Source organism: Solimicrobium silvestre (assembly GCF_002976435.1).
Lineage (GTDB): Bacteria > Pseudomonadota > Gammaproteobacteria > Burkholderiales > Burkholderiaceae_D > Solimicrobium > Solimicrobium silvestre.
Genome location: NZ_PUGF01000001.1, coordinates 1 through 230,686, shown reverse-complemented (window position 1 = coordinate 230,686; position 230,686 = coordinate 1). Strand labels below are relative to the sequence as shown.

Here is a 230,686-nt window from a genome sequence, read left to right as displayed (position 1 = left end):
CGCGGAGCAGGTGGAACCAGTGGCGGTATTGGCCAATTTTTTATTGGGCTATTTATGATGTGTGGCGGGTTTTATATGCTGCTCAATGATGTGATAGTGCAATCGAGTTTTGGCATGGGTATGGGGCTTTATGGGTTTGCCGCAATGGGTGGCTATTACAGTATTACCAGCGGCATGATCATGATTCCTTTCATCCTTGGCGTTGGCATGATTTTTTACAATATCAAAAATCTGCTCGGTTGGCTGCTGGCCATCGGTTCGCTTGCGGCGCTCTTGTTTGGTGTGATTAGCTCGATACATTTCAGCCTGCGTTCTATGAGCCTGTTTGATCTGATCGTTATTCTGGTGTTAGCGGTAGGTGGTTTAGGTTTGTTTTTGCGTTCGTTGCAAGAGGCTAAACAAGCGGAGTCTTAATTTTTTCATTGTTGACTTGATATCCCTGAAGTTCTGATCAGGGATATCTTTGTATTGCGGGTTGTTCTGAACTAATCTGGAATAATGTCTTATCTGGAGATAGCTGATGAACAATACCGCATTCAAAGAGTCATGCCTTCAGTTTTTATTGCTGACTACTGTCCTTGGTGCATGCAGCGGTCAAGTGAAAGCACAAAGCAACGTTACCCTGTACGGTCGCGTCGATGCTGAAGTTAACTACCAAAGTAATCAAAATACCGGCCGCATTGACAGCAATGGTGTTGCCATCACAGGCAGCCAGTGGAGTGCTCCCGGAAACGAATGGGGTACCAGCTTTTTTGGCTTTAAGGGAGCCGAAGATCTTGGCGGCGGCATGAAGGCGCTATTTACCTTGGAAAGCGGTTTTGCCACTGGTAATGGCGTCGTCAATGGCGGCAGTGCATTGTGGAGTCGCCGCGCTTTTGTTGGTCTGAGCGGCGATTATGGCACCTTAAAACTTGGGCGGGATTTAACTTTACCGAGTGATATCGTCTGGAGTCTGGATCCCACCGGACAACAGGCAATGGGTACTGCAACTCTGGCAAAGGGCCGTAACTGGCCGCAAACCAGCAATCAAGTCCAATACATTACGCCGGATATGAATGGATTTTCTGCCGTGGGAATGTATGGTTTTGGTGAAGTAGCGGGTTCGACCCAAGACAGTAGTAGCAATGGTATTGAGCTTGGCTACAACAAAGATGGGCTTGAATTGAAGGTGATGTACGACGTTGCGTATGATCCGAGCGGTCAGCTTTCCACCTTGTTTCAATATTCTAAGGAATTAACCGCTGGCGGCACGCTTACGCTGGATAAGTGGAAGCTGTTTGCTGGTTGCCAAACGCAATCGGCACCCGATATGCTTGCTAGCTATGGCAACCCTGATAAGGCAACCCAGTTCTGGCTCGGTGCCAATTATAAAATTACCCCGGCTCTGACATTGATTCCTGCCGCGTTCCACGTCAATTTGAATCAAAGTACCGGGAGCGCTAATTTGATCATGCTGGGCGCCAATTACAGCTTATCGAAACGCACACTGCTGTTTGCCAGCATCGGCAGCTTGCATAATAGTGCACTCACCAGTTTTGCTATTGAGGTTGGCAATAGTGCCGTAGGTGTTAATCAGAGTGCGTTTTATACAGGTATCAGTCAATCGTTTTAACTGTGATTAGCCGTATAAGCCGCCAGTGAGAAATAAGTCGGAAGTGCGTGCGATAACGGCGATTAATGAGCCTGCGCCAATACCTAAAGTGAGTACCAAAATCATAGCAATTGGCCAGCCTGACTCTGATTTTTGAGATGAATTGGCATTAAATTGCGTATCCCACTTTTCATCTGAGGTAGTGCCTATCACCAAGCTGGCCAGGAAGCCGATCAGGACTGACAAAATCAGTGGAGCAGCAGTAAAAAATGACAGTACGTTATAACTAAAAAAATAAATTAATAGTGATATTGGCAAGCTGGCAAAGTGCAGCCAAGCCCATTTGTCGCGCCAACCGGCCAAATAAAAACGATGCATACCAATTCCACCTCCGATCGAAGCAAGCAGCGCCGCGATGGTTTTATTTTTGTGTGAAGTTTGTTGAGTTGTCATAATGACCTACCTGCAAAGAAGCGCTCATTGTACATAAATATTGCCGTGGCTTATGATTCCGTCTGGAGGCATGGTGCGGAATTTAGCTTGAATTCGACGTGCATATGATGGGATAAGTAGTTTTAAGCCGCAAAAACGTACGTTATTAATATGTTTATGATATTTTCACGAGCAAAATTAGCTAATAAAAATTTAGCGTTGAGTGCGAAATTGGCGTCAAAATTCGATTCCCATATTGCCTAAGGTATATACTGTTCGCGTTTGTCTGATATTTCTTGTTATTGAAGGTTGCTTGCTGTCGCAGATATTGTGCGTTATAATCTTCGGTTTTTCCGCCTTCGTACTCTTTAGTACTCTTTTTTTGGAATTATTATGGTCGTTATTCGTTTAGCTCGTGGTGGTGCAAAAAAGCGCCCTTTCTTCAATATCGTAGCAACTGATTCACGCAATCGTCGTGACGGTCGCTTTATTGAGCGTATCGGTTTTTACAATCCAGTAGCTTCTGGTGCTGCTGAGACAGTACGTATTGCTCAAGATCGTTTGACTCATTGGACAGACCACGGCGCGCAATTGTCGCCAGCGGTAGCGCGTTTAGTTGCTTTGGCAGCGAAACAAACTCCAGCAGCTGTTTAATTTGTCTGAAAGTAAGACTTTGACATCGAGTTTGGCTACACCTACACCATTACCTGCTGATTTAATTTCGGTTGGACACATCACCGGTGCTTATGGCGTGCAGGGATGGGTAAGAATTCATCCTTATTCTGCCGAAGCGGATGCTTTATTGCATGCAAAAACGTGGTGGTTAGGCAAGCCCGAGGTGCGTTCAGAAGCACCAGCTAATGTGCATGATGTTGAAAAGTTGGAAGCAAAGCGGCATGGCGACGATGTAGTAGCCCGACTTATGGGCGTTGTTGGTCGTGACGCGGCGGAAGGCTTAAAAGGCACTGTGGTGCAGATTTCTCGCAGTCACTTTCCAGTACTCTCAAACAATGAATTTTACTGGCTCGACCTAATCGGTTTGGCTGTTGAAAATCTGCAAGGCGAGAGTTTGGGCGTGGTTGCTGATCTCATCGACAATGGCGCACATCCGATTCTTCGTGTAGTTCAATCTAATCCAGTTAAGGTTGAGATTAACTCTGCACAGGAAGCTGAAGTTGTTCCTGCGGCGGCACGCGAGTATTTGATACCGTTTGTAGAGCGGTTTGTGCCTAACGTAGATCAACAAAGTAAAAAAATTACGGTCGATTGGGGACTGGATTATTAGTAGCGTTGAGTTACTGGTAAATGTGACAGTTAAAGGCGATCAATATGCAGTTTGATGTTATTACGCTTTTTCCCGAAATGTTTGCAGCGCTTACCCAATCTGGCGTGACCAGACGTGCATTTGAGCAAAAAAAATGTGCGTTAACGCTCTGGAATCCACGTGATTTTACGACCGATAAACATCGCACCGTCGATGACAGGCCGTATGGTGGCGGACCTGGCATGGTGATGATGGTAAAGCCGTTGCAGGCAGCCATTAGCGCTGCTAAATTGCGTCAGACAGAACAAGGTTTTTCTGCACCAAGAGTTATTTATTTGTCGCCGCAAGGACGTCCGCTTACGCATCAGCGGGTAATGCAGTTGGGAGAATATTCTGGCTTAGTATTACTGTGTGGTCGTTATGAAGCGGTAGATCAGCGCTTGCTTGATTCATGCGTTGATGAAGAAATCAGTTTGGGTGACTTCGTGTTATCCGGCGGAGAATTACCCGCCATGGCCTTAATGGATTCTATGATCCGTCAATTGCCCGGCGTGTTGCACGATGAAGATTCGGCTGTACAAGATAGTTTCGTGAATGGTTTGTTAGATTGCCCGCACTACACGCGCCCAGAAATGCACGATGATGTTCCCGTTCCAGAAGTATTAATGAGCGGAAATCATGCAGTTATTGAGCAATGGCGACGCGAGCAGGCTTTAAAAGCAACCTTAATGAAGCGCCCGGATTTAATTAAACAAGCGCGCGCGGCGGGTTTGTTGAGTAAATCGGATGAAAAGTATTTAAGCAGTAAAGCTTAATAAGTAGCAAATAAGTAAGCAGTTAAGTAAAAAGTAGCACCAAGCGTAAGCCCAGGCTTACATGATTAATCCCATCCTCTACCGGGCCAGTAGTATTCAGGCACCAGCAAGATGGTTACAGGAGTTAAAAATGGATCTGATCCAACAACTTGAGCAAGAAGAAATTGCCCGTTTGGGTAAAAACATTCCTGATTTCGCCCCAGGCGATACAGTTATTGTTTATGTAAACGTAGTCGAAGGCACACGTAAACGTGCTCAGGCTTACGAAGGCGTTGTTATTTCACGTCGTCGTCGTGGTTTGAATTCAAATTTTATCGTGCGTAAAATTTCGTCCGGTGAAGGTGTTGAGCGTACATTTCAATTGTACTCACCACTGATCGCTTCGATCGAAGTTAAACGTCGCGGTGATGTACGTCGCGCTAAGTTGTACTACTTGCGTGAACGTTCAGGTAAATCTGCACGTATTAAAGAAAAATTGCCTGCACGTAAAGTTAAGTCTGCTCCAGCAGCAGCTTAATAATTTATGTGTAAGTAGCAAAAAAAGGGCGCCTTCCGGTGCCCTTTTTTCTTGGTTTAATGCAACAATACAGTGAGTAATAGAGTGAACGGTTTAAGGAGTTGGTTTTGAGTATCCCTGTTTTCGATCCGCAATCTGTCCCTGTTGACAGCATTGCCGGAGAATCGGTTCTGGAACAAACGCGTTTAAATTTAGATTGGATAAGAACGCGGTTTGCCGATCCTCCAGAATGGCATCCTGAAATAACCGACGAATTGCGTTTATTTTCAGTAGATAAAACCTACACCAATGCCTCGGTTTTAATTACGCTAGTGCAGCGCGCCGAAGGATTAAATCTGCTATTCACCCGACGCACCGCGCATCTGACGCATCATGCGGGGCAAATTAGTTTTCCTGGTGGCCGAGTCGAGCTCGAAGATAGCAGTCTGATAGAAACAGCGTTGCGCGAAGCCCATGAAGAAATTGGCTTGAGTAGAGACTATGTTGAAATATTAGGGCTATTGCCAGATTACTATACGGGAACTGGTTATCGTGTTACTCCAGTCGTTGCCGCGGTTCAGTTGCCGTTAGAGTTGCAATCGGATGCCAACGAAGTCGCTGAAATTTTTGAAGTGCCGCTGGCTTATTTGATGGATGGAAGTCGGCACCAACTTCGTAGTAGCGTGTTTCCAAAACAAGAAGTACGCCGCAGTTTTTACACCATGCCGTATCAAGATTATTTCATTTGGGGCGCAACGGCGGGCATGTTGCGTAATCTGTTTCACTTCTTGCGGGCGTAGTTGCTTGCGACTATTAGTTGCAACAATTGCCTGTCTAAGTTATCTTGGCGTCTTATTTCCTTCTGCTTCGTCCTAGTTTGACCGAGGCTTTAATTGCTCTGACTTATTCTTTGAACCAATGACTTTCTTATCTATACTTTGCGCCTTGTTGATTGAGCAATTAAAGCCCTTGCGTGCTGATAATCCTATTTACACAGCGATTAAAGCCCTCGCGATGCGCATAGAAGCATGGTGCAATGCCGGAGAGCCGCAAAATGGGCGTCTTGGATGGTGGATTACTGTTGCGATTTTAACGGTGCCAACTGCGCTTATTTACTGGATTTGCCTACACAAATTAAATATTTTCGCGGCACTGCTGTGGAATATCATCATCGTTTATTTAACTTTGGGTTTCCGTCACTACAGCCATTATTTCACTTCGATTCAATTGGCTCTACATTCCGGCGACGAAGAAACTGCTCGTACTTTATTGGCCGAATGGACACATACCGATACCACAGGTTTGGATGTATCTGAAATTGCTCGTTTAGCAGTAGAAAAATCATTAATTACTACTCACCGCAGTGTGTTTGGCGTGTTTTTCTGGTTTTTAATGCCAGTTGGCCCTGCTTGCGCAGTGATGTACCGGGTTGCCGAACACCTTTCGCGCGCCTGGAATGAACCGCAACACATGAAAAATGAAGCATTTGGGCAATACGCGGCACGTATTTTTTACATCATTGATTGGATTCCAGCCCGTTTAACCGCCATCGCCTTTGCCGTAGTCGGCAATTTTGAGGATGCGATTTACGCCTGGCGCAATTTTGCACATCGTTGGAAAAATGAATCGGAAGGTATTATTTTGGCATCAGGCAGTGGCGCGTTAGGCGTGCGGCTTGGTAGTCCGGAAGAAAATGCAGTAGAACTTCCGATCGATGCAGCCATTGTTGATTCGGTCGGAATCGAACCGGAGGTGATGCCTGGCGAGCCGGCTGGCATACGCTCCTTGCAAAGTGCCGTCGGCTTGGTCTGGCGTGCTTTGTTACTATGGATGTTGCTGCTGTTATTGCTCTCAATGGCGGTGTGGCTGGCCTGATAGGTTTGGGTGAGAACACGCGCAGCCGTGTTCTTTGCATAGTCAATTTTGATGCCTATACTGAGAGTTCCTTCAGGAAGCTCGAATGTTCGGTCTTCTATAAGATATAATACTGACTTTCATGCTACCTAGTAGTAAAGGCGATCCTTACAATGGTCGACAGCACATCAAACAACAAACCTCCAAAAAGTGAATTCTTTATCCTTGGTCTCACTAGCGACGGAAAACAATTTCGTCCTAGCGATTGGTCTGAGCGATTAAGCGGCGCTATGTCGTGTTTTCGGCCGGATAGCGGCCGTCAGAGCCATTTGCATTATTCACTCTTTGTACAGCCCATCCTGATCAATGGAATACGTTCTGTGGTCGTCGATCATGCTTTGCGTGAAATCGAACCGTTGGCCTACCATTTCGTGCTGGATTTCGCTAAAGATAATGATTTGCAAATTATTGATGCGTGTCTGATACCAGAAACACCCGCCCAGCCAGCCAAGCCCGTTTAGATTCATCGCCTTAGCTTGCAAGTCAATCGACTTTAGCAGCTAAAAACGGTAGACTGCTCACCTTTTGTTACGATCGTTTATTGTGTCCGACCAAATCCCACCGACTTCACCGATTTCACCAAATACTGCCGGCTCAACGTCCGCCACTGCTTTAGTTAATAAAGAAGTAGCGCGCCGCCGTACTTTTGGCATTATTTCTCACCCAGATGCGGGTAAGACGACGCTCACCGAAAAATTACTGATGTTTTCCGGCGCGATTCAATTGGCGGGTACGGTAAAGGGACGCAAAAGCGGCCGTCATGCGACATCAGACTGGATGGACATCGAAAAGCAACGCGGTATTTCTGTTGCCAGCTCGGTCATGCAGTTTGACTATAAAGGTCACGTCGTCAATTTGCTTGATACGCCGGGTCACCAGGATTTTTCTGAAGATACCTATCGCGTATTGACCGCAGTTGATTCGGCCTTGATGGTGATTGATGCCGCCAAGGGTGTGGAAGAACAAACACTTAAATTGCTCAACGTTTGCCGCATGCGCAACACGCCGATTATTACCTTCGTCAATAAAATGGATCGGGAAACCCGTGATCCGTTGGAATTGTTAGATGAACTGGAGTCGGTCCTCAAAATCCAATGTGCGCCGGTTACCTGGCCGATCGGTATGGGTAAGAATTTCCGTGGCGTGTACCATATTTTACGCGATGAAATCATGCTGTTTACCGCAGGGAATGACCGCGCTGATCAAGAATTTGAAGTATTAAAAGGAATCGATAATCCGCGTTTAGCCGCGATGTTCCCGCTTGAAATTGAACAGCTGAAAATGGAAGTGGAATTGGTGCACGGCGCTTCACATCCTTTTGATTTGAACGCATTTTTAGCGGGCACTCAAACACCGGTATTTTTTGGCTCAGCCATTAATAACTTCGGTGTACGCGAAATTTTAAACGCCTTAATTGAATGGGCGCCAGCGCCACGGTCGCGTGATGCAACCGTGCGTTCGGTAGAGCCAACCGAAGCACCGTTTTCAGGCTTTGTATTTAAGATTCAAGCCAATATGGACCCGGCGCATCGCGACCGCATCGCTTTTCTGCGCGTTTGCTCAGGACATTTTGAACGCGGCATGAAGCTCAAACATTTACGCTTGAACCGGGAAGTCAAAGTATCGTCAGTGGTCACCTTTATGGCGTCCAGTCGCGAGCAGGTTGAAGAAGCGTTTGCCGGTGATATTATCGGCTTGCCTAACCACGGCAACATGCAGATCGGTGATAGTTTCTCAGAAGGCGAATTGTTGCAATTCACTGGCATTCCATATTTCGCGCCTGACTTTTTCCGCTCGGTCCGGATTCGTAACCCACTCAAAATCAAGCAATTGCACAAAGGTTTGCAACAGCTCGGTGAAGAAGGTGCTGTGCAAGTGTTTAAGCCGATTAATAATTCAGATCTGGTGTTGGGCGCAGTTGGGGTATTGCAGTTTGAAGTGGTTGCCAGCAGGTTGTTGAATGAATACGGTGTAGATGCCGTGTTTGAAGGAACCAGCATCAGCAGTGCGCGTTGGGTTAGTTGCGACGATAAAAAGATCATGAATGACTTTCAAAATTCCAGCGCCGGACATAATTTAGCGCATGATGCTGCTGGAAATTTGGCGTATTTGGCGACTTCAGGTGTTAATTTAAAACTGACTCAAGAGCGTTGGCCGCAAGTTGTGTTCCATGCGACTAGGGAACATGCCGCGAAGCTAAACTGAGCCAGCCGAATCAGCTGAGTTTTGTAAATTGATTATATAAAATCCGCTTCGGCGGATTTTTTTATGGTTAAATCGCAATTCGCGCGACCAGCTATCAACTGCTTTAATTAGGAGAATGTGACCATGCAAGCCAAAGACAACGATCAAATTAATCAGCCAGATGATCCGCCAACCAACCCAGCCCGCCGTCGCTTACTGCAAGCCGGTGCTGCCGCTGGAGTGCTGGGCAGCGTACCGTTGGCAGTGAATTCTAAGCCAGTACCAAGTGGCAGTTCATTAAATGCCAAACTCAAGGACAACATTAAAAATGTCGTGGTGATTTTTTTAGAAAATCGCAGTTTCACCAATCTGTTCGCAAACTTTCCGGGCGTCAGCAAGCCCTTGTCGGAAGTGCCCGCGGCTGCATATGCTCAGCTCGACCGCAATGGTCAGGTGCTAACGCAACTGCCTAAAATATGGGGCGGAATTGTGCCGCAGGAGCAAACTTTAGGCGGTAAACAATATCAGATTACTGAAAGCAAAATCACCGGGTTACCTAATGCACCGTTCGCATTAACCGATGGCGATGGCAAGCCCTTACCCGAAGGTCTTATTACCCGTGATTTAGCCCATTTGTTTTATCAAAATCAAATGCAAATTAACGGCGGTAAGAATGATCAGTTTGTCGCATGGGGTAATTCTGGCGCGATGGTGATGGGGCATTATGGCGAGACCCAAAAAAATCTCGGTTTATGGCAAGTCGCTAAAGAATATACCCTGTGCGACAATTTTTTTATGGCTGCATTTGGCGGCTCTTTCCTGAACCATCAATTTTTAATTTCAGGTCGCGCACCGGAGTATTTTAATGCTGCTTCCAGTCCGGCCAAAGATAAAATTGTGGTCACTGAAGATGGGCCAACCGGAACTCGCTTAGCTATAGCTAAAGATAATCCCGCATCGGCCGTGGATGGCCCACCTAAATTTGTTCGGGATGGTTCTATTTCACCCGATGGTTATGCTGTCAACACTATGGCGCCACCGTTTCAACCAAGTTACATTAAACCGGCCGAGAGTGGCGATCAAACGTTGGCTGATGCGCAAAACCCCAGCACTTTGCCACCGCAAACTTTCCGCACAATTGGTGATGTACTATCGCAAAAAGGCGTGAGCTGGGCCTGGTATGGCGGTGCCTGGCAAGCGGCTTTAGATGCTAAGGGTGGCGGACCGCGCCCTAATTTTCAATACCATCATCAACCGTTTAACTATTTTCAGAAATTTGCTCCGGGCAGTAAAGAGCGTGCTGAACATTTGCGTGATGGCGGTGTTGGTGATAGTCCAATTTCAAATAAATTTTTGACCGATGTAGTGGCAGGTAAATTGCCTGCGGTGACTTTTTATAAGCCTCAAGGTAATTTGAATTTACATGCAGGTTATTCGGATGTGGAATCGGGTGATCAACATGTTGTGAACGTGTTGGAGCATTTAAAACACAGTCCGCAATGGAAAAATATGCTAGTGGTGATTACTTTTGATGAAAACGGCGGCTGGTGGGATCATGTTGCTCCGCCTAAGGGTGACCGCTGGGGGCCGGGTTCACGGGTTCCGGCAATTATTGTGTCGCCGTTTGCCAAGAAGGGTAATGTCGACCATAGTTTTTATGATACGACATCCATCATGCGTTTCATCAGTCGCTTGTATGATTTGCCGTTGCTGGAAGGGCTGGCAGTTCGTAATGCCGCGTTTGCGGAACGTGGCGCTTTGCCGCCGGGGGATTTAACTGGTGCGTTGAGTTTTGCTTGATTGTAAGGAGCCCTTGCCGGGAATATCGTTCAATTGTAAAGCGGGTATTTAGGAAATTTCAACACGCGTTGAGGGCACTTTGTGTCACTAAATATCCGCGTAGTGCTGATCTCCCCCCACACTTTTTTCAAGTAATCAAATTTACTTGTAATCCATACCCTCATTATTTTCATTCCTATGCCTGCGCAGGAATGACGCGGTAGGCATACGCATTAGTTTTTTGTAACGGAAAGTTTCAATCCGCCTTATCCATTTGACGACCAATTCAATAATGATATCTAATTCAGAGCTTCAGAAATTAGGCGTCTTACAATTAAGTTTATTGAATGAATGAGTTTAATTGGCCAAAAATTGTCTGTTGCTTTTACGGCTAAATTTTTCTATTTTTTTATCAAAATGCCCTAAATAGGGCATAGATAAATTTTAAATGATCATTTAATCCGATGTAAATTTAAATTTACAGACTACATTATTTAAAAAAATGAAAAATTTCATTAGAGCCAAACTTAAAAATAAGCTTAACAACTCAACACGTCCGTTCACATCGTCAGCTAATGATATTCGTTGAAATATTAAAATACTATGTCAATAATTCTTATATTCAAACTGCTGCTAGTAGTAATGTTGATCGGATTGGTTGTTTTCTCAGGTCGACGATGGGTAATGAAAATAGCAGGGCGATTCGCACCTGATCATTCCGCTGCATTAGCTCTCAAGGATCAGGGTAATGCACACTTATGCAATGGTCAGTTGGAAATCGCTGCTGAAAGTTATCGACAGGCTATTGTGCAAAATCCCAGCTATGCTGAAGCTTATTCCAACCTCGGTTTTGTATTCGGGTTGCAGAGTAGTTTAGATGAGGCGATAGTACATTACCGCAAAGCTATTGAGTTAAAACCTGATTTGTATCCGGCGCATCAAAATCTTGGCGTTGCGCTCTTGAAACTTGGTCAAACTGATGCCGCAGAAAAGAGTTTTCGCAGAGTGATTGCTCTCGCCCCTGAGCATTCAATTGCGTTTAATAACTTAGGCGAGATCGCCGTACAGAGGGGGGATTTCTCTAATGCGGAAACCTTGCTACTCCGCGCACTTGAACTGCAACCTGAATACGCTGAAGCATATAGCACTCTCGGCATCGCTCTCCATATGTTGGGACGACAAAGCGAGGCGGAAGCGCACTACCGAAGGGCACTTGAGCTTAAGCCGGATTTCGATACGGCGTACTGCAATCTTGGTATCGTTCTCATGGAGCTGGGGAAAATGGGTGAGGCTGAAAAATCCTTAAGTACTGCATTAGAACTGACTCCCAGCAGTATCCCTTCACTATTAGCGCTTCTTACATTGGTACCTTACCAGCCGGACGACCCCCGTTTCAATCAGCTGGAAACAATTTATTCCAACCGCGAATTATTGTCGCTGGATGATCAAATTAAACTGAATTTTGCGATGGGCAAGGCCATGGAAAGCATCGCTCAATTCGACAGATCGTTTAGTGCATATGAAGAGGGAAACCAGCTCAGTTATCAGAGGGATTACTTCGATGATAGTGCAGAGGATCGTGCTCTGGAAAAATTAAGCGGCATTTTTACTTCAGACCTATTCAGTAAATGCGCAGCTCTTGAAGAGACTTTACCTATCCCTGAAAAGGATCGTGTGCCGATTTTTATTGTAGGTATGCCGCGATCGGGCTCAACACTTATTGAACAAATTCTTTCCAGCCATCGGGAGGTCTATGGGGCAGGAGAGATTGTTACTTTTGCTGAATTTGCAAAAAAAGCATATTCCTTGCTTGACTCTTTGGACAGTGAAGCAGCGCTTTTGGCTTTGCGTAAATTAGGGCAGGAATACCTTGACCGTGTCTGGAAGCTCGCACCTAATGCATGCTTTATTACTGACAAGATGCTTGAAAATTATCAGCATTTAGGGCTGATTTACTTGATGATCCCAAGTGCAAAAATTATCCATTCTATGCGTAATCCGATGGATACGTGTTTCTCTTGTTATGCCCAACCTTTTTCTATAGGGAATACGTATAGTTTTGATTTGCAAACATTGGGAAGACAGTATTTTCGCTATAGTAAATTGATGAGTCATTGGCACAATGTTTTGCCATCCGGCTGGATACTTGATGTGAGCTATGAAGCTAATGTTGCCAATCTTGAGGGCCAGACGAGACGCATGTTGGATTATCTGGGATTGACCTGGGAAGCCACGTGTCTTAGATTTTATGAAAATAAGCGTATCGTTCGTACCGCTAGTACTCCCCAGGTACGTAAACCCATCTACTCAAATTCAATAGGGCGCTGGAAGCATTTTGCGAAGCACCTTACCCCTTTGTTTGAAATTATCCATCCGACCATGCCGGTAACGATAGAGGATGAAATTCAGGATCAAATTAACGCTTAGGATCCCCTAAGTTTTTTTAACTACTGAGTGAAATCTGTGAACTTTTTTAAGTGCATTGGGTATGTTAGTACTCGTTAATTTTTGTTGAAAAACTATTTGCAGCCAAATTTTTGCGATGGTAAATTCATCGGCACGAAAAAGAGTTTTTCAACCCAATTGTTACGAACCAGACTGTCACTTTTAGAGCTGAATCACTACAATTACAACGCCACTTCTGTAATAATTTTTTCACGCTGCAAGTTCGGTGAAAATTGTTGGATAAAATCGATCGCATAACTACGCAAATAAGTTCCACGTCTGACCGCTAAACGGGTGACGTTGGGGCTGAATAAATGGCTGGCCGGGATGGTTTTTAATCCGTGTGCGTGCAGCGAATCGACGGCCATCGATGCGACAATCCCCACTCCCATCCCCAAGGCGACGTATTGCGCAATAACGTCGGCGTCCATCGCAGTTAGCACGATGTCGGCATGTGCGCCGCTGATGTGGAAAGCTTCGTCAATATGGCCGCGACCGGTAAAGCCGATATCGTAGGTAATTAACGGCCAGGTGGCTAAATCGTGCAGACTCAGGTAGTCGCCGTTGGCAACGCAGGCTAATAAAGGATGGCCTTCAGGAACAACCAGTACATGGCTCCATTCGTAACAGGCAAACGAGGCTAAATCTTTGTATTGGCTTAAGCCTTCGGTCGCAATACCGATATCGGCTTTGCCGGATAACACCAGGTCGGCAATATGTTCCGGCGAGCTTTGCTGTAAGGCGATGCGCACATCAGGAAAAGCCTGCCGAAAAGCTTGTACTACGCGCGGTAAAACATAACGCGCCTGAGTGTGTGTGGTGGCAATGGTTAGCGTGCCTTTGGCGTGATCGGTGTAATCATCAGAAGCACGCCGCAGGTTTTCTGCTTCGACTAACAAACGTTCAATAATGACCAAAATCCCTTTGCCTGGTTCGGTTAAACCCATTAGGCGTTTGCCGTTGCGCTCGAAAATCTCCACGCCCAACTCTTCTTCTACTTCACGAATCTGACGGCTTACTCCGGGTTGAGACGTGAATAAGGCGTTGGCGACTTCGGTTAAGTTAAAGCCGCAACGCGACGCTTCACGGATAGAGCGTAATTGTTGAAAGTTCATACTGTATTTTTAGGTTTTAAGTAAAAATAGCGACGAAGGAAGTGAAGTGCGCCAGCTCGCTTTATTACTTATTTGTTTGTAAGAAGCGGATGATTGCACTTAAAACGCATAAGTAAAACGAATAATTAGCTATTTCTTTACTACTTTTTTGCATAAGGGAAAGTAATAGCGATGTTCACAGTGAGCCGATTGAGTTATGCGGCTTGGCATTTTTTACATTCAATTTTGTCGCGTTGTTTCACCGGCGCGCTGAATAAGGAAGAGCTTGGCTGGTCGAATAAAAATCCCTGCACATAAATTTCCTGTTTTGTTTCATGCGCGAGTTGCTCTATTGCGCGGTATTGTTGATCGTTATCGAGCCGTTTAATGATCACATTGGTGCTGTGTTTTTGTGCTGTTTTGAGTAGTTTTGCTAAGGCTGCTAAGTTGGATCGCTCATGGCAAGCGCTGCTGTCCAGTTTTAATGCCGCAAAATGGCGCTGCTTAATTAATTCTTCCAACTCTAAACCTTGCTCAATGCTGTTGATGTTGACTGCAATGCGGAAACCATTGCTGCGGTAATTATCGGAAACATGATTCAAAATCCAGCGCTGATTTTGCGCGCTGAGAGGTAGTTCCAGCACAATATGCTGATGCGGTAATTCCAGGGTATCGAGTATGCGTCGGAATGCTGCGCCATGATTGTTTTGGATCGCTGCCAGCAAGCGTGAATGTACATTTAAATAGATGTCTTGCCCGAACGCTTGCGGTTGACGATAAAAATTAATGGCATGTAACAAGCGGCATAAGCGATCTAGTTCGATCGATTCATCGTCGCTTGCCGCATGATCAAGTAAGCGCCACAAACTTAAACCTAGTTCGGTTTGCTGGCCCGGCGTATAACTACGCGCTAAACCCTGATACCCAACAATCTGTAAGTCCAACGTGGAACGTAAAGCCTGGAAAGCGCTAGTCAACGAGGAGTTGAAATAACGGCCTTGTGCTTGTCCGGTGTCGTTAATCCAAATATTGGTATTGTTACTTTTGGTCGTATATAAATGTGTGATGTATTTTTGCAAAGCCTGATAAGCCATGAGCCTCTCCTTTTGAGGGTGTACAGGTAGTGCAGGATAAATTGCTGGCGAGCGAGTGGGAACGAATCGTTTTGTATTTGCTTATGCTTTAACTGATTTCAGCCATACTTCTTCGCTTCCCAAGAAGAGTGCTGAAAACGGAGACGAGCGCAGACTCATCGAAATATTTTTGTGATATTGAATGCAAGTTGTTTGACAGCAGCAAGCAAGACGCAGATAATTTGGCGCTTAAATGTCCAGTCCGTTTGATTGTTATTCGACCCTAGAGACTTTATCGTGTCCGGCAACGGACTCAACCCTAAGGAAAACCAGATGATTCGTCTACGCATGATGGTGCTTGCCACCACAATGGCTTTTGCAGCTAGTTCGCCTGTATTGGCCGCCGAAACACTAGCCAGCAACCCGTTCTATAACTCCAGCGCATTGCCGTTCAACGCGCCGCAGTTTGATAAAATTCAAGACACTGATTACCAGCCTGCGATAGAAGAAGGAATGCGGCTGCAACTGCTTGAAATCCAACAAATCGCCAATAACCCGGAAGCCCCGACTTTTGAAAATACCTACGTGGCGATGGAAAAATCCGGCGCGATGTTGACTCGCGTGCTGCAAGTATTTGGTGCTATTACTGGCGCAAATACAGACGATGCTTTGCAAAAAGTGCAAGAAGATGAAGCGCCTAAACTGGCTGCGCATCAAGATGCGATCTATCTTAACGACAAGCTGTTTAAGCGTGTCGAAGCCGTCTACAAACAAGTCGGTAAGCTGAAATTAGATGCTGAATCGAAGCGTCTGGTTGACGTGGTCTACAGAAATTTCGTGCATGCGGGCGCAAAACTCTCCGCAGCCGACAAGACCAAACTTAAAGCGTTGAACGAAGAAGAATCCACACTCAGTACCCAGTTTGGTAACAAGCTGCGCGAAGCGACTAAAAATGCCGCGCTGGTATTGGATGACAAGGCTCAGTTAGCCGGACTGTCTGACGCGGCGATTGCTGCGGCAGCGGCAACAGCTAAAGAGCGTGGTTTGGACGGCAAATATGTACTGTCGTTGCAAAACACCACTCAGCAGCCTGAGTTGCAAGAATTGACTAACCGCGCTACTCGCAAAGCCTTATTTGAGGCTTCCTGGAATCGTGCTGAAAAGGGCGATGCCAATGACACGCGTAAGCTGTTGGTTCGGATAGCGCAGATTCGTGCTGCACAAGCCAAGTTGATCGGCTTTAAAAATTATGCGGCATGGAAGCTGGATGACCAGATGGCTAAAACGCCAGCAACGGCAATCAAGTTCATGGAACAATTAGTGCCAGCCGCGACTGCGCGTGCCAAGCATGAAGCGCAAGACATTCAAGCGCAAATTGATAAAGATCAAGCTGAGTTGAAGCAACCAACCTTCAAGCTGGAACCGTGGGACTGGAATTTCTACGCTGAACAAGTGCGTAAAGCTCGCTTTGATTTAGATGAAAACCAGATCAAGCCGTATTTTGAATTGAACAGTGTTTTGCAAAACGGCGTGTTTTACGCGGCTAACCAGTTGTACGGTTTGACCTTCACAGAACGTCACGACATTCCTGTGTACCAAGCCGATGTGCGCGTGTTTGAAGTGTTTGATAAAGACGGTAAATCGCTGGCCTTGTTCTACTGCGATTACTTCAAGCGCGACAACAAAAACGGCGGCGCCTGGATGGATAATTTTGTCGGTCAATCTAAGTTGTTCGGTACAAAGCCAGTGATTTATAACGTAACTAACTTCACCAAGCCGGTAGCTGGACAACCTGCATTGTTGTCGTTTGATGATGTGATCACCATGTTCCACGAATTTGGTCACGGTCTGCATGGTATTTTCGCTGATGAACAATATCCAACGTTGTCCGGTACTAGTACTGCACGTGATTTTGTTGAATTCCCATCGCAGTTCAATGAACACTGGGCGACTGATCCTAAAGTGTTTGCTAACTACGCAAAAAATTACCAGACTGGCGAATTGATGCCGCAAGCCATGGTTGATAAGTTGAAAAAGGCAGCCAGCTTTAACAAGGGTTACAACATGACCGAGTTGAGTGCTGCCGCGTTGTTGGATTTGAACTGGCACACATTGAATGCGAATGCTCCATTGCAAGATGCCAATAAATTCGAGGCTGCTGCATTGAAGAAAGAAAAGATTGACCTTAGCGAAGTGCCGTCACGTTATCGCACCAGCTATTTCTTGCACATCTGGGGTAACGGCTATGCGGCAGGGTACTACGCCTATCCGTGGACTCAAATGCTGGCAGATGATGGCTTTGAATGGTTCAAAGAAAATGGCGGTTTGACGCGCGCTAATGGTGATCGTTTCCGCGCTATGGTATTGTCTCGCGGCAATACTGAAGAGCTGTCCAAGATGTATCAGGACTGGCGCGGACGTGCTCCGAGCATTGAGCCTATGTTGGAAAACCGTGGTTTGAAATAAGACCCGGAACTAGTCTCAAAAATAGTATTAGAAGCAATAACGAAGAGCCTGCCATCAGTTGCTGATGGCAGGCTTTTTTTTGTCTCAGTCAGTCACATTCTAATAACCCTTTTCATTCTTGTGTATGTAGAAATTTAGGGCGTAACACACTGCGCATAGTGTATTTAACACTAGACGTACTCACTCCTGGATTCCCACCTACGCGAGAATGACGACTCAAAACAAGCGAGATTTAATGGAAATAACAGTAAAAAATGCCTACTATGAAGAATAGGCATTAAGAATAGTTTGGCAGAAAGTTCGGCAACAGTGCCTGTTGCCCGCAGGCTATTTTTGATGAGGGGAGATTCACCATGTTCTCTGAATTAAATTTGATTTTATTGTTCACTGCCTTTGCGGTAACCATTTTTTTGGTCTCGGCAATTTGGATTTTTCGCGAGTATGAACGAGGCGTGGTTTTTACCTTAGGACGCTTCTGGAAAGTGAAAGGGCCGGGGCTAGTTATCATCATTCCCTGGGTTCAGCAGGTGGTGCGGGTTGATTTACGCACAGTGGTACTGGAAGTGCCGACTCAGGATGTGATCTCGCGCGACAACGTTTCGGTTAAAGTCAGCACCGTGGTGTATTTCCGTATTGTCGATCCGCAGAAGGCGATTATTCAGGTGGTGAATTATCTCAATGCGACCAGTCAGCTGGCGCAAACCATGTTGCGTTCAGTGTTGGGCAAGCACAGTCTGGACGATATGTTGGCCGAGCGTGAGAAGTTGAATCATGACATTCGTGAGTCGCTTGATGCGCAGACCGATTCATGGGGAATCAAGGTTGAGAACGTTGAAATTAAACAGGTTGACCTGACCGAGTCGATGATCCGTGCGATTGCCCGACAAGCCGAAGCAGAGCGTGAACGTCGCGCCAAAGTGATTCATGCCGAAGGTGAATTGCAGGCTTCAGAAAAATTATACGCAGCAGCTAAAATCCTTGCGCAAGAGCCTCAGGCGATCCAGCTTCGGTATTTGGAGACCTTGACCGTGATCGGGGCAGACAAGAATACGACTATCGTTTTTCCTTTGCCGATGGAGCTAGCAACTTTCTTGGGTCAACTTAAGCCTAAGGCTTAATCGAAGGCAAAAACAGATATTCATTTCCTTGCATCTGGCAATGAATGTTCATCTTTATCGGAGGATGCGATGAGTTCAAGTATAAATGAGTTGGAAACACGCTTGTCTGGTTTGAAAAAATTAACTGGTCAACTCCAAGCAGATACAAGATTGCTCAGCACTTCACTTGACGAACATTCGGCAAATGACCCTTTAATTGAATCGGCAAAACAATTGAAGGTACCAATGCTAATGCCGTTGACGATTGGCACTCTGTTGGCATCGGCGCTTGGGGAAGTTGAGAGTGTTGAAAATGCGCTGAAATCGATAAGACACAAATAAAACTGTAATAACGGAAGGGATAAGCTGTGTGAATAGTAATGGACAATTTATTTAGACAAGTTAAGTTAAGTCCGAGTAAATAAGCGTAAAAAAACCGCATTAAAGAATGCGGTTTTTTACGTTTTACGGCGCAATTATTACCAGTCGCCACCGCCGCCACTATCGCCACCACCACTATCCCAGGATGAATTATCGGCAATGCCGAAGTCGTTGCCGCCCATATCATTCTGCGGCACATAATCATTACGGTCTGTCGGTTGAGGCTGCGAATTATTGCGATTATCGCCATCGGTAAAATGATGCATCAGTTCTTCACCAGCAACCATACCTGCGCCTAGTGCTGCACCAGTGACTAACCCGCCTACTATTCCCGAACCTATTCCACCGCCGCCCATCATTTGACCGGGCGCACCATAAGGCTGCATCGGCACGCCTGATCCATATCCAGTTGCGCCATTTTGAGAATAGACAACAGGTGGGTTACGGTTACTCATGAATCTCACTGCAAAAATAATGAAGCCGATTAAGCCTAAACCCACCAATATTAGTCCCCACGGCATTCCCGTATTGGCTGGTGCTGCATAGTCATTTACTGCTTGCCTGGGCATGGATGAACGTTGGGGATTGGCGATTAATCTGCGCAGGTTTTCAACGGCTTCAGGTTTGGCAAAGGGTAATCCTGGTGCCAAACGGTCTGCGTTACTGAGTTCGGCCTGTGCGCTGGCAATACGGCCTTGTTTGGCTAATAATTCAGCTTCGACAAAATGTGCTTTGGCGCTGCTTGGATGATCTTGTAATACTTTTTGCATCATCGTTTGCGCTTCGTCCACTCTTCCGGCTTTGGCGGTATCGTAGACTTGTTGCATGGAAGGTTCTTCTGCGGCGAAGCTGGGTGCAGAACATAAAATCGCTAACGATAAAAACGTAGCTTGAAACACGGATTTGGTATTCATTCCGTTACTCCTTTGGGGTTGGTCTTGCAAAAACACCATCATTTTTCGCTGTTGCGCAAATAAAACAATTCTATGCGGTAAATGGGGGTAGTCGGTTTCTATTCAAGTCGTCTGTGCTTAAATAAATGCAGAAAAACGGGTTTGATATCAAATGAATTAGATCGTGAAGAGTGCTGTTTCTTGAGTGATAGTTTTCAAAAAATAAATTAAATCTAAAACGGATAATTTTTTACTAAACGAGGTGGGAATGGAAAAATGGATGAAATAAAGTCAGAGACGCAAAGAATTGCTTTGGGACTTATCGAGCAAACATTACCAAAGGCTGAGTGGACTCATGAGGCGCATTTACGTGCCGGCTTATGGCATGCATTTCATTACGATGATGAAACTGCACTCAATCTTATGCGGAAACGTATCTGTGCTTACAACGTTGCGACGGGCGGTGTTAACACTGAAACAAGTGGCTATCACGAAACAATTACCCGGTTTTATTTGTGCATGATCAGAGCTTGTCTGAATAATATCGAGAATGAAAATTCGATGGACGAGCTCGCTCAAAAAGTGATTTTGAAGCTAGGCGATAAAGAGCTGCCTTTTCGCTATTACACGCGCGAACGTCTTTTTTCTACCGAAGCCAGATTGGCTTGGGTAGCGCCTGATATCGCCGCATTACCTTAAATAAATTTATTCACTGCTCTGAAAAAACTACTAAGCGACCATCGGTTTTAAACTTGTCACCGCCGCCGTTGCGGCCTTCCAGCTCTTTTTGAAATGGTTCAATCCAGCGTAAAACAATTTCACCACTGTGCTGTAAATCAGTGATTAATTTATCGCGCTCACGATCGACTTCGGCCGCAATATGGTGGGTAATTTGTCCGGTCGTGTGCGATAAACCAACGCCGGAGTCAAAGGTGGCAGCACCTATCCACATTGGTCGATCGAGAGCATCAATATCCGGTGTTCGCCAAAAACGCACGTGATGACGTTTGGACGGATTGCCGCCTTCGGCCTGTTCAAAAGCGTAGCTTTGTTTTTGTCCATTCACAAACAAATCGCTGACCGGTGCATCAGGGTAAGGCTTATGCAGCAAACTATCTCTGGCGATGCGTAATGAGCTACGTAAGGTAATCGGATCGGCGGGATACCAACCTGCCCCCAACATTTTTTTGTGTAGTGCATCTTCCGAACCGACAAACGCAACGTTTAATGGGTCGCCCGGAATGCCAGCAGAAGTAAAGGCGCGGGTTCCTATTGAGTCCAATGCCGGATGTCGGCGTTCTACAAAACGCCAGGCCATGGGAACAAATTCATAAGCAACGCTGAAGTAGCTGATGGCTGGCGCCAGCACCAAAACACCTGTGATGACGGCGATGCGGATCAAGCTACGTTTGTGGACGGGTGTTAGCTCATTTGCCATGATGACGTTCGCTTAGCACCTAAATCAGGTCGCGCAAGCAGAGTAGGAAAGTGCCGATTTTAATCCCAAAACAGGCACTTGACTATCCAATACGCTTATTGATCGGTTTGAGCTAGCAGTGCAGAAACCCCGATAAAAGCGGGATAGGGTTCGGTGATGACATAAGTCGGTATTTGGCCCAGGTAATTGGCGAAGCGACCCTTTTGTTCAAAGCGCTGACGGAAATTGGACGTGCTAAAAAACTCCCCTAATCGTGGGACGATGCCGCCGCCGATATAAATGCCGCCTTTTGCTCCTAAGGTAATAGCGAGGTTGCTGGCCATTGTGCCCAGTAATTCGCAAAAAGTGCTGAGCACTTCGCGGCACACGGGGCATTCATTGTTTAAGCCGCGCCGTGTGATTTCTGGCGTGTCGATATCATCCACTGTCAGATTCTGGTTGCTGGCTAAGGCTTGGTAAATTAACTGTATGCCAGCGCCAGACATCAATCGTTCTGAAGAAACGTGTTTATATTTTTGCAGTGCAAATTGCAGAATAGACATTTCGCGTTGATTGGTTGGCGAAAAAGAAGTGTGGCCGCCTTCGCTGTCTAGCGCTACCCAACCGTGTTTGGTCGGTATTAAGCCGGAAACACCTAAGCCGGTACCGGCGCCGAGTAACCCTATGGCTGAATTGTTTTGCGGTTGACCAGTGCCGACTTGGTATTTTTGTGTGTGATCTAAAAAAGGCAATGCCATCGCTAACGCTTTAAAGTCATTCACCACCAGCAGTGTTTGAAAATCAAATTCCTTTTGCACCGCTTGAATTGAAAATGACCAATGATGATTCGTCATTTGCACGACATCGCTATGCACTGGGTTTGCAATGGCAACACCTGCCTTTTTAATCTTTACGCCAGCAGCTACCGGACTCGTTAAATAAGCTCGTATGGCATCCGATAAAGTTGGGTAGTGAGCACATGGCAGCACTAAAATAGCCTCGTGTTTGCCGGGAGCTGTTTCTAGCGCAAAGCGCGCATTGGTGCCGCCGATATCGGCTAGTAAGTTTGGGTAAGATCGCAGGTAAGTCATCGTGACATCGTACTCATTTACAAGCGTTGTTCAGTAGTTGGGTCAAATAACACGGCTTTAGAAAGATCAAAAGCCAGTTTCATTTGTTCCCCGGGCGTCGCAGCGGCGCGTGGATGCGTGCGGCAAGTTGCTCTGGCCTGATTGAACCAGCTAAATACCAAGGTGTCAGGTCCAGTTGGTTCAGTCAGCTCAACGGTGCATTCTACCTCTGTTGGTTGATAACTGTCTGTCGTTTCAGCCCGACGTGCGCTGATTGCGTCGGTGATATGTTCAGGGCGAATTCCTAAAATAATATCGCGTTCAATCTGCCCCATTGGTATCAGTGTTGTTGAAAAACTGGCCGGCAGTGGCAGTAGGGTGGTTTTGCCTTTGTGTTCTAAGGTAAATGAAAGTCCACCATCTTGCTTGAGTAATTTTCCGCGTAGGAAATTCATTGAAGGTGAACCGATAAAGCCTGCTACAAACATATTGGCTGGTTCATCATAAATATCTTGCGGGCTGCCAAATTGTTGTACTACGCCGTCTTTCATTACGGCGATTTTGTCGCCTAAGGTCATTGCTTCAATTTGATCATGCGTTACGTAGACGATAGTGGTGCCGAGCCGTTGATGCATGAGTTTGATTTCAGCTCGCATTTCTACGCGTAATTTTGCATCCAGGTTGGATAGTGGTTCGTCGAATAAAAACAGTGCGGGGTTGCGTGCAATTGCACGCCCCATTGCTACCCGTTGACGTTGGCCGCCTGAGAGTAAGGCTGGTTTTCTGTCTAGTAAATGGGTCATTTGCAGGGTTTCTGCTACGCGGTCAACGATCTTTTTTTGTTCGTCTTTGGGGACTTTGCGGATGCCTAGGCCGAAGGAAATATTTTCACGTACGGTCATGGTTGGATAGAGTGCGTAGGATTGAAATACCATTGCAATATCGCGTGACTTGGGAGGGATATCATTGACGCAGCGGTCGCCGATGTGGATGCTGCCGTCGCTGACTGTCTCTAAACCTGCAATCATGTTTAGTAGGGTGGATTTGCCGCAGCCTGAGCCGCCTACCAGGATTAGGAATTGACCGTCTTCAATTTCTAGATCGATACCTTTTAGGATTTCTGCGCCGTTTGGGTAGACTTTGCGGACGTTTCTTATTGATAAACTTGCCATGATTATTTGCTCCTGAATATTGTATGTGTTTCGTTTTATGAGTTCGGGTGACTCATTGATTACTGGTGTTTTTTTTAGGTCTGTAGGCCGGGGGTAGCCCGGCGGCTAGTTACCTTTTTTGCGTCGCCAAAAAAGGTAACCCAAAAAAGGCGACCACGCTATTTCGGAAACCCCGATTTTTTAAGAAAAAAAGGGAAAAGTTCGAAACTCGCTACGCTCAAACAGCGAACCTTTCTGATCCTTTTTTCCTTAAAAAAACCGGCCGAACTAGAAGTGGGGGTAAGTCAAAAACAACGTCAACTTCAAAAGCAACCCCAACTTCATTAGTATGCGTAGGGTGGGCACGGGTTTGTGCCCACGCGTTTGCATTGGCTAACCCTTTACCGCTCCCGCCGTTAACCCACGCACAAAATACTTACCTGCTAATAAATACAAGCCTAATGTCGGTAATGCGGCGATGATCGCGGCGGCCATGTTGACGTTGTATTCGGTGATGCCGGTTGAGGTGTTGACCAAATTATTTAATGCTACGGTGACCGGTTGTGCGTCGGCGCCGCCGAAAACTACGCCGAATAAAAAGTCATTCCATATCTGGGTGAATTGCCAGATGAAGCAGACCATAAAAATCGGTAATGACAGCGGTAAGATGATGCGGCTGTAGATGGTGAAGAAACCTGCACCGTCTATTCTTGCTGCCTTCACTAATTCCTCTGGCACGGTTACATAATAATTACGGAAAAAAAGAGTAGTAAACGCGATGCCGTAAATGATGTGAACCACGATTAAACCGCCGGTTGTATTGGCGATACCAAGTAAGCCTAATAAGCGTGCCATCGGTAAGATAACTACTTGAAAAGGGATGAAGCAGCCGACCATTAAACCGGTGAAAAAAATCTCGGAATAACGGAAGCGCCAGTGTGCTAATACATAGCCGTTCAGTGAACCAATCAGGGTGGAGATTAATACCGCAGGAACCGCCATTTTCACCGAATTCCAAAAGTAGGGCGCTAAGCCATTGCATTGCACGCCGGTACAAGCAGACCCCCACGCTTTGGCCCATGCCGCGCTGTTTGGGTTTAATGGAAAATCAAGTAAATTGCCGCTGCGGATTTCATCTAATGATTTAACCGAGGTGGTCAACATTACATATAAGGGCACTAAATAATAGAGCGCGCAAAGTATCAGCAACAAATAAATGATGCCGCGCCCCAGGCTGAATTTTGTTGAGTTAGCTTGCACGGCGCGCCTCTTTCGTTTCAAGATAAATAAGTGGAACCAATACCGCCAGCACGGTTGCTAACATCATCATGGCGGACGCTGCGCCTAAACCTAATTGGCCGCGTGTGAACGAAAACTGGTACATGAAAATCGCCGGCACATCGGTAGAGGTGCCAGGGCCACCAGCAGTGAGTGCCATGACCAGATCAAAACTCTTGATGGCAATGTGCGACAGCACCAATAACACGCTGAAAAATACCGGACGTAAGGCAGGGATTACGATGCGCCGGTAAATGGTTGGCAAGCTTGCGCCATCGACCATGGCGGCCTTAATAATGCTGTCGTCCACGCCGCGCAAACCGGCTAAAAATAGCGCCATGACGAAGCCGGATGACTGCCAGACACCGGCGATGACGACCGTATAAATCGCCATGTCGGAATTGACTAGCCAGTCCATCGAAAAATTAGGGAAACCCCAGGCATGTACCATTTTCTCCAGGCCTAAACCGGGATTAAGGATCCACTTCCAGGCGGCTCCGGTGACAATAAAAGATAGGGCCATTGGGTATAAATAAATAGCGCGTAACGCACCTTCAGCGCGAATTTTTTGATCTAAAAAAATCGCTAACAGCAGGCCAACTCCTAAGCAGATGAGAATGAACAAGCCGCCAAAAATTCCCAGATTGGTGGCAGAAACCCACCAGCGGTCTATATCAAATAACGCGGCGTATTGTCCAAAACCCGTGTACGTGTAGTTGGGCATGAGGCGCGATGGCGTTAGCGACAAATACGCCGTAAATCCAATAAAGCCGTAGACGAAGATTAAGGACAATAAGATGGTGGGCGATAAAACTAGGCGCGGCAACCAGATGTCGGCAAATGTTTGAAAGCGGCGTTGGAGTGGAATGGGATGTTTAATATTGCTGGCTTGCTGCGCGGAGCTGGCAATGCCGGGGTAAATCTCTGACATAGTGAATCCTTGGTAAAGCACAGTAGTTGCTTACTGTTTTTGTCTGACGTGGTTCAGTGAATGAACCACGCCACTTTCTATTTACGTTGCAGCTTATTGAGCTTATTGCGTTTTCGCGGCTTTTGCCAAGGCTTGTACAGCAGCTTGCGAGGTCATGGTTGAGTTCATGAATTTGGCAATCACATCTTGAATTGCGCCCGCTTTGGCAGAATCAATTGCCATACCGTGCGCAAAGCTCGGTACTAGCTCGTTGCTTTTGCTAGATGCTTCCATGTCGTTCATGGATTTGATCGCGCAGCTATCAAACTTGGCGCGTGAAACGCCAGCACGTGCCGGGATGGAGCCTTTATTCAGGTTAAATACTTCCTGAAATTCTGGGCTCATGACGGCAGTTGCTAATACGAGCTGTGCTTTTTGTTTGGCCGGATCAGTCATCTTAAACATCGCTAATGAATCGATATTAAAGCTGAAATCTTTTTCCGTTCCCGGTGCTGCTACGCATAAAAAATCTTTGCCCGGTTGTTTACCAGCTGCAGTAAATTCACCTTTGGCCCAGTCGCCCATAAACTGCATACCGGCTTTTCCGTTAATGACCATCGCAGTTGCCAGGTTCCAGTCACGGCCTGCGGAATCTTTATCGATATAAGTTTTGATTTTGGCCAAGGTATCAAACGTCTTGATCATGGTTGGGCCAGTCAGCGTAGCTGGGTCCAATTGAACTAATGCTTTTTTATAGAACTCAGCACCGCCGACGCCAAGAGCGACTGATTCAAACACCGTGGCGTCTTGCCAAGGTTGTCCGCCGTGCGCCACGGCGATAAAACCGGCTTTTTTCATCTTGTCGGCAGCGGCAAAAAATTCATCAAAATTGGTTGGTACTTTTGCGCCGGATTTGCTCAATACGTCAGGGTTAATCCACAACCAGTTAACGCGGTGGACATTGACTGGTGCCGCGACATAATGGCCTTGGTATTTCATGATGTTGGAAACGACTTTAGGCAGGTTGGCATCCCATTTTCCATCAATAGCTGCCGCATCAATATTGGCTAACACGCCTTCATTGCCCCACTCCTGAATGGATGGGCCTTTGATTTGTGCGGCTGTTGGTGCGCTACCTGCAATAACCCGTGCTTTGAGTGCAGTCATGGCGTTTTCACCGCCACCGCCTGCTACCGCAAAATCTTTCCAAGTAATGCCTTTGGCTTCCATCATTTTTTTTAATTCAGCGGCAGATTTTGCCTCACCGCCGGATGTCCAGTAATGCAGCACTTCCACTTCAGTCGCTTGCACTGCTGCGGTGGCTGCAAAGAGCGTTGTCGTCACTAAGACGGCTTGGGCTAATTTAGTCAATTTCATTTTGTCTTCTCCAGTTTTTGTTTTTAAAAATCAAATTTATCCAACGAGTCTATCTAGCTTGTATGACCACTAAGTTACATACGTGGTCATTCAGCTAATAAGGACTTACCACCAAGCTTCTAACTGAACGCCGGCAGAGGTACCGCTGGTGCCGTTGTTATAAACCGGGCCGGAATTGTTGTTGGCATTGACTGCCGCGGTGGCAGCGTTATTCCATTTGCCGTAGGTGACAAAGAAGCGCAATTCAGGACGTGACCAGTAAGCCTCGCCCATAGCAATAGTCGGCGCAAAAGTGACTTTGGTGAGGTCTTCAGAAGGTGTGCCATTGGAGAAGGTGACGTGTTCAACGCCAGCTTCCATTTGCAATTTGAAATGTCGGTTCACTGCGTAGACCGGGCGGGCGCCGATAGTGGTCCAGACTGAAGAACCTAATGCATCTGATGTGTCTTTTTGATACAACGCAATAAATTCAGTACTAAATTGCTTGGTTGGTTGAATCACCAACTCATCAAATACCCGTAACCGGGTTACATCTGATCCTAGTAATGTGCTGCCGGCATTACCCATACGTCCATTACCCTGGCTGCCTGCGCCTGATTCACTTGGTACTACTAATCCTGCGCTGTTAACAGTAGCGCCAGTGCCGGTACCTGCGCCAACACCGTATTGCACCGCAAAGGTATTTCCGCCACCCCAAATTTCTTGTTTATGGAGCGCAGTCAAATTCCAGCCGCTATGATTATTTTCACCGGTTGCGCTAATGATTGTGGCGACAGCGTCGATAGTCCCGCCCGGATTAACTGGCAGACCTTCATATAGGAAGTTTTGTCGTAAGCCGGCTCTGCTTGTGGTTACTGCACCGGTGGCTGCGTCCAGTCCGTTAGTATCATTATCTTTAAACATGGCATAGCTAAATTTTCCTGGCCCTGCCTTGATGCCATCGATACCGCCGCCAGTTCCATTCAAATTGATGAATTGCAAATCAAGGAAATGAATGTCGGGACGATAGTAATAACGCTCACCAACCCACGCCACGCCGCCATTTAAAAAATCAAGGTTTTTGGCTTCAACATAGGCTTTTGCCAAAGAGAGCGTCGCACCGCTAAAGTTTGAATTTGGACTCCAGGCATTGGCCCACAGCGTTCCAGTAAAAATAACGCCATCATCGACCGTGGCTAAATCTTTGGTGTAACCGCCTTCAAAATAAGAATCGCACTCATTACCTAAGCGATATTTCATGGTGTTGCCACCAAGGCCGAAACAGCTTTGTGGACCGCCGGTGGAACTTGCCCCAGCTCCGGCACGTAAATAACCATGAAAGCCATCTTCATCGTGACCGGCATCGGCACTGGCAACGCCGCAGGCGAAAATGAATGGGAGTGCTAAAGCGAGTGCAAAAGGAAGTGCTTTTAATCGTTGATTAATCATTATGTCTCCGTGACTAGTTTATTGGGATGAAGTCTGTTGCTTCTTTTTGGTGCGTCGGTAGGGTCTGCTAACTCGGCGAACAGACATTAACATCGCAAAAATGTGCATCCAACTAGGCAGGGGAGGCGTAACTTTTGTTGCTTAAGTAATTGATTTTAAATGGAATGGCATTTTATTTTATGCCGCGGAAAATTACATAACTTTACATAAGTCGCCATGAAAATTATTATCGGCGTGGTATTTCATAGCTATGCGGATTACAAAATGTCCATTTCAGTGCATGCAATAAAAAGAAAGAAAATATTACGCTTCTTTACAATTCTAGAGGCTTCCTTACGGAGGTATGTCCACACAGCTACACAGTTGGGCTATAGTGTCATCCGAGACAAGGAAGGACTCCCCGGTGCAAACAGATAAAAAAATAATGTTGCCCACGGAATTGAATAAAAAAGCTAGTACGCACTGGATTTGTGCGTTGCTGCTAGTTTCCACATTCATTCTGCTAAGCACGACAAACTCAATAGCGCAAACGCAAACAGTGCAGGTGTTAAGTTGGTGGAAATCCACCAGCGAACACAAGGCAGTGGACGTGTTGGCGACCCGACTCGCCCAAGAAAATATCATTTGGCACGATGCGTTGATACCTAGCGGCGGCATAGGCGCAGGCATCGTCTTGAAAAGCCGTATCTTGGCGGGAACAGCCCCCGACATTGCACAACTCAAAGGCCCGTTGATTGCCGAATGGTTTGATCTGGGTTTGCTGATGGAATTTAAAGCGCTCAATGTCAACGCTAAAGAAAGCATTAGCGGCAGCGGAAAATGGGATAAATCATTTTTCCCGACAGTGACAGAACTAGTGCGTCCAAACGGACATCTGGTGGCGGTGCCGCTCGGTATTCATCGAATTAATACCTTAATTTTCAATCGAAAAGTATTCGATAAATACGGTCTGCGCGTACCGGAAAATTGGGATGATTTCAATATTGTTGCAAATAAATTGCGCAGGGAAGGCATTATCCCTTTAGCGCAAAGTAGCGAGCCGTGGCAGGTGGTGACGTTATTTGAAACGCTGCTGTTGTCTGAATCTTCCCCTGATTTTTATCGGCGCGCCTTGGTTAAAAAAGATCCTTCGGCGTTTACCGATGTCCGTTTTGCGCGTGCATTACTGCGTTTAAGAATGCTGAAGAAAGACATGCCGTCGCCACTTAAAGAAATAACCTGGGTGGATGCCACCAGGTTAGTCGCTAAAGGTGACGCTGCCATGTTAGTGATGGGTGATTTTGCCAAGGCTGAGTTAAACGCATGGGGTCTTGCCACCGATGTGGACATTGGCTGCAATGCCGTGCCAAATACTGCCAACTATCATATCTATAATGTGGATACGCTGGTCATGCTCAGCCACGAATCCATATCAGCGGAAACCGCCGATAAAATTGCTCAAATTGCCGTTTCTCCTACCATGCAAGCTGACTACAATCAGGTGAAAGGGTCAGTTTCCGTTTTGCGCAATGCCGACATAACAAAAATGGATAGTTGCGCACGTAGTTCATGGACTGTGTTTGCACGCGGCAGTGCCGTGCAAGTGCCTAGTCTGGCGCATGATATGGCAACCGATAAAATTTCCAAAGACGCCATCATCGCCGAGATCGTTCATTTTTTTATGGATGACTCTATTCAAGTCGCTGAAACACAACGTCGACTAGGGGCAATCACCCGGTCATTACCAAAAGCTAAAGCAGGAAAAGATGCGCAAAATATTAATCGTTGACGACGACCAAAAAACTCGTACTTTATTAAAAACTTATCTCGAAAAAAATCAATACGAGGTCAGGCTGGCGCATAACGGTGAGTCGTTTCTATCTGAATTTCAACGCTATACGGATGAATTGTCTTTAGTCATTTTAGACGTGATGTTGCCGGACACCGACGGCTTTGCCTTGTGCAAAATCGTCAGGCAACGTTCTAACGTTCCCATCATTATGCTCACCGCTAGCTCAGATGAAACTGACCGCGTAGTGGGTCTGGAATTAGGGGCGGATGATTACATTGGCAAACCATATAGCCCACGTGAACTGTTAGCCAGAATTAAAGCTATTCATCGCCGTACCGGTCTTGAAAACACAGCGCCACCACGCTTTTATCGTTTTCTTGGATTTACGCTGGACTGTGTGGAGCGCACGGTGGTAGACGCGCATGGCGAGCTGGTGGCATTGACGGGTTTGGATTTTCAATTGCTGAAATATTTTGTTGAGCATCCCGGCGATATTTTGGATCGCGGCATCTTGTCTGAAGAAACCCGTGGCCGTGATTCCGGCCCGCTGGATCGCTCTTTAGATGTTCAAATTAGCCGACTCAGGTTGCGTTTGAATGATGATGGAAAACAGCCATTTTTAATCAAAACTGTACGTGGTGCCGGTTATGTCTTTTCTGCGGATGTCATTGCTTCGCAAATATAAGATATGCCTAAAAACGCGATAGTAACTAAGCCGGAAATGAAGTTGCCACGTCGATGGTTGTTGCGCCTATTGCCGACATCCTTGCTAGGCAGGTTAACGATCGTATTGATGATGGGCGTATTGCTGACGCAGTTTGTGGGGAATGCATTTTGGGCGGCGCAAGTGCGGAAAGAATCTGAGATTGAAGTTGCCGCTTCTTCGCAACATCTGGCGCAAAGTGCGGCTAGTAGCATTCGTTATTTTTTGAGTTTGCCGACTAATTATCGGCCGCTGATTATCCAGCAGTTTCGTGAAATGGGCGGTACGCGGTTTTTTGTGAATATTAATAGTGCGCCGATTGATATTCATGATATTGGCCAATATGCATTGGCGGAGTTGGCCAAGAAAAAAATTAAGGCCGAATTGCTAGAAAAAATTCCACAGTTAGCTGGCGCCAATAATCTCAAGCTGGGATTTTCATGGCCTGCAGAATTGGTTGTTTCTGAAGACGGTGCAGGGATAAATGATTTACCCGACAACTGGATTCAGCACATCTTAATCACCAAACCAAATCCAGCACCGATTTTGGTAATTCAGGCAGAACTGGAGCCTGGAAATTGGTTGTACCTGGCAACACTGATGCCTAATCCGTATTTTTTAAACAGTAATAATCCCTTTTCAACTGACCGGGTCGTTCTGTTGGGATTGTCCCTCGCCGCCGTGTTTTTGCTATCTATGTTGGTTGTGCGCTGGATTACTCGACCGCTGGAAGCCTTGTCCGTTGCCGCTACTGCTTTTGGAAACGGTAACGGTGAAGCAATGCCGCATTTGCCGGAAACCGGTAGCCGTGAATTTGTGAATACCGCACGGGCCTTTAGTGTAATGCGTGAACGAATTCAACGCTATATTGAAGATAGAGAGCGCTTGTTTGTATCTATTTCACACGACTTGCGTACGCCCATTATGCGTTTGAAATTACGCGCTGAATTATTGGACGACGATTTGCTGCGTAGTGAATTCAATGAAGATTTGGATGAGCTGGATATGATGGTGAAGGGCGCACTGCAATGCGTGAAAGATAACGATATTTATGAAAATCCGACCGAAGTAAAACTGGATGCGTTATTGAATCGTATGGTGCGTGGTGCGCAATTGGCGGGGCATAAAGTTGAGTTTTCTGAATCTGGAATTTGTGTGGTTGCTAAGCCGTTAGCGTTGAAGCGAGCCATTGGGAATTTGTTGGATAACGCGCTGCATTATGGGAATCATGTTGAGATTTCGGTATTGCAAAATGATGTTCAGGTTGAGATTACTTTGCGGGATCATGGGCCTGGGGTACCGGAGGAAGCTTTGATTTATCTCTTTGATCCTTATGTTCGGCTGGAGCATGGGCAGTTGAAGAATAATAGTGGGATGGGATTGGGGTTGGGGATTGCTCAGGCTATTGTGTTGGCGCATAACGGGACGTTGATTTTGCGGAATCATCCGGAGGGTGGGTTATGTGCGACGATTGTTTTGCCGGTGCAGAGGTGATTTTTAGGGTTGTATGGTTAGGATAAAGTTATCTCATCAAACTTCGTCATCCCCGAATGCTTTAGTCGGGGATCCAGTTCCACTTACTCGTGCAAAGCACGATTGATTAGACATCATTATTTGCCACGTCTTTGGCACAGAACGCCTTCAATGCCAGATTAACGAGCTCCTGGATTCCCGCCTGCGCGGGAATGACGTTAATGGCAATGCGGCTTAGTAACTATTTCAGCGTAATTAAGCCAAGCCCAACTTGGCAGCCAAGCCTATACGCTGCAGTTTCCCTGTTGCGCCTTTTGGGATTTCTTCTAAAAACAAAATCTTGCGCGGCACTTTATAGTCGCTCAGTCTAATTGCTACAAATTCGCGCAATTCTTTTTCGCTTACCTGCTGTCCTTCGCGCAGTACGACTGCAGCTGCTACTTCTTCGCCGAGTTTTTCATGCGGCATGCCGAAGGTGACGACTTGGGCAACGGCTGGGTGATCCATCAGGATTTCGTCTACTTCGCGCGGGGAGATTTTTTCGCCGCCGCGGTTGATGATTTCTTTTAAACGGCCGGTAATGCTTAAGTAATTATCCTGATCTAATACGCCTTGATCGCCAGTGCGGAACCAGCCATTTGTGTAGGCTTCGGCGTTGGCTTTAGGGTTATTTTCATAGCCGGCTGTGACGTTGACGCCGCGGATAACGATTTCGCCAGTCGCGCCGTTTTCTAGCAAATTACCGTCAGTATCCATAATCGCAATTTCAGGGCCGGCGGCAATGCCGACTGAACCCGGTATGCGTTTGGCCGGTGGCAGTGGGTTACTGGCCATTTGGTGCGCGGCTTCGGTCATGCCGTAGGATTCAATTAAAGGCGCATTGAAAACCTGTTCCAGCGCATGGATGACTTGCGGTGGCATGGAGGACGATGAAGATCTAATAAAACGCAGTGGATTGGCTTGAATTATTTCACGGTTACTCTCAGCTCTGGCCACAATAGTCTGATGCATGGTTGGTACAGCGGTGTACCAGCTTGGTTTGGCTTCGTTCATCCAGTTGAAAAAACGCAGTGCATTAAAGCCCGGTGTGCAGAAAATTTGTCCGCCGGCGGCTAGCGGTGCTAGCAAGCCGGCGATTAGGCCGTGAATATGGAACAGGGGCATAATCGCCAGTCCGCAGTCGCTGGCGCTGAGATGTAAATTGTCGCGCACGTTGCAGGCCGATGCACACACATTGGCTTGTGTCAGGGGCACAATTTTAGGGCGTGATGTGGTGCCTGAGGTATGTAAAATTAAGGCGAGATCATTTGAAGTTGGCATGTCAGCGCTGGCCGTATTCATTACCGGTTGCTGCGCCGTTAAGGTAAATGAACCTGCGCCGTGTCCGGATGGATGCAATTCCAAAATCTGGAGATTGAGTTTTTGGGCGATGGCAATAGCTGGCGACTGGCTGCCGTGTTCGACTAAAATCGCTTTGGCATTCAGGTCGGATAAATAAAACTCAAACTCATCAGCGCGATAAGCCGGATTCAATGGTGCTGCGGCAGCATGCGCTGCGATGCAGGTAAATGCTACCGCCATTTCTGGGCCGTTTGGTAATACCAGCGCAACGCGGTCTTGTGCGCCAATACCAATGCTGCGTAAGCTTTGTTCGGTCTGTGCTGAAGTTAGTCGCAATTGTCCATAAGTAAGCGGAGTTACGCCAGGCGCGCTGATGGCGATGGCATCTGACGCACCGATGGCGAGTAATTCTAAAATAGTGGTAGGACGTTGCATGATGGCCTTTAATCTTTAGGTAAATTTTTGAAGCGAATTGGTTTTTTAAAGCGTAGACGTAATCCGCAATTGCCCTTGTTGCTGTTTAAGTGAGGTGGCTAATAAAGAAGCCAGTGCATACACGGTATCAATAGTTGGGGTTGGTGTTGAAGTGATTTTTCCCATTTCAATCACGCTACCAACTAAGGCTTCAAGTTCAATCGGGCGGCCAGCTTCTATGTCTTGCAACATCGAGGTTTTGTGCTTGCCAACAGAGGCCGCTCCTGCGATGCGCTGATCTATTGACACTTTAAAATTCACGCCCAATTTTTCACCGATCATTTGCGCTTCGCTCATCATGCGCGCAGCTAATGCTCTGGTTGGTGCCGATTCGCAGATATCAACCAGCGTAGCGTGGCTTAAGGCGCTGATGGGATTAAAGCAAACATTGCCCCATAATTTAATCCAGATTTCCGAGCGTATATCAGTACTAACCGGTGTTTTAAAACCGGCTTTGCGGAACAGATCCGCCAGCATGCGTATTCGTGGCGTATCGCTTCCGTCAATTTCACCCAAGGTAAATTTATTGCCCTCAATATGGCGAATGACGCCGGGAGCTGGCATATCACAAGCAGGGTACACAATGCAGCCGATGATGCGGTTGATATCTAGATGCTTAGATACGGTACCGTCCGGGTCAACCGCTTCTACTCGGGTGCCGTCAAAAGTTCCGCCGTGTTTTTGGAAATACCACCAAGGCACGCCATTTTGTGCGGTCACAATCACTGTGTCAGGGCCTAATAAAGAAGAGATATCGGCAGCAACGGCGGCGACCTGATGCGCTTTCATCGCCAATATCACAATATCTTGCTGGCCGAAATCAGCGATTTTGTCACTCGCATGGACCTGAACTTTGTTCTCAGTGCCATCCGTATTTTGTAGGGTTAAGCCATTTTCGCGTACGGCCAATAGATTTTTACCGCGTATGAGCACGCTGACTTCGTGGCCTTGTTGAGCAAATTTGACTGCCAAAAAACCGCCAATAGCGCCTGCTCCAATGATACTGATTTTCATTTAATGTCTTTCTTTGTTGCAATGAATCTGAAAGCAGGATCATAGCGCGGGAACTTATCTTTTGTCATGTGTGTTTTTGACGATGGATTGTTCGCATTTACAATTTTCCATGAGCCAATTGTTGCCATAATGCATCGTTTAAGTTATTGTGGCATCCAGTTAAATTCGGCCAACTATCATCCTTGGTTCTCGCTTTATTGAGTAGATTCACGATATAAAAGAAAGTTTTATCATGACAGTACATTCGCTTCACCCCCCCGCCGTAACAAAATTCAACAGCTCTAATCGTTGGTTACAATTAATACTTGGTATCGTTTGTATGGCAATGATTGCTAATTTACAATACGGCTGGACCTTATTCGTAAATCCGCTGGATCAAAAATACCACTGGGGCAAAGCCGCGATTCAAACGGCTTTTTTCATCTTCGTATTAACCGAAACATGGTTGGTGCCGGTAGAAGGTTATTTGGTGGATCGTTTTGGACCGAAGCTGGTCGTTATGGCTGGTGGGTTGCTGGTAGGTTTGGCTTGGGTGATGAATGCATTCGCGGCTTCACTGACTGTGTTGTATATCGCTGCGGCCATTGGTGGTGTTGGTGCAGGAGCTGTGTACGGCACGTGTATTGGTAATGCGCTCAAATGGTTTCCAGATCGTCGTGGTTTGGCTGCCGGATTAACCGCAGCTGGCTTTGGGATGGGATCGGCATTGACGATTATTCCAATTTCCATGCTGATTAAATCCAGCGGATATGAAACGGCATTCTTGTATTTTGGCATTGGGCAGGGATTGATCGTATTCCTGTTTTCGTTCTTTTTGCTGACACCACAAAAAGGCGCTGTGCCGCACGTGGCGAAGGTAGTGCAAAGTAGCGTCAATTTTACTTGGCAAGACATGTTGAAATCACCGGTTTTTTGGTTGATGTATTTGATGTTCGTACTCATGGCGGCGGGCGGTTTGGTCGCTACGGCGCAATTGGGTCCGATTGCTAAAGACTTTAATATTGCCGATATCCCCGTGTCTATTTTGGGCTTGACTTTGCCGGCGCTCACGTTTGCTTTGTCGATAGATCGCGTATTCAATGGCTTTACCCGCCCTTTCTTTGGTTGGGTGTCAGATCATATTGGTCGTGAAAACACTATGTTTATCGCTTTTAGTTTAGAAGCCTTGGGTATTGTGATGTTGTTCCAAATTGGGCATGACCCGTTCTGGTTTGTGGTGTTGAGTGGTTTGGTGTTCTTTGGTTGGGGTGAAATTTATAGCCTGTTTCCATCTACGTGCGTGGATACGTTCGGTTCAAAATTTGCCACCACTAATTCGGGCTTGCTGTATACAGCCAAAGGTACGGCGGCGTTGCTGGTGCCATTTTCCAGCATGTTGGTGGCAGCTACCGGGAGTTGGCATGCCGTGTTTTATGTGGCGGCTGCGATGAATATGACGGCTGCACTGCTGGCTATTCTGGTGTTAAAGCCGATGCGCGCGCGGATGGCTAATTTGCGGCCAGTTGCGACGGAATTCTCATTGAATGAAGCGGTTGTAGTTAATCAGTAAATGCGCAGTAAATGCGCAGTAAATACGTAGTAAACGTGCAGTAAATACGATTAGTCGATGCGATTAACAGATGCACAGAGTGCCGGCGATAATCGACGGCATTTTTTTCTTTTTTTGAATTAATTAGCGAGTGAATCGGCATGTTTTATAAACGAATTTGTTGTGTTGTGTTTCTGATTTTTTTGTCACACACGGTTTCTGCGCAAGAATTATTGTTTGCAGTGAATGAGGGCGTGACTTATCAAGATGATGGCTTGCCAAGCGAACGTTTTAAGCTCCTGATTAAGATGTTATCCAAGGAACTCAAGCGTCCGATCAAGTTGCACACCATTAGTCATTATTCTGATTTTGAACATGAGTTGGCCATTGAACATATTGATTTGGCGTTTATTCACCCGGGCAATGTAGGTTTGATTGCGGCTAAAAGTGGGAATTATTTTGGTCTGGCTACCGCCAAAGATTTTACCGATTACCGGGCGCGTGTTATGGTTAAAGCCGATTCTCCGCTCAAATCAATGGCTGATTTGCGTGGTAAAAAAATCGGTGTGCCATCGCTGGAATCCATTACGACCGTGATGTTTACCGCCAGTTTGCGCGAACTTGGAATAGCTGATCCGGCCAAACAATTTACCCCTACCCGCTATCAAGATGCAGTGCCGTTTATGCTCGATTATGGTTTTGTTGATGCTGGTGTAACCGGCTCAGGTGCGGTAGCAAAAAACTGGATAGCCAAAGGTGGGCGTGTGATAGCTGAAACTAAACCGGTACCGATTAAACAGTTTCTGATGTCACGCAGATTTAGTGCTGAAGAGCGCGAAAAAGTACAAAATTTGCTGCTGAAATTGAATGAAACTGATGACGGTAAGGCGGCGTTAACTGGTTTGCACATTACGGGTTTTGTACCATGGAATACAACAGTAATGGATGAGGCGAGTAAGCGGCTCGGTTTGTAAAAAACGACCTGAATTAGAATGACACGAAATGAACAAAACACCGTTCCTTTCGTGTTTTTTGTTTTTGGAGCCCTTGAAATTTTGAAAGCTCTAAGCTACCCGTTACTTTACTTTGGAATGCAATATGAATCTCTGGTTTCGATTAATCTGGATGCTGCTGACAGTGCGATGGCGTAAACCAGCAACAATTTTTGATACAACAAGCTTGTCAATGCGAGTATTGCCGAATGATCTTGATTTTAATGGGCATGTCAATAACGGGCGTTATTTTACGATCGCGGATATCGGTCGCATGGATTTCGTTTTGCGCACTGGCGCAATGCGGATCGCTATCGAGCAGCGTGCCTTGCCGATAGTCGGCGATGCCATGGCAAAGTTTCGGAAAGATCTGAAGCCGTTTGAACGTTATGAATTACAGACCCGACTACTCGGCTGGGATGAAAAATGGATATTCATGGAACATTGTTTCGTCTGCCGTGGACGGGTAGCAGCGGTCATCGCCATGCGCGGTTTGTTCCGTGCCAAACAGGGATCACTGCCACCGAGTGCATTTTTGGCTGAACTTGGTATCACAACAGCGTCGCCGCCGTTACCGGATTGGGTACGTGCATGGAGCCAGAGTTGCGATAGTTTAGGCGGTGTTCTTCGTGAAGCAGAAGCGACTGCTGATAAAGTGAATTGACCGTTTTTAAACGTCAAATAGAATGATGGGCCTCTAATTTTCTACGCTTGGCTAATCCAGTCTTCGACAGTGAGGACTGCATCGGAAACTAGGGCGAAAGCCTTATCATGTGTTACCAGAGTAGCTTTAGTTGCTACTGCATGAGCAGCAATCATCATGTCGAGTGCCCCAAGAGTTACGCCAGAAGCAGCACAAGAAGCTCGCAAATCACCGTAGATAATTGCACACTCTTCATCCCAGGGTAAGATTTCAACACGAAGTAAAAACTCGCGGATGAGGTTTCCAAACGCTGTAGTATGTCCCTTTCGGGCTAAGCCATACAACAATTCGCCTTGTGTTACGACTGAAACTACGATCTGTTTCATTGGTAACGCAGCCAATCGTTGACGAGCTTCTGGCGGATTACCTTTAATTATATAACTCGCCATATTCGTATCCAGCATATAGCGGCTCAAAATAGATCTCTTTCAACAGCAGGTGGGTCATCACGATCGCTCATGAAATCAGCCGGAATGTCGGTTCGCTTGGCAAGCTCGAAAAAATCCTCCCAAGATGCTGGCTTCGGCGATAGAACAACCTCGCCTGTTTCAGGATTGCGACGAATGAAAACCTCATTTCCTTGGAAACGGAACTCCATTGGCAGTCGAACTGCCTGACTACGCCCTGTGGTAAATAGTTTGGCTGTGGTTGGCATATTAATCCCTTTTGTTGATAGCTATCGAAAGTATATATCATTCAATGGTATGTATCAATGATAGCTATTATATGAGGGTATCTCTGTGGACGTACTGTCGTAGCGGGAAGTGCCGACTTCGTTGAAAGAGCTACGTGCCAATGTACATAGAACAAAAGCGGAACAAAAATAGTGTGTATTGAGGTTGAAAACGGTGAGCACCAGAAAGCGCCCACCGTATTTACATTACTTGCTTGCTACGGCTTTACTCTGCAAGAAAGCATCGGTTGCCTGATTCAACAACGTTTTTTGAGCCAGTTTGGTGTGTGCTGCTTCCATGCCGCGAGCTATCAATGGAGCTACTTCTTCCGGCGCATTGGCTTTAATCCATGTTTCGACCTGGTCGAGTGGAATCGAATTCCAGAATACATCGGGCGTCATACTCGCCATCATGGTTGTGCCTTCTGGTAGATAAGGCGCAATTAATCGCTCATAGTTTTTAGTGAAAATTGACCATGAAAGATCGGGATTATGCTCGCTCAACGTTAATGCCAATTGGAGCCGCATGCCGTCAGCTTGTTTAGGAATTTCATCCGATAGAACAATTTCAGATGCTTTGCTGGCAACGGCTGGATCACGTGCCAACATCATTACCGGGTAATAACGACGCATTTCAGTTTCGTTTTTAGCCGACTTGGCAAGAGCATGTAATTGTTCAAACTCTGCACCGCTGGCATTGAGTGCAACGATAGCCAAAATGAAACCTTGATTATCGACAGGAATTGCAGTTCTGTCTTTGACGAACAAAGCAAAGCGAGCGCGTGCTTCTGCTATCACATCGGCATCTCCCCAAGCACCTAAATCACTCAGAACGGTGCGACGCAGACGCTGAATACCCGGCGTTTCGCCGGCTTTGTTTTCCCATCCTAATTGATTAGCTAACGGTTTGATAATCGAGCGCGCATAGGTTACAAAAGCGTCGTAGCCAGGCGTGCCGCGTTCGGCATGTTCAATATCGCCGAGCGCCTCGGTAATAATCTGCCAGGAGCGCAAGTTTTGATCTGTTCCCATCGCGGAAGCCAGCGCAAAGAAGCCGGACAAGTTTTGTTTTCCAGCTTTAACCAAAGCCCATTGATCATCCAATAAAGCAATCCGGTCGCCATTACTCATGGTGGAAAAATGACGGTTATTGGCCTGCAAAGTGGCAGCATCATAGTTCGTGCGATAGTAGCCGACGGTGTCCGCATTTACCGATAGCGCTTCCTCACATTTGCCAGCAGCTTCGGTTTGACCATCTTTAGTCAATAACACTGATTTTGCTGTGGTGCTGGTACCAGTACGAATTTGCAGTGGGATATTCCAATGTGCAGTTCCAGCGCTATTGCCAGATGCTAAAAACTGTTGCTGGTTTAATGTGATGGAACGGTTACCGTTAGCATCGCAGTTTGATTGAACAGATACTAAAGGGAAGCCTGCTTGTGTAGTCCAGCCGCCGACTATTTCAGCCACGTTTTTACCACTGGCTTTACTTAATGCCTGCCATAAGTCTGCGCTGGTTGTATTGGAAAACGCGTGTGCCTTCATGTATTGACGGATGCCATCGCGGAACACATCAGGGCCAAGATAGGCTTCAATCATGCGCAGTACTGCCTGCCCTTTGTTGTAGGTAATGCTCGGATCAAAGGCGCTGGTCGCTTCCAATTCATTGGTGACGTGTTGCAAAATCGGATGCGAGTGTACGTTGGCGTCCGCGCTCATGGCGTCTTCTTTAGATGCATCTTGCGACTCCCACCAATGCCAGTCTGGATGACGTAAATCTGTTTCTTTAGCGGCGCGCCACGAAGCAAAACTTTCATTCAGCCACAGCTCGTCCCACCAGCCCATCGTGACCAAATCACCAAACCACTGGTGGGCCATTTCATGCGCTTGAATCGAGTAGACCGATTGATGTTGTCCCTTGGAGCTAGATGGCGTTAAAAGTAATGCCTGATCGTTATACGTGATAGCGCCCCAATTTTCCATTCCACCCTGGAAGCCGCCCGGCACAGCAATTGAATCTAGCTTAGGTAACGGAAATTTATAGCCGAAATAGGCATTGTAATCAGCCAAAATCTGCTTCGCGTTGGCGAGTGCTTCTGCACCGTTTTGTTCTTGTCCTTTAGCCGCAACGATATTTAATTTAGTGCCTTCACTTTCACCGCTAAGCATTCCCAAGTTACCGGCTGAAACGTGCACTAGGTAAGTTGGCATTTTTGGCGAGCGTTCAAAACTGGTGGTTGCTAATGTGCCGTTCACTTTACGGCTAGCGACCGGCATATTCGCAATCGCAGTCCAGGCGGCTGGCGCGGTCAGGTTTAACTGATAAGTAGCGCGGAATGCTGGTTCATCCCAGCATGGAAACATGCGGCGTGCATCAGTCGCTTCAAATTTACTTGATAGCATCATGTCCTTGGTGCCATCTGGTGCTGTGTACTCTTGGACGAACAGGCCATGTGGATCGGTTTCAATTTTTCCGGTGAAGGCGAAGGTTAGTTGGTGTTTTCCGACCTTGGCGTTGGTAGGTAATATAACGGTGGTTAATTGTGCCTTGTCATCAGATTCCACACTTTTAACTGGTTTTCCATCAAACAGCACTTTGCTTAATGTTTGATTTAGTGAATTGAACTGAATTTTATTAACAGCTTCGGTGAATTCTAGTGAGACTGTTTCAGTGCCGGTCAATTGATGCTGGGCTGCGTCAGGGGTGATGGAAATGACGTAGTCAGTTGGAATAACATTTTTAGGTAATCTGCCCGGTGTGGTGGTAAATGAATACGGAACCAGTGAGGTCGATGTTTCGGCAAAGGCAGCTTGGTAGGGCAGGGTGGCTGCAACGGCAGAGCAAAGTAGTAGTTTAGTGAAAATAAGCCCTGTTTCTGATGGTTTTTTGATTATTAACATGAAGTTATTCCTAAGGTTGTGCAAGTCGAATTATTAATTTAATTAAGTACTGCCCCCAATGTGGAGCCGAGGTAAAGTTTAGTGAATTTTTAATAAATTTAAGGTGAAATGCGATAAACGGATAATTTGTTGGGATGAAATGCAAAATTGGGATAGTAATTGGGGATTTGGTGGGATTAGATTAAAACGATTGTTATGTACAGCGGTGGTTGGAATTTGTATGTATTGCAGTTGGGGTTGTTGTTGACGTTGCAGTTGAAGTTGTTGTTGGTGTTGCTTTTGACCTACCTCCACTTCTAGTTCGGCCGGTTTTTCAGGGGAAAAAAGGATCAGAAAGGTTCGCTGTTTGAGCCGCAGGCGAGTTTCGAACTTTTCCCTTTTTTCTTCTGAAAAATCGGGGTTTCCGAAATAGCGTGGTCGCCTTTTTTGGGTTACCTTTTTTGGCGAAGCAAAAAAGGTGACTAGTTGCCGGTGTAGCAGGGGTTTTGAGTGGCATGCCACTCACCTGCGGAACGGTCTCCGCATGCAGGCGGAGATTCCCTCCCTATAGGGATACAGGGTCTACCACCGGCCCTAAGCCTTAAATATGTCATTTTGGCTGATGAATATTAGTCTAAGCAATATCATCTTTGAACTTGGAAATACGTCAAAACCGTATGAAGTGCGACTTGATTTTGAATTGCTTTCGGAGTTGATTTTAGGTTTGTAGGTCGGGGGTAGCCCGACAGCTACCTGCCTTTTTTGCGTCGCCAAAAAAGGTAGGCCAAAAAAGGCGACCACGCTATTTCGGAAACCCCGATTTTTCACAGGGAAAATGGGAAAAGTTCGAAACTCGCTACGCTCAAACAGCGAACCTTTCTTATCCATTTCCCCTGTGAAAAACCGGCCGAACTAGAAGTGGGGGTAGGTCAAAGGCAACTTCAAAAGCAACGTCAAAATCACCCGCAACCGCAACCGCAACCGCAACCGCAACCGCAACCGCAACCGCAACCGCAACCGCAACCGCAACCGCAACCGCAACCGCAACCGCACTACTACCTTGCGCCACGAATCAGATCAATTAAAACGTCAAAATAAACCGTGCCCCTTGATTAGCCGCTTTAACATAACGAACAGTACCGCCATTCCCGTGCACCAACTGCCTGACCATCGCTAAACCAATCCCGCTTCCTTTGGTTTTTGTCGTAAAAAACGGCGTAAAAATATGCGGGATCAGGCTTTCAGGAACCCCCGGCCCATTGTCACTAATTTCAATCCGAAGTCGGCTGCCGCGAGTGAGTCTGGCGTTGACGGTTACTGCACGGTTTTTGACGTCTGCCGTTGCTTCGGCGGCGTTGCGCAGCAAGTTAATTAAGGCTTGTTCTAATTGCCCGCTGTCTATCATCAATTCTAATGAAGTTGGTTCAACGGTAAATGTGGCTTTGCCGCCGCCGGCTTGCCATGCAGGGTCAACAAGTGCTGCAAGACGTGAAAATAGCTGCTGTATGCGCACTCGCTCTGGCGCTGCTGTGGGTACATTGGTTAATGAGCGGTAGTTCGACACAAAACCGACCAGGCTATCCGAGCGGCGACTGATGGCATCTAATGCTGTCGATAAATCGTTGCCTATCTCTTGCGCGTCAATCAATTCGGCATGTGTTTTTTCAGCGATTGTCGCGCCAATTTTCTCCCGCATTTCGGCAAGCAAATCATGCGCAGTGCGTGAGAGCGAGGCTACCGGTGTGAGCGAATTCATTATTTCGTGGGTGAGCACATGAACTAGTTGTTGCCATGCGTTGAAGGCGACGGTTTCTAATTCACTTTCTATCGGTAATATTGCAATCAGCCGTTGCGCTGCACCGTGAATGTGGATGTTATTTATGGACACCAGCGCCCGTTCTTGCCCACGCTCTGTGTCAAAGTTAATGATGTTGCGTTGACCGTTGTCGGACGCAGCTAGCTTGGCGTAAAAGCTGGGTAGGTTACTTACTCGTCCGGGTGCAATCAAGCGGCGTGCATAGGTGTTCAGCGGCGTGACAAGCTCATTGCCTGCAGATTGAGAACCACAAAACAAGGCGATCGGTGCGTGCTCCAGATGCGCTTCTAAGGTTAATAAATTTGCCGCAAGAGTTTGTTGATGAAGTGGGATCGCTACGGCTATTTCCTGAGCGGGGCGTTGGCTTTGACGTTCAAGAGTATGTAAAGCACGTCGTAACATTTCAGTGATGAGCAGGGCTAATAATCCGCAGGTAACAATCAGACGTGGCGCATGACTATTTTGTGCAGCGAATGCAGCCAATCCCATCAGGGTGATTACATAGACAGTAATGCGAAATCTGGTTGGGATGCCAAATTTAAATGCCATGTTTTTCTATTTTCCGGTAAAGCGCTGGTCGGCTAATACCGAGTGCTTTAGATGCCTGACTAATATTGCCTTGCGCGCTGGCTAAAGCGGTGTTGATTGCTTCGCGCTCAAGGGATTCAAGTCGTACGCTGTCGACGCTCATTGTTTCGGTGTCGGCTGGTGTGCTTGTGACGGTTGTTGCATTGGTTGACGCAGTTGGTAAGCCGAAATCATGGAAGTCGTATTCTGTATTGTTACCAAGAATAATGGCGCGTTCACAGGCTTGCCGTAATTCACGGACATTTCCCGGCCAGGGATAATTGACTAATCGTGACAAGGTCGTAACGCTGACGGGGCGCGCTGCGCGTTGGTATTGCTGTTGATAATGGTGCAGGTAATGTTCTAACAGCATCGGCACATCTTCGTTCCGCTCTCTTAGCGGTGGTACGCGGATGACGATCGTGTTGAGTCGAAATAATAAGTCAGACCTAAAAACCTGCGGCTGATATAGGCTGACTTCATCTAAATTGGTGGCACTGACTATGCGTACATCAATCGCAATTGGCTGGTCTGCACCCAATGGCGTCACTTCACGCCGTTCAAGCACGGTGAGTAGTTTGGCTTGTGCGCCGAGTGGCATATTTCCTAGTTCATCCAGAAATAAGGTGCCTCCGCGTGCCGCTTGAAAACGACCGGCCCGTTCACCTTGTGCGCCTGTAAAGGAGCCTTTGCGATGTCCAAACAATTCGCTTTCCAAGGTTGACTCAGGTAATGCGCCCATGTCGACCGATAAAAATGTATTGCCGGCACGGGTTGATGCGTCATGAATAGCGCGTGCTACCAGTTCTTTGCCGACACCATTTTCACCAAGGATCATCACGTTGGCGCTAGTGGGGGCGACGCTGGCTAACATGGCGCGCAAGTCATTCATGGCGCGTGAATTTCCTATTAATCCACTTTTAGCAACTTGTGGATGATTGGACGCAAACGTTGTTTGTTTAGATTTTTCATGCGCAAATCGCCGGGTAAGCGCCGCCTGAATAGTGGCAATAAGATGTTCGTTATCCCAGGGCTTGGTGATGAAGTCGGTTGCACCGCGTTTTAATGCTGCCACCGCTAATGGCACGTCGGCATAGGCTGTCATGGTAATCACTGCCGGCGGGTTGGCTTGGTTCTGCAACATATCGAGTAGTGCTAAGCCTTCACTGCCGTCGATACGACCGGGGGTGAAATTTAAATCCAGCAGCACTACATCGGGCTGCACCGATTTTAATAAATGAGTTAGACCAGTCGGGTCAGTGAGCGTATGTATCGAGCCAAAACGTCGACGTAGCAATAACTGCGCCGCGCAAGCAATGTCGGCGTCGTCGTCAATGATTAATATGGTGGCGGTGGGGTTGGTGTAGGGCATCTTGCGTTGCATTCTAGCATCGGCTTTGCGCTTGCGGCAATTGTTCAAAACGATGTTCGGAAACGAACGTTGCAAAGTGTTCGGAATCGGACAGTTTTTGCTGAAAGGCGATCAATTCTTGCAAATATAGGCTGGTTTTGAGCTGGTACGGATATTGCTTTATTAGATCGCATGAACCTGTTCCATCACCATTTCCGCCGCCATTTATGAATCATCCAAAAACCCCGTATGCCGTATCCGGCTCAGCCATGGACACGGTGGTACGTAAAAGCTATCGCAAGCAAATCATTGCATTGAGCGTGGGGGCCGTGTGCGTTGTAGCGTTAGCGATAAGCCTTTGGCGATGGATGCCGCATGGCTTGCAAGTAGAAGCCAGCGAGCTGCGCATGGCGGTTGTAGAGCGTGGTATTTTTTTAGATGAAATGGTCGTTAGGGCGAACGCTACACCACTCAACTCGGTCATTTTGGACGCTGTTGAATCTGGCCGGGTGGAAGAAGTTTTTGTGCGCGACGGCACCGTTGTTACGCAAGGGACACCGCTGTTTCGTTTATCCAATCCGCAACGTCAGATTGAGCTGTTAGCACGGCAATCAGATCAAGCAACTCAAATTTCCAATATTTCAAATTTACGTGCAGCATTAGCGGTCAGTATTACCGACCATGAGCGTCGTTTATCTGATTTGCAATTCAATTTCCAACAAGCAGAAAAGAAAAACATCCGTAATAAGCAACTAGCCGATAAGGGTTTTATTTCTGGCGTGGCCTTGGAAGAATCGGAAGATCAGTTAGAACAACAGCGCCATGTGCTTAGTCAGGAGCAATCACGCAGCAACGAAGAAATGGAAATTAAGCGCGGCGGTATCGCCCAAATGGAGCAAGCCAATGCGCGCTTAGCATCCGGTTTAACTTTGTTAAACGCCACGATAGACGCGCTCACCGTGCGTGCCCCGACGAGTGGCAGGTTGACCGACTTCCATTTACAGGTCGGTGAAGCGGTGGCGCCGAACCAGCATATAGGTCGGATTGATGACCCTGTGCGTTATAAGCTCTCAGCCGCCGTGGATGAATATTATTTAAATCGGGTCACCGCAAATCGACAGGGAAAAGCGCAATTGAATGATCAGGTTTTTCCCGTCGAAGTAAGCCGCGTTTATCCGCAAATTGACAAGGGGCAGTTCAAAATTGATATGGTATTTAAAGCTGAACAACCAGCGCAACTTAATCCGGGGCAAAGTCTGGATACGCAGATTGTCTTGGGTGACCCAAAGCCAGCGCTGTTGTTACCGACAGGTGCGTTTATTAATGATAGCGGCGGGGCTTGGGTGTTTGTTGTGAGTCCGAATGGCACTACAGCAGAACGGCGCATGGTTAAAATTGGCCGCCGTAGTAATAGCCAGATTGAAGTGGTTGCTGGACTGGCTGCAGGTGAAAAAGTGATCGTATCGAGTTACACCGGGTTTGGTCAGGCTACGCGTTTGCAATTGAATAATTGAGAAGTATTTTGTATCGCCGTGGTTGAGTTTGGCGGGTTTTGTAGGGGTGCCCCTTGTGGGTACCCATCGTTGATCAACCACGGGTACCCACAAGGGGCACCCCTACAATAATTACCTAAGTTTTAATACATAGCCATATATTTACTAACAGTGTGCAGTTAAACCATCGAAACAAAACACATTAAAAAGGGAAATCAACATGATCAAGCTTAATAATCTCAGCAAAGTCTATTCCACCGGAGAAGTCCGTACCACTGCGTTAAACGGCATTAATCTTGAAATTGATGCCGGTGAATATGTAGCGATAACTGGCCCGTCTGGCTGCGGTAAATCAACCTTGCTGGGTTTGTTGGGCTTACTCGATATTCCAGATTCTGGTGACTATTGGTTCGATGGTAAAAACGTGGCTAATTGGAGCGAAGCAAAATTAAACCAATTACGGCGCGGACGTATCGGTTTTATCTTTCAGAGTTTTAATCTGATCGAAGAATTAAGCGTATTTGAAAACGTGGAACTCGCCTTGGAATATGGCGACGTTCCAGCTCGCGAACGCCGCGACAGGGTCGCAGCAATTTTAGAAAAATTAGGTATCTCGCACCGTGCCAAACATCGCCCATCACAACTCTCCGGCGGTCAGCAGCAACGGGTAGCCATTGCCCGCGCATTGGTATCCGGCCCCGCCATGCTATTAGCCGATGAGCCGACCGGTAATCTGGATTCCGCGCATGGCGACGAAGTAATGCGCTTACTGCGCAAAATAAATTCAGAAGGCACAACGATTGTGATGGTGACCCACTCGCCCATGCATGCAGCGCAAGCCTCGCGCACTTTGCATATGTTGGATGGAAATATTTTGATTGATGCGCAGATGGCTGCGGCTTAGTTTGTTGAACTGCTTGCTAACATTTTTTTAGGAAAATCTAATGAATTTGCGCGATTTCCGTATCGGCTGGCGTTTGTTGGTTAATGAACCTGATTACTCGTTAGCCGCTGCTATTGAGCGGTATCTGGCAGGCAATGTTGAACATGTTGCTATCGGTTACAGGGCTTTGTTGTTTGCGTTGTTTATGGCGTTCACAATTGCGTTGATCGCGGTCGCTCGCCATGCATGGATTGCTATGCATATCCATCCTATTCATGTGTTGATTAGCTAATGAATTATATAAAGAGATAGCTATGAATCTACGTGACTTTCGCATCGGTTGGCGGTTGCTGATTCAAGAACCGGCTTATTCAGCTGTAGTATTGCTGGGATTAAGTATCGGCTTTGCCACCTGCTTTTTACTTTTTAGCTTTGTACGTTATTCGTGGCAATACAATTCAAAAATTCCCGATGTCGGCAATGTATATGTAGTGAAGGAACGCTACAACATTGATCCAGTAGCGCCTTGGTCCGATCTGGCTCCATTCTTGTTGCGTGAGGCCGCAATGAAGATGCCAGGTATAGTTGATGCAAGCGGCTTTCAAATTGGGCGTGATCTCACCATTCGCACCGGTGATCAATTACACAAACTGTACGGTATCCCGGTATTACCAGGATTTGCGCAATTGCTCGGCTTGCAGGTTATTGAAGGTGATATTAAATCAGCACTTGAACAGCCAGACAGTTTTGTCATCACGCAAGCAGCGGCTGAGCAAACTTTTGGTACTTCGCACGCATTGGGGCGCACTATTCAAACTTCCGGCAAGGTGCTGCGTGTTTCTGCCATCGTGCGCGATCAACCCGCCAATACAACCATTCCGTTCGACGCGTTGATCGGCACAAGTTCGGTATTATTTTCTGATGAACTTCGTAATAACATGCTTAGGGGAGGGAGCATGGGCAAACTGTTGATTCGTGTGCAGCCCGGTGCTTCCTTGTCGGCTATAACCGAAAATTTACAAAAAATTGTGGACGATGCGCCCCAAGTCTGGCACGGCTCACCCGAGATGAAAGCACGTCTGGGAAAGCGCAAAGTAATGGATATTAAGCTATCGCCATTGCGTGATGCGTATTTTGATCGTGAAGTCGCCAATAATCCGATCACGGTGCCAGGTGACCGTGGTGATCCGGCTATCGTCACCGGGCTAGCCGCCATCGCCGTACTGATACTCGCGCTCGCAGCGATCAATTATGTGAATTTGGCTACCGTGCGCGTTTTGCAGCGGCAGCGAGAGATCGGTATGCGTAAAGCGATAGGAGCGACAGCGCAACAAATCATTCTGCAATTTCTGTGCGAATCACTTGTTGTAGCATTGCTGGCGACAGGCCTTGGCTTACTACTGGCATGGTTGTTGTTGCCGGTATTTTCTGATCTGATGCACCGTAAGCTCGAGGACGTATTTTCTGCAGCCAATGTCGTAGCTGCTCTGATGATAGGCGCGCTGGTCGGCACACTTACAGCAGTTTACCCGACATGGATTGCAATTCGAGTTCATCCGTTGCAAGTTCTGGTGGGGCGTTCGGATACTGAATCGATGCGAGGCAGACAATTGCGCCGGATCTTGACTGTGTTGCAAATCACTGTTGCCCTGAGTTTGGCAAGCGTAACTCTTGCCATAGAATGGCAAACCAATTTCGCCATCCACGCGTCACCTGGTTTTGTTCCTGATCAGCTGTTGATTGTGGATCTTCCGGAGCGGATGAAGGACAGTGAGAAACCGCACGCTTTCACCGCTGCGCTGTCCCAGCAGAAAGGTATCGCTGGTATCGCCATCTCAACGGATGCAGTCGGTCGATCCAATGAGCGTTGGGGTATGGATGTCAGGCGAGAAGGCAAAGCCAGTGTTTTTCTGGAGATGAAATCGGTCAGTGCGAATTACTTTGAGCAGTATGGGATTAAACCGGTCGCCGGAAGATTATTTGATGCACGCATCGATAAGGAAGACGATCCAGAACCCATCATTCTGAATACGGTCGCAACGCACGCTCTTGGTTTTACGTCACCTGAAGCTGCACTCGGTCAGATTCTGTTTTATACCGATTTCCACGAAAAAAAATTAACCAAGCGCATCGTTGGAATTGCGCCAGAGCTGCGTTATCTCTCGTTGCATGAACCACCTCGTGCCACCGCTTGGGAACTTTATTTAAACGGCTCAACGCTAAGCGTGCGTTTTACAGGTTCTCTTAATGAAGCTGAACAAACTGTTCAAACACTATGGCCGACATATTTTCCAGACGCGATAATGGAAATGCAACCGGCCAAAGCTATTTTAGCCGCCAATTATGCAGATGAAACCCGGATCGCGAAGTTGTTGGCTATTTCGACTGGTATTGCAATGGCAATCGCCGCATTCGGTATCTATGCGTTATCAGCATACACAGTGCAACGTCGTACCAAAGAAATCGTATTGCGCAAGCTGTATGGTGCGCGCCAGAGAGATATTGCGCAGTTGGTCGTGAAGGAAATTGGACTCTTAACATTCCTGGCTGCGCTGATTGGATTGCCGTTCGCAGCCGTTGCGATTGAACGGTATCTGGCAGGTTATGTTGAACATGCTGCTATCGGCTACTGGACTTTGTTGTTCGCACTAATTACGGCGGTCGCAATTGCATTGATCGCGACCGCTCGCCATGCATGGGTCGCCATACGGATGACACCTGCGTTGATACTCCGCACTTAATCATTGATGGAGAAAATAAAATGAATCTACGTGATTTTCGTATCGGCTGGCGCTTGTTAATTAATGAACCTGCTTACTCGATGGTGGTGATATTCGGTTTAACGTTGGGCTTTGCAGTCTGTTTTTTATTGCTAGGTTTTGTGCGATATTCATTTAGCTACGATAGCCAAGTACCTGACAATGAAAACGTATATGTCCTTCAGCATAAAGTCAATATTATGCCGGTGCCGCAATGGATGGAATTTATGCCAATGCCGGTGCGGAGTGTTGCACTAAATAGTGGCATGGTCAGTTCTGTATCGGCCGCAATTCCAATTTCAGTGACAATTAAAGTCGGCAACCACATGGTTAAGGATGAATTAATGGCGGTAGACCCGTCCTTTCAAACAATGTGGGGTGTTATGCCATTGGAAGGGGATTTACATGCAGCGTTGACACGACCTGATGCTATTGCGTTGACAGTTAGCTTGGCTCAAAAGATATTTGGTGAAATGCATGTTCTAGGGAAAACGTTAGATATAAAGGGAAAGCAATTTCAAGTTGTCGCGTTGTTACCTGAGGCTCAATTAAACACGACATTACCTTATACCGCATTGGTTGGCCTTAATACTCAAGCCATGACGGACGAAGGGCGTTCTGGCATGCTAAGTCAATGGCAGCGTGTGACAGGGAAAGTTTATTTAAAGTTAGCCGCGGGAATAACTCCTGCACAAATGACTGAAATTCTGCAAAATGCTTTCGATCATTCGCCTTGGACTGAATTTCCACCTGAAATGTTAAAGCGATTGGGTCACAATAAGATATTCGATGTTCGATTAGTCAGTCTGCAAAATGCTTATTTTGATATGGATGTTGCTAATAATTTACGTAGTGGGCCGCGTGCCAGTAAACTTGGGGTGTTGGCGTTAGCGGGAGTTGCATTATTGATTTTAATACTGGCGTCAACCAACTTCGTTAATCTGGCAACAGTAAGAACATTACGTCGAAAAAGAGAAATAGCAGTGCGTAAAATATTAGGCGCAAAAGCAGGGCGCGTAGTCAGTCAATTTTTTGCGGAAGCTATTCTGGTTTCATTAACAGCGACTTGTCTCGGCTTGTTGTTGGCGTGGCTCTTGCTGCCACTATTTTCTGATTTGGTAAATCGACATTTAGGTAATTTATTTACGCCAGCTTATTGTTTGATTTCGTTAAGCATTGGTGTATTGATTGGCTTGGTCTCTGGCTTATATCCAACGTGGGTAGCTCTTAAGGTTCATCCGGCACTGGTTTTATCTGGTCGTAGCAATTCAAATTCAATTGGTTCGCTTTTAATACAACGCGGCTTAACTGCCTTGCAATTTTCCATCGCCATGATGTTAAGTGCAATAGCTGTGGCGATCGCATGGCAAACGTCTTTTGCTACTCATCGCGATCCAGGTTTTGATACATCAAATCTGATCACTATCACTATGCCGGATGATGCAGGTCATGAAAATATAGTCTCTTTCCGCGAGCAATTGTTGCATTTACCTGACGTGCAAGGAGTTACCGCAACGGAGAAAGCCGTAGGCGAGCAGGGAATTGGTAGCTCCACTGATTATAAAAGTGCAGATGGCAAGTCAGTTTCGGCGGTAGTTGCCTATGTGGGCGCTAATTTTTTTGACGTGTATGGCTTAAAGCCAGTATTTGGTCGTTTATTTAATTCGGCTATCGAATTCGATGAAAATGCTGGCGTGGTTGTTATTAACAGCGTGGCTGCGCGTGCTTTTGGGTTTGCCACACCGGAGGCTGCAATTGGTCAAATTATTCAAGGCACGTTTGCTGGCATGAAGCCGTTGAAAATAATTGGTATAGCGCCTGATATACGCCATCAAAATTTACGTGAAGTGATTCAACCGCTCGTTTATTTACCTAATAACGAAGACCTTTTAACGTTGACTGTGCGAACTAGCGGCGATGTGTCGCGACTTGAAAGCGCTATAGAAAACATATGGCAGAAAAAATTTCCGCCATATGCTTTGCAAATGCGTCGTGTGAAAAATGTGTTCATTGAAATTTATGCAGAAGATTTAGGTCTCGCCAAAATGATTGGTATTGCTAGTCTGGTCGCCATTGGGCTTGCTTTATTTGGCGTCTATGCATTGTCAGCCAATAACTTACAACGTCGCCACCGTGAAATCATTTTACGAAAATTGTACGGAGCCACTAGTCAAAAAATTGCAAAACTCGTTGCACGTGATTTTATTGGTTTAGTCGCCCTTGGAGCTATCGTGGGGCTACCAATAGCAGGTGTTGTCATTGCACGTTATATGTCCAGTTTTGTAGAACGCGCCCCGTTAGGGATTTGGCCTTTAGTGGCAGCTTTTGGATTGGCGTTGATCATCGCGCTGATCGCCACCTTGCGCCATACCTTAATTGCGATTCGGATGAAGCCTGCACAAGCTTTGAGTAACTAGAGTTAATAAGAAAGAAAAAATGAACCTGCGTGATTTTTGTATCGGCTGGCGCTTGCTCGCTAACGAGCCAGTCTATTCTTTGGTGGTGGTATTTGGATTGGCGTTAGGTTTTGCAGCGTGTTTTTTGCTGCTGGGTTTTGTGCGTTATTCATTTAATTACGATGCGCAAGTACCGGATAAGGAGCGGGTTTATTTTGTCAAGGAAAGTATGACTCTGTTCTCTCCCCCATTTTGGTCAAATTCAGCCAAACTGCCATTAAGTGACGTCATCAAAAAAAGTGGACAAGCGGTGGCGACAAGTTTTGTTTATCCGATTTATTCTGTCGTTCAAGTTGGTAACGTATCGCGAAAAATAAAATTGAGTTCTGTGGAAACAGATTTTCCGCAGATATTTGGCATACAAGCGTTGGAAGGTGACTTGCCATCAGCATTAACTCAGCCGGACGCAATTGCGCTGACCATGAGCACCGCGCAAAAAATATTTGGTGATAATCAGGCGTTGCATAAAACAGTAAAAATTGCAGAAAATCTTTATCGAGTAACGGCGCTCTTACCAGATCCACCTTCCAATACTGCTCAGCCTTATGAAGCATTGGTAGGTAAGAATACATCGGCTTGGCCTGAAGTTGAACGGGCTAAAGCATTGCATGATTGGGATAATACGTCGAGTCAGATTTATATGAAGCTCAGCCCGCACACTTCACCTGAAGTTCTGGAAAAAATGTTGCAGAAGGAGATCGATAAGTTTGGATTTGGGCGTAGCTTTAAGCCAGAAGAGTTGCTTAAGTTACGTGGTGGAAAAGCAATCGAAGTGCGGTTGGTTGCCTTGCCTGATGGTTATTTTGATCAAGATTTAATGTCGGATGACGGAGAGCATGCGAATAAAAAAATTGTGATTGGATTGGCAGCAGTGGCGATTTTAATTTTACTTTTGGCCGCGATTAATTATGTCAATCTTGCCATCGTCCGTACCTTGCGGCGTCAACGCGAAATTGGCTTGCGCAAATTACTGGGAGCAAGCGTTAATCGACTAGTTGGACACTTTCTTGCCGAAGCGATGTTAGTGTCGATGATAGCAACTGCTCTTGGGATGTTGTTGGCGTGGCTATTATTGCCGCTGTTTTCAGAATTGATGGTACGCAAACTAGACACGCTATTTACACTACAAAATTTGGTATTTTCTGCGTTGTTTGGAATCATTGTTGGTTTGTTGACGGGCGCTTATCCTGCATGGATTGCCTTGCGGGTTAGCGTCTCGGAAAGTGTGGCTGGCCGTGGAAATAGTGAAACCAGCAGCGGTTTATGGCTGAGGCGAATACTGACGATCATGCAGTTTTCTGTTGCCATGGGGTTTACGGGTTTAACACTGGCCATTGTTTGGCAAGCGCATTACGCCAGCAAGATTAATTTGGGATTTGATCCTGAAAAATTAGTGGTAATTGATTTGCCGGACAGTTTAATTAATCCGATTGACGTGATGTTTCGGGACAAACTGGCGCATCTTCCTGGTGTTTCTGAGGTCGCTGCATCGGCAGATTATCCCGGCAGTCCTAGAACTAAATGCATGAACAGGTCGCATAATAATGCGGGCGAGCCAGTTGAAATGTCCTGTCAGCCTGTCAGTGTTAATTTCTTTGATGTGTATGGTGTGAAACCACTTGCTGGACGCCTATTTAATTCCCATATCGATCAAGTTGAACATAGCAACGTGGTTGTGGTTAATTGGCTGGCTGCAAAAGCGCTGGGATTTCATTCTCCAGAAGAGGCAATCGGTCAAATTTTCCCTGTTGATGATAACAAAATCATTGGTGTTGTTCCCTATATCCGCCATCAAAACTTGCGCGAAACCGTTCAGCCAAATTACTACCGGCTTTCTAATGCCTTGCGTGTTTTAACCGTTCGTACTAACGGTGATTTTGACGCGTTGGAAAAAGCAGTAACAGCGCTTTGGGTACAGACATTTCCGACTGATACATTGCGCATGCGTAGATTATCGGACGCAATCGCCATCAATTACGCCGATGATTTACGCATGGCCAAATTACTGGCCGCTTCCAGCTTGTTAGCAATTGCGATTGCCGCTTTCGGGATTTACGTTCTATCCGCTTACAGCGTGCAACGCCGTACTCGTGAAATCGTTTTGCGTAAATTATATGGAGCCAACGGCGGAGCGATTGCGCGCTTGTTAGCACGCGAATATGGTGTGTTAGTCGCGATTAGTGCTTTGATAGGCTTACCGATTGCTTTCGTTGCAAGTGCCAAATATCTTGCTGAATTTGTCGAGCACGCGCCGATGGGAGTGTGGCCTTTAGTTGGCGCCTTGTTCGTTGCATGCATGGTCGCCTTCGTGAGTGTTTTGCGCCATGCGCTGTTAGCGATTCGGATGCCGCCTGCAGATGCATTGCATAATTAAACGAGTGCATATTATTAATGATAGAAGGAATATCAAATGAATCTACGTGATTTTCGTATCGGTTGGCGTTTGCTGATTAACGAGCCTGTCTATTCTGTCATGGTTGTCTTTGGACTGACGCTTGGTTTTGCGGCGTGTTTTTTGTTGCTGGGTTTTGTGCGTTATTCGTTTAATTACGATGCACAGGTGCCTGATAGGGAGCATGTCTACTCGGTAAAACAACGGATTAATCTAATTTCTGCGCCGCCAATTTGGACCGATGGAATTCAATTTCCATTCAGTGCCATTGCAAAAAAGAGCGGACTTGTGATAATGACCAGCTTTGTACATCAAATCGATGCGCTGATTGTGGCGGAAAACCACACGGAAATTCGATCGCAAAAAATTGAACTGAGTGCAGTTGAACCGGATTTTCCCCAGCTATTCGGCATTCAGGCATTGGAAGGTGACTTGCAAGCAGCCTTGACTAAGCCTGATGCCATTGCATTGACGCTGAGTACTGCGCAGAAGATATTTGGCGAAACTCAGATATTGCACAAAATAGTAAAAATAGATGAAAAATCGTATCAGGTGGCGGCACTTTTGCCAGACCCGCCGTCCAATACGATGGAACCTTATTTGGCATTAGTGGGCACCAACACGGCGGCATGGCCGGAGGCGGATCGGGCTAGCTATGTGAATAACTGGGACGATGGAGTTGGGAAACTGTATTTGAAACTGCGTGTTGGTGCTACGCCAGCAGCGCTGGAAAACGTTTTACAAGATGCGGTAGATCGTTTTGGACAGCTTTCAAAAATGGGGCCTGATGCATTACGGAAACGAGGCGGCATAAAATTGCAAGACATGCGCATAGTCTCTTTAGCAGACAGTTATTTTGATCAGGATCTGAATAGGCACGGCGCATGGGGGAATAAAAACGTGGTGATTGGCTTAGCTGTCGTCGCGATCTTGATTTTACTGCTGGCGGCGATTAACTACGTCAATCTTGCTATCGTTCGCACCTTGCGGCGGCAGCGTGAGATAGGTTTGCGTAAGGTGCTAGGGGCAAGTGTGCATCACATCATCGGCAATTTTATGGCGGAAGCGTTGCTGGTTTCAGTTGTTGCCACAACGCTTGGGATATTGCTGGCCTGGTTATTGTTGCCGCTTTTTTCGGAATTGATGGCCCGTAAATTGGATGCATTATTCACATCGCAAAATCTCATGCTTTGCGCATTGTTTGGGTTAATCGTCGGCTTGGTGACAGGCATATATCCTGCATGGATCGCGTTGCGCGTGAGAGCTGCTGAAAGCGTTGCCGGACGCGGAAATCTGGAAACCGCCAGTGGCTTGTGGATACGGCGAGTGTTGACGGTAATGCAGTTCTCAGTGGCGATGGGGTTTGCCGGATTAACGCTAGCTATTCTGTGGCAAACCAATTATTCCCGCAAAAGTAATCCCGGGTTTGATCCGACTCAATTAGTGGTGATCCGTATGTCGATCGATTTAAATGATCCAATAGGCGTGGCGTTTCGAGATCAACTGGAACACTTACCCGGCGTTACTGGCGTTGCTGCGTCACTCAACCCGCCTGCCAACAGTTCACATAAAAGCGCGAATAGCGTGAAGAGCAAAACGGGTCAAGAAGTAGTCCTCTCCAGTCAAGATATAAGCCCTAATTTTTTTGATGTAGTTGGCGTCAAGCCGCGCGCTGGGCGTCTGTTCGATCCGCGCTTGGATCAAGCCGCAAATAACCATGTAATTCTTAATTGGCAGGCTGCGCAAGCGTTGGGTTTTGCTTCCCCCGAAGCCGCAATCGGGCAGATGGTTTCCTGGGGCGGAGATATGACCAAGCAAATCATCGGCATCGCGCCTGATATCCGACATCAAAGCAATCGCGAAACCGCGCAAGCTGTGGTGTATTTGCTGTCCTCCCGTATGACGGTACTGACCGTGCGCAGTACTGGCGATTTTGCCAGCTTGGAAAAAGCAGTGGCTACTATTTGGACACATTCATTCCCTACTGATGACATGGTGATGCGCAGGGCACAAGATGTCGTCGCTGAAAATTACGCCGATGATTTACGCCTGGCCAAATTACTAGCCGCTGCCAGCGTGTTAGCAATTGCGATTGCCGCTTTTGGTATTTATGTTTTATCCGCTTACAGCGTGCAACGCCGCACCCGTGAAATCGTTTTACGTAAATTGTACGGGGCAAATGGTGGAGCAATTGCAGGCTTGCTAGCACGTGAATTTGGAATACTAGTCGCGATTAGCGCGCTGATAGGCTTACCGATTGCGGCTGTTGCAAGCGAAAAATATTTGGCGGAATTTGTTGAGCGCGCACCGATGGGAGTTTGGCCTTTGGTTGGCGCATTGGCGCTCGCCTGTGTGGTTGCCTTCTTTGGTATTTTGCGCCATGCATTGCTGGCGATTCGGATGTCGCCAGTAGTGGCTTTGCGAATTTAAGGCATTCAATCTTAATTTATGCCATTATTTTTCAGGCGCGGCTAGCCAGTTTTCTAATTGCAAGGCTGGCACTTTCACGAATTCTTTGATGTTATTTGTAACTAAAATTAACCCTTCGCTACGTGCATGCGCTGCGATATGAAAATCATTGACACCAATTGGCTGACCAATTTTTTCAAGCGCGGCACGAATCGCTCCATAATGTTGTGCAGCTTTTGCTGCATAGGGCAATACCGTCACCCGGCTACAAAAGTCTTCAACAACGTTTAAATTGGCTACTGGCTGGCTACTTTTTTCTACACCATGCAATAGTTCGCCTAAAGTAATTGCCGAAATCGCCATATGATTTGTGTGATTATTAAATACCTGTAAAAGCTCAAGTGGCCGGCGTTTAAGCACATAAATCACTATGTTGGTATCAAGCAGATATTTCAGCATTAGAATGCCTCCCGATCTGCTTGATGCTGCGTGGCACGCTCTTCTAAAAAATCATCGCTGACTGGTGGGGTGTTCAGGAAAAAGCTATTCCAGGACTCGCCGACCGGTGCAATAATGCGCTCATTACCAACGGCTCGGACTTCTACTTTGGTGACTTCTTTCGGTAATCTTAATTCCAAAGGTATGCGAACTGCTTGGGTGCGATTTGAAATAAACACAGTGCTGATTGTCATTTTTCAACTCCAAAAATATGGTATATCGCAGAAGTATATCGCATTGTTTTCACATCAGCACATTTTTCATTTGCCGTAAAAAGCATCCGCTTTCATTAGGCAAACATCCTTTATGCAAATTTAATAACTCCCGCCAGAGTTTTGTCTGTTGCAACAGGTATTTCGTTATCGGAATTGATCGGCTCGCTGAGTTATGTGCTGGATATCATCGGAGGCCAGCCCGAAGATCAATGATGAGATTTTGAAAGATAAGAAAAAAGCACCTTACCAACAAGTGGCAAGGTGCTTTTTCTTACACAACTAAATCTGAATAGTCGATGTTAAGAAGCCATTGATTTACGTCCGCCCAACAGTCCCGACAACTTAATTACCTGTCTAAATATCCAGCGTACAAAGATCAAGGTCAGGAACGCTTCAAACATAGTTAGGAAGAACGCCACCACCACATTCATCCGTTCTGTACGTGCCGCCATTTTTGCAAACATCCGGTCACGAGCGATTTCGATGCTGTCGTAAAAGGTCGGAACTACCAGCAAGGTCAGCATCGTAGAAGTAATGGTGCCGCCGATGATGGCAACAGCCAATGGCCGGTAAAACTCGCCACCTTCACCCATACCGATAGCGACCGGCATCATCCCCGCGATCAGCGCGAAAGTGGTCATTAAAATTGGGCGCAAGCGCATGCGTCCTGCGTACATTAACGACTCTTCACGGTCATGCCCTAATGCCTCATGTTTGCGAGCGCAATCTAATAACAAAATAGCGTTTTTAGCGACCAGACCCATCAGCATAATGACGCCGATAAAACTCATTAAATTAATCGTGCCCTTAGTCAGTAACAGCGCAATGACTACGCCGATTAAACTTAATGGCAACGACAACATGACCGCTAATGGTGCCGTGAATGAACCGAATTGAATCACCAAAATCAAATACATCAAACCGATACCCATGATTAAGGCAATAAACATTTCGCTGAATAATTCTTGCTGACTACGTGCAGCACCGCCCAGTTCAATACCAAAACCAGGTGGGAAATCAATTGCCTTAGCTATGGTTAATGCATCGGATGTGACTTCACCGGCAGAGCGGCCTTCTGCGTTGGCAGATACATTAATCATCCGTTTGCCATCGCTATGTTCAATTTTGGATGGGCCTTTACCCATTTTAATGGTGGCAATCTGATCTAACGGAACCATCGAGTTGCCACCATTGACAGCAATTGGCAAGTGCTCAATATTTTCTGCGTTCAGTCGGTCATCCGCCTGTAAGCGTACCGCCACATCGCGTGACTCACCGGTAGGATCAACCCAGTCACCGACTTCAACACCCGCAAACGCCACGCGTAAAGATTGCGCTGCATCGGCCACAGAAATGCCTAGTGAATTTGCCAGACCGCGATTCAGTTCAATCTGCAATTCGTCTTTAGGTGCTTGCTCAGACAAACCCACATCAACCGCACCGGGAACATGGCGTAACTTCTCCATGAAATCGTTGGTGATTGTTGTTAAGCGTCGTGAATCGGTACCGAAAAATTTAATTTGCACTGGCTTGTTACCGCCATTATTTAAATCATCTTGCACCACATATTCAGCGCCGACTAAGCGCTTCATTAAGCCGCGCAGTTCCACCGCGATCTGGCTGGCTGAGCGTTTGCGTTTGGTGCTTTTGCCGATGTCGACATATATCCGACCACCGGCCGCATTTACATTGCTATTTGTTGCCACGGTTTCTGATATTGTGCGTGCCAGTTCAGCCGCTTTTTCAATTTTTAAACGATTATATTCAATGCTGGAGCTGGATGGGGTACGTACATCAATTGCGATTTGTCCGGCGTCCGTTGCTGGTAAAAAATCGGTGCCGCCCAATGTGGCTTGTAACGCTATCGCCCCGACTAAACTAGCTCCGGCAATCACTGCCATGGAACGGCGGTGATGCAAGGCCCAGGCGATAACACTGCCATAACGATTTGCCTGATGATCAAACCAATGATTAAATTTTGATAGCCATAAACTGATGCCGCGTTTTGGCTTCAAATGCTGACCAACCGGGTCGCCCCAATAAGCAGATAACATCGGATCTAACGTGAATGAAATAAACAGGCTGACTAATACTGAAATAGCCACCGTGAGCGCAAATGGTCTGAACCATTCGCCAGCCTCACCCTGCATGAACGCGACCGGGATAAATACCGAAATGATCGAAAACGTGGTGGAGGCAACCGCCATACCGATTTCGCGCGTACCTTCCGACGCTGCCGTGCGTCGGTCTTTACCCATTTCCATGTGCCGTACAATGTTTTCGCGCACCACAATCGCATCATCAATTAACACTCCAATCGCTAATGACAAGCCGAGCAAGGTCATAAAGTTTAAGGTAAAGCCACAGGCCCAGACGGCAATGAAAGCGGCAATAACGGAGGTAGGTAAACTTAATGCCGTAATCAAGGTAGAGCGCCACGAATTTAAAAATATGTACACCACAAAAATGGTGAGAACAGCGCCGAACATCAGTGAATCAATCACATTATCTAAGCTGCTTTGAGCGTTTTCTCCGCCATCATTGGTCACGACCAGGTCGGTTCCATTCGGCAGGGTTTTATTAATTTCAGCAACCAGGTCCCGAACTTTATTCGCCACAGTAATAGTGCTGGAGCTATTGGCGCGAACCACGGAAATGTTCACATTAGGACGCGCATTACGTACGCTGTAGCTATTCACTTCGGCAAAGCCATCTTCTATGCTCGCTACTTGTGCAAGGCGTACTACCTGGTCGCCATTATGTTTGACCACAATTTGTTCAAATTCAGCCGGGGTTTCAATGCGACCAACCAGACGTATGCTTTGTTCACTTAACGTGCCGCGTACCTTGCCGACCGGCGCATTGGTATTTTGGTTGCGCAAAGCATTGACTACTTCATTCACCGAAACATTGTATTCACGCAGTTTTTCGGCTTTTAATAACACGCTCAGTTCGCGTCGCAAAGCACCGTTGACGGTGACAACCGCAACGCCATCAATCGCCCTGAATTTTTCGGCTAACTGGTCTTCAGCTAGGCGAGAAATTTCAGCATGCGACTGTACGGTGGAGGAAAGCGCAATCTCCATAATCGGGTCTGCTGCGGGGTCTATTCTTTCCAGCACGGGTTCGCGAATTTCTGCCGGAAGTTTGTAGCGTATGCTGCCAATTGCATTGCGGATTTCATCGCCTGCTTCGACCATATTTTTACCGAACTTGAAAAAAATCAGAAAGGTAGCGCTGCCTTCATTGGCAGTGGAGCGCATCTGATCAACACCGGTAATGCTTTGTAGCGATTTTTCAATACGGTTAATCACTTCATGCTCAACCGTATCCGGCGACGCACCTGGGTAGGGGACGCTGACTACGATCAAGGGGAATTGCACGTCGGGATTTTGATTTACCCGTAATTTTTTAAGAGCCAATAATCCCATGCACATTAGCATGATGATGATGACGATCGTCGCAATCGGACGCTTAATACTAAAGTCAGATAAGAACATGGCTTATTTTCCTGTTGAGTCGGAAGTGGCTACGGCTGTGGCTGACGTAGTAGCCGCGGCAGGTTTAGCTGCTGGCTTGTTAGATGCATCTACTTTCTGGCCGTCTTTGAGCGTGGTACTTGGATTGCGCAATAAAATATCGCCATCACTTAAACCGCTTTTCACGACATAGTCACCACGTCGCAGGTCTCGTGCACCCAGAGCGATAATTGTTTTGTGGATGGCGTTATCTTTGACTGTCCAAGCGGTGGTTTTGTCGCCATTGCGTACTATCGACATTTCAGGAATCATCAACGTCGCAATGCTGCCAGCCTCAATTTGTCCTTCGGCATACAGGCCGGACACTTGTGGCTGTGCGCTATCGCTAAAACTGACCAGTACTTCAACCTGACGTGTGACCGGATTGGCTTCAGGATTAACGCGCTTGACGGTGCCGTTAAAATTTTGCCCGTTATAGCCATTGATTCTAAAATTAACCGCTTGGCCTATCTTTACCTGACTAACCGTGTCGGCAGAAACCAGGCCTTCAAAGCGCATGCTGGTTGGGTCGATGACCTTGACTAACTCTTTACCGATTTGCGCAGTATCGCCGTTGGAGACTTTGCGTTCGCTAATAATGCCGTCAAACGGGGCACGAATTTCGGTCCGCTGCAATTGTTGGCGGGCTTGTACCGTGCGCGTGTTGGCGGCGGATAAATCGCTTTGACCGGTGTTGCGGCGAATTTCTGCATCTTCTACCTGTTGGGCAGATGCCATGCCTGAACCACGTAGCGTTTTAAGGCGCTCATATTGGCGCTGCGCCTGTTCCAGTGACTGGGTCGCTGCGCGCTCTGATTCTTGTGCAGAATTTAAACTGTCGCGTATTGATGTGTCATCTAAGCGCACTAACAAATCACCTTTTTTAACCTTCTCGCCGTTTTCTTTTAATACTTGCAACACGACCGAAGAAATTTCGGCACGTAAATCGGCCTTTCTCTCAGGCTGTACTGAGCCGGTAATGGAGGGGCCGGAAGCGAAGGCATTGGTGTGGATAGTCGTCAAATCTTCTGGGGCGATTAATAGAATGTCAGCGACAGTCGCTTTATCCGACTTGGAGGAAGCATTGTTGCATCCACTCAGGCAGGCGAATGCGGCGATAGCTAAAGTGGTCGATACAAACAACGTAGATCTAGAGTAAGGCAACATGGTTTTCTCCAAGCTTTGTGAGGGACTTCCGCAAAACTGCCCCAGCGGCGTTGCACCTCCTTGCCGTACTATTCGTACTGTCGGCGTCGGCGCATCTTGCTGGAACAATTTTGCGGAAGTCCTATTAGTTAATTTAGTTGCCGAGAGTATATATAAATAATATCTCACGGCAATTAAATAATGTAAAAAGTATAAAAATTAAGTGTTGACGCGTTGTCGAATTTTGGGACTATTCGCAGTATAGTTAATTCAAATTTTTCATTGAACGGTATGCGACAAACTGAGGAATTTGTAGGATGAGTTGTTTAATTGAGCGATGAATGGGGAAATTGACCTGCAGCGTAAATGTGCATAAATAGAAACTTGTCGAAACAACTCGTTGCATAAAATCTGCTAATATTTTCAGGTTGACTATCAACACTTCAGAGAGGTATTTAAAATGAATAAATTATTATTGGTTGTAGCCGCTATTTTTATCAGTTGCACAGCATTTGCTGGCGAAGTAACGGTTAAATGGCAAGAGCCTGAAAAATACACGGATATTCAATCAGGCGATCAAGATAAAGGTAAATTTGAAGCTGACCTGTTTAAGAATTTTGATAGCATATTTGCCGAATTAGCTCGAAAATTACCCGACAATACAGTCTGGCAAATCACCGTTACTGACTTGGATTTAGCTGGCGAAGTGAGGCCGAGTATGCGTGGCTCCGGCGTTGAAATGCGAGTGGTTAAGCCAATTTATCGGCCAGCAATTATGTTTGAGTACAAATTATTGGATGCACAAAATAAGGTGCTTAAAGAAGCCAAGGTTGACCTGAAAGATCTCGGTTTTATGTCAAGACCAGCCTCTATCATTGGGCGGGATCGTAAGCTTTATCCGTATGAAGAATATATGATTCGACAATGGTTTGAACAGCAACAAATGCAAAAAATATTACCTGGTAAGTAAGCTGTTAATTTAGCTAGTCGGTGGGTGCTCAACACAGTGCCCACCATTTTTATGTGATGGTCTTGTCATAATTTCCGCCTTAATTTCCCCCAAAAGTTCCTAAACGCGTAACGTTTACCTATAATGCAGGCCTTATTTAGCTTATTAAGCTTAAGTTTCTTCTTTAAAGGCTGGTCGGTATTGTTATGCATCACACGATTTTTGATACTCCCGTTGTAAATACTGTAATGCGTTGGATTTCTGTACTGATGCTGCGTTTGCTTGGATGGCGGGTCGATGGGAAGGCACCGGATGAAGCCAAATATGTACTGATCGCTGCGCCACATACCAGCAATTGGGATTTCCCTTTTACCTTAATGGTGTGCTTTGCGCTGCGTTTGCGGGTCTATTGGATGGGCAAGTCCAGCTTATTTCCACCAGTAATGGGTTCCGTGATGCGCTGGTTGGGTGGGATTCCGGTTGACCGGGAAAAATCCGGTAATTTAGTGCAAGGCACAATTGATGCCTTTAATCGCACCGAACGACTCACCGTGATTGTGCCGCCAGAAGGTACGCGCGATAAAGTCAGCCATTGGAAGACCGGTTTTTATTACATTGCACTCGGTGCCAAGGTGCCGATTTTGCTGGGCTTTATGGATTTTAAAGATAAAGTTGGCGGCGTTGCACACCTGTTTCATCCGAGCGGCGATATCGAACACGATATGCAAGAAATCAAACAATTTTATCGCGGCTTTACCGGTAAAAATCCTCAGCAATTTGACGATGAAACGATACAAATTAAAGCCGGTAGCAAGGACCGTGAATCGTAATACTTTCATCGCAGCTCTATTGCTCAAGCGCATCAAGTGTAAAATGCGGAACTATTTTCCCGATATGTTGAGTGTATTCAAATGAATCAATTTTATGAGGCACCGTTTGGTGCTGGCCATGACCATGTTTTTCTAGGTGAAGGCCATGATAGCAACGGGCGCAAAACCTGGGCGGTGATTGCACTTTGCAGTGTGATGATGATTGCTGAAATTGTTGGCGGTAGCCTGTTCGGTTCGCTGGCATTGGTGGCAGACGGCCTGCACATGTCTACTCATGCTGGGGCAATGCTGATTGCGGCACTAGCGTATTCCTATGCACGCAAGCATGTAAATAACCCGCGCTTTGTATTCGGTACCGGCAAAATGGGCGACCTGGCGGGCTTCACCAGCGCGATTATTCTGGCGATGATTGCGCTGCTGATCGGCTATGAAGCGATTTCCCGTTTTATGTCGCCTGTGGCGATCAGTTTTACCGAAGCGATCCCGATTGCCGTACTCGGTTTGGCTGTCAACATTGTCAGCGCCTGGTTGTTAAGTGGCGGTGATCATGGTCATCATCACGGGCACAGCCATCATGGTCACGATCATCACGATCATCACGATCACCATGAACACGACCACCACGATCATCAACATAATGAAGTCGATGCGCGTGACCATAATATGCGTGCCGCGTATGTGCATGTGATTGCCGATGCGGCAGTGTCGGTGCTGGCGATTATCGGCTTGCTGTTAGCACGTTCATTTGGCTGGCTGTGGATGGATCCATTGGCCGGTATTATCGGCGCGCTGGTAATTTTTAGCTGGTCATATACCTTAATCAAAGACACCGGCGCGATTTTGTTGGACGTGAATACTAATGACGCCATGGGTAATAAAGTAAAAGCGGTGGTGAAAGAAGCGGGCGATCAATTGGTTGATCTGCATATCTGGCGTTTAGGCCCGGGACATTTCGGTGCCGTGGTGTCGGTGCTGACTAATCAGGCAAAACGTGAGCCGGCTTATTACCATGCGCTGTTAAAGCAGCACAAAGGTTTGTCGCATATCACCGTTGAAGTGCAACGTACTATCACTGCTAGCTGATTGTTGCTAATAACAATAACGTCATCCTCGCGCAGGTGGAGATCCAGTGGTGGAGCTGGGAATACAGACAATTCATCGTCTGCCAGTGGAATGGTTCGTGCCTGCACTATTTGTTGGTGCCCCAAGATTCCCGCCTACGCGGGAATGACGTTAATGGCGAGCCTGAATTTATGTGCAAAGGCGTTTTAGTTTTTGTCAAAAATTCATCCAAACTTGAATTTCCACAATGAACTCTTTATACTCGCGCGGCGCTCGACACAATTGAGCGCGCCGGTATTTTTAGCAACAACCCGCTAAAAACAACCTACTTTCTTACTTTATTTTTTAGTTTTCAAGCAACTTTTAACCCCCACAACACAGCGATTTGCCACGCCACTTCTTATCTGAACTGGTTAAATCACCTCGCACGGAGCCAATAACATGACTGCATTTGTATTTAACGAACCCAATTTTGACGATCACGAACAAGTCGTGTTCGTATCTGAGCCTAAATCAGGCTTAAAAGCAATTATCGCCGTACATAACACCAATTTAGGCCCTGCCATGGGTGGCTGCCGGATGTGGAGTTACATGAACGAAGCTGCGGCGATCAACGATGTGCTGCGCCTGTCGCGCGGTATGACATACAAAAATGCAGTCGCAGGCTTGCCAATTGGCGGCGGTAAAAGCGTCATTATCGGTAATCCAAAAACAGACAAAACCCCAGCTTTATTTGAAGCCTTAGGCGAAGCCTTAGAGCGTTTGGGCGGCCGTTATGTTACTGCGGAAGATATTGGAACCAGCCCGGCCGACATGGCTAACGTGTCGAATAAAACTAAATTTGTAGCTGGCTTGGGCGACAGTGGCGATCCTTCTCCATTTACCGCTTTAGGTTGTTTTGTTGGTGCGCAAGCCGCCGTTAAATTCCATTTAAAACGTGACAACATGGAAGGTTTAGTCGTTGCCGTGCAAGGCTTGGGCCATGTTGGTTATGACTATGCACGCCGTTTGCACGCAGCCGGTGCCAAGTTGATTGTTGCTGATATTGATACTGCCGCAGTAGAACGCGCTCGTGCTGAATTTGGCGCGGAAGTGGTATCTGTTGATGCAATCTACGACGTAGCCGCCGACATTTACGCGCCATGCGCTTTGGGTGCAACATTAAACCCATTGACCTTGTCACGCATTAAAGCCAGCATCGTGGCCGGTGCTGCTAACAACCAGTTGGCGACTGCCGATGTGGGCGACATGATGCGTCAAAAAGGTATGTTGTATGTGCCTGATTTCGTGATTAATGCGGGCGGTATCATCAAAGTTTGCTACGAATATTTGAATAAGCCGGAAGCGGATGTGGAAGCGCATGTACGTGAAATCGGCGCAACCTTAACTGAAGTGTTTGAACGCGCAGCGCACGAAGGTTTGTCTACTAGTGTAGTCGCTGACCGTGTGGCTGAAGCACGGTTTAAACGTTAATCTAAGAGTTAATGTAATACTGAAAAACGCCTGAATTCACATCGAATTCGGGCGTTTTTTTTGTTTGGGATTTATAGGCAATAAAGTTTCTATTCTTTGATTTTTAATTTAATGTTATTTAGGAATGGCGGCAGTGTGTAGATAAGGAGCTGTTCAAGATGTTTGAATGACTGGCGCTTCCTGTCTAAAAAAGTCTTTCATAACTATTTCTAATTTTTTATGTTTCAGTTCACTTTATTTTGGAGTATTAAAATATGAAAACAATGAACCCCAAAGTTGATGGTTATTTTAGTAAAGCAAAAACGTGGCAGGAAGAGTTAGAGAAGTTGAGAATGATCGTTCTTGACTGTCCGCTGAACGAGGAATTGAAATGGGGCGTTCCTTGTTACTCTTTTCAGGAAAGTAACGTCGTCTTAATTCATGTATTTAAAGAATACTGCGCAGTGTTATTTTTTAAAGGCGCCTTGTTAAAAGATCCCAATGGCATTCTGATCCAACAAACAGAAAATACGCAGGCGGGACGCCAGATTCGCTTCACCAATGTGCAAGAAATAGTTAAGATGAAAACCATCTTGAAAGCCTATATTCATGAAGCCATTGAAGTGGAAAAAGCCGGTTTGAAAGTGAGTTTTAAAAAGACCGATGAATTCATTCTGACTGAAGAATTTCAACATAAATTAGATCAAATCCCTGCCTTGAAAACTGCTTTTGAAGCATTGACGCCAGGGCGGCAAAGAGCCTACCTTCTTCATTTTTCCGCACCCAAACAATCTAAAACACGGGAGTCAAGGATTGAAAAATCCATGCCGCAAATTCTGAATGGAAAAGGCTTGAATGATCAGTAATTGAACTGATCAGTGCGCGCACAATGAGGTTCGCGAATCCATAATGCGCGGCTTTTGCCAATATCAACGTCCGTTAGGTTGATTCATCAGTGCTGCTAATTATGCGCGGCTGCCCCACCAAGATAGGCCGCCACCACTTTAGGATCTGTCTTCAGACTGGCCGCCGGGCCATGTACTGAGATGCTGCCGTTTTCCAGTACATAGCCATAATCGGCCACGTTCAGTGCCGCTGCTGCGAACTGCTCCACCAGCAACATCGTCACGCCTTCCGATTTAAGTCTGGTGATGATACGAAATACTTCTTCGACCAAGATGGGCGCCAGTCCCATGGAAGGCTCATCGAGCAAGATAACATCGGGGTTGAGCATGACAGCGCGAGCCATGGCGAGCATTTGCTGTTCGCCGCCGGACAGGGTGCCGGCCAGCTGGCTGCGGCGCTCTTTCAGGCGCGGAAACAGTTCAAGCGCCTTCTCCAGATCAAGTTTGATATCGCCTTTCGGGCGTGCTCCCACGTAACGGGGAAAAGCACCCAGTAGTAAATTGTCCGTCACCGTCATTGATGCAAATACGCGCCGTCCTTCAGGCGAATGGGCCAGGCCCGCGCGCGCAATTCGGTGCGCGTCAAAGCCTGTAATGTCCTGATCATTCAGACGCACGCTGCCGCTGCTGGGCTTGAGCATGCCGGAGATGGCGCGCATGGTGGTGGTTTTGCCAGCGCCGTTCGAGCCGATTAGCGTGACCAGCCGGCCCTTGGGAATATCGAGCGAGATACCGTGCAAAACTTCGACCTTGCCGTAGCCGGCATACAAATTGGAAATGGTGAGCATATTTCTTCTTGAGTTTGTCCTGATTAATGTGCGGTCGAAGGGGTCACTGCATCGCTGAGTCCGCCCAGATAAGCTTCAATCACCTTCGGATCACCCTGCACAACGGCAGGCGCTCCTTCTGCAATCTTCTGACCAAAGTCGAGCACGGTGACGACATCGGATAACGTCATGACCACGTCCATATGATGTTCAATCAATATGATGGTAATGCCATACTCGCGGATTTTGCGGATGATCGCGATCAGGTCGCGGATGTCGGGAGCTGTCAGGCCTGCCGCTGGTTCATCGAGCAGTAGCAAGCGCGGGCTCAGCCCCAGCGCGCGTCCGATTTCCAGCAGCCGCTGCTTGCCGTAAGGGAGGTTGCGCGCCTCCTCACTAGCCAGATCAGCCAGACCGACGAACTCGAGAATACTGGCCGCACGCGCACGCGCAGCGCGCTCTTCGCGCCGGTAGCGCGGCGTTTGCAGCATGATGTCGAGGATGTTCGACTTGAAGGTATGGTGTAAACCAACTAGCACGTTTTCAGTCGCCGTCATTTCGCCAAACAGCTCAACGTTTTGAAAGGTGCGCGCTACGCCGCCCAACGCAATCTCGGACGTTGTGCGCCCTGAAATCATCGCACCGGCAAATTCGACCTTGCCTGACGTTGGTCGGTAAATGCCAGTCAAGATATTCATCATGGTGCTCTTGCCTGAGCCATTGGGGCCGATCAGACCATGTACTGAGCCTTGCAATACGTTCAGGCTGACTTGGTTTAACGCCTTGAGCCCGCCAAACGCCATAAGTACTTGGTCAACGCGCAGTAGCGTGTCGCCATTGGTGCCGCCTTGAGCGCGTGCGAATGATGCCGCCGTGGCACTCGCTGTCGCCAACGGTTCTTGCGTGGCTCTTTTGCCGATCAGGCCATGCAGGAATCCCACGATTCCATCTTGCAGGTAATAGACAACAAACAAGGTCATCAACCCGAAAATGGTCAAACGCCAATCGATGATGTTTTCCAGATGGTATGAAAAACCAGCCATGCCGATGGTCGCGACCAGCGGTACGATCACACCGCGCACAGTGCTGCGCTTCTTGATTAGCATGTAAGCACCCCCCGCCACACCGAGCACCGCTGCTGTGACGGCAATCTGACGGAACAGGTCGATGTCAGCCAGCAGACTTGGCAGCATGACGACGATCAGCGCTCCCAGCAGGGCGCCCGAGCGCGTCTTGCGCCCGCCCATGATCACGGCCAGCAAGAACAAGATGGTCAGTTCAAAGTTGTAAGTATTGGGTGAAATATATTCTTCCGAATACGCATACAGGCTGCCGGCCAAGCCAGCGAAACCGGCACTAATCACAAAGGCATAGACCTTATAGCGGTACACCGACACGCCCATGCAATCGGAGGCAATTGGGCTGTCGCGCAATGCTTCAAAAGCGCGCCCAAGATTAGACTTGAGTATGCGGTGAACCACCACTAGCGAAAGCAGCATCAATGCGGCAACCAGATAGTAATAACCAACTTCGCCCAGCTTGACGCCGAAAATGACCGGCTTGGCGATCTTGATACCCATCGGCCCGTTGGTTAAGAAGTCCATTTCATTGATTAAAATTTCGATGATGGTACCAAAGGCCAGCGTCACCATCGCCAGATAAGGGCCCGTTACGCGCAGCGCCGGTAACGCAAGAATGGCACCGAACAGCGCAGCAGCGGCGATACTGGCCGGTATTCCGATCCAAAATGGAGCGGCCAGTTTGAATACCAGTACACCAGTGGCATAAGAACCTATGCCAAACAGACCGGCATGACCGAGCGAAACCTGACCGGTATAACCGACCACGATATCGAGTCCGAACAGCAAAATGGCATAAATGAGAATGGTTTCAGCCAGATGGATGTAATAGGGATTGGGTATCAGTGTCGGGAACAGCGCTAAGGCTGCCACGCCCAGCACACTGAGGGCCAGCATTTTTTTGTTCATTGATTAGACTTTCTTGATGGCAGCTTTGCCGAACAGGCCGGATGGCTTGATCGCCAGTACCAGCAATAGCAACAGCAGACCCGGTACTTCTTTGTAACCGGTAGAAATGTAATAGCCGGTCGTGGTTTCAGCTATACCTAATATCAGGCCGCCCACGATGGCACCGACGCCGGAAGTCAGGCCGCCGATAATAGCCACGGCAAACGCCTTCAGTCCCAGCGACGCGCCCATGGTGGCGCCGGTCAGCGTCAGCGGTGCTACCAGTACACCAGCAAAAGCGGCCGTGGCCGACGACAGTGCATAGGAGAAGGTGATAACCATGCGGGTGTTAATACCCATCAGTGCGGCGGCATCGCGGTCATTGGCAGTTGCCACCACGGCCTTACCGTAGATCGATTTGCGGTTGAAAACCTCCACTGCCGCCATGATCGCCAGCGCGCCGATGACTACAGCGATTTGCATAGGCTGCACATTGGCCCCCAGTACGGTAATAGGTGCCGAGCTCAACGGCGACGGGAAAGTCAGGTCGTCCTTGCCCCAGATATTCTCCGCCACGTTCTTGAAGATGATCGCTAACGCGATAGTCGACATGATCCAGCCAAATTCAGATTTGATTTTAATCGCGGGACGCACCCCGATCCACTCGACCAACATGCCTTGCAGGGCGCCGAATACCATCACCACCGGTATCATCAGCACATAGCTCAGATAAGGGCCGCCATGAATGGTGCCAACCAGACTAAGCCCGACTAGCGCACCGAGCATCAGCGCTTCGCCCTGTCCAAAATTAAGCGTGCCTGACGTGGCAAAGGTCAGCTGGTAACCAAACGCAATGACGGCATAGATCATACCGAGTGCAACGCCGCTCAGTACAAGCTGCAAGAAAATATCCATGATTTAAACCCCAGTGCAATGCAAGCTGACTTAGCAGCTCATCGCCTTACTGTAAAGAAAAGGCCAGACTTAATTCATTCAGTCTGGCCGGTAGCAAGCTCAGCTTAGCTTATTTTGCCAGCACGACTCTGCCATCCCTGACTTCGCCAAACACCGTCAAGTCTGCATTGATCGCTTCGTGATTATCCTTGCTGAAGGGTTTGGAATAAGTGGTGACGACACCGTCGATTTTATCGTTCAGGTTTTCCAGCGCAGCGCGTACTTTAGGCCCGTCGGTCGTGCCCGCCTGTTTCATCGCGGCCACTAGCAGGTAGATCGAATCGTAACCTTGAGCTGCTGACACCGGTGATGGCATACGCCCGTTGGGTGGGTGATACGTTTTGACGTAGGCATCAATGAATGCCTTGCGCTTAGGCGTCGTACCATCTTCGATGAAAGTCTGCGGCATGCGGGTGCCATCGCCGTTTTTGCCGGCATTGTCGATGAAGTTGGCCATTGACAGTGTCCAGCTACCGATCAGCGGCACTTTCCAGCCCAGCTTTTCCATACCGTTGGCAATTTGCGCCAATTCGGGACCAATACCGTAAGTCAGTACCACTTCGGCGCCAGCCTGTTTGGCTTTGAGTAACTGGGCCGTCATGTCGACGTCTTTCAAATTGTATTTTTCAACAGCAACCGCTTTCAAGCCTTTTTTGTCGAGGGCTTTTTCCAGATCTTCACGGCCCAGTTGACCGTAGTTGGTCGAGTCGGCAAGTATCGCGACTTTCTTGAACTTGCGACGATCAACGGCTTCTTGCACGATCATGGCCGACTGTATTGTGTCGCTGGCGGCATTGCGGAAAATATAGTTCTCCGGCTGATCAGGAAACTGTTTGGTGACGATAGAACCGGTCGCCACATTGTCCATGACCGGGATCTTTGCTTCTTGATAGAAGCGCTGCGCAGCCAGCGCCACACCAGTGTTGATAAAGCCGACGGTGGCGACGACTTTTTCCTTGTTAATCATTTCTTGCGCGATTTGCACGCCGCGCTCATTCTTCGCTTCGTCATCACGCTCGACCAATTGCAACTGGCGTCCCAACACTCCGCCTTTGGCATTAATCTCTGCCACAGCAAGCTTGACACCGTCACGCATCGACATGCCCATCGGTGCCGAACCGCCGGTAAACGGACCAGCAACACCAATTTTGATCGGATCGGCAGCCATGCTCGCTGCGGAAAAACCGAGTGCCATGCTGACCACGAGTAGCTTTAACGTCGTATTCATTTTTCTACCTCATCATTACTGTAATTGTTATGGTTTTACATTTAGAGTTTTGCAAGACGCCCGTTCTTACGGGGGCAGTTAGCTGATCCTAAATTATGCTTTTTATCTGATATTAACTATATGTGATTTTTATTGAAGGACACAAAAAATTAACTCTGTCGTTACTCTTATTACAATGGATTTAATTGAAAATTTTGAGTACAAGACATGGTCAGATCTATTTAATAATATTCCGGCTAAAACGAGTGGATTGTATTATTTTTTGAAACATAAAACACTCCTTCGATAAGCAATTATTTCGTTTGCTCCCTTTACCTACTGCTGTTTCGGGCGACTTTTACAAGACTGACCGTCGCATGATTTATATTGATGACCAACAAGAGGCGGCAATATAGATTGAGCAAATTGAGATATCCGGTAGCACCCGATTTTTCCGTATCCAGCAAAGGCCTAAACTTCGCTCAGTGCAATAATTGCTAAATTGCAACAATTTTAGCATGGCCGCGCGAAATATGTGATCTATTTTTGATAATTATTTTCTTGTTAAAAATGGTTTAGATAGCTGACCTTAACGCATCCAGCATTGCCAGCCACATAGTTCTGGTGCGCAGGTGAACGCGAACCAGATGTTTTGACTTTTAAATCTAGATAGCCTTCCTTTATCTGGGAATCAGATGTCGGAATGTCGGCTCGATATTTTTTGAATGCAGGAAGTTGACGATGTCCTCGAGCGTTGCATCCCTCAGAAGCAAATTATCTGAAGTCGCAACATGCGCCGACGGCGGAATTTTCTCTATATTGTCCATTTTGTCCATAGCCGCTGCACCATGCAATTGTTGAAGCGCTTTCAGAGCAGACAGGAATTGGACCTCGCTGATGCTGTGCAATCCCGTCAGAAATGCGAGCTGCCCGGCAATCGGTGGCGCCATCTCCAGCCCCGACTCATCGGCGAAGGAAGCGCCCATGCCAGGATGGATAAACGCGGCCCACTTGCCGGTGCTCTGATGCAAACAAGGTGGCAACTCGACTGGAGCACTAACTGCACCAAGCTCCATGTCCGGGAAGTACGCCTTACTGAGTAGCTCCAGAAATTTTTGCGCCTGCGCCACTGGAACAGGTACCTCGAATGACAGCCAAAGTCCGTAGCCGTTTGCGCCGGAAATACTCACCGCTGGCGCCGGGAAGCCGAACTCAGACTGCAAGGCGTTTGCTACCGTACACAACCGGCTCCAATGCTGCGCGTCATCACTATCACCAACTTTGTCGAAGGTGATGACTACTGCACCGGTCAATCCATCTTCTGTCGCCAGGTTGATGGCAAGTGTTTTGTGACCCAACAAATGTTGCGCCAGCGCTTCCGCCGACAAGCTGCTAGTCGGAAGGTACAGTCTCGTCAATTCTGAAACTAATTCTGAAACCAATCCTGAAACTAAGTTTTGCATCTGCTGCCTCGAATGCAGGCCGGGTCGGCCTGCTGTTTGTAGAATAAACCGACCTGTCCCGACATTTTTAGAGAAGAAAAATAGGCGCTGGATCGAGAAAAATTGTTAAAGTTTATGCGAATTAAGAAGCATTAGTAAGTCATCTGTTTTGCCCGTTTCACCCAGTTTCGGGAAGACCTTTTCGATGCTATGGCGATGCATGTCAGGATCTAGATCCGTCATCGCATCGGCCACAAATACCACGTTGTAACCCAGATCGTATGCACTGCGCGCCGTCGCTTCCACGCCGCTACTGGTCGATATGCCCGTCAGGATGATTTGGGTTACGCCGCGCTGCCGTAAATAAGCATCTAAATCCGTGCCAAGAAACGCACCTATGCGATTCTTGGTAACGAGATGATCGTTGGGTTGCTGCTCCAGTTCGGGAACAAGCACTGTCCAATTGTCTGGAAACACAAATTTTGGAGGCCCGGAATCGGTGCGTCCTGGCGCTCTGCCTGCTACGTTGACTAAAACTACCGGAAGCGCTCGCGCACGAAAAGCACGCGCCAGTTGGGATGAACGTTGAACTATTTCACTGCTGGGATGCGCGGTCGGTAAACCGACTATGCCTTTTTGCAAGTCGATTACGATCAAGGCGCAGGTGTCATCGAGTTTTGTGATGGTCATGGCTATTTCTTTTAGTTGGGAGTGTGCATCGAAATGGGAAGGCGACTTGCCGACACCAGCGCAAGCAAATGCAGGGCGATCACCAGTACAAAGGCAGTCATGAACGAGTGTGGTCCTGAGGCCGGATAGATGGAAGCCGCTAACGACATGACAATGGCTAAGACCGTCGTTGCGACCGGTCCGCCCAATCGCTGGGCGATATTGAGTGCCGTGTTCGCAACAGCCAACTTGTCACGCGAAACGGACGCATACGCCGCCGACACGGACGGAATATTGATCATGCCATGGCCGGCGCCGGCAACGAACAGGCTTACGACCGTCAGCGTGGATGAAAATTCGTACTGAATCATCCACACAAAAGGAAGCATACCCAGCAGAGCCAACAGAGCGCCGCCTGTCGACACTGCACGACAGCCAAATCTTCCTGTCAACCAGCCCATCAACGGAAATGAGCACATCATCCCGAGCCCCATCGCCGCAATCATTGAACCTGCTTTGCTTGGGGACAGAGCGCAGCCCGTGATCAGATAAAGAGGGATAAGAAACTGCCGGGCGTAAAACATGCCGTTGGATAAAAATTGGGTCATGGCTGCCGTCGAAAAAATACGGTTATGAAAGAGTTCAAGATCAATCAGTGCAGCACTTCCTTTGCGCTTCGCATGCCAGATAAACGCCATCGTCAACACGGAACCTAGCAGCAAAATTAACTTGCCATCCGAATCCGATGCATGCTGGAGCCCATACAGCAGGCAAGCAAGTCCCGGAGAAATCAGCAGAAAACCCAGGAGATCGAAAGGACGCTTCTGGATTGAGGTTTCGTCGGACGGAAGCAAAAGACTCGCCAATAGCAGCCCCAATACCCCAATCGGCAAATTGATGTAAAAAAGCCAGGGCCAGGACGTATATTTCAAAATCGCCCCTGCCAAGACCGGGCCAATAATAGGTGCAATCATAATCGGCACAACCAGATAGCCCAGCACACGTGCCATATGCTTGCCGGCCACTCGTGCAATCATCATTTGCGTCATCGGTGCGAGTAAGCCGCCAGCGATACCTTGAATCAATCGGGCACCAATCAGCTCCTCCATGGTTCGCGCTGATCCGCACAACAGCGAAGCTAATGTGAATACCGAAAAGCATCCCAAATAAAGCCGCTTCGCCCCTATGCGATCCACCAGCCAACCACTGAGCGGCAGCATCAACGCCAACGCCAGCAAGTAACCGCCGATGATCCATTGTGCCGTCGCGATCGATGAATGCAGTTCCATGCGGATGGCCGACAACGACACATTGACGACCGTCGAATCCATCTGCGTCATGAAGGGCCCTACGATAACAACTGCGGCCACTTTCCACACTTGCGGGTTGATACCTTCGGACGCATTAAGGCTTGTCGTATTGCTCATCATTTTTCCACCAAGCGTCTGATGATATCGCTTGCCTGATACAGCGTTTCCCGTTCTGTTTCATCAAGTTGGGCGATGGCTTGCGTTAGCCATGTACGCTTCGCATCGCCGGTGCTTTTCCGCAAGGCCAGGCCATTATCAGACAACTCTATAAGCATTTGGCGGCCGTCGGTTGGATGCGCCTTGCGCACGATCAAGTCCATTTCTTCAAGTGCTGCGACGGTGGTTCCCATCGATTGCGGCTTCATTCCTTCCGCGCGCGCCAAATCGGCAATGGTTGCAGGCCCTTCTTTTTCCAGCCGAGCCATAACAACGGACTCGGTCATTGATAGTCCCTGCGTAGCGGCTACTGCGCGCAGACGGCGCACCAACAGCCCAACAGCTTGGGTAAAGTCGATTGCAGCGGTTTCAATGTTTTTTTGCGACATGATTCATGGAGTTTCCGTAAATTGCGAGTTCATATAATATATAAAGGCAGTTTAACTTGCAAGTTAACCTTTCAACTTTGATGCTTGTTTCAGGAAATAGTTGAGATGGAAAGCCTCTTGAAAGCCTATATTCATAAAGCTATTGAAGTGGAAAGAGCAGGTTTGAAAGGGAGTTTTAAAAACCGGCTGGCGGTTTAATGCTGTTCAGATAAGCGAATAAACTGTGTAACGCCATCCTCGCGCAGGCGGGGATGACGTTAGTGAAGGAATAGCTTTTTAACGTGTAGAGCTTAACCGCGAGCCTAATGTGTGTTTTCTTAATAATGCAAATTTCTAAGAAATAAGGCTGTCAATTTCATTAAGCAATTCTGCGCAAATCAGAGCGGCATCTGCAAACTTTAATAGCTCAATACATTCGCCAATTTTTTTATATTCAACAGGAAATATCGCCCCGCATGACCTGTGCAATTGGTCGTATTTTTGTTCAGCGTCGAAATCCGATGATTGCAACTGCACCTGAAGACGCCCAAGCTCTTCGCGCAACGTCAATAAATCGACTTGATCATAAACGCTCGTAGTAACCTCTACATCCACAGCGGCGATCAAATGGCGTTTTGCGTTTTCGAGGGCACTGTCAGCAACAAGCCAAAATGAGTCAAGCTCTTTCAGTGGTCCGGTATTTGACGGATCATTAAGATAATTTTCCTCAGACTCTGCGATGGCAGAAAGTCTATTTGCACCAACTGTCGCGGCAAGCCCCTTAATCGTGTGGAACATCCTTCTAATATCGTCTCGACGTTGATTCTTTTTCAGCGCTTCATAGTGTAATTTTGAATCTGAAACTTCGCGAATAAAGCCCTTGAGTGCGGCTTGGTAAGTCTTACTATTGCCTCCAAGCCGGATCAATGCCGAGTCCGCATTAAAATCTTGCAAGTACAAAGACTCATGCTCTTCAAGTTCTTCATTCGGCAAAATAAGCATCGTGGCGTCATGCTTGATATGTTTGAGAATCACCGATATCAATTGCGACAAGTCGAATGGCTTGCCGACATGGTCAGTCATACCCGCCGCAAAAGCGGCATCGCGATCAGAGGACATGGCGTTGGCGGTAATGGCGATAATTGGTAATGTGGTCTCGCCTAACTCGGTTCGAATGATTTTGGTTGCAGTGTAGCCATCCATATTGGGCATCTGCACGTCCATCAACACCACGTCAAACCGCGGTTCGGCAAACCGTAACGCATCTATCCCAGCCTGGCCGTCATCGACAACGACCACCAGTGCACCATCGTTAGAGAGAAGCTCCCGCGCCACCTGCTGATTGGTCGCATTATCTTCAACAACCAAGATGCGCACGCCAGCCAGGCGTTGTTGCTGAATAGGTTGGCGCAACTCTACCGGGACGACTTGCCCGTTGTTTGCCCGACTATCTGCAACGGCGTCATACAGCATTGACGCGGTTACCGGTTTTACAAGGAAGCCATCGAGAAGTGATGGCATCTGTGTTTTACGTTGTGCAATCAACTCGCGGCTATGCGCCGTGACCATGACAATAATCGTAGCGCTGAGGCCGGAGAGTTTTTCTCTGATGTGCTTACTAGTCTCCCAGCCATCCATACCCGGCATGCGCCAATCGACAAAAATGACATCGTAAGGATTTTTCTTATTTCGCTTCTCAACCATGTCAATTGCGGTTAGCCCACTATCTGCCGTGTCAACTTCCCAACGGAATGAGCGCAACATTTCTGCGAGAATTTGTCGCGCAGACGAATTGTCTTCAACAACCAGACAATGGAGAGTTTTAGTATCAACGACCAATCGTTTTTCGCTTGGTACATCCACTTGTTCAGAACGCTTGCAACACATTGTGAAATGAAAAGTGCTGCCGACATTTACCGTGCTGTTTACTTCTAATGTGCCACCCATTAATCGTACCAGCCGTTGACAGATTGCCAGCCCCAGGCCGGACCCGCCAAAGCGTCTGGCGGTTGATGCTTCAGCTTGCGAAAAACCCTCAAATATTCGCTCGCACTGTTCCGGTGAAATTCCGATCCCGGTATCACGCACGGAAAAATCGATAGTGAGACCTGACTCATCGCTTGTCACTAACTTGACCGACAACACAATTTCGCCATGCTCGGTAAATTTAATCGCGTTTCCGGCCAGGTTAATCAGTATTTGCTGCAAGCGTAGATCGTCACTAATTATCCATTTTGGAATGGTTGGGTCGACTTCGAATAATACCTCTACGTCTTTATTGCCCACATTCGCGGAAAGTATCACGGCGACATCGCGCAGCAATTTATCAATACTGAAGGGATGTGGATCCAATTCCATCTTGCCAGCTTCTACTTTGGAAAAATCCAGAATATCGTTCAAGATACCCAGCAACGCCTTGGCAGCAGATTCAGTTTTGGACACATAGTCGACTTGGCGGCGATCTAATTCGGTCTGCTGCAAAAGTTGTAGCATGCCGAGAATGGCATTCATCGGTGTTCGAATTTCATGACTCATATTGGCAAGGAATTCTGATTTTGCGCGATTTGCAATATCAGCCGAATCCTTTGCCTGCCGCAGGCTCGATTCGAGCAGCAGTTGGTCGGTGATGTCCATATTGATCCCGGTCACCCGCAACGCTTTTCCTGAATCGTCGCGCTCAATATAGGCGGCGGCTTTGAGATAGCGCACTTCGCCGTCCAGATGAACGACGCGAAAAATCGGATCATAGATACCGTGGCCTTCAACAGCGTCGTTTAAACATTTTACGGTTGCTTCAACATCCTCCTGGTGAACACGCGAGCGCCAATGTTCATAGTTCAAACCATTTCTGTTGAGAGATTTTGGTTGATCATAGAGCTCAAACATCAGGTCATTCCATAGCAGGGAATCGTCAGAGAGTTGCCAGCCCCAAATACCCAGTCCGGCAACCTTGGCGGCCATTAACAACTGATCGCGGACTGCTGTTAGTGCTTCCGAGGCTGTGCGTCTTTCCGTAATATCTTGAATAGCGCCAAACAACTTAATTGGATCTCCGTTTTTATTCAATTCAACTTCACCAACGGAACGGGTCCATCGATGTTTTCCCTTTGCCGTGATAATGGGAAGTTCAATATCCCAAGGCTGATGTGTTTTGAGCGCTTTATCCAATATGGACTGAATGACATGCTGTGATTCTTTTGTGTAAAACTGAATTGATTTCTCCACCGTTGGTTCATAACCGTCCGGAACTTCGTGGATAAGCGCAGTTTGTCTGGACCAGTTTATTTTTTTTCCAATCAGATCAACCGACCAGGCGCCAGCGCCTGCAATCTGTCCGGTTCTCTCTAAATCATTAGTGCGAATTTTCAACCTGCTATTCAGTTCTTCTAAATTTAATTGTGCTACTTTTAGCTCGGTAACATCGCTTACCAGAACGATCAGGCCGCGTACTGCGCCGTTGTCGATGTCAGGGATATAGTGTGCCCAGGTGTACAGCAGACTTCCGTCTGGTTTAGTCATCGTCCGCTCAAATAGTTGTACTTGCCCCGCGAAAGCCGCATTAATGTGGTGTTCATTTTTAGCATAGAGCGTTTCGCCTAGCAGCGTACGCAAATGAATTCCTCGCATCTCTTCGCTGGTTTTGCCAAACCATTCGTAATACACTCGATTGGAGAAACGACAGCACAGATCGCGATCCCAATAGGCCACCAAGCCAGGGATATTGTCGGCCAAGGTATTGAGAAAGCGGTATTGCGCCTGCAGGGCATTTTCCGCGATTTGTCGTTCTGTCAGATCAGATACGATACCTAGATAGCCAATAATATTTCCGTTGTCGTCCCTTAGTGCTGTCGCTGAAAGTTGCACCGACAACCGGCTGCCATCTTTGCGCACATAGGTCCACTCATGTTCATTCGGTAAACCGCGAATTGATTTGGCGACGAATACGTTAAAACCTGGTTTAATCTCTTCACCAAGTTCTTCCGAAAAAGCGTTGGCTCGTTCGATAACTTCGGCCATGTCATGAAAAATCTCTGGATTTTTTTTGCCGACTATTTCATCTGCCGTGTACCCCAACATCCGCTCTGCGGATGGGTTAAATACGGTGATCAGGCCGTTAGTATCCGTGGCAATCATGGCGTAGCTAGCGTTATTTAGAATAGCGTGCTGCAAGGCAGAATAGCTGCGGATTTTGGCGGTACGCTCAACTACCTGAATTTCAAGCGTTCGATTGAGTTCCCGGATACTTTCTTCGTCCTTCTTTTTTTGACTTATATCCCGTACCGTTTTGGCTGCGCCGATCACTTTTCCTGACAAAGAGCGTATGGGCGATACCGTGACGGAAACATCTAATAGTGTGCCGTCCTTACGGTGCCGAATGCTGTCAAAATCGGTAATTCGTTCTCCGTTACTCAATTTTCTCAGAATTAATACCTCCTCGCCGCGACGGTCATCAGGCACAATCAAATCGACCAGACGTTTATGGACAGCCTCTTTTGACGAATAACCAAACATTTCTTCGGCACCAGTATTCCAGCTGGTCACAACACCTTCCAGGGTTTTACCGATAATTGCATCATGCGAACTTTCCACAATGGCCGCCATTTCTGATTGCTTCTTGTCAAGATGCCGTTTTTGCCACCAGTAAAAATACATTGCGCCTGACGCGAGCAGACTGGCTCCTAAAATGACAAACAAGGAATTCAATTGCGCATTCATCACCGCTTGCGCTATCGTTTTATCCGGCAAGGTAACTGCCAGTGTGAGAAAACGATTCGGGTCATTTTCATCCAATGGAATTTGGGTTTGTACTACATGTGTGGTACTGCCGTCGGACGTGAGAAACGATTGCGGGCCAGATGGGTGTTGTTGATCACTCGAATCAAAATGAAAATCATTTTGCCAGCGCCACTGATTTCCGTAGTCAAATCCGAACGTGTGTTGTTGATCTGGGTTGACCAGGTAGTCTCCACTGCTATTGGTCAGGTAAATTTTGAAATTAGCAGTAGAGCTGCTTTCCAGTTCAGCAAAATCAGACTGCACATTACGATTCAGAATGACGATACCGAAAATTTCACCATTCTCTGCAAAGACCGGTGTTGCAGCGCGAAGTGTTCGCACGACGGGTTCGTCAATTTTCCCTCGCTCACGATTGAGATCAATGTCGGAAAGGTAACTTTGATTCAGCTTCAACTTCGACGCGGATATAAAGAAATAGCGGTCCCCCTTGGCTTGCAATTGATCCTGAGTCACTACAAAAATTTTGCCTTGTTTGCGTTCGATCCGCACCAGCTCCATACCGTCGTTGGCGACGCCGATGAAGCGAAGCTTCGTTAATTCAGGATTCGCTTTGATAAACTCTAAAAATATGGTTTGCAAACGCTTTTGCCAAAGGCTCAGGGGCGTATTTTCTTGAATATCCACTCCGCCATGACCGATCGAACGGATCATGCCCTGCACGGGAGGAACCTTTGATAGAAATTGTACGTCATGCCGTAATTGGTTGATATGCTCGGTGAGCCTTGCTTTTCTGATCTCAGATGAGGCGAGCATTCGTGACTTCATGGCGTTTATTGTCCGCTCTCGCTCAACTTGCCCGACAATGAAAAGTGTTGTGCTGATCAATGCGATGAAGATCAGCAATGTGCAGATTACAATCGGGCGTCCCAGTTCGCGTAAAGAATTTTTCATATGTTGGAACAAGCTCTATGCTTCGTTAAAAGAAAATGCTACTGATTTTTACGGATAACGGATAAAGTGATTTGAGCGCCAGAAGGTGTATGTAGTCGCAATGAGGTCAACTTCCAACTTCCAACTTTCAACTGTCAGGTCGAGTTATTATTCAACTCTGAATGCGCCCAGGTAGTACAGCGGTTTCGCCCGGTAGACTTCGAGGCATATAAGGCTTTATCTGTCTCTTTAATGAGCTGGTGAACCGAAATTGTTGAAGTTGGTATTGCTGCTGTAACGCCGACACTGATCGTGACAATGCCAAACTCGGAATCTTGATGGATGATGCCGCAATCGCTTATCGCCTTGCATAGCTTTTCTCCATAAATTGCCACCTGATCAATTGAGATGTGCGGTAATACAGCCACAAATTCTTCACCGCCATAGCGTGCAACAAGTTCACCGGAACGCAAGGTCGCATTATTCAAGCTAGAGGCGACTTTTTGAAGGCATCTGTCGCCTTCTTGGTGACCGTAGCGATCATTGAATTTTTTGAAATGATCGATATCAATGAATGCCAATCCCAATGAAAGTTCTTGTCTCCGCAGCCGCTGAAATTCCGATTCAATAACTTCGTTGAAGTACCGGCGATTGTAAAGCCCGGTTAATTCATCACGATTTACCAAACGACTTAGTGCTGCGGCCTGTTGGCTAAGTTTTAATTGTGTGCGGACGCGAGCTCGGACAACTGGCTGATTTAATGGTTTGGTGATGAAATCTACCGCACCCATTTCGAGTGCTTTAATTTCACTTTCCATTGTTGAATCTGACGTGACAAAAATTACTGCAGATTCGCTCGTCGTTGGATTCGCTTTGAGTCGTTGGCAGACTTCATAGCCATTCATGGATGGCATCTCGACATCCAGCAGAATGAGTTGCGGTTGAATTTCTTGCGCGAACTTAAGCCCTGCCTCTCCATTTGTTGCGAATGTGATGTGCCCCAAATCTTTTAACATGTCCGCCAGCATCCGAACTGCCGTAGGGCTATCGTCGATGATCAGTATGGAACATGGTTCTTCAATCGGAGAGTCGGTTGTCATTTAGCTGTTGAAAAATTTATGTATTGCATGAAATGCAATCTGATTAATTAGCAGAAATTAATTTCATCCGGGCATGGCACCACGATTTGGCTTTTAGGCTTTACTTCTTCCGATTTCAATATAGAACATCGGTAGATATTAATTAAAGCTTATTTAAGAAGTTTTTCAGAAGATGGGGAGGATGTGTTTTTGATCATCTACGGCTACGAAGGCCAAACAGCACTGCCGCAGAACGCGGCTGTCTGAATAGTGCCGGTTAAAACTGTCACCAATACGGTAAGAACAACTCTTAACCTGCTGATAACGGACAGTCCGTAGAGATAAATAATATTTCTTAATCGCAAGTTAATTAAAGATTATTCAACCTGACAGTTTTTGTAGTACGAAGCCACCATTAGTGCAGATGATGGCTATTTTATTTTTTGTTATTCCTTAACCGATGTAGTTGAAGGTGTTTCTAAAGACGCCTCAACAATTTTCCCACGCACTTTTTGAACCACCCATTGAATCGCAGAAACCACCGCTTTTGGTTCGTCATGGTGGATATAGTGGCCAGCATCTGCAAAAAGTCTATGTTCACTAACAGACGACCACGCCGCCTCATCATCATGCAGACTTTTCCAAAGTGCCTTCTTTTGCAGCCCTTGTTGTTGCGTGATTCCCAATTCGTCTAATGCCGCAGCGGGATATGCCTTCATTGATGTCAGCACAATTAGCGGCCTAGTTCCTAAATTGCGGAGCGTTCCTGATTCAGCCGTAGTTTGTGTGAACGCTAGCTCCTCTTTGTATATAGCATCAAACGACACTGGCAAATAAGCAGTTTCCATCTGAGTTACAACTGGATCTTTTACATCAACCGGATCTGAAAATCGAAATGCGCCGGTCCAAGTAAGATAATTTAGCCATTTATCTTGTTCAAGTCCGAGCTTAAATGTATTTACTTTCGTAATGAGTTTGCAGCGTTCTTCGTAATCTGGCGGTGTCGGGTCAATCAGCACCAAGCCGGCAACTTGATTACCGTAATATTTGGTGTAAGTAATTGCGTAAGGGCCGCCGAGTGAATGTGCTACCAAAACAAACGGCGCTTTTTCGCCGGCCTTTGTTAAAACTGCATTCAAATCCGCAGCAATTTTTTTACTATTTTGAGCGCCATCGCTTGGATCACTCCACATAATTCCTGCACGGCTATAGCTACATGCACGGGTAGTTTTACTAACTTCTTCCTGTACCGTAGACCAGCTCAATGAGCCTAAATTATCCATCCCAGATTCAAAAACTACTGTCGGCGACCCGGTTCCACGGCAATCTATTTGAATTTTACGGCCACCAATATCAATCAATTTTCCAAGAGGTGGAAATTCATTTTTGTACTTATGTCGATAAAATTGTTCAACCGCTGCGCCGCTAACGACAAGCAACATTAATAAAGCCAATAGGGATAACGATATTCGTTTTAACCATTTTTTCATTTTATTTATCTCCATCTGATTTTATTTAGTTTTAAGAACCAATTTCAATTCTGTTTTGCTACTTTGTAGATAGGGGACGTTGCCCAAAATCCAGATAATTTTCAGTTCGTTTTAAAACCACAACTTAGGTTAATTTCATTGTATTGAGTACGAAATCGCTCGCTTTACCTACGCACCGTCGTCATCGCCAATGGAAAAGACAGTAATTTAAAAGTTAAAAAATAGCAACTTTACTGCCTATAAACTACGTGAAAAAACAACCAATTATCGACGCGAATTAAAAAAACTACCTTCAAATTGATAATCGCATTTACCTCGGCATTTAACGTCATGGGCAACCTTATTGTCGTGCCAATGAACTGCATCCCAAAACGCAAAAAACCACCCGAGGGTGGTTTTTTGCTAATTTAACTTGCTTGCTACAGGAACACAGGCGCACGATGAAATCGTCGTACCCGCAGAATTAAATCACGCAAACAATTTCTGACCAATAAACTCACCTGGTTTTGCACCCGGTGGGCAGGCAAATAAACCGCTGCCGATATGCGTCGTAAATTGATTGAGCATATCGAATTTGGCCATCTTTTCAAACATCTTGGTGAAGCCGGTTCTTGGGTCTCGTTGGTAACACTGGAACAATAAACCGGCATCAAACGTCACAGCCTGATGCCAAGGCGGCCAGCGTTCCGCAATTTGCGCTACGCCGTTGTCGTAGTTGAATGCCCGACGCAGAATTTGCGCGCCATCATTACTTTCCGGAGCGGCTAATCTTGCGTGCGAATTTTCGGCGATTAACAGGTTGCCGTCTTTGTCGGTCGCGTCTAAATCAAGCTTGTCGAATTCATGCTGTTTACCGATCGGTGCGCCGGAATATTTATGGCGTCCAACAGTTTCTTCCTGAAAGCCCAACTTCATACGATCCCAATGTTCTAAGGCGATGCGAATCGGGCGTATTACCATATAACTGCCGTCGCGCATCCATTCAGGGCCTTCGTCGCCAGCCCAGACAAACTGATGCATTTGTGCCGGGTCTTTGGTTGGGACATTGATGGTGCCGTCTTTAAATCCCATTTGATTGCGCGGTGTTTCGCCTGCTTTAAAACCGGCGGTAAAGCCATTTTGCGCCCAGCGTATTTTTGCTATGCCGTACGCCAGACTGACCATGCGACGCAGCGCATATTCAACGACTTGCGCATCATCGGCCGAAGCTTGGATTGAGATGTCGCCGCCGGTGCGTTCAGGAATTAATTGGTCGCCGTTAAAGCGCGGTAAATCAGCTAAAGCAGCGGGGCGATTTTTGGCGATGCCGAAGCGATCTACGCCGTCTTTTTCAAACAGGGTAGGGCCAAAACCGAAGGTAATGGTTAAGCGTGAGTTTGGTAAGCCGATGGTTGCGCCGGAGTCGGCAGGTGCTTGTGCCAAGTCTGGATGCGCATCAATTTTTGCTGGTGCGCTAGCCATTTCTGCAGCGGCTTCTGTCCATGCTTTGAGCAAGGCAATTAACTCGGTACGCTCTGTGGTGAGCATATCAAAAGCCATAAAGTAGGTATTGCGCTGGATAGGCGTAGCAATTCCGCCCTGATGCTTGCCCCAGAACGGTTCGCTTGTTGAAGTTGATGCTGGAGTTGCCGAGGTTGCGGACTCTACCGGCTTGGCAAATGCTTGCGACGCCAACGGCGCCGCAGCTGCTGCAACAACAGCGCGGGTTAAAAAATTGCGCCGCGTTGCGTTATGCTTTTTATCATCTGAATTGTTCACGGTGCACCTAAAACCAGGGTATTCATATCATCCTCCACGTAGTAAATTCCTTTGCCGTCCGGTGTTAATGCCAGTCCGAATAAGTCGCCATTACCAGGTGGCGATTGCGCTTGATTAGAATCCAGCCAATGCGCATAAATTTGTTTGCCAGTAATTGGATTCACTTCAACTGCCTGACCGTTTTTGCCGTTACAGACCAACAAATGTCCGGCGGGTGTCATTACCATAGCGAGCGGCCAGCCGAGCAAACCTTCTTTTGTGATGAGGCGGCCGGTTTTGGCGCTAGTCGTGCGTGTTGATGCGTCTGGAATGGCGGTAATTTCATTGACCAATCCGTTGGTGATATACAGCGTATCGTCTGGGCCTAAAGCTAATCCGGTTGGGCCAAACAAGAAATTATCGCGGTCGGCGCGTTGCGCGAAACCGTCGCCGATGACGGTTTGGCTTTCTAGTACCGGTGGTTTGCCTTCAGGAATAGTCAACTCAAGACGTAATACAGTCGCTTCGTGAGTCGTTACAGGGTAATGCGATACCGGATCAACTACTTCTGGACCTTGCAAGCCAAAACCGGCCATGCTGATAAATAACACTGCGCTGTCGCCGCGATCAACGGTAGCCATATTGCCCCATGGACCGTTAATAGTCGGCCCTGCCCAAGTCGCTACATGTTGGCCGTTGGAGTTAAATACCAGCACGCAACCTGCGCCTTTGGTTTTGGTTGTGCCGTCGGTGCTAGGTGTGCTACCAACTATTACCCAGCCGCTTTTCAGCATCGTCATGGCAGTAGTTAAACCTACACCGCCCGGACAATCTTTTAAATTTTGCGGTACTTGGGCAAACAGCTTGGTTTCTTTAGTACTTGGGCGATAGCGAACGATGGTCGTGCCAGTGCCTTGTAGATTCGAGATATTGTTGAAGTTATCCACCAATACATCGTCTTTTTCAATCACACCAGAAGATACCGGAGCAACCACGACAGCGTAGGGATTGAGGTCGCCGTTGTCGGTCGTGGTGGACGCTAAAGTTTTATGTTTGTGTATCGTTTCTAAAAAACCCTTTGGCTCGTCAGCATGGGCTGTCAACATGACAGAACCCAGAATCAGCACCGCTGGCAGTATGGAAGAAAAATAGTTTTTCATATATTCGTAAGTTTTAATTTAAAAAGCAATATTGGTGCGTAGACCAAGTACTAATTCATTCTTAATGCGTTGGCTTGGATTGTTCGGATTATCAGGGTTAGTTACGCCACCACCTGGATTAACCACATACTGAATATCCGGTTGCAGTTGCAACCAAGGCTTAACCTGGTATTGATAAGTCAGCTCAGCAAATTTTTCACCGCTACGCACCGGCATATTCGTGCTTGAGTAATAGTTTGTATCGCGATCAAGTGCCGATGCCTGCTTACTTACATGTGCATAACCGACGCCAAAGCCCAGCGTGTCATCCGTGCGGTAGGCAAATGGACAGTGCAGCACAATACCAGCATTTAAACTGCCGTCAACTAAATTGCGGTCGGTTAGCGGCGTTGCCATAACACGGGCGAACAGCGCAACAGTGCGGTTTAATTCAGTCGCATCGCGCCAAATTAAATGATCAGCCACCGCATAGTAGGAAAAATTGCCGTGATGTTGAGCTGCTACTTGATTACTGTTTGGATTGGATAGCGATAAACCGTTTTGATCAAAGCGCTGATCGTTAAACATTTCGCTGTTATACCAAGCACCTACGCGATAAGTCCAACCGAGCGGTGGCGTTTCATCGGCTTGCACCATGCTGCCTAAAGCCGGGTAAGCAAATTGCAGCTCGACCATCGACAAGGTGCCATTACCAAGCGGAAAATTCACGCCATGTTGATTTTGCTGCTCAGGATCACCCGGTTTGTTACCCACCGGGCTGCCGTTAAACACTCCGGCAAGTATCGTTAAACCATTCACCGGACGAGCGCTAATCCGCGCACCTAACGCCGATAAAGGATACGCTGGTCCGCCGCCCGGCATATCTGCCGATGGCAGCATCGGCCAGCCGAACATGGTATTCACAAACATCAACGCGTTGCTGCTGACGATAAATTCCTGATCCACGCTTTGTTGCCCGATTTTTACATCCAGCCGGTCTTCATCTAAAAACTTTTGGTCATACCACATCTCCCACAACCGGAAGCCGCGATCCGCTTCAATGCCGGAAGCAGTCTGCAGGGTTTGCAAATTGTTTGCACTGACATTCTGACCGTGAATTTGCAAGGCACTGATATTCAACAAACCGCCATACAGGCCAAAAGCGCGCTGGGTATTTAATTGCAATACCGCTTGCGTTAGCCCGTCGTAATTAAATCCTTTTTGCGTGCCGCCGGTCACATTGCCCAATGATTCGCTGGTTTCCTGTACCGATAACGTCATGCCGTATTTACTTAAATCAGTACGCAAGCCCCACATGTCACCCAGCAAATTACTACTTCGATCGATGCCATCCATAAAGCCAAAAAATCCTGATGATTGCGGCGTACTACCGTCACTTGGACCCGCAGCAATTGAAATCGGTGGCGGTGCGGAATACGCTGCTTCAGGAGTGACTAAAACGGCGAGGCTGGCAATGCCGCCAATGCACGCTAATAAACGTGCTAGCGGTGTTTGCTTGAAGCGCGTATTTGCGATTAAGGAATTGCTGCGGTGAGGACGTGTAAACATTGTGGTTAAGTTTCTCAAGATAGCGGTTATTTTGTTGTGCCGTGCTGCTACGCCGCGTTAATTAAAATGCGAATGAGAATGATTATCGTTATTAAGTTGTTTCCAGTCAATCAAATTATTGCTTGGTTGAATGTAAAACAACGGAGGGGTTTTGGTGAAGAAGGGCACTAAATAGAATTGGAAAATTTGAATAGATAGTGATGTATTTTAATTACGGACAGCGGCCAATCAATTCCCGAGTGTTATTGAACAAAGTTTAATGTACTGACTCCTATGATACTAATTTCCGATTGATATGGTTGTCAATTGACAACCTTGTTCGGCTCAATTAAACTCGGCGATGGAGAAAGTATGTCAAGAACCAGGCACGCTAAAAAAGAAGTTGAAGATGCTTTGCGGTACGCAGAAATTCATGGGTGGAGAATTAGCATTGGTGGCAGCCACGCATGGGGAAAAATGGTTTGTCCGTATAACGATAAAGATTGCCGCTGCGGTGAGTTTTGTATTTCCAGTATATGGAGTACACCCAAAAATCCCGGCAATCATGCGCGCCAAATTAAACGTGTCGTAGATAACTGTACCGGCAAGAACACGCGGGATGATTCATTCAAGGAGTAATACATGGACTACGATTTCACTCTCAAATTTAAACTTCCTGATACAAACACCGATGCAGACGCTATTTTAGAAAAACTTGGTGCGGCTGGTTGTGATGACGCTCTGGTAGGCCTTGGTATACCGGGACGGATTGCGTTGGATTTCACCCGTAATGCCAATTCTGCACAGGCGGCTATTCTGAGTGCTCTGGCCGATGTGAAACTAGCCATTCCTGATGCCAAGCTTTTGGAGGTCGGGCCGGACTTTGTGGGCATAACGGATGTTGCCGAAGTAATCGGTGTTTCAAGGCAAAATATACGCAAATTAATGGTAACAAATGCCGCCACCTTTCCGGCAGCGGTGCATGATGGTAGTGCCTCAATATGGCACTTGGCGCTGGTGCTGCAGTGGCTGCAAGCAAGAGGCTCGTACCAGATTGCGCAGAATGTTTTTGACGTGTCGCGGATGGCAATGCAAGTGAATATTGCTAAGGAAGCGCAATTGCTTTCTGCTGATTTGGGTAAAAATTTACGCGAACTGATCGCATAACAGATTAAATCAGGCTATCCACTGCTGCAATCACGTCAGCCACGCCAGGCGGCGCACCTTTATCACCCAAATTAATAATCTTGTCCGACCAATTTCCTTCGGTTTTCCAGCGAGGGGATGCCGAGTAAATTTCAACGGTCGGGCGGCAATAAGCGGCGGCAATGTGGGTTAAGCCTGTATCCACGCCAATTACGATAGCGGCGCGCTGGGCTAAAATTATCGCTTCCATCATGCTTAGTTTGGGTAGCACTTGCGCATTAGGAATATGCGATGCGAGTTGTTCTGCTTCGAGTTGCTCAGTGCGATTTCCCCATGCCAGCAGAATCGGGTAATTACGCGCATTGAGATGTTTGCCCAGCGTGATCCAGTCATGTGCTGGCCATTTTTTTGCGGCTCCTGCCGTGCCATGAAAAAATACCGCATAGTCGTTTTGCGGCAGCCAGTCAGGTTGCAAGTCAGGATTCGGAGCCAACAAACCAAAATCAGGCGCTACATTTTCAATTTTGTCCATGTAGCCCAAGGCATGCGCCGCCACTATCCGGCCTCGTAAAACCGCGTGGGTATGTATGCCTACTGGGACACTTAGTGTATGAAAAATACGCGATGCAGCTTCATAGCCAGAACCTTCCGTGCCATTTGCCAAGCCGACTTTGGCGCCACCTTGCGCCAGGCCCATAATCACGCCGGTTTTCAACAGACCTTGGGTATCTAGAATGACGTCGTAAGTTTCTAACCGTAGCGTTTTTTTGAATGCCGACATTTCAGCGCGTACTGATGCGGACAGCAAGCCTTTGCGCCAGCGTCTTAACGCAAATGGAATAATCTTGTGTACGTTAGGGTTGAGCCTAACTAGCTCTACAAAATTTTCTTCCACCACCCAATCAATTTGAGCGTGTGGAAAATTCCGCAAGATGTCAGCCACAATCGGCATATTGTGTAAGACATCGCCCATTGAAGAAACCCGAATCAGTAAAACTTTCATGTGGTGTGGGTTTTCTTAAAACGGCAATTTTGCATCAGGTTTAACTGCCAAAATAGCGCGTTTAAAGGCAGCCTGTATTAGCGCTAATGCTGCAGCCGTTTCCGCTTCAAAACGCATCACAATTACAGGCGTAGTGTTGGACGAACGCGCCAGGCCAAAGCCGTCGGCATATTCCACGCGTAAGCCATCAATGCTAATAATTTGTTCCGCGTCGGCAAAGTGGGCTTGTACTTGTTCTGCTGCCTGCATTTGAGCGATCAGGGTGAAATTTTCACCTTCGTTTAATGTCAGTTGCAATTCTGGTGTCGAGCTGGATTGTGGCAGGGAGTTTAAGACTGCGGAAGGATCTTCTACGCGGGACAATAATTCCAGCAAACGTGCACCTGCATACAAGCCGTCATCAAAACCATACCAGCGGTCTTTAAAGAAAATATGGCCGCTCATTTCGCCGCCTAACGGCGCGCCGGTTTCGCGCATTTTTGCTTTAACCAGGGAATGTCCGGTTTTCCACATCAATGGGCTACCGCCGCGTGCTTTGAGCCAAGCCGCAATGTGGCGGGTGCATTTAACGTCGTACAAAATTTGTGCGCCGGGGTTGCGGGTTAATACATCTTCCGCGAACAGCATGAGTTGTCGGTCAGGGTAAATAATGCTGCCGTCTTTCGTCACCACGCCTAAACGGTCGCCATCGCCGTCAAAGGCCAGACCAAGTTCTGCATCGCTGTTTTTAACGTGGGCAATTAAATCTTGCAGATTTTCAGGGTGGGCCGGGTCTGGATGATGATTCGGGAAGTTACCATCAACTTCGCAAAATAATTCATCAACCTGACAGTTCAGACCGCGATATAAATCACCGGCAAATGCGCCAGCTACGCCATTGCCACAGTCAACAGCAATCTTCATCGGGCGAGCTAATTTGATGTCGGAAATGATGCGTTCCAGATAGGCGGCGCGGATGTTGTGCTGCTGGTATTGTCCCGCACCGTTAGCAAAATCTTGCGCGACGATGGTGTGGTAAAGCGCTTGAATCGTGTCACCGTAAATTGCTTCGCCAGCCAATACCATTTTGAAGCCATTGTAGTCCGGTGGGTTGTGGCTGCCCGTAACCATAATGCCAGATTGCGCATCTAAAATATGCGTACCAAAATACACCATTGGTGTGGCGACTACGCCCAAGTCGATGACATCCACGCCCGCTGCCTGCAAGCCTTGTGCTAACGCTGCGCTTAATTCTGGTCCAGACAAACGGCCGTCGCGTCCAATTACAACTGTTCGTTCATTTTTAGCTAAAACGGCACTACCGAATGCTTGCCCTAGTTGGTATGCGACATTGGTATCCAGCGTTTTGCCAACAATGCCACGGATGTCGTAGGCTTTAAAAATGGATTTAGAGATGGGCGTGGAAGTTGTCATGTTGTTTATTTGGAATAATGATCAATAAAATAGCCCGTAGTTTAGCTCTGTATGGTTACTTAGGATAGTGCGCAGTGTGTAAATGAGGGGAATTGCGGATGAGAGCTGATGAAGGCTCAGATTTTTTGCGGACTCGTTTTGAGCTTGATTTATTGTTGTTTTGTCGTTTTGTTGAACATATCAGCATTGCTTAATTGCAAGAATAGAACATAAAATCGATTTTTCAGTGCTGTATCCCATCCGAACTAAAAAAGGACGTGAACAATGAAGCTATCAATATCCTACCTGCTGACTGGTGCAATGAGCATCGTGTTATCTCACACTACGTTGGCAGCAGAGCAAGCGCCTGCTCCGCACATTATTGTGCTCAAGGCGGCGCATTTGTTTGATTCCGTTAGCGGCAAATTGGTGGATAACGGTGTGATTGTCATCTCCGGCAATAAAATTCAAACGGTAGGCACTAGCTCAACAAAATTGCCCGATGGCGCGCAAGTGATTGATCTTGGCGACGCCACGTTGTTGCCCGGTTTTATCGATGCGCATGTTCATTTTTCTGGTGAAATGAGCGATAACTGGTATGGGGATTGGTTCAACGGCATGATGCGTTTCCCGGCCGAGCAGGCCTTGTACGGCGCGCACTATGCCAAGATTACTCTGGAGGCGGGTGTCACAACGGTGCGGGATGTTGGGTCTACCGACTACATATCGCTTGGCTTGAGAAACGCGATTAAAGCGGGAATCATACCGGGGCCTCGCATGCTGGTCGCTAACTATGCCATCGGCTCAACGGGCGGTCATGCTGATCAAGACCCGGTTCCTACTCAGCGGATTGCCGCTGCTGGCCCAATACAAGGCGTGTGTAATGGCGCGGATGAATGCCGGGCCGCTGTGCGTTACCAGATTAAATTTGGTGCGGATGTCATCAAATTCATGCCGTCAGGCGGGGTGCTGTCGCTATCTGATCCGGTCGATATTCCAGAATTAACGCAAGAGGAGATGAACGCCATCGTATCTGAAGCACATGCCTGGAAACGTAAAGTGGCTGCTCACTGCCACGGTGACAAGGCGGCAAAAATGGCGATTGCCGCTGGTGTTGATTCGATCGAACATGGGACTTTCCTGGAAGACGATACCTTGCTCGAAATGAAGAAGAAACATGTGTATTTAGTGCCGACTTTGTCTGCTGGTAATTCGATCGGCAACAAATTGGACAAATTCCCACCGGCGATTGCAGAGAAAGCGCGCGTGGCTTCTGCACAAATGCAAACAATGTTTCAACATGCAGTAAAGCTTGGCGTGCCAATTGCAATGGGTACGGATGCAGCGGTCGGGCCACATGGCCAAAATGCTTTGGAATTCGTATTAATGACTAAAAACAGTTTTACTCCAGCGCAGTCATTAATGGCTGGCACTGCAAACGGTGCTGATTTGCTCGGTATCGCTGACCAGACTGGTACGCTACAGGCAGGAAAATATGCCGATATCGTTGCGGTTGCCGGTAATCCGTTATCGGATATTTCAACTACTCAGCATCCGCTCTTCGTCATGAAAGAAGGCGTTATTTACCTTGGTGGGAAATAGGCGCTTAGCTAATTTGATAGATTGTTTTAGGGTGTAACGAGGGCGGCGACCTGTTATAAAAACGGTTGCCGCTATCTGTTTGCAGAACACAATTGAAATTCAATCAGTAGTTCATCCTGCACCGCCAGCAAACCACCTAGGGCCGAATACGGAGTGATACCGAAATCGGTTTGCTTCACCACTAGCGCTCCAGTCACCAGCAATTTTTCAGGCAAGCCTTGAACGGAGAGTGGCACCCACATTTCGCGTAACTGACCATGTAATTCAATTTGGATTTTTGCCGCGAATTTAGGCGCTTCACCAGTAATTTGCAGTGAGTGTATGCGCAGCAAAGGATATTTATCGGCTTGCAAATTGCTGTCACCCAGCATATGGCTGCGCGTGCTGGCGATGGCGTCCTCATCAAGTACCGATGCAAAGGCGGGTCCTAATGCGGCGCGCTGTTCTGGATTATCCAGTTGCAACTGATCAAGGCGAAACTCCAGATCAAATTGAGACTGCGCCAGTCCGCTGGCGGGAGCATAAAAAAAGCCGGTAAATTGCGGTGCTGAGAGAACGTGGTTGTGCCCGAGTTTTCCGGCCAGACCGCCGCGAAATGCATAAATGCGCACCGTTGATGCCGCCGGATTTAAGCGGAATAATGTGCCGCCGGTTTGCGTCAGTTTGGTATAGGTACTGGTAATGTTGGATGAAGCTACAGGTGTTTCAGGTGTGCTGCTGATGTGTTGTGGATTAGCGCAGCTCAGCAGGAAAATTGCGAAGGTGCAGCACAGCAGTACAAGTCCGGGCTTTTTGATGTGCATAAGTAGGATGGCGTAGGGGTGCCCCTTGTGGGTACCCGTGGTTGATCAACGAGGGCACCCACAAGGGATGCCCCTACAAAAGACACAGTCAGCGCCAATTAGCGTAGTCCGCCAACCGATCCTTCTTTAGGATATTCAATCGTGTAATCGACACTGAATTTAGCCGTAGCGTTGGGCTGCACGGTTTTTTTCCAGGCAACTACGCCACGGCGCTGCTCCCATGCGTCATTACTCGGTTTTGGATCAAACAGTGCCTGAACCTTGATTTCGTCCGAGGTGCTGACCGGAGAAGACTCCAAGACCTCAATCTCAATCGCGGTTTTGTGGGTGTTGGTAATGCTGAATACATCGGCCAATTTACGTTCCGATTTTTTATCAAAAATTCCCGTGCTGGCGGAGTTGGTTTTAACGGGATTGACTTCGACTTTGACCAGATCGTCACGGCCATAAGAAAGTGAGAGATTTTCGTTCGCTTGCGGGTTCCAAGCACTCGCGCCGACATAATTACCGTCGCGAATTAATTGCATCGTGCCCTGCGGCCAAACACCTTGTGGTTGTTCCGCCACTGCCATCACAATCGCGGCTCTGTCGAGCCTCGGTGTAATGCGTAACATCTGTTTCACCGCTAATGTTTGCTTGGCTAAGGTGACCGAAACTTCGCGGCCATCGGACTGAAGGTTCACGCGAGTTGGAACTTCAAACTGGGTGCTGAAAGTGGATTGGGTTTCGAATGTGGGCGGTTCGTAGTTCTCTTCCATATCTGCTCTGCTAATACGCGAGCCTGTTACCATTATTTTTTGGGCTGAGTAATTGGCTGGTGCCGGTGATGATACTGGCGGTGGTGCTGGTGCGTAGTAAGACAGTAACCAAGGCTTAGGATCAGGCCCTACCGGTGACAAGCGAGGCTGGTTGGTGGACAGCGTCAGTTTAATATTGCTCCAGTCTTCCCCCGTTTTTTGCGAGATGGTCGCGAGGCGTTCCAGCTCTACTTTAGACGCTACCGAATCGAGGCTGGCGCGGTAGGCCGGCTTCCATCCGGCGTTGTTGATCTGGTAGGACAACTTAACTAAACCGGCTCGATCAGCATTAACGTTAATGCTGACTGTGCGTGCATCATTGTCATTGGTGTGCTGCCTTGCCAGATCACGTTTTAATGCGGCTATTTTTTTCTCAATTTCACGCTTTTGTACGATGATGCGCTGCATTTTTGACAGTGCATCATTGGCGCCACGACCGATAGTGTCGATCAGTCCGGCCAGCGTTTTTGCATCAATCGGGCTGCGTGATTGTTTATCTGCACCGGTGCTGTCGCCGCCTAAACGCTCCAGATAAGTTTTAACGATATCGGCTGATTTTGCATCTGCATCCAGCATAGCGGTTTGATCTTCCAGCGCCTGAATCTGCGCTTCCATATCGGCTTCAGTCTTGCTGCGTGCTTCGGTTCTGGCAATATCTTTGGTAGTGATTTCACCGATGCGTATCCCCGCTGCGGCTTCGGCGTGCAGTGTCTGCGCATCAAAGCGGGCTGGTAATCCCGGAATGACTACTTGTGTATTGCCAGCAGTAACGGCAACCGTGCGCACGATGGTGGCACTGCCGGGAAACAAGATAACGTCAGTAATCGGGGCCGTCATATCGGCCAGAGCGTAATGGCTGGTGCTGGCTAACAGCGAGCAGCTAAGCAACAATTTTATGCGCATGTGAAAACCTTTGTGTTGGCAATGGTTGGGAACTTATGTTGGGAAATGTTGGCTTACAGATAGAATATTGAAGTGGATCATAGTGGATGGTATATCGTCAATCTTTTTGTTCCGAGAAAACATGGTTTGAGATTGGAAAGGAAGGCTAACAATAAAGAGATTTACTGTGTTGGTGTGCGAGTCGCGATGTTGCGGCAAGGAGATGGAAATTAAAATAACGTCAAAAAGCAGGGCGAAATAGCGGGAGGCCGAGTGAAAAAAGAATGCCTTCATGCCGCGAAAAACGAAACTGCGAAACTATTAATCGACATCTTTCCCGTTTTTCGCGAACAAAATTAAACCTTAAGCTTCAGCAACCTTCAACACCAGCTTGCCATTATTTTCACCCGAAAATAATTTCAGGAACGTATCAGGAAATGTCTCCAGACCATCCACAATATCTTCCCGTGATTTCAGTTTTCCGCTAGCTAACCAGCCACCCATTGCGCTGAGTGCTTCCATCGCACGTGGATAATAATCGGCGACCATAATGCCTTGCATACTAGCGCGAGCAACGATGAGCGACAAATAATTGGCCGGGCCTTGAACTGCCGTAGTGTTGTTGTACTGCGAAATCGCACCACAAATCACGATACGCGCATTGCGTGCCAAACGCGTTAACACCGCATCCAAAATTTCACCGCCGACGTTATCAAAATACACGTCTATCCCTTGTGGGCAATGCTGGTGCAGAGCAGCCTTGACGTCTTCCTTCTTATAATCAATGGCTGCATCAAAGCCCAACTCTTCCACCAGATAACGGCATTTTTCTGCGCCACCAGCAATCCCAATTACCCGGCAGCCTTTGATTTTAGCGATCTGACCAACAACTGCACCCACAGCGCCAGCTGCACCGGACACAACAACGGTTTCACCTTCTTTAGGCTTACCAACGTCTAGCAAACCAAAGTAGGCGGTGAGCCCCGGCATTCCCAGAGTACCCAAAAACACCGGCAACGGCGCCATGCGTGGATCAACCTTATTTAAACCCTGACCGTTGGAGTAAGCATATTCTTGCATTCCTAACATTCCGCCGACATGGTCGCCAACGGTGAACTGGGGATTTTTTGAAGCAACCACGCGGCCCACTGCCAAGGCACGCATGACTTCGCCGATTGCTACCGGCGGTATATATGAATTTTTGCTCTCATTCATCCAGCCGCGCATGGCTGGGTCGAGAGAAATATACAAATTCTTAATCACCACTTCGCCGTCAGCCGGATCACGCACCGGTTCTTGCGTATAGCTAAAGTCGCTACGTTTAACGGCGCCAACAGGGCGGCTGGTGAGTTTGAATTGATGATTTTGGTTCATTTGGATACTCCAATAAGTGGTTAGGACAAAACGAAGTATAGGAGCGAAGAGATTGCTTGATAAGTCACCAATCTGGCATTACATTGTTGACTAAATCAGGACAATAGCCTGTTGTAATCTCTTAAAGAAGAAAGCATGCATGATTAACCCACAACATTTGGCGATCTTCGTCAGCATAGTTCAGGCTGGCAGCATAAGCGGTGCGGCTACGCTGCTGGGCTGCGGTAAATCGGTGGTTTCGCGCCAGCTTGCCAAGCTGGAAGACGATCTGGGCGCGCGGCTGATCCAGCGCTCAACCCGGCGTCTGGCCTTAACCGAAATAGGCGAAATGGTGCTGGCCGAAGCCAGAAAAATTGAACACTCCTTAAATAATATAGATTTAATTACTGACCAATTTCAGCAACAGGTGCGCGGCTTGCTGCGCGTTTCTTGCTCTATGGCCGGTCGCCGCCAAGTGGTGCCGCTTATTGCCGAATTTACTCGCTTGTATCCGCAGGTGAAAGTGGCGCTTCAGCTGGAAGACCATCTTGTGGATTTGATTAAGGAGCAGATTGATGTGGCAATCCGTGTATCGCATTTGCCTGATTCCACATTGGTAGCGCGCAAACTAGCTGAGAATCCGCGCATGCTGGTTGCCTCACCAGCCTATTTAGCGCAGTCGGGCACGCCCCAAACTCCCGCGCAACTTACTGAACATGCTTGCCTGGTGTATGCCAACGAAGGTCGCGTCTATGATGAATGGACGTTTTCCGGTCAGCCGGAACCATTTAAGGTAAAAGTGGGCGGCGCGATTCAAATAAACGATGGTGGCGCGCTGGTGACAGCGGCCTGTTGCGGTGCCGGTATTTTGTTGATCCCGCGCAAAATCGTGGCAGAGGAGTTAGCAAATGGTGAATTGGTTGAAGTACTGGAAAATTGGCCGTTACCAGCGGGCGCACCGATTTACGCCGTATATCCGGCACGTGATTGGCTGGCGCTGAAAACGTCAGCCTTCGTCGGCTTTATGCAAGAGCGGATGAGTGCTTGATTGGCAACCGTAAATAGTTATCGGGTCGGGTAGGGTAGAAGGGTAAAATTGGAAGGATTTTCTGAAAACAAGCACGTTAATGCATTTGAACAAAGTTTGTTGCTCATAAATACATGGACGTGGTGTTATCGCTATTGTTGCTGTTTATTTTAAGTTTTGAATTGTGAAAATAGGCGAAAAAACACCGTTTACAGCTCAAAACTCGAAGTTTTTAGGCAATAAATCACCAAAAAAGCCATTTTGCCCTTGAAATGCCAATGGATAACCCCACTTCCGTAACATTATTTTGAATATGATTTATTTTTGGAGGTAAGGAATGCAAGACCAAGTGAAACAAGATACGCAACAAGAAGCTAAGCAAAATGAAACAGTTAATCCAGTGCAAGGCGATGCAGAGCCAGTAATGGTGGCAGTTGATTCCGATTTTGAAGAAAAGTTACTGCAAACTGAAGCTAAATTGGCTGAATTGCAAGATGCTTTCTTACGCGCCAAAGCCGATGGTGAAAATATCCGTCGCCGTGCGCAGGATGACATCAGCAAAGCACATAAATTTGCCGTGGAAAGTTTTGCTGAATCCTTGATCCCGGTCAAAGACAGTTTGGAAATGGCGCTCAAGATTGAAACTGTTTCAGTTGAAGCGTTAAGAGAAGGTACTGAAGTGACCTTGCGTCAATTGGCAAATGCCTTTGAAAAAAATCGTTTGTTAGAAATTAACCCAGTTCCGGGTGAAAAATTGGATCCGGCTAAGCATCAAGCCGTTTCGATGGTTCCTTCTGAGCAAGACGCGAATACAGTAGTTGAAGTATTGCAAAAAGGTTACACCATTGCAGACCGCTTATTGCGTCCGGCGCTGGTGACGGTAGCACAAGCTAAATAGCACAGTATAAAAAGTTCAATAAAGTGTGAAAAAAAGCGAAAAAAGTCTTAAAAACGCTTGAAAACAGCTTTTTTCGCCATATATAGCATTCATTCAAGAATATTGATTTACAAATTACAGAAAATAAAAGGAAATTATCATGGGTAGAATTATCGGTATTGATTTGGGAACAACCAATTCATGTGTGTCCGTTGTTGAAAACGGCATTCCAAAAGTAATCGAAAACGCAGAAGGCGCGCGTACTACGCCGTCTATCATTGCTTATCAAGAAGACGGCGAAATCCTGGTTGGCGCATCAGCCAAACGCCAGGCAGTAACCAATCCAAAAAATACGTTATACGCAGTTAAGCGTTTAATCGGTCGTAAGTACGATGAAAAAGAAGTGCAAAAAGACATCGGCTTAATGCCATACGCTATCGTTAAAGCTGAAAACGGCGATGCATGGGTTAGCGTTCGTGACAAAAAAATGGCACCTCCGCAAATTTCTGCTGAAGTGTTGCGCAAAATGAAAAAAACTGCCGAAGATTACCTCGGTGAAGAAGTAACTGAAGCGGTTATTACTGTTCCAGCTTACTTTAACGATGCACAACGTCAGGCAACTAAAGACGCTGGCCGTATCGCTGGCTTGGAAGTAAAACGTATCATCAATGAACCAACTGCAGCTGCATTGGCATTTGGTTTGGATAAAGCTGAACGCGGTGATCGTAAAATCGCTGTGTACGATTTGGGCGGCGGTACTTTCGACGTGTCCATCATTGAAATCGCTGACGTAGATGGCGAAATGCAATTTGAAGTATTGTCCACTAACGGCGATACATTCCTGGGCGGTGAAGATTTTGATCAACGCATTATTGATTACATCATCGAAGAATTCAAAAAAATTAACGGCCTGGATCTGTCAAAAGACGCCATCGCTCTGCAACGTATTAAAGCATCTGCAGAACGCGCCAAGATTGAATTGTCGAGCACCCAGCAAACAGAAATTAACGAGCCGTATATTGCAATGGCCAATGGCGCACCAGTACATTTGAATTTGAAAATGACTCGCGCTAAGTTGGAATCATTGGTTGAAGAACTGATCAGCAAAACTATCGAACCTTGCCGTATCGCGATTCGTGACGCTGGCGTTAAAACGACTGACATCGACGACATCATTTTGGTCGGCGGTATGACACGTATGCCTAAAGTACAAGAAATCGTTAAAGATTTCTTCGGCAAAGAACCACGTAAAGACGTGAATCCGGATGAAGCAGTTGCAGCCGGTGCTGCAATTCAAGGTTCCGTATTGTCGGGCGACCGTAAAGATCTGTTGTTGTTGGACGTAACGCCATTGTCATTGGGTATTGAAACCCTAGGCGGCGTGATGACCAAAATGATTCAAAAGAACACCACAATTCCAACCAAGTTCAGCCAAGTGTTTTCAACTGCGGATGACAATCAACCTGCGGTAACCATCAAAGTGTTCCAAGGTGAACGTGAGATCGCTGCTGGTAACAAAGGTTTGGGCGAATTCAATCTGGAAGGTATCCCACCATCAGCACGTGGTACACCGCAAATTGAAGTGACTTTTGACATCGATGCAAACGGTATTTTGCACGTAGGCGCGAAAGACAAAGCAACTGGTAAAGAAAACAAAATCACCATTAAGGCAAACTCCGGTTTGACTGAAGAAGAAATTCAAAAAATGGTGAAAGACGCTGAGTTGAATGCGGAAGAAGATAAAAAGGTCAAGGAATTGGCCGAGTCACGTAACCAAGGTGACGCTTTAGTACACTCAACTCGCAAGGCGTTGACTGAACATGGCGATAAATTGGAAGCCGGTGAAAAAGAGAAAATCGATGCATCAATTAAAGAGTTGGAAGATTCGTTGAAGAGCGGTGATAAAGTTTCTATCGACGCAAAAATTGCTGCGTTGTCGACTGCTTCTCAAAAACTCGGCGAAAAAATGTATGCGGATATGCAAGCATCGCAAGCGGCTGGCGCTGCTGGTGATGCCGGTGCCGGCGCAGCGGGTGCATCAGAAGCCAAACATCATGAAGATGATGTGATGGATGCTGAGTTTAAAGAAGTAAAAGATAAGTAATATTAGTTTGGCGAGTGTCACCACTCGCTAAAACTCGCCGAGATAGGAGTGTCGTTGTTGACGACTAACCTGCTCGGCTTTTTCGTATAAAATTCAGGGCTTTACTTGAAACGCTGCTAGTGTTGATAGCGGTGGTAAATTAGTCCGAATTCATTAAGAAGGTGCCAAAAGAGATGGCGAAGCGTGATTTTTATGAAATATTAGGTGTTGCGAAAAATGCCTCCGAAGACGAGATTAAAAAATCGTATCGTAAGATGGCAATGAAACACCATCCGGACCGTAATCCGGATAGTAAGCAATCTGAAGAGAAGTTTAAAGAAGCTAAAGAAGCTTACGAAATGTTGTCTGACCCTAAAAAACGGGAAGCCTATGATCGTTATGGTCATGCAGGTGTTGATCCGAATATGGGCGGCGGCGGTGGAGGCGGCGGTCCTGGTGGCTTTGCGGATGCTTTCGGTGATATTTTCGGCGATATTTTCGGCGGTGGACGTGGCGGCGGTGGTCGTAGCGCTGGCCCACAAGTGTATCGCGGTGCCGATTTACGCTACAACCTGGAAATTAGTTTAGAACAAGCCGCAAACGGGTTTGACACGACTATCCGTGTTCCTTCCTGGGACGAGTGTGATCCGTGTCACGGTACCGGCGCAAAACCGGGTACTTCACCAATTACATGTACCACTTGCGGCGGGCATGGTCAGGTGCGGATGCAGCAGGGCTTGTTTAGCATTCAGCAAACCTGTCCGAAATGCCACGGCATGGGAAAAATTATTCCAGAACCATGCACCAGTTGCTTAGGTGTTGGACGTATTAAACGGAATAAAACTCTTGAAGTTAAAATCCCATCAGGAATTGATGACGGCATGCGTATCCGTTCTTCCGGCAATGGTGAGCCTGGTATGAATGGCGGGCCGCCGGGTGATTTGTATGTGGAAATTCACACTAAACCACATGCAGTATTCCAGCGTGAAGGCGATGATTTGCATTGCGAGATGCCGATTTCGTTTGCAAAAGCGACTTTGGGTGGCGAGATTGAAGTACCAACGTTAAGTGGTAAAGCTAGCTTTACTATTCCAGAAGGAACTCAAACAGGAAAAACCTTCCGTTTGCGTAGCAAAGGCATAAAAGGCGTTCGCTCTGGTTTCCCTGGTGATTTGTTCTGTCATGTTGTGATTGAAACACCCGTTAAATTAACGGATAAACAAAAAGATTTATTACGAGATTTTGAGCTCTTAACCTCTGAAGGTGGCTCAAAACATAGTCCTCAGAGTAAATCTTGGATGGAAAAAGTAAAGAGTTTTTTAAGTAAGTAATAAACAAAATGGCGCGATATATATATATGTATCGCGCCATTTTTAAAAACGATCAATTTGTATTATAAACTTCCTGAAGTTTGAGAGTTTTCAAACAAATTTATCATATAAAAATATTGGATGAGACATGAAATTACCTATAAAAGAATTGTTGTTTTGTTTAGCCTTTGCTCTGGCTAGTACGGCTCAGGCGATCGATATCGCAGGAGCTAAAATTGATGACACCATACAAGCCTCCAACACCAAGCTGAAATTAAACGGTGCTGGAATTCGCTATAAAGTCATTTTTAAAGTGTATGTGGCGGCGTTGTATTTAACTGAAACTCAAAATACGGTTGAAGGTATTATTTCCGTTCCGGGACCTAAGCAAATTAATTTGACCATGCTGCGTGATGTCAGCAGTGACACATTAGGTCAGGCATTTATGGCCGGAGTTCAGAAAAATACTGAAAAAGCGGAAAGAGCAAAATTGACCACGCAATTTATTCAGTTCGGTCAATTATTTTCTACTGTTCCAGAATTGAAAAAAGGCGATATGATCGCTATGGAATGGGTGCCGAATGTGGGGACTAACATGTTCATCAATGGTAGAAAAGTCGGTGAGACATTCCCTGACATGGCATTTTTTAACGCGATTTTACGCATTTGGTTAGGCGAAAATCCTGTTGATAGCGCATTGAAAAAACAACTACTTGGCGGTTCAAGCGAGCACCATTAGTTTTAGTGGCACTCAGTAAAAAAGCCCTTGAAATTCAATTCAAGGGCTTTTTTTATGGGTGAAACTGAATCAGTGCTTAGCCCAAATTAGCTGCAGCAAAATCCCAGTTTACCAAACTCCAGAATGCTTCCAGGTATTTTGGACGTGCATTGCGGTAGTCGATGTAGTAAGCGTGTTCCCATAAATCACAAGTAACTAATGGTTTGTCAGTTGTAGTTAATGGTGTTGCTGCGTTAGATGTGTTGACGATGTCTAATGTACCGTCAGCTTTTTTAACCAGCCAAGTCCAGCTTGAACCAAAATTGCCGATGCATGATTTAGTAAATGCGTCTTTGAACGCATCAAATGAACCCCATTTAGCATCGATTGCAGCAGCCAATGCGCCAGTAGGAACACCGCCGCCGTTTGGTTTTAAACCGTTCCAGTAGAAAGTGTGGTTCCAGATTTGAGCTGAATTGTTAAAAATACCGGCAGACGATTTTTTAACGATTTCTTCCAGCGTGGAATTTTCAAACTCAGTACCTTTGATTAAATTATTCAAATTGGTGACATAAGTTTGATGATGTTTACCGTAATGGTATTCCAGTGTTTCTTTAGAAATATGTGGAGCCAAAGCGTCCATGGCATAAGGCAAGGCTGGGAGTGTGTGTTCCATTTGGTTTCCTTAGTTATTAACGAGTTGAGACAGTCGTAGTCGGTGTTTCAAATCAACCGCCCCGTATTGTAATAGGGTTATGTTTTGTTTGCAGCAGCAACTTAACCCAACTTTGCTCAGCTTAGCTTAAATTCTGCTGAACGCTAGTAATCCCCAAATCAACTTCTCCCTCAGCAAGTTTTACAGTGATATTGCTATTGGCTTGAAATTGTTTAGGTTTGCGGATAATTTTGCCTTGCTTATCCAGAATAATCGCGTAACCACGTTCCAAGGTGCGTTGCGGATTTAGTAATTCCAGTTGCAGATTGAGATTGTGCACACCTTGTTGTCGCAATGTCAGTTGTTGATGGGCGCTATGTTGTAATTGTTGCGTCAATTGTTGCAGCTGATTTTTTTTATTGGCGAGGTTGGGCGCTTGTTTAATGAGTTTTTGTTTCAAACGGTCAAATTGAAAAAAAGATTCTCTTTTTGATGTTTCAAACGCATGCCGGACTTGTCGTTGCATACCTGAAAGCTTTAAACGTTCGCTACGAATGTACGCAATTGGGCTAATTAGCCGACGTGAAAAGTTATCCAGTGTTTGGTTATTTTCATCAAGCTGGCGGCGCAATGCACGACGCAACTTGGCTGTTGAATTTTCTAATTGTTGCATTAAATCAGACCGCGCCGACACCGCTATTTCTGCTGCTGCAGTAGGCGTTGGAGCGCGTAAGTCGGCAACAAAATCGGCGATAGTAAAGTCGGTTTCATGTCCTATCCCGGCAATAACAGGAATCGGGCATTGGGCAATCGCGTAGGCGACTTGTTCATCGTTAAATGACCATAAGTCTTCAATACTGCCGCCGCCACGGGCCACAATTAAAACATCACACTCACGTCTGGCAACGGCCAGTTCAATTGCTTGGGTAATTTTTACCGCGGAGCCACTCCCTTGCACTGGCGTTGGGTAAATAATCACACGCACGTGCGGAGCGCGGCGTTGTAGCGTAATTAAAATATCTCTGAGAGCTGCCGCCTGCGGGCTGGTGACGATGCCGATGCAAGTGGGGAAGGACGGTAGTGCTTGCTTACGATCTGCGTCAAATAAACCGGCATTACTGAGTTTCTGTTTTAGTTGCAGAAACGCTTCATATAAATTACCCATGCCGGCGCGTCGAATTCCTTCTACGCTCAGTTGATAATCACCGCGCGGCGCATACAGCGTAACAGTGGCTCGCACCTCCACTTTTTCGCCTTCGCGTGGAATAAAATCGGCTCCCATAGCCCGACTTTTAAACATCACCGATCTGACTTGCGCATGCGCATCTTTGAGCGTGAAGTACCAGTGCCCCGATGTGGCGCGGGTAAAGTTGGATACTTCACCCGAAATCCAGCACAGCGGAATGCTGCGCTCTAATAAGCGCGCTACGGTTTGATTTAATTCACTAACGGTGACTACTTGAGGAGCAAAAATGGAATCAGTCTGCATGGTGCTTAGTTATGAGTGTTTGCTTAATTATTAAGCAGAGAAGGAAAACGTTTTTAAATCAATGGTTTAGATATTAAATAGTATGCTTGCGCACAATCTTACCCACAATTTATGTGCATTGAAGTTCAAATTTATTATCGGGCTTACGCTAGCGTCCCAGCTGCGTTGTGCTCTCCTTGCCGTACTTAAATGCTTATTGAAACGGATTATACCTTTAGTACTTATAAAAATAGTCTGCTGTAATTCTAAGCGCAAGTAATAATCACATTAAAATCAATCACTTAAGTTTATATGAGTGGCTTACGCACAAAGTTATCAACAGATTGTGTGCAAAACTATTCACCGGAAATAGTGTGTGCTTATTTTTTAAGCAGATCGATAAATTCTAATTTAATCAATGGCTTAGTACTGATAGCAATGGTTTGCGCACAAAGTTATCCACATGCGATGTGCAGAACTTTGCTGAAAATAATTTCCATAAAATATTAATTCTATTTAAATCAATGGCTTAGCTGGTAATCAGCATGCTTGCGCACAAACTTACCCACAATTCGTGTGTTTGGAAGTTCAAATTTATTATTTTAACGAAAGGAATTGTGTATTTGATGCAAATAGAAAAGTGACTGCTGCAATACTAAGCGGGGCCAATAATCATATTAAAATCAATCGCTTAAGTTTATGTGCAGGGCTTACGCACAAAGTTATCAACAGATTGTGTGCAAAACTATTTCTTAAAAAAGCCTGACTGCTCAGTTTGTGAGCAGGGGAGAAAATGCACATCAAATCAATCGCTTAAGCTGGATTGTCATGGCTTGCGCACAAAGTTACCCACATATGGTGTGCAGAACTTTAGCAAAAATATTTTTCATCAACTATTGGATAATAAAATGCTCAAGCTCTATAAATAAGCAGAACGCCTATTACCTTATAAATCATGGTGTTGCATTCAATTACTGGCGATTCGCACAGACTTATCCACATAATCTGTGCAGAACTTATATTGATTCAATAATTAAATGGCATTAAATTTTGATGTGCCATCCAACTTAATTGAAATCAGCGTTGCTGAGGTACTTGCTGAGTAACGCGCAACAAGATACATTGCGGACTTGTGTTTTTAAATAATGATAAAGAACGAATTCACCTTCGTTACTAACAGGGAGTTTGCATTGTTTGCGATATTACAATCGGCCGGCTGGCCAATTTATTTTTTATTGATAGCTTCTATTATTGCCTTGGCATTAATTATTGAGCGCTCTTTGTCATTGCGTTCTCAACGCATTTTGCCGCGTACCTTGTTAGACGAAGTAGTGCGCGTCTACCACAACGGTAAAGTGAGCAAAGATGTCGTCGAAAAATTGGAACAAAACTCACCATTGGGTCGTGTTTTGGCCGCTGGCTTGCGTAATGTAGATGCGCCGCGTGAAGTCATGAAAGAAGCCATTGAAGAAGCCGGACGCGCTGCAGCACACGAATTAGAACGCTTCCTAACAACCTTGGGAACGATTGCTTCCTTAGCGACCTTAATGGGTTTGTTTGGGACTGTAGTTGGGATGATTGAGATTTTCGGTGCGCAAAATGCCACAGGTGCTAATCCGGCTCAACTTGCTCATGGGATTTCAGTCGCCTTGTACAATACCGCGTTTGGTATTTTGATCGCGATGCCGACCTTTTTCTTTTATCGTCACTTCATGGCTCTGGTAGACGGTTTTGTTATTGACATGGAACAGCAAGCGGTTAAGTTTGTTGATATCGTCCACAGCAATCGCAAATAATAAATAACGGAACACTAAAAAATGAACTTCCGTAAAGGTAGCAAACGCCGCGCAGAACCAGAAATCAACCTGATCCCATTTATTGATGTGCTCTTGGTGATTTTGATTTTTCTGATGGTAACCACAACCTACAGCCGCTTTACCGAGTTGCAAATTAATTTGCCAACGGCGGATGCGAATGTAGCGCAACAACGTCCCAATGAAATCCAGATTGGCGTCGATAGTCGTGGCAATTACAAAATTAATCAAAAACCGATCTCCAAAATTGATGTGGCTGATTTGGCTGAAAATCTAAAAAAAGCAGCTAGTGAACTTGCAGTAGGCACTGGTCAGACAGAGCCTATTGTTGTCATTAATGCTGACGGTTCTGCCAGCCATCAATCGGTGATCGATATTTTGGAAGCAGCGCGTTTGGCTGGCTTGTCCAAAATTACTTTTGCTGCGCAAAGTCATGAGAAATAATCGGCCTGGTTTCAACCTTCGCTTTAGCCCACTGTAATGACGGAAAACCGGTTTGCCAGTGCAATCATGCATGCATGGATGCAACGCGGCTGGCTGGCCTATTTGGCCTGGCCAGTGGCGCAGCTGTTTGGCTTATTGCTCAAGTTGCGCGTTCTCATGTACCGCTTGGGCTGGTTGCAGCAACAAAAATTAGCGGTGCCGGTAATTGTGGTCGGCAATATTTTTGTTGGCGGCACCGGTAAAACACCATTTACCCAGTGGTTGTTGCAGCAGCTCAAAGATGCCGGTTATACGCCGGGTGTTATTTCTCGCGGTTATGGCAGCAAGAATGATGCACCTTGTGTAGTGCTGCCAGATTCTTTAGCAAGCCAGGTTGGCGATGAACCTATTTTGTTAGCCCAGCACAGTGCTTGCCCAGTGGTTGTTGGGCGCAATCGTGCTGATGCCGGGAGAGCATTGCTAGCGGCCTTTCCAACGGTAAATGTGATTATTGCTGATGATGGTTTGCAGCATTTGGCTTTAGCGCGTGATATCGAGATTATGTTGTTTGACTCACGCGGGGTAGGGAATGGCTGGTTGTTGCCTGCTGGCCCATTGCGTGAGCCGATCACCAGACGACGTGATATCACCGTAGCGAATCTCAATGAAGGTGAACAGATTAGTGCAACGTTGCCATCCGACACAGTCAGAATGCAATTAAAAGGCACCCGTGCCAGACAATTACTGGATGCAAATCAGACGCGTGATTTGAGCTCGCTGGATGGTAATTTGAACATCATCGCTGCGGCTGGCATTGGTAATCCGGAACGATTTTTTACCATGTTGCGCCAGCAAGGCGTGCGATTTTCATCACTGCCATTGCCAGATCACTTCAGCTATACGCCTAATCCGTTCGCAAATTTAACTGCTGACATGATCCTAATTACTGAAAAGGATGCAGTAAAATGTCGGCAATTGAAGGAAATTGCGAATGACCCGCGTATTTGGGTGGTGGCCGTCGAGGCGCAAATAGAGACGAGTGTCGTTGTAAAAATACTTCAAAAATTAATTTAAAGATAAGTGGAGAAAAACGTGGACTCTCGTTTGCTTGATATTTTGGTGTGCCCTTTGTGCAAAGGTCCATTGGTGTACGACAAGGCCGCGCAAGAATTGATTTGTAAAGGCGATCGCTTGGCCTACCCAGTCCGTGACGATATTCCGGTAATGTGGGTTGATCAGGCGCGTGATTTTAATTCGCCGAAAGCGGATATGCCTAACACGCAAAGCGAATAACCATGACTGTTTTAAATACCACTACCTTCAATGGACGTAATAACTTTTATGTCATTATTCCCGCCCGTTTAGCTTCCACGCGCTTACCGAATAAGCCGTTAGCTGACTTGGCTGGCAAGCCGATGATCGTGCGGGTAGCCGAACGTGCCAAGTTGTCTGGCGCTGAATTAGTAGTGGTGGCGTGTGACGACGTGAGCATTGTTGAAGCTTGCCAACAATACGGTATTACCGCTTATTTAACCCGAACTGACCATCAATCGGGTACTGACCGGATTGCCGAAGTCGCTAAAATGCTGGGTTTGCCGGACGACGCCGTTATTGTCAATGTGCAGGGCGATGAGCCGTTAATTGAACCAGCTTTAATTACCGCAACCGCCGCACAGATTAACAATGGCGTGCAAATGTCGACGGCAGCGCATCCAATTACCAGCGCAGAAGAAGCATTTAATCCGAATGTCGTTAAAGTGGTGTTGGACAAATTAGGCCGCGCCTTATATTTTTCACGCGCCACGATTCCTTGGAATCGCGATGCATTTGCAGCAAGCAAAGAAGTTATGCCGCTAGATTATCGGGTGTTTCGGCACATTGGTTTATATGCTTACACCCAAGCTTTTTTGCAAAAATATTCAACATTAGAAGTAGCGCCGTTAGAGCAATGTGAAGTGTTAGAACAACTGCGCGTGCTGTGGAATGGTTATCCGATTGCGGTGTACGTTACCCCAACTATGCCGCTTGGGGGCGTGGATACGCCGGAAGATTTGCTGCGCGTGCAGCAGCATTATCTACAACACGGCATTAATTAAATAATTTATATAAGATATTTTTGGGCAAGTTTTGTGCAATGATGTGATGCTAAAATTAGAAAAATATCATGAGACAACAGAATTTATCTAAATATACCAAGAATATTCACCAAATTTAAAACTCAGTTAGGAAAGAAAATATGCGTCTTATTTTGTTAGGAGCACCTGGAGCAGGGAAGGGCACGCAAGCCACGTTCATCAAAGAAAAATACAATATTCCACAAATTTCCACTGGCGATATGTTGCGTGCTGCGGTTAAAGCGGGTACTGAGATGGGCTTAGCGGCTAAAAAAGTAATGGATGCAGGCGGTTTGGTATCTGATGACATTATTATCGGTTTGGTTAAAGATCGTTTGAAAGAAGCTGATTGCGCCAACGGTTATTTATTTGACGGTTTTCCGCGCACAACACCGCAAGCCGATGCGATGAAAGATGCCGGCGTAGTGATTGATTATGTGTTGGAAATTGATGTGCCGGATAGCGCCATTGTTGAGCGCATGAGTGGCCGTCGGGTGCACTTGGTATCGGGTCGCACTTACCACGTTAAATTCAATCCGCCTAAGGTGGAAGGCCGTGACGATGTTACCGGCGAAGAGTTAATTCAGCGTGACGACGATAAAGAAGCAACCGTCACTAAACGTTTATCTGTTTACCATGAGCAAACAGAAGTATTGCTTGGCTACTATGGCGAATGGGCACAATCCGGTCGCCCTGGCGCCCCTAAATATCGCAAAATTGCCGGTGTTGGCGCAGTAGAAGCAATTCGAGATCAGGCATTTAAAGCATTGGAAGAATAAAAAAAAGCGGACTTCAATGTCCGCTTTTTTTTGTCCATTTTTTGTTGTGGTTGGATCAGTTATTAGTTAGAAATTGCATGTGTTTGCTGGTTGGGAAATCGTCGTTTTTTTATAACAACAGGACTTATGTAAGTCCGAAATAAAAAGGAGATTTACAATGGTAACAAGCTTGTGGTTTGTGATTGGCTGTGGATTGATTGCAGTTTTATATGGTTTGATCTCACGTTCGTGGATTCTTAAACAAGATGCAGGTAATGCGCGTATGCAGGAAATTGCAGCCGCGATACAACAAGGAGCAGCAGCGTATTTAGCACGCCAATATCGCACCATTGCGATCGTTGGCGTTATTTTGTTTGCAATAATTTTTGCCGTGCCTGGTTTGGGTATGCCAACCGCTATTGGTTTTTTAATCGGTGCGGTTCTATCCGGCGCATGCGGTTTCATTGGTATGAATGTGTCGGTGCGTGCCAACGTGCGTACTGCGCAAGCCGCGACCTTGGGCATTAATCCGGCGCTCGATGTAGCATTTAAAGGCGGTGCAATCACCGGTATGCTGGTAGTGGGTTTAGGCTTGCTGGGTGTCAGCTTATTTTATTGGGCGTTAATTGCCTATGCACCGGCAGGCACAATCCATTCACAACACGACTTGCTCAAGCCGATGATCGGTCTTGCATTTGGTGCTTCGCTGATTTCAATTTTCGCCCGTTTAGGCGGCGGAATTTTTACCAAAGGTGCTGATGTCGGCGCGGATCTGGTAGGGAAAGTGGAAGCCGGAATCCCGGAAGATGATCCACGTAACCCTGCTGTTATTGCCGACAACGTAGGTGACAACGTAGGCGACTGCGCAGGGATGGCCGCCGACTTGTTTGAAACCTATGTAGTGACCTTAATCGCCACCATGTTGCTGGGCGCTTTACTAATGCCCGACATGAGCGCACAAGCGGCACTGTATCCCATGCTGTTAGGCGCAGTGTCGATTCTGGCTTCGATAGTTGGCTGCTCGATGGTAAAGGCCAAGCCCGGTAAAAAAATTATGTCGGCTTTATATACCGGCTTATGGTGGGCGGCCGGTTTATCTTTAATCGGTTTTACCATCGTCACTAAACTTGTTCTGCCCGAAGCACAGTTTATGCCGATGCTGGGCTCAACCGTGGTCGGTATCGTACTGACCGGTTTGATGGTCTACATCACCGAGTACTACACAGGCACCGATTTTTATCCGGTGCGCCACATTGCGCAGGCTTCCACTACCGGACACGGCACTAACATCATCGCGGGTCTCGGCGTGTCCATGAAGTCAACTGCCTATCCGGTATTGGCCGTGTGCGTGGCGATTTTGGTGGCTTACCATTTGGCCGGTTTATACGGCATTGCGATTGCGGCGACGTCGATGTTATCAATGGCAGGGATTATTGTCGCCTTAGATGCGTATGGCCCGATTACCGACAACGCTGGCGGGATTGCGGAAATGTCAGAAATGCCGGAATCAGTGCGTGCAGTGACTGACCCGTTAGATGCCGTTGGTAACACCACCAAAGCCGTTACCAAAGGTTATGCAATCGGTTCTGCCGGTTTGGCTGCCTTAGTGTTATTTGCTGATTACACCCATGCCTTAGAGTCAGTCGGTAAAAGCGTGACCTTTGACTTATCGAATCCGAATGTGATCGTCGGCCTATTTATCGGCGGCCTGATTCCGTATTTATTCGGTGCTTTAGCGATGGAAGCCGTTGGACGTGCCGCAGGCGCGGTGGTGGTGGAAGTGCGGCGTCAGTTTAAAGAAATCAAAGGCATTATGGACGGCACCGGCAAGCCGGAGTACGACAAAGCGGTAGATATGTTGACCAGCTCGGCCATTAAAGAAATGATTATTCCTTCTTTATTGCCAGTTGTTGTGCCGGTGTTGGTCGGTCTGTTACTCGGCCCTGCTGCTTTAGGCGGTTTGTTGATGGGTACAATCGTGACCGGCTTGTTCGTCGCAATTTCCATGACCACCGGCGGCGGTGCTTGGGACAATGCCAAGAAATATATCGAAGATGGTAATCACGGTGGCAAAGGTTCTGAAGCGCACAAAGCGGCAGTGACTGGCGACACAGTGGGCGATCCGTATAAAGATACTGCGGGCCCGGCGATTAATCCCTTGATTAAAATTATCAATATTGTGGCCTTGTTGTTAGTGCCGCTGTTACCTATGCCAGCGCAGGAGCCAGTACCGGTGCAGTTTGTACCTGCGGCAGTCAATAGTAGCGAAATGAAGGTGTTGCCTGCTGGGGTAGTGGATGCAGCGTCAGCAACTCCGGTATCCACCGATACGAGTAAGCCTGCTCCGGTAAATTAAAGGACGGAGTAAGCTAAAGCTGTAAAGCAAAAAACCGGCTTTCGAGCTGGTTTTTTGCTTATTTGGGGCTGATTTATATATGCCAAAGTCAAGTAGGGTGGGCACGTTTTTGTGCCCACGCGTCACCTTAAATCAATCATCGTCCGAAAGAAAATCCATTGTTTATCAATCGTTACTACGCAAACATTTAATTGGCCTTATTAGCATAAGTCCGGTAATTCGTCGTAGGTGGCATTTTACTTAAAAACTCACGCAAAATACGCTGCTCAATGCGCGCCGATTTTCCTAATGGAGCTGGCAATTGCAGGTGCAGCGCAACGTGATTAATATCGTCTAGCGACAACCACACCTGAGCATGTTGCAACGGCGCTTCTAAAGCGTAAATGTGAGTCATTTTGTGCGTGTTATGCGCCAATTTATCGGCGTATTCGCTAATGATTTTATTGCCCACATCCAGCAAAATTTGTTCGGCGAGTTCCCAGTTGTCATCGCGTTCCAGTTTGATATGCACGGACTGCGTCACAAAGTTGCCGAGTCGTGTTTCGTTGTACATGGGCTGGCTAAAGAACATGGAGTTGGGAATGGTGATCGCACGGCCGACCGTGTTTTTATCGGAACATGAGCGGCTTGACTCCACCAAGCTGGTGGAGAATAAATTCATGTCAATAATTTGCCCTTTAATGCCATTAATTTCGACCCAGTCGCCTATCCGGCACACGTCGGTGCTGGTGCGGTAAACCGAACCCAGAATACACAACAGCATTTCACGGGTGGCTAATACAAAAGCGGCGGCAACGGCAACCAACGAAACGGCAAAGCTTTCAATCTCATTGCCCCAAATCATAATAATGCCCAGCATCAAGATGCCGAGCAACACATTACGCGTGGTACCCAACCAGCGCCGTTTAATTTCCGGTTGCAGCGAATCGCGTTGCAAAATAGCTCTGCGCAGCATGGCGCGCACAATAGCAAGAGCCGTGATAAGTACCAAGGTCATGAGGATGTCGCGCAAAAAACTGCGATCAATTTCATGAAAAAAACGAACGATTTCAGACATGTGTATTTCTCATATAAACGGCGAAGAGTGGCTATTATAGTAAAAAATGCACTAATTTTTTATATTGACGCTCTGAAAACTTGTTAGTGGATGTTACTTCTTGAATTAATACCTACATGCTAGTGAAACAGTGCCTTTTCGTTCCTGGCGTTAGCATGTAGAATGGCGGTCTTCCTAAGTCAGTAGACTTCGGCGTGTGACCATAGATCAACGGATAGATCAAGTTCCTCCTAAGAATTAGATGTAGGTTCGATTCCTACTGGTCACACCAATACCTGTTTCGCCTTGTTTTATACCAACTCAAAACCCGCTCTGCTCATCGCTATGCGGGTTTTTTGTTTCATGCATGCATCATGGAAGCACAAAAAAATACCGTCATTTTTGACGGTATTTTTCATGAGTTGCAGTGCATTTTTCACGAATGACGAAATGGCTACACGTAGGCGACTCAAGAGACCCCGCTGGTAACTAACTACAACACCCACTTTGCTGCTGAACCGGTGGACATTTCACTGTGCCATAAGAACAGAAAACGCAGCAATTACCTTTTTTCGGACGCAGTATGGTTTTGCAGTAGGTGCATTCATAGAAAAACTGACAGGCATCGACTGGCATTGTCTCTAACTTAGTTAGATTACATTGTGAGCATGTGATTTTTGATTCAAGAATAATATTCATTGTATGCATTCATTGCTCGATTAATCCGATTTTTTGTCATCTATGTGTATTACGGTTGAAGCGCTAACGAAATCGTGATCAGGTTTTCCTTCTTTTGTAAGGGTTCCATTTTCGTATTCCATTGCCGAAGTTAATGAGAGTGTTGAACCGACTGGCACGACTATTGTTTTCATATTGTCGAATTCTGCACTTGGAAGTATTTCTAAATCTTCAGTCAATAGATCAATTTCTGCAATTTTTTCGCCTGTTATTTCATCCAAAGTGCTGCCTTCCTTTAATTTATCTGGCAATTTGCGAACTATTAAATCAAACGTTCCTTTTTCTTTTTCGAAATCTAACTTCGCTGAAGTCGGATTTTTGGATTTAATGTGGACTACAAGCAAACGGAGTTTTTCTTGGTATGGCAACACCTCAGTGGTTATAGTCAGATTGACCATCCAGTCATTAGCGCCCTTTATATAGTATTGGTAATACGCCCATATACCTGTTGCGACGATTGCAATGCAGGATAATATTTTCAGCACTATGTCTGCAATTTGTTGAGTTCGTTCAATCCTAGTGAGCTTTGGTGTGTCTGAAGTTCCAGCTGCATTGATGTTCCTTTTATTTTTACTTGTCAACATTGGTTTTTTTCTCTTTTTTCCAACGATCAGTTTTCACCTAACCGTTTGGATTCATTAAAGATCACTGAAGTGCTGATTTTAGTAGCTCAAGAACAATATCAGAAAATATACTATAGCAACATATGACATTAAATTTGGTGGTTGAAAATGAATTGAGAAAACGATTTGGTACACCACAGTATAGTTTGCCACACACAATACAATGAGAGCACCGATTGCCGTTGTGTAATATAGGAAATGCCTTATTGCAACAACATAATGGCTTACTTGCACGACTACAAAGTATTCAGCCTTGCTAGACAATCCGGAAAAAGCACATTTGGCCGCGTCCTAATGAGAAACCAGGTTAAATCTCCGTTGTATTACAGCTAAGCATCATCTAAGCTGAATAGGTGATTAATTCAGCCACATAAAATTGATTCGATAGCTGTGCGTCGGCACTTGGCTCAGAGTGCATAACTCTATAAACACCAGCTTCAAGAAATTGATTTTTTGATGGTAATAAACCACCTATAACTACACATCCCCAAAAACTTCACACCAAATGTTGCGTGAAAGAACGATGTTGCTGAAAATCATTTTCCTTTCCCTCGTTTATTTTATGGCCGGATGGCTTGGCCTTCAAATTCCCTATGCCGGTACGCATATCACGCTCGTCTGGCTCCCAACAGGTATCGCCGTCGCCTCTTTACTTCTTTGGGGGCGCTCCGTTTGGCCGGGCATTTTTTTGGGCGCGGTTTTAGTTAATTTTTCGATCGGCTCCACTTGGTTACTAGCCTCTGGCATAGCGGTAGGTAATACGCTGGCTCCGTTATTAACAGTTGCATTGCTCAGGCGCAGTGAATTTCATGCGGTTTTTGATCGTAAGAAGGATGTCGGTACATTTATTTTGGCAGCTTGCTTAGGGATGCTGGTGTCAGCATCAAGCGGAGTTTTGCAACTTAATTTGGGCGGACTACTTCCTGTCCACGCAATGGGTTCTGCCTGGCTTTCATGGTGGATGGGGGATGTTATCGGTGTTTTGTTAGCTGCCCCGGTTCTTCTAACGTTAAATCAACACAACATTAATCGTCTGGCTCAAGAGCGAAAAGAATTGCTGCTTTGGTTTTTCATCGCACTCCCAATAGGTTGGCTAACCTTCATTCATAATTTTCAGGGAATTGGTCAAACATTGCCATTGGCATTTTTAACCTTGCCATTATTCGCTTGGGCTGCCCTGCGTTTTGGAGTGACGGGATCTGGATTGGCTGTATTGGGGTTTTCAATTCTCGCAGCTTGGGGAACCGCAACGCAACATGGTAATTTCTTTTTGCCGGATGCTCACGTAAGCCTGTTCTTACTCTGGTCTTATATGACAAGCGCCGCATTGACTGGCTTGCTGATTACGGCATTGCAGGCGGAACGAATCGTTGTAGAAGATACTTTACTCAAAAATGAAAAGCAATTGAATGAACTCACGCAGTCACGTCAGGCTATCTTGGATGGAACTAATTTTTCTGTTATTTCCACCGATCCGTTTGGCGTTATTCAGATTTTCAATCAAAGTGCAGAACGCATGTTAGGGTATTTGTCTGAAGAAATGGTCGGAAAAAAGAGCCCTACCATTTTTCATGATCATGATGAGATGCTTAAACGTGCTAGTGAATTAACTATAGAGTTAGGCATTTATGTTGAGCCAAACTTTGATGCTTTCGTTGCTAAAGCACGCATTCTTCGTGTGCCAGATGAACACGAATGGACTTATATCCGCAAGGACGGTTTTCGTTTTCCGGTCTTACTTTCAGTTACGGCGTTGGTAAATAAGTTGGATGAGGTCATTGGCTACCTTGGCGTTGGCATTGACCGAAGTGAGTATCATCAACAACGAAATCGCATTCGAGATAGTGATGAGCTTTTTCGCGTTTTGTATGAGTCGTCGAGCGAAGCGCATATGCTGACAACCAGAGACAAAGGGTTTATTGGCGCGAATTCAGCGGCGATAAAACTTTTCGGTTGTCATGATCTGGAACAGTTTCTTAAGTTATCACCGGCCACAACTTCGCCGGAATTTCAACATGACGGAAGACGGTCGGACGAAAAGGCGCAGGAAATGATGAGCCTTTCTTTGGACGGCGGCTCTCATACATTTGAATGGCTACATCAACGCGTAGATGGAACTATTTTCTTTGCAGAAGTACTTTTAACGCGGATCAACATTGGAGGCGAGAACATACTCCATGCAACAGTTCGTGATATTACTTTACGAAAAGCTGCAGACGAAGAGATCAGTAAACTCGCTTTTTACGATGCGTTAACTGGCCTGCCAAATCGGCGACTTCTCATGGACAGACTTAAACAGGCAATGGCGAATAGCAAACGTAGTGGACGCGAAGGTGCGTTGATGTTTATTGATCTTGATCATTTTAAAAATCTTAACGATACCTTAGGTCATGACATTGGAGATGTATTGTTGCAGCAGGTAGCCAAGCGCCTTTCTTTGTGCGTACGTGAAATAGATACCGTCGCAAGATTAGGCGGAGATGAATTCGTGGTGATGTTAAATAACTTAAGCGAAAATTTCAACAAGGCTGCGGAACAGGTAGAAAAAATTGGTGGCAAAATACTTTCTACACTAAATCAGCCTTATCTTTTAAATGGTCACTCACATAGAAATACTTCGAGCATTGGGGTGACATTATTTTCCAATTGCAAAGGCATTATTTCGGAATTATTGAAGCAAGCTGATCTTGCCATGTATCAGGCTAAAGCCTCAGGGCGCAATAATTTTCAGTTTTTTGATTCAAAAATACAAGATGTAGTCAATGCGCATGTCGCGTTAGAAATCGAGCTTCGTCACGGATTGTCTAGCGATGAATTCGTGCTGCATTTTCAACCCCAGGTTGATAGAGAAAATCGAGTGATCGGCGTCGAAGTGCTTATCCGATGGCAGCATGCGACACGTGGATTAATTTTACCTGCTGAATTTATTCCATTAGCTGAAAATATCGGCTTGATTATCCCTTTGGGTCTATGGGCATTGGAAACCGCATGTGCGCAGTTGGCAGTGTGGGAAAAACAGCCTGAAAGATCGCACCTGACCATTGCCGTGAACGTGAGCACAATTCAATTTTGCGCAGTGAACTTTGTTGAGCAAGTCATTGCGGTAATTGACCGTACCGGTGCAGATCCACACAAACTTAAATTGGAAATCACTGAAAGCATATTGTTGGACAACGTTGAGAATATTATTAAAAAAATGCTGACGCTCCAATCCTATGGAATTAGTTTTGCGCTGGATGATTTTGGAACGGGTTACTCGTCACTTTCTTACCTAAAGCGATTGCCAGTGAGTCAATTGAAAATTGACCGCTCATTTGTACGTGATGTACTTACTGACCCCAATGATGCTATTTTTGCTCGCACTATTATTACCTTAGGGCAATGCCTGGGACTGGTTGTGATGGCGGAAGGGGTAGAAACCGAAGAGCAGCGACAGTTTCTTTTTGAACATGATTGCAATGCTTTCCAAGGCTATTTTTTCAGCCGTCCCTTACCGCTAATTGATTTTGAGCAATTCCTGGATCAAAATAACTAGATATCAAGGCCGTATTCGATTGTTACCGGCCACACCATTCTTGCTATTTGCATAGCACTCTGTCATTTTTATTCCACTAAAATCCAATCCCAGAGCCGAGTTATCGGTACAATGCTGCCTTTATACTTGGATGGGGCGCGCCGTTTTGGCCGTCAATGAATGTTATGGCAGTTATTTCACTCTCAAATGCGCAACTCGCTTTTGGTCACGTTGCACTCTTGGATCACACCGAATTTTCGATTGAAACCGGCGAACGCGTTGGTTTAATCGGCCGCAACGGCACCGGTAAATCATCCTTACTCAAAGTCATCGCTGGCACGTCAAAATTAGATGACGGTTTATTAGTCATGCAGCAAAACCTGCGGATTGCCTATGTAGAGCAAGAACCGCTGTTTGACCCGACTAAAACCGTGTTTGACTCGGTTGCCGAAGGTTTGGGCGAACTGCCAGCATTACTCAAAGAATACGAAACCATCAGCGGCCAGTTTGGCGGCGATAATGATGACGCGTTAATGGAACGCATGCACGACATTCAATTGCAATTGGATGCGGCGGATGCGTGGGGCTTAAGCAGTAAAGTGGAAGCCACGTTAGACCGTTTGAATCTGCAAAAAGACGCGCTGATCGGCAGCCTTTCCGGCGGGATGAAAAAGCGCGTTGCCTTGGCAGTGGCCTTGGTCAGTGCGCCTGACGTATTGCTGCTTGATGAGCCAACCAATCATTTGGATTATTCATCGATTTTATGGTTAGAAGGTTTGCTGCGCGACTTTAAAGGCAGCGTGCTGCTTATTACCCATGACCGTTCTTTCCTCGATAACGTCTGCACCCGCATTATCGAATTAGATCGCGGCCGGATTTTATCCTTCCCGGGTAACTTCACCACGTACCAAACTCGCAAAGCTGAATTGCTGGAAAACGAAGTCGTTGAAAACGCCAAGTTTGATAAATTTTTAGCGCAGGAAGAAATCTGGATCAGAAAAGGCGTGCAAGCACGTCGCACCCGCGATGAAGGCCGCGTGCGCCGTCTGGAAGATTTGCGCAAACAGCGCACCGTCCGCCGTGACCAGCAAGGTCAGGTTAATTTGAATGTTTCTGCTGGTGAGCGTTCAGGGAAAATCGTCGCTGAATTAGAAAATGTCTGCAAAAACTACGGCAGCAAGTGCATTATCAATAATTTTTCCGGCACGATTTTACGTGGCGATAAGGTTGGCTTGATCGGTGCTAACGGCGCTGGTAAAACCACGTTGCTGAAAATGATCCTGGGTGAAGAAACACCGGATTCCGGCACCATCAAACAAGGTAGTAAATTGCAAGTCGCGTATTTTGATCAAATGCGTGCGCAGCTTAATGAAGAAGCCAGCTTGGCAGAAACCATTGCGCCGGGTTCTGACTGGGTAGAAATCAACGGTCAGAAAAAACATGTCATGACTTATTTGAATGACTTTTTATTCGCAGCCGAACGTGCCAGATCACCGGTTAAATCCTTGTCCGGTGGTGAACGTAACCGCTTGTTGTTAGCGCGTTTGTTCGCTAAGCCAGCCAACGCTTTAGTGCTGGATGAACCGACCAATGATCTGGATATTGATACGCTGGAATTGCTGGAAGAATTATTAGAGAACTACACCGGCACCGTGTTTTTGGTTAGCCATGACCGCGCCTTTTTGGACAACGTGGTTACTCAAGTTATCGTCTCTGAAGGTGAAGGCCAGTGGAACGAATATATCGGCGGCTTCAGTGACTGGGAACGTTATGCCAATAGCGTGAAAGAAAACGCTAAAACTGCTTCTAAGTCGGCAGCTAAAGTAGTCACTAAAGCCGAGCCAGCTTCCAAAGCAAAAAAGCTAAGCTATAAAGAACAGCGTGAATTGGAAGACTTGCCCAAGCAAATCGCCAAACTGGAAGCGGAGCAGCAAGTTATTACGGTGCGTCTGCAAGACACCAATTTGTACAAAACCCAGCCGGATGAAGTGAATAAGCTCAACCAGCGTTACGCAGAAATTGATGAGTTATTGCTGGTGAGTTTGGAGCAGTGGGAAGCGATTGAGGCGCGTAGTAAGGAATAATTCGCCTCAGCGAAGATTGTTGGGCTAGTGTAGCGCAAGCTCAACAATCTAGTCGGTACATCCAACGAAATACAGTCATTGATTTCAATTATGAATAACGGTAAAACGAACAAGTCTACTCTTGAAAAATCAATGATGCAAAACCAGACGGCTAACCGCATACACGGGCTTGATACGCTGCGCGCAGCAGCGATTTTACTGGTGTTGATGTACCACTACATGGTGGTCGTCAGCGCCAGTAATCCCTTTGGATTTTTCGGTGAAATCGGCTGGACCGGGGTTGATTTATTCTTTGTGTTAAGCGGTTACCTGATCGGGAATCAGATATTGTCGGCATATGCGCAAAACAGGAAATTCCCCCTCACTACGTTTTACATCAAGCGCCTGTTGCGCACCTTACCTAATTACTACTTCATCTTAGCTATGTACTTTTTGTTTCCCTTGGCGCTGGGCGGAACAACAGCTGCATCGCTATGGCAATTTCTCACATTTACGCAAAACTTGGGTATGCGCCCGGGCGAAACTTTCACTCATTCCTGGTCGCTTTGTATTGAAGAGCAGTTTTACCTGATCTTGCCGATAGTCGTCATTTTTCTCTTTTCAGTCATCACCTCAATTAAACGCTCAATTTGGCTAGCCTGGCTGGTGATAGTCGCTGCCATTGTGGCAGGCATGGTCGTGCGCGGAATGGCGTGGTTTGATTACGGGCACAGTGCAATTACCGGCTTTGATTATTATCAGCATATTTACTATTCGAGCTTCGCCCGGTTTGACGAGCTATTGCCCGGCGTGGCAATAGCCCTGCTTAAAAATTATCATACCGAGACTTATACAAAAATTCTGCGCAAAGGAAACGCATTGCTCGTGGCGGGATTGATGGCGGTGGCAACCATGTTTTATTTGCTGTCACAGTTTCTCTATACAGAAAATGCCGGGTTTAGCTTTTATCTGACCACATTCGGCTATCCGTTATTGGCGACCAGCTTTGCGATATTAACGTTGGCGGCGCTCAGTCCGGCTTCTTTGCTGAATCGAATCCAGATACCGGGTGCTGCCAGCATCGCGTTATGGTCATATGCAATTTATTTGGCGCATAAGCCTATCTTTAAAGTGTTGAAGGCACCGTTGGTCAAGTTGAATATTGATACGGCATCGTTTTGGGGCATCGCGATTATCATGACAGTGAGCATCTTAGGCGGCTGGTTGTTGTATCGACTGATTGAAACCCCTTTTATGAAATTACGTGCTCGACTGTATTCAACTGACAGTGCGAATAAATTAGGAGCTGGGCTAAATTTAAGCGCTCACTAAATTATGATATTGTCTTGAAATTCAAGAAAAACACTATCGATAATTCTTTAAGGGCGCATCCATGTCATCCGATTTCGTCGCATACGTGCATGAGTTATTAGCCCCGCTCGGTAACGTGCGCAGCAAGCGCATGTTCGGTGGTGTGGGCATTTATATTAATGATTTATTTTGCGCGCTCATCGCCGACGACTATCTGTATTTTAAAGGTGACGATGAAAACGAAGCCGAATTCATCGCCGTCGACTGTCCGCCGTTTACCTATGAAAAAGAAGGCCAGTTGTTTTCAATGCGCTACTACCGTGCACCTGACGAAGCGCTGGATAATCCCCATGAGATGAGCCGCTGGGCCAGACTTGGATTAGCCGCTGCGTTACGTAAGGCGGCAAATCCTAAAGCCAAAGCAAAAAAAGCGCAGCCTAAGGTGAGTAAAAAATTGAGCCCTACACAGTTGAGTTAAAAAATGCAGGTTTCGCTTTAATTAAATTCACTCAATGTTTGCTCAGTCGCGCAACCTAATCCTCCCATTTTTTATTTACTACTTTCATGAAAACACCTGTCTCATCCGTCATCAATATTGAGCAAAAACAAAGCGCAACCCCATTATCAGCAGAGCAGCAGTTGTTCAATAATTTAATCAAAAAAATCGATATGCAACGCCAGCAATTGAGTGACTGGCAAGCGACTGTGTCGTCGTATGAACAAAAATATGCCAGTGAGTATGTGCCGTTGTATTCGGCTTACAATCAGCATCGTACCGATCTGGTGCTGTTATTGGATGCGGCGTATTTTGACGCTATTTTTAATCAGACGGATCAGGAAAAATTATCCGGCTTTATCAGTTCCATCGCTGTGGAGTTAATGAATAAGGACAACGGAGCGCCGCAACTGAAGGCGATTTTTAATCGTCATCACCATACCGATATCGCTGTGGTTAACGAGTCGGAAGAATTGGAAGAACTGGATAGCACGCAGGACTACGTTGAGGATGTACCGGATTACAGTGCGGCCAAAAAAATGGCGCGGCAGCGCGCCCAGCAAGCCCGGCTGGAAAAACAAGAGCAAAAGGGCAGCCAGTCGGTGCGCGCCGTGTACCGCAAACTTGCCAGTAGTTTGCATCCCGATAAAGAACAAGACCCGCTGGAGCGTGTACGTAAAACCGGTTTGATGCAGCGTGTGAATATGGCGTATGCCAATGGCGATTTACTGCAGTTACTGGAGTTGCAGTTGGAGTTGGAGCAGATGGATCAGGCTAGATTGAATACGCTTAATGAATTGAATCTGAATCATTACAACCAGGTATTGGCCGGACAATCGGATGATCTGGCGATGGAAATCAGGCAATCTCAATCCGGCTTTAAAGCGCGTTTTCAGTTAGGGGATAAAGCTAATCTGGCGCCTGCTTTTTTGCTAGCAGAATTAACGCGTGAGATCGCGCAAATGAAGAAGCACACTAGCGGCTTTGCGCGTGATCTGCGCGAATTGAAAGACGTTAAAAACATCAAGGCCTGGTTGAAGACGTATCGGGCCTGATATTGAATCTTAGTTATGTCCTCGCTTCAGTCGCTATCATCGCCAACGTCGCTTCAACCGCCGCCTCAATTCCCGCCGCTGCTTCAGCAATGTTTTGCGCCAGCATATAAGCTGGCGTGCTGACTAATTTTCGCTCTGCATCCACCACAAATTCCTGCACCGGACAATCAATGTGCTCGCCGCCCATTGCTTCAATCGCTTGTGCGGTAGCTTGGTCATTGCCGATGGTCAGTTTGGCGTCTTGCCCATAAATTCGAGGAATCATGGTTGGCGAGATACAAATGTAGCAGGCCGGTTTTTTTGCGGCGGCCATCGCTTTGGCGAAGTGTAAAACGTCGGGCTGGATTTGGCAGGCACTGCCTTTAAATGCGAAGTCGGAGAGGTTTTTCGCTGCGCCAAAACCACCTGGGAAAAATACGGCGGCGTAGTCATGGCTATCGGCGTTTTTGATATCGATAATTTCACCACGGGCAATCCTGGCAGATTCCACTAACACATTGCGGTTTTCGCCTTCAGTGACTTGGCCTGTTAAATGGTTAATCACGTGCGCTTGATTGATGTTGGGCGCCATACATTGGTAGGGAACACCTGCGCAGGATAGCGCGAGCATGGTTAATACGCTCTCATGAATTTCTGCGCCATCAAAAACGCCGCAGCCAGATAAAACGATCGCTACTTTCATGTTGTATCCTTTTAAATAATTGAACCGTAAATTAGCGGGTAAATACCAAGCGCAAACCTAAAGCAATAAAAATGCTGCCAGCAACTCTATCTAGCCATAATCCTGCTTTTGGACGTTGATTTAACCATTGTCCAACCGCGCCGGAAAAATAACCGAGCAAGCTAAATAACAGGACTCCTTGAGCCGTAAAAATTAAACCTAGTTGAGCAGTTTGCCAACCGATGTGGCCATTTTTTTGCAATACAAATTGCGGTAAAAATGAGAGGAAAAACAGCACGACTTTGGGATTGATGCTGTTGGCAATTAAACCCTTGGAAAATAATTTCAACAGCGTTTCTTCTGACATTGACGTTGCGCCCAGCTTAGTTGGCGTACTTAAGCCACTGCTGCGCAATGCTTGCACGCCCAAGTAAATAAGATATAAGCCGCCCGCAATTTTTAAGGCGCTAAAGGCGATAGGTGAGGCGGCGATCAGCGCGCTGATGCCAAGTGCTGCTAGCAAGGTATGCGACAAGCAGCCGAGTGCGCATCCCAAGCCAAACGCCATACCTTGTTTGCGTCCGCGTGAAATGCCAACACCTAATACCATTAAATTATCTGGACCCGGTGAAACAGTGATTAAAAGAGCGGCGGCTAAAAAGCCAAAAAATTGTTCAGGAGTGAGTAGCATGAGTTTTAAAAATGGTTAAGTTTATTTGCCTTCATCGTATAAAGGCTTGTTTTTGTCAACAACGTGAACAGTAAAAATTTTAAGATTGGTATCGCCGACGATGGTGAATCCGCCGTGCATGACATCACGCTGATTTAAAAGGGGCGTTCCGGTGGCCAGCATGCGCGGTTTTTTACCCGGTTCTTGTATCATCGCGCCCTGTAAAACATACGCCGATTCTACGCCGTGATGAAAATGTTTATGAACGAAATCGCCGGGTTTAAATTCAACAATCGAGCTGACAATTTCCATATTTGGTGTACCCGAAAAATCAGTGCGATTTAATTCGGTTCGATATGTCGAATCATCTGCGTAGCTAGTGGAAATGAGCGTAAATGAGAAAAGTAATGTGCTACAAATTGAAAAAAATGACCGTAACAAGGATGATTGAATGCAGTTTTTTAAGCAGTTGTTCATATCCGTCTCCTCTTGGTAATTCACTTAATTCGCTTACAAAAAACGCACTTAGTAGCGGGGACAATAAATGCAAATATTAGCATTTAAAGATTCGCCGCTTCAATCTCGCTACTGGCTTAAAGTGCAGCTTTGTTATTTTGAGATACGCCTAAAGTCGGCAAACCGAAAACCCATTGCAAACAAACTAACAAAATAAACGAACATGCAGGCTGACAATACGCCTGTTAAATACAATGCACGTAAATAGTAGTGTTTTTGTAACGCTACCCAGTCAAACTGACTATTGAGATAGAGCGCAACTGCTGCCATTAACAACAGCGCACCGGTTTGCTTGATGAAAAAGAACAGCCATCCTGGTTGCGGTTTGTAAATACCGTGACGTTTGAGCAAAGCAAATAAAAAGCCGGCATTTAAACACGCGCCTAAGCCGACCGATAAAGCCAGCCCGACATGCGCCAGGCTGGGCACAAAAATGGAATTCATTATTTGCGTTGCCACCAACACGCCAATGGCAATTTTCACCGGTGTTTTGATATTTTGTTTGGCATAAAAACCGGGTGCTAAAATTTTAACCAAGATTAAACCGATCAAACCTATGCCATAAGCCACTAAAGCATGGCTGGTCTGGATAACTGCCAGGCCATCAAATTTACCGTAATGAAATAACACGGTAGTGAGTGGTACCGATAAGGTGGCTAGTCCAACGGCGGCTGGCAGTGCCAATAAAAAAGTAAGGCGTAATCCCCAGTCTAATAGAGAAGAATACTCTTCATGGTCGCCTACGCTGTTAGCTTTGGATAAGCTGGGTAGCAACACTGTGCCTAAGGTCACTCCCAATAAAGCGGTTGGAAATTCCATTAAACGATCCGCACAATATAGCCAGGAAACGCTGCCAGTGGCTAATTGCGAGGCTATATTTGAGTTAATCAATATACTGATTTGGGAAGCGGAAACCGCAAAAATAGCCGGACCCATATTTTTTAAAATACGTTTGACAGCAGGGTCTTGGAACGCCGCAATAGGTTTTAACGAAATCTTGGGCAGCATGCCAATTTTAATTAAAGCGGGAATTTGTATCGCAAGCTGCAAAACGCCACCGATGACAACGGCAATGGCGAACGCATAAACAGGTTGCGCTAATTGCGGCGCTAATAAAAAAGCACAGCCAATAGAAGACACATTCAACAAGACGGGTGAGAAAGCGGGGATCTTAAATTCATGCCAAGTATTTAAAATGCCGCCTGCCAGGGCGACCAATGAAATCATTCCAATGTAAGGAAACATAATGCGGGTCATGACGACGGTGACATTAAATTTTTCTGGATTGCTGACAAAACCGCTGGCAAGTGCGTACACAAATAAGGGCGCGGCCACAACGCCGATGAAACTCGTAATGAGTAGACACCAAGTTAGTATGGTTGCTACCGAATTAACTAAGGACTTGGTCGCATCATGCCCTTGTTGATTTTTATATTCCGCCAGAATGGGAACAAAAGCCTGGGAAAATGCCCCTTCGGCGAAGACGCGACGTAATAAATTGGGAATGCGAAAGGCGATATAGTAAGCATCCGAATAGGCGGATGCGCCGATCAGCTTTGCAAACAACATGTCACGGATTAGGCCGGTAATGCGCGAAAGCATCGTCATGCTACTCATGGTAGCGAGGGTTTTAAGCAGGTTCATGGAGCGGCATTATAACGGGATGTGGTATTTATAGTGCTGAAAGCAACTGATTACTGGTAATTTGCGTAGGAAAGTTAAGTCGTTCTTGTAAGTTCAAATAAATTCGATTAGAATAGCGAGCTGTACAGAATTCTCTGCCATCGCAATTTGTGACGGCACATTGACATCGTTTAGGAAATTTCATGGCAAATACCGCACAAGCGCGCAAACGTGCTCGTCAAGCAGTAAAACAAAACGCTCACAACTCTAGTCAACGTTCGACTTTGCGTACTGCTATCAAAGCAGTTCGTAAGGCAATTTTGGCTGGCGACAAAGCTGTTGCAACTTCAATATTTCAGGCTTCAGTGTCTACTATTGATAGCATTGCGGATAAAAAAATTATCCACAAAAACAAAGCTGCTCGTCATAAAAGCCGTTTAGCTGCTGCTTTAAAAGCATTGTCTTAATTGTTTAGGGCTACTTTGTAATAAAGGTAGTCGTAAAACTTAGCAGTGTGACCCTTTAATTAGGGTGAGTGCAAAAAAACCACATGAATTTATTCGTGTGGTTTTTTGTCGTCTAGCGTTACTCATTTGCTGTTAATGAGTTAACGCTCGGTTATGCTGATTTACGGTTTCAATACATCAATTTTGGTGCCGGGCTTAATGTTTTTACGCTTAAACCACTCTGCATTCATTTCTAATGCGTAACGGGCAGGCTTAACCGTGCAATGATTGGTTTCTGTTTGCGGCAGCATTTCTTCGATATTTAAAATAACGCCTTCGTTATCCATAAAAGCTACGGAAAGCGGTAGCAGAGTATTTTTCATCCACATGCAATAACCGGCTGGGCGATCAAATACAAACAACATGCCATTGTTTTGTCCCATTTCCTTGCGATTCATTAAGCCCGTTTCACGTTGTTCTTCCGTTGAGGCAATTTCAGCTTGAATCACAAACATGCCGGCAGTGAGTTGTTTTACTGGCAGACTTTGTTGCGCAAATGCGGGACTCATGGCGAGCGTGAGAAGAAGGGTGCTGGTAGCGCGGAAAATAAATGTTCGCATAGTGTGTAAAGGTAATAAGTGAATATGAAAAAAGCAGGATACCCTGCCTTTTCATCGGAAGCTAGTGCCGAATTGTTATTTTAAAGTAACTTCAAGCCATTCCCCTGGCAAAAGTGGGTGGCTTGCCAGCGAATATGGCCCAATAGCGCTACGCACTAAGCGTAAAGTGGGTAAGCCCACAGCGGCTGTCATGCGCCTGACTTGACGGTTTTTACCTTCTTTTAGTGTTATCGCCAGCCAGTTGGTTGGAATTTCAATTCTTTCCCGAATAGGCGGGGTGCGCGGCCAAAGCCATTCGGGAGGCTGTATATGTTGTACTTGGCACGGTTGGGTGGTGAAATCGCCTAAGTTGAGCGGTTGACTCAAGCGGTGCAACTGTTCTTTGTCTGGAATTCCTTCCACTTGGACTAAATACGTTTTTGCTTCCTTATGGTCAGGATGGCTAATTTTGTGCTGTAGTTGACCGTTATCGGTGAGCAGCATTAATCCTTCGCTGTCTGCATCCAGTCGTCCGGCAGGATAAATGCCGGGGATGGTGATGTAGTTAGCTAGCGTTGGGCGGGTTTCGTGAGCTGAGAATTGGCTCATGACCTGGAATGGTTTATTGAATAGAATGAGTTTCATACCGAGAGTGTCGCAAATTTATGGCATCTAGTAAAATACTAGTGCATAATGTGAAATCACCTGTCTTATGTCTTATATAAGAGCAGGGGCTCATGCAAAACTGCCCCAGCGGCGTTATATCTCCTTGCCGTACTAAAGTACTGTCAGCGTTGATATGCCTTGCTGGACCAATTTTGCATAAGTCCCAAAGAATATAGGAATTAACATTGAGCTGCGCTAAAAATTACAAAACAGTGTAAATCGCAATTCAATGTATACAATAAGATCTGACTTATCTACTACAGGCGCTGACTAGCGCTGCCTTACTTCGGAGAACACAATGTATCAACACATTAAAGTACCTACCGACGGTCAAAAAATCACCGTCAATGCTGATTATTCAATCAACGTTCCGCACAATCCGATCATTCCTTATATCGAAGGCGATGGCACTGGTGTAGATATTAGCCCAGTGATGATCAAGGTAATTGATGCAGCCGTTGCTAAAGCTTACGGTGGTCAACGCAAAATTAGCTGGATGGAAATCTACGCTGGCGAAAAATCAACTCAAGTATATGGCCCGGATGTTTGGTTGCCAGAAGAAACATTACGCGTTTTAAAAGATTACGTTGTATCGATCAAAGGCCCATTGACTACGCCAGTTGGCGGCGGGATCCGTTCATTGAACGTGGCTTTGCGTCAAGAGTTGGATTTGTATGTTTGCTTGCGTCCAGTGCGTTATTTCAAAGGCGTTCCTTCACCAGTGCGTGAGCCAGAAAAAACCGACATGGTGATTTTCCGTGAAAACTCGGAAGACATTTATGCTGGTGTTGAATTCCAAGAAGGTTCAGATCAAGTTAAGAAATTGATCGCATTCCTGGTCAATGAAATGGGCGTTAAAAAGATCCGCTTCCCAGAAACTTCCGGTATCGGTATCAAGCCAGTTTCACGCGAAGGCACTGAGCGTTTGGTACGTAAAGCAATTCAATACGCGATTGATAACGACAAGCCATCCGTGACTATCGTTCACAAAGGCAACATCATGAAATACACCGAAGGTGGTTTCCGTGATTGGGCATATGCATTAGCGCAAAAAGAATTCGGTGCTGAATTGATTGATGGCGGCCCATGGTGCAAATTCAAGAATCCAAAAACTGGTAAAGAAATCATCGTTAAAGATTCTATTGCTGATGCATTCTTGCAACAAATTTTGTTGCGTCCAGCGGAATACAGCGTTATTGCTACATTGAATTTGAATGGCGATTATATTTCCGATGCGTTAGCAGCTCAGGTTGGCGGTATTGGTATCGCTCCAGGCGCTAACTTGTCTGATTCCATCGCGATGTTCGAAGCAACACACGGCACAGCGCCAAAATATGCTGGTAAAGATTATGTGAACCCAGGTTCATTAATTTTATCCGCTGAAATGATGTTGCGTCACATGGGTTGGTTGGAAGCGGCTGATTTGTTGATTAGCTCAATGAGCAAATCGATTGCTCAAAAACGGGTAACTTACGATTTCGCCCGTTTGATGGAAGGCGCTACACAGTTGTCTTGCTCAGGTTTTGGCGATGCCATGATCGAAAACATGTAATCAGTTCTATAGTTTGAAATAAAAAAAGACCGATTTATCGGTCTTTTTTTATTGGTAAATATGATTTCACCAACAAAAAAAGCTCCGCGAGCGGAGCTTGATAAGCAATCCTAAAAATTAATTAGGAGCTTGAATATTTGATGCTTGCTTGCCTTTAGGCCCTTGAGTCACTTCAAATTGTACTTTTTGGCCTTCTTTAAGCGTTTTGAATCCGTTCATTTGGATTGCTGAGAAGTGGGCGAATAAGTCTTCACCGCCGTCATCCGGAGTGATAAAGCCGAAGCCTTTTGAATCATTAAACCATTTAACTGTGCCAGTTGCCATAATACATCTTTCAGAAAATATCAAAAACACGAGCCGCCAGAAATTCAGCAATATGCCAATCCTCCTAAACTTGCCCTCTCATTGTTAGTGAGAAGAAAATATCTCATTAACAATTTCATTTTTGTATCAAAGATTAACAATGTCAAGAATTTTCACGAGAGCATTATGTTTTGTATGGAATTTTTCACGAAAAACTGTTTTAAAACAGCAATTAGCCACATTTTTAGTGGGAATTTACAACACTCGACATATGTTTCGTCAAGGCAATTTAAATGAAATTAATTCACTAAAGCATGAATTCAGCTATTGATCTTCAGCAATTTAGCGCCATCTTTTAGCAACGAAAGCGCATGACGCAAAATTTGAATTACACTGTTTATTTGAAGCTTTGAATTAGTTGGAATCTGTTAAATTTACTTATGGCAAATAAGCACGAAAATAGTACAGTGATAGAGCGGCAGACAGAAAAGTTAAAGCCGCCCTCAATGTATCAAGTGGTTTTATTGAATGACGACTATACCCCAATGGAATTTGTGGTTATCGTGATTCAGGAATACTTTAATAAAGGCCGTGAAACAGCGATGCAAATCATGCTTAAAGTACATCGTGATGGTAAGGGCGTATGCGGAGTTTTTCCTAAAGATATTGCTGCGACGAAAGTTGATTTAGTAATGGCATATGCCAGGCAAGCAGGGCATCCCCTGCAATGTGTGATGGAGGAAGTATGATTGCGCAAGAATTAGAAGTAAGTTTACATATGGCGTTTGTTGAAGCGCGGCAAGCTCGATATGAATTCATTACTGTAGAGCATCTATTGCTCGCTTTATTAGATAATCCTTCCGCAGCTGAAGTTATGCGCGCATGCGCTGTGAATATTGAAGATTTGCGTAAAACTCTGAGCAACTTCGTTAGCGATAACACGCCGACGGTAGCTGGCACGGGTGAGGTAGATACTCAACCTACGCTAGGTTTTCAACGCGTGATTCAACGTGCGATTATGCACGTTCAATCTGCCTCCAATGGTAAGAAAGAAGTCACAGGCGCGAATGTGCTGGTGGCTATTTTTGGTGAAAAAGATTCGCACGCGGTGTACTACCTGCATCAGCAAGGCGTAACGCGTTTAGATGTGGTTAACTTTATTTCGCATGGCGTTAGAAAAGATAATCCAACTGATGCGCAGAAATCACCCGATGGCATAGAAGAATCGCATAGCGAAGCGCAGGCCAAAGAAAGTGCTTTAGATCAATTTACCTTGAATCTGAACATAGCCGCTGCCGAAGGAAAAATTGATCCACTGGTTGGTCGCGACAGCGAAGTAGAGCGGGTTGTGCAAATTTTATGCCGCCGCCGAAAAAATAATCCTTTATTGGTCGGTGAAGCTGGCGTCGGTAAAACCGCCATCGCGGAAGGCTTAGCTTTGCGCATCACCTTGGGCGATGTACCCGATATTTTGCAGAATGCCGTCGTGTATTCGCTCGACATGGGTTCTTTGCTGGCTGGGACAAAATATCGGGGCGACTTTGAATTACGCTTAAAAGCGGTCTTGAAACAGTTAAAAGATGCGCCGAACGGGATTTTGTTTATTGATGAAATCCATACCATTATCGGTGCTGGTTCTGCATCGGGTGGGACGCTGGACGCCTCTAATTTGTTAAAGCCTGCGCTTTCATCGGGCCAATTAAAATGCATAGGTGCAACCACTTACACCGAATATCGTGGTGTGTTTGAAAAGGATCATGCTTTGTCACGTCGCTTCCAAAAAATCGACGTAATTGAGCCGACCATAGAGCAAACTGTGCAGATTTTACGCGGTTTGAAAACACGCTTTGAAGAGCATCACAACGTTAAATACTCGGCTTCTGCGCTGACTTCAGCAGCAGAATTGTCGGCACGGTTTATCAATGACCGCCATTTGCCCGATAAGGCGATTGATGTGATTGACGAGGCTGGCGCTGCGCAACGCGTGTTGCCTAAATCAAAGCAAAAGAAAACCATTGGGCGATTAGAAATTGAAGAAATCATTTCTAAGATTGCGAGAATTCCGCCGCAAACAGTTAACCAGGATGATCGCAGCAAACTGCAAACCATCGAGCGCGATTTGAAAAATGTCGTGTTTGGTCAAGACCCGGCGATTGATGCCTTGTCTTCGGCCATCAAGATGGCGCGCGCTGGTTTAGGCAAACTCGATAAACCAATCGGTTCTTTCCTGTTTTCCGGCCCAACCGGGGTTGGTAAAACCGAAATGGCGAAGCAGTTAGCGTTCACTTTGGGCATTGAGTTAATTCGTTTTGATATGTCCGAATACATGGAGCGCCATGCTGTGAGCCGTTTAATCGGCGCGCCACCGGGTTATGTCGGATTTGACCAGGGCGGTTTGCTGACCGAAGCGATTTCTAAAAAACCGCATACGGTATTGTTGCTTGATGAGATAGAAAAAGCGCATCCCGATGTGTTTAATATTTTGTTGCAGGTGATGGATCACGGCACGCTCACCGACAATAACGGTCGCAAGGCAGACTTCCGCAATGTGATTATTATCATGACTACGAACGCTGGTGCAGAGAGCTTGCAGAAACGTTCCATTGGCTTCACTGACAATAAAGAAGCCGGCGATGAAATGGCCGATATTAAGCGCATGTTTACACCGGAATTCCGTAATCGTTTAGACGCCATTATTAGCTTTGGCGCGCTGGATGAAGCGATTATTTTACGGGTGGTTGATAAGTTCTTGATGCAGCTGGAAGAGCAGTTGCATGAGAAAAAAGTGGATGCTATTTTCACTGATAATTTACGACAATTCCTCGGTAAAAAAGGCTTTGATCCATTGATGGGCGCACGTCCAATGGCGCGCTTGATTCAAGATACGATACGTAAAGCACTGGCCGATGAACTGTTATTTGGTAAGTTAGTCTCAGGCGGAAAAGTGCAGGTTGATCTGGATGAAAATAATCAGATCAAACTGGATTTTTCAGAAGGTGATGCGCGACCATCGGCAACCCAAGAAGCTGTGGAAGCAGAGTAGTTGAATTTGACTCAGAGCCTGTAAATATACAGTGGTACGTATAAATATTATTTTGAGTAGTATATTTAGAACGATGATAAATAAAAAACACCGCCTGTCAGGCGGTGTTTTCATTGGTAAACGAGTAGAGTGGATATAGCTTTGTGCTCACCCTCTATAACTGAAATTTTCTCATAACATCTATTTCTATGACTGAATTAAACAACATTCGAATGCTCACCCGCTATAAGGCATGGGCTAATAAAATAATTTATGAAACCGTTGCGTCCTTGCCTGCCGATGAGGCAACCAAGGAGCGTCCCACCCGTTTTAAAAACATGGTGCACACCCTTAATCATATCTACGTGATCGACCATATTTTTCAGGCACATCTGGAGGGGCGAAAGCATGATTATCAAGCGCGTAATACGCCGACTCATCCACCACTTGAACAACTGTGGCAGTCGGTGCAAGTTTTAGATAACTGGTATGTGGAATTGAGTGATAAGTTAACGGCCGATGCGCTGGGCGAGATGATCAATTTTCATTTTGTCGATGGTGGTGCAGGCAGAATGACGCGAGCGCAAATGATTTTACATGTGGTAAACCATGGAACATATCATCGTGGATTCGTCGGCGACATGCTGTATCAGGTGCCGGTTATTCCCCCGGCGACCGATCTTCCGGTGTTTTTACGTGATGTGCCTCAGAATTAATAGCGCTTGGAAAATTAATTAGCGAGTAGGTGGCGCTCCTTTGTACCAATCTATAGCTAATGCAAACAGTATCAATTATTGGTAATTTTCAGCATGCGATTCGGTGAATTACCTAGGCGCGAACTTGACACGCCGGCCTCGGTTAATTTGAATACATCCAGCGCCTGGGTTAATTTTTCAGCTTCGCTATTCATCGAAGCCGCAGCCGACGCGGCTTCTTCCACCATCGCGGAATTCTGTTGCGTCATTTCGTCCATATGTTCAATCGCGCGGCCGATTTCCTGTATGCCGGTGCTTTGATCCTGGCTGGCGGAAGAAATTTCTTTCATGATGTCGCTAACCCGTTTGACCGAATCAACAATTTCCCCCATGGTTTTCCCTGCCTGATCGACCAATTGTGAGCCTTGAGTTACTTTTTCAACGGAGTCGCTGATCAGCGTTTTAATCTCTTTCGCCGCTGCCGCACTACGTTGTGCCAGGTTGCGAACTTCCGAGGCGACGACGGCAAAGCCGCGCCCTTGTTCACCGGCGCGTGCAGCTTCAACCGCAGCGTTTAGGGCCAGAATATTGGTTTGAAAAGCGATTCCATCAATCACGGTAATGATGTCGACGATTTTTTTCGACGAGCCGTTAATTTCGGACATGGTTCCAATTACCTGGCTGACGACTTGCCCGCCTTTTACGGCAACATCCGAGGCGATGTCGACCAGATGATTGGCCTGTTTAGCACTATCGGCATTTTGTTTGACGGTATCGCTCAATGACGTCATGGAGCTGGAGGTTTCCTGCAAGCTGTTGGCCTGCGATTCGGTGCGTGAAGATAAATCATTGTTACCGGATGCGATTTCTGAACTGGCTAATTTAATCGTTTCTGCTGAAATTTTAATATCTGACACCATCAGCTCGAGTTTGCTTTTCATTTCTTTTAAGGCCACCAACAAACTGCCTGTATCGTTTGCATCGGTTTCAATCGTCATCGATAAATCACCGGCGGCAATGGCGACGGCAATGTCTCTGGTGTATTCAGGTTCGCCGCCCAGTTGTTGCCAAATTCCGCGTACCACCACAAAGGACACGCCGCCCAGAGTCAGAATAACCAGGACGGCAACCAGTATGGTGGTAGTCATCACATTGGTGACGCTATCGCCGCTACGTTCAACGCCGGTTTTAAATTGTTTTTTTGCGGTCTCCAGAGTTTTAACAAGATCAGCTTGCACGACGTTTAATGAGCTCTGCATTTTCCCGATGAGTGGCATCGGGTCACCCTCATCCAGACTCATCATCATTCTGGCAACGCCTAGTGCTGGCGAGTAATAGGCTTCAAATTCTTTAGTCAGGCGAGTCGCAGTATTTTGTTGCCCAACAATCTGACCTAAATTTTTAATATTGTCGCGAATATTTTTGGCACTGAGCTCAATGGCATCCAAGCGTTTTTTATCGCCTTCGCTAACTGCTTCTTGAAGCGCTTTCACTAAGCCATTCACGTCCGTGATTAAGGATTTGGTTTGATCGAGAAGTGGATAATCAATCGTTTCAGTGGTATTGATGGATGAGATAGCAATAGTGGAAAAGTAAATACTCACGGCCAAACCAATACCGAAAATAACCGTGGCAGTGGCAGGTAAAGCCCAAATCCGGCGCTTGATGCTCATGCTCATATATCATCCTCTCAAGGAGATAGCTTATTCACTTTATTGATTTATTGAATACAAAACGTTAGCGCGACTTTAGGCTGAACTCTTTTCAATATAGTCAATGGTCGTTAAATTTGAAGTAATTTGTTTTTTTATCTGCTGAGGAGTTTGCTATTTTCATTAGTTTGAATTTCATTATAGTTGCCGGATGAAAATTGCAAACGAAATGTGCGTTTAGTATAAAAATTAGTTTGAGCTAGTAATTTTTTACCAATTTTTTGCGATGAGGGCTTTGTTTGAAATGAGATGAAATCATAGTTAATTATATGAAATTTTGCTTAAATATAATGTAAATTTATATTGTTAAATATGATATAAATGCAGGGAAAATAATTTCTGGTGCGTTTATGTCAATGACTGAGCAAACACTATTTAGATCAGAAGTATTCACAGCACAAGATGATGCATGGCTGGGCGCGCTGCATTTTGCGCAGCCATTATCTGCATGGTTGATCGCTGGTCTTGCCTTGATGGTGACTGCGGCTCTCATCGCCTTCATCAGTGTTGGCACCATCACTAAAAAAGCGCGTGCTACTGGCATTATTGTTCCCAGCTCTGGCTCACTCACTATTACAGCTCACAATGCGGGCGTGTTGATCCATCGCCATGTTGAGGAAGGGCAGCAAGTACATGCAGGGCAAACCTTGTTTGAATTGTCGACGGAGCGTCAAGGAGCTAGTGGTGAAATTACTGCATTGGTCGCGCAGCAATTAGCAAGCCGCGAATTATCTCTGGCAACTGAACAGCGCCTGCGCATTAACCAAGATGCCGATAAAAAACGCGTGCTGCAAGAACGTTTACAGAATCTGGCAGCAGAAGCGACTCAGTTAGAACATGAATTAATCTTGGCGGATAGGCGACAAAACCTGGCGCAGCAAAGCTTGCATCAGTTTGAAACGCTACAGCAGAGTGGTTATGTTTCATTGGCACAGGCACGGCAAAAACAGGAAGAGTTAATCGACATTGATTCACGCTTGTCCAGCCTCAAGCGCAGCAAAATGCAATTGCAGGCAAATCAAATCAGTTTGAATTCCGAACTAACTCAACTCGCTACTACGCTGGCAAGTGACCTTTCCCAAATTAAGCGCGCACAAGCAAGTTTGCAGCAGGAAATGCTTGAAAATCAAAACCGTAAAACCAGCTTTATCACCGCACCGCAAGCGGGTCTGATTACAACGATTACGTATCAGGCTGGTCAGGCCGTCAGCGGTGGTCAATCACTGGCAACACTGATTCCGGTTGAATCAATTTCAGCCGACTCAATAATATCAAATAAAGAAAGCTCCGTATCGCAGCTGGAAGCGCATCTCTATTTGCCCAGCCGTACCGCCGGTTTTGTCGCTGTTGGTCAAACCGTTCAAATCCGTTACCAAGCCTATCCCTATCAAAAATTTGGCCTGCAAAAAGGCAAGGTCACCGACGTCAGCACCACGCCATTTGCGCCGAATGAGTTACCGATTAATTTAGCCAGCACTATTCTCAGCAATGCCCAGCAAAACATGTGGGGCGTCAATACCAATGAAGCGCTGTACCGGATCAAAGTGCAACTGAACAAGCAAACCATTGCCGCTTACGGGCAGGAACAATTTTTAAAACCGGGCATGACGCTGGAAGCTGATGTGGTGCAAGACAGTCGGAAAATTTGGGAATGGATAGTGGAACCGGTGCTGGCGGTGACGCAACGCTAGTACCAAGAATCGTTGATGGTTGAGTGCGTGTTGATTTGTACTCAGACATCGCGAAAAAACGTACCGGATATGTTGCTCTGGTACGTAGTTGGAAAGTATCCCATTTTGGGGGGATTCATTTAACTTGTTTTAGGAGTTTGGAATGAGAGAGCTATCTTTTGTTGATGTAGAAAAAGTGAATGGTGGCATTGGGCCTGGCGGTGCTGTACTTGGTGCGCTAACTGGAGCGGCTACCGCGAGTGCAGGGCAACACAATGCAGGTGGTATTGTAGCCGGCGCGGTATTGGGTGGTGTTGCTGGATTTTTTGGTGGTATTGCCTTATCTGGACAGGCAGGGCTTGCAGGTGCAGCTATGTTTGGTGGAATGTCGGTAGGCGTTGCTTGGATTGGAAGTCGATTTCAGGCAGGCGGATATCGTCCACTGGCACCGATGCTTCGTTAATTAAGTAAGTTGCCTCTTTGTTTTTCGAAAGTTGAAATACGAAGAGGCCTTAGAATATTTTTTAGTAAGGAAGGAAGTGTCATGTTAGATACTGGACAGCATTTAGCAATTTTGTCTATTTCAGCAGCATTAGGAGCAGTCTACGTAATTCCAACGTTTAGAAAATCAAATTATTTTATATTGATATGTTTCTTTATTTTTTCTTACTTTATGGTCCTGGGATATTTAAATCCAATAATTCAAGATTTATTTGATCGCTTGCGTAGTGGTTTTATTACTGGGGTAATAGTCATTTTATTAGGATTGATCTCAAGTTGGATTAAAAATAAATGGCCGAATTTTTTTTAAATTTATCTGTAAATTTTTAAAGAGAGATTCGAATATTTTATACGGGAAGGAATTTCGAAATGATTTTCAACGCTTTATATAATGTTGTGATGATATTGCCACCGTCAATGGCAATACCCTTCGTAATAAGAAACTATCATCGTTCGCCTTACTATAAATTGGCATTTCCACTGGTGATTATTCAGTGGTGATGTATTACGGCCCGCATGTCCGGTATTTATTTCACCCTGATTGGGGCGGTACGACTGTCGGTATTTTGTTCGCCGCTATTATTGCCTTGGCGATTCGCTACAAATGGAAATGACAGCCTGTTTTATATCCGCCTGTTTCAATTTTCCATGAAGCAGGAATGGTGTTAATTTTGAAGTGCAAAGAAAGGAGTAATAATGTATCTTTTTCTATATTCAACCTTATCAACAATTTTCACTTTATTTGTGCCGATTTTTCTTATTCACCATCACGCTAAATACCGTTACTACAAATGGATGTTTCCTATCATGATGATTTATTTCCCCTTGCTGGAATGCTTAAATCCAAATGAGAAAGAAATGGTTGATCGTTTTTGGGATGGCGCTTTTAAAGCTGCACTAGTTTTACCATTGACCGCTTTTTTTATTTGGAAAAAAAGGAAATGACAGGCTATTTTTCATTCATCTGTTTCGATCATCATCCATGAAACTCATCCTTCAAACCGAAGCCAGCGAATGCGGTCTGGCTTGTCTGGCAATGGTCGCTAATCACTACGGTTATCACAGCGATTTAGCTGATCTGCGTCGTCAATTTTCCGTCAGTTTAAAAGGTGCGACGCTGGCGCAAATTATGCGCCATGCGGCGGGTATGGAATTATCGGCGCGGCCGTTACGTCTGGAATTGGATGAGTTATCTAAACTGACTTTGCCATGTATTTTGCACTGGAATCTAAATCACTTTGTGGTGCTGAAAAAAGTAACTAAAAAAGGCATTGCGATCCTTGATCCGACGGTTGGCGAGCTACGCGTTGGCATGAAAGAAGTATCTCGGCATTTTACCGGCGTGGCATTGGAGTTGGCACCCAGTCCGTCCTTTAAACCAAAAGAAGAAAGCAAAAAAATAGCAGTGCGCGATTTAACCGGTAAGGTAGTTGGTTTACGTCGTGCCTTGCTGCAGGTGTTGGTGCTGGCGTTAGCTCTGGAAATATTCGCAATTTGTGCACCACTATTTAATCAGTTTGTGATTGATGAGGTGATTGTTTCGGGCGACCGTGAATTACTGACGGTGCTGGTGGCCGGGTTTGCGTTGTTGATGGTGACGCAAACTTTGATCGGCCTAGCGCGTAGCTGGTTTTTGATGCGCTGGAGTATGGACATCGGTTTTCAGTGGGCTAGTCGGGTATTTGCCCATTTAACTCAATTGCCAGTAGCATTTTTTGAGAAACGCCATTTGGGTGATGTGGTATCGCGTTTCGGTAGCATCAATTCAATTCAGGAGACCCTGACCAGTCTGTTTGTAGAAAGTGCGCTGGATGGGTTGATGGCGATCTTGGCGTTGGGGATGATGTTGATTTATAGCCCGAAACTAACTTTGCTGGTGGTGATTGCAAGTGCTTTGTACGGTTTGTTGCGCTGGGCATTTTATATGCCGTTTCGGGAAGCGTCGCAAGAGCGCTTAGTGTTGTCGGCGAAAGAGAATACGCATTTTTTAGAAACTTTGCGTGCTATTTCTCCGTTGAAGTTATTTGGCCGTGAAGCTGAGCGTCGGGCACGTTGGCAGAATTTGAAACTGGATGTGATGAATCGCGATATTAAAACGCAAAAACTGTCGATCATTTTTAAAGTGAGTAATACTGCTATTTTCGGGGCGCAGGGTTTAGCACTGTTTTATATTGGCGCCGGATTGGTGATGCAGAATGCACTTACCGTTGGTATGCTGATGGCATTTTCCAGTTATGCCACTACTTTTTCCGGGCGAATTTCAAGCTTGATTGATTTAATGGTGGATTTAAAAATGATTGGTTTACATGCGGAACGACTGGCCGATATTGTGCTGGAACCAGTAGAATCACAAGCAGGCATGGAAACGGACACCAGTCGTTTGCAAGCAAGTATTACTTTACGTGACGTAAAGTTTCGTTATGCCGATGGTGAGCCGTGGGTGCTTAATGGTATAAATTTGACGATACCGGCAGGGCAAAGTGTTGCGCTGGTGGGTGAATCAGGTTGCGGAAAAACGACTCTATGCAAAATCATTGTTGGTTTGCTTAAACCGACAGAAGGTGAAGTACTCATTGATCAGATTCCTATCCAACAGTTGGGCTTGCCAGCGTACCGGAAATTAGTTGGTACTGTGATGCAGGATGATGTGTTGCTGGCGGGTTCTATCCAAGACAATATCAGTTTTTTTGATGCGCAAATTCAAACGGCGCGTGTTCAGGAATGCGCCAGACAAGCGGCTATTCATGATGAGATTGTTGTTATGCCGATGGGATACCAAACATTGGTTGGTGATATGGGCAGCAGCTTATCTGGCGGACAAAAACAGCGTGTATTGCTGGCGCGTGCGTTGTATAAACAGCCGATTATTTTGGCCTTGGATGAAGCCACAAGTCACCTGGATATTGCTAATGAACAGCGAGTGAATCAGGCGCTTTCTCAATTGCAGTTGACTAGGATTATGGTGGCGCATCGTCCAGAGACTATTGCCGCGGCGCAGCGGGTGGTGGAGATTGTAATGGGACAAGTACGGGAAGTGCATACACAAGATATAACGCTGCTGCCGATTAGAGTAGCTACCTACAGTGACGCGGCGTATCAAGCTTCAAATTACCGAGTAACAATTAGCGCAGGATGAAGTTCAAATTCAATTTGACAGACTACCTAGCCTGCATCAATCGTTGATTCAGCATGGTTGAAAAATCCCGGCTGGAATCGACAAAGAGATGAATATAGACGGCCCGATCTGTTATTTGATAGATGATTCGAGTTTGTCCTACCAGTCTTTGCCGGTAATGCGTTAGACCCAGCTCGGCGATTTCATCTGGCATTGCTCCCGCATGTGGCATAGCTCCGATTTGATTCAGCATTTTTTTGAAGTGGGTTTCCGTTTCAAGCCAAGTGTTCTCGCCAAATTTCATCCTGACCAATTTCCTTATTTCCCGGTAGTCAAGTCTGGCAGCACCAAGGACATTTACTGAATAGATCATTGCTGATCTTCCTGTTCCATTTCGGCGAAGAAAGATGCGCTATCTTGAAATTTACCTTGTTCTATCTGCTGGTTGCCTAGCGCCAGAATTTTTAATAAGGCCATCGTTTCTTGCTGCTGTTCGTAGCTGCGTATGTCCATAACCACCATTTTTGCTTCACCATTCTGAGTGATGATGAGCGGGTTTTTGTTGTTATCAAAATCTCGGATAATCTCAGCCGCGTGTGACTTTAGGTAGGAAATCGGCTTGATCTGTTCTGAAAATTTCATCATAACTCCTGCTGGAAATGGCTAACGATAAGACTAAATATAAACCAAATTTGGTTTTATTTCTATGAAATCTCTTTTACTTGTTTATAAAATTACAGAATTAAGCGATTAAAATGTGTGTTTCGCCAGCCGTCTTAATCGTGAATACTCACCCAATGCCCAAGAAACGCAGCTTCGCCCCCATCGTCAACGAACATACTCGCTTATTGGTACTCGGCAGTTTGCCAGGTGAAAAATCGCTGGCGCAAAGTCAGTATTATGGCAATAGCCAAAATCGTTTTTGGATGTTGATGTCGGAGGTAGTCAAGGTGGATCTGGTCGCGCTGGCGTATCCGGAACGACTGGAAGCTTTGCTGGCAAACGGGGTTGGGCTTTGGGATGTCGTGGCCGAGGCGCACCGTGACGGTAGTCTGGATAGCAAAATCCGCGACCAGACCAATAACGATTTGCGTGGTTTGCTAAGTACGCTGCCACAATTAAGCAGTATCGCTTTTAACGGCGGCACCGCTGCGCGACTGGGTTTGAAAGCGTTGCAGGGGCAAGCGGAGTGTTATCGCATTATTCAACTGCCATCCAGCAGTCCGGCATATACGATTCCATATGTTCAGAAGCTGGATGCGTGGCGTTGTTTACAGGACTGTCTTTAATGTCCAAATAATCTGGCCGCATCGATAGCCAAGCCCGAACCGATACTGCCGAATAAATCACCTTCTACACGTCTTGCGGACGGCACCATCGCCGCTATTTTTTCGCGTAATAAATGCACGCCGCTGGAGCCGCCGGTGAAAAATACCGTATCTACCGCGTCGGCTGAAACGCCGGCGTCATTCAACATGCCAGTTACAGTCGTTTCAATTTTACTGATCAGATGGGCTATCGAATCATCAAATTGTTGTCTGTTTAGTGATAAATTTTGCTGAGGCGATAGACGATCCAGTGCTAGTTCAACCGACTCTGCGTCAGACAAGGCAATTTTTGCTTCTTCCACTTTGAGTGCCAGCCAATGTCCGGCGCGTTGCTCAACTAAATTCAGTAAGCGGCCGAGTTTTTCCGGCTCTTTGGCATGCTGCGCTACGTCGGCAAGTTGTGCCTGCACTTTTTTGGTGTAGGCCAGATTGATGGTGTGCCAGGTGGCTAAATTGAAGTAATAGCTGGATGGTACTTCGGTGTTGTTGCGTAATTGCGTGCCTAAGCCAAACAGGGGCATAACGGAAGACAGGCTGAAGTATTTATCAAAATCGGTACCGCCGATATGCACACCGCCGGTGGCTAAAATATCATCGCGTCGATCATTTTTTGCGGCGCGATCTGGTGATAAGCGTACTAAGGAAAAATCTGATGTACCACCGCCGATATCGACGATTAATACCAACTCTTCTTTTTGGATGGTCGCTTCGTAATCAAATGCCGCGGCAATCGGTTCATATTGAAACACCACATTTTTAAATCCAGCGGCGCTGGCGATTTCCGATAAGGTTTTCTCGGCCAAACGATCAGCGTCGGCATTGCCATCCACAAAATAAACCGGGCGACCCATCACGACGTTAGAAAACTGGTGACCAGCAGCGAGTTCTGCGCGTCGCTTTAGCTCCTTGATAAATTGAGCCAGTAACAGTCGGAAGGTGATAATTTTTCCGCCGACTTCGGTTTGTCCATCAATCAGGTTTGAGCCCAGCAGGCTTTTTAGCGAGCGCATCATGCGGCCTTCGTAGCCAGCCAGATATTCGGCCAGCGCTGCACGCCCGAAGCTGACGGAGTCGTCTTCTACATTAAAGAATACGACTGAAGGCAGAGTCAGTTTCCCCTCTTCTAGCGCCAGCAAAGTCGCCTTACCGTGTTGACACCATCCTACCGTCGAGTTCGACGTTCCAAAATCTAATCCGCAAGCGCTAACCATCATAACCTTTCAAAACAGGGGCGCTATTCTATCTCAAATTGGATAATTTTCTGGTTTGTGCAAAACATAAGCAACTTCCTTTGCATTTTTCATCTCACCGCGTTCCCAGCCGCTGGCGGCATAAAACCGGTCTGCGCGGGTATTGGGAGTAGTGCCAAGCTTGATTTGATCGTTACCTAAGCCAAATAAATAATCAGTAGCCAAGTTGAGTAATTGCTTACCTATGCCTAGTCCCTCTTGTTCCGGTAAAACGAATAGGGCCCAGATGCTGCTGTCTTCATGTGCTGCGTAAGAAAAGCCAACGATGTGCCCGGCGTTTTCGCAGACCCAGCCGCGACCTAGTTTGTCCAAGTAATCTAAATACATCTGTGGGGTAATGATGCGGGGGTTAGAAAGTATATTTTCTTTAACTGCCAGGCGGATGTGCGACATGCTGCTGATATCATCGGGTGTGGCGCGGCGGAATGTCAATGTGTTGGTAGGCATAGTTAGGTGATTAAAATGGTGAAAAGTAGGAAAAAATCAATCTAAAGCGCCGCCAGCTTACGCAATTCATCACGATACCTGCGGCTAACCGGAATCTGCTGTCCATCACGCAATTTGGCACGTGCATCGCCACTATCTAATGGCTCGATCTCGGTAATAAAGTTGAGATTGGCGATATAGCTGCGATGCACGCGCACAAAACGTTTCGGGTCGATACGCTGTTCGATCGCCGCCATCGTCGAGCGCAGCGGATAATCATGTCCCCGGACGCGCAGATTGACGTAATTTCCCCACGCCTGTATCCATTCAATTTCCGCAGCCGGTAGTAAAAACTCCTTGCCGAGACTGCGCACCAAAAACCGTTCTGGTCGCTCAAGTGGTTCGACGGACGGCCCTGTATCGGGTTCTTGTAGCAAGCTGGCCTCACCTTGCCAGCGCAATAAAATCAGGCGATAAAAGCTGACGCCAATAATGATTGCGAAATAAGTTTGAAAGTCTTTCAGGTATTCATACGCCAATTCATGCTGCCAGTTTCCGAAGTCATAAGTTTGATGCTGACTGAAATAAGCAAGCTTGCGTATCGCCACCATCGCACTTACATGCACCAGACAGAACGCCAGGCTGGCAATAAAATGCCAACGTAAATTACGTCGCATCAGTCCCCAGCGTAAGGGCAATTTGCGTTCGAAACTAAGCACGGCGGGTATTAATAGTAATAAAACCAGGCAACTGCTCGATTCCCACACGGCTGGTTTCCACCATTCCAGATCTTTACCCTGACGAAGTTGATCAAGCCAGCTGATGCGGCTGAGAGTGAGTGCTTGAACACACCAAAAAATAATCCAGATGCCAGGTTCAACGTAGCGACGCACTTTTTGGTAGCGAGTGAGCAGATCTGTTTGATGGCTGGACATGGAATCCTGTTTGGGTTTAATTGATGTTGGGATCAAAAGTTCGTCATTATAATCCACCGCTTATCCCAGATTGTCTACTAACCGTCACATAAGTAAATATGGGGGAAATATTCAAATTAAACTGGGGGCCATCTTAACCATGTGGAATTCCAAATGAACAGAAGACATTTTTTAAATTGGACCGGAGCTATGTCATTGGCAACCTTGCTGAATGGCGGCTTGATCACTCGCGCAGTGGCGGCAATTAATTCCACCGCAACACTATGGCGGCGCTCCCGGCCAAGCGATGCTTCTTGGCCTGCAAAAGAACTCTGGGCTGAATTAAATCAGAAAGTGCATGGCAATTTGAGTAAGGTAGATGCGCTGTTTGCGTCTTGTGTGTTGGATCAGAATAGTGCAGCTTGTCTGGATGTTAAAAAAAATATCCGTAATCCCTTCTATATCGGTGACCAGGCTGGTGGCACCCAGGTTTCCGGCTGGTTAAATGCCTGGCGGCCCGAACCTAGCGCCTATGCGATCAAGGCGCAAACTAGCGCTGACGTGGTGGCGGGAGTGAATTTTGCGCGTGAAAATAAGCTGCGCTTAGTCGTCAAGGGTGCTGGGCACAGCTACCAAGGCGCATCGAACGCGGCAGATTCTTTACTGATCTGGACGCGGGCAATGAACAAGGTAACGCTGCATGAACACTTTGTTCCAGCTGGCTGCGAAGGAATAATAGCCCCGGTGAGTGCGGTAACTTCTGAAGCAGGTGCTGTTTGGATTGATCTGTATAACGCGGTAACCACCGAGGCTGGGCGTTATGTACAAGGCGGCGGTTGTGCCGATGTCGGCGTGGCCGGGTTAATCCAAAGCGGCGGGTTTGGCAGCTTTTCAAAAGGCTTTGGTAGCGCTTCATCGCATTTATTGGAAGCTGAAATAGTGACTGCCGATGGCGTGCTGCGCGTGTTGAATGCACAAACTAACCCTGAACTATTTTGGGCGATTAAAGGTGGCGGTGGCGGCAGTTGGGGTGTTGTGACCAAAGTCACGCTGCGCACGTTTGAGTTGCCTGAGTATTTTGGCGCAGCATGGGGCAAGATTAAGGCCAATTCGGATACCGCATTCCAGCGCTTGATAACGCACTTTGTTGATTTTTATGCTAGCCAACTTTTTAATCCACATTGGGGTGAGCAGGTCTCCTTCGCGCCGGATAATGTCCTTGCGATTTCAATGATCTGCCAGGGCTTGAATGGGCAGCAGGCAAAGCAAATCTGGCGTGAATTCTACGACTGGGTTCATGCCTCACCGAACGACTTTACGATTATCAGTGAGCTTGGTGCCGGCGAGTCTCATGCGCGTAATTGGTGGAAAGTTGACGGTAATGATTCGATGATTCCCGATAAGCGTGAAGGCGCGCCTAAGCATCATGGCTGGTGGGAGGGTGATCAAGGTCAGGTTGGGGCTTTTTTGCATGGAGCGGATTCGATCTGGCTGCCAGCGGCATTACTTAAATCTGAGCAGCGTAAACAATTCGAGGATGCTTTATTTCAAGGTAGTCGTCATAAAAAAATCGAACTGCATTTCAATAAAGGGCTGGCTGGCGCGTTGCCGGAAAAGATATTCGCCGCGACAAACACGGCAACCAATCCCACTGTTTGCTCGTCCTTTGCGCTGGTTATTATTGCCGGTGGAGAAAGGCCAGCTTATCCCGGTTTAGCCACCTCAAACATTGACGTGGATGCTGCCAGTAAAAGTGCTCATCAAGTCGACTTGGCGGCACAAGCACTGCGCAATATTGTGCCGAATGCCGGTTCCTACGTTTCGGAAAGTAATTACTTTAATCCCGATTGGCAGCAGGCTTTTTGGGGTGAAAATTATTCCAGACTACAAGCCGTCAAGAAAAAGTACGATCCTGACGGGCTATTTTTTGTGCATCACGGCGTGGGCAGCGAAGAATGGAGTTCAGATGGTTTTACGCGCTTGGTGGCGCAAAGTTAAGAATCACTGTTTCTAATTTGTTCTAACAATAATCAGTGTTAAAACTCCACGAAAAAAAGCCGAACACGTGGTTCGGCTTTTTTAGTCTTACTTCATGCCGACGCAGGACTGAGCCGGTATGAAATCATCTTCGTATTAGAAACCTAATGCATTGATGAATGCGTTAGTAAAGCCAAAAACACCTGCTTGACCATAACTATTGCACACAGAGGAAGCATAGCCTGGTGCGCAATCGACATCACGATCCAATGACCAGAAATGAACTCCAGCCAATCCGTTTTGTAACGCGAAGGCAGAAACTGTGGCCGCATTTGCCAACGTAAATACCTCATCGGTCGCGTCATTTCCACCTATCATCGGAGTGAGTTCAATCTGTTTGAACGGCACACCCCAATTAGCGTTCAGGTTTGTTGCTGCCGTATTGGCGGATAAGCCCATATCACACAGGCCGTTTGAGCCTAGCACGCAGTTAGTCGCTGAGGCTGAGCCGTAATCCATCACCATCAAATTAATCAGGTAATTAGTCAAGCCAGCGCTTTTGATTGAGTTCATCACAGTGATGCCCATAGATCCTAAATCTTGCCCGTTCACTGCAGCTAAGGTGGCAATCGTGAATGAAAAACGTAATTTTGGATAACTAATCTGCGCAACTTTGACGCGTTGAATCAGGTTGTTAATATCCGCCTGTGATTGACCCGCTTCAATATCAAAATCAATGCCGATTAAATTGGCACTATTGTAGCGGCTAATAAAAGTAGCGAATCCGGCATCGGTTGAGCAAGTAAAAGAACCTGCGGCTCCTCCTGTGGAAAGAATATATGTTTTTCCTGCAGCGACCATTGCTTGGACGTTAGCAGATGCCAACGCTGAGCCCGCAATGCCACCCCAGGTTTCTGCACCGCATTCACCTGTCGCAAAAGCCAATGTCAGCGTTTGTAATTTGGCAGGGATGACACTCAATACCGGTTGAGCTGCACCTGTAACGGCTGTTGCCATTACATTGGTATTCCAGTTCATATTAATTGTGACGTCTTTATACGGGCTTAGAATCAAACCTGATGGAAGTGGTTTTGTTGGCGGTGTCGGTGGAGTTGGCGGTGTTGGAGGCGTTGGAGGCGTTGGTGGAGTTGGTGGCGTAGTTCCGCCACAGCTACCTAAGACTGTCCACGGCATTCCGCTACCAGCTGCACCACTATTACTGGACGGTGTATTACCTTGCGTCCACCAGTTTGCCTGATAATTCACACCGGAATAACTGACTTGGTTGCCCGAGTTATAGGCGGTAGTTGCCACCCAGGCAGAATCACATGTTCCTGTTGGCGTTGGGGTAGGAGTTGGGTTTGGTGTAGGCGTTGGTGTCGGAGTTGGAGTTGGAGTAGGCGTAGGCGTAGGCGTTGTTCCGCTCACGCACACGCCATTCGATGACCATAAACTCAGCACACTTGGATTCCATCCTGCGCCTGAATAATCTGTTTGGGCTACTAACGCCGTATAGTTTGAACCGCTGTAACTCACGATCGCACCTGCCGCGTAAGTGCTGCCATCAATCCAGGCGGGACTGCAACCTGGTGTAGTCACTTTTATAGTCGCAGCATGACTGGTTGCCTCGTGAGCGGTTGCACTCGTATTTTGGCTGCTCGGTGATGATCCGCCGCCACAGGCTGCAAGAATACCACTGGATAAAACAAGCGCTAATGCGCCTTTATTATTCCATTCCATTTTAGATTCCTTATTAATTTAATTGAGTTATGCAATACGTCTCCTTATTGCCTTTACCATTTAAATTAAGCGAAATAAAGCTGTCAATGCAATTCACCGCATTTCATTTTTATTTCATTAAATCGTGATAATTTTCTCTTATTTCATGAATTTTATTTACAATTGGTATTAATTATTTCAAAAAGTGGTATTTGATGTTTTTCGGTTTATTTATAGGTAATTTGGATAATAAGTGAGATTAATGGCATATTGGTACCATACCACTTTGTAAAAATAGACGTTGGTGAACCCGATTTTTGATGGCAGCTAAAACTAGCAGTTTGATAGAAAACTCTGCGTCAAACAGCTTGGAATATTGATCAGATTGGAGGCGGAAACAGCATCCAAAAATCCCCACCTTAGTGAGGCAATATTCGATGTTTTAGCTGGAGGTATTTGGAGTGATTTATAGGGGCATGATTGACGAAATACAAAGACGCCGTTCAGTACAGAACAGCCCCTTTTTGCTATAGCTCGTTATCTGGGGTTTTCCCGCCAAACTGTAAGCAAACAGCTCCACATTGCAGGAGAAGCCCCCAAGGTAAGCTATTGTTATCGTCGCCCAGCCAGGTAGCGTTACTTGACTAGCTCAGGCCAGACAATAGCATCATCAACGGCATATAGCTGACAGCCACTGGTCATCTTGTTGCATGCGCTCAATGCCTGCGCTAGCGGATCGTCGCCGCGCGAAGTGCCACTCCATGCACCATTCGGGGCAATCACAAAAGCGCGCGGTTTTTTTAATGCGAGCCATTTCACATAGCCCTCCCGCCCTTGTTCATTGACATAGGGTAAAGCGGTTTGATCCATCAGCGTCGCAAAATGCGTGGTAGGTGGAGCAGACGTTGGCCGCACCCAAACCACCTCATTATCAACGGCATAAACGCGACATGATGGAGCGTGCTGTTGACATTGGTTGATGGTTATTTTAATCGGATCAAAGCCACCGTTTTGCATACTGGCTGAACCATTGCTAGCAAGCGCAAAGACGCGTGGTAGCGGTTTAGCCAAAAAACGCTGGTATAACTCCCGACCTTTATCATTCACATACGGTATCGCATTAACATCATCGATGGCTGCAAAATGCGAAGGCGGTGGAAATGCGGTAGGCATGTATTCCGGATATACAAGCTGATTCGGTAAGCCTATTTTTGCTAAAAACGCGTCTAGTTTGGGAACCCAAATTGGAAAAGATTCCGGAAAACTTAACATTAAATGTGAATTTTCCATGAACTTGCCGTAGGCGACCAGTTCGGCATTGCCACCATTCTTGGTATAGCGCTCCAGCATTTTTCGCCAGGTTTCAACTGGGAACAGTTTATCGTTATCACCATAAAACCACAGTGAAGGAACTCTTGAGTGCTCCCCAAAATAACTCACGGCTTGAGACAACTTTAAATCCGTCGCGCAGTTTGATGCAACCAAGCCGCCAGAAAAATTAATCAGGCCTTTGACATTCGGATATTGCAGCGCGCCAAACGCCAGCGTGTTCCAGCCACCAAAACTTTGTCCAGCCATGACGACGCGATTAGCATCAATATTCGGTTGCTTCTCCATATAAGAAACCACCGCTCGGACATCTCGCGCGTTGCGCAGACCCATACTTAAAAAATCACACCAGTTGACCTCCACCTTGCCGCCAGAACCGGCATAGCCGCGCATCATGGGAAGAGCGACGGCATAACCACGCGATAAAAAGTAATCGGCTGCATACGTGGTTCGATTGCGAGGTTGCGACGCAGGCGGCGTATCCCCTGATGCGCCATGATTCAATATCGCGAGCGGAAAAGGTCCGGGCCCATTCGGTGTAAATACGGTGACTTGCAACATGACTGGCCGATCAGGATCACCGGGAATACTCAACACCTGTTCATTCATGGGTGCATTGGGCATTAACAAGGCGTCGGATGACTCTGCAAAAGCGGGTTGCGTATTTAAAAGTATGGAGGTGATGAAGTAGGAGAAGAAGACGAGCCGCATTTTGATTGATTTCATTATTTTTATTAGTTCGGCAACTATAAACGCGGTGGTTTTGTGTGAGTATTTACAAGGCGTCGATGCTGTTTAAATAATCGAATAAACATCATCCCCACCTATGCGGGAATGATGTAATGATTATGTAATTATGTTGATCTTAATCGAGCAGCAATTCCAGTATTTTCATTGAAGAAACGCCTGAATTACGCACTAAAATTAATGCTTTCCAGTGCTACCAAATCCACCTTCACCACGGGTGCTGTCGGCAAACTCTTCAACCACTTCAAAGCCCACCTGCAGCACCGGCACGATGATTAATTGCGCCAGTCTTTCCATCGGTTGCAGCGTGAATTCGCTATTGCCGCGATTCCAGGTTGATACCATTAATTGACCTTGGTAATCCGAATCAATCAAACCAACCAAATTGCCCAACACGATACCGTTTTTATGGCCCATACCGCTGCGCGGCAAGATCATCGCTGCGTAACCCGGGTCGGCTAAATGGATAGCCAAACCTGTCGGAATTAACACGGTCTGACCAGCTTGAATGGTAATCGGTGCGTCAATGCAGGCGCGTAAGTCGAGCCCTGCGCTGCCTGCTGTAGCGTACGCGGGGAGTTGGTCTTGCATGCGTTGGTCGATGATTTTTACGGCGATTTTTTTCATGATTTTAAAGTAGATGAGTTACTAATGGAGTTAAATTCGAGCCGCAATGGCGGTAATTAATTGGCGTGCCAGGCTGGTTTTGTCTGCTAAAGGCAGTGATTTATGGCCATTCACATCAAACAAAACCAATTCGTTTTGATCTTGCCCAAAAGTGTTTTGCGCGATATTGCCAACCAGCAGCGGTACATTTTTTTTCAAACGTTTAATGGTGCCGTATTCAATCAGGTTTTCAGATTCTGCAGCAAATCCCACACAATAAGGCGGTTTAGCTAGTGCGGCAACTTCGGCCAGAATGTCTGGGTTTTGTACAAAACTCAGTTGCGGTAAATCACCGGCATGATTCTTTTTGAGCTTTTGGTCACTGGCATTACTCACCCGCCAATCTGCTACCGCGGCGACTGAAATAAAAATATCCTGTTGTTCAATTTGTGCGAATACCGCGTCGCGCATTTGTTGCGCCGTTTGAATTGAAGTACGAGTGCATCCGTATGGCATTTCTAACGCAGTTGGGCCAGAAATTAAGCTGACTGTTGCACCTGCTTCAAACGCTGCTTGTGCTATTGCATAACCCATTTTTCCAGAAGATAAATTGGTAATGCCGCGCACAGGGTCAATCGGTTCGAAAGTCGGGCCAGCGGTAATCAAAACCCGCTTTCCTGCTAGCGATTTAGGCGTAAACGCAGCCAGTAATTCGGCAATCAGTTGATCCGGTTCCAACATGCGTCCCATACCGACTTCGCCACACGCTTGTTCGCCCGGTGCCGGACCTAAAATCTGTAAACCATCTTCAAGCAATTGCGCGACATTGCGCTGGGTCGCCGGTTTTTGCCACATTTCAACATTCATCGCCGGTGCAATTAACAAGGGCAGAGTGGCCGGACGCGCTACGCACAAGGTCGACAGCAAATCATCGCAATGTCCGTGCGCTAGTTTGGCGATGAAGTCAGTCGAGCAGGGTGCAATCAGTATTGCATCCGATGCGCGGCTTAGTTCAATATGCGCCATATTGTTGGCTATGCGCGCATCCCATTGGTCGCTGTAAACCGGATTGCCCGACAAGGCTTGCATGGTCACGGGCGTGATAAATTGGCAGGCACCTGCCGTCATTACCACTTGCACTGTCGCACCGTGTTTGATTAAGCTACGGCAGAGTTCGGCAGATTTATAACATGCCACACCGCCAGTTAAACCGAGCAAAATGTGTTTGCCTTTAAGTGGGTTGCTAGCTAAGTCAGACATGATTTTCTCCCTTTGTTCTTATTTACCGCATTTATTTATCGCACTTATTTATTCTTCACGCGTCGTAACTCATCCAAAATAAACAAACCGGCGCCAAGACAAATAGCACTATCGGCCAGGTTAAATGCCGGGAAGTGACTATTAGCGTAATAAAAATCTAAAAAATCGATAACGTGGCCGTACATAACCCGGTCAATCACATTACCCAGCGCACCACCTAAAATCAGCGCCAACGCCCAGCAAAATAAGCGTTGTCCATTGTGGTTTTTGAGCAGGTAAATAATATACAACGCTGCGCTGATACCGATCACGGTAAATAAATGCCGCTGCCAGCCTGATTCACTTGCTAGAAAACTGAATGCCGCCCCTTTGTTGTAGACCAACGTCAGGTTGAAGAAATTGGTGACCGCTAAGGATTCGCCGTAGGCAAATAATTTAGCGATGGTGATTTTAGAGAGTTGATCCAACAAAATAACGATGGCAGCAAGGCCCAGCCAAGGCGCGAGACCGTGTGATGGAGTGCTACTTGATTTTGTGCTTGTATTAATGCTTCCTGATGCTCTCTTCTTAGTGGCCATGTTTTTTAATCGTGTTTGAGGGTTGATCGTAGGGTGGGCACTCTGTGCCCACGCGTAACCGTTAATAAGCAACGGATTCCAATTGAAATTATCATTGATCGAAGGTAACGCGTGGGCACAAAACCGTGCCCACGCTACGAATTAACAGTTTAAGCAAAGTGCCGCGCTTCGCCGTGTTCAAATAAATTTTCTACACAACGTTTGCATAAACCGGCATGCGCAGTATTGATACCGACATCAGCCCGATAATGCCAGCAGCGCTCGCATTTTTTCTCAGTTGACGCCTTGACCACAACGCCTTCTTCTTCCGTGCTGCTCACTAACTCCACTTTTGCGCTGGACGTGATGAAGATGAATTTCAAATCGTCACCCAAGCTCTTCAACACGGTGTATTTAGTACCTGCTGCACGTACAGTTAAATCTGCTTGCAGAGATGCTCCAATTTCACCAGTCACACGCACTTCTTCCAGCTGTTTAGTAACATCTAAACGTATCGCGCGTAGCTCATTATATTTAGCCAGCAACGCTTCAGATCCGTCTACTTCCGGCAGCGTATAAAACAGTTGCGTGAAGATGGTTTCATCGCTGTCCGCAAATTCGCTGCTGCTGACAAAGAACTTCCACGCTTCTTCGGCGGTGAAAGATAAGGTCGGAGCCATCAAGCGTAATAACGAATGGGTGATGTGCCATAAAGCGCTTTGCGCAGAACGACGCGCTGCGGAATTAGCACCGCTGGTGTACAGCCGGTCTTTAAGAATATCCAGGTAAAAACCACCCAGATCTTCCGAGCAAAAGCCCTGCAATTTAGCGATTACCGGATGGAATTCAAATTGATCGTAATGGGCTAACACCTCGTTTTGCAAGGCTTGCATATTCGCGACGGCATAGCGATCAATTTCCAGCATGTCTGCTACAGCCACCAGATCTTTAGTCGCATCAAAGTCTGACGTATTCGCCAGCAAGAAGCGCAAGGTGTTGCGAATGCGGCGATAGGATTCAGTCACGCGTTTTAAGATTTCATCCGAGATCGTGATCTCACCGGAATAGTCTGACGAAGCTACCCATAAACGCAAAATATCAGCGCCCAAGGTATTAAAAATAGTTTGCGGCTCAACCCCGTTGCCTAATGACTTAGACATTTTGCGACCTTCGCCATCCACCACAAAACCGTGCGTCAGCAAGGCTTTGTAAGGGGCGCAGCGATTCAGCATGCTCGAAGTGAGCAGGGATGAATGGAACCAGCCGCGATGCTGGTCTGAACCTTCCAGGTATAAATCGGCCGGGAATGCGGTGCCAATTGGGCCTGTGAGTCCGGCAATCAGTGGCGCAGCGTGCTTGTAGACTGGCGTTGGGTGCGAACCGCGCAATACTGTTTGATGCGTGCAACCGGAATCAAACCAGACATCCAGCGTGTCTTTGTTCTTTACGTACATTGCAGCTTCATCGCCCAGCAAATCGGCTGGCTCAATATTCTGCCAAGCTTCGATACCTTCTTTTTCTACGCGCTTGGCAATCAACTCCAGCAATTCAGCGGTGCGTGGATGCAATTGGCCGGTTTCTTTGTGCAGGAAAAACGCCATCGGCACGCCCCATTGGCGTTGACGCGAAAGTGTCCAGTCCGGGCGGTTGGCGATCATCCCTTCCAAACGGGCTTTACCCCAGCTTGGGTAGAATGTGGTGGCTTCCACGCCAGCCAAAGCAGTTTCACGTAATGTGGCGCCGCCATCTTTTGGCGTCACGTCCATACGTGCAAACCACTGCGAAGTGGCGCGGTACACGATAGGGGTTTTATGACGCCAGCAATGCATGTAGCTATGCTCAAACATCACCAGCTTAAATAAAGTGCCGGCTTCTTTGAGTTTGTCGCAGATCGGTTTGGAGGCTTCCCAAATCGTCATGCCGCCAAAAAATGGCAACCACGACGCGTATTTACCATCACCCATTACCGGGCTGATGATGTCGTCGTCCTTGATGCCATGTTCTTTGCAGGAGTTGTAATCTTCTATACCGTAAGCAGGGGCAGAGTGAACAATGCCGGTGCCGGAATCTATCGTGACGTATTCGCCCAAATATACCGGCGAAACACGGTCATAGCCCGGATCCATGGCTGCTAAGGGATGTTTAAATTCGATTAACGATAAAGCCGAGCCTAAGCAAGTTGCTAAAATCTGGCCTTCCAGTCCGTAGTTTTTCAGGGAGCTTTCGACTAATTCCTGCGCCAGAATTAACAGCGTCGGAACACCATCGCGCACGGTTTGTACCAGAGCATAAGTAATCTCCGGGTGCATATTTAAGGCCATGTTGGACGGAATAGTCCACGGCGTTGTAGTCCAGATCACGCAATAGCCGTGTTGCAGCGGCAGTTTAGCCAAACCAAACGCGGCGGCGATTTTGTCATGCTGCAAAAACGGGAAGCCAACGTCGATTGACGGGTCGCGTTTATCCTGATATTCCACTTCCGCTTCAGCCAAAGCCGAGCCGCAGTCAAAACACCAGTTGACTGGTTTCAAACCGCGATACACATAACCTTTGTCGAGAATGGTACCGAGCGCGCGGATTTCATCGGCTTCATTGCCAAACGCCATGGTTTTGTACGGGTTATCCCATTCACCTAAAACGCCTAAACGTTTGAAATCAATTTTTTGTTTTTCGATTTGCACATCAGCATAGGCACGCGCTTTGGTTTGCACTTCAGCGACCGGCAAATGTTTGCCGTGCAGTTTTTCGATCTGGATTTCAATCGGCATGCCGTGGCAATCCCAACCCGGTACATACGGCGCATCAAAACCCGCTAAGGTGCGGGCTTTAACGATCATGTCCTTGAGGATTTTATTCACGGCGTGACCAAGATGAATTTCACCATTGGCGTAGGGTGGCCCGTCATGCAATACAAAACTTGGGCGGCCTTGCGCTGCTTTGCGGATCCGCTGATAGATTTTTTTATCTTGCCATTCTTTAACCCATTGCGGCTCACGCTTGGCTAAGTCGCCGCGCATGGGGAAGGCGGTTTCGGTCATGTTGACCGGATAAGTCGATTTGCTTGGTTTTTCTTTAGACATTGGGTTCTCGCGTGCTTTAATTTAAATAGGGTGAAGATTCAAACGACTTTTTTTATTCTGGTAGTTTGAGCTTCAAATTCGGTCGGTGGCAGAGATGGTGCGCAGCCCGGGCGTACTGAAGTAAGCGCGCGCCTGTGCCGCATCGGCATCAATTGCCGCTGTCATTGTGGCTAAGTCAGGGAATTTCTTTTCGTCACGAATTTTTTGTAAAAATTCGATCTGCACTAACTTGCCGTAACAGGATTGGTCATAGTCAAAAATATGGGTTTCTAATAAAACCCGACCCGCATCTTCTACCGTAGGGCGCACACCGATTGAGGCAACCGCAGGTAAAGGATGGTCAGCCAAGCCATGAACTTGAACGGTAAAAATGCCATGCACTGCCGGATGTTGATGTGCGATGCGCAAGTTGAGAGTAGGGAAACCGATCGTGCGACCCAATTTTTGTCCGTGTACCACCCGTCCGGTAATTGAGTAGGGATGACCGATTAAGGCGTGCGTCTGGGCAAAATCGCCTTGCGCTAATGCGGCGCGTACTGCGGAGGAGGAAACACGTTGCCCGCCGCTGGTAACCGTTGGCAAGGTTTCAACACTAAAGCCTAATTGCTGACCGGCTTCTTTAAGCAGGGCAATATTGCCGGCGCGCTTGGCACCAAAGCAGAAATCTTCGCCGACCATCAGCCATTTAACGTGTAAGCCTTTGACTAATACTTTTTCAATAAATTCTTGCGGCGACTGGCTGGCAAAAGTGGCATTGAAATGCTCAACAATAATGTTGTCCATGCCAGCATTGGCCATTGCATTCATGTTGTCGCGCAAATTGGCGATGCGGCTCGGTGCTTTGCTTGGGTCACCGGCGCGATGGGCAAAAAATTCACGTGGATGTGGTTCGAACGTCATCACTGACGCAGTCAGATTCAAACGGTCTGCGGCCTGGCGCACTTGTGCCAATAAGGCTTGATGGCCAAGATGAACGCCATCAAAGTTACCTATGGTTAATGCACAAGGGTTACTTGGGATGGAGTGAGAGAGTCCGCGAAATACCTTCATTCGAGCTTAAATTAGGGATGCAAAGTGATCGATTATAAAGGTTTTCAGCATGATTCTTGCTAGAGATTCGGTATTACTGGGCTGTTTTTGTGTGGAAATAGCGGAGATGTGAATATTCTTGTGAATTTTCTTCCCTGTTTTTACACTTTTTTCTATTTTTGAGCGCTTTTCTGGTAAAAACCCGATTCTGATAGTGCTGTGTAGTTCTATCAGAACCGGGTTTCAACGGGGCTGCAGTACAGGCGTTTATTTGGAGCTCATAAATTGGCTCAACATTCCTGCAATATTGCCTAAACCACCAATTTGACCGTCATTTTGGCTGAATTTTTCAATAACTCCAGGCAACATTGCGGCTAAATGGCTGGCAACCTCTTCATGCGATAAACCGGCCGTTTCTGCTAATTGTTGCAATACACCGCTTGGTTCTAAAGCCTGTTGAATTTGTTCGCCGGATACTGGCAAGTTTTGTCCCTCGCCTATCCAGGAAGCAACATGTTCTGATAAACCGGCGTTTTGCAAGGTACTCATTAACTCCTGCACTCCGGCAGATGCTCCGCCTTCGTGGTTAGACAGCAGGCCGATGGCGGCTTGCATTACGGCCATTTTTGGATCAGTCGCATTATTGCCACTTAGCATACCTAAAGCTGCATCAAGAAGTCCCATCATGTTTCCTTTGCGGTTAAAAACAATAATTTAATCGAATTGAACAAAATAAAGCAAAACTTACATTCCACCCCAGAAGGCATTGACCGTGGCGATAGCGGTTAAGCCCGCGGTTTCCGTGCGCAAGACTCTGGCACCCATTGATAAAGAAAGCGCGCCTTGGTTAATAGCCAGCAGATGTTCCTGTTCAGTAAAACCGCCTTCGGGGCCAATCATTAAGGTGATGGCCTGCGCCGGATGATGGCGCGCCCAATCGGCTAAGGATTGATCTGAATGCGGGCTTAATATAATACGCCGGTGCAAGTCTTGCTGACTGATCCAGCTTTTAAAATCGGCTAATTGTCCAAGTTGTGCTAAACGGTTGCGGCCGCATTGTTCGCTGGCGGATTCAATAATTGCCTGCCAGTGAGCCCGGCGTTTTTCCACCCGTTCGCCAGATAAGCGCGTCACGCAGCGTTGTGTGGTGAGTGGCTGGATACCGACCGCGCCTAATTCAACCGCTTTTTCAATAATCCAATCCATTTTACTGGCTTCTGGTAAAGCTTGCGCCAAGGTAATTGAGTAAGCAAGTTCGACCTCGTTTTGATTAAAGGTTTTCACTTCTGCTGTGGCACGTTTTTTTTCTATGCTCGTGAGGCTTGCAACATACGAGCCGCCTTTGCCATTAAATAGAACAATCGGGTCACCCGCGTTCAGGCGCAGCACCTGGCAATGGTGTGCAACGGTATCTGGCAGGTTGATTAATGCGCCGATGGCGAGTTCGGAAGGATAAAAAAAGCGTGGCATTGAAGGGGAATCAAAAAAGGGAAGTAACTATGCTAAACCAACTGGTGTGGGGAAGATAGTAAATTATTTTATTGCATAAACGCGGCTATTTACTCCGCTTGCCGTACCCGTTTGATACGTTCTTTGGTGATTGGATGCGTAGACATATACGGTATCGGCTCCATGCCTTTACTTAGCTTGTCCATTTTTTCAAATGCTTGAGCAAAATTCTCAACGGCAATATTATTTTTTTTGAGCAGGGCGACAGCGTAATCATCGGCGTCGCGCTCAACATCACGTGAATATTTCAAATCCAGCAGCAAAGTAGGGACCCCCGCAATAACTGCAGAAACATCGCCAAATAGCAGGGTCGCGCCTGCCGCAATGACCGAGCTTTGAATTAAGCGACGGGTAAAGTGGTGCTCATGCAAATGACCGAGCTCATGGCTTAAGATGCTCATCAACTCGTCGTCATTGTCAAGTAATGTGACGATTTCATCGGTCAGGACAATTTGCCGGGAGGGTAGCGCGAACGCATTCGGGCCGATTTTGCTGCTTCTAAAAACCAATTCAACAGGAGAGCTGCTGTCTTGCGCCAAGCAGAGCTGCTGAAAGCGGGAATTGATTTTTTCTTGTTGTTCTAGGGGAAGTTTTGAAGCACTAAACGTTCTCGCATCTAAAAAACTAAGCGCCTCTTTTCCCATGGTTTGTTCTACGCTGTCAGGCAGGTTATTCGCAATGTATTTAGCGGCGCTGGGCAGTGCATACAGATACGTAAGTAGTAGTAGGACGATGGTAAACAGCGCGGCCGCAATAGTTGCACGCCAGTTTTGCTGCAACCTCACAACCCATGAGTCTTGATAGCCGGAGGCGCTTAACATTGCGTTAAATGCCTCGTGATCAAAGGTTTCCAGATAGGCTCCATCAGGAAAAGTCACGCGGCGTGCGGCATGGGTAGTGCGTTCAGATACCCGCAAATCTTGAATGGTAGCTTCGCGCACAATATCACCCGTAATACGGGCAATATTGTTTTCTACACTAAGGTGAACATGGTGTAAGCGCGACGTTTTTCCATCAAAATAGCGGGCAGAGATCACAAGATTCTAACTAAATAAATTTTACAAAACAGCTTAAAGGGACAGATCAAAATCCAGCATGTCGGCTACGCCATCACCCGTGGCAGAAATTTGTTCTTCCGTCGCGGTAATGAAATTATCGATACTGCCGTTCGGGATTAAAGTCATCGATTCAATCTTGTATTTCATATAGCGGACGTGCGCAAATGGGGCAAATAAACCCAGTGTGCAGATAACGCCGAGTATGTTGGTCAGGATAATAAATGTCATTTTTCCCCATTTTAGATCGGATTTAAATTGATGCTCTCCGAGCTTGGTGCTGTTCCAGATGAGGTTTTGGATCATGGTTAAAAATATCGGGTAGATAATAAATATCCAGGCGTACACCGCAAAGATGAAAAAGAAAATGGAAGACATTAACGCCGGGTTAATTCCTCCGTGCTGAGGCTGTTTGACGAGGGCCATAAAACCGGCACCAAAGAGTGATGTGATGACGACCATCCCCGCAGCGGATAAGACAAAGCCAATTAAATAAGTAAGGTAAAAATCGCCAACTTTGGCATTAAAAGAAAAATGTGTGGAGCCAAAACGGCTTTCGTTATGCTGAAATTTTTTAATCCGTTGATGGGTAAACGGCACTAGCAAATATAGCGTAAATAAACTCAAGATCGGCAAAGCTAAAAAGTATTTATAGGCTTGCTTTGCGCTACCCCGAAAGCCAAATCGCAACCCACGATAACTGGAGTTATATAGCCTAAATTGAAGGCTTTTCCAGAGTAGCCACGGCAAAATGGCTGCCATAACTACCAGCATGATTAAAAAATAGGTCGGTGAAGTTTTTAACGAGAGATTATATAAGGCAAAAATGGCGAAAGCTGCAATCCGGCCTTTTAAGATAGCGATCGCGTTACCGTGATAATCAAAACTACCTTCTGCCAGATGGGTATTCGAGTAAAAATAACGATTGCGCCGCACTTTTGCCCAAGCCGAGTAAATGCCCAGAGTCACAATCGACAGTAGTAAATTGACTATCCAGATGCGGAAGTATTCACTTCCGGTTGCGGTGAATGAAAATTTTTGCGGTGAGTCTTGATGGTGTTCAGTTACCTCTGGGGCCAATACATCATCAGCTAATGTCATTTTCATCTCCAAGTTTTGATGTTGCAGAAGATGACAGTATGGAAAGAAAATGTCAATTAAAAACGTTGCGTTATATTAACTTAAACATGTATCCATCAATTTTGTCGTATTACTCGCAGATTCAACTATGTTGCCAATCTTCACCATTTCTGTAGTGAAACATCAGCTAGCCATATTGAATATTGAAGAGCATAATCTGATGCATTTTAGTAATTAATTATGATGGGAAATTCTTAGGCCGTAGTTAAATATAAAGGAAATTCAAATGACAAATGCTCTTGCTTTAGTTGTTTACATGGCGATCGTTACCTGGCTGACATTGCTTATTGCTAGCATGATGCGGGCACGAGGCTGGACCCTGCCAGGAATCATACTGGCTTTGGGCAACCGGGAAAATATGCCGGAACCTTTGGCGGTTGCCGACCGTGCTGATCGCGCCGCGCGCAATACTCTGGAGAACTTCGTCCTGTTTGCCGCGCTGGTTCTGACCGCCCATGCAATGGGTGTGGTAGATCATCGGATAGAACTCGGTGCTGAGATATTTTTCTGGGCGCGATTAGCTTATATCCCAATTTACATTGCGGGAATCATCTATGTACGGACTGTGGTCTGGACGATCAGCATTATTGGCCTTGGTATGATCACTTCCACGCTGCTATAGAAACCGGCAGTAGAAAGGCCGTGTCGGATTATGGCACTGGTGACTGCGGTGGTAATTGCCGTAGGCGATCTAATTTTGTATAAACCTTTTTAATTTTTCATTTCTGATGCGACTCAAATTAATAGTTCTGGTTATTTTTTTTCCGTTATTTTCGTCATTGGTCGGTGCAAGTCAAACGCATAGCAATGAACCTAAGTCTTCTGCTCAGGCAAATGGTTTTGATCAAAACCCTCTTTTACCGAAGTGGTCACATCCACTTGCTGAAATTCCAGTTACGACGCGAACCGATCCAGTTGTTATCCGGCTGGCAGAGACACAAATTCAGTTAGGAGAATCTTCTGATGTGCTTGTGAATCGCGTTATTCAAGTAAATGATAGAAGTGCATTAGCCAGAATCGGTCAATATGGTATTGATTACTATCCGATTTATCAAAAACTGCACCTGCATCGAATTGCAATTATTCGAGGTGACAAAGTTCTGGATCGCTCTGCTTCGGTAAATATTCGTAATTTGCAAAGAGAATCAAATTTGGAGAGCGGAATGTATGGTGGAGCGACTACCGTACAACTACTCCTTGATGATGTACGCATTGGCGATTCGCTCTGGATAACATATTCACAGGAGGGGGATAATCCTGTGTTTGGAAATTCCTGGGCGAGTAATTTTGGCTGGGATTCAACTGATCCCATCGAGCTTAGGCGAATCACCTTATTGCATCCCGTGAAGCGGCCTTTGTACTGGAAGCAGCTTGGTGATTACCTGAAAACAGAAATAAAACCTGTTGTTGACGAGAAAAATGGAATAGAGCGCCTACGTTTTGAAGAACGAGGGATTGATGCTGTAGAAATGGAGCAATCAATACCAAGCAATTATTCTCCAACACGTTTTCTTGAATTCAGCGAGCATAAAAATTGGCATCAAGTTGCTTTATGGGCAGATGGATTGTTTCCAAAGGGAAAAGCAGGTCCTGAACTTTCAGCACTGATTGGTCAGTTTAAAAAAGAACCAACCGCTACCGAACGGGTTAGTGCTGCTCTTCAATGGGTGCAGAACGAGATCCGTTATTTTAGCGTTTCAATTGGCGAAAATTCACATCGACCTCAACCGCCAGATACGGTTATTAAACGTCGTTATGGCGACTGTAAAGATAAAACCTATTTGCTGGTGACCATTCTTTCACAAATGGGAATAGAGGCGCGCCCAGTTCTTCTTTCTGCACAAAGTCCGGAGTATCCGTTAAAAGTGCAGGCCGCTCCGATATGGTTTGATCATGTCATTGTTCAGCTGAAAATTGATAACCATATCTATTACGTCGACCCGACACGAACAGGAGAAAATTCACCGCTCGATAAACTGCCATCGGCAATGCCAGGCGCAGCCGGGCTGGTAGTTGATTCTTCTACCCAGCAATTAACGATCTTGCCAGTGGATACAGACATAGGGCCGATGTATGAGCACGTTGAAAATATCAACATTACTGATTTTTCCGGTGACGCAGAGCTTGAATTACACAAGTTATATCGTGGAGCCTATGCAGAATGGGCACGCGAGCATTACAAGAGTATTTCAGCATCTGAAGTAAGAAAAGAAATGCTTTCAATTTATGAAAAAAAATATCCCGGAGTATCTCTTACTGATTCCCCCGTTACTCATGACAATCCCCTTAAGAATAGATATGAAATCATTGGCCGCTATAAATTGCCTAATCCAGTCGTACACAAGAATGCGAGATTTACGATCGCCTACGACAGTCAAATATTAAATGGTGCACTACGTATTCCAGATAACATCGGCCGTAATTTCCCACTTTCACTTGGCCGGTCAAAATATGTTGCTCGCTATCAGCTTAATGTCGACTGGCCGGAACGCGTCCGCGCTATAGACACCCCCTCATTTACTGTTGTTGATAACGATTTTTTTCGGTTAGACGAGGACTATACAAATCGAGGAAATCGCTTAAGTTACCTAATGAATTTCGTTGTGAAAACAGATGTCGTGGAAGCAAAGGACGTTCCCGAACTTCATGCCCAAGCTAAATTACTTGAGCCATACGAAAATAGTGGATTCAGCATAAATGAGAGTGCACTTACTGATGTTGATTATAAAACTTTTTCTTTTCGTAACTATGATGCAAAACGGAACACCACAAATTTAATGAGCCGATTTGCAGAACTAAAGGATTCAAAAAAAGCTAAGGAATATACGGACTCTGATAAATGTCTGGTAGTGATTGATGCATTAAGGTTGGTTGATTATCTGACTACTGAGGACGTTAGAAAAACGCTTACTGAAATGGAGTCAAAAATTAGCGGAAAAATTGATGGCAAAGATGAGGTATGCATTTCGCAATATCTTTTTTCACAAGGCCGTTATAAGGAAGGTATTGAGCACTTCGGATTAGCCGGAACTATTGCTGATGACAGTATGTTAGTTCAGCAACTGGCTTGGGCTCGATTTTATGAAGGCGATGCCGAAGCTGCTCTGGTTGAAATGCAGCGGTTTTTGAATGCGCGTTTGAAGAAAAGTAATAATGCAACTAATTACTTTGATTTGGCGAATGAAATTGCCTTATATCAGCGCATTGGGAAACCACTGCCCGAGTCAACAATGCGCTTTGCAGTAGACTTCCCCGAGGGTCCTTGGCCCCGTCCGATACTGGCGATGCAAACGGGAATGATGAGTAACTCGGATCTAATTAAAATTGCTGATGCATTGCCAAAAGATACGCGTGAAATTGCCTTGAGTGAGGCATGGTTTTATATCGGACAAAAACATTTATCAACTAAAGATAATGTCGCAGCGGAAGCTGCATTCAGATGGCTAAATACGGGTGGAATACGTAGTTTGGATATTTATTTTCCGGCAAAGAATGAATATAAACGCCTGCAAATCAGCGACGCAGATTGTACGACTGGGATGAGTGCTTTTGACGTTAATAATTATCCAATGGCTATTGCGGCTTGGCAGCGCGGAGCTGAGGCTGGAAGGGCATGCTCACAACTCGAGATTGGACTTGCAAATTATTATGGAGAAGGTGTTAGCAAGGATTTTGATAAAGCCTTTAAATGGCTTGGTTTATCAGCGCAACAAAATAACCCAAGAGCAATAAGTATGCTGGGTCAAATGTACAAATATGGTGAAGGAGTGGCGCAGGATTCTAAGAAGTCGTTCGAATATTATTCGCTGGCTGCTGGTATGGGCAACCCCTACGCGCAGTTGAATCTTGGTGATTTTTATGATTCGGGAAACATAGTAGAAAGAGATTATTCCAAGTCGTTTAACTTGTATAGCTCGGCAGCTGAGCAAGGTGTCGCAAAAGCACAGCTTAATTTAAGTTATTACTTTCAAAATGGTACAGGTGTTCAACGGGATGCCCATTTGGCTTTTTTCTGGGGTTCGCGGGCGGTTGTTCAAAGCTACATTCCTGCGATACTTAATTTGGGATATATGTATGAAAAAGGTATTGGTATAGCGAAAAATAACGAAATTGCATTGCAATATTATCGCGTTGCCGCAGATAACGGCGATAGAATTGCCCAGCGTAATCTGGGGCTTATGTATGACAACGCGCGTGGTGTTAAAAAGAATAGCCAAGAGGCAGTAGTCTGGTACCGAAAGTCAGCCGAACAAGGTTTTGCATTAGCACAGTTTAATTTGGGATATGCCTATGATGTGGGGCGTGGAGTAAGTATTAATAAGTCTGAAGCCCAAAAATGGTATTTAAAGGCAGCCGAACAAGGGAATACGGACGCACTGTTTAGCTTGGGTTATAACTATCAATTTGGAGATGGTGTTAAGCAGGATTATATAGAGGCGATGAAATGGTTCCGAAAGGGGGTTGATAGTAATAGTGATAAATCAATGAACTCAATTGGCATAATGTATGCAAAAGGGCAGGGGGTGCCGATTGATCTGGTTGAGGCGATAAAATGGCATGAAAAAGCGGCCAAATTAGGAAATTTAGAGGCAATTAATACATTAGGTGTTTATTACAGAGACGGGGTTGGGGTTCAGCAGGACGAAAATAAGGCTATGAAATATTTTATGCGGGCTGCGAATTTGAGTAACCCTGATGCGCAATCAAATTTAGCTCAAGTGTATTTTGAAGGACAAGGAGTCGCGAAAGATAATTTCCAGGCTTATAAATGGTGGGTGATTTCTGCATCAATTGCGGAGGTAAACGATTATTCCTACCGGGCTTCCAGGGAAGGGATTGCCAAAGTTTCGAAATTGCTCACTTCGGAACAAATAGAAGCTGCTGAAAAAGAGGTGATTGAATGGTCGCGATCAAGTCCAAGCAATGATGGCTCTAAGTAGATTAATTAATGTTTATTGTTGGCTAAAAATAGGCCGTAACTGAATGTCAGCGATTTGCAAAATTCCTTGCAGTTTCTGATAAATGCTTACATTCGTCACTAAACGCTGCCTGATTTCAAGCAAACAAATATTCCCACAATGCGACAACCTGCTGCGCTTCCTCTGCAGCAATTTCGCTATCTATTTTTGCCTGATCAATACCCTGCAAACGAATCATGTGCTGCTGTTTACGCCAGTGGCGGTAAATATCGGCCACTGGCCGAGCATGTTCGGGTTGTATTAAACCGAGTTCACCGCAAGTAATGAGCAGTGCAATATTGCCGTAGTTAGCGCAAAGTTGCGGATAGTTATGGGCGTAGCGCAGCACTAGGTATTGCACCATAAATTCAATATCGATCATGCCGCCCGGGCTATGTTTCAAATCAAATTTATCCGGTTGAACAGGGTTTGCTTCACGCATTTTATTGCGCATAGTGAGCACTTCCTGTTTCAAGGTTTCCGGCTCGCGTGCCTGACATAAAATCTGTTGCCTTAAAGCGTCAAATTTTTCCACCAGTTCTACAGGGCCTGTACAGCAACGGGCGCGGGTTAATGCCTGATGCTCCCAAGCCCATGCTGATTGGGTTTGATAGCGCTCGAAAGCCTGAATAGATGAAACCATTAAGCCGCTGGCACCGTCCGGGCGTAGCGCAATATCAATATCAAACAACACCCCGGCCGGCGTGTGGCTAGTCATCCAGGTAATGAATCGTTGCACTAACTTGGCGTATTGCGCAGGTGCTTCTTGGTCTTGGTCGTCGTAGATAAATACTACATCTAAGTCAGATGCATAACCCAATTCTTTGCCACCTAATTTTCCATAAGCGACCACGGAAAATAACGGTGTTTCACGGTGCCGTTGGGTGACTGTGCGCCACACTGCCTTGATTGTGGCGGCAACCATAATGTCGGCCAGTTGTGAGAGTTGGTCAGCTAAGTGTTCAACTGTCAGCATGCCTTCCAAATCTTGTGCCAGCAGCCGGAACAGCTGCGAGTGATGCATTTCACGCAGGGTTTCTAGTTGGCGTTCGGTGTCGTCCGCATGGAGGTTTAATTGCTGATTTAATTCAGCTGCAAAAGCGACCCAGTCAGGCGCTTGGTGCAAGGTGGCGATGTCCAGCAGCTCATCTAATAAAATAGGGTGGCGAATTAAGTAACGTGCCGCCCAATCGCTGGAATGCATCATGCGGATTAAACGCTCTAATGAATGCGGGTATTCAATTAGGAGTGATAAGTAAGCCGTACGCCGAACAATCGCTTCCAATAAATTTAACAAGCGTTGCAGGGTTTCGGCATGTTGATCGGGTAGGGCTGCAATCATGACGACAGCACGATTGAGTAGCATCATGCACTTATTTTTACTGGCTTCAGAGATGGAACGTAGTCGCGGTGCCTGTAAGCTGCGGGTAATTATTTCTGCGCCATCGGCCGGATTTTGGAACGCTAATTTACTTAACAGATGTAGTAATACTTCCTGATTATCGCTGTCCGCTAAACTCATGCTGAAATTAGGCGCTTCAGGGTCTTTGCTCCCTGCTTTTGATTCTGTAGCGCCAAAAATAATATCGAATTGATGCGCAACAAAGGCGCGATGCTTGGCTAGTTCAACTGACAATTCAGCTAAATCGGTATAACCCATCATTTGCGCAATAATTTCACCGTCGGCCGGATTGGCCGGCATGCTGTGCGTTTGTGCGTCGTCCAGATATTGCAGGCGGTGTTCCAGATTGCGTAAAAAGGTATACGAAGCCAATAATTGCGCGACTATTTTGGGATCGATAATGCTTAAATTTGCCAATATAGCCAAGGTTTCCCGGGTAGAACGATTGCGTAACAACGGTTCGCGGCCACCGCGTATCAATTGGAATACCTGGGTTAAAAATTCAATTTCACGGATTCCACCGCGCCCTAGTTTGACGTTGTTGGCGCGATCTGGGTGACGTGTTTCATGGCGAATTACTTCGGCACGAATTTGGCTGTGCATGGCGCGCAGTGCGTCGATGACTGCAAAATCCAGATAGCGGCGATACACAAACGGCTGGACAATTTTTTTCAATGCGGCGATTTGACTGGGAAAACCGGTGATGGCACGCGCTTTAACCCAGGCATAACGTTCCCATTCGCGACCTTGAACCAATAAATATTCTTCCAGCATGCCAAAGCTGGCAACCAGCGGGCCGGATGCGCCGTTCGGGCGCAGTGCCATATCAACCCGGAAGGTAAAGCCGTCTTCACCGATTTCAGATAGGGCTGCGATCAGTTTTTTGCCTAAACGGCTGAAGAATTCATGGTTGGATAAGTTTTTTTGACCTGCCGCAGCTTTCGTTTCGCCATCTTCGGCGTAGGTAAAGATTAAATCGATATCGGACGAGATATTGAGCTCTGCACCACCTAATTTACCCATGCCCAGTACGATCAATTCTTGTATTTCGCCGCTGTCTTCTGCTACGGGAATGCCGTATTGCGCCTGCATTTCGAGCGTTAAGGCAGCCAAAGCAGTTTGCACTGCAAAGTCGGCAAAGCTACTCATGACGGTGACGACTTCGTTTAAGTCGGCTTTGCCGGTTAAATCCTTCTCTATTAGCGTACAAACAACTAAATTCCTCAATCGGCGTAGCGCATGTGGCAAACTTAGGCCGTTTGGATTGTTGGCCTGTCGAGGTAAATTAGTTTCTTTTTGTAAAAAGTGTGCAAAAGTAGCTGGCGTCAAGGATAATTCGGCTAACTCATTTATTTGCTCAGTCCGCGTGGGGCTGTTGTGCGCAGTGTTTGAGTTTGCATCTGCGTTCGCACCAGCTTGTGCCCAGCGAGAGAAAAATCGTGATGTATTTAATCGGTTTAATTGAGCGTATCGGGAAGTAGAATTCATTCTTTGATGTGTTGTGTGATGATAAACTAACATTAAAGCGATTTAGGACTTACGCAAAACTGTTCCAACGGCGTTGCACTTAATGTACTGCCAGTGAACCTTGCCAGAACAATTTTGCGTAAGCCCTACGATTAACCATTTTCATGCCTATTTGGAATTAATTATGCCATCTAAGCAACATTGTTCAATTACCGCTGTCGAGCTGATTGTACGCCGAGTTGGATTTTTTAGACAATGACTTCAGATCAACGTATTACCGAAATAACCCCGCATCCCTATGCCGATCGTTGGCATCTGTTTCAACGCGCCTATACCCGATTAAATCTCATTAGCCACCATATACTAGGCGCTTGCGTTAAGTTATTAGTGCTGCTTTATTTGCTATTTTGCGTGGTGTTTCTGGTGCTGCGCTATGCGCTTCTGCCTAATATAGGCAATTACAAAACAGAGATTGAACATCTGCTCGGCTCTTCGTTGGGGCGTACGGTCAGCATTGCTCAAATTTCTGCTTCATGGCAAGGCTTGCACCCACATTTGCAATTGCAACAAGTCGCCATTCATGATGAGCAGGGCCAGAATGCGTTAATGCTGCCTAGCGTGAATGCGACGATATCGTGGATGTCGGTGTTTGTAGCCGATGTGCGTTTATATAATTTAGAAATTAACCAACCTGAGTTAGAGCTTAAACGCAGCGCGGATGGCAAAATTTATATTGCGGGCTGGTGGTTAGACCCAGCTAAAAAAAGTGATGCCAGAGGATTAAACTGGCTCTTGTCACAGCGTGAAATCGTCATAAATAATGGTATTTTGCATTGGACCGATGAGCAGCGCGGCGCGCCGGTTTTGGCGCTGTCAAATGTAAATTTGGTGATGAAAAATCATTGGCAGCATCATCAATTCTCTTTTACCGCTAACCCACCGGCTAATTTGTCTGGCCCGCTGGATATACGGGCCGATTTTACTCACCATGCATTCAGCGAAAATATTTCTGATTATTTGCAATGGAAAGGTCAGGTTTATGCCGACTTTTCAAAAACCGATTTGGCAGCGTGGAAGAGTTATTTCGATTATCCCTTTGACCTTCAACAAGGGGTTGGCGCGGTACGTGCCTGGTTTACGTTTGACCGGGCTAAAATCGTTGATTTTACGGCGGATTTAAAACTCACCGATGTAAAAACCTGGTTGCGGAAAGACTTACAGACGCTGGACTTACTCAGTGTTTCCGGCCGTATTTCAGTGCAAGAATTATCTGCTCCTAAAAGTTTAAGCTCGGTCGGCACTTCCTTAATGTCTCCTTTTGCTGCCTCCGTTTCCGAATACATTCGTGATAATGGGCATCAAATTGCATTGACTAACTTTAGTTTTGAAACCCGTTCCGGCTTTCGTTTACCACCGACGACTTTCATTGAAAAATATATTCCCGCAAATAAAAGCAGCGCAGAACAACTTCAATTTTCAGCAAAATTTTTAGATTTGAAGGTGTTGGCAAATCTCATTGAACATTTTCCCATGCCGAAGGAATATGCAGCGATGCTGCAAAACTTCGAACCTGCCGGGCAGTTGTCCAATTTTTCAGTGAAACTTCAAGGTAAATTCCCAGCGCTGGAGCATTACCAAATCAGCGGTGAGTTTGCCAATTTAGCGATGAAGCCACAAGCGGCAAGACAGGCGCTGAACGACTCCTTAGCTTTTCCGGCAATTCCCGGTTTTACCAATTTAACCGGGCAGATTGATGCGGATGAAAAGAAGGGTTCAATTCAACTGGTGTCGACCAATTTGCAATTGCAATTGCCTGACTATTTTTCTGAACCTGAAATGCTGTTTGATCGCTTTGATATGCAGGCCAATTGGTTATTTCAAAAGGATAATCAGTTGCAGTTAAGTCTGGCAAAGCTGGATTTTACGCAGCAGGCGATGCAGGCGCATTTTTCTGGTACGCATATTATTCCCATCAATCCTAATAAAACCAAGCCGTTGGGCGTGCTGGATTTAACTGGGTCGATTTCACATTTTGATGTTCAAAAAATAAATAACTATTTGCCGCTAGCGACTCAGCCCGATTTGCATAAATGGCTGACGACGGGTTTATTGCAAGGCACTGTTGATGATGTCAGTGTTCGGATTCGTGGTGATTTGTCTGAATTTCCGTTTGTTAAAAAAGGACTTTTAGATCAAAATATTTTTAATGTTTCCGGCAAAATTGTCGATGGAAAAATCAATTATTTACCGGGCGTGCTTGGTAAAGACGGCACGCATCCGTTCTGGCCTATCTTAAGCAAAATTCAGGGAAAAATTGTCTTTGACCGGGAAAGCATGGAGATTAATGCCGAGTCAGGTGAAACCGATGAGATTCCCGTTTCTAAAGTAAAGGCTCGCATTGCCAACTTAATCGGCTCAAATCCGGTGCTGGAAATTGATGGTAATGCGGTTGGCCCAGTGCAAAATATGTTGCATTATTTAAGTGTTAGCCCGGTGCTGGAATGGATAGGTAATTTTACCCAAGACACCAAAGCGACGGGCAACGCAAAGTTAAAACTCAGGTTGGATTTGCCGCTAATGCACATCATGGACGCTAAAGTGGCCGGTGATGTTCAGCTTATGGCGAATGACATTGGTTTGCTGCGTGATATGCCACTGCTGAGTCAGGTGACTGGTCGCATAGATTTTAATGAGCGTGGATTAAGCTTAAATTCACTCAAAGGCGGTTTTTTAGGCGGCGCGGTAACGGTGGTGGGCGGCACGCAAAAAGATGGCGTTATTCGTGTCAAAGCTGAAGGTGTAGTCGCCGCAGACGGCGTGCGTAAAGCGTATCCGCAACCTCAGCTAAAGCATTTGCTGACCCGCATTGATGGCAATGCGCCCTACACGGCGATTATTCAAGTGAAGAACAAGCAGACTGAAATCTGGGTGGATTCAACTTTGCAAGGCATGGCTCTACATCTCCCTGTGCCAGTGAATAAGACGGCAGCAGATAATCTTCCTTTGCATTTTGAATTAATCGCGACACCGCTTGGCGCAAACAGTGGTGCGGTTTTACAAGACGAAATTAAACTCTCATTGGGCGGCATGGTTAATGCGCATTATGTGCGCCAGCAAGCGTCTGAAACCAGCCCTTGGAAAGTGATCAGCGGTGGTGTCGGTGTGAATGTTCCGGCGCCTACGCCAGATACTGGCTTATCTGCGCATCTGGAATTAGCAAGTTTGAATGTGGATGAATTGCAGGCTTTAATGCCGGATAAAGCGACTGGTTCGACGGCAAATAAAAGTGCCGATAGCGCATTGCCAGAATTTGATTTGTCCCCTTATTTAGAGCCGAACGTGCTGGCAGCACAAGCGGTAGAACTGACTTTGCTGGGTAAAAAATTAGATCATGTGATATTAGGCGCGTCGCGTGTGAATGGTATTTGGCAGGCGAATATTGATTCAAAACAGATTTCAGGCTACGTCACTTGGGATAACGCAGATCATGGCTTAGGCCATGTTACGGCGCGGTTAGGTTCGCTCATTATTCCTGAAGCTGCCGCCAATGATGTGGTTGATTTATTACAGAATAAAAATGTGCATACTGATATTCCGGGCCTTGATGTCATTGCTGAAAATGTAGAACTGTTCGGTAAAAAATTAGGACGCCTGGAATTGCAGGCTAAAAATGTCAGCAATCCCAATGACGTTAATGCCAACGAATGGCAAATTGATAAATTGAGTTTAATCAGCCCGGATGCAGAATTAAGCGCGCAAGGAAAATGGACCAATAGCGATCATAATCATCAGATAAAAAGCCAGACCGATCTCAACTACGAACTTACCTTGACGAACGCCGGTAAGTTGTTAGACCGGTTGGGCTATGCGCATGTGATTTCTGGCGGTAAGGGCAAGTTGACGGGTGAAGTAAGCTGGTCTGGTTCACCTTATTCGATGGATATACCTAGTCTTTCTGGAAAAATTAAATTAGATTTACAAGCAGGGCAGTTTTTAAAAGTAGAACCGGGTGCCGCTAAATTATTGGCAGTGTTGAATCTGCAAGCGTTGCCACGACGTTTATTGCTTGATTTCCGTGACGTGTTTTCAGATGGTTTTGCTTTTGACGGTATCACCGGCGATGCAGATATTGAAAAAGGCGTCGCTAAAACGGATAATTTTAAAATGCGCAGTGTTTCAGCGACCGTGTTATTAAGCGGTACAGCCAATATTGCGGGCGAAACCCAAGATTTGCATGTGGTGGTGGTGCCGGAAGTAAACGCTGGGGCAGCTTCCGTGGTGTATGGTTTAGCGGTGAATCCGGTCATTGGTTTAGGTACCTTCTTAGCGCAATTATTTTTACGCGAACCGTTGATGAAAGCATTTACGTTTGAATATCAAATTACCGGGCCGTGGAAAGAACCGAGTGTGGTGAAGTTGAAATAGTACGGTTTGATGCGTTCCCAAACTGAAACGAGAGCATAAAATGATGAAAATTGCCGCTATTCAAATGACCTCCGGCCCGCTTTTACATGACAACATCAACACAGCTACGCGCTTAATTGATGAAGCCGTTGCGGCGGGCGCCAAATTGGTGTTGTTGCCCGAATATTGGCCTGTCATGGGCATGCATGAGCAAGATAAAACCCGCTTGGCGCAGAGTCCAGATGCCGCTTTAATGACGGAATTTATGGCGGAACAAGCGCGCAGCCACGGCATTTACCTAATTGGCGGGACGATTCCTTGCCCCTCACCCGAAGTCGATAAAGTCTATAACAGCAGCCTGGTCTTTGATCCGCAAGGTCATCAAGTTGCCCGCTACGATAAAATTCATTTATTTGGCTTCACAAAAGGCGCAGAATCCTATCAAGAGTCATTGAGTATTCTGGCGGGTACGAAACCCGTTAGCGTTGAGGCTAAAGTTGGTGCCGATACATATAAAATTGGTTTGTCGATCTGTTATGATCTGCGCTTTCCAGAGCTGTACCGCGCGTTTGGCGCGTGTGATTTAATCGTTGTACCGGCAGCGTTTACGTACACTACCGGCTCAGTTCATTGGGAAGTATTGCTACGCGCCCGTGCCATTGAAAATCAATGCTATGTGCTCGCATCCGGTCAAGTTGGGCGTCATCCCAACGGTCGCCATACTTGGGGGCACAGCATGTTGATCGATCCTTGGGGTAAGATTGTGTCTGTTCTACCTGATTCTGAAGGCGTTGTTGCAGGCGAACTTGATACACAGCTTATTCAGGAAGTACGGCGTAATTTGCCGGCTTTGCAACATCGGATGTTGGCATAACTAAGCCTGATAATCCTGATAACCCTGACAACCTTGGCAATCCCCCGAATTTTTTTGGTGCTCGTTTTGTAATTATCGATTTACACGAGTATCCAGCCTGACATATAAGTATCTTTCTAACCAAAGCACGTAACAGATTATGGATATTATGAATTCTTCAAATAATTTAAGCTTAGCCCGCAGCATTTTACTGACTCCATTCGGGCTGGATGACGTCGCTTTGACTAGCACTTTAGCGAGTATGTTTTCTCATAAAGTCGACTACGCTGATTTGTATTTTCAATTTACCAAAAGCGAAAGTTGGAGTCTGGAAGAAGGCATTGTTAAAACCGGCAGTTTTAATATTGATCAAGGTGTCGGCGTGCGTGCTGTTTCTGGCGACAAAACGGCATTCTCCTATTCCGATGAAATTTCACTGGAAGCCTTAAAGGAAGCCGTTGCCGCAACCCGTACGATTGCGCGTTATGGACAGGGCAAAGTAAAAGTTGCCACCTCCATGCATGGTCACGTCGGCCATTCACTGTATTTTCCACATGATCCGTTAAGTTCATTAGACTCGACTGCCAAAGTACAGTTGTTAGAGAAAATTGAAAAAATGGCGCGCGCCAAAGATCCACGTGTTAAGCAAGTCATGGCAGGATTAGCCGGTGAGTATGACGTGGTACTAGTCGCACGTAGCGACGGTGTTATTGCCGGTGATGTGCGCCCTTTGGTGCGACTTTCTCTTACCGTAATAGCAGAACAAAATGGTCGTCGTGAAATGGGTTCCGCAGGTGGCGGTGGCCGTTATGACTACGCTTATTTTAGCGATGAAATGCTTGAAAAATATGTGGATGAAGCAGTTGCCGGTGCTCTGATTAACTTAGAAGCACGTCCAGCTCCGGCAGGTCCGATGACGGTGGTGTTAGGACCTGGATGGCCCGGTGTGTTATTGCATGAAGCAATTGGTCATGGTTTGGAAGGCGACTTTAACCGCAAAGGTTCCAGTGCTTTTTCAGGCCGCCTGGGCGAGCGTGTTGCTGCTGCTGGCGTTACTGTAGTTGATGACGGCACCTTGCGCGACCGTCGCGGTTCATTGAATATGGATGATGAAGGTAACCCGACGCAATGCACTACTTTAATTGAAAACGGTATTTTAAAAGGCTACATCCAGGACACCATGAACGCGCGCTTAATGAAAATGCCGGTTACCGGCAATGCGCGTCGTGAATCATTTGCACACTTGCCGATGCCACGCATGACCAACACTTATATGCTGGCTGGTGACAAAGATCCGGCTGAGATTTTAGCTTCGGTTAAAAACGGTTTATATGCAGTGAATTTTGGCGGTGGGCAAGTCGACATTACCAACGGCAAATTCGTCTTTTCTGCCAGCGAAGCCTACATGATCGAAGACGGTAAAGTGACTTATCCAGTTAAAGGCGCAACACTGATCGGTAACGGTCCAGATGTACTGCATCGGGTGAGCATGATCGGTAACGATTTGCGTCTGGATTCCGGTGTGGGTGTGTGCGGCAAAGAAGGGCAGAGCGTACCGGTTGGTGTTGGTCAGCCGACTTTGCGCTTGGATGGAATAACGGTGGGTGGTACGGCTTAACTGATTTTAACTGTAATAAGAAATGCTGAAAAAACGGTGTAATTTACACCGTTTTTTTATGAAAATAAGGAGATTTTATATACCTCCATATTTTTACGATACCGGCGGGCTATTAGCAATTGTTTGCTGGATATTTCTGTTTTGTACCAGCACTGTAACGCTATGGCAGATATGGCGAAACAGTACGTTGTTTAAACGGGAATTGCGCGGTTGAATTAGTGTGATGGGTTTGGCCTGCTGAATGGTTTCTAATCTGTGGTAATTCGTATTTTCATTGCGGCGTAGCGCTAACTTATTGGTTGCGCTACGTCGTAAACCCACGAAAATATGTGCTCATCTTTGTGGCTTTCAAAAAATTACTTAGTGCAGGGTAAGCACTTTGAATTGTTGATTACCATTATCGCTGCTAGCAATAACAGGTGACGGCACGGGGATATATACTTCACCGCTTGCTTCGCCATTTTGATCTAAATCTATCCTCATTTTCAACTGTCTATCCAAAGATATAAACGAGTTCGATGCGGTGGCAATGATGCGAAGTCTGGCTTGGTTATTCAATTGAGCAAACATCTCACTACTTCTGCTATACAAAGATAGTGTCATACCATTTGAAAGTTCATATGTACCTACAAAGTTATAAAACTCGTCGGGTAACATAGTATATTTTTGTGCACGTAACATCCCCTCTTTATCAGCGGTCATGGTAATAGTTTCTACGTTGGAAGTTTGCGCTAGAGAGGACAGCGATAGCGCGCTTAAGAATGAAAATACAAATAGCTTATTCATGATTTTCCTTTGATTTTCTCCCTACAATAACAAGAATTTCCATCTGCTTTTTTGAAGAGCAATATACTACCCTTGTGAGTATCACAGAAACATCAACTGCTCAGGAATTGGAGCTTGAAAGAAATAGTTCGTGTGCGATTTAACAGCATGCGCACAGGGTTCAATTTAAAGATTTATTCGTTGTTTGAATAATTGAAAATTTATATGAAGTAAAAAAATTAAAAGAAAAAATCTTGTGAGATTTCAGCTCGAATTTAATTGCGTTATAGAATTAATCATTCAATTCAACAGCTTGCAATTAAATTCGATTCAATTTTTTTATTTCTTTAAATAGTAGTTTGAAACACTGTCTTGCACAGTGATTGATGCGATTTTTTTCGTTAATAAAATACTAAAAAAATTTATTTAAACTTTCAAAATATAAAATGCAATTCCACATTATGGTTGTAAGCGACTGCGCAACCAAACACCATCGGCATTTTTCTCATACGCAATCCGGTCATGCAAGCGCGAGCTGCGGCCTTGCCAAAATTCCAGGTAATCCGGTACCAGGCGGTAGCCACCCCAATGCTCTGGGCGTGGTACTTGATCGCCATATTGGGCGGTAATTTTTTCTACCCGCTCATCAAGCAAAGCACGGTTGGCTATAACTTGACTTTGTTCTGAAGCCAGGGCACCGAGACGGCTGGCGAGTGGCCGGCTGTTGAAATAGGTGTCATTTTCCAGAGCGGTTACTTTTTCAACCCGCCCTTCAATGCGTACCTGGCGTTCTAGTTCTGACCAAAAAAACAGTAGCGCGGCATGGGGATTTGTCGCGAGCTCTTCTCCTTTGCGGCTGGTGTAATGGGTGTACCAGGTAATGCCGCGCTGATCCAATTCCTTGATTAAAACGATACGTGACGATGGGCGGCCTTGTTGATTCACCGTGGCTAAACTCATCGCATTGGGTTCGGCCACTTTTGCGTCTAAAGCTTCTTGAAACCAGATGGAGAATTGCTTGATCGGGTCGGCATCCACTTGCTCTTCAGATAGGCTGGCGCGTTGATAATCGGTGCGTATATTGGCTAATGTCATGATTTTGTCCTGATTGAATTTAAATCGTTAGTCGGCGTGCTTGCATCGCATTGCCTAATTGCTGCATTTGTTCGCTACTAAAAAGTCGCATTGCCATTGGCGCGATGTGCTGTTCTTCTTTGTCCATATGGGCTAAATAAAGTGTGCTCCATTGCTTGATTAGTTCTTCATTTAGTTGGGCGATAACGCCCTGTTGTATTACGTTTAACTGTGGCAGTAGTTCCTGCCAGATTGCATCCATTTGTTGATGTTCTTTTAAAATTTCAGGCAGTAATTGCTGTAATAAATTGGCATCATCGCCTTGTGCGCAGCCGGTTAACATCGGGATTAAATCGTGTTCTTCGTCCAGATGATGATTAGGTGCGCCTTGCGTAAAATAACGTATTACCGCAAATGCGGCTTGTTGTGCCTCAATATCTGCGCCGTTTTTTTGTAAATGTGCGGGTAATTTGGATAGTGTTGATAATTGTTTACGAATTCGGGTGTGGCAATGCTTCAAAACGGCTAAAGGCTGATCAAATCCCGGTGCGCTGTCAAATAAAGGTGTCATGGTTTTTTTTAAGAGTGGATGCTTGTCCGTTAAAATAGCGCACCTAATACACTTTACAAAGCACTAAATATGGAAGAAATGGATTTTGAGCGTCGTTTTGGCGGTATTGCTCGTTTATATGGCGCAGACGGATTGGCTAAGTTTAAAGCGGCGCATGTGTGCGTGGTGGGCGTTGGCGGTGTTGGGTCCTGGGTGGTGGAAGCGTTGGCGCGAAGTGCCATTGGCAAAATCACGTTAATTGATTTAGATAACGTGGCCGAATCGAATATTAACCGTCAAATTCAAGCCTTAACTAGTACCTTGGGGCAGGCCAAAGTGACTGCGTTGGCGGAACGGATTGCGCAAATCAATCCATCCTGCCAAGTGATTCAGGTGGAAGATTTTATTACCCCGGAAAATTTACCGGAAATGATTAAAGCGCCTCAGTTTGATTATGTCGTGGACGCCATTGATAGCGTAAAAGCAAAAACCGCGTTGCTGGCGTTTTGTCGGGCGGAAGCGATTCCTGTTGTGACGATAGGCGGAGCAGGTGGTCAAATTGATCCAAGCCGGATTGAGATACGTGACTTGTGCCGTACCGAGCAAGAGCCGCTGCTTTCTTTAGTCAGAAAACGTTTGCGGCAAAATTACGGCTTCCCACGCGGCACCAAGAATAAATTTGGAATTGATGCCGTGTTTTCGATGGAGCCGTTAAAATTTCCTGACGCTAGCTGCGCAGTGGATGATGTGGTTGACGCTGCTGCCACAGAAGATGGAATCACCGGTTTGAACTGTGCAGGTTTTGGCTCTGCAATGGTGGTGACCGCATCGTTTGGAATGCAGGCCACCGCTTTTGTGTTGCGTAAATTGGCGGGACTTTAACTATTTAATTACACTGTATATTCCACCAAGAAGGCCATTAGTTACGTTGTCGATGGCTCTGGATAGCCTACTGCGCATGCGCTCATTATTTCCTGAGCTTATCGAGCGAAAATGCGCCTCCACCGTATTGAGCGAACAGCAGCAGGCCGCCGATGATCGCGAGATTGTCCATGAATACAATCATGCTTTCTTGATCGTTTGGATGGAAATGAACAATGCTGCCGGCCAGTAATGCAAAGCCGGCCAATAGAAACGCGGCCAGGCGTGTCTGGAGCCCAAGCAATAAAGCCAAACCGCCACCGAATTCAACGACTATAACGAGCGGTAACAATGCGCCCGGTATGCCGAGAGATTGCATAAAACCTTGCGTGCCGGCATATTCGTTGATTTTTCCGAATCCTGACACCACAAATATCAAGGACATCAGGATGCGTGCTGCAAGATTGAAATACGGGTTCAGTTTGTGAAACAGGGTATTCATTGATTTCTCTCCAAAGCGTGGGGTGATGATCTGGCTGCATGAGTAGTGTGGGCAAGGCTAAATATGGCGAGTTCTATGTTTGTCATTGGCAAGTTGGCTATTATCGAATTGCGACTTTGATTGACCCTGATGCTGAAAAAATGTGTAAATCAATCGCCTCAGCTAACGCTTTGTGCCCGGCATCGTTAGGGTGCAGATGGTCGCCACTATCGTATGCTGGCCGAATTTTTTCAGGATGATCGGGGTCGCGCAGCACCTGATCAAAATCGGCTACCGCATCGAATGCATGCGCGCTACGTATCCATGTATTTACTTCCTGACGCTTTGCTTCTCCCGCGCTGGAATAATAGGGATGCTTGCCCGATCCAAAATGAACGCCAGAAAAAGGCGTCACCGTTGTACCGATTATTTTGATATTTTTTTCGTGCGCACGAGTAATTAACGTTTGCATGCCTTCGATAATTTGTTGGGACGATACTTTGGCCTTGGCTGTTCCCAGCAAACTTGCGGCGCCAATGTCGTTGAGGCCCATATCGAGAATAATCCAACGCACGCCGGGCATACTTAACGCATCGGGATCAAAACGATTCAGCGCACTTTGCCCCCTGAATGGATCTGCGGCGTCCTGCAGTATACGATTGCCAGCGATACCAGTATTGGCTACGGCAACCGATTTCAGCGCAGGATCTTTTTGCAGACGGGATGCCAGTACATCCGACCATCTGTTTCCGGCATCCATAGTTGATCCTACGCCGTCGGCAATTGAATCCCCAATCGCGACGATAACGCCCGCCGTGTCAGTGCCTGTAACCTCGACATTCGTTAGAAAATAATGGCTCTCATCCGTTTTGGCGGAAGCTAAACTGATCGCTGCCGTCATATCGCTGCCGCGTTTGATATAGGCAGTTTCCATGCCGACACCGTGGATCGTCGAGGGGCCGTTATTAGCCGGCAGATACAGGCTGATCGCCAATTCTTGCAGTGCCGTTACGGGCATGCTTATCGGATCACTTAATGCCGATTCGCCTTTTGCGATTTTTAGCGTGGATACTCCTTGGAAGGTCAATGGGTGATCACTACCAGCCTGAATTGCTGAACCGGTCGCATGCAAGGCGAGATGTGCCGATTCGATCGTGATTGGCCCGGTGCCAAATAAATTAGACAGGCGTATCCGTACATTCGATCCGCCAATACTGGTATGAACGACCTGGCGGATGGTCGCGCCGCGCAACGCTGGCCCTGCCTGGTCCGCTACAGCTGACCAAGTAACGACCCAGTGGTTGTCGGTGCTCGACCAGCAAAGTGTTATGGCCCCTATCAAACCGAACATCAGGCCAAACATCATAACAACGGCGCGGTGTATAAACGTAGAGCGATTCATGAGACAGTCCTTTTTAAAATAATTTATTTAAAAACAATCTGAAGCAGCGCCGCCCAAACTGGCGACGGATCTGTGGCCAAATAAAGTGCAAATACCTGCCCGGCAATGACACATGGCAGTGCGTAACGGAAGACGACATGTACTTTTCGCGACACGACAACATCGCGCAAAGCACCAAGCAGTATCAACAGATCAACACCTCCGTATGCCCAGGGTATGCCAGGGACCTCCGGAAACCGCGCTATCGCGGCACCCATCAAACAGCAGGTAGCGATCAACATAAGGCGCTTGTGGTATTCCGGTTTTTTTCGCCAATAGATGGCAAGCCAGAACGCGATCGTAAAAAGGATCATATCGTTCAGCGAAATGGCGAAAAATAGATGGCTGGTCGCTTCCTGCTGGCTGGTTATCGCCGTCGAGACACCGAGTACGGGAATAACACCGCCAAGGAATATGCCGAACCATCCCAAACGACGGTGGAGTGCGACGTTATTAGATCGAGCCAGTCCGGTTTGCACGATGAGTAGCACTACCCACGATGCAAATACGCTGGCATGTACATAGAAAATAGCTGGTGGCGGATTGATGGGATGAATCAGGCTGCCATCAACGGTATGACTAAAACCGTAGATGACGATTGCAGCAAGCAGCAGCGCCATGCGGAAATAGAAGAATTGATCAAACACGCGCCGCGTAATCATCATCATTTGTTCCTTCTTTTTAAGTTCAACATGACAGTGCCAAGTTCACGTAATGCGCGCATTCAGTGATGGCCGAAGTCTAAAGTAATAAAGATTTGGGAACAACGCAAGACGGCGCATAGTGGGTATGCGCGGATGGCATACCTGCGAGTTAGTAGTGAATTAGTGAGTAAGTCAGCGCGGAGGCTGAATTAAATCGTCGCTAATTGCATTGAATTTAGTCACGCCATACATGGAATGATTCAATACTTCGACTACCTGATTGCGAAACCATTGATGAGCCGGATCGTGATGGTTACGTGCATGCCAGAGCAGCCAGTAACGGTATGGAGCCACGTCAAACGGCAAAGGTTGCCAGACGATAGCGGAATTGCGCGCCAGTGCGATGGCGATATGTACAGGAATAGTCAGCAATAGGTCGTTGTCGATAAGCAGTTTTAAAGCCGCGGCGTAGAAAGGAACGTTCAATCGAATATCGCGTTTCAAGCCTTGTCTTCCCAGCGCCTGATCGACCAGACTATTTTTGTCACTGCCACCCGCGATGCTAATGTGAGGACTATCCACATAGTCCTGAAGACTGAGCTTGCTGTTTTTTGCGAGGGGATGGTTAGTACGCATGACACAGACAGCTTTATCTTCCCCCAGTGAGCGTCCATACAAATTATCGGGAATCATGTCCGCAATGGTGGGGACCAGATCAACCCCTTCGTCGGCAAGAAGGCGGTAGTGCCCGGGTTCCCACATGCGCAATACGATACGAAGCTGCGGTGCCTGCGATGCTAGATTGCGCACGAGCTCCGGCAACATATGATCCGCAATATAGTCTGATCCGCAAATCGAAAACTGGCGTGCGCACTGCGCGGGATCAAAGTGCGGGGTGTCCAGCAGCGTTTCCATATTCGCTAATATGTTTTTAAGCGGCCCGCGTAGCGCTTCGGCTTTCTGGGTTAGCAAAAAACGTTGCCCTTCCCGTATCAACAAAGGATCGCCGGTTTGTTCGCGCAGTTGAACCAGCTGCCGGCTTAATGTTGATTGCGTCAGTCCTAGCACTTTGGCTGCAGTGGTCAGATTACGTGTTTCAATTAACACGTCTAGCGAGCGGAGCAGGTTTAAATTGAAAGCAGAAAGTAGCACGGTTTTTTTGTTAGGGCATCCATGTAATTTTAATATCACTTCAGTGATGTCTCGTTTTGTCGGCGGATTCAACCGATCAATGCAGCACTATAGAATGTACAAGCATCAGCAATGTACAGGCAAGAGGAGTGTTGCATTCATAGCGTCCTTATTTACTATGGCAAGCAGTACTACCTTGATCTGTAAATGAGCTACCTTCGATTGGCAAAAACTGCCATTCATACCCTTGCTTTTTTAAGAGTAGTTTTAAGACGCCATTGGTATTTGTATTTACTATTTCACTGTTCGATTTTTTCCAGAAAACCGGTGCGAGCTTTGCGCCGCCAGTGCCAACTATAAATTCCCTGATGCCGGTTTGGATATCTTCATCACCTTGGCTATTTTGCAAGGCGAAGCGTTCATAATGATGATCATGTCCGGATAAAATCACATCGGCTTTAGCTGCCATTAACATCTCCCATACCGGTTTCATGTGCTTGTTATTGCCATGTAAGCCAGAGCTATAAACGGGATGATGCCAATACGCCAAAGTACAAGCAGAGCGATTTTTTTTGAGGTCTTGCGCCAACCAGTCTAGTTGCGTTTGTAAATCTTCTTTATTTAAATTGCTGTTTAAAGAAATGATATGCCAGGCGCCTTTATTTACGCTGTAATACGACTGCCGCTGTGACCCTGCGGCTTCGCCAAAATACTGGTAATACCCAATTCCATTGGGGCTGTAATATTCGTGGTTACCAGGGCTGGGATAAGTGCGATCTTTAAATTTCCCCCAGCTAGGCTGGTAACAGGTTTCAAATTCAGCTTGCACTCCAACCGGGTAAGTATGGTCGCCCATGGTGAGTACAATCGCCTGTGGATCATCTGCAATGCCTGCGTTGATTAATGTGGCAGTGGCGATTGAACGCGCCGTAGATTTTTTGGTGCGACAGTCAGCAATGTCGCCAGCCGCATAAACGGTAATAGTTGCGTCGCGTGATTCCGTTGATGGCGTTGTGGGAGCGGTGTTGGCGTGAGCGATTAAAGTGCTTGCTAATAAAGCGAGGGGAAGAAGTGATTTATACATACGAGTTCCAAGGTAATGGGCAAGCAAGATCATGGCATTAATAAATGATGGACTATTATAAGTGCTAAATTATTACTGACTTGCGTTTGAATCTAGGATAATAGGTTCTTCCGAAGACCGGCTAAGAATTTACCATGTCAAATAACCGCTATAGAAAAATAAGCAAAAGAAGCCAAATAAGCAAGATAAAACCGCTGCTAGTCATGGCGTTGTTCAGTTTGTTTAATGTTGTTACTGCTCCTGCTTCGGCCTATGAAACGGGGCAAGCTGTGGCTCCAGATACGATGGCAGAACGCGTAAAAGCCTGCGTTATTTGCCATACTCCGCAAGACAAAGTAGGTAGTGATGCCTACTATCCGCGCATTGCTGGCAAACCTGCCGGTTATTTATATCATCAGTTACAAAACTTCCGCGATGGGCGTCGTAACTACACGGCCATGACGAATTTATTAGATCCGCTGTCAGACGACTACATAAAAAAAATCGCCCAATATTTTTCCGAACAACATCCCGCTTATGCGCCGCTTGCTTCTACCGCCGTGACACCGGCGTTATTCGAGCGCGGCCAAGTATTGATTCATCAAGGCGATCCGGCTAAAAATATACCTGCGTGCGTTGCTTGCCACGGCACGGCGTTACTGGGTGTTGCACCTTTCATTCCGGGTTTATTAGGTTTGCCACGCGATTATATTAATGCCCAATTTGGCGCCATGCGGAATGGTACTCGGCGCAATGCTGCGCCTGACTGTATGGCTGAGATTGCACAGCATTTGTCGAGCGAGGATATTAATTCGGTCGCGACATGGTTATCTGCACAAAAAATTAGTAGCGGTGACCAACCGGCGACTTCGTTACCGAACCTGATGCCGTTAAAATGCGGCAGCGTATCAAGTGTAAAAAGTGTTGATATTGTTAATAGCGAGGTGGCGAAATGAAACGACTAATCGCTGCATTTATAGTGACCTTGCTGGCTTTTTTTGTGATCAGCGCGTATGTCATTGGCGGGCGCGATACCGCTCACATTTATCCGTCGGTCAATGTTGCAGAAAGCGCTGCACAGCAAATTCAGCGTGGCAGTTATTTGCTTAAAGCAGGAAATTGCATGGCTTGCCATACTGCACGCGGCGCAGCAGAATTTTCCGGCGGACGCATGTTGCCGACCACGTTTGGCCAATTCTATACACCCAACATTACCTCTGATGTAAAAACCGGTATAGGCGCATGGAGCCCGGACGAATTTTGGCGCGCATTACATGACGGTAAAGGCCGTGATGGACGTTTGTTGTATCCCGCATTTCCTTACACGGAATATACCAAGGTAAGTCGTGCTGATTCGGATGCGATGTTTGCCGCGTTGCAGAGCTTACCTGCTGTGTCGCAAGTCAATCGGGAGCATGAATTAGCTTTCCCATTTAATCAACGTAGCTTGTTATTGTTTTGGCGCGCTTTGTATTTTACTCCGCAGGTTTATCAGGCTGATCCACAGCAAAGCGCCGAATGGAATCGGGGTGCATATCTGGTGCAGGGTTTGGGGCATTGCGCAACCTGCCACACCGCGCGTAATTCATTGGGTGGAAGTGTCGGTGCTGCGTTAGCTGGTGCTGAAATTCCAGAGTTGAATTGGTACGCAACATCGTTAATCTCTAATGCCGAATCGGGTCATGTGGATATTCCTGTCGATCGCTTAGTACAACGTATGCAGAGTGGTGTTTCAGAAGATGGCCGCGTCTATGGTTTGATGACGGAAGTCGTGAAAGAAAGCTTGCAGTATTTGGAGGCAAGCGATATTCAAGCGATGGCAGTGTATTTGAAATCGCAACAGAAAAAAGATCAACGCATTGAATCGGAAAAAGTAACTGAGCGCGAGTTGGCTGTGACGATGGCGCGAGGTGAAAAAATTTATAAAGAGAATTGCGTGGAATGTCATCAAGCCAACGGTAAGGGCGCAGCACCTGCTTACCCCGCATTGGCGGGTAGTCGTTTAGTGAACTTGGCATCCACCACAAATATCACCCGCATCATTTTAAACGGTGGCTTTTCACCTTCTACCCAACATAATCCAGAACCGTTCGGCATGCCGCCATTTGCACAGATTTTAAGTAGCCAAGAGATTGCCGATGTGGCGAATTTTGTGCGCAATAGCTGGGGCAATCAGGGGAGTTTACTGATCAGTTCCGAGGTAGATCGGTATCGGGGGCAGGCTAGTCACTAGCGCTGTGCGGCGAATGGATGAGGGGATAGTCCTGCCGATAAGTTATAAAGGACATTATAATGGCCATTAATTGGTATATTTGTATATAATGGCTTATATGATATCCATTAAATTTAACCCGCCGGGACGTATTCTTCAACAGATTGGTGAAAGAGCCAAAGCGATGCGGCTCGTTCAAAATCTATCAAGGGAATCCGTTTGCACCCGATCCGGAGTTCCTTTAAGTACCTTAAAACGATTTGAAACTACCGGGCAGATAGGCACCGCACAATTAATCGCAATTGCGATTGCCCTAGATGCAGTTGAAGATATCGGCAATCTGTTCGTCGCAAAACCAATCAAGTCTATCGATCAGCTGGCACAATCCAAGCGGCAGAGAGGTACTAAATGAATGACCTGCCTCATGTTAAGCAATTAGTTGTGAAATATAACGGATTGACAGTCGGTCGGTTGCACGAAGGCCCAAGTCGCGGGGAAATTACATTTCAATACGATGCAAGCTGGTTGTCGACAGGATTTGACCTTGCTCCCAACAGCCTTGCATTCACCGCTTTGCCACAAACCGCAGCGCATCCGCTGTTTCATGGATTGCACGGCGCATTCGCGGCTAGTTTGCCCGACGGATGGGGCTTGCTCCTGATGGATCGTGAATTTAAACGTCAGCATGGCTGGAGCCCGAACGAGATATTGCCACTGGATCGTTTGGCCTATATTGGAACCAGGGCAATGGGCGCATTGGAATATCATCCTGCCATTGAACTGGCAATTACTAATCAAGTTAATTTGGCAGCCATACTTAAGTCAGTTGATGAGGTAGTCAGTGGTACGCAAACGGATGTACTAACCCAACTGCGTATTCAAGGCGGCTCGCCCGGCGGAGCTCGTCCTAAAGTGACTGTGGCACGTTCAAAAAATAACACTGAAATACTGTCTGGATTTAACACTATTCCAGAAGGGTACGAACACTGGATGATTAAGTTTAGGGGCGCTGACGATCCCGTCGACATGGGGCGCATTGAAATGGCTTATGCCGATATGGCCGTAGCGGCTGGCATAGAAATGCCGGAGACAGAATTAATTAGGGTACCAAAAATCAACGTTAAGCCGGGCATTGATGCCGACGATTATTTTTTCGCGGTGCGCCGTTTTGACCGCATCGGTAATCGGAAATTGCATGTCATTGCGCTGGATGCCATCTTGTATGCAGATTACCGAATTCCGTCCTTAGATTATGAAATCGTTTTAGGTGTCACCCAAGGATTTACACAAAATGCAGTAGAAGTTGAAAGGGCATTCAGACTTGCTTGCTTTAACACTTTGGCACACAACCAGGACGATCATGGAAAAAATTTTGCCATGCTGCATACGGACAGTGGTTGGCGGCTGGCCCCGGGTTACGACTTAACTTTTAGCACGGGGATGGGGGCTGAACATACGACGGCTGTATCGGGTAGTGGCAAGCCAGATAGGAAAAGTCTGTTGAGGTTGGCCGCTGCGTTTGCGATCAAAACAAAGCGTGCGAATGAAATTATTGAGCAAGTGTTTGAAGCTGTAAAAAGATGGCATCAGTACTCTGCCAAATACGGTGTTTCTTTAGAATCGGCTGAACGTATTGAAGAAGCGTTGGCTGGAGTAAGAAAAATATTCAGCTCTTGAATTTAGCTCTTAAGCATAGCCGTTGTAAGCGGCGAAAAATTGGAGCGCAGAAGGAAAATGCAATTTTCGGTATAATCGCCAAGCCGAATAATTCGGTAGGTAGTACGTCTTCAGGGCGGGGCGAAATTCCCCACCGGCGGTAAATTCAGCATAGCTTTTTATGACTGAACAAGCCCGCGAGCGCTTGTATTGATGCTTATTCCTCAGCTTGGAATTGGTTGTGCAAGGTCAGCAGATCTGGTGTGATTCCAGGGCCGACGGTCATAGTCCGGATGAGAGAAGATGCGCCACATAAGTACCCACTGGCTTTGCCAATGTGGGCGCTTGCGTTTGGCTATTGAGATCCCATTACTCCCCCTGAAACGTCTTTTGCACATTCTTTTTTTGCCGGAGCGTTTCATCTATGCATAGCACTATTCAAGCAACAAACTCAATTACCTCGCTTACCACACCATTCACACAGCGTTTAGAACGCGCTTTATCCGATTTGCGACTCGGTCGTCCGGTTTTACTCATGGACGATTTTGATCGTGAAAATGAAGCCGATTTAATTTTTGCCGCAGAAAAAATCAATACGGCGGGTATGGCCAGACTAATCCGCGATGGCAGCGGCATCGTCTGCCTGTGTCTGACTGATGAAAAACTACAGCAATTGCAATTGCCCCCAATGGTCAGTAGCAACAATAGTCGATACGGCACCGCATTTACCGTCAGTATCGAAGCTAGTGTCGGCGTCACCACCGGCGTTTCTGCCGCAGACCGAGTCACTACGATTTTTGCTGCGATTGCCTCTGACGCACAACCGGAACATTTGGCACGACCAGGCCACGTTTTTCCACTCAGAGCAGCATCGGGCGGCGTGTTGGAACGGCGTGGGCATACCGAAGGTTCAGTTGATCTGGCGCAAATGGCCGGGTTGATGCCGGCTGCCGTATTGTGTGAACTAATGAATCCGGATGGCAGTATGGCTAAAGGGGATCAGATCAAAGACTATGCCGTTATTCACGATTTGGTGATGTTGTCGATTGATGAGTTAGCCAAGTATCGTCAACAGCAGCTCGGTTAATTGGGTTAAGCCGCCTGCACAGCATAGTTGTCAGGCAGCTCTTGAGTGCTTTATTTTTCAGAGTTTTTCTTGATAAATACATCAGCATAAGCGTGTAAAATTTCATTTCCCAATACCGCTTAAAGCGTTCATCATTACTGCAGGTTATGAGACACCAGCGTGTTTCATTCGCTAATCTGGTTACCTACGATCCAATGGGAAACATGATGCCAACTACCGAATCCCCCAATCAACAGCATTCTGAGCTTGATTTGTATAGCGTAGAAAAACTGATCGACGTTTTTGTGGAAGATCAACTTAATGCTGTGTATGCAGTACAGGCTTCCAGCGCGCAGATTGCGCAAGCCGTTGCCGCCAGTGTGCCGCGCATGGAGCTGGGCGGGCGGTTAATTTATGTCGGTGCAGGTACTTCCGGGCGATTGGGTGTGCTTGATAGTGTGGAGTTGCAGCCTACTTTTTCATGGCCGATTGAGCGTGCCGTTGGGCTCTTGGCGGGTGGACATTCCGCCATGTTTGTGGCCGTGGAAGGCGCAGAAGATGATGCACTGCAAGGCGCACTCGATATTGAAGCGAATGCTGTTTCCGAGCTTGATGTGGTCTTGCTGCTGGCCGCTTCCGGCAGTACGCCGTATGTGATGGGCGCTTTGCACGCAGCGAAAGAAAAAGGTGCGCTCACCGTCGGCATTGTCAACAACATCAACACACCGCTGGCGCTGTTGGCCGAAATTGGCATAGTTCTTGAAACGGGCAGTGAATTAATTTCAGGAAGTACCCGGCTCAAAGCGGGTACCGCTCAAAAAATAGCGCTCAACAGTTTTTCTAGCGCGCTGATGATCCGCTTAAACAAAACTTACGGTAACTTGATGGTGGATTTAAAGCCAAATAACGCCAAGCTGCACCTGCGTGCCATTCACCTGACCATGCTTGCTTGTGATTGTGATGCAAGCACCGCCAACAACATGCTACATGAGTGCGATTTTGAAATTAAAGTGGCTATTGTGGCTCTTCAAAAAAATGAATCGATAAGCGCAGCCAAAAAACGATTGGCGGAGGCGAATGGTAATGTGCGGCTGGCGCTGAAGCTGTGAGTTTGTTTTCCTAGCGCACCACATCCAAATAACGCCAATTAGTAAATTCCACTGGATGCCGTTGATAATTTTTAAGCCAAGGTTGAATAACGTCGGCCGACAACGGATGAATCCGAATTACCCACGGTGAGTAGGCATGAATCAGTTGCGCCATGTCGTGATATATGCGCAGGCGTTCTGGTGAGTCAGCCAGTGCGCTGGATTGTAAATACAACTGGTTGTAGGCTGGCAGATTAAAGTGCGCGTAGTTGGCAGCTGTACTGTTGGGGCCGTATAGCAGCTGGTAAAAATTATCGCCATCCGGAAAATCAGCGATCCAATTGGCTTCGGTCATCTGTACTTTGCCTTGCCGTGCGGCACGTAAAATTTCAGCCTGCTTATCGGTTTTAAAGCTGATCCGAATTCCGATTGCATCCAGGTTTTTACGCCAGACCTCATCACGCAAACGTCCGGTAATAGAGGCCAGTGAATGCATTATTAAATGTAGTGGCTGACCGTTGGGCAGTTTGCGATAGCCTTCTGCATCACGCTGTTGATAGCCAAATTTATCTAGCAAGGCATTTGCCAGCGGAACATCAAACGCAACCGGGCTACGATAGCTGGCGTCATAGCCGAGCACATTCGGAGGTAAGGGAGTTTGGGCCGGAATTGCCAAACCTTGCTCCAGCAAGCGAATATCTTCCTCACTGTTGTAGCTCATAGCAATGGCGCGGCGTAAGGCGATTTTTTCCAGACTATAGCCGCCGATAACGGGGTCTTCCATATTCATCCACATGTAATAGGTTTGCAGTGGTGAAAAGAGCGATAACTGGATTCCCTGCTTGATGAGTTCTGGTTTTAGTTTACCGTCGATCAGCATCATGCCGGATAAGGGCGGCGGAATTTGCTCAAGATAATCGACTTCGCCACGCATAAATCCCAGCACCCGTGACTGATGTTCTTCCATGATGATGACTTCCACCCGGTCTACGCGCGGCAGTTTTTTACCCAGCAGGTTGCGGGCTATTTCCGAGTCAAGCGCCGAGGTGGAAAACTGGCCGTGATATGCCGGATTTGCCAGCAGTTCAATCTTAAAACTACGTTGCCATTGCCCCATTTTGAATGGCCCGGTACCGATCGGATGATTGCCGGCTTGTCCGGGATACGCTTCCACCACTTCTCGCGCTACGGCAGCGGTGGCGGGCATGGCGAGTTGGAATAAAAAATGCGGATCGGGCTTTTTTAAACGTAGTTGCAACGTGTAGCGATCCAGCGCCACGATGCCTTGCTTGTCGTCGAATTTATTTTCGACTAAATAACGCCACGGTGATTTGATAGTTGGGTCCAGCAAGCGCTGTAAGCTATATACATAATCCTGAGCGGTTAATTCACGTGCCTGGCCTTTAAATGCCGCATCGGGTGTGAACAATATGCCCGGTTTAATTTTCATCACATAGCGTGTGCCATGGTCGCTAATTTCCGGCATGGCGATTAACGTATTGGGCTGCAGTTTGACTGGACGGGCTAAATAATCGTAACGCAGCATGGCGTCAAAAATATTTTCATTAATGGAGATCGATTGCAAATCAGACGCCTGCGCCGGATCTAGCGCCGCTTCGGAACTGACCAATAATACGCGCAGGGTTTTAACTGGAGCTTGTGCGTAACTGCTAGACAAAAATAATGCGCTGAGTAAGCTGAAACTCAGCGCATAGCTTAAAAATAAACGGTGTTTCATAGTGTGTTCATACTGAGCGGCTGCTCGCTTTCGCTAAATAAAACCATTCTTCTCCGGCTTCTGCTTGCGCGCTAGGAAATAAAATATATCCATCAAAAGCGGCTAAAACAGGAGTGCCGTTATGGCTGCTTCCAATAATATCCCCTTTTTTAAGTGCATCAAAACTGCACCAGGGACGGCTAAAACTGTCATCGGGATGGCACTTGTCTACGACCTCAACCATGCGAATCGCCTCTATTTTCGGCGCTGGCTGCGGCGCTTCACCTGTGAGGACTTCCATATGACGTAAGGTATTTAAAATGGCCTGATATGCGACTTCCGGTGCGGAAGCATCGCTATGCTGGCCGCATTCCAGAGTCAGGGCATAGCCTCCCATCGAACGCATATACTCGGTCGTGCCTATACCAAATTGCGGGTCATGATTGGGAGCAGCTGCTGTTGTGGCTGTCGCCGCTGCTTTGCGACGGGCAACGCCGTCTGCATACGTGCTTAGCCAGCCATCGACCATACGTCGTACGCCGAGACGGATGGCTAAGGCATGTTCTTTTTCGGCGTACTGAAAAGGTTCAAGCGCTCCGCTATTATTTTCTGGCCCAATCAGCACAAACGGCTGGCCAGCACTTCTAAACGAATGTAAATCCAGTAAAACATCGTGCTGTGCCAGCAAAGGGCAAAGCCAATTGACGACATAGTCTTCAAATTGAGCCGGCTCCGAGGTGGGAATGAGCTTGCGATTCAAATTACGTTCGCCATTACGTTCACCGCGTTGATACGCTAATGGATTGGCGATAGGCACGAAGGTGACCATGCCGGCTTTAATCTGTAGTTGTCCGGTTTCGATTTCATGCATGACCCGCAAAATGGCTTGCGTCCCGCAAGTTTCATTGCCATGTACTGCACCGGTAATGATGATGGCAGGGCCGGATTTTGGCGCGGTGTAGGTGCTACTTTTAAAGTAATGCGAATGGTGTGTTGGCACGTTAGTTTTATCCAATAAATTCGACATAAGCGCCTTAAAAATTGCAGTTTGACTTAAGTTGCATTGATCGGTTCCTATTATTTTGTGTTTTTATTAATCATTATGATGGAACGTATTTCAAGACAATATATCTTAAATTACTGTTTTCATCCGCTGACAATGTGGCCGCTGTATTGCAATTGTTCGGCTTTCTTTAATACCAATTGAAAGTGATCTATGGAAAAAACTCTACGCGCGCTACTCATAATCTCATTGTTTATTCTCTGCGTTGGCTGTGCCACTACGGCATCCGTCATCGACAAACCTGTTGGCAGTGCCTCTGCGGCACCAGTCATCGACAAAACTTATCGTGCTGTGTCGCAAGATAGTCGGGTACGATTTTTAATCATCCATTACACAGCGATTGATTTGCCGACCTCTATTGATGTACTGACTAATCGCGATGTGAGTGCCCATTATTTAGTAACGGATGAAGCTGAGCCGCGTATTCTTTCTTTGGTCGAAGAAAACGCCCGAGCCTACCATGCCGGTCTTAGTACCTGGAAAAACTTCTCTAATTTAAATTCAGCTTCTATCGGTATTGAAATCGTCAATCCGGGTTGGGTGGATACTCCTGATGAGCGGGTTTATGCCGCTTTTCCAGAACAGCAGATCGATACGTTAATACCGTTAATTCAGGATATTGTTAAACGACATGATATTGCGCCGGGAAATATTCTTGGTCATAACGATATTGCACCGCAACGTAAACAAGACCCTGGGCCGTTATTTCCTTGGGTGCGTTTGGCTGATCTTGGTCTAATTAATTGGCCAGATGCACAGCAAGTCAGTTTTAAAAAAATAGACTATGACGCACAATTACCCGATTTAATCTGGTTCCAAAACAAGTTGATTGAACACGGTTTCCAGCTGACACCTTCCGGACAGTTGGATCAAGCAACTCGTAATGTAGTGAGTACGTTTCAAATGAAATATCGTCCCGCTAATTACGATGGAGTTCCCGATGCTGAAACAGCCGCACTGTTAGATGTGATTACATCAAAGAAAAATTTCTGATATTGAAAATAAGCTGAATAAAACTCTTTGCACAGTGCAGCTTTTTTGTCTGAGTTTTCCATCCGTTTTTTGCCGGGCTGTGCAAAATGCCGGATAAGTTGGTTTTTCTTTGTCTTATCCGCCGGTAAGTGCGGCGGATTATCAATATAAGTACCGGTATTAGTGCTTTTCGTAAATTCCTCGTTATACATAAGAAGCCGCCTAACATTTTTTGAAGGGCGGCTTTTTGTTGTTTGTTATGCCAAAACATCGTGCGGACATAGTCTGAATGTGTTGTAGTTAATTTAATGTTCAGGCTTGAATTGCATGATTTATTAAAATTTTTTAGCCAAAATTAGCAAGTGGGTGAATAATCGTTATTTCATCAGCCATTTATGCTTAATTGTAAAAATAATATGGCGATATCACTGCATTAAACGATTCGATTGAACGAAACGATGTACAGCAGGAACGTAACACGACTGGGTAATTTATAATGCACAACCTAACAGGAGAAACGCATGATTACGCTCAATATTAATGGAAAAGATACGCAGTTAGATCTAGATCCATCCACACCAATATTGTGGGCTCTGCGCGATACCTTAAATATGACCGGCACCAAATTCGGCTGTGGCGCGGCATTATGCGGCGCGTGCACGGTGCATTTGGATGGTGATGCGATCCGCTCTTGCATTACCCCGATCTCTTCCGTAGTTGGTAAAAAAATCACCACCATAGAAGCGATGGAAACCGACAAAATCGGCAAGGCCGTGCAAGATGCGTGGGTTAAACACGACGTGCCGCAATGCGGTTATTGCCAAAGCGGTCAAGTCATGAGTGCTACCGCCTTATTATCTTCGAATAAAAAACCCACAGATGCCGATATTGACAACGCCATGAGCGGCAATATTTGTCGTTGCGGAACCTATCAACGGATTCGCGCCGCGATTAAAGACGCCTCTGCCACGTTGGCTTAGCCCTACCACTTAGTGCAACTCTCATCGGAGGAATACTATGCGTATCGAATGGATGAATGCTCAGCTCACTGAAGTTGATAATAATGCCGCTGCAGATGTTGGGATTACTCGCCGCAGTTTTTTAAAGGCCGCCAGCGTAGTCGGCGGTGGTCTAATCTTGGGATTTTTTGTACCGGGCGCAAATAAATTTGCACTGGCTGCGAATGAAAAAAAAGCCATCACTCCGAATGCGTTTTTACGCATCGCTCCAGACAATACAATTACTGTCGCCATCAATCGGCTGGAATTTGGGCAAGGCGTAACGACCAGTTTGACGATGTTAATCGCTGAAGAGTTAGACGCAGACTGGTCACACATGCGAGCTGAATTAGCGCCGGCTGGCGATGTTTTTAAAGACCCCATATTCGGTATGCAAATGACTGGTGGATCTTCTTCCGTCAAAAATTCTTACACCCAATACCGTGAAATTGGTGCTGCTGCGCGCGCCATGTTAATTGCGGCAGCTGCAAAACAATGGCAAGTGACGGTCGCTGAATGTAGCGCAAAAAATAGTATGGTGACAGGGCCGCTAGGCTACAAAGCCAGTTTCGGCTCCTTGGCCGAAGCGGCGATGCAGCAAGCGGTACCTGAAAAAGTAGCGCTCAAAGACCCTAAATATTTTCAACTAATCGGTAAGCCTACGCTGCGTATCGACAGCTTTGCCAAATCCACAGGCACTCAAAAATTCGGCATCGATTTTAGTTTGCCCAATATGAAAGTAGCAGTAGTCGCCAGAGCACCTGTTTTTGGCGGCACCGTGGCTAGTTTAGATGCGAGTAATGCCTTGGCAATTAAAGGTGTGCAGCACGTAGTTAAAGTGGCGACTGACCGTGGCGGTTCTGGTGTCGCGGTGATAGCAGACGGTTATTGGCCAGCCAAACAGGGGCGTGATGCGCTGCTGGTTAAATGGAATAGCGGCAACGTCGCTAAAGTCGATACAGCGCAACAATTTGCAGCATTTAAAGCGTTGGCTAAAACACCTGGCACTGTTGCTAAAAAAGCCGACATATCTGCGTTGGCTGGTGCGGCTAAAAAAATCAGCGCCGAATACGAATTTCCCTACCTCGCTCATGCTCCAATGGAGCCCTTAAATTGTGTGGTTGATTTAAGTGATGCGGCTTGCACGGTATGGGCAGGTAGTCAATTTCAAACTTTTGATCAGGCGGCGGTGGCACGAACTGCCGGTTTGAAACCAGAGCAAGTCACCTTTAACACCATGATGGCAGGCGGCGGTTTTGGCCGACGCGGAGTGCCGACTTCTGACTATATTGTGGAAGCAGTGCAGGTTGCCAAAGCTTACCGCGCACAGGGAAAGACTGGGCCAATCAAAGTTATCTGGAGCCGTGAAGATGACATTAAAGGCGGTTACTATCGCCCGTCACATCTGCATCTGGCGGAAATTGGTTTTGATAAGCAAGGCAATATGTTGGCGTGGGATCACACAGTCGTCGGACAATCGATACTAATCGGTACACCATTAGAAAAAATGGCGGTGAAAGACGGCGTTGATGAAACCATGATTGAGGGGCTAGGCGGGCCTTATAACGTACCGATGAAAATCTCCGTTCATAATGCAGAAGCGAATGTGCCGGTACTTTGGTACCGCTCTGTTGGCTCTACGCATACCGCATTTGTCATGGAAACTCTGCTGGATGAGGCTGCACATTTAGCTGGTAGCGATCCGGTTGCTTACCGTAAAAAACTGCTAGGTGCAGATCACCCACGACATATTGCTGCGTTAGATTTAGCCGTTCAAACTTCTGGCTACGGCAAAACCAAGCTAGCCAAAGGACATGCCTTTGGCGTAGCAATGCATGAATCGTTTAATTCAGTAGTGGCCTATGTTGTGGAAGCATCGGTTACTAAAGGCGTTCCTAAATTGCACAAAGTGTGGGCCGGTGTGCATTGCAACCAAGCAGTGAATCCACTCACGATCGAAGCGCAGGTGCAAGGTGCAGCGTTAATGGCGTTAGGCACCACGCTGCCGGGCTCCGCTATCACCTTTAAAGATGGTGTAGTTGAACAGCAAAATTTTAATGATTATACGGTCGCCAGAATGAACGATATGCCCGTAGTTAGCGTAGCAGTCGTGCCTTCGTTTGATCCGCCGACCGGCATGGGCGAACCTGGCTTCCCACCGTTAGCGCCAGCCTTTGCCAATGCCATCGCAAAGTTAACTGGCAAGCGTTTGCGTAAGTTGCCGTTTGATTTAGAAAAAGCGTAATTCCAGCATGCAGCCATTTTTATCGTTAGCTTGTAGTGATGCGCCTATCCGAATTGCATTGCTGCATATCGACCCTGAAAATGGTAGCGGTGCTGGTGGTTTGAGTTTAGCTGGCTTAGTCACTCCGCTACGCCTGGTCGAGCAGCAATTAGGTGCGGCGCGGATTATTGTGACGCTGCACCGCTTGTCTAATTCCTTATCGAACATAGACGATTCTGAGCTAAAAAAAATCAATAAAAACGTGCATCTGGTTTTATTGATAGCGGATGAATTGAAGTCCGCGCCCAGCCATGATGAAATCCGTAAGCTGGCTCAACTCTGTCAGCAAGCGCGCTTTTGGGGCGCGGTTGGTGCTGCAGTTCTTTGGTTTGCCAATGTCGGAAAAATGGAACGGATTCGATCTGCGCTACCGTGGGCGTTATACGCCGAAGCCAATGAAGTTGCGGAACACGCCATCTTAATGCCGAATTTATTTGAGCTCGACGGCCATTGTTTAACCTGCTGTGGTGGCGCTGCCAGCATAGACTTTGCACTTACCTTAATTCATGCCATGTTCGGCGCTGATGTCCAAGCCCACGTAATGGAAGCGCTGTGTGTAGAACGGGTACGCAATGGCGATGAACGGCAGCGCATCGCATTGCAAACGCGCTTTGGCGTATTGCAACCGCAACTGAGCGAAGCCGTGACGCTGATGGAAAATAATATTGAAGAAACTTTGAGCACCGACGATATTGCTCAATTAGTCGGGCTTTCACGCCGCCAGCTAGAGCGTCAATTCAAGCAATATCTCGGCACTATGCCTTCACGTTATTACCTGGAATTGCGCCTTAAAAAAGCGCGGCAATTATTGTTGGATTCGAATAGTTCTATTGTGCAGATAGGTTTGATGTGCGGATTTTCATCGGGTGCGCATTTTTCTACTGCGTTTGGTACTCAGTTTGGGATTACTCCACGTGAAGAGCGCCAGAGGAAACTGAGCGCAGGGTGAGGTTTTCCTTGTAATTTCGTACCAATATTGGTACGATTTGGCGAGTGGAACCACAAACCTTAATAGTGCATTTTTATAAATCAGACGCGGGAACTGAGCCAGTACGAGAATGGTTGCGTACCTTGCCGCACGCCGAACGTAAGATCATTGGCGAGGATATAAAAACCGTGCAAATCGGTTGGCCTTTAGGTATGCCATTGGTACGCAAGATGGGCGCGGCATTGTGGGAGGTCAGAATAACATTGCCAGGTAAAATTGCACGGCTGTTATTTACTGTTGTGGATAAACGGATGGTGTTGTTACACGGATTTATCAAAAAATCGAAAACAACGCCTAAAGATGATTTGCAAACCGCAATGAATCGACTGAAAAATAGCAAGGGGAGTTAATAATGAATAATAAATATATTGGTAGTAATTTTGATGATTTTCTTGCGGAAGATGGAATACTCGATGAGACCACGGCTGTCGCAGTAAAGCGCGTTCTTGCCTGGCAGATTTCACAGGAAATGAAGCGTCAAAAACTCACTAAAACGTCAATGGCAGAGAAAATGCACACTAGCCGCGCCGCACTTAATCGTTTGCTGGATGAAAAAGATACCAGCCTGACTTTGACGACACTCTCCAGTGCCGCCTCCGCTCTCGGGAAAAAACTCAGGCTGGAGCTTGTTTCGGTTTAATTTGAATGCGCTGATTTAGTATCAGCTAAAAGCCAATGCCGCATTCGTCATACAATTTATGATAGCGCGTACCTGATGCTGGCAATAGTGTTAAAAAATTGTTTTATCCATTAATTGTTGCATCGATCGGGCAATGCTCTATCTGGGCTTTGCCCAAACCCGACTATTCAGTACTTAAATTTAACTCACCTGCATTCCTATTTTCAGCAACGCCGGTAGCCGAACCTGAAGCCATCCCAGCGACCGACTTCTTCCATTGCCAACGCAACATGCCTAAATTCATCATCGCCTGACAAGCCACTGTCGCCACCGACAAATACCACAATTGATGCAACGTAAAATCAGGTTGTTGAGACAACCAATACGCGGGTATGGCAAACAAAAATAAGCGTGTGCCCGTACTCAGCAGCGAAGGCCAGGTATTACCAAGAGCCTGGAAGAAACCGGAGCAAACAAAGATCAATCCTGTCGCCACAAAATTCCAGGAAATAATATGCAAGAATTCCGCCGCCACCAAGGCTGATTGCGGATCTCTGGCAAAGGTGCCCACCAACCAGCTTGGCTGGAATTTACAAACCAGCGTCAACAACACCATCACACCAACCTCTAAATACATCGCCTGACGCATCGTTTCCCGCACCCGATCCATGGCTTTTGCTCCCATGTTTTGTCCGGCAATAGCAGGTACGGCAAAGGCGATGGCCATGCCTGGTAAAAAGATCGCCTGCATCAAACGCGAACCCACCCCAAAACCGGCCATTGCCGCAGGGCCGAAATGACTGATGATGCTGTAAATGACCGCCATAAACACGAAAAAGCAGGCGAATTCGGCTCCTGCCGGGAAACCAATATTCAAAATACGTCGCCACACTCCCCATTGTGGGTGCATCTGGTTGCGCTGAAAACGCACAAAGTGTTCTTGTTTTGCAAAATAAACGGCCCCCATGATGACACCAACCGCAATCGCAATGGAGCTAGCCAAGCCAGCACCTAATACACCGAGCGGATAGCCCGTGCCCCAGCCAGCAATTAATATCGGAGCCAGCACGATATTAATCAACACGGAAATGATCTGCACCAACATTACGGGCTTGACTATTCCGCCGGCACGCAGCGCCGAACCAAGGGCGTTCAATATAAATTGCAGCGCAAGACCCGGCGCATACCAGCGTAAATAATTCACCCCCATTTCCGTCGTTTGCGGGTCAGCACCCAGGGCGTGGAAATAGTAGGGAGTTAGTGCCAGGCCGGTAAATAGAATAACGACGGCACACAGCCCGGACATCAGCAAGCTTTGATTAAAAATCAAATTGGAATCTACCTTGTCATGCGCACCGATGGCGCGCGCCATGAGCGCTACCGTGCCAACGCCCAGCATTTGCGTCAAGGCCATTACGATATACATAATGGTGCCCGCTGCACTCACGCCTGCCAGTGCCGCATCGCCCAAGCGCCCGACAAAATACAGGTCGACCATGAAATACAGGGTTTGAACAAACATGCCGATTCCGATCGGAATTGACATGGTGATTAAGTGGCGTCGGATCGAGCCTTGGGTCAGATCTTTTATCATTTGATTTGCGGTTGAAATGGTTAATTGTTAGACAGGTTTAATCTCGCCAATTGATCCAGTGCGGCAGATAAAGCGTCAAGTTGTTCCTGGTTGGTGGTTTGGATCACTTCCTGACTGATCGCTTCGGTGCTAACTAAAGCGTGAGCCAGTAATTCTTTACCCGTTTTAGATAAAACTGCATAACCAGCCCGCGAATCTTGTGCAATAACGTGGCGCGTGACCAAGCCAATTTTTTCCATCGGGATTAAGGTGCGAGTAATGCCTGAAGCGCTGAGCCCAAGAGACTCCGCCAAATCATCGCGACGCATGTGTTCGCCAACTGCCCGGCTTAAAGTCAGCAGTAGCATGAAGTCGCTAAAACTCAAACCGTGTAAATTGCCGGGAGCATTATCAATGCGACAAATGATGGTGGCCGTGGCGCGTGTCAGTTGCAGACAGAAATCAAGCGAAGCGGAGGGTTCGGTGTTGGCGTTCATGGGGTCTCTTGGTTTAATAAAGCTAGATCAATGTTGTCGGGGCTTGGTCCTAAATTCTAACTAACGTGTTTTCAGTGCCTTGCGGGCCGTGAATACGATGCTCATTTGCGTTCATTGAATGATTATAGTTGATTTAAGTTTGAATAATACTTGAGTACACAAGTATATGTCAAATTATTTTATGACTGAAAACTAGCATGTCAGTAGTAAGAGGGAATGAATGGTCGCCGAAGAAATTTATGAGTAACTATTTGTGCGCTGCTTGCACCAATGTGTGCTCGCCAACGGGTTCAAGTTTTTGCCGCAAGCTGCATTGGTAATAATTGATTTTCCAAATTTTGTTGATTTGCTTGGTTGTCGGTACCGTCGTTTACTCAGGCAAATATTTTCGAGGCTCTGTAACAAAAACAACAGATGACTTGAGTGTGTTCAATCATCCTCAATGTATGGTAATCGCGACTCAAAATATGAAAAATTTAATGAAGATTGATAAAAAAGTGGCGTTTCTGGCCTAGATGAGATTTAATGCTATAAGTCAATATTTTGATGTTTATTTGGTCAGACATTTGGGCGAAATTTTTTGCTGTAAAGCTTCATTACCTACCTGTTTCCCGTTTAACTTTACCAAGATTGAAAAACACATGCAGATCTTTAATTTAAAATTGATATTTTTCACAGCCGTGCTGGCCGTTACCATGAACTCATCCTATGCGCAATCAGTCAATGCGCCGGTTTATGCCGTCGGGGAGAAATGGGAGTTCATGAAAAAGGATTTATGGACAGGTAAGGTAATCCAGCGTTATACAGTGAAAAATATCGGAATTGCTGGCGACTACTTACGTCGTTCATTTGAAACTACCAATATTTCCGCGAACGGCGACATTACGAAACCACAGTTTACGGAAAGCACTGTGCGTGCTGACATGAACGAAAACATCATGTTTCACGGAGAAAAATCTATCAAGGTTTGGTATAAATGGCCGCTGGAGATAGGCAAGAAATGGTCGCTCCAGTCCAAATCCGAGATAGCGCCGACAGCCGCTAATGCGGTTGCGCAAACCATGGTTTCTACCTGGAATGCCGAAGTAGTCCAATGGGAAAACGTTGACATGCCATCCGGTAAGGTCAAAGCCCTTAAAATTGTTTACAAATTAGCCTGGACCTTGGACAGCCCGACCGGCGGTGGTGATGGCGTGTATACCGTCTGGTATAGCCCGGAACAGAAAAATGTCGTGCAATCCATCTACGAAACCTTCACTGCTGATGGTTCACCGCAGTTAAGAACGATTACCCAGCTGGTGCTCACCGATGGCATCGTCAAGACCTCCACTCCTGCAGCATCAAACTGAGCAAGTAGCGCCGAAGGTTGGGCTAGGGTTTTATCAGCCCAACCTTCTTTGCTGATCCAACATTTCGATGCGATCAATAAATTAGTCTTTCATGATTTTGCCGCTGAGTGTCGAGCTGGTATCTTCGCGTTAGCTGTCCTTGCAATAGCGAAAGCAATGCTCGTTTTTGTCTAGGTTAGCGCGTCCAAAAATGGCATAAATCGGCCTTAGCTATTGAAGCTATAAATTGGAGAAATTGCTGAAATGGATAAAGCGGTTTTTGATGAAAGCGGCATTCATATTGTTGCCGCTTTCCTCGATCAGGATGAATGTTCATTATTAAATTCAGCCATTTCAAATTTGAATACTGAATCTGTTGGAACTAGAAATTTGCTCAATTACTCGTGGTGCTAAGATTTAGTTGGAAAAATTCGCAAACACCACTTAATTTATTCAATGTTGCCGAAAAATGCAGTTGCGGTATAGTGTTTTTTCTTTGAAAAATCAACGGATCAGAATTGGTTAGTACCAATTCACCAAGATTTGAGTATCCCGGTTGCTGCGAAGATCAATCACCCAGAGTTAATTGGTTGGGCAGAAAAGGAAGGTTCAATTTTTGTTCAACCACCAGATACTGTTCTAAATGAATTCGTCGCTGTGAGAGTTCATATTGATGAATGTGGGGAAAATGATGGCCCACTTCGTGTAGTCGTTGGTTCTCATAAATATGGTCGAATAAAAAATGAAGGCGCATTAGCGCTGCGTGATCAAATCGGTGAAACGCTATGTGCCGTTTCCAAAGGTGGTGCGCTATTAATAAAGCCATTAGTTTTACATGCATCGTCCAAATCAACTGGACACAGTAAACGGAGAGTATTGCATTTTGTATTTGCACCGCCCGAATTGCCGTTTGGATTAAAGTGAAAAATGCAAATGTAAGATTAATTTGTGAATGTTTTGACTGCCGCAGTCCGGCACAAGCGGACAACAACGTGTTCGCATAAATCAGCCTTCTTTTGTATATCTGACCTGTATCGGCAATTGAAAAAATAAGGCACGCTGCAAACATACACCGAACACACATTTGCATGAACTATAAAAAATTCGCAACCATAAATAAAAATAATCACATAACTACAGGGACTTAAGAATGGGATTGGAAAATTTGACTGGCAAATTGATGAAATCGCTGATTACACCGTTTGTTCCATCAAAAATTGGCAGTATCGTCCTTGATGCACCTAAGAAGGCTATATCAGACTCAATCGCAGCAAAGATAAAATTGGAAGCGACTATGCGCGCTTACCAGATTCTTGCTGGAGCTCATCGATCCCTAATAAACACAATCCTATGGCAAAACGCATTACTGCTTTTTTCGATATTGCCAGTTTATTTCCTTCATTCAGCAATCCCGTTTTATATAGCGTATGCCTGCGTCGCTACCTATACCACCATAACTTTTGCGCAATCCTGGCCGCAATTGATGAATTGCTTGAAGACCCGAAGCCTATTAATACCGATTAAATCTGCTGTGCTCCAAGCAATCAAAGCCGAGCTTTGCCAGTTGCAGTTTGTTGAGCGGAAGGTTGTCGAATATCTGGGCCCCGATCTTGAGGAACTATCCAGTGACATTGCTCGCCAGTTATTGCCTGATATAAGATCTGCGCTAATCAATATGGGCCTAACGCTGATTATGGCATTTGTCGCATTTCGGCTAACTGCGATTCCGATGCTGGAGCACCGAGCGCTTTAGAGTGGCGGTAGCAGGCTATTCAGATATCGTTGAAAAAAGAGTTAAGAAATCAACTGATCGTTGCATAATTTGGAATGACCTTTAAATGAAAAATTTTGAACCGGTACTAATCATCGTTGACATGCAAAAAGGGATGCAGAGCTATAAGCCTGATCATCGAAACAATCCGCAAGCGGAATCCAATATTGCAAAGCTACTTGCTGCATGGCGTCAAACTGGTGGATTGGTTATTCACGTGCGGCATATGTCTCGCACGGTTGGTTCTGTTTTTTGGCCTGGACAAATTGGTGCGGAGTTTCAGGATGAACTTCAACCATTAAATGGCGAACATGTTGTAGAAAAAAATGTGCCCGATGCATTTATTAATTCAGGCTTGGAACGCTGGCTGCGTGTTCGTAATATTAATGATGTCGTGATCGTCGGCGTTAGCACTAATAATTCGGTGGAAGCTACTGCACGAAGCGCAGGAAATCTCGGGTTTAAAGCGATAGTCGTCGCAGACGGCACTTATGCCTACGATCAAGTCGACTATGCTGGAACGTTACGCGATGCTGACGTTGTACATGCGATGGCTCTTTCCAATCTGGATGGGGAATATGCAATGATCATGACTACAAATGAATTATTAAAAGCGCGGTAAGAGAGGCAGTGGGTTCATGTCGTACATGAACTCAAGAGTAAAGTCTGCGCAATATTCAGGACCAAGCTCAGACATTTTTGCAAACTAATATCGAATGCATTACTAACCAATTCCTTCGAAAGAGCCTATGAATTCTCAGCATTATCTACAGCGCCCAAATCACTTTATTTCACGTATCGCCTGCCTGTTAATCGCCAGTGCCTGTTACATGGTGAGCGCATCTGTCAGCGCTGATACTGTTGCCAATGCAAGCTTAAAGACACCGCCAGGTTCTGCCGAAGAATGGGCTGTTGCGGCAAAAATAGATTTGAATGCCGCTTATGAGGAAACCCTGAATAATCATCCGGGTGTTTATGATCCGCATAATCCAGATTTTATAAATAAACTCGAACTTGCCAAAAAAAATGGGTTAGCCATTGCGTCGCAAGTACACGATGCTGCTGGCTATGCGGCAGCAATCAGCGCATTCAATACGGGGTTACATGACGGTCATGCCGGCGCATTTTCCACGCTAGATGACAAACAAATGCCAGTGCCGCGGTGGCCGGGTTTCTTTTCTGTCTGGCGTGGTGATGGCTTGTATATTTACGCTTCGGAGCACGCTGATCTCCACGTTGGCGCAAAAATAGTGAGCTGCGACGGCGTGCAGATCAAGGACGTGATATTGAACAACGTCTTTGCATTTGAAGGTAGAAGCGATGAAGTGGGACATTGGTGGGTGCGGGCTGGTAAAGTATTTGTTGATCGTGGCAATCCGTTTGTGACTTTGCCACAGCAGTGTCAATTCTCTTTTGATGGGCAACTCTTTAAGCGCGATATTAAGTGGGAAGCGACCGATTCAAATTTTGAACAATGGCGCAAGCGTGCTTATAACGGTGATGAATTACCCGTGGGTTTGACTGAGCCCAGAGCTAAGTTGTTCTGGGTTGCGATGCCGACTTTTGATCCTAATGAAGCTGAGCGTATTGCTTATTTAAAGTTAAGCGCAGAGGTGCTCGAAAAACGAGAGCACATGCTGAATGCCGATGCGATCGTTATTGATTTACGGCATAACCAGGGCGGCTCGTCCATGTGGAGCAAGCATTTTGCCGAAGCCTTGTGGGGCGAAGCGCGCGTTAATCGCAAAATGGATGCTTACTCGCGAGACTACCAAGTTTGGTGGCGAGCCTCGCAAGACAATACGGACTACATGCTTGGCTTGGTTGATCAGTTCAAACAGCAAGAAATACTGGATTCCGCGGCATGGGCCAGTGAAAACGGTAATGCCATGAAAGCGGCCTTATTGAGAGGTGACAAGTATTATATTGCGCGCGATGAGGCAGGTAAAAATATAGTCACCGACCCGAATGTTGACCTGCCGACAGACCCAGTCCCGTTGAGCAAACCTGTTTATGTGATCGTACCGGGCCAATGTGCGAGCGCATGTCTTGATGCATTGGATGTGTTTACTCGCTTCGCTGGCACCAAGCTAATCGGCGCACCAAGTTCGGCTGATTCTACCTATATGGAAGTACGCGTTAAAACATTGCCATCGGGTTTTGCTGATGTACTGATCCCTAATAAAATGTATGTAAATCGACCGCGTGTGTCAGGGCAAGGGTATTTGCCGGAGATTACAGTCGATGATCTTGAATGGTCAACTGCCAATTTGTTGAAGGTGGTTGAAAAGGATTTGGCGCTGAAGTATCGCGATTCAACAGGAGGATAACTGCGTTTTGCTAACTCGGAATTGCGTCAGAAAAGCTGAGTGCCGCACGATATGTGACGTGGAAAATCGTTGATAGATTCACATTCACGTTTTATATACTGAGAAAATTTCAAGGAATATAAATCGTAATGGATGTTGTTTGTGTCGATCAGTTAAAACGGAAGCCAATAACTGCCACTTAAAAAATTAGGACACATAAGTTTTGGCACATTCAAAGACCACATCTATACTCCGCAAGTTTTTTTTCGGCTCCGTCGCGAGTACGAGTGAGCCTTTAAAAATAGAATCTGTAGAGATCAATCGACCAGAAGGCAAGCGTCACTATCTAAAAGCATTACCAAGTCGTGCCTCTTCAAATAAACGCCCTCTGGTCATTCTATTGCATGGGGCAGGTGCTTCAGCCGCGCAAATTCTTGGTTTGAAGTTTCCGCCATCACCATTATCAATGTGGTTAGAGATCGCTGAACGAGAGCAATTGGTCATCGTCGCGCCTGATGGACGCAAAAACAATAAATTAATATGCTGGAACGATAGCTGTTCTGAAATAGCTGGTAATCCCAAAACCGACGACACTGGCTTTATCAATGCCATCATTGACAAGGTAATTGTTGAAGATACGCGAATGATCTGGGGTGGAGAAGCGCATGCGTTACAGGTTGAATTGATACGAATTGAAAATGGAGGCCATTCAGAACCAAGCGTAATGAAACGTTATCCAAGATGGCTTACCTTTTTAGTCGGCGCTCAAAACGCAGATATTGAGGCTGCTGAAGAAGCATGGGAATTCTTTAAGGACAAACGATCTGAACTATTAATTAATCAGATTGCTGGAAATTTCCACACAATCGATTGACCGTTTTTGAGAAGCTCGACTGGCTGCTGGCGGCGACTCTTTAAGGAAAGTGCCGAACTAATGTTATATATTTTATAATTATAGTTGAGTTTAAAGTTGCCATTTGTAAATTTTTAATTTATTGTCTTTAACTTTTGTATGACTGCAATGCGGCGGTTAGGATTCGTTCAAGTTCATCGGATGCGAGACTCACGTTGCGGTTATACGAACAAATCCCTAGTTGCTCAACCAAATAGCAATAAACTTATGAAAATAAATACATTAGCGACCAGTGCCTTAACTGTGCTGTTAGCAATAACAAGCATCAACGCTCTGGCGGCTGAAAATAAATCATCGAATACGGGAGTCGATGTAGCTAAGGCACCTGGGGAAAATTTTGACCTGTCCGGTTATAAGCTGCAATTACCCGTCGCAAACGGCCATAGTGTTGTGGAAGTCGCCCCCGCAATGCTACGGGACTACGAATCGAATTATTTTTACACGGATAAATCCAGCGGAGCGATGGTATTTTCTTGTCCAAGCAACGGTGCCACCACAAGAGGTTCGCACTATCCGCGCACTGAATTGCGCAGTCTCAGCGAATGGAATTTCACAGATAGTCACAGCTTAACGGCAACATTGGCTGTTACTCAACAGCCAGACAACCGGGACCTCATTGTTGGCCAGATCCACGGTGATGGAAAAGGTTCGGAAGCGCTTAAATTGCGCTGGCACAATGGCGATATTGTTGCGGGAGTAAAGACCAGTTTAAATACAACGGAAATCAGATCTACGATTGCAAAAGGAATCGCTCTGGGCGAACAATTCACCTACAGTATTGTGCAACAAGATCATGCAGTAACGGTTACAGTTAATGGAGCCAGTCAATCTTTTACATATGATGCCAGCTGGGACAATGAGACCGTCTACTTCAAGGCCGGAAATTATCTGCAGGATAATTCGACGTCTGGTGCAAACGGAGTTGTGTTTTTCTATAAGCTAAATTAGCTTGTCGAAGCATCTTAAATGACTGTTTTAGAATTTTGAATTTGCTGTCATAAATCGATGACTGATACTTCCTCAGATTTGTAATAGATGGTTGTATCGTTTTCATTTTTTTCGTGCCAATAAAACTCTCTCAATCGTATTTGCAAATATGACCAGCGACCAAAAAACAGGGAGAAAAATGAATCCCTGTTTTTTGATTGAAAACACCAATTAATTAAGGCGACAAAGTTACTGAAGCGGTTCCAGATTTTCCGCCGAACGTAGCTGTAATGACAGCATTTCCAGCACTGACCCAATTAACTACTCCCTGCGATACTGTTGCAACATTGTTTGCAGAAGAACTCCAAGTGATCGGCTGAACAACTTGCTCCTGTATGACTTGAGAGGTGCCGTCAGAGTAAGTGGCCGTTGCTGTAAGCGTTTGACTGGATGAAGGGGAAACACTAAACGATGACGGCGAAATAGCAACGGAAGTTAAGGTTGCAGAAGAAACCGTAAATGTAATACTGGCTGTAAATCCAGAAAATGATACAGAAACTACTGCTGTTCCCGAAGCCACTGGAGTTAGCACGCCTGTTGAAGTAATGGTTGCTACAGTATTAATTGAAGTGCTATTTACGGGTAATGACAATACCATCGAACTACCGTCGGTATACAAAACGAGCGGAGTAAGTTGTATGACAGAACCTAAATACAAAGTTGTTGGAATAGAGGCCTGTGGCAAGTAACTACTAGTGCCATAATTTTCCACAATAGAAATAGACGAAGGCGTTGCAGTCGTCACACTTATAGCCAAACTGCCAGTTATTCCATTGACTGAAGCTGAAATAGTTGTGCTTCCAGATTGCGTTGACGTGACCAATCCTGTTGAATTAACTGTTGCGACCGTATTTGCTGAGGAGCTCCAGATTGCAGATGGTAATTCCTGAGTAGACCCATCTGAGTAATGTCCTGTAGCTAAAAACTGCTCCGTAAAAGTTAATGGAATATTTGTTGAAGATGCTGTAACTACGATTGATTGCAAACTTGCTGCCGTAATCGTTAGATTTGCACTTCCGGTCACTCCGTTCGATGAAGCAGTGATTTCAGTATTTCCTGGCTGCAAGCTTGTTGCAAGACCGGTTGAACTGATCGTAGCATTTGCAATTGAAGATGAACTCCAGGTTGGCGATTGAATAGCTTGAGATGTTCCATCTGAGTATTTGCCAGTTGCAATATATTGCCGAGTTGAGCCTATAGCCATGCTCGACGAAGTGGGCGTTACGTTGATGCTTTGTAATGTTGGCGGTGGAGTTGCTGTTGCAGTTGATTGAGTTGGATTTGACGAATTACTGGAACTTCCTCCTCCGCCTCCCCCGCATGCGGTCATCATAAATATGAAAAACAAAATTAGACAACGCTTTAAATCAAAAAATATTAATTTACTATCAATGTAATTTGTCATATTTATTCCCGGTTTAATAGGTTGCTAAGTATTCAATTACCCGTGATCCAACTTGATATGTACGTCCATCACAATTTCTTTAATAACACTCAAATGCTTCTTTTGGTAATGGCTAACTTTATTAGCGATTAATGTTTTTCCCTCGTTAAAGATGAACCTGAGGCTTGGGCATTTTGATTAATATCTTTATAAGAATCTAATTTATCAAGTTCACCGTAATCTACGGTATTTCCTTTTATCCTTGAATAATATTTAAGAATAATTAAATTTCAAGATAAGTTCGGTTCGGTAGCGCATAAAAAATGTTAACCATTCAGTGTGATCCGTAGCGAAGCTACTAACGCAATCAGTTGCTGAACTCATTCAGCTACGCGTCTGCGTTTCACCCGCCGGTAGCACAGCTGTGCGTGTCGGGCATGAAAGTGCATCCCAGTTCAGTCGGGAATACAGCCGTTTGTTTGGGGAGCCGCACCGCGACATCATGCGCATGAAAGAGGTTTAGGCGAATGGTATTAGCTAGCACCGATGTCCCAGTGTAGATCCGTATTTATCAATGCCCGTTCTGGATTTATATTCGAACTCGCTGATGACGGCGATTGAATTGTCGTCAGTAGGATAAAAAAGCAACAGTCAAGCGGTTATTAATTATGCAAGTTAGTGCCTGAACATGGGGTGCACTGCTCATATCGGACTTAAGTTTTGGGTTAAATGCCCTATTTAGGGCATAGACAACGCTGGAATGACGTTATATGCTGTAAAAAATGCAAATTTGTAACTTTTTGTATCTACATCAGTGCATATCGTGCACCGGCCTGCATTGAATCAGAAAAATAATCACAACGATTTTTATCGAGGAGATTTGCATGCAAAAATTAACTGGTTTGGTTTTGGTAAGCACTTTTATTCTTACGGCATGTGGTGGCAGCGATAGTAATAGTAGCAGCACAGCAGGCGGCGTTGGCATCAGTGATGCACGCGGTACGTTGCAGCAAAATCCACCTCCGCTCACCGTATCAATGAGTACCTCAGCAATTACTGCAAATCCCTCTTGGCAGCAAAACGTGACTATTTTTGGCAGCGCCCCAATTTGTGGCGTTGATATCCATTACCTCAAGTTCGGAACTGTAGGCGGAGCGGGGGAGGCCACGAATGCTACCGGTGCTCTCATGCTACCTACCGGTTCTAATCCTGCATGTAGCGGGCCGCGTCCGATTGTGGTTTATGCTCACGGTACGGCATTTACCAAAGCTTACAACCTTGCCAGCAGTGATCCGAATAATGAAGCCAATGGTGAAACGCTCATGATCGCGGTTGATTTTGCCGCGCAGGGTTTCATTGTCGTCGCGACGAATTATGCTGGCTACGATACCTCGCAATTGCCCTACCATCCTTACCTGAACGCCGATCAACAATCTAAGGACGTCATTGACTCGCTCACTGCGGCACGCGCAGCGTTACCTAGTCTGGGCGGTGCTACTGATTCGGGCAAACTATTCATTACCGGTTATTCGCAAGGCGGCTTTGTGGCTATGGCAACGCATAAAGCCATGCAAGCCGCAGGCCAGACAGTGACTGCAGCGGCGCCGAGCTCAGGCCCTTATGCGATGGGGGCTTTCGGTGATACGGTGTTTTTAGGTAGGCCGTCGCTACTGATCAATGTGTTAGCAACAATGATCGTCACCAGCTACCAACATGCCTATGGCAATATCTACGCTAACCTCACCGATATTTACAACCCAACTTACGCAGCCAATTTGGCAAACATATTGCCATCCAGTGAGGGGCTTAACGTGCTCTCAACAGGGTTAATTGCGCCCTCTATATTCAGTAACATCGCACCGACGGCACCAGTCGGCGCTTCGGCTTCGTTGCAGGCAGTATTGAATGCCGACACCATTCCACCCACCAGCCCAGCGTTGCTCGCATCAACCTATGCGGCTGGATTTGGCCCCAATTTTTTAGTCACCAACAATTACCGTATCAACTACATCATGGATGCGCTTGCTAATCCTGACGGCTCGGTGCCGACACTCACCACCGGCTTGCCTGCAGTGAGCCCGGCCAATACGATACGTCAGGGATTTAAGATCAATGACTTCCGTAACTGGACGGCCAACCGCCCAGTGCTGCTGTGTGGCGGCAATGCCGATCCGATGGTGTATTTCAATGCAAATACTCAAAATATGCAGCAGTACTGGACAGCACCGTCGCCCGCTGCAATGGCTTCAGGTTTGTTCACTGTGTTGGATGTTGACTCAGCAATTACCGGGGCTAACGACCCTTATGCCTCTGCAAAGACTGTGTTTACGGACCTTCGGGCGTACTTTGTTGAACAAGCGATTGCGTCGGGAGCCACGGACGGCGGCGCTAGCGCTGTGCTACAAAATTATCATCCGGTTCTGGTTTCGTCAGCTTGTATGCTGGCCGCCAGTAACTTCTTTCAGCAAGTGCTGGCTAGTGGGCAGTGACGATGCTTTTGCTGATTCACGTGCCAGTTTTACGCTATTTTTCAGCAGGTTTTTGATGGTAATGAAGCGATTCGATGGCGGGTATTGGAATGCCGGCATCGGGTTGCTGGTTATCAGCGTGCCGATGCTATTTTGCTGTGATCAAGCGCCCGGAAGGGTGGTCAGCCTGGTCAATTTATTTTTTACTCGAATCCACACTAGCTACCGGCTTTTCATTACCGTAATTTTTCACCAGATAATCAACGATGGCGGGCATTTCTTCGTCGGGAATTGGCGCTGCAAACGGCTTCTTCATTTTCTTCACCGTCGCCACCCAATAACTGCGTGGCGAACTCGGTGGCTGGCTCAAAACATACTGTGCTGAATGACAGGTCATGCAATTATTTTGCACTAGTTGATAACCCGGCATGTCGCTGGGACGATACGCGGCCGTTTCTGCCGGTAGCTCAATATCAAGCGCAAAACTACTGCCGGCTGTCAGGCCGATGATCGCAAACAATAAAGTAACTGGTTTCATACGCTTCTCCTAAACTGCATTAACGCGGGTTGTTTCCACCACATTACGCATATAACCGGCCGGGTTCCACAAGGCCGTCATCGGCTGGCTTTGTCCGATACGATTCACTGCGCGTACTTTTAATTCATGCTGGCCGATTTGTTTTGGCGTAAATTGCACCGTCCATTCACGGAAGGAATAACGTCCCAAATCGGTACCGAGTTTGGTCGTTTGCCACGACGCGCCACCGTCGCTGGAAAACGCCACTTCAGTAATCCCGTAACCACTGTCAAAGGCCATGCCGCGCACTACGATTGGCTGGCCGACGGACACTTGTGCACCGTTAGTTAAACTGGTGATGAAAGAACGTACATTCAATCGGGAAATCGGTACCGTTTTAGTCGGTGCTGTGCCGGGCGTTACGCAGGCGCAAGGATTATCGGGAATTCGATATGCCGGATTCATCCAGAAACCTTCAAACGGTTTATCGAGTACTTCAATTTCGGACAAATGCTTGACCCAATATGTGCCGTAATAGCCGGGCACAATCAGGCGTAACGGGTAACCATTCAGCATCGGTAAATCTTCGCCGTTCATGGCCCAGGCCAGCATCACTTCGCCGTCCAGCGCGTGGTCAATATTGAGCGCTTTGAGGAAGTCGGGACTGTCTGGGAATAATGGTGCATCAAGTCCGTTAAAACTCACTTGTACAGCACCGGCTTGCACACCGGCTTTTTCTAATAATTTTTTAAGCGGAATGCCCGTCCATACGGCATTGCCCATGGCGCCATTGGCGAGTTGCCCGCCGTTGGCGCGCGGCTCAAAAAAACCGCGGCTATTACCTGAACATTGATTCACTGCCGTCAGACTGACCGGATCGGCCAATTGTTTGAGCTCAGTGAGCGATAACTCCAACGGCGCTGCGACCTTGCCGCCAACTTTTAGGCGGTAGGTTGTTGGGTCGATCGAAGTCGGAATCCCGCTCCAGTGATAGCGCACAAAGAAGGCATCGTTCGGTGTGATGACGCTGTCGTTAAACACCTCAAACGGTGTTTCTAATTGCGGTGGACGGCTGGTGAGTAAAATTAAAGGCCGCTTTTGCGGGAAAGCGACCAGCTCACGCGTGCCGTTTTCAAACGGCAGTTGCACGGTTGGATTAGACGCTAAAGCCGGCCATGCCGAACCGGCTAACATTGCGCCGATACCGGATGCAGAGGCTCTGCGTAAAAATTGCCGACGCGCGCTAGCGTCGATAGCATTATTGTTGACCAAGTTTTTATTCATGATTTTTCTCACGGGTTTTCTACAACGTCTGCTTAATTAAGTGATGGTTTTAAGATCCTGTCTTAGTCGGCAATGACTTTTCCTGCCATTCCGGCATACCGCCCCGGAACCAGTAAATCTGGGTAAAGCCAAGCTGCAAGGCGATTTTAGATGCTTTATATGATTTCCAGCATTCGGTGCCATTGCATAAAAATATCACGGCTTTTTCTTTTGGCAGTGCAGCAATTGCAGAGTAATCATCGAGTTTTGGATCAAAATCGCGCTCTTTCAAACTGTGCTCCACATAAGCGGCATTGATCGCACCGGCAATATGCGCTAATTGGTATTCCTTGGCGCTGCGGGTATCCACCACCGTCACGCCCTTAGCCACCAGTTTGCTGACTTCGTCGGCAGTCACGGTTTGTACTCCGGACAGGCTGGCAGGCGTCAAAATTCCAAGCGACGCGATATAGCGGTATTGAGTTACGTCCTCATTGGTGGTAGCGCGAAATTTACCGACACCATTAGTCGACGAACTGGCCCATTTCAAAATGATTTTACGTACCGCCTCGGACGTATCGCTTTTAACGACTAACGCCATACCAGCCGGAATCCGGCGACTGGTTTTGATAATGACACCTTGGCCAGGATTAGCCAGTATCCAGCTTTGCGCTTCCTCGCGTGAAGCGATGGTCATGTCGGTTAAATTGGCAGCTAAAGCAAATAAACCGGCGCCGCTAGTTTTACCGTAAGTGACCTGTTTGATTGATTTAATGTCGATATTATTTTCAATCAGCATGCCCTTGGCGACATAGGTGCGGGTCGAATCTTGCTGGGTCAGGTAGAGGCGTTTGCCGGCGATGTCGTCCAATTTTTTAATGTCAGGGCGCGCTATTAATACAAAATCCGCATCTGCTTCATTACGCGCTAACACTTGGTAGTGATGGCTGATCGCCGAAGCAATAATATGCGGCGGGCCAATGATGATGTCATTTTCTTGCGTGCGGGTAGAGCGTAAAACATCGGTCAGATTGGAAGACTGGTTCGAAAAAACTTTGCTGCCGAGCGCCGAATTAAGCTCAGGAATTGAGCTGATAACCCGGTCGACATTGTTTTTACCTACCTCGTCGGCTGGATCGACTCCGATCAATATCTTTAATTCAGCCTGAGCCAAGAGCGGAAGTAGTAACAACAACGCACAACATAACTTTATATTACGAGCGATTTTCATAAACCTTAATCCCGAGCAATTTCACAAAGCGCCGATTATATTACCATTTGGAACATTTCCGTAATGCAACTATGGCTTGTTACATCTACTTTCATTTTTGCCGAATTTACCGATTGGTTTATGTAAATTCATGTCGCAGTTTTAAAAGAAAATGGCTGTTCCAGTGCGTACAATACGGACATCCAAGACAACCTGAGGCTGATCATGACTGCAACAACCACCAATACACCACCGAATACACCTGTTACCCGCAGCACATTTGATGACGTTATCGTGCCAACTTACGCACCGTCAACCTTAGTGCCGGTACGCGCCAAAGGCTTGGATTTGTGGGATCAGGAAGGGCGCCAATATCTGGATTTTACTGCCGGTATTGCTGTTACCAGTTTAGGACATTGCCATCCGGATGTCGTGCATACTTTGCAGCAACAAGCGGAAAAACTGTGGCATGTCGGTAATGGTTATACCAATGAGCCGGTGCTGGAATTGGCACGTTCTTTAGTTGCTGCCACGTTTGCCGACCGGGCATTTTTCTGTAATTCTGGCGCAGAAGCCAATGAGGCGGCGTTGAAGCTGGCGCGTAAATATGCAGCTAAAAACGGCCATACTCATAAAACTCGTATCATTTCTTGCGAAAATTCTTTCCACGGGCGTACTTTATTTACCGTGTCCGTTGGCGGACAACCGAAATACACCGAAGGTTTTGGCCCATTGCCGGCCGATTTAACCCACATTGCGTTCAATGACATTACCGCTGCACGTGAAGCGATGGGGAATGACGTCTGTGCCGTAATGGTCGAGCCGGTGCAAGGCGAGGGCGGCGTCATGCCAGCCACTACCGAATATTTGCAAGCCTTGCGTGAGTTGTGCGACCAGCATGGCGCATTGCTGATTTTTGATGAAGTGCAATGCGGCATGGGACGTACCGGCCAATTGTTTGCTTACATGGGTTATGGCGTAACACCGGATATTTTAACCAGTGCCAAAGCACTCGGAAATGGTTATCCGGTTGGCGCTATGCTCACGACCAATACGGTGGCGGCGGCATTTGCTGTCGGTACTCACGGCACAACTTACGGTGGTAATCCTTTAGCTGCTTCTGTTGCATTGACGGTGCTGCGTACGATTAATGTGCCGAGCTTTTTGTTGCGGGTAAAACATGCGTCCAAAACCTTGATTTTAGCGTTGCAGGGTTTGGTACAAGAATTTCCGCACATGTTGGCGGAAGTGCGCGGCAGCGGTTTGCTGTTGGGTGTGCAATTAACGGCTACCTACGCAGGCCGCGCTAAAGAAATGACCAAGGCAGCGGAAGAGCAAGGCTTAATGTTGCTGATCGCAGGCCCTGATGTGTTACGTTTTGCACCAGCGTTAATTGTGACGGATGAACAAATTCAAGAAGCGGCAACTCGTTTACGCCGTGCTTTGGCGACCTTGGTTTAACTATTACCAAAAGTTTCATTCACACTAAAAAGGTCGCTATGTTTATTGTCAGACCCGTTGCAACCAGCGATATCCCAGCGTTAATTGAGCTGGCGGCAGGCCTGACTCAAGGTGTTCACACCATGGCGAAAACTCCGGCAGCAATCGAACGTGCGGTAGAACAATCGTTACGTTCTTTTGCCAGTCAAACGGATATCGCTGGCGAAGAATGTTATCTGTTTGTGCTGGAGGATTTAGAAAATACCTCCAGCCATAGCTTAATCGGTAGCGCAGCCATTTCTGCTACCGCAGGTTCCAAAGGTACTTTTTTCTCGTTCCGTAACGACGTTATCCAGCAAGTTTCCCGTGATTTAGATATCAGTCATAGCGTTCACGCACTCACTCTTTGTGCTGACCTCACCAGCTATTCACAGCTCTCCAGCTTCTTTGTGCGTCGAGGTAATCATATCCACCCGGAAGCCGCTTTATTGTCACGCGCAAGGTTGATGTTTGCTGCCTGTGCGCCGGAACGGTTCAGCGATAACTTTTTTGTTTCACTGGCCGGTTACACCGACCAAAAAGGCTGTGCGCCATTTTGGGAAGCCTTGGGAAAAAAATTCTTCCAGATGGATTTTTTGGAAGCGGAACGTTTGGTCGATGGTGCGCGTAACCGTAATTTAATCGTGGAATTAATGCCGCATTATCCGGTGTATGTGCCCTTGTTGACCGGTGATGCACAAGCAGCGATGGGGCAAGTGCATCCAGAAAGCGAAGTACCGTTCGACTTGTTGACTAAGGAAGGTTTTGCAGCAGATGACTTCATTGATATCTTCGACGGTGGGCCAATTCTGGAAGCCAATAAACATGCATTGAGCTCATTTGCCCACGGATTGAAGCTACAGGTGGAAACTGTGAGCGATGACTCTGCGCCAATTAGCACAAATGCAAACCGCAGTTACCTGGTAGCCACTGCCAGAGAAACCGATTTCCGCGCAACGATGATGCAATCAACCGCACTGGAAAATACGCAGACCGTGCGCCTGTCCAGCGAAGTGATGCAAGCTCTTAACGTCATCGACGGCGATCACGTATTATGCGTGCCGTGGTGACAAAAAATCAGGAAATTAAGGATAAAAGATGATAGTAGTACGCGCAATTAAAAAAGATGACCTGGACGGCTTAATGTATTTAGCCACTCAGGTTGGCGATGGCATGACCACACTAAAGCCAGATACGGAGATGCTCAGCAACCGTATTGCCGTTGCTTGCGCTTCCTTTGCCGAACAAATTCCCCCAGAGCAGCGTGACTATTTATTTGTTTTAGAAGACACCGACAACGGCAAAATTATTGGCGTTAGTGCCATTAAAAGCGCGGTTGGTTTAGATGAGCCTTTTTATAATTACCGCATCGGCACACTGGTGCATTCTAGTAAAGAGTTGAACGTGTATTCGCGTATGGATACGCTGTATTTATCCAACGATTTAACCGGTTGCGCTGAACTCTGCTCGCTGTTTTTACATCCTGACTATCGTAACAATAACAACGGCCGGTTGCTGTCAAAATGCCGGTTTTTGTTTATTGCCCAATTCCCGCATTTATTCAGTGAAAAACTCATCGCCGAATTACGTGGCTTTCAATATCCCGACGGCAGTTCGCCATTTTGGGATAATCTGGGCCGCCATTTTTTCAAAATGGATTTTAATCGCGCCGATGATATTAGTAGCTTAGGTAAAAAATCCTTCATCGCAGAACTCATGCCGCGCCATCCTTTGTATGTCGCTTATCTACCTAAAGTAGCGCAAGACGTTATTGGGCAAGTGCATGTGGATACCGCACCAGCCCGCCGCTTATTGGAGCAGGAAGGTTTGTATTACGAAGGCTTTGTGGATATTTTTGACGCGGGGCCAGTGTTGCAGGCGCGGGTTAATGAATTGCGTTCCGTGCGTTTGAGTGAATTGTTGGAAGTAGTTGATTGCTCGGCTGCTTTGCTTTCTGATCCGGCTGCAGCTGAACCGATGCTGGTAGCGAATACCAGCATTCAGGATTACCGCATTATTGTAAGTGATCTGCTGCCGCATCATGGGCAATTGCAACTGACTTTGGAACAGCAGCAAGTCTTGGGTTGCTCTGTTAAATCGCAGGTGCGGGCGATGCCTTTGAATGCAAAAAATGAGGCAAAAAACGAGGTTAGAAAAATAGGCGAAAATTATAATGAACCATAAAACTAATAGTAGTAATTATATAAACGGCGCATGGTTGGCAGGCAGCGGCGAATCGTTTAGCGTCATTAACCCTGCCGACGGCCAGACTGTTTGGCAAGGTAACGCGGCAGACGAAAACGACGTGCAGCAAGCTTGCAGCGCAGCTCGCGCAAGCTTCTCGGCTTGGGCGCAAACTAGTTTAGATGAGCGGATCGCCATCTGTGCCAAGTTCCGCGATCTGTTAAAGCAGCACACGGAAGAGTTGGCGCTGTTAATCGCACAAGAAGTCGGCAAGCCGATGTGGGAAGCGCGTACTGAGGTCGCCACCATGGCGAATAAGATTGATATTTCTGTTCAGTCTTATCAAGCCAGAACCGGTGTCGTGAGTAGTAAAGTGGCGGATGGCGATGCGGTATTACGCCATCGCCCGCATGGTGTTTTTGCGGTGTTCGGCCCATATAATTTCCCGGGACATTTACCGAATGGTCATATCGTTCCTGCGCTGATTGCCGGGAATACCTTAGTGTTTAAGCCGAGCGAATACGCTCCGCAAACAGCGATTAAAACCGTGCAGTTGTGGGCGCAAGCAGGTTTGCCGAACGGCGTATTAAACCTGGTCAATGGCGGAAAAAATACCGGTATTGCACTGTCTAAAAATACCGATATTGATGGCGTGTTATTCACCGGCAGTTACCAAACCGGCGTAATTCTGCACAAACAGTTTGCCGGTCAGCCGGGCAAAATGCTGGCGCTGGAAATGGGCGGCAATAATGCCTTGGTAATGTGGGATGTCAAAGATATCGACGCGGCTGTGCACCACACCATTTTCTCCGCCTTTGTAAGCGCGGGACAGCGTTGCACATGTGCACGCCGTTTAGTTATCCCAAATACGGCGCAAGGCCAAGCATTTTTAGATCGTCTTGTGCAAGTTGCAGCAGCAATCCGGGTTGGTAAAAGCGACGCCGAACCTGCACCTTTCATGGGGCCGGTCGTGTCCAGCGTTATTGCGCAACGCTTATTGGATGGTCAGGCCGAATTAATCGCCAAAGGCGGAAAATCATTATTGGCAATGCGGCATTTGCAAGCAGATACCGGCTTTTTATCGGCGGGTATTGTTGACGTGACAGATGCCAAAAATATCCCTGATGAAGAATGGTTTGGCCCGTTGCTGCAAGTAATACGGGTAGCTGATTTTGCGTCCGCGATTAAAGTCGCAAACGCTACTAACTACGGTTTGGCAGCAGGCTTGTTAAGTGATGATGCAAACTTGTGGCAGCAATTCCAGACGCACATCCGCGCTGGCGTGGTGAACTGGAACCGCCCAACTACCGGTGCTGCGAGTACTGCGCCGTTCGGTGGCGTCGGTAACTCTGGCAATCATCGTCCAAGTGCGTATTACGCGGCAGATTATTGCGCTTATCCGGTGGCGTCAATTGAGACCAATTTATTAGAAATGCCTAAGCAACTTTCACCTGGCCTGGTATTTTAAGGAAACAGCATTATGCAAAAAACGCGCGAGTATAATTTTGACGGTTTAGTTGGCCCAACGCATAACTACGCCGGGTTATCGTTCGGTAATGTGGCATCCTCCAGTAACATTAAAAGTGCCTCCAACCCGAAAGAAGCGGCATTGCAAGGTTTGGCAAAGATGCACGCTTTGGCACAACGCGGCTTTGCGCAAGCCCTGTTACCACCGCAAGATCGACCAAATTTTAAATTGCTGCGCCAGCTAGGCTTTACCGGCACCAACGCGCAAATGATTGAAGCTGCTGCGCGCACATCACCAGTGTTGTTAGCGTGCGCTTATTCTGCTTCGTCGATGTGGACAGCAAACGCCGCAACCGTCAGCCCGTCAGCAGATACCGCTGACGGCCGGACGCATTTTACGGTGGCAAATTTAAATAATAAATTGCATCGTTCGATTGAACATAGCCAAACTGAGCGCGCTTTACGCGCTATTTTTCATGATGAAAAACATTTTGCAGTGCATCAGGCATTACCTGCGACACCGGCATTCGGTGACGAAGGCGCGGCTAACCATACGCGCTTGTGCGCAGAACACGGCGCTGCTGGTGTTGAATTATTTGTGTACGGACGCAGTGAATTTGATGCCAGCATTGTCGGCCCTAAAAAATTTCCGGCACGCCAAACACTGGAAGCTAGTCAGGCCGTAGCGCGTTTGCATGGCTTGCAAGATGCACGTACGGTTTTTGTACAGCAAAATCCACACACAATCGACCAAGGCGTTTTTCACAATGACGTAATTGCGGTTGGTAGCGGAAATGTACTTTTTTATCATCAAGAAGCGTTTGTGGATGAAGCTGCCAGCATTGAAAAATGTCGCATCGCCATGCAGCAAGTTGGCGCAGAATTAAACCCGATTCGGGTTGCAACTGCTCAGGTAGTCGTTGCCGACGCAGTTTCTTCATACCTGTTTAATAGCCAGTTGCTCGCTAAACCTAACGGCAAAATGGCCTTGCTAGTTCCACAGGAATGCAGCGAAAATGCTGCTGTTGCCGCGTATTTAAAAGACTTGGTCAGCAGTACCGGCGCAATAGATGAGTTATTAAGTTTTGAATTGCGTCAAAGTATGCGCAACGGCGGCGGCCCCGCTTGTTTGCGCTTGCGTGTCGCACTGACTGAACAGCAAGCTAACGCCATGCATCAAGGCGTGATTTTTACTGAAGCTTTATATAAGCGTTTAGTAACCTGGGTTGAGAGTCATTACCGTGACACACTTTTCCCGGATGATATGGCTGATCCTGCACTTGCAATTGAAGTGCAAACCGCCTTAAATGAGTTGAGTGGAATTCTGAATTTACCAAATTTGTACGAATACTAAAACACAGAGGATGTAATGAGACAAGCACAAGAATTACGTAAACAAACTTTAACGTTAGTGCAAGCCAACAACGCACAAAACAACCCTTCCGTTAGCGCCTTGCTGGAGACCTGGTTGTCTTCACTGGAAGAAGATGATTTAGCCGGAATTTTGCCCGCCAGTTTGGCGTCAATGCTGTGGGAAGGTTTTACCAGTGCAGCAAGCTGGACTCCCGCACAAGGCTGCCAGATTAATGCCATGGCGTACCAAGATGGTCGCGGTGGCCGCGCAACGGCGTTGCTGATATTGAATCCCGATATGCCGTATCTGGTTGATTCTATCGTAATGGCCTTACGCAGCCAGCGCGTCGTTTCGCGTGCGGTACTGAACTCAGTGCTGGCAGTGCAGCGTGATGCAGCTGGAAAAGTTCTGCAAGTGGAAAAAGCCAAAGCGACTAAAGACAGCAAGGCCGGTCTGGAATCTATCGTCGTTTGTTTGTTGACGGAACAAATAAAAGAACCTGAAATTACTTCGTTGCTGGGTCACTTGAAGATGTCAGTCGGCGACGCCGCCGATGTGCGCCATGACGCACCGGCACTCTCAGCCAAGATGCTGCAATTGGCCGACGAGGTTGAAGCTTGCGCCAATGACGGCAAAGAAGCTGGCGCATTTTTACGCTGGGCCGATAACATTGGCTTTGAGACGTTTGGCTATGTTTCTTATCAGGTTCAACCTGAAACACGCGAATTAGTCCGCGACGTTTCTAGCGCACTAGGCGTGCTTAAAAACCGGTCGCATCCTATTTACGGCAATTGCTTAAAAAGTATTCCCGGTGATTTCGACACGTTGTTCGGCCGTGAACATACCTTATCGGTGGTGAAGGCCGATGTACAAGCAACCTTGTACCGCGACCAGCAATTAGATTTTATCGGCGTGCGTAATATCAACGCGCAAGGTGTTTTGTTAGGCGAGCATTGTTTGGTTGGTTTGTTCTCTCGCGCTGCAACGGCAACCGCGTTGGCTGATTTACCGTTTGCGCGGGTACGAATTGCTAAAGTATTGCAAATGGCTGGCGTGCGTCCGGAAGGTTTCCGCGCCGAGAAATTTTTAGAAATTTTAGAATCTTTACCGCGTGTTGAAGTGTTGGAAGCGCAACCAGAATGGCTGGCTGAAGTATCCAGCGCAGCGGTGGCTTTGTTTAAACAACCGCGCGCGAAAGTATTTGCCCGTCGTGACGTGTATGGACGCCATTTAAATGTGCTGGTGTATATGCCGCGTGAATTATATAGCGCCAATTTGGCTGAAACACTGGCAGATACATTGCAAGAAGTGGTTGGCGCTTCCTCAGTGCGAGTAGAAACTTTGCTGGCGGATGGCCCATTAGCGCGTCTGTATTTAATCGCCAAAGCAGCCAGACCAGATCTGGATCTGGAAAATGATATTCAATTGCCGCTGTTAGGCGTTTTGGAAGGTTGGCATACTACTTTTAATAATTTAGTAGATTCCGTAGAAGAAGCTAGCTTGCGAGTCGGCCTGCGTAAATTGTGCAGCGAATTACCTGCCGACTATATCGCAGTTACTTCCCCAGTCACGGCGTATCACGACTTATCCGGCATTATGCATAACGCAGGGTCGGACCGGATTAAAGTCCGCGTTGAAACCACACAACCAGTCAGCATTCGTTTGCAGTCCTTGCGCACAGTGCCGGCATTGTCGAACATGCTGCCAGCCATGCATAACGCGGGTGTAGTGATTGAGCGTGAACAAACCTACCAAATTGCGGAAGATGCAGATTCAAACTCCGGCAATATTTACGTCACCTGCCTGTCCCTGGATGAAGCCAGTGCCGAAAAATTAATGCAACCCGGCGTGGCGAAAGTAGCGCAGGAATTGTTTGAATCGTTGTTGAATAATGAAGCCGAAGACGGACGCATGAATGCCTTGGTAATTGAAGCCGGTATGCGTTCAATGGAAGTACAAGTGATTCGCGCTTACGCCAGCTACTGGCGACAAGCGGGTTGCCGCTTCAGTATTCGCTACATGGCCGATTGTTTGAAAAAGCAAGCACATTATGTGCGTCAATTAACTGATGCCTTTTTGCTGCGTTTTGATCCTACGCTGGATCAACAGCAGCGTGAAGCTGGTACCGCTGCTTTGCATGCCATCATCGAAAAATTAACTGATATTAATCACGCCGATTCGGAAGATATTTTGCGTACCTTGGCCGAGCTGATGCTGGCGACTTTGCGTACCTCGTACTTCCAGAGCAAGCAACTGAACGATATTATTTTATTCAAGTTTGATACCACTAAATTAAGCTGGTTGCCGCAGCCACGTCCATTCCGTGAAATTTTTGTCTTCTCACGTCGCTTTGAAGGCGTGCATTTACGCGGTGGCCCGGTTGCACGCGGCGGTTTGCGCTGGTCGGACCGGATGGAAGACTATCGTACCGAAGTGCTTGGTTTGGTGAAAGCGCAAATGGTTAAAAATGCCGTGATTGTGCCAGCCGGTGCTAAAGGCGGTTTCGTTTGCAAGATGGTTCCTAAAGACACGAATGGCATAAGCAGCAGAGAAATGGTGGCGCGTGAAGGTGAGGCGGTGTATCGCCTGTTCATCGCCGGTTTGCTGGACTTGACCGACAACCGTCAGCAAGGAAAAATGATCCATCCGGAACAAACCGTTTGCTACGACGATGCTGATCCGTACTTGGTGGTGGCAGCCGACAAAGGCACGGCCACGTTCTCCGACATTGCCAACGGTATTGCGGTAGAGCGCGGCTTCTGGCTCGGTGATGCGTTTGCATCAGGCGGTTCAAACGGTTACGACCATAAAAAACTCGGCATTACTGCCAAGGGCGCATGGGAAGCGGTTAAACGTCATTTCTATGAACTCGGGCATGACCTGAACACCACACCAATTACCATGACTGGCGTAGGCGATATGTCGGGTGACGTATTCGGTAACGGCCTGTTGTTGTCGCGTCAGATTAAACTGGTTGCCGCATTTGATCATCGTCATATTTTCATCGATCCAACACCGGATGTAAAAGCCTCGTTTGAAGAACGTCAGCGCATGTTTGCACTGCCACGTTCATCGTGGGAAGACTATAACAAGATGCTGATTTCGGCAGGCGGCGGCGTATATCCGCGTGATGCACGTAGCATTACCTTGTCGCTGCAAGCGCAACAAGCTTTGCATACCGAGGCTAAAACGGTCACGCCGGAGCAACTGCTACATATTATTTTAATGGCCAACGTTGACCTGTTTTATAACGGCGGTATCGGTACCTACATTAAAGCGTCGACAGAAAGCCATGCGCAAGTTAAAGACCGTGCCAATGATGCGATCCGGGTTGACGGTAACGTTATGCGTTGCAAGGTCGTTGCAGAAGGCGGTAACCTCGGCGCTACCCAAGCCGGGCGGATTGAATTCGCGTTAAAAGGCGGCCGTATCTTTACTGATGCGATTGATAATTCGGCAGGTGTAGATTGTTCCGATCATGAAGTTAACGTCAAAATCTGGCTGGATAGTGAAGTCAATGCCGGCATGATCGATGAAGCCGAACGTAACAGCATGTTGAACAAAATCACCTTGGATATCGAAGACCTGGTGTTGCGTGACAATACCCAGCAAACGCGTTTATTGGTGCGTGAAGAACAAGCCCAGCACATTGAAAAAATGCAGGATGCGTATGCCAACTTAGTCCGTCATCTGGAAGCGGAAGGCGTGTTGTCGCGCGAGTTGGAACAACTGCCTACTGAACTGGAATTAGCGCGTCGTAAAGAAGCCGGTATCGGTTTAACTGCACCGGAATTGGCAGTGGTGGTAGCCAACGTTAAAAATCGCTACAAAGGTATTTTGTCCGGCTTGCCATTAACCGGTAATAGCTGGGCAAAAAGTATGCTGACACCATATTTTCCGGCAGCGTTGGTCGCGACCAGAAACGGTTTGGACCATCCATTAGCTAATCCAATTTTAGGTACGGTATTGGCTAATGAAGCGGTGAATCGTTGCGGTCCGATCATGCTGGTTGAATTGGCTGAAAAATACCAAGTAGCTGAATCCGAGGTGATTCTAGCTTGGTCGCAAGCGTGGGCTGCGTTGAATTTAGCACCGTTATTCGACACGTTGGACGCTCATGCCTTGCTGGAGCCGCGTGACGTTTCCAAAGCGCTGGACGAACGTTGCCGCTTGCTGCAAAGATCGTTAATCGAAGGCGTGTTATCGGTGCCGAAAAATGCTGCTTCCGGTAATTTGGCGGAATTGACTGCGCTGTTTAGCCAGCAAAATTCTGTTGCGCCGTTGCTGAGTAAATTTGTGACGGAAGCCAAACCATTCCCACGTGCTTGCCAAACAGTCGAAGCCTTAATTGACATGGCCGATTTCTTATTTTCAGCACTCGGCACACCGCGTACTGAAGGTTTGGATTTGGCGGTATTTTTACAAATTGGCCTGCAGTTGCGCCAACAGTCGGGTATTGCGCAATTAGAGCCGATGTTGATGCAATCGAACGTAACGCCGTTACGCACCCATGCCTTGAATGCGCTCCGACGTGCTCAACAACGCTTATTAGAATTAGTGTTGCTGAAAATGCCGAAGATTCAAGACCGTCTTGAAACCGAGCAGTTAATTTGCCACATCAACGCGGTATTAACGCAAGTGGGTATCCAAGTGAAAACTGTTCAAAATGAACAGCCAAGCTTAGAAACCGCGGTACTGGAAGTGTGGGCTTTGTCCGAAGCGGCAACGGCAACCAGCATGGATTGCGTTTAAGCGGATGCAAAGCGACTTTTGCACCAACTTCGCCAGAGGTGATTTTTCAGCTCTGGCGAGCTCTTTTGAGCTGGCAGGTTTTAACGTACAACAACCGCTGGCTGGTGTTGTGCAGATTTGTGAGGATGGAGAAACTGCTTCGGCCCGCATGCGTTTATTAATTTCAGTTGGCGTACATGGTGACGAAACCGCGCCAATTGAAATGATGGCGCTGCTGTTGGAAGAACTTGCTAAAACACCGCAGCAGTTAGCGGTGGATTTAATGGTCATGGTGGGCAATATCGACGCCATCGCCCAAGCCAAACGGTTTATTGATGTGGATTTAAATCGTTTATTCACACCGCAGCGCACCCAGTTTAATAATGCCCAAGAAGCACAGCGCGCCGACCAGTTAATGCACGCAGCAACGCAGTTTTTTGACGGTCATCAAAACAAATGGCACTTGGATTTACACACCGCAATTCGCGCTTCGTTTTATCCGACGTTCGCGATTGTGCCGGGTAAACATAATCCGGCTTTTGTAAGTTGGTTAGGTAGTGCAGGCATAGCTGCAGCGGTGTTAAACCCGCAAGCTTCAGTCACCTTTAGTTCGTACACGTGCAAACATTTAGGCGCAGTTAGCTGTACAGCCGAGCTCGGGCGGATAGGGGAGATGGGTAAAAACGATTTAAGCCAATTTGTAGCAACCCAGGCAGCGCTTGCTGCCTTGCTGCGGTCGGGCCTATCTGCGACAGAAAATACGGACACAGCGCCACTCGTTTTCCGCGTTGCGCAAGAGCTGATTAAGCGTAGCGAAGCGTTTCAATTAACCTTTGATGGCAACACCCAAAACTTCACTGAATTTGCACCGAATGCGTTGATCGCAACCGATGGTGAGTTGACCTATGTTGTTGGTGCCGAGCCTGAGTATGTGCTGTTTCCTAATCCGTCGGTGCGAGTTGGCTTACGTGCCGGGTTGATGGTGGTACGGGCTGTAGAATAGTGGTTTTTTGTAGTTGGGCGGGCACGGTTCTGTTGTGCTCAACCCACTACTAAAATTCCCATAACTTGCGTCTGATTGTCTATTCGCGTCAAAAATATCGATTTGTTTGGTAAAAAAACTCCCAATCGCATTTCTAATAAATTACCAGTGACTTACATGCAAGTAGTTGTTGCATCGACCGATTGAATCCGCCGAAGGTAAAGAGTTAATTATTGTGTTTTAGTAAATGCACTCTGATGGCACTTACGGACTATTGAGCAGATGTGCAATTTTGAAATTTAAAGACAGTTTTCCGCATAATTTTTACAGGCCCGAGTGCGTCAAATTCTATTGGCGACAGTAGATAGTTATTTGAAATTCAATGTCATACAAATAACTAATATTTTTTATGTTCAATTTCTTAATGTGCTAATATTTCTACGTGGAAACTTTAGGTTTTTTCATTTAACTTTGTACATAAACTGTTTATTTACCTGGGACAATACTAATATGGTGCAAATCAAAAAGTGTAGCGCTTTGTCGTTTCTCGCATTCAGCCAAATTATGACTCTACTGCTGTGCGTAGCGTGTAGCAAAGATCCGTCTCCTGACACAGATTCTGCCTCTGCCAATGCACCCGAAGCCGGAGCACCGACCACTCCGCGGACAACAGGTCTTGTCAAGAATCCGATTAAACTTTCTGATACCGCAGATGCTGTTAAATGGATGGATATGGCATCCACTAAATCACCAGCTCAGATAGCCAAAGAAGAAAAGCTCGCAAAAGACGCCGCGGACGCAAAACTGGCTGCCGAAACCAAGAAAGTACATGATGACAAACTTGCGGCAGATGCAAAATTGGCGGCAGATGCAAAAATTGCGGCCGACGCCAAACTAGCTGCAGATGCAAAGGCACTTGCTGCCGCCAAGGCATTGGAAAAACAAAAAATAGCAGCGGCTGTTCAGAGTCCCCCTGCGGCTCCGCCTAAAGCTGCACCTGTTGTAGCGCAAGAGCCAATTCTCAATGTCATTACTGGGGAACAGCCCAAATTTCCAAGCCGTGCTGTGCGTGATGGCGTCACAAAAGGCATAGTCACCGCGCAATTGCATGTTGAAACGGATGGCAGAGTATCCAAAGTGGAAATCGTCAATGCCACCCCGAAAAAATATTTTGACAAGGCAGTCATTTCGGCGGCACTTCAATGGAAATATGCGCCCATATCGAAACCATTGACGACAACGATGGAATTTGAATTCAAGATGGCTGGTGATGGCTCATAAATGGGTGTACGACTGAATGAACTGCCCCCAAAAAGTTAGACATCAATTCTAATTTTTTTGGCAGTTCACTGTGCTATTACTCCCTAATGAAATGGACTCCACCCTCCTGAAAACGGCATCATAATGTGCCTAGCGAGCCAGGTGGGCTGGCAAGCGACAATCAAGAGAAGGAGTCCGAAATGGATACTACCGTAAAAATGATTGGTTTGGA

Annotated in this window: 188 protein-coding genes, 1 tRNA gene, 1 pseudogene and 1 riboswitch (1 of these 191 cut by a window edge); of the genes and pseudogenes, 102 read left to right on the top strand and 88 right to left on the bottom strand. The window is 46.6% G+C overall.

Going from position 1 to position 230,686, the window contains the following annotated elements; all coding sequences use genetic code 11:
- Both S2091_RS00970 and S2091_RS00965 read left to right on the top strand, forming a co-directional pair.
- Positions 1–414: the 3' portion of a hypothetical protein gene (locus S2091_RS00970; protein WP_105529906.1), read on the top strand. 3 nt of this gene lie to the left of the window's left edge; 414 of the gene's 417 nt are visible here — the last part of the coding sequence; the start codon falls outside the window, past its left edge; it ends in the stop codon at positions 412–414.
- Between the two features lie 106 nt (positions 415–520).
- Positions 521–1,612, top strand: a complete 1,092-nt coding sequence (locus tag S2091_RS00965) for a porin (protein WP_105529905.1) — start codon at positions 521–523, stop codon at positions 1,610–1,612.
- 6 nt (positions 1,613–1,618) lie between these two features.
- Here the strand turns inward: S2091_RS00965 and S2091_RS00960 are convergent, their stop codons facing one another.
- A complete protein-coding gene (locus tag S2091_RS00960; RefSeq protein ID WP_105529904.1) occupies positions 1,619–2,044 on the bottom strand; it encodes an NINE protein in 426 nt (141 codons plus the stop codon).
- Positions 2,045–2,416: 372 nt separating this feature from the next.
- On the opposite strand from S2091_RS00960, the gene rpsP reads away from it, so the two are divergent.
- The 10 genes from rpsP (at position 2,417) to S2091_RS00910 (ending at position 12,902) form a co-directional block, all read left to right on the top strand.
- Positions 2,417–2,677, top strand: coding sequence for a 30S ribosomal protein S16 (gene rpsP, locus S2091_RS00955; protein WP_105529903.1), 261 nt, complete (start codon positions 2,417–2,419; stop codon positions 2,675–2,677).
- A gap of 31 nt (positions 2,678–2,708) precedes the next feature.
- Entirely contained in the window at positions 2,709–3,308 is a 600-nt protein-coding gene (rimM, locus tag S2091_RS00950; protein WP_243405262.1) for a ribosome maturation factor RimM, read from the top strand.
- A gap of 44 nt (positions 3,309–3,352) precedes the next feature.
- Positions 3,353–4,102, top strand: a complete 750-nt coding sequence (gene trmD, locus S2091_RS00945; protein ID WP_105529901.1) for a tRNA (guanosine(37)-N1)-methyltransferase TrmD — start codon at positions 3,353–3,355, stop codon at positions 4,100–4,102.
- A gap of 130 nt (positions 4,103–4,232) precedes the next feature.
- Positions 4,233–4,619, top strand: coding sequence for a 50S ribosomal protein L19 (rplS, locus tag S2091_RS00940; protein ID WP_105529900.1), 387 nt, complete (start codon positions 4,233–4,235; stop codon positions 4,617–4,619).
- Positions 4,620–4,726: 107 nt separating this feature from the next.
- Positions 4,727–5,398, top strand: coding sequence for a CoA pyrophosphatase (locus tag S2091_RS00935; protein WP_423828221.1), 672 nt, complete (start codon positions 4,727–4,729; stop codon positions 5,396–5,398).
- Positions 5,399–5,516: 118 nt separating this feature from the next.
- Positions 5,517–6,473: a CobD/CbiB family protein gene (locus S2091_RS00930; protein ID WP_105529899.1), complete on the top strand. Its 957-nt coding sequence runs from the start codon at positions 5,517–5,519 to the stop codon at positions 6,471–6,473.
- A 152-nt stretch (positions 6,474–6,625) separates the two neighbouring features.
- Positions 6,626–6,973: a DUF3579 domain-containing protein gene (locus S2091_RS00925; protein ID WP_105529898.1), complete on the top strand. Its 348-nt coding sequence runs from the start codon at positions 6,626–6,628 to the stop codon at positions 6,971–6,973.
- A 112-nt stretch (positions 6,974–7,085) separates the two neighbouring features.
- Positions 7,086–8,717 (top strand): peptide chain release factor 3, encoded by a 1,632-nt coding sequence (locus S2091_RS00920; RefSeq protein WP_243405289.1) that lies wholly within the window; start codon positions 7,086–7,088, stop codon positions 8,715–8,717.
- A 123-nt stretch (positions 8,718–8,840) separates the two neighbouring features.
- Positions 8,841–10,496 carry an acid phosphatase gene (locus tag S2091_RS00915; RefSeq protein WP_105529897.1) on the top strand — a complete coding sequence of 552 codons (1,656 nt, stop codon included), beginning with the start codon at positions 8,841–8,843 and terminating at the stop codon, positions 10,494–10,496.
- Positions 10,497–11,159: 663 nt separating this feature from the next.
- The gene (locus S2091_RS00910; protein ID WP_165794872.1) at positions 11,160–12,902 is read left to right on the top strand and encodes a sulfotransferase family protein; all 1,743 of its coding nucleotides are present in this window, start codon (positions 11,160–11,162) and stop codon (positions 12,900–12,902) included.
- Positions 12,903–13,102: 200 nt separating this feature from the next.
- Here the strand turns inward: S2091_RS00910 and S2091_RS00905 are convergent, their stop codons facing one another.
- Together S2091_RS00905 and S2091_RS00900 are read right to left on the bottom strand one after the other, a co-directional pair.
- Positions 13,103–14,035 (bottom strand): CysB family HTH-type transcriptional regulator, encoded by a 933-nt coding sequence (locus S2091_RS00905; RefSeq protein ID WP_105529895.1) that lies wholly within the window; start codon positions 14,033–14,035, stop codon positions 13,103–13,105.
- A 194-nt stretch (positions 14,036–14,229) separates the two neighbouring features.
- Complete coding sequence (locus S2091_RS00900) at positions 14,230–15,108, bottom strand: EAL domain-containing protein (protein ID WP_105529894.1); 879 nt, start codon at positions 15,106–15,108, stop codon at positions 14,230–14,232.
- Positions 15,109–15,420: 312 nt separating this feature from the next.
- Between S2091_RS00900 and dcp the strand changes: the two genes are divergently transcribed.
- The 3 genes from dcp (at position 15,421) to S2091_RS00885 (ending at position 18,992) form a co-directional block, all read left to right on the top strand.
- Positions 15,421–17,553 (top strand): peptidyl-dipeptidase Dcp, encoded by a 2,133-nt coding sequence (gene dcp / locus S2091_RS00895; RefSeq protein WP_105529893.1) that lies wholly within the window; start codon positions 15,421–15,423, stop codon positions 17,551–17,553.
- 353 nt (positions 17,554–17,906) lie between these two features.
- Complete coding sequence (locus S2091_RS00890; protein WP_105529892.1) at positions 17,907–18,671, top strand: slipin family protein; 765 nt, start codon at positions 17,907–17,909, stop codon at positions 18,669–18,671.
- Between the two features lie 69 nt (positions 18,672–18,740).
- Positions 18,741–18,992 carry a hypothetical protein gene (locus tag S2091_RS00885; protein WP_105529891.1) on the top strand — a complete coding sequence of 84 codons (252 nt, stop codon included), beginning with the start codon at positions 18,741–18,743 and terminating at the stop codon, positions 18,990–18,992.
- A 137-nt stretch (positions 18,993–19,129) separates the two neighbouring features.
- Here the strand turns inward: S2091_RS00885 and S2091_RS00880 are convergent, their stop codons facing one another.
- Complete coding sequence (locus S2091_RS00880) at positions 19,130–19,945, bottom strand: tetratricopeptide repeat protein (protein ID WP_105529890.1); 816 nt, start codon at positions 19,943–19,945, stop codon at positions 19,130–19,132.
- 255 nt (positions 19,946–20,200) lie between these two features.
- Between S2091_RS00880 and S2091_RS00875 the strand changes: the two genes are divergently transcribed.
- Complete coding sequence (locus S2091_RS00875) at positions 20,201–20,623, top strand: hypothetical protein (protein WP_105529889.1); 423 nt, start codon at positions 20,201–20,203, stop codon at positions 20,621–20,623.
- A gap of 10 nt (positions 20,624–20,633) precedes the next feature.
- Here the strand turns inward: S2091_RS00875 and S2091_RS00870 are convergent, their stop codons facing one another.
- The 7 genes from S2091_RS00870 to S2091_RS00840 all read right to left on the bottom strand — a co-directional run bounded on the left by S2091_RS00870 (position 20,634) and on the right by S2091_RS00840 (position 28,555).
- Positions 20,634–21,362 (bottom strand): LssY C-terminal domain-containing protein, encoded by a 729-nt coding sequence (locus S2091_RS00870; protein ID WP_105529888.1) that lies wholly within the window; start codon positions 21,360–21,362, stop codon positions 20,634–20,636.
- Between the two features lie 95 nt (positions 21,363–21,457).
- Positions 21,458–22,432, bottom strand: a complete 975-nt coding sequence (locus tag S2091_RS00865; protein WP_105529887.1) for a glucokinase — start codon at positions 22,430–22,432, stop codon at positions 21,458–21,460.
- A 17-nt stretch (positions 22,433–22,449) separates the two neighbouring features.
- The gene (locus tag S2091_RS00860; protein ID WP_105529886.1) at positions 22,450–23,583 is read right to left on the bottom strand and encodes an ABC transporter ATP-binding protein; all 1,134 of its coding nucleotides are present in this window, start codon (positions 23,581–23,583) and stop codon (positions 22,450–22,452) included.
- A 372-nt stretch (positions 23,584–23,955) separates the two neighbouring features.
- Positions 23,956–24,822 carry a carbohydrate ABC transporter permease gene (locus S2091_RS00855; protein WP_165794871.1) on the bottom strand — a complete coding sequence of 289 codons (867 nt, stop codon included), beginning with the start codon at positions 24,820–24,822 and terminating at the stop codon, positions 23,956–23,958.
- The gene (locus tag S2091_RS00850) at positions 24,812–25,762 is read right to left on the bottom strand and encodes a carbohydrate ABC transporter permease (protein ID WP_423828224.1); all 951 of its coding nucleotides are present in this window, start codon (positions 25,760–25,762) and stop codon (positions 24,812–24,814) included. Before S2091_RS00850 ends, S2091_RS00855 begins: the two co-directional genes overlap by 11 nt.
- Before the next feature lie 111 nt (positions 25,763–25,873).
- Positions 25,874–27,127: an ABC transporter substrate-binding protein gene (locus tag S2091_RS00845; protein WP_105529883.1), complete on the bottom strand. Its 1,254-nt coding sequence runs from the start codon at positions 27,125–27,127 to the stop codon at positions 25,874–25,876.
- 105 nt (positions 27,128–27,232) lie between these two features.
- Positions 27,233–28,555, bottom strand: coding sequence for a maltoporin (locus S2091_RS00840; protein WP_105529882.1), 1,323 nt, complete (start codon positions 28,553–28,555; stop codon positions 27,233–27,235).
- 403 nt (positions 28,556–28,958) lie between these two features.
- On the opposite strand from S2091_RS00840, the gene S2091_RS00830 reads away from it, so the two are divergent.
- From S2091_RS00830 to S2091_RS00820, 3 genes are read left to right on the top strand one after another with little or no spacing between them, the layout of a single operon-like run.
- Positions 28,959–30,323 (top strand): ABC transporter substrate-binding protein, encoded by a 1,365-nt coding sequence (locus tag S2091_RS00830; RefSeq protein WP_243405261.1) that lies wholly within the window; start codon positions 28,959–28,961, stop codon positions 30,321–30,323.
- Positions 30,301–31,011, top strand: a complete 711-nt coding sequence (locus S2091_RS00825; RefSeq protein WP_105529879.1) for a response regulator — start codon at positions 30,301–30,303, stop codon at positions 31,009–31,011. Before S2091_RS00830 ends, S2091_RS00825 begins: the two co-directional genes overlap by 23 nt.
- Before the next feature lie 3 nt (positions 31,012–31,014).
- On the top strand, positions 31,015–32,523 hold the full coding sequence (locus S2091_RS00820) for an ATP-binding protein (protein ID WP_105529878.1): 1,509 nt from the start codon (positions 31,015–31,017) through the stop codon (positions 32,521–32,523).
- Positions 32,524–32,757: 234 nt separating this feature from the next.
- Here S2091_RS00820 and S2091_RS00815 read toward each other — a convergent pair whose 3' ends face one another.
- Together S2091_RS00815 and S2091_RS00810 are read right to left on the bottom strand one after the other, a co-directional pair.
- Entirely contained in the window at positions 32,758–34,278 is a 1,521-nt protein-coding gene (locus tag S2091_RS00815) for an acyl--CoA ligase (protein ID WP_105529877.1), read from the bottom strand.
- 45 nt (positions 34,279–34,323) lie between these two features.
- Positions 34,324–35,331: a 2-dehydropantoate 2-reductase gene (locus S2091_RS00810; RefSeq protein WP_105529876.1), complete on the bottom strand. Its 1,008-nt coding sequence runs from the start codon at positions 35,329–35,331 to the stop codon at positions 34,324–34,326.
- Positions 35,332–35,563: 232 nt separating this feature from the next.
- Between S2091_RS00810 and oxlT the strand changes: the two genes are divergently transcribed.
- The 3 genes from oxlT (at position 35,564) to S2091_RS00795 (ending at position 38,515) form a co-directional block, all read left to right on the top strand.
- The gene (gene oxlT, locus S2091_RS00805; protein ID WP_105529875.1) at positions 35,564–36,880 is read left to right on the top strand and encodes an oxalate/formate MFS antiporter; all 1,317 of its coding nucleotides are present in this window, start codon (positions 35,564–35,566) and stop codon (positions 36,878–36,880) included.
- 140 nt (positions 36,881–37,020) lie between these two features.
- On the top strand, positions 37,021–37,833 hold the full coding sequence (locus S2091_RS00800) for a phosphate/phosphite/phosphonate ABC transporter substrate-binding protein (protein ID WP_105529874.1): 813 nt from the start codon (positions 37,021–37,023) through the stop codon (positions 37,831–37,833).
- 124 nt (positions 37,834–37,957) lie between these two features.
- Positions 37,958–38,515, top strand: a complete 558-nt coding sequence (locus S2091_RS00795) for a thioesterase family protein (protein WP_105529873.1) — start codon at positions 37,958–37,960, stop codon at positions 38,513–38,515.
- Between the two features lie 41 nt (positions 38,516–38,556).
- On the opposite strand, the gene S2091_RS00790 is transcribed toward S2091_RS00795, so the two are convergent.
- The 6 genes from S2091_RS00790 to S2091_RS00755 all read right to left on the bottom strand — a co-directional run bounded on the left by S2091_RS00790 (position 38,557) and on the right by S2091_RS00755 (position 45,874).
- On the bottom strand, positions 38,557–38,958 hold the full coding sequence (locus S2091_RS00790) for a type II toxin-antitoxin system VapC family toxin (protein ID WP_105529872.1): 402 nt from the start codon (positions 38,956–38,958) through the stop codon (positions 38,557–38,559).
- Positions 38,959–38,966: 8 nt separating this feature from the next.
- A complete protein-coding gene (locus S2091_RS00785; protein WP_105529871.1) occupies positions 38,967–39,209 on the bottom strand; it encodes an antitoxin in 243 nt (80 codons plus the stop codon).
- Positions 39,210–39,434: 225 nt separating this feature from the next.
- A complete protein-coding gene (locus S2091_RS00780) occupies positions 39,435–42,128 on the bottom strand; it encodes a M1 family metallopeptidase (RefSeq protein WP_105529870.1) in 2,694 nt (897 codons plus the stop codon).
- An 859-nt stretch (positions 42,129–42,987) separates the two neighbouring features.
- Positions 42,988–43,176, bottom strand: coding sequence for a hypothetical protein (locus S2091_RS00765; protein WP_105529867.1), 189 nt, complete (start codon positions 43,174–43,176; stop codon positions 42,988–42,990).
- Between the two features lie 12 nt (positions 43,177–43,188).
- Complete coding sequence (locus S2091_RS00760; protein WP_243405259.1) at positions 43,189–44,472, bottom strand: sensor histidine kinase; 1,284 nt, start codon at positions 44,470–44,472, stop codon at positions 43,189–43,191.
- The gene (locus tag S2091_RS00755; protein ID WP_243405258.1) at positions 44,462–45,874 is read right to left on the bottom strand and encodes a sigma-54-dependent transcriptional regulator; all 1,413 of its coding nucleotides are present in this window, start codon (positions 45,872–45,874) and stop codon (positions 44,462–44,464) included. Before S2091_RS00755 ends, S2091_RS00760 begins: the two co-directional genes overlap by 11 nt.
- Positions 45,875–46,068: 194 nt before the next feature.
- Between S2091_RS00755 and S2091_RS00750 the strand changes: the two genes are divergently transcribed.
- From S2091_RS00750 to S2091_RS00720, 7 genes are all read left to right on the top strand, one after another.
- Positions 46,069–47,355 carry an efflux RND transporter periplasmic adaptor subunit gene (locus tag S2091_RS00750; RefSeq protein ID WP_243405257.1) on the top strand — a complete coding sequence of 429 codons (1,287 nt, stop codon included), beginning with the start codon at positions 46,069–46,071 and terminating at the stop codon, positions 47,353–47,355.
- Between the two features lie 199 nt (positions 47,356–47,554).
- Positions 47,555–48,238 carry an ABC transporter ATP-binding protein gene (locus S2091_RS00745; RefSeq protein WP_105529866.1) on the top strand — a complete coding sequence of 228 codons (684 nt, stop codon included), beginning with the start codon at positions 47,555–47,557 and terminating at the stop codon, positions 48,236–48,238.
- 40 nt (positions 48,239–48,278) lie between these two features.
- Entirely contained in the window at positions 48,279–48,509 is a 231-nt protein-coding gene (locus tag S2091_RS00740) for a hypothetical protein (protein ID WP_105529865.1), read from the top strand.
- A gap of 22 nt (positions 48,510–48,531) precedes the next feature.
- The gene (locus tag S2091_RS00735; RefSeq protein WP_105529864.1) at positions 48,532–50,958 is read left to right on the top strand and encodes an FtsX-like permease family protein; all 2,427 of its coding nucleotides are present in this window, start codon (positions 48,532–48,534) and stop codon (positions 50,956–50,958) included.
- Positions 50,959–50,978: 20 nt separating this feature from the next.
- Entirely contained in the window at positions 50,979–53,393 is a 2,415-nt protein-coding gene (locus S2091_RS00730; protein ID WP_165794870.1) for an ABC transporter permease, read from the top strand.
- A 19-nt stretch (positions 53,394–53,412) separates the two neighbouring features.
- Positions 53,413–55,806 (top strand): ABC transporter permease, encoded by a 2,394-nt coding sequence (locus tag S2091_RS00725; protein WP_105529862.1) that lies wholly within the window; start codon positions 53,413–53,415, stop codon positions 55,804–55,806.
- A gap of 36 nt (positions 55,807–55,842) precedes the next feature.
- On the top strand, positions 55,843–58,254 hold the full coding sequence (locus S2091_RS00720; RefSeq protein ID WP_105529861.1) for an ABC transporter permease: 2,412 nt from the start codon (positions 55,843–55,845) through the stop codon (positions 58,252–58,254).
- Positions 58,255–58,278: 24 nt separating this feature from the next.
- On the opposite strand, the gene vapC is transcribed toward S2091_RS00720, so the two are convergent.
- From vapC to S2091_RS00700, 4 genes are all read right to left on the bottom strand, one after another.
- Positions 58,279–58,692 (bottom strand): type II toxin-antitoxin system tRNA(fMet)-specific endonuclease VapC, encoded by a 414-nt coding sequence (vapC, locus tag S2091_RS00715; protein ID WP_105529860.1) that lies wholly within the window; start codon positions 58,690–58,692, stop codon positions 58,279–58,281.
- Entirely contained in the window at positions 58,692–58,925 is a 234-nt protein-coding gene (gene vapB / locus S2091_RS00710; RefSeq protein ID WP_105529859.1) for a type II toxin-antitoxin system VapB family antitoxin, read from the bottom strand. Before vapB ends, vapC begins: the two co-directional genes overlap by 1 nt.
- Positions 58,926–59,245: 320 nt before the next feature.
- Positions 59,246–62,446: an efflux RND transporter permease subunit gene (locus tag S2091_RS00705; protein ID WP_105529858.1), complete on the bottom strand. Its 3,201-nt coding sequence runs from the start codon at positions 62,444–62,446 to the stop codon at positions 59,246–59,248.
- A 3-nt stretch (positions 62,447–62,449) separates the two neighbouring features.
- Complete coding sequence (locus S2091_RS00700; protein WP_105529857.1) at positions 62,450–63,631, bottom strand: efflux RND transporter periplasmic adaptor subunit; 1,182 nt, start codon at positions 63,629–63,631, stop codon at positions 62,450–62,452.
- Positions 63,632–64,070: 439 nt separating this feature from the next.
- Here S2091_RS00700 and S2091_RS00695 point away from each other — a divergent pair, with 439 nt between their 5' ends.
- The 5 genes from S2091_RS00695 (at position 64,071) to S2091_RS00675 (ending at position 68,769) form a co-directional block, all read left to right on the top strand.
- Positions 64,071–64,580: a DUF3016 domain-containing protein gene (locus S2091_RS00695; protein WP_105529856.1), complete on the top strand. Its 510-nt coding sequence runs from the start codon at positions 64,071–64,073 to the stop codon at positions 64,578–64,580.
- 185 nt (positions 64,581–64,765) lie between these two features.
- Entirely contained in the window at positions 64,766–65,389 is a 624-nt protein-coding gene (locus tag S2091_RS00690) for a lysophospholipid acyltransferase family protein (protein ID WP_105529855.1), read from the top strand.
- A gap of 81 nt (positions 65,390–65,470) precedes the next feature.
- The gene (gene dmeF / locus S2091_RS00685) at positions 65,471–66,472 is read left to right on the top strand and encodes a CDF family Co(II)/Ni(II) efflux transporter DmeF (protein WP_105529854.1); all 1,002 of its coding nucleotides are present in this window, start codon (positions 65,471–65,473) and stop codon (positions 66,470–66,472) included.
- A 420-nt stretch (positions 66,473–66,892) separates the two neighbouring features.
- Complete coding sequence (locus tag S2091_RS00680; protein WP_105529853.1) at positions 66,893–67,924, top strand: Glu/Leu/Phe/Val family dehydrogenase; 1,032 nt, start codon at positions 66,893–66,895, stop codon at positions 67,922–67,924.
- A gap of 254 nt (positions 67,925–68,178) precedes the next feature.
- Positions 68,179–68,769, top strand: a complete 591-nt coding sequence (locus S2091_RS00675; RefSeq protein ID WP_243405256.1) for a YdeI/OmpD-associated family protein — start codon at positions 68,179–68,181, stop codon at positions 68,767–68,769.
- Between the two features lie 95 nt (positions 68,770–68,864).
- Here S2091_RS00675 and S2091_RS00670 read toward each other — a convergent pair whose 3' ends face one another.
- The 14 genes from S2091_RS00670 to S2091_RS00605 form a co-directional block, all read right to left on the bottom strand.
- Positions 68,865–69,596 (bottom strand): ABC transporter ATP-binding protein, encoded by a 732-nt coding sequence (locus tag S2091_RS00670; RefSeq protein WP_105529852.1) that lies wholly within the window; start codon positions 69,594–69,596, stop codon positions 68,865–68,867.
- Positions 69,597–69,619: 23 nt separating this feature from the next.
- A complete protein-coding gene (locus tag S2091_RS00665; RefSeq protein WP_105529851.1) occupies positions 69,620–71,563 on the bottom strand; it encodes a branched-chain amino acid ABC transporter ATP-binding protein/permease in 1,944 nt (647 codons plus the stop codon).
- A gap of 3 nt (positions 71,564–71,566) precedes the next feature.
- Positions 71,567–72,457, bottom strand: a complete 891-nt coding sequence (locus tag S2091_RS00660; protein WP_105529850.1) for a branched-chain amino acid ABC transporter permease — start codon at positions 72,455–72,457, stop codon at positions 71,567–71,569.
- Positions 72,458–72,566: 109 nt separating this feature from the next.
- On the bottom strand, positions 72,567–73,724 hold the full coding sequence (locus tag S2091_RS00655; RefSeq protein ID WP_105529849.1) for an ABC transporter substrate-binding protein: 1,158 nt from the start codon (positions 73,722–73,724) through the stop codon (positions 72,567–72,569).
- Between the two features lie 659 nt (positions 73,725–74,383).
- Entirely contained in the window at positions 74,384–75,121 is a 738-nt protein-coding gene (locus S2091_RS00650) for a TOTE conflict system archaeo-eukaryotic primase domain-containing protein (RefSeq protein ID WP_243405255.1), read from the bottom strand.
- A gap of 150 nt (positions 75,122–75,271) precedes the next feature.
- Complete coding sequence (locus S2091_RS00645) at positions 75,272–75,835, bottom strand: isochorismatase family protein (protein WP_105529848.1); 564 nt, start codon at positions 75,833–75,835, stop codon at positions 75,272–75,274.
- Between the two features lie 11 nt (positions 75,836–75,846).
- The gene (locus S2091_RS00640) at positions 75,847–77,244 is read right to left on the bottom strand and encodes a DHA2 family efflux MFS transporter permease subunit (protein WP_105529847.1); all 1,398 of its coding nucleotides are present in this window, start codon (positions 77,242–77,244) and stop codon (positions 75,847–75,849) included.
- Entirely contained in the window at positions 77,241–77,669 is a 429-nt protein-coding gene (locus S2091_RS00635) for a MarR family winged helix-turn-helix transcriptional regulator (RefSeq protein ID WP_105529846.1), read from the bottom strand. Before S2091_RS00635 ends, S2091_RS00640 begins: the two co-directional genes overlap by 4 nt.
- A gap of 333 nt (positions 77,670–78,002) precedes the next feature.
- Positions 78,003–83,336, bottom strand: a complete 5,334-nt coding sequence (locus S2091_RS00630; protein ID WP_105529845.1) for a PAS domain S-box protein — start codon at positions 83,334–83,336, stop codon at positions 78,003–78,005.
- 134 nt (positions 83,337–83,470) lie between these two features.
- On the bottom strand, positions 83,471–84,415 hold the full coding sequence (locus S2091_RS00625) for a GGDEF domain-containing response regulator (protein WP_105529844.1): 945 nt from the start codon (positions 84,413–84,415) through the stop codon (positions 83,471–83,473).
- Positions 84,416–84,840: 425 nt separating this feature from the next.
- Entirely contained in the window at positions 84,841–85,884 is a 1,044-nt protein-coding gene (locus tag S2091_RS00620; RefSeq protein WP_165794869.1) for an alpha/beta fold hydrolase, read from the bottom strand.
- 468 nt (positions 85,885–86,352) lie between these two features.
- Positions 86,353–87,642 (bottom strand): Dyp-type peroxidase, encoded by a 1,290-nt coding sequence (locus tag S2091_RS00615; protein WP_105529842.1) that lies wholly within the window; start codon positions 87,640–87,642, stop codon positions 86,353–86,355.
- The gene (locus tag S2091_RS00610; protein ID WP_105529841.1) at positions 87,639–88,781 is read right to left on the bottom strand and encodes an NHL repeat-containing protein; all 1,143 of its coding nucleotides are present in this window, start codon (positions 88,779–88,781) and stop codon (positions 87,639–87,641) included. The genes S2091_RS00615 and S2091_RS00610 overlap by 4 nt, the downstream gene beginning before the upstream one ends.
- 18 nt (positions 88,782–88,799) lie before the next feature.
- Positions 88,800–90,329, bottom strand: a complete 1,530-nt coding sequence (locus tag S2091_RS00605) for a carbohydrate porin (RefSeq protein WP_105529840.1) — start codon at positions 90,327–90,329, stop codon at positions 88,800–88,802.
- Between the two features lie 351 nt (positions 90,330–90,680).
- Between S2091_RS00605 and S2091_RS00600 the strand changes: the two genes are divergently transcribed.
- Complete coding sequence (locus S2091_RS00600; RefSeq protein WP_105529839.1) at positions 90,681–90,947, top strand: hypothetical protein; 267 nt, start codon at positions 90,681–90,683, stop codon at positions 90,945–90,947.
- Between the two features lie 3 nt (positions 90,948–90,950).
- Positions 90,951–91,475 (top strand): helix-turn-helix transcriptional regulator, encoded by a 525-nt coding sequence (locus S2091_RS00595; protein ID WP_105529838.1) that lies wholly within the window; start codon positions 90,951–90,953, stop codon positions 91,473–91,475.
- Positions 91,476–91,479: 4 nt separating this feature from the next.
- Here S2091_RS00595 and waaC read toward each other — a convergent pair whose 3' ends face one another.
- Entirely contained in the window at positions 91,480–92,457 is a 978-nt protein-coding gene (waaC, locus tag S2091_RS00590) for a lipopolysaccharide heptosyltransferase I (protein ID WP_105529837.1), read from the bottom strand.
- A 15-nt stretch (positions 92,458–92,472) separates the two neighbouring features.
- Complete coding sequence (locus S2091_RS00585; RefSeq protein ID WP_105529836.1) at positions 92,473–93,870, bottom strand: phosphomannomutase/phosphoglucomutase; 1,398 nt, start codon at positions 93,868–93,870, stop codon at positions 92,473–92,475.
- Between the two features lie 264 nt (positions 93,871–94,134).
- Here S2091_RS00585 and S2091_RS00580 point away from each other — a divergent pair, with 264 nt between their 5' ends.
- The gene (locus S2091_RS00580; protein ID WP_105529835.1) at positions 94,135–95,451 is read left to right on the top strand and encodes a metal-dependent hydrolase family protein; all 1,317 of its coding nucleotides are present in this window, start codon (positions 94,135–94,137) and stop codon (positions 95,449–95,451) included.
- 71 nt (positions 95,452–95,522) lie between these two features.
- On the opposite strand, the gene S2091_RS00575 is transcribed toward S2091_RS00580, so the two are convergent.
- From S2091_RS00575 to S2091_RS00565, 3 genes are all read right to left on the bottom strand, one after another.
- Positions 95,523–96,254: a YceI family protein gene (locus S2091_RS00575; protein WP_105529834.1), complete on the bottom strand. Its 732-nt coding sequence runs from the start codon at positions 96,252–96,254 to the stop codon at positions 95,523–95,525.
- A 98-nt stretch (positions 96,255–96,352) separates the two neighbouring features.
- On the bottom strand, positions 96,353–97,954 hold the full coding sequence (locus tag S2091_RS00570) for a mucoidy inhibitor MuiA family protein (protein WP_105529833.1): 1,602 nt from the start codon (positions 97,952–97,954) through the stop codon (positions 96,353–96,355).
- Between the two features lie 342 nt (positions 97,955–98,296).
- Positions 98,297–99,307 carry an NADP-dependent oxidoreductase gene (locus S2091_RS00565; RefSeq protein ID WP_105529832.1) on the bottom strand — a complete coding sequence of 337 codons (1,011 nt, stop codon included), beginning with the start codon at positions 99,305–99,307 and terminating at the stop codon, positions 98,297–98,299.
- Between the two features lie 139 nt (positions 99,308–99,446).
- On the opposite strand from S2091_RS00565, the gene S2091_RS00560 reads away from it, so the two are divergent.
- The 5 genes from S2091_RS00560 to S2091_RS00540 all read left to right on the top strand — a co-directional run bounded on the left by S2091_RS00560 (position 99,447) and on the right by S2091_RS00540 (position 105,322).
- On the top strand, positions 99,447–100,334 hold the full coding sequence (locus tag S2091_RS00560) for a LysR family transcriptional regulator (protein WP_105529831.1): 888 nt from the start codon (positions 99,447–99,449) through the stop codon (positions 100,332–100,334).
- A 316-nt stretch (positions 100,335–100,650) separates the two neighbouring features.
- On the top strand, positions 100,651–101,211 hold the full coding sequence (grpE, locus tag S2091_RS00555; protein WP_105529830.1) for a nucleotide exchange factor GrpE: 561 nt from the start codon (positions 100,651–100,653) through the stop codon (positions 101,209–101,211).
- 139 nt (positions 101,212–101,350) lie between these two features.
- Positions 101,351–103,294, top strand: a complete 1,944-nt coding sequence (dnaK, locus tag S2091_RS00550; protein WP_105529829.1) for a molecular chaperone DnaK — start codon at positions 101,351–101,353, stop codon at positions 103,292–103,294.
- Between the two features lie 173 nt (positions 103,295–103,467).
- Positions 103,468–104,604: a molecular chaperone DnaJ gene (gene dnaJ / locus S2091_RS00545; protein WP_105529828.1), complete on the top strand. Its 1,137-nt coding sequence runs from the start codon at positions 103,468–103,470 to the stop codon at positions 104,602–104,604.
- A gap of 127 nt (positions 104,605–104,731) precedes the next feature.
- Positions 104,732–105,322, top strand: a complete 591-nt coding sequence (locus S2091_RS00540) for a chalcone isomerase family protein (RefSeq protein ID WP_105529827.1) — start codon at positions 104,732–104,734, stop codon at positions 105,320–105,322.
- Between the two features lie 76 nt (positions 105,323–105,398).
- Here the strand turns inward: S2091_RS00540 and sodB are convergent, their stop codons facing one another.
- Positions 105,399–105,977, bottom strand: coding sequence for a superoxide dismutase [Fe] (gene sodB / locus S2091_RS00535; protein WP_105529826.1), 579 nt, complete (start codon positions 105,975–105,977; stop codon positions 105,399–105,401).
- A 121-nt stretch (positions 105,978–106,098) separates the two neighbouring features.
- A complete protein-coding gene (gene xseA, locus S2091_RS00530) occupies positions 106,099–107,445 on the bottom strand; it encodes an exodeoxyribonuclease VII large subunit (RefSeq protein WP_105529825.1) in 1,347 nt (448 codons plus the stop codon).
- Positions 107,446–108,569: 1,124 nt separating this feature from the next.
- Between xseA and S2091_RS00525 the strand changes: the two genes are divergently transcribed.
- The 7 genes from S2091_RS00525 to S2091_RS00495 all read left to right on the top strand — a co-directional run bounded on the left by S2091_RS00525 (position 108,570) and on the right by S2091_RS00495 (position 114,889).
- Positions 108,570–109,220, top strand: coding sequence for a MotA/TolQ/ExbB proton channel family protein (locus S2091_RS00525; RefSeq protein WP_423828220.1), 651 nt, complete (start codon positions 108,570–108,572; stop codon positions 109,218–109,220).
- A 21-nt stretch (positions 109,221–109,241) separates the two neighbouring features.
- Complete coding sequence (locus tag S2091_RS00520) at positions 109,242–109,682, top strand: ExbD/TolR family protein (RefSeq protein ID WP_105529823.1); 441 nt, start codon at positions 109,242–109,244, stop codon at positions 109,680–109,682.
- A 36-nt stretch (positions 109,683–109,718) separates the two neighbouring features.
- Positions 109,719–110,735 (top strand): tetraacyldisaccharide 4'-kinase, encoded by a 1,017-nt coding sequence (lpxK, locus tag S2091_RS00515; protein WP_105529822.1) that lies wholly within the window; start codon positions 109,719–109,721, stop codon positions 110,733–110,735.
- Positions 110,736–110,753: 18 nt separating this feature from the next.
- A complete protein-coding gene (locus tag S2091_RS00510; protein ID WP_105529821.1) occupies positions 110,754–110,954 on the top strand; it encodes a Trm112 family protein in 201 nt (66 codons plus the stop codon).
- A gap of 2 nt (positions 110,955–110,956) precedes the next feature.
- Positions 110,957–111,757: a 3-deoxy-manno-octulosonate cytidylyltransferase gene (gene kdsB, locus S2091_RS00505; protein WP_105529820.1), complete on the top strand. Its 801-nt coding sequence runs from the start codon at positions 110,957–110,959 to the stop codon at positions 111,755–111,757.
- 140 nt (positions 111,758–111,897) lie between these two features.
- The gene (adk, locus tag S2091_RS00500; RefSeq protein WP_105529819.1) at positions 111,898–112,554 is read left to right on the top strand and encodes an adenylate kinase; all 657 of its coding nucleotides are present in this window, start codon (positions 111,898–111,900) and stop codon (positions 112,552–112,554) included.
- A gap of 157 nt (positions 112,555–112,711) precedes the next feature.
- A complete protein-coding gene (locus S2091_RS00495; RefSeq protein ID WP_105529818.1) occupies positions 112,712–114,889 on the top strand; it encodes a sodium-translocating pyrophosphatase in 2,178 nt (725 codons plus the stop codon).
- 187 nt (positions 114,890–115,076) lie between these two features.
- Here S2091_RS00495 and S2091_RS00490 read toward each other — a convergent pair whose 3' ends face one another.
- Positions 115,077–115,946: a mechanosensitive ion channel domain-containing protein gene (locus tag S2091_RS00490; RefSeq protein WP_105529817.1), complete on the bottom strand. Its 870-nt coding sequence runs from the start codon at positions 115,944–115,946 to the stop codon at positions 115,077–115,079.
- Between the two features lie 196 nt (positions 115,947–116,142).
- On the opposite strand from S2091_RS00490, the gene S2091_RS00485 reads away from it, so the two are divergent.
- Positions 116,143–116,217 (top strand) — tRNA-Arg (locus S2091_RS00485).
- Positions 116,218–116,414: 197 nt separating this feature from the next.
- On the opposite strand, the gene S2091_RS24355 is transcribed toward S2091_RS00485, so the two are convergent.
- A complete protein-coding gene (locus S2091_RS24355) occupies positions 116,415–116,624 on the bottom strand; it encodes a GDCCVxC domain-containing (seleno)protein (RefSeq protein ID WP_105529816.1) in 210 nt (69 codons plus the stop codon).
- A 20-nt stretch (positions 116,625–116,644) separates the two neighbouring features.
- Positions 116,645–117,247, bottom strand: a complete 603-nt coding sequence (locus tag S2091_RS00475; protein WP_105529815.1) for a hypothetical protein — start codon at positions 117,245–117,247, stop codon at positions 116,645–116,647.
- Positions 117,248–117,791: 544 nt separating this feature from the next.
- Between S2091_RS00475 and S2091_RS00470 the strand changes: the two genes are divergently transcribed.
- From S2091_RS00470 to S2091_RS00450, 5 genes are all read left to right on the top strand, one after another.
- Complete coding sequence (locus tag S2091_RS00470) at positions 117,792–120,821, top strand: EAL domain-containing protein (RefSeq protein ID WP_105529814.1); 3,030 nt, start codon at positions 117,792–117,794, stop codon at positions 120,819–120,821.
- A 164-nt stretch (positions 120,822–120,985) separates the two neighbouring features.
- On the top strand, positions 120,986–122,884 hold the full coding sequence (locus tag S2091_RS00465) for an ATP-binding cassette domain-containing protein (RefSeq protein WP_105530167.1): 1,899 nt from the start codon (positions 120,986–120,988) through the stop codon (positions 122,882–122,884).
- A 132-nt stretch (positions 122,885–123,016) separates the two neighbouring features.
- Positions 123,017–124,195 carry an acyltransferase family protein gene (locus S2091_RS00460; protein WP_243405253.1) on the top strand — a complete coding sequence of 393 codons (1,179 nt, stop codon included), beginning with the start codon at positions 123,017–123,019 and terminating at the stop codon, positions 124,193–124,195.
- A gap of 61 nt (positions 124,196–124,256) precedes the next feature.
- Complete coding sequence (locus S2091_RS00455; RefSeq protein WP_105529813.1) at positions 124,257–124,652, top strand: TfoX/Sxy family protein; 396 nt, start codon at positions 124,257–124,259, stop codon at positions 124,650–124,652.
- 86 nt (positions 124,653–124,738) lie between these two features.
- The gene (locus S2091_RS00450; protein ID WP_105529812.1) at positions 124,739–125,725 is read left to right on the top strand and encodes a hypothetical protein; all 987 of its coding nucleotides are present in this window, start codon (positions 124,739–124,741) and stop codon (positions 125,723–125,725) included.
- 13 nt (positions 125,726–125,738) lie between these two features.
- Here S2091_RS00450 and elbB read toward each other — a convergent pair whose 3' ends face one another.
- From elbB to murJ, 4 genes are all read right to left on the bottom strand, one after another.
- Positions 125,739–126,407 (bottom strand): isoprenoid biosynthesis glyoxalase ElbB, encoded by a 669-nt coding sequence (elbB, locus tag S2091_RS00445; protein WP_105529811.1) that lies wholly within the window; start codon positions 126,405–126,407, stop codon positions 125,739–125,741.
- Between the two features lie 31 nt (positions 126,408–126,438).
- Positions 126,439–127,077 carry a LysE family translocator gene (locus S2091_RS00440; protein ID WP_105529810.1) on the bottom strand — a complete coding sequence of 213 codons (639 nt, stop codon included), beginning with the start codon at positions 127,075–127,077 and terminating at the stop codon, positions 126,439–126,441.
- A gap of 21 nt (positions 127,078–127,098) precedes the next feature.
- The gene (locus S2091_RS00435; protein ID WP_243405252.1) at positions 127,099–127,533 is read right to left on the bottom strand and encodes a cupin domain-containing protein; all 435 of its coding nucleotides are present in this window, start codon (positions 127,531–127,533) and stop codon (positions 127,099–127,101) included.
- Positions 127,534–127,665: 132 nt separating this feature from the next.
- Positions 127,666–129,216, bottom strand: coding sequence for a murein biosynthesis integral membrane protein MurJ (gene murJ / locus S2091_RS00430; RefSeq protein WP_105529809.1), 1,551 nt, complete (start codon positions 129,214–129,216; stop codon positions 127,666–127,668).
- A 182-nt stretch (positions 129,217–129,398) separates the two neighbouring features.
- Here murJ and rpsT point away from each other — a divergent pair, with 182 nt between their 5' ends.
- Positions 129,399–129,662 (top strand): 30S ribosomal protein S20, encoded by a 264-nt coding sequence (rpsT, locus tag S2091_RS00425; protein ID WP_105529808.1) that lies wholly within the window; start codon positions 129,399–129,401, stop codon positions 129,660–129,662.
- Between the two features lie 161 nt (positions 129,663–129,823).
- On the opposite strand, the gene S2091_RS00420 is transcribed toward rpsT, so the two are convergent.
- Together S2091_RS00420 and S2091_RS00415 are read right to left on the bottom strand one after the other, a co-directional pair.
- A complete protein-coding gene (locus tag S2091_RS00420) occupies positions 129,824–130,261 on the bottom strand; it encodes a DUF192 domain-containing protein (RefSeq protein WP_105529807.1) in 438 nt (145 codons plus the stop codon).
- Positions 130,262–130,336: 75 nt separating this feature from the next.
- A complete protein-coding gene (locus tag S2091_RS00415; RefSeq protein ID WP_105529806.1) occupies positions 130,337–130,885 on the bottom strand; it encodes a pseudouridine synthase in 549 nt (182 codons plus the stop codon).
- 319 nt (positions 130,886–131,204) lie between these two features.
- On the opposite strand from S2091_RS00415, the gene icd reads away from it, so the two are divergent.
- The gene (gene icd, locus S2091_RS00410) at positions 131,205–132,458 is read left to right on the top strand and encodes an NADP-dependent isocitrate dehydrogenase (RefSeq protein ID WP_105529805.1); all 1,254 of its coding nucleotides are present in this window, start codon (positions 131,205–131,207) and stop codon (positions 132,456–132,458) included.
- A 117-nt stretch (positions 132,459–132,575) separates the two neighbouring features.
- Here icd and cspE read toward each other — a convergent pair whose 3' ends face one another.
- On the bottom strand, positions 132,576–132,782 hold the full coding sequence (gene cspE, locus S2091_RS00405; protein ID WP_105529804.1) for a transcription antiterminator/RNA stability regulator CspE: 207 nt from the start codon (positions 132,780–132,782) through the stop codon (positions 132,576–132,578).
- A gap of 419 nt (positions 132,783–133,201) precedes the next feature.
- Here cspE and clpS point away from each other — a divergent pair, with 419 nt between their 5' ends.
- From clpS to S2091_RS00390, 3 genes are all read left to right on the top strand, one after another.
- Positions 133,202–133,510, top strand: coding sequence for an ATP-dependent Clp protease adapter ClpS (gene clpS / locus S2091_RS00400; protein WP_105529803.1), 309 nt, complete (start codon positions 133,202–133,204; stop codon positions 133,508–133,510).
- Positions 133,507–135,804 (top strand): ATP-dependent Clp protease ATP-binding subunit ClpA, encoded by a 2,298-nt coding sequence (gene clpA, locus S2091_RS00395; protein WP_105529802.1) that lies wholly within the window; start codon positions 133,507–133,509, stop codon positions 135,802–135,804. The genes clpS and clpA overlap by 4 nt, the downstream gene beginning before the upstream one ends.
- A 188-nt stretch (positions 135,805–135,992) precedes the next feature.
- Complete coding sequence (locus S2091_RS00390) at positions 135,993–136,499, top strand: DinB family protein (RefSeq protein ID WP_105529801.1); 507 nt, start codon at positions 135,993–135,995, stop codon at positions 136,497–136,499.
- Between the two features lie 71 nt (positions 136,500–136,570).
- Here S2091_RS00390 and S2091_RS00385 read toward each other — a convergent pair whose 3' ends face one another.
- Positions 136,571–138,157: a methyl-accepting chemotaxis protein gene (locus S2091_RS00385; RefSeq protein WP_423828219.1), complete on the bottom strand. Its 1,587-nt coding sequence runs from the start codon at positions 138,155–138,157 to the stop codon at positions 136,571–136,573.
- Between the two features lie 383 nt (positions 138,158–138,540).
- On the opposite strand from S2091_RS00385, the gene S2091_RS00380 reads away from it, so the two are divergent.
- The 5 genes from S2091_RS00380 to S2091_RS00360 all read left to right on the top strand — a co-directional run bounded on the left by S2091_RS00380 (position 138,541) and on the right by S2091_RS00360 (position 143,497).
- Positions 138,541–139,881, top strand: coding sequence for an HlyD family secretion protein (locus S2091_RS00380; RefSeq protein WP_105529800.1), 1,341 nt, complete (start codon positions 138,541–138,543; stop codon positions 139,879–139,881).
- A 142-nt stretch (positions 139,882–140,023) separates the two neighbouring features.
- On the top strand, positions 140,024–140,323 hold the full coding sequence (locus tag S2091_RS00375) for a hypothetical protein (protein WP_105529799.1): 300 nt from the start codon (positions 140,024–140,026) through the stop codon (positions 140,321–140,323).
- A gap of 81 nt (positions 140,324–140,404) precedes the next feature.
- Entirely contained in the window at positions 140,405–140,671 is a 267-nt protein-coding gene (locus tag S2091_RS00370) for a hypothetical protein (protein ID WP_105529798.1), read from the top strand.
- Between the two features lie 386 nt (positions 140,672–141,057).
- Entirely contained in the window at positions 141,058–141,306 is a 249-nt protein-coding gene (locus S2091_RS00365) for a hypothetical protein (protein WP_105529797.1), read from the top strand.
- A gap of 37 nt (positions 141,307–141,343) precedes the next feature.
- The gene (locus S2091_RS00360) at positions 141,344–143,497 is read left to right on the top strand and encodes a peptidase domain-containing ABC transporter (protein ID WP_105529796.1); all 2,154 of its coding nucleotides are present in this window, start codon (positions 141,344–141,346) and stop codon (positions 143,495–143,497) included.
- 22 nt (positions 143,498–143,519) lie between these two features.
- Here the strand turns inward: S2091_RS00360 and S2091_RS00355 are convergent, their stop codons facing one another.
- Complete coding sequence (locus tag S2091_RS00355) at positions 143,520–143,849, bottom strand: type II toxin-antitoxin system RelE/ParE family toxin (protein ID WP_105529795.1); 330 nt, start codon at positions 143,847–143,849, stop codon at positions 143,520–143,522.
- Entirely contained in the window at positions 143,846–144,121 is a 276-nt protein-coding gene (locus S2091_RS00350) for a type II toxin-antitoxin system Phd/YefM family antitoxin (RefSeq protein WP_423828218.1), read from the bottom strand. The genes S2091_RS00355 and S2091_RS00350 overlap by 4 nt, the downstream gene beginning before the upstream one ends.
- Before the next feature lie 152 nt (positions 144,122–144,273).
- Here S2091_RS00350 and S2091_RS00345 point away from each other — a divergent pair, with 152 nt between their 5' ends.
- Entirely contained in the window at positions 144,274–144,765 is a 492-nt protein-coding gene (locus S2091_RS00345; protein WP_105529793.1) for a DNA-deoxyinosine glycosylase, read from the top strand.
- Here S2091_RS00345 and S2091_RS00340 read toward each other — a convergent pair.
- From S2091_RS00340 to S2091_RS00330, 3 genes are read right to left on the bottom strand one after another with little or no spacing between them, the layout of a single operon-like run.
- Positions 144,762–146,015, bottom strand: coding sequence for an Hsp70 family protein (locus S2091_RS00340; RefSeq protein ID WP_105530163.1), 1,254 nt, complete (start codon positions 146,013–146,015; stop codon positions 144,762–144,764). The genes S2091_RS00345 and S2091_RS00340 overlap by 4 nt on opposite strands.
- 33 nt (positions 146,016–146,048) lie before the next feature.
- Positions 146,049–146,501 (bottom strand): GNAT family N-acetyltransferase, encoded by a 453-nt coding sequence (locus S2091_RS00335; protein WP_243405251.1) that lies wholly within the window; start codon positions 146,499–146,501, stop codon positions 146,049–146,051.
- A gap of 41 nt (positions 146,502–146,542) precedes the next feature.
- Positions 146,543–147,415 (bottom strand): LytR/AlgR family response regulator transcription factor, encoded by an 873-nt coding sequence (locus tag S2091_RS00330; RefSeq protein WP_105530161.1) that lies wholly within the window; start codon positions 147,413–147,415, stop codon positions 146,543–146,545.
- 153 nt (positions 147,416–147,568) lie between these two features.
- On the opposite strand from S2091_RS00330, the gene S2091_RS00325 reads away from it, so the two are divergent.
- Positions 147,569–149,392, top strand: coding sequence for an FAD-binding oxidoreductase (locus S2091_RS00325; RefSeq protein ID WP_105529792.1), 1,824 nt, complete (start codon positions 147,569–147,571; stop codon positions 149,390–149,392).
- A 135-nt stretch (positions 149,393–149,527) separates the two neighbouring features.
- On the opposite strand, the gene S2091_RS24350 is transcribed toward S2091_RS00325, so the two are convergent.
- The 11 genes from S2091_RS24350 to S2091_RS00270 all read right to left on the bottom strand — a co-directional run bounded on the left by S2091_RS24350 (position 149,528) and on the right by S2091_RS00270 (position 163,363).
- Entirely contained in the window at positions 149,528–151,111 is a 1,584-nt protein-coding gene (locus S2091_RS24350; protein WP_105529791.1) for a carbohydrate-binding protein, read from the bottom strand.
- Positions 151,112–151,726: 615 nt separating this feature from the next.
- Entirely contained in the window at positions 151,727–153,145 is a 1,419-nt protein-coding gene (locus S2091_RS00315; RefSeq protein ID WP_105529790.1) for a dienelactone hydrolase family protein, read from the bottom strand.
- A gap of 198 nt (positions 153,146–153,343) precedes the next feature.
- Positions 153,344–153,793, bottom strand: coding sequence for a dUTP diphosphatase (gene dut, locus S2091_RS00310; RefSeq protein WP_105529789.1), 450 nt, complete (start codon positions 153,791–153,793; stop codon positions 153,344–153,346).
- A 30-nt stretch (positions 153,794–153,823) separates the two neighbouring features.
- Positions 153,824–155,032 carry a bifunctional phosphopantothenoylcysteine decarboxylase/phosphopantothenate--cysteine ligase CoaBC gene (gene coaBC / locus S2091_RS00305; RefSeq protein WP_105529788.1) on the bottom strand — a complete coding sequence of 403 codons (1,209 nt, stop codon included), beginning with the start codon at positions 155,030–155,032 and terminating at the stop codon, positions 153,824–153,826.
- 44 nt (positions 155,033–155,076) lie between these two features.
- Positions 155,077–155,610: a signal peptidase II gene (lspA, locus tag S2091_RS00300; protein WP_105529787.1), complete on the bottom strand. Its 534-nt coding sequence runs from the start codon at positions 155,608–155,610 to the stop codon at positions 155,077–155,079.
- A gap of 149 nt (positions 155,611–155,759) precedes the next feature.
- Positions 155,760–158,669 carry an isoleucine--tRNA ligase gene (ileS, locus tag S2091_RS00295; RefSeq protein ID WP_105529786.1) on the bottom strand — a complete coding sequence of 970 codons (2,910 nt, stop codon included), beginning with the start codon at positions 158,667–158,669 and terminating at the stop codon, positions 155,760–155,762.
- 72 nt (positions 158,670–158,741) lie between these two features.
- Positions 158,742–159,719 (bottom strand): bifunctional riboflavin kinase/FAD synthetase, encoded by a 978-nt coding sequence (locus S2091_RS00290; RefSeq protein ID WP_105529785.1) that lies wholly within the window; start codon positions 159,717–159,719, stop codon positions 158,742–158,744.
- A 246-nt stretch (positions 159,720–159,965) separates the two neighbouring features.
- The gene (locus S2091_RS00285; protein ID WP_105529784.1) at positions 159,966–160,385 is read right to left on the bottom strand and encodes a YidB family protein; all 420 of its coding nucleotides are present in this window, start codon (positions 160,383–160,385) and stop codon (positions 159,966–159,968) included.
- A gap of 57 nt (positions 160,386–160,442) precedes the next feature.
- Entirely contained in the window at positions 160,443–161,168 is a 726-nt protein-coding gene (locus tag S2091_RS00280; RefSeq protein WP_105529783.1) for a 16S rRNA (uracil(1498)-N(3))-methyltransferase, read from the bottom strand.
- A gap of 89 nt (positions 161,169–161,257) precedes the next feature.
- Complete coding sequence (locus tag S2091_RS00275) at positions 161,258–162,244, bottom strand: M48 family metallopeptidase (protein WP_105529782.1); 987 nt, start codon at positions 162,242–162,244, stop codon at positions 161,258–161,260.
- Positions 162,245–162,277: 33 nt separating this feature from the next.
- Positions 162,278–163,363 (bottom strand): YjgN family protein, encoded by a 1,086-nt coding sequence (locus S2091_RS00270; RefSeq protein WP_165794867.1) that lies wholly within the window; start codon positions 163,361–163,363, stop codon positions 162,278–162,280.
- A gap of 265 nt (positions 163,364–163,628) precedes the next feature.
- Here S2091_RS00270 and S2091_RS00265 point away from each other — a divergent pair, with 265 nt between their 5' ends.
- Positions 163,629–164,024, top strand: coding sequence for an MAPEG family protein (locus S2091_RS00265; protein WP_105529780.1), 396 nt, complete (start codon positions 163,629–163,631; stop codon positions 164,022–164,024).
- 106 nt (positions 164,025–164,130) lie between these two features.
- Positions 164,131–168,342, top strand: a complete 4,212-nt coding sequence (locus S2091_RS00260) for a DUF3857 domain-containing protein (protein WP_105529779.1) — start codon at positions 164,131–164,133, stop codon at positions 168,340–168,342.
- Positions 168,343–168,457: 115 nt separating this feature from the next.
- Here S2091_RS00260 and glnE read toward each other — a convergent pair whose 3' ends face one another.
- Positions 168,458–171,250 carry a bifunctional [glutamate--ammonia ligase]-adenylyl-L-tyrosine phosphorylase/[glutamate--ammonia-ligase] adenylyltransferase gene (gene glnE, locus S2091_RS00255; protein WP_105530160.1) on the bottom strand — a complete coding sequence of 931 codons (2,793 nt, stop codon included), beginning with the start codon at positions 171,248–171,250 and terminating at the stop codon, positions 168,458–168,460.
- Positions 171,251–171,484: 234 nt separating this feature from the next.
- On the opposite strand from glnE, the gene S2091_RS00250 reads away from it, so the two are divergent.
- From S2091_RS00250 to tldD, 3 genes are all read left to right on the top strand, one after another.
- A complete protein-coding gene (locus S2091_RS00250) occupies positions 171,485–175,654 on the top strand; it encodes a YhdP family protein (RefSeq protein ID WP_105529778.1) in 4,170 nt (1,389 codons plus the stop codon).
- A gap of 40 nt (positions 175,655–175,694) precedes the next feature.
- On the top strand, positions 175,695–176,507 hold the full coding sequence (locus tag S2091_RS00245; RefSeq protein ID WP_105529777.1) for a carbon-nitrogen hydrolase family protein: 813 nt from the start codon (positions 175,695–175,697) through the stop codon (positions 176,505–176,507).
- A 148-nt stretch (positions 176,508–176,655) separates the two neighbouring features.
- Entirely contained in the window at positions 176,656–178,104 is a 1,449-nt protein-coding gene (gene tldD / locus S2091_RS00240; RefSeq protein WP_105529776.1) for a metalloprotease TldD, read from the top strand.
- Between the two features lie 360 nt (positions 178,105–178,464).
- Here the strand turns inward: tldD and S2091_RS00230 are convergent, their stop codons facing one another.
- The 3 genes from S2091_RS00230 to S2091_RS00220 all read right to left on the bottom strand — a co-directional run bounded on the left by S2091_RS00230 (position 178,465) and on the right by S2091_RS00220 (position 180,514).
- A complete protein-coding gene (locus S2091_RS00230) occupies positions 178,465–178,890 on the bottom strand; it encodes a hypothetical protein (RefSeq protein WP_105529774.1) in 426 nt (141 codons plus the stop codon).
- 438 nt (positions 178,891–179,328) lie between these two features.
- Complete coding sequence (gene pdxH, locus S2091_RS00225; protein ID WP_105529773.1) at positions 179,329–179,964, bottom strand: pyridoxamine 5'-phosphate oxidase; 636 nt, start codon at positions 179,962–179,964, stop codon at positions 179,329–179,331.
- 19 nt (positions 179,965–179,983) lie between these two features.
- Positions 179,984–180,514: a hemerythrin domain-containing protein gene (locus tag S2091_RS00220; RefSeq protein WP_105529772.1), complete on the bottom strand. Its 531-nt coding sequence runs from the start codon at positions 180,512–180,514 to the stop codon at positions 179,984–179,986.
- A 69-nt stretch (positions 180,515–180,583) separates the two neighbouring features.
- Here S2091_RS00220 and tcdA point away from each other — a divergent pair, with 69 nt between their 5' ends.
- Entirely contained in the window at positions 180,584–181,375 is a 792-nt protein-coding gene (tcdA, locus tag S2091_RS00215; RefSeq protein ID WP_105529771.1) for a tRNA cyclic N6-threonylcarbamoyladenosine(37) synthase TcdA, read from the top strand.
- Positions 181,376–181,460: 85 nt separating this feature from the next.
- Here tcdA and S2091_RS00210 read toward each other — a convergent pair whose 3' ends face one another.
- The 5 genes from S2091_RS00210 to S2091_RS00190 all read right to left on the bottom strand — a co-directional run bounded on the left by S2091_RS00210 (position 181,461) and on the right by S2091_RS00190 (position 186,135).
- Complete coding sequence (locus tag S2091_RS00210) at positions 181,461–181,856, bottom strand: DoxX family protein (protein ID WP_105529770.1); 396 nt, start codon at positions 181,854–181,856, stop codon at positions 181,461–181,463.
- 100 nt (positions 181,857–181,956) lie between these two features.
- Positions 181,957–183,237 carry an SGNH/GDSL hydrolase family protein gene (locus tag S2091_RS00205; protein WP_105529769.1) on the bottom strand — a complete coding sequence of 427 codons (1,281 nt, stop codon included), beginning with the start codon at positions 183,235–183,237 and terminating at the stop codon, positions 181,957–181,959.
- 23 nt (positions 183,238–183,260) lie between these two features.
- Entirely contained in the window at positions 183,261–183,944 is a 684-nt protein-coding gene (locus S2091_RS00200) for a hypothetical protein (RefSeq protein WP_133166835.1), read from the bottom strand.
- A gap of 168 nt (positions 183,945–184,112) precedes the next feature.
- The gene (locus tag S2091_RS00195) at positions 184,113–185,072 is read right to left on the bottom strand and encodes a LysR family transcriptional regulator (RefSeq protein WP_105530159.1); all 960 of its coding nucleotides are present in this window, start codon (positions 185,070–185,072) and stop codon (positions 184,113–184,115) included.
- Between the two features lie 148 nt (positions 185,073–185,220).
- Positions 185,221–186,135 carry a metallophosphoesterase family protein gene (locus S2091_RS00190; RefSeq protein ID WP_165794866.1) on the bottom strand — a complete coding sequence of 305 codons (915 nt, stop codon included), beginning with the start codon at positions 186,133–186,135 and terminating at the stop codon, positions 185,221–185,223.
- Positions 186,136–186,269: 134 nt separating this feature from the next.
- Between S2091_RS00190 and S2091_RS00185 the strand changes: the two genes are divergently transcribed.
- The 6 genes from S2091_RS00185 to S2091_RS00160 all read left to right on the top strand — a co-directional run bounded on the left by S2091_RS00185 (position 186,270) and on the right by S2091_RS00160 (position 192,157).
- Positions 186,270–187,070, top strand: a complete 801-nt coding sequence (locus tag S2091_RS00185) for a c-type cytochrome (RefSeq protein WP_243405250.1) — start codon at positions 186,270–186,272, stop codon at positions 187,068–187,070.
- Positions 187,067–188,347 (top strand): cytochrome c, encoded by a 1,281-nt coding sequence (locus S2091_RS00180; RefSeq protein ID WP_105529766.1) that lies wholly within the window; start codon positions 187,067–187,069, stop codon positions 188,345–188,347. The genes S2091_RS00185 and S2091_RS00180 overlap by 4 nt, the downstream gene beginning before the upstream one ends.
- A 97-nt stretch (positions 188,348–188,444) precedes the next feature.
- Complete coding sequence (locus tag S2091_RS00175) at positions 188,445–188,738, top strand: helix-turn-helix domain-containing protein (protein ID WP_133166834.1); 294 nt, start codon at positions 188,445–188,447, stop codon at positions 188,736–188,738.
- Complete coding sequence (locus S2091_RS00170) at positions 188,735–190,003, top strand: type II toxin-antitoxin system HipA family toxin (RefSeq protein ID WP_105529764.1); 1,269 nt, start codon at positions 188,735–188,737, stop codon at positions 190,001–190,003. Before S2091_RS00175 ends, S2091_RS00170 begins: the two co-directional genes overlap by 4 nt.
- Positions 190,004–190,105: 102 nt before the next feature.
- Positions 190,106–190,291: riboswitch (FMN riboswitch) on the top strand.
- Positions 190,292–190,406: 115 nt separating this feature from the next.
- Complete coding sequence (gene ribB, locus S2091_RS00165) at positions 190,407–191,069, top strand: 3,4-dihydroxy-2-butanone-4-phosphate synthase (protein ID WP_105529763.1); 663 nt, start codon at positions 190,407–190,409, stop codon at positions 191,067–191,069.
- A gap of 206 nt (positions 191,070–191,275) precedes the next feature.
- On the top strand, positions 191,276–192,157 hold the full coding sequence (locus S2091_RS00160) for an N-acetylmuramic acid 6-phosphate etherase (protein WP_105529762.1): 882 nt from the start codon (positions 191,276–191,278) through the stop codon (positions 192,155–192,157).
- 10 nt (positions 192,158–192,167) lie between these two features.
- Here S2091_RS00160 and S2091_RS00155 read toward each other — a convergent pair whose 3' ends face one another.
- Both S2091_RS00155 and S2091_RS00150 read right to left on the bottom strand, forming a co-directional pair.
- Complete coding sequence (locus S2091_RS00155) at positions 192,168–193,874, bottom strand: ABC transporter substrate-binding protein (protein ID WP_105529761.1); 1,707 nt, start codon at positions 193,872–193,874, stop codon at positions 192,168–192,170.
- Positions 193,875–193,881: 7 nt separating this feature from the next.
- Positions 193,882–194,880, bottom strand: a complete 999-nt coding sequence (locus S2091_RS00150) for a M14 family metallopeptidase (protein WP_105529760.1) — start codon at positions 194,878–194,880, stop codon at positions 193,882–193,884.
- Positions 194,881–195,069: 189 nt separating this feature from the next.
- Between S2091_RS00150 and S2091_RS00145 the strand changes: the two genes are divergently transcribed.
- From S2091_RS00145 to S2091_RS00120, 6 genes are all read left to right on the top strand, one after another.
- Positions 195,070–195,909 carry an N-acetylmuramoyl-L-alanine amidase gene (locus S2091_RS00145; protein ID WP_105529759.1) on the top strand — a complete coding sequence of 280 codons (840 nt, stop codon included), beginning with the start codon at positions 195,070–195,072 and terminating at the stop codon, positions 195,907–195,909.
- Between the two features lie 500 nt (positions 195,910–196,409).
- Positions 196,410–196,868 (top strand): (2Fe-2S)-binding protein, encoded by a 459-nt coding sequence (locus S2091_RS00140; protein WP_105529758.1) that lies wholly within the window; start codon positions 196,410–196,412, stop codon positions 196,866–196,868.
- Between the two features lie 37 nt (positions 196,869–196,905).
- Positions 196,906–199,131: a xanthine dehydrogenase family protein molybdopterin-binding subunit gene (locus tag S2091_RS00135; protein ID WP_105529757.1), complete on the top strand. Its 2,226-nt coding sequence runs from the start codon at positions 196,906–196,908 to the stop codon at positions 199,129–199,131.
- A gap of 7 nt (positions 199,132–199,138) precedes the next feature.
- Entirely contained in the window at positions 199,139–200,119 is a 981-nt protein-coding gene (locus tag S2091_RS00130) for a GlxA family transcriptional regulator (RefSeq protein WP_105529756.1), read from the top strand.
- A gap of 44 nt (positions 200,120–200,163) precedes the next feature.
- A complete protein-coding gene (locus S2091_RS00125) occupies positions 200,164–200,508 on the top strand; it encodes a type II toxin-antitoxin system RelE/ParE family toxin (RefSeq protein WP_423828217.1) in 345 nt (114 codons plus the stop codon).
- Between the two features lie 2 nt (positions 200,509–200,510).
- A complete protein-coding gene (locus S2091_RS00120) occupies positions 200,511–200,798 on the top strand; it encodes an XRE family transcriptional regulator (protein WP_105529754.1) in 288 nt (95 codons plus the stop codon).
- 163 nt (positions 200,799–200,961) lie between these two features.
- Here S2091_RS00120 and S2091_RS00115 read toward each other — a convergent pair whose 3' ends face one another.
- Together S2091_RS00115 and S2091_RS00110 are read right to left on the bottom strand one after the other, a co-directional pair.
- Positions 200,962–202,371 carry an MATE family efflux transporter gene (locus S2091_RS00115; protein WP_207769577.1) on the bottom strand — a complete coding sequence of 470 codons (1,410 nt, stop codon included), beginning with the start codon at positions 202,369–202,371 and terminating at the stop codon, positions 200,962–200,964.
- A gap of 20 nt (positions 202,372–202,391) precedes the next feature.
- On the bottom strand, positions 202,392–202,847 hold the full coding sequence (locus S2091_RS00110; protein WP_105529753.1) for a MarR family winged helix-turn-helix transcriptional regulator: 456 nt from the start codon (positions 202,845–202,847) through the stop codon (positions 202,392–202,394).
- 695 nt (positions 202,848–203,542) lie between these two features.
- Between S2091_RS00110 and S2091_RS00100 the strand changes: the two genes are divergently transcribed.
- The 8 genes and pseudogenes from S2091_RS00100 (at position 203,543) to S2091_RS00070 (ending at position 210,116) form a co-directional block, all read left to right on the top strand.
- A complete protein-coding gene (locus S2091_RS00100) occupies positions 203,543–204,196 on the top strand; it encodes a hypothetical protein (protein ID WP_133166833.1) in 654 nt (217 codons plus the stop codon).
- Between the two features lie 243 nt (positions 204,197–204,439).
- Positions 204,440–204,589 (top strand): hypothetical protein, encoded by a 150-nt coding sequence (locus tag S2091_RS23905; RefSeq protein ID WP_165794865.1) that lies wholly within the window; start codon positions 204,440–204,442, stop codon positions 204,587–204,589.
- Between the two features lie 108 nt (positions 204,590–204,697).
- Positions 204,698–205,099, top strand: a pseudogene (locus S2091_RS00095) (phytanoyl-CoA dioxygenase family protein); the annotation flags it as partial.
- 226 nt (positions 205,100–205,325) lie between these two features.
- Positions 205,326–205,928, top strand: a complete 603-nt coding sequence (locus S2091_RS00090; RefSeq protein WP_133166832.1) for a hypothetical protein — start codon at positions 205,326–205,328, stop codon at positions 205,926–205,928.
- Positions 205,929–206,013: 85 nt separating this feature from the next.
- On the top strand, positions 206,014–206,568 hold the full coding sequence (locus S2091_RS00085) for a cysteine hydrolase family protein (protein ID WP_105529749.1): 555 nt from the start codon (positions 206,014–206,016) through the stop codon (positions 206,566–206,568).
- A gap of 127 nt (positions 206,569–206,695) precedes the next feature.
- On the top strand, positions 206,696–208,276 hold the full coding sequence (locus tag S2091_RS00080; protein ID WP_105529748.1) for a S41 family peptidase: 1,581 nt from the start codon (positions 206,696–206,698) through the stop codon (positions 208,274–208,276).
- A 202-nt stretch (positions 208,277–208,478) separates the two neighbouring features.
- Positions 208,479–209,129 (top strand): alpha/beta hydrolase family protein, encoded by a 651-nt coding sequence (locus S2091_RS00075; RefSeq protein WP_105529747.1) that lies wholly within the window; start codon positions 208,479–208,481, stop codon positions 209,127–209,129.
- A gap of 246 nt (positions 209,130–209,375) precedes the next feature.
- Complete coding sequence (locus S2091_RS00070; RefSeq protein WP_165794864.1) at positions 209,376–210,116, top strand: polysaccharide lyase family 7 protein; 741 nt, start codon at positions 209,376–209,378, stop codon at positions 210,114–210,116.
- A 214-nt stretch (positions 210,117–210,330) separates the two neighbouring features.
- Here S2091_RS00070 and S2091_RS00065 read toward each other — a convergent pair whose 3' ends face one another.
- Positions 210,331–211,560 carry an Ig-like domain-containing protein gene (locus S2091_RS00065; protein ID WP_105529745.1) on the bottom strand — a complete coding sequence of 410 codons (1,230 nt, stop codon included), beginning with the start codon at positions 211,558–211,560 and terminating at the stop codon, positions 210,331–210,333.
- An 863-nt stretch (positions 211,561–212,423) separates the two neighbouring features.
- On the opposite strand from S2091_RS00065, the gene S2091_RS00060 reads away from it, so the two are divergent.
- Positions 212,424–214,028: an alpha/beta hydrolase family protein gene (locus S2091_RS00060; RefSeq protein ID WP_105529744.1), complete on the top strand. Its 1,605-nt coding sequence runs from the start codon at positions 212,424–212,426 to the stop codon at positions 214,026–214,028.
- Between the two features lie 175 nt (positions 214,029–214,203).
- Here S2091_RS00060 and sorB read toward each other — a convergent pair whose 3' ends face one another.
- From sorB to S2091_RS00045, 3 genes are read right to left on the bottom strand one after another with little or no spacing between them, the layout of a single operon-like run.
- Positions 214,204–214,545 (bottom strand): SorB family sulfite dehydrogenase c-type cytochrome subunit, encoded by a 342-nt coding sequence (gene sorB, locus S2091_RS00055; RefSeq protein WP_105529743.1) that lies wholly within the window; start codon positions 214,543–214,545, stop codon positions 214,204–214,206.
- A 9-nt stretch (positions 214,546–214,554) separates the two neighbouring features.
- Positions 214,555–215,808 carry a SorA family sulfite dehydrogenase catalytic subunit gene (sorA, locus tag S2091_RS00050; RefSeq protein WP_207769576.1) on the bottom strand — a complete coding sequence of 418 codons (1,254 nt, stop codon included), beginning with the start codon at positions 215,806–215,808 and terminating at the stop codon, positions 214,555–214,557.
- A 49-nt stretch (positions 215,809–215,857) separates the two neighbouring features.
- Positions 215,858–217,018 carry a rhodanese-like domain-containing protein gene (locus S2091_RS00045; RefSeq protein WP_105529742.1) on the bottom strand — a complete coding sequence of 387 codons (1,161 nt, stop codon included), beginning with the start codon at positions 217,016–217,018 and terminating at the stop codon, positions 215,858–215,860.
- A gap of 204 nt (positions 217,019–217,222) precedes the next feature.
- On the opposite strand from S2091_RS00045, the gene S2091_RS00040 reads away from it, so the two are divergent.
- From S2091_RS00040 to S2091_RS00005, 8 genes are all read left to right on the top strand, one after another.
- The gene (locus S2091_RS00040) at positions 217,223–218,458 is read left to right on the top strand and encodes an acetylornithine/succinyldiaminopimelate transaminase (RefSeq protein WP_105529741.1); all 1,236 of its coding nucleotides are present in this window, start codon (positions 217,223–217,225) and stop codon (positions 218,456–218,458) included.
- Positions 218,459–218,496: 38 nt separating this feature from the next.
- Positions 218,497–219,546: an arginine N-succinyltransferase gene (locus tag S2091_RS00035; protein ID WP_105529740.1), complete on the top strand. Its 1,050-nt coding sequence runs from the start codon at positions 218,497–218,499 to the stop codon at positions 219,544–219,546.
- Between the two features lie 28 nt (positions 219,547–219,574).
- A complete protein-coding gene (gene astA / locus S2091_RS00030; RefSeq protein WP_105529739.1) occupies positions 219,575–220,660 on the top strand; it encodes an arginine N-succinyltransferase in 1,086 nt (361 codons plus the stop codon).
- Entirely contained in the window at positions 220,650–222,128 is a 1,479-nt protein-coding gene (astD, locus tag S2091_RS00025; protein WP_105529738.1) for a succinylglutamate-semialdehyde dehydrogenase, read from the top strand. Before astA ends, astD begins: the two co-directional genes overlap by 11 nt.
- A 12-nt stretch (positions 222,129–222,140) precedes the next feature.
- Positions 222,141–223,481, top strand: a complete 1,341-nt coding sequence (astB, locus tag S2091_RS00020; RefSeq protein WP_105529737.1) for an N-succinylarginine dihydrolase — start codon at positions 222,141–222,143, stop codon at positions 223,479–223,481.
- A gap of 15 nt (positions 223,482–223,496) precedes the next feature.
- Positions 223,497–228,233 carry an NAD-glutamate dehydrogenase domain-containing protein gene (locus S2091_RS00015; protein WP_105529736.1) on the top strand — a complete coding sequence of 1,579 codons (4,737 nt, stop codon included), beginning with the start codon at positions 223,497–223,499 and terminating at the stop codon, positions 228,231–228,233.
- A 4-nt stretch (positions 228,234–228,237) separates the two neighbouring features.
- Positions 228,238–229,215, top strand: a complete 978-nt coding sequence (locus tag S2091_RS00010) for a succinylglutamate desuccinylase (protein ID WP_105529735.1) — start codon at positions 228,238–228,240, stop codon at positions 229,213–229,215.
- Positions 229,216–229,758: 543 nt separating this feature from the next.
- A complete protein-coding gene (locus S2091_RS00005) occupies positions 229,759–230,475 on the top strand; it encodes an energy transducer TonB (RefSeq protein WP_133166831.1) in 717 nt (238 codons plus the stop codon).
- The last annotated feature ends 211 nt before the right edge of the window (positions 230,476–230,686 follow it).

Coding starts and splice junctions, on each gene's coding strand:
- S2091_RS00965 (WP_105529905.1), top strand. CDS start 521: ATGAACAATACCGCATTCAAAGAGTCATGCCTTCAGTTTTTATTGCTG.
- S2091_RS00960 (WP_105529904.1), bottom strand. CDS start 2,044: ATGACAACTCAACAAACTTCACACAAAAATAAAACCATCGCGGCGCTG.
- rpsP (WP_105529903.1), top strand. CDS start 2,417: ATGGTCGTTATTCGTTTAGCTCGTGGTGGTGCAAAAAAGCGCCCTTTC.
- trmD (WP_105529901.1), top strand. CDS start 3,353: ATGCAGTTTGATGTTATTACGCTTTTTCCCGAAATGTTTGCAGCGCTT.
- rplS (WP_105529900.1), top strand. CDS start 4,233: ATGGATCTGATCCAACAACTTGAGCAAGAAGAAATTGCCCGTTTGGGT.
- S2091_RS00930 (WP_105529899.1), top strand. CDS start 5,517: ATGACTTTCTTATCTATACTTTGCGCCTTGTTGATTGAGCAATTAAAG.
- S2091_RS00925 (WP_105529898.1), top strand. CDS start 6,626: ATGGTCGACAGCACATCAAACAACAAACCTCCAAAAAGTGAATTCTTT.
- S2091_RS00915 (WP_105529897.1), top strand. CDS start 8,841: ATGCAAGCCAAAGACAACGATCAAATTAATCAGCCAGATGATCCGCCA.
- S2091_RS00910 (WP_165794872.1), top strand. CDS start 11,160: ATGAAAATAGCAGGGCGATTCGCACCTGATCATTCCGCTGCATTAGCT.
- S2091_RS00905 (WP_105529895.1), bottom strand. CDS start 14,035: ATGAACTTTCAACAATTACGCTCTATCCGTGAAGCGTCGCGTTGCGGC.
- S2091_RS00900 (WP_105529894.1), bottom strand. CDS start 15,108: ATGGCTTATCAGGCTTTGCAAAAATACATCACACATTTATATACGACC.
- dcp (WP_105529893.1), top strand. CDS start 15,421: ATGATTCGTCTACGCATGATGGTGCTTGCCACCACAATGGCTTTTGCA.
- S2091_RS00890 (WP_105529892.1), top strand. CDS start 17,907: ATGTTCTCTGAATTAAATTTGATTTTATTGTTCACTGCCTTTGCGGTA.
- S2091_RS00885 (WP_105529891.1), top strand. CDS start 18,741: ATGAGTTCAAGTATAAATGAGTTGGAAACACGCTTGTCTGGTTTGAAA.
- S2091_RS00880 (WP_105529890.1), bottom strand. CDS start 19,945: ATGAATACCAAATCCGTGTTTCAAGCTACGTTTTTATCGTTAGCGATT.
- S2091_RS00875 (WP_105529889.1), top strand. CDS start 20,201: ATGGATGAAATAAAGTCAGAGACGCAAAGAATTGCTTTGGGACTTATC.
- S2091_RS00870 (WP_105529888.1), bottom strand. CDS start 21,362: ATGGCAAATGAGCTAACACCCGTCCACAAACGTAGCTTGATCCGCATC.
- S2091_RS00865 (WP_105529887.1), bottom strand. CDS start 22,432: ATGACTTACCTGCGATCTTACCCAAACTTACTAGCCGATATCGGCGGC.
- S2091_RS00860 (WP_105529886.1), bottom strand. CDS start 23,583: ATGGCAAGTTTATCAATAAGAAACGTCCGCAAAGTCTACCCAAACGGC.
- S2091_RS00845 (WP_105529883.1), bottom strand. CDS start 27,127: ATGAAATTGACTAAATTAGCCCAAGCCGTCTTAGTGACGACAACGCTC.
- S2091_RS00840 (WP_105529882.1), bottom strand. CDS start 28,555: ATGATTAATCAACGATTAAAAGCACTTCCTTTTGCACTCGCTTTAGCA.
- S2091_RS00825 (WP_105529879.1), top strand. CDS start 30,301: ATGCGCAAAATATTAATCGTTGACGACGACCAAAAAACTCGTACTTTA.
- S2091_RS00820 (WP_105529878.1), top strand. CDS start 31,015: ATGCCTAAAAACGCGATAGTAACTAAGCCGGAAATGAAGTTGCCACGT.
- S2091_RS00815 (WP_105529877.1), bottom strand. CDS start 34,278: ATGCAACGTCCTACCACTATTTTAGAATTACTCGCCATCGGTGCGTCA.
- S2091_RS00810 (WP_105529876.1), bottom strand. CDS start 35,331: ATGAAAATCAGTATCATTGGAGCAGGCGCTATTGGCGGTTTTTTGGCA.
- oxlT (WP_105529875.1), top strand. CDS start 35,564: ATGACAGTACATTCGCTTCACCCCCCCGCCGTAACAAAATTCAACAGC.
- S2091_RS00800 (WP_105529874.1), top strand. CDS start 37,021: ATGTTTTATAAACGAATTTGTTGTGTTGTGTTTCTGATTTTTTTGTCA.
- S2091_RS00795 (WP_105529873.1), top strand. CDS start 37,958: ATGAATCTCTGGTTTCGATTAATCTGGATGCTGCTGACAGTGCGATGG.
- S2091_RS00790 (WP_105529872.1), bottom strand. CDS start 38,958: ATGCTGGATACGAATATGGCGAGTTATATAATTAAAGGTAATCCGCCA.
- S2091_RS00785 (WP_105529871.1), bottom strand. CDS start 39,209: ATGCCAACCACAGCCAAACTATTTACCACAGGGCGTAGTCAGGCAGTT.
- S2091_RS00780 (WP_105529870.1), bottom strand. CDS start 42,128: ATGTTAATAATCAAAAAACCATCAGAAACAGGGCTTATTTTCACTAAA.
- S2091_RS00760 (WP_243405259.1), bottom strand. CDS start 44,472: ATGGCATTTAAATTTGGCATCCCAACCAGATTTCGCATTACTGTCTAT.
- S2091_RS00755 (WP_243405258.1), bottom strand. CDS start 45,874: ATGCAACGCAAGATGCCCTACACCAACCCCACCGCCACCATATTAATC.
- S2091_RS00750 (WP_243405257.1), top strand. CDS start 46,069: ATGAATCATCCAAAAACCCCGTATGCCGTATCCGGCTCAGCCATGGAC.
- S2091_RS00745 (WP_105529866.1), top strand. CDS start 47,555: ATGATCAAGCTTAATAATCTCAGCAAAGTCTATTCCACCGGAGAAGTC.
- S2091_RS00740 (WP_105529865.1), top strand. CDS start 48,279: ATGAATTTGCGCGATTTCCGTATCGGCTGGCGTTTGTTGGTTAATGAA.
- S2091_RS00735 (WP_105529864.1), top strand. CDS start 48,532: ATGAATCTACGTGACTTTCGCATCGGTTGGCGGTTGCTGATTCAAGAA.
- S2091_RS00730 (WP_165794870.1), top strand. CDS start 50,979: ATGAATCTACGTGATTTTCGTATCGGCTGGCGCTTGTTAATTAATGAA.
- S2091_RS00725 (WP_105529862.1), top strand. CDS start 53,413: ATGAACCTGCGTGATTTTTGTATCGGCTGGCGCTTGCTCGCTAACGAG.
- S2091_RS00720 (WP_105529861.1), top strand. CDS start 55,843: ATGAATCTACGTGATTTTCGTATCGGTTGGCGTTTGCTGATTAACGAG.
- vapC (WP_105529860.1), bottom strand. CDS start 58,692: ATGCTGAAATATCTGCTTGATACCAACATAGTGATTTATGTGCTTAAA.
- vapB (WP_105529859.1), bottom strand. CDS start 58,925: ATGACAATCAGCACTGTGTTTATTTCAAATCGCACCCAAGCAGTTCGC.
- S2091_RS00705 (WP_105529858.1), bottom strand. CDS start 62,446: ATGTTCTTATCTGACTTTAGTATTAAGCGTCCGATTGCGACGATCGTC.
- S2091_RS00700 (WP_105529857.1), bottom strand. CDS start 63,631: ATGTTGCCTTACTCTAGATCTACGTTGTTTGTATCGACCACTTTAGCT.
- S2091_RS00695 (WP_105529856.1), top strand. CDS start 64,071: ATGAATAAATTATTATTGGTTGTAGCCGCTATTTTTATCAGTTGCACA.
- S2091_RS00690 (WP_105529855.1), top strand. CDS start 64,766: ATGCATCACACGATTTTTGATACTCCCGTTGTAAATACTGTAATGCGT.
- dmeF (WP_105529854.1), top strand. CDS start 65,471: ATGAATCAATTTTATGAGGCACCGTTTGGTGCTGGCCATGACCATGTT.
- S2091_RS00680 (WP_105529853.1), top strand. CDS start 66,893: ATGACTGCATTTGTATTTAACGAACCCAATTTTGACGATCACGAACAA.
- S2091_RS00675 (WP_243405256.1), top strand. CDS start 68,179: ATGAAAACAATGAACCCCAAAGTTGATGGTTATTTTAGTAAAGCAAAA.
- S2091_RS00670 (WP_105529852.1), bottom strand. CDS start 69,596: ATGCTCACCATTTCCAATTTGTATGCCGGCTACGGCAAGGTCGAAGTT.
- S2091_RS00665 (WP_105529851.1), bottom strand. CDS start 71,563: ATGAACAAAAAAATGCTGGCCCTCAGTGTGCTGGGCGTGGCAGCCTTA.
- S2091_RS00660 (WP_105529850.1), bottom strand. CDS start 72,457: ATGGATATTTTCTTGCAGCTTGTACTGAGCGGCGTTGCACTCGGTATG.
- S2091_RS00655 (WP_105529849.1), bottom strand. CDS start 73,724: ATGAATACGACGTTAAAGCTACTCGTGGTCAGCATGGCACTCGGTTTT.
- S2091_RS00645 (WP_105529848.1), bottom strand. CDS start 75,835: ATGACCATCACAAAACTCGATGACACCTGCGCCTTGATCGTAATCGAC.
- S2091_RS00640 (WP_105529847.1), bottom strand. CDS start 77,244: ATGATGAGCAATACGACAAGCCTTAATGCGTCCGAAGGTATCAACCCG.
- S2091_RS00635 (WP_105529846.1), bottom strand. CDS start 77,669: ATGTCGCAAAAAAACATTGAAACCGCTGCAATCGACTTTACCCAAGCT.
- S2091_RS00630 (WP_105529845.1), bottom strand. CDS start 83,336: ATGAAAAATTCTTTACGCGAACTGGGACGCCCGATTGTAATCTGCACA.
- S2091_RS00625 (WP_105529844.1), bottom strand. CDS start 84,415: ATGACAACCGACTCTCCGATTGAAGAACCATGTTCCATACTGATCATC.
- S2091_RS00620 (WP_165794869.1), bottom strand. CDS start 85,884: ATGAAAAAATGGTTAAAACGAATATCGTTATCCCTATTGGCTTTATTA.
- S2091_RS00610 (WP_105529841.1), bottom strand. CDS start 88,781: ATGAAAAACTATTTTTCTTCCATACTGCCAGCGGTGCTGATTCTGGGT.
- S2091_RS00605 (WP_105529840.1), bottom strand. CDS start 90,329: ATGTTTACACGTCCTCACCGCAGCAATTCCTTAATCGCAAATACGCGC.
- S2091_RS00600 (WP_105529839.1), top strand. CDS start 90,681: ATGTCAAGAACCAGGCACGCTAAAAAAGAAGTTGAAGATGCTTTGCGG.
- S2091_RS00595 (WP_105529838.1), top strand. CDS start 90,951: ATGGACTACGATTTCACTCTCAAATTTAAACTTCCTGATACAAACACC.
- waaC (WP_105529837.1), bottom strand. CDS start 92,457: ATGAAAGTTTTACTGATTCGGGTTTCTTCAATGGGCGATGTCTTACAC.
- S2091_RS00585 (WP_105529836.1), bottom strand. CDS start 93,870: ATGACAACTTCCACGCCCATCTCTAAATCCATTTTTAAAGCCTACGAC.
- S2091_RS00580 (WP_105529835.1), top strand. CDS start 94,135: ATGAAGCTATCAATATCCTACCTGCTGACTGGTGCAATGAGCATCGTG.
- S2091_RS00575 (WP_105529834.1), bottom strand. CDS start 96,254: ATGCACATCAAAAAGCCCGGACTTGTACTGCTGTGCTGCACCTTCGCA.
- S2091_RS00570 (WP_105529833.1), bottom strand. CDS start 97,954: ATGCGCATAAAATTGTTGCTTAGCTGCTCGCTGTTAGCCAGCACCAGC.
- S2091_RS00565 (WP_105529832.1), bottom strand. CDS start 99,307: ATGAACCAAAATCATCAATTCAAACTCACCAGCCGCCCTGTTGGCGCC.
- S2091_RS00560 (WP_105529831.1), top strand. CDS start 99,447: ATGATTAACCCACAACATTTGGCGATCTTCGTCAGCATAGTTCAGGCT.
- grpE (WP_105529830.1), top strand. CDS start 100,651: ATGCAAGACCAAGTGAAACAAGATACGCAACAAGAAGCTAAGCAAAAT.
- dnaK (WP_105529829.1), top strand. CDS start 101,351: ATGGGTAGAATTATCGGTATTGATTTGGGAACAACCAATTCATGTGTG.
- dnaJ (WP_105529828.1), top strand. CDS start 103,468: ATGGCGAAGCGTGATTTTTATGAAATATTAGGTGTTGCGAAAAATGCC.
- S2091_RS00540 (WP_105529827.1), top strand. CDS start 104,732: ATGAAATTACCTATAAAAGAATTGTTGTTTTGTTTAGCCTTTGCTCTG.
- sodB (WP_105529826.1), bottom strand. CDS start 105,977: ATGGAACACACACTCCCAGCCTTGCCTTATGCCATGGACGCTTTGGCT.
- xseA (WP_105529825.1), bottom strand. CDS start 107,445: ATGCAGACTGATTCCATTTTTGCTCCTCAAGTAGTCACCGTTAGTGAA.
- S2091_RS00525 (WP_423828220.1), top strand. CDS start 108,570: ATGATAAAGAACGAATTCACCTTCGTTACTAACAGGGAGTTTGCATTG.
- S2091_RS00520 (WP_105529823.1), top strand. CDS start 109,242: ATGAACTTCCGTAAAGGTAGCAAACGCCGCGCAGAACCAGAAATCAAC.
- lpxK (WP_105529822.1), top strand. CDS start 109,719: ATGACGGAAAACCGGTTTGCCAGTGCAATCATGCATGCATGGATGCAA.
- kdsB (WP_105529820.1), top strand. CDS start 110,957: ATGACTGTTTTAAATACCACTACCTTCAATGGACGTAATAACTTTTAT.
- adk (WP_105529819.1), top strand. CDS start 111,898: ATGCGTCTTATTTTGTTAGGAGCACCTGGAGCAGGGAAGGGCACGCAA.
- S2091_RS00495 (WP_105529818.1), top strand. CDS start 112,712: ATGGTAACAAGCTTGTGGTTTGTGATTGGCTGTGGATTGATTGCAGTT.
- S2091_RS00490 (WP_105529817.1), bottom strand. CDS start 115,946: ATGTCTGAAATCGTTCGTTTTTTTCATGAAATTGATCGCAGTTTTTTG.
- S2091_RS24355 (WP_105529816.1), bottom strand. CDS start 116,624: ATGAATATTATTCTTGAATCAAAAATCACATGCTCACAATGTAATCTA.
- S2091_RS00475 (WP_105529815.1), bottom strand. CDS start 117,247: ATGTTGACAAGTAAAAATAAAAGGAACATCAATGCAGCTGGAACTTCA.
- S2091_RS00470 (WP_105529814.1), top strand. CDS start 117,792: ATGTTGCGTGAAAGAACGATGTTGCTGAAAATCATTTTCCTTTCCCTC.
- S2091_RS00465 (WP_105530167.1), top strand. CDS start 120,986: ATGGCAGTTATTTCACTCTCAAATGCGCAACTCGCTTTTGGTCACGTT.
- S2091_RS00460 (WP_243405253.1), top strand. CDS start 123,017: ATGATGCAAAACCAGACGGCTAACCGCATACACGGGCTTGATACGCTG.
- S2091_RS00455 (WP_105529813.1), top strand. CDS start 124,257: ATGTCATCCGATTTCGTCGCATACGTGCATGAGTTATTAGCCCCGCTC.
- S2091_RS00450 (WP_105529812.1), top strand. CDS start 124,739: ATGAAAACACCTGTCTCATCCGTCATCAATATTGAGCAAAAACAAAGC.
- elbB (WP_105529811.1), bottom strand. CDS start 126,407: ATGAAAGTAGCGATCGTTTTATCTGGCTGCGGCGTTTTTGATGGCGCA.
- S2091_RS00440 (WP_105529810.1), bottom strand. CDS start 127,077: ATGCTACTCACTCCTGAACAATTTTTTGGCTTTTTAGCCGCCGCTCTT.
- S2091_RS00435 (WP_243405252.1), bottom strand. CDS start 127,533: ATGAACAACTGCTTAAAAAACTGCATTCAATCATCCTTGTTACGGTCA.
- murJ (WP_105529809.1), bottom strand. CDS start 129,216: ATGAACCTGCTTAAAACCCTCGCTACCATGAGTAGCATGACGATGCTT.
- rpsT (WP_105529808.1), top strand. CDS start 129,399: ATGGCAAATACCGCACAAGCGCGCAAACGTGCTCGTCAAGCAGTAAAA.
- S2091_RS00420 (WP_105529807.1), bottom strand. CDS start 130,261: ATGCGAACATTTATTTTCCGCGCTACCAGCACCCTTCTTCTCACGCTC.
- S2091_RS00415 (WP_105529806.1), bottom strand. CDS start 130,885: ATGAAACTCATTCTATTCAATAAACCATTCCAGGTCATGAGCCAATTC.
- icd (WP_105529805.1), top strand. CDS start 131,205: ATGTATCAACACATTAAAGTACCTACCGACGGTCAAAAAATCACCGTC.
- cspE (WP_105529804.1), bottom strand. CDS start 132,782: ATGGCAACTGGCACAGTTAAATGGTTTAATGATTCAAAAGGCTTCGGC.
- clpS (WP_105529803.1), top strand. CDS start 133,202: ATGGCAAATAAGCACGAAAATAGTACAGTGATAGAGCGGCAGACAGAA.
- clpA (WP_105529802.1), top strand. CDS start 133,507: ATGATTGCGCAAGAATTAGAAGTAAGTTTACATATGGCGTTTGTTGAA.
- S2091_RS00390 (WP_105529801.1), top strand. CDS start 135,993: ATGACTGAATTAAACAACATTCGAATGCTCACCCGCTATAAGGCATGG.
- S2091_RS00385 (WP_423828219.1), bottom strand. CDS start 138,157: ATGAGCATGAGCATCAAGCGCCGGATTTGGGCTTTACCTGCCACTGCC.
- S2091_RS00380 (WP_105529800.1), top strand. CDS start 138,541: ATGTCAATGACTGAGCAAACACTATTTAGATCAGAAGTATTCACAGCA.
- S2091_RS00375 (WP_105529799.1), top strand. CDS start 140,024: ATGAGAGAGCTATCTTTTGTTGATGTAGAAAAAGTGAATGGTGGCATT.
- S2091_RS00370 (WP_105529798.1), top strand. CDS start 140,405: ATGTTAGATACTGGACAGCATTTAGCAATTTTGTCTATTTCAGCAGCA.
- S2091_RS00365 (WP_105529797.1), top strand. CDS start 141,058: ATGTATCTTTTTCTATATTCAACCTTATCAACAATTTTCACTTTATTT.
- S2091_RS00360 (WP_105529796.1), top strand. CDS start 141,344: ATGAAACTCATCCTTCAAACCGAAGCCAGCGAATGCGGTCTGGCTTGT.
- S2091_RS00355 (WP_105529795.1), bottom strand. CDS start 143,849: ATGATCTATTCAGTAAATGTCCTTGGTGCTGCCAGACTTGACTACCGG.
- S2091_RS00350 (WP_423828218.1), bottom strand. CDS start 144,121: ATGATGAAATTTTCAGAACAGATCAAGCCGATTTCCTACCTAAAGTCA.
- S2091_RS00345 (WP_105529793.1), top strand. CDS start 144,274: ATGCCCAAGAAACGCAGCTTCGCCCCCATCGTCAACGAACATACTCGC.
- S2091_RS00340 (WP_105530163.1), bottom strand. CDS start 146,015: ATGGTTAGCGCTTGCGGATTAGATTTTGGAACGTCGAACTCGACGGTA.
- S2091_RS00335 (WP_243405251.1), bottom strand. CDS start 146,501: ATGCCTACCAACACATTGACATTCCGCCGCGCCACACCCGATGATATC.
- S2091_RS00330 (WP_105530161.1), bottom strand. CDS start 147,415: ATGTCCAGCCATCAAACAGATCTGCTCACTCGCTACCAAAAAGTGCGT.
- S2091_RS00325 (WP_105529792.1), top strand. CDS start 147,569: ATGAACAGAAGACATTTTTTAAATTGGACCGGAGCTATGTCATTGGCA.
- S2091_RS24350 (WP_105529791.1), bottom strand. CDS start 151,111: ATGGAATGGAATAATAAAGGCGCATTAGCGCTTGTTTTATCCAGTGGT.
- S2091_RS00315 (WP_105529790.1), bottom strand. CDS start 153,145: ATGAAATCAATCAAAATGCGGCTCGTCTTCTTCTCCTACTTCATCACC.
- dut (WP_105529789.1), bottom strand. CDS start 153,793: ATGAAAAAAATCGCCGTAAAAATCATCGACCAACGCATGCAAGACCAA.
- coaBC (WP_105529788.1), bottom strand. CDS start 155,032: ATGTCTGACTTAGCTAGCAACCCACTTAAAGGCAAACACATTTTGCTC.
- lspA (WP_105529787.1), bottom strand. CDS start 155,610: ATGGCCACTAAGAAGAGAGCATCAGGAAGCATTAATACAAGCACAAAA.
- ileS (WP_105529786.1), bottom strand. CDS start 158,669: ATGTCTAAAGAAAAACCAAGCAAATCGACTTATCCGGTCAACATGACC.
- S2091_RS00290 (WP_105529785.1), bottom strand. CDS start 159,719: ATGAAGGTATTTCGCGGACTCTCTCACTCCATCCCAAGTAACCCTTGT.
- S2091_RS00285 (WP_105529784.1), bottom strand. CDS start 160,385: ATGATGGGACTTCTTGATGCAGCTTTAGGTATGCTAAGTGGCAATAAT.
- S2091_RS00280 (WP_105529783.1), bottom strand. CDS start 161,168: ATGCCACGCTTTTTTTATCCTTCCGAACTCGCCATCGGCGCATTAATC.
- S2091_RS00270 (WP_165794867.1), bottom strand. CDS start 163,363: ATGACATTAGCTGATGATGTATTGGCCCCAGAGGTAACTGAACACCAT.
- S2091_RS00265 (WP_105529780.1), top strand. CDS start 163,629: ATGACAAATGCTCTTGCTTTAGTTGTTTACATGGCGATCGTTACCTGG.
- S2091_RS00260 (WP_105529779.1), top strand. CDS start 164,131: ATGCGACTCAAATTAATAGTTCTGGTTATTTTTTTTCCGTTATTTTCG.
- glnE (WP_105530160.1), bottom strand. CDS start 171,250: ATGAATTCTACTTCCCGATACGCTCAATTAAACCGATTAAATACATCA.
- S2091_RS00250 (WP_105529778.1), top strand. CDS start 171,485: ATGACTTCAGATCAACGTATTACCGAAATAACCCCGCATCCCTATGCC.
- S2091_RS00245 (WP_105529777.1), top strand. CDS start 175,695: ATGATGAAAATTGCCGCTATTCAAATGACCTCCGGCCCGCTTTTACAT.
- tldD (WP_105529776.1), top strand. CDS start 176,656: ATGAATTCTTCAAATAATTTAAGCTTAGCCCGCAGCATTTTACTGACT.
- S2091_RS00230 (WP_105529774.1), bottom strand. CDS start 178,890: ATGAATAAGCTATTTGTATTTTCATTCTTAAGCGCGCTATCGCTGTCC.
- pdxH (WP_105529773.1), bottom strand. CDS start 179,964: ATGACATTAGCCAATATACGCACCGATTATCAACGCGCCAGCCTATCT.
- S2091_RS00220 (WP_105529772.1), bottom strand. CDS start 180,514: ATGACACCTTTATTTGACAGCGCACCGGGATTTGATCAGCCTTTAGCC.
- tcdA (WP_105529771.1), top strand. CDS start 180,584: ATGGAAGAAATGGATTTTGAGCGTCGTTTTGGCGGTATTGCTCGTTTA.
- S2091_RS00210 (WP_105529770.1), bottom strand. CDS start 181,856: ATGAATACCCTGTTTCACAAACTGAACCCGTATTTCAATCTTGCAGCA.
- S2091_RS00205 (WP_105529769.1), bottom strand. CDS start 183,237: ATGAATCGCTCTACGTTTATACACCGCGCCGTTGTTATGATGTTTGGC.
- S2091_RS00200 (WP_133166835.1), bottom strand. CDS start 183,944: ATGATGATGATTACGCGGCGCGTGTTTGATCAATTCTTCTATTTCCGC.
- S2091_RS00190 (WP_165794866.1), bottom strand. CDS start 186,135: ATGTATAAATCACTTCTTCCCCTCGCTTTATTAGCAAGCACTTTAATC.
- S2091_RS00185 (WP_243405250.1), top strand. CDS start 186,270: ATGTCAAATAACCGCTATAGAAAAATAAGCAAAAGAAGCCAAATAAGC.
- S2091_RS00180 (WP_105529766.1), top strand. CDS start 187,067: ATGAAACGACTAATCGCTGCATTTATAGTGACCTTGCTGGCTTTTTTT.
- S2091_RS00175 (WP_133166834.1), top strand. CDS start 188,445: ATGATATCCATTAAATTTAACCCGCCGGGACGTATTCTTCAACAGATT.
- S2091_RS00170 (WP_105529764.1), top strand. CDS start 188,735: ATGAATGACCTGCCTCATGTTAAGCAATTAGTTGTGAAATATAACGGA.
- ribB (WP_105529763.1), top strand. CDS start 190,407: ATGCATAGCACTATTCAAGCAACAAACTCAATTACCTCGCTTACCACA.
- S2091_RS00160 (WP_105529762.1), top strand. CDS start 191,276: ATGCCAACTACCGAATCCCCCAATCAACAGCATTCTGAGCTTGATTTG.
- S2091_RS00155 (WP_105529761.1), bottom strand. CDS start 193,874: ATGAAACACCGTTTATTTTTAAGCTATGCGCTGAGTTTCAGCTTACTC.
- S2091_RS00150 (WP_105529760.1), bottom strand. CDS start 194,880: ATGTCGAATTTATTGGATAAAACTAACGTGCCAACACACCATTCGCAT.
- S2091_RS00145 (WP_105529759.1), top strand. CDS start 195,070: ATGGAAAAAACTCTACGCGCGCTACTCATAATCTCATTGTTTATTCTC.
- S2091_RS00140 (WP_105529758.1), top strand. CDS start 196,410: ATGATTACGCTCAATATTAATGGAAAAGATACGCAGTTAGATCTAGAT.
- S2091_RS00135 (WP_105529757.1), top strand. CDS start 196,906: ATGCGTATCGAATGGATGAATGCTCAGCTCACTGAAGTTGATAATAAT.
- S2091_RS00130 (WP_105529756.1), top strand. CDS start 199,139: ATGCAGCCATTTTTATCGTTAGCTTGTAGTGATGCGCCTATCCGAATT.
- S2091_RS00120 (WP_105529754.1), top strand. CDS start 200,511: ATGAATAATAAATATATTGGTAGTAATTTTGATGATTTTCTTGCGGAA.
- S2091_RS00115 (WP_207769577.1), bottom strand. CDS start 202,371: ATGATAAAAGATCTGACCCAAGGCTCGATCCGACGCCACTTAATCACC.
- S2091_RS00110 (WP_105529753.1), bottom strand. CDS start 202,847: ATGAACGCCAACACCGAACCCTCCGCTTCGCTTGATTTCTGTCTGCAA.
- S2091_RS00100 (WP_133166833.1), top strand. CDS start 203,543: ATGAACTCATCCTATGCGCAATCAGTCAATGCGCCGGTTTATGCCGTC.
- S2091_RS23905 (WP_165794865.1), top strand. CDS start 204,440: ATGGATAAAGCGGTTTTTGATGAAAGCGGCATTCATATTGTTGCCGCT.
- S2091_RS00090 (WP_133166832.1), top strand. CDS start 205,326: ATGGGATTGGAAAATTTGACTGGCAAATTGATGAAATCGCTGATTACA.
- S2091_RS00085 (WP_105529749.1), top strand. CDS start 206,014: ATGAAAAATTTTGAACCGGTACTAATCATCGTTGACATGCAAAAAGGG.
- S2091_RS00080 (WP_105529748.1), top strand. CDS start 206,696: ATGAATTCTCAGCATTATCTACAGCGCCCAAATCACTTTATTTCACGT.
- S2091_RS00070 (WP_165794864.1), top strand. CDS start 209,376: ATGAAAATAAATACATTAGCGACCAGTGCCTTAACTGTGCTGTTAGCA.
- S2091_RS00065 (WP_105529745.1), bottom strand. CDS start 211,560: ATGACAAATTACATTGATAGTAAATTAATATTTTTTGATTTAAAGCGT.
- S2091_RS00060 (WP_105529744.1), top strand. CDS start 212,424: ATGCAAAAATTAACTGGTTTGGTTTTGGTAAGCACTTTTATTCTTACG.
- sorB (WP_105529743.1), bottom strand. CDS start 214,545: ATGAAACCAGTTACTTTATTGTTTGCGATCATCGGCCTGACAGCCGGC.
- sorA (WP_207769576.1), bottom strand. CDS start 215,808: ATGAATAAAAACTTGGTCAACAATAATGCTATCGACGCTAGCGCGCGT.
- S2091_RS00045 (WP_105529742.1), bottom strand. CDS start 217,018: ATGAAAATCGCTCGTAATATAAAGTTATGTTGTGCGTTGTTGTTACTA.
- S2091_RS00040 (WP_105529741.1), top strand. CDS start 217,223: ATGACTGCAACAACCACCAATACACCACCGAATACACCTGTTACCCGC.
- S2091_RS00035 (WP_105529740.1), top strand. CDS start 218,497: ATGTTTATTGTCAGACCCGTTGCAACCAGCGATATCCCAGCGTTAATT.
- astA (WP_105529739.1), top strand. CDS start 219,575: ATGATAGTAGTACGCGCAATTAAAAAAGATGACCTGGACGGCTTAATG.
- astD (WP_105529738.1), top strand. CDS start 220,650: ATGAACCATAAAACTAATAGTAGTAATTATATAAACGGCGCATGGTTG.
- astB (WP_105529737.1), top strand. CDS start 222,141: ATGCAAAAAACGCGCGAGTATAATTTTGACGGTTTAGTTGGCCCAACG.
- S2091_RS00015 (WP_105529736.1), top strand. CDS start 223,497: ATGAGACAAGCACAAGAATTACGTAAACAAACTTTAACGTTAGTGCAA.
- S2091_RS00010 (WP_105529735.1), top strand. CDS start 228,238: ATGCAAAGCGACTTTTGCACCAACTTCGCCAGAGGTGATTTTTCAGCT.
- S2091_RS00005 (WP_133166831.1), top strand. CDS start 229,759: ATGACTCTACTGCTGTGCGTAGCGTGTAGCAAAGATCCGTCTCCTGAC.